The sequence below is a fragment of the Arthrobacter sp. Cza30 genome, assembly GCF_059090765.1.
This window is the reverse complement of the sequence record NZ_JBNHGA010000004.1, coordinates 453,399-677,012: the sequence shown is the minus strand read 5'-3', so window position 1 is coordinate 677,012 and position 223,614 is coordinate 453,399. Positions and strand designations below refer to the sequence as shown.

Sequence of the window (223,614 nt, the reverse complement as noted above, 5' to 3'; positions counted from 1 at the left end):
GCTCGCGGATCGTCTCGGCGTCGGCCTGAGTCGGCGCCTGCTCTGCCAGGTCCGCGCGGTCGCGGTTCGGGTCTCCCGAGTCCGCGTGCGTCGAGTCGGGTCCGGTGTTGGGGAATGCTTCGTGCGACATGGAGTTCCTTTCGCTCTGCTCCATGCCACCATGCGGCCCGTCACCGGACGGCGCCGTTGACAACCGACCCGTCGTGTTGCATGCTTCGGGGCGGTCACGCCCGCAGGTAGGCATCCAGCAGCAAGGGCCCGCGGACGTCGCGGAAGGCGTCGATCAGCCGATCCACGGTCCGCCGACTCACCCCGGATGCCTGCACATCGTACGGACCCAGCTTCTCGAGCCTGCCCGTGCGCACGCGCACCACCTCCCACCGTGCGGCGCGCAGGGCGCGGTCCTTCCGGCGATCCGCTTCTTCCCGCTTGCCGACATGTTCGAGACCGTGCCTGCCGGTGCTGTCGTATTCCACGGCGATGCGCAGCTCGGGCAGAAGGATGTCGGGCCAGACCTCCAGATGATCGAAGAAAGGGCGGGCGATCCGCACGGCGTTGCAGCCGGTGGTGAGCGAGAGGCGGTCGAACAGCGCCGCCCGCAGCGCGGCCTCGGCGGCCGAGGCCGGCCGTGGCGCGCACTCGCTCGCGAACGATGCCCCGACGGGGAGATCGGGCGTCCGGGAGCGGAGCGCCACAGTCGAGGTCACGCGTTTGGCGCGTGGCAGCGCTCCGCTCCGCATGGCCGCCGGCTTCGCCAGGGCCGAGCAGTCGGGGCACCAATCGGAGCGTCGTCGTCCTCGCGCGGGTCGTGCGCGCTGTTCGGCGGGCGTCGCGACGAACGTGTGGCCGGCATCGCACTGCCACAGCAACAGCACGTCGGCGGCGGGCGGGATCTGGCTCAGCACGATCCCGGCGTTGAGGTCGGGGTGATACTGCCGAATGAGGACCGGGTAGGACGCCCACGCCTCCCGATAGGCGCCCACGGGATAGGGCACGTCGGCGCTCTTGGAGAACTGGCGGCGCGCCCACCACGCGAGTATCGGTTCCGCCATGGTCGGAACCGTAGCGCGGGCCACCTACACGGTCAGGGCTTCGGCCACTCGATGAGCAGGAGGCCCTGCTTGGTGTCGGCCAGCTTCACCCACCCGTCCCCGAAGAGGTAGGTCATGCCATAGCCGTCGTCGTCCGTCGCGATGCGGGTGTCGGGGCTCTCGGTGACGTACACGCCCTCGGGGGCCTGCTCGCGGATCCAGCCCTGGCTGATCAGCTCGGCCTGCGCCGGCTCGGCTTCATCCGACGAGACCTGCGCCCATCCGAACATCTGACCGTGGTCGCCCGCGGGTCCGTCGAAGTCCGCCCACACGCACTGCAGCCCGTCCACGACCTCGAGGCTGCCGATGTAGAAGGGCTCCGCCTGCGATGTCCAGCCGAGGCTCTCGAAGTCGGCGACGACGGAAGGACCGATGAGCGTCTCGCACGTCGGATCGCCGGTCGACGCCGGTTCCGCGGTCGGCGTCGGCGTCGGCTCTGATTCAGGAGCCGTGGGAGCCGGCGCCGCCTGGGTGTGTTGCGGCTCGGCCTGCGGAGACCCGGAGCACGCGGTCAGGAGCGCGGCCGTCAGCATGACGAAGGCGACAGCGCCGGCGCGGAAGCGGAGAGCGGGCATCGGGGAACTCCGGGAAGGTCGGGGGAGGGAGACGGAGGTCAAGCGGAGTGGAGCAGGCGAAGGTACGAGTCATGCAGCACCCTGTTCGTGGCCAGGGAGGAGCGCTCCGACAGCGAGTCTCGGCCCTCGAACGAGGTGAAGCGCCCGCCGGCCTCCGTCACGATCGGAACGAGCGCGGCGATGTCGTACTCCTTCACATCGAATTCGGCCACCAGTTCGAGGCGCCCTTCGGCCAGAAGCATGTACGGCCACGCGTCGCCATAGCCGCGATCACGCCAGACCGCCGCGGTGAGTCGCTCGAGCGCGTCGAGTCTTCCGGCATCCCGCCACTGCCCGATGCTCTGGAAGCTCACGCTCGAGTCCTCGATCCTGTCGATCGCCGAGACGGCGAGACGGCGCGGTGAGCCCGACGGTGTGTCAGTCCATGCGCCCAGACCGGTCGCGGCCCACCAGCGACGGCCGATCGCCGGCTGACTGGCGACGCCGACACGGGGAACGCCGTCGATCGCCAGGGCGATCAGGGTCGTCCACATCGGGATGCCCTTGAGGTAGTTCGCTGTGCCGTCGATCGGGTCGATGATCCACTGGCGGCGGGAGTCGCCGGTCACGCCGTACTCCTCGCCGAAGACGCCGTCGCCCGGGCGCTCGACCTCCAGCAGAGCGCGGATCGCGCGCTCGGTCGCCAGGTCCGCCTCGGTGACGTGCGTCGCGTCGGCCTTGGTGCGCACGTCCAGGTCGGCCGCGTCGAAGCGCGCCATGGAGGCCGCGTCGGCCGCATCGGCCAAGCGGAGCGCGAAGTCGAGGTCGTCCCGCAGATCCCCGTCGAACGGCGCGTCGAAAGGCGTCACGGGGGCGGGGGAGGTCACGCGCTCCAGGATAACCGCCGCGGGCGGGCTCGATTTCCGGTGGAGCAATCGTGATGCTAATGTTGACCCTCGGTTCGCCTCGTCGCAGACCATGCGCCTCTAGCTCAATCGGCAGAGCAACTGACTCTTAATCAGTGGGTTCAGGGTTCAAGTCCCTGGGGGCGCACCATCCGGGAAGGCCCCCTCCGCGTCCGTGCGAGGGGGCCTTCGCCGTCACCGGCGTCCGAGCCGTCACGCGCGGATCAGGCGCGCACGCTCGCCGACCGACGACAGCACCGGGCTGTCGTCGGCATCGGTGACGACGCCGGCGACGGCATCGAGCGGGAGTACGAGGAACGGCGAGGCCGCCCCGATCTTCTCCGAACTGGCCAGCACGAACGTCTCGGCGCTGCGCTCGGCGAAGGTGCGCTTGACGACGGCCTCGTCGTAGTCGCCGGTGGTCAGGCCGAACTCGGCGCTCACCCCCGTGACGCCCATCAGGAAGAGATCGGCGTTGATGCCCATGGCCGACTCGACGGCTGCGGCTCCCGAGGCCACCACGGAGTGGCGGAGGATGCGTCCTCCGATGAGCACCGCTTCGATGCGGGGCTTCGCGAGAATCTCCACGGCGACCGTCGGACTGTGCGTGACGACCGTGGCCACGAGGTCGTCCGGCAGCGCACGCGCGACACGAAGCGCCGTCGTGCCGCCGTCGAGCACGAAGGTCATGCCCGGCTGGATCAGCCTGGCAGCGGCTGCGGCGACGCGCGCCTTGCCGTCGATGTTCAGCGTGGTCCGCTCGTCGTACGTCGCCTGCGCAGCCGGCAGGGGGAGCGCGCCGCCGTAGACGCGCCGGCACAGCCCCGCAGCGGCCAGCTCTCGCAGATCTCGACGGATCGTGTCCTCCGAGACGCCCAGCGTGCGCGCGGCATCTTTGGCGACGACCTTTCCTTCCCGGGTGAGCGTCGCAAGCAGCGCTTCCTTCCGCTCGGCGCTCAGCGCCCGTTCCTGTTCTTGCACACCATGAGCATACATCGTGTGCTAACGTGCAGAACCATGCAGAAACCGATGTTGATTCTCATCGCCGGCCCCTACCGGTCCGGCACCGACGACGACCGCGATCGGATGGCGGCGAACCTGCGGCGGCTCGAGGAGGCCGCCTGGCCGATCTTCGAGCGCGGGCACATCCCGATGATCGGCGAGTGGGTGGCCCTGCCGGTCCTCGAGAGCGCGGGGCACGACGTGCTCGACCCCTTCGCAGAGAGGGTCATGTATCCCACTGCGGAGCGGCTGCTGCAGCACTGCGACGCGGTGCTGCGCCTGCCGGGAGCGTCGCGGGGCGCCGACCAGGATGTCGCCCTCGCGCGCGAGCGGGGCATCCCGGTGTACACCTCGATCGACGAGGTGCCGTCCTTCCAGGTCGCCTGAGCGCGGTCGCCGTCGTCCGAACAACGTGCAAGAACGTGCAGTCGCTCCCGGGTCGTCCGGGAGCGACTGCGCGTGCGCGGGACGGCATCGCGGTCGGAGTACCGCGGGCTCACGGGGCTCGTGCGCCGACTTGACCGCGAGCTGCCCGGTGTCTAGATTGCGAATACCTGAATCGGATCTCAGGTCCGTCTGCCGAGAGGCACCCATCACCTTCCAATGGCGAAAGGCACGCACATGCGGGTTACGAAGAAGTTGCTCCTGGGCTCTGTGGCCGTCACGGCCGCTCTCGCGCTGGCGGCCTGCGCGCCGACGACGACACCGGGCGGCGAGTCCACCGAGGGCGAGGGACCGGCTGAGGTCACCGTCGGGGTGGTCACGAGCGAGTCCGGCCCGCTGGCCGGCTACGGCAAGCAGTACCTCGACGCCTTCAAGGTCGGTCTGGACTACGCCACCGACGGGACGGGCGAGGTCGACGGCACCGCCATCGCCGTGGAGTACCGCGACGATGCGGGAGACCCGGACAAGGCGGTGACGGCCGCAAAGGAGCTCATCGGCGAGGGCGTCAACATCATCGCGGGCACCGCCTCTTCGGGCGTCGCGCTGGCCCTGGCCGAGCAGGCGGAGCAGAACAAGGTGCTCTACATCTCCGGCCCCGCCGCCGCCGACGCGATCACCGGCATCAACGACTACACGTTCCGCTCCGGCCGCCAGAGCGCACAGGATGTCGCCACGGCGGGAACGTTCCTCGACGACATCGAGGGCAAGACGGTCACCGTCTTCGCGCAGGACAACGCGTTCGGTCAAGGCAACGTGGCCGCCGTCGAGGCCATCCTGGGCGGTCAGGGAGCCACGGTGAACTCCGTGCTGGTCGCGGAGGACGTCACCGAGTTCACGCCGTTCGCGCAGCAGGTGCTGGCGGGCGCTCCGGACCTCGTGTTCGTCGCGTGGGCAGGGGCGACGTCCGGCGCGATGTGGCAGGCGATGAGCCAGCAGGGCGTGCTCGACGAGATCCCCGTGGTGACCGGTCTCGGCGACGCCGCGACGTTCGGTGCCTACGGCGAGGCCTCGGAGAAGATCAACTTCCTGAACCACTACTTCCCGGCCGCCCCCGACAACGAGATCAACACCGAGATGGTGGAGGCGATCGAGGCGGCCGGGGGCACGCCCGACCTGTTCAGCCCGGACGGGTTCAACGCCGCGGTCATGATCGTCCACGCGATCAGGGAGGGCAAGGGCGACGTCGATGCGATGGTGTCGGCGCTGGAGGGCTTCGAGTTCGAGGGACCCAAGGGAACGATGACGGTGCGCGAGAGCGACCACGCCCTGCTGCAGGAGATGTACCAGGTCCGCCTCGTCGCCGACGGCGGCACGTTCGTGCCGGAGCTCGTCGACACCGTCGCACCCGACGCGGTCGCGCCGGCCGAGACCGAGTGAACCGGAGCTTCCGCCGACGATGAGCACCACTGTCCCGTCCACCCCCGCAGCGGAGACCGCGGGTCGCGGCGCCCGACTGCAGGTCGAGTCGCTCGGCCTGCAGATCGGGGGAGCGACCATTCTGAAGGATGTCGCGCTCGATGTCGCCGCCGGCTCCCTCGTCGGCGTCATCGGACCCAACGGCGCCGGCAAGACGACGCTGTTCAACGCGGTGTCCGGTCTCGTCCGGCCCACCGCCGGACGGGTCCTGCTGGACGGCCACGACATCACGACGGCGTCGGTCCCCGCCCGGGCACGGGCGGGACTGGGGCGCACCTTCCAGACCTCGAGCCTCTTCCCGCAGCTGTCGGTGCTCGAGAACGCGCGCCTGGCCGCGCAGGTGGCGCTCGGCGGCTCCGGATCGCTGCTGCGCTTCCCTCGGAGGACGGATGCCGCGACAGAGCTGGCGATCGCCAAACTCGAGGCCGTCGGCCTCGGCCACAAGCTCGAGGCCGCTGCCGGCGACATCTCACACGGAGACAAGCGCAAACTCGAGATCGCGGTGCTGCTGGCCACCGAGGCGCGCATCGTGCTGCTCGACGAGCCCATGGCGGGTGTCGCGTCCGGCGACGTCGCGGGGCTGGTGGAGAACATCCGCGACATGCAGCGCGAGAAGGGCTGCACCGTCCTCATGGTCGAGCACCACATCGACGTGCTCATGGGCCTGGTCGAGAAGGTCGCGGTGATGTACTTCGGAAGCATCATCGCGTACGACACGCCGCAGCGGATCATGGACGATCCGCTCGTGCAGAGCGCGTACCTCGGGACGGCGGCAGCATGAGCACCGGCGAACCCATCCTCACCGTCCGAGGCCTGCGCTGCACCATCGGCGGACAGCAGGTGGTCGAAGACGTCTCCTTAGACGTCCCGGCGACCGGCATCACCGCGGTGCTCGGCCGCAACGGCGTGGGCAAGACGTCGACGCTTCGCGGCATCCTCGGACTCATCCACCGCCGTGGTGAGGTGAGACTCGCGGGCGAGCGCATCGACGGCCTGCCCACGCACCGCATCGTGCGGCGCGGCGTCGGCTACGTTCCCGAGGACCGGGAGGTGTTCGCCAAGCTCACCGTCGCCGAGAACCTCGCGCTCGCGGAGCGGCAGAAGGCACCGCGACGAGACTTCGTCGCCCAGCTCTTCCCCGACCTCGTCGAGCGGCGCGACCAGCAGGCCGGAACCCTCTCGGGCGGTCAGCAGCAGATGGTGTCGGTGGCGCGCGCGCTGATCAACGACAACCGCCTCCTCCTGGTCGACGAGCCGACGAAGGGTCTGGCGCCGAAGATCGTCAGCGAGGTCGCCGGCGCCCTCCAGGAGGCGTCGAAGACCGTGCCGATGCTCCTGGTGGAGCAGAACCTCGAGGTCGTGCGGCGTCTCGCCGACGACGCCATCGTGATCGCCGGCGGCCGGGTGGTCCACACCGGCAAGGCCCGCGACATCCTCGACGATGAGGACCTCACCCGACGGCTCCTCGGCGTCCACACGGAGGCGGCCGCATGAGCTCGCTCGTCCTCACTCTCATCACCGGCGTGGGCCTCGGCGCGCTGTACTTCCTCGTCGCCAGCGGTCTGAGCCTGATCTACGGCCTCATGCACGTGCTGAACTTCGCCCACGGCGCGTTCCTCACTCTCAGCGCCTTCACGGGCTGGCTCGTCGCGCAGGCGCTCGGCACGGACTCATGGGGCTCGTTCTCGGTGTCCCTCCTCGTGGGGGCGGCGGTCGGTGCCGCCTTCGCCACCCTCACCGAGCTCGTCCTCATCCGTCCGCTGTACGAGCGGCACATCGAGCAGGTGCTGGTCACCGTCGGTCTGTCCTTCGCCGCCGTCGCCCTCTTCGAGGGCATCTGGGGCACCGACCCGATCCACATCGCCGGGCCCGGGTGGCTGCGGCAGACGACGGAGGTGCTGGGCGCCCGGATTCCGAACACCTACTGGGTGCTCATGATCGCCGCCCTGCTCGTCCTGGTCGCACTGGTGCTGTTCCTCCAGAAGACGCGCTACGGGATGATCATCCGCGCCGGGGTCGAGAACCGCTCGATGGTCACGGCGCTCGGCATCGACGTGCGGCGCTCCTTCACGCTGGTGTTCGCGATCGGCGGCGCCGCGGCCGGCATCGGCGGTGTGCTCGCGATGCACTACTCGACCTTCGTCTCGGCGCACCTGGGCCAGACGCTGCTGATCTTCGCGTTCATCGTCACGGTGGTCGGCGGGCTCGGCTCGCTCACCGGCGCCGCGGTCGCCTCGGTGCTCGTCGCGGTCCTGCAGCAGTTCGCCAACTTCTATCTGGGCGGAACCGGTGACTTCATCGTCGTGATCCTGCTCGCGCTGGTGCTGCTGGTGCGGCCGAGCGGACTTCTGGGGAGGAAGGCATGACCGCCGCGTCCGCGTCGCAGCGCGTGAGCCTGCGTCATCACGTGCCCGCCCTGATGGGCGCGGCCCTCGTGGTCTTCATGGCGGTGCTGCCGCTGCTGAACCTGTCGCTCCCGGGGATCCTTCCGACACCGACCTACATGCCGGGCACGCTGGCGCTGCTGTCGCTGTGCATGGTGTTCGCCGCCCTCGCTCTGTCGTACAACCTGCTCCTGGGATCAGGCGGGATGCTGTCGTTCGGGCACGCGCTGTACTTCGGCGCCGGCGCGTACGGGCTCGGAATCGCGCTCGAGCACTTCGGCGTGCCGCTGTGGCCCGGCGTGTTCATCGCGCTGGTGGGCGGGATGGTCATCGCCCTGGTGACAGGCGCGGTGTCGATGCGCGTGTCCGGCATCCCGTTCGCCATGGTCACGCTCGCGTTCGCGCAAGCCGGCTCGGTGCTTGTGCGACGCAATTCGCAGGTGACAGGTGGCGAGGAGGGTCTGAGTCTGAACACCGCCCAGGTGCCGGACTTCCTCGTGGGCGTGGTCAACACGCGCAACCTCTACTGGTTCGCGCTGGCCGTCCTCGTCGTCGTCTACCTCGTCGTGCTGTGGGTCGACACGTCGCGCCTGGGGCATCTCGCTCGGGCGACCCGTGAGAACGAGCAGCGCGTGCGCGTCCTCGGCCTGTCGCCGTACCGGGTGCGGCTGGTCGTCTTCGTCATCGCCGCGATCCTCGCGAGCCTCGCGGGCGTGGCGTACATGCTGCTGCAGTCCGGCACGGTGCCGCGCGCGGTGTCGGCCGACCTCACCATCACGGTCCTGGTCATGGTGGTGCTCGGTGGTGTGGGGTTCCGCTGGGGTGCGATCGTCGGCGGCGTGCTCTACACGCTGCTCGACCAGCGCCTGACGGTCCTCGCCGGATCCGAGATGATCGCGGGCCTCCCCGATGTGCTGCGGGTGCCGCTCTCCGAGCCGCTGTTCCTGTTCGGTGTGCTGTTCATCCTCGTGGTGATGTTCCTTCCCGGCGGGATCGCCGGCACCATCGATGCCGCTCGACGACGTCGCCGCGGAGAGAAGGCGCGCGGACTGCTGCAGCAGATCGACGACGCCGACGAGCCCGCAGAGACCCCCGCGGAGCTGCGCGCATGACGTGGGACATGGCGCTCGCCCCCGACATCGAGGACGGTCCGCACACGATCGGCCGGTGGCTCGTCGACCGGGCCGCCCGGACGCCGCAGCTGACCGCCATCGACGACCGCGGCGTCCGGACGGACTACGCCACGCTCGCCGGACGCGCGACCGAGCTGGCGGAGAAGCTCCGGCGCGCCGCCTACGGTCCCGGCGACCGCATCGGCACGGTCTCAGGCAACTCCACCGATCATGTCGTGGCCTTCTTCGCATGCGCGCTCGCCGGCGTGGCCTTCATGCCGCTGTCGTGGCGCCTCACGCCGCGCGAGCTCGCCGATCTGCTGTCGCGATCGGCCCCGGCCCTGGTGCTGATCGAGGACGAGCACGCGTCACTCGCCGGCGAGGCCCTGCGGGCCGTCGCCGCGGAGGACCGGATGCCTGCCGTCGCGGTGCTGGGGACGACCGGCATCGAGGCATCCGTTCCCGCCGCACGGCGGCCGCGCGAGCGCCGTCCGGTCCGCGACGACGATCCGCTCCTGGTGATCTTCACGTCGGGCAGCGAGGCCGCCCCGAAAGGCGTCGTCCTGACGCACGCGAACTGCTTCTGGACGAACCTCGCCCTCGCGCAGGCCCTCCCGCTCACCGCGGAGGACGTGGTGCTGGCGATGCTTCCGCAGTTCCATGTCGCGGCGTGGAACTGCCAGCCGCTGCTGGCCTGGTGGGTGGGAGCCACCGTGGTGCTCGAGCGGTCGTTCCATCCCTCTCGCGTGCTCCGGCTGATCGAGGACCGGCGCGTGACGGCGATGATGGGCGTGCCGACGCAGTACAGCATGCTGGCGGGCGACCGGGACTGGGCCGCCACCGACATCTCCTCGCTGCGCCTGGCCCTGGTCGGCGGTGCCACCATGCCGTCCTCGCTGCAGGAGGAGTGGACCAGGCGGGGCGTCCCGCTCACCCAGGGCTACGGTCTCACCGAGGCGGCGCCCAACGTGCTCCATCAGCCCGCAGGCGAAGCAGAGCGTGCGTCCGGGGCGGTCGGCCGGCCCTACCCCTACGTGTCGGTGCGCGTGGTGGACCCCGAGACAGGCCTCACGCTCGAAGGTGAAGCGGTCGGGGAGCTGTGGGTCAAGGGCCCGAGCGTCTTCGCCGGGTATCTCGACGACGACCACGCCACCGCCCGGGCCATGAGCGGCGAGTGGCTGCGCACCGGCGACGTCGTGTCGCGCGACGCCGACGGCGTCTTCCGCATCGTCGACCGGCTCAAGGACATCTTCATCTCCGGCGGAGAGAACGTCGCGCCCGCGGAGGTCGAGCACGCCCTCTGCCTGCATCCGCTGATCGAGGCGGCCGCCGTGGTGGGCGTCTCCGACCCGGTGTGGGGCGAGCGCGGCTTCGCCTTCGTCGTCCCGGCGCCGCACGCCGCGCTCTCGAGCGACGAGGTGCTCGCGCACGCGCGCCGCAATCTCGCCGCGTTCAAGGTCCCGGTCCGGGTCGAGTTCGTCGATGCGCTGCCGCGCTCGACGATCGAGAAGATCGCTCGCGCGCGTCTGCGCGCGCGAGCGCGCGAGATGATGGCGGAAGGCGCCACCGCGGCGCGCGGCGCGTCGACGAAGGAGGTGCCGCGATGAGTCTTCCCCACGAGCTCGTCGAAGACGGAGAGGGGCTGGTGTCGCCGGCGACAGGGCGGCCGCTGACCAAGCGCGGCGAGGCGACGAGGCGACGCCTGCTCGAGGCGGCGGAAGCGGTCTTCGCGGAGCAGGGATACCACGAAGCCTCCATCGTGAAGATCACAGAGCGGGCCGGCATCGGCCTGGGAACGTTCTACCTGTACTTCGACAGCAAGCAGTCGATCTTCGAGGCGCTCGTCATCGACCTCAACCGCCGCGTGCGGCACTCGATGTCCGAGGCCATGGCCGGCGCCTCCTCGCGTCTGGAGGCCGAGCGCGCCGGCTTCTCCGGGTTCTTCCGCTTCACCGCGGAGCACCCGGCGCTGTACCGCGTCGTGCGCGAGGCCGAGTTCGTCTCGCCGGAGGTGCTGCGACTGCACTACACCCGCATCGTCGAGGGATACGAAGCGGGACTGCGAGCCGCGCAACAGGCCGGCGATGTCGATCGCGCACTGGATCCCGAGACCACGGCCTGGGCGCTGATGGGCATGGGCGAGCTCATCGGCATGCGCTTCCTGCTGTGGGAACGCGGAGCGGACGGCCGTCCACCCGCCGAGCTCGACCCGCGCGTCCTCGCGGGGATGGCCCGGCTCATCGACAACGCCCTCGCGCCCCGTCGCGACGCGGGCACTCGGAAGGAGCAGGAATGACCGATCGGGACCTCGCCGGCAAGCGCGCACTCGTCACGGGCGGCGCGAGCGGGATCGGGCTGGCCTGCGCGCACGAGTTCGCCGGTCGTGGGGCGCACGTGGTGGTCGCGGACCTCAACGGCGACGCGGCTTCCGCGGCCGCGGAAGCCGTCGGCGGCGAAGCCTGGGTCGTCGACCTGTCCGACACCTCGGCCCTCGACGACCTGACGCTCGATGTCGACATCCTCGTCAACAACGCCGGCATCCAGCGGGTGAGCCCGATCACGGAATACGACCCCGACACCTTCCGGCTGCTGCTGCGCCTCATGCTCGAATCCCCGTTCCTTCTCATCCGTGCCGCGCTGCCGACGATGTACGAGCGAGGGTGGGGGCGCATCGTCAACATCTCCAGCGCGCATGGACTGCGTGCGAGCGCCTTCAAGTCCGCGTACGTCTCGGCCAAGCACGGTCTCGAGGGACTCTCGAAGGTCACCGCGCTGGAGGGAGCGCCCCACGGGGTGACGAGCAACTGCATCAATCCGGCGTACGTGCGCACGCCCCTGGTCGAGAAGCAGATCGCCGACCAGGCCGCCGTCCACGGCATCCCGGAGGACGAAGTCGTCGAGAAGATCATGCTCACCGAGACGGCCATCAAGCGTCTGGTGGAGGCCGACGAGGTCGCCTCGCTCGCCGGCTGGCTCGTCTCCGACAAGGCCGGCATGGTCACGGGCGCGTCGTACACGATGGACGGCGGATGGACGGCGCGGTGACCCGGACGCACAGCTATTCCACCGTCGGCGTGCCCGTCGACGGCGGCGATCTCCGGGTCGCCGTCTGGGAGCCCGACCCTCCCGCCGTCGCCGCGCAGGACGTCCTGCTGATCCACGGTGTCACCTCGTCGCACCTCGCGTGGCCCCTCGTCGTCGAGCGCCTGCCGGGGGTGCGGGCGATCGCTCCGGATCTCCGGGGACGCGGCGCGAGCAACGGCCTCCGGGGCTCTGCGGGCATGCGTGCGCATGCGGCCGATCTCGCCGCTGCCCTCGACGCCCTCGGCGTCGAGCAGGCGCTCGTCGTCGGCCACTCGATGGGCGCGTTCGTCGCCGTCGTGTTCGCGCACCTGTACCCGGAGCGCGTCTCGCGGCTCGTCCTGATCGACGGCGGCATGCCGCTGGATGTGCCTGCAGGACTGGACACCGACGCGCTCGTGGCGGGCGTGCTCGGGCCGACCGCCGCGCGGCTGTCGATGCGGTTCGCCGACGTGGGGGAGTACCTGGAGTTCTGGCGCCGCCACCCCGCCTTCCGGGACGCCTGGACGCCGGAGCTCGAGCGCTACCTCGAGTACGACCTCGTCGACGACGGCGAGGGGGCGCTGCGGCCGGCCACCAGCTACCAGACGACCGCGGAAGACACGGTCGACATGAACGCCGGGACCGTCCTGCCGGACGCCCTGACGCACCTGCGGCATCCCGTCCGGCTCGTGACGGCACCGCGGGGACTCCAGGACGAGCCGCCCGGCCTGTACGCGCCGGAGTACCTCGCGCGCGTCCTCTCGGCGCACCCCGGCATCGTCCATGAGCGCGTGGACGGATTCAATCACTACACGATCGTGATGAGCCCCGGTGGAGCGGGCGTGGTGGCGGAGGTGGTGCGCGCCGAGCTCGCCGCGGTCCCGACGGTCAGCGGCTCGCGGCGATCCGCGTCGTGAGCTGGTGCGCGTGCGCGAGCAGCGTGCGGCCCAGCTCCGGCAGCCGATCCGGCCCGAAACGGAACTGCACGCCCGTGAGGCTCAGCGCCCACTGCGGATGGCCTTCGCGCGTGAACACCGCGGCGCCCAGGCCCCAGCTGCCTTCGACGATCAGACCGGGGTTGACGGCGTAGCCTCGTTCCTTCGTCTCGCGCAGCCGCGCGCGCAGCCGGGACTCGGCGTGCGCACCGCCCCAGTCCTCGCCGAGCTCCGGGTGACGCTCCAGATACGCGTCCACATCGTGAGGTGGCAGGAACGCCAGGATGGCCAGCCCGGCGGAGGCGACGCCGAGCGGGAATCGGACGCCCTCGGACAGGACGAACGAGCGGATCGGGAAGCTGCCCTCCTCACGCAGCAGGCACACCGTCTCGTCGCCGCGCCGCACCGACAGGAACGCGCTCTCCTCGGTGCGCACCGCCAGTGAGCGCACGATGTCGCGCGCGATCGCCGTGACGTCGTACCGCGAGGCGGCGACCGTGCCCATGAGGTACAGCTCCGGCCCTGGCATCCAGCGGCCCGCGCGGTCGTCCTGATCGACGAGGCCCTCGTGGCGCAGAGCGGTGAGAAGGCGATGAGCGGTGGGCCGGGTGAGGTCGGACCGCCGCGCCAGCTCAGCGACCGTCATGCCGTCGGCGCCGGCCGACGTCACCAGGCGCAGCAGGTGCGCGGCGCGCGCGATCGACTGGGCGCCTGGGACCGTGCGACGCGTCGATCGGGCGGTGCTGTCCATATCGTGGACGCTACGGCACCGCCCTTCCAGATGGCAAGAGGGCGGATGCCTTCGCCAGGTGGAAGCGGCAGGATGGATTTGATCGGCAACGAAGGAGTGGCACGTGATCGACAAGACCTGGGCATCGGCGGCCGAGGCCGTCGCCGACATCCCCGACGGGGCGTCGCTGGCGGTCGGAGGGTTCGGGCTCTCGGGCAACCCCATCGCGCTCATCGAGGCGCTGCTGGCGCAGGGCACGAAAGACCTCAGCATCGTCAGCAACAACTGCGGGGTCGATGACTGGGGCCTGGGCATCCTGCTGAATGCCAAGCGCATCCGCAAGATGACGTCGTCGTATGTGGGTGAGAACAAGGAGTTCGAGCGTCAGTTCCTCTCGGGGGAGCTCGAGCTGGAGCTGACTCCCCAGGGCACGCTCGCCGAGAAGCTGCGTGCCGGAGGCGCCGGGATCGCCGCGTTCTACACGCAGACCGGCGTGGGCACCCAGGTGGCCGAGGGTGGACTGCCGCGGCGCTACGACGGAGCCGGCGGCGTCGCGGTCGCCTCGCCCGTGAAGGACGTGCGCACATTCGACGTCGACGGCACGGCACGGGACTACGTGCTCGAAGAGGCCATCGTCACCGACTTCGCCCTCGTGCACGCCCTCCGAGGCGACCGGCACGGCAACCTCGTCTTCAACAAGTCGGCGCGCAACTTCAACCCGCTCGCGGCGATGGCCGGGCGCGTCTGCATCGCACAGGTCGAGGAGCTGGTGGAGCCGGGCGAGCTCGACCCGGACGGCATCCATCTGCCCGGCATCTACGTGCACCGCATCGTGGAGGTGGGGCCCGACATCGAGAAGCGCATCGAGCGGCGCACCGTGTCCGCGTCTTCCCGCCCGACCGAAGGAGCCTGACATGGCACTGAGCCGCACCGAGATGGCCGCCCGCGCGGCACGCGAGCTGGCAGACGGCGCGTACGTGAATCTCGGCATCGGACTGCCGACGCTCGTGCCGAACCACGTGCCCGAGGGTGTCACCGTCGTGCTGCAGTCCGAGAACGGGATCCTCGGGGTCGGGCCCTACCCGACCGAGGAGCAGGTCGACCCCGATCTCATCAACGCCGGCAAGGAGACCGTGACCACTCTGCCGGGCGCGGCGTTCTTCGATTCCGCGACGAGCTTCGGGATGATCCGCGGCGGCAAGATCGATGCCGCCATCCTCGGCGCGATGCAGGTGTCGGCCGGCGGCGACCTCGCCAACTGGATGATCCCCGGCAAGATGGTCAAGGGTCCCGGGGGCGCGATGGATCTCGTGCACGGCGCGGGCAAGGTCATCGTCCTCATGGAGCACGTCGCCAAGGACGGCAGTCCCAAGATCGTGCGCGAGTGCTCGCTGCCGCTGACCGGGCGCGGGGTCGTCGACCGCATCATCACGGATCTCGCGGTGATCGACGTGACCGACAGCGGGCTCGAGCTCGTCGAGGTCGCGCCGGGCGTGTCGATCGATGACGTGATCGCCGCGACCGAGCCGGAGCTGCGCGTGGCCGACAGCGTCCACATCGTCCTGGACGAACTTAAGGTGGAGGCATGAACCACGACGACGTCGTCATCGTCGCCGCCGCGCGCACGCCGCAGGGGCGACTGAAGGGCCAGCTGGCGCCGCTGACCGCCGTCCAGCTCGGCAGCGCCGCGATCCGGGGCGCGCTCGAGAGGGGCGGCGTCCCCGCCGACGCCGTCGACGCGGTGCTCGTCGGCCAGGTGCTCCCGGCCGGCTCCGGCCAGAACCCCGCGCGGCAGGCGGCCGTGGGGGCGGGCATCCCGTGGAGCGTGCACTCCGGTTCGATCAACAAGGTGTGCCTGTCAGGGCTGACCGCCGTGATCGACGCCGCGCGCATGATCGCGTTCGGCGACGCGACCGTCGTGGTCGCGGCGGGTATGGAGTCGATGACCCGCGCGCCGCACCTGCTCACCGGCTCGCGGGAGGGCTGGTCGTACGGCTCGATCGAGGTGCTCGACCACATGGCGTACGACGGCCTCACCGACGCGTACGACCGCGAGAGCATGGGGGCGTCCACGGAGCGCCACAACGAGCGACTCGAGGTCACCCGCGAGGCGCAGGATGCCGTCGCCGCGCGCTCGCACCAACGCGCCGCGGCAGCGCAGCGGGACGGGCTCTTCGACGCCGAGATCGTGCCCGTCGAGATCCCGCAGCGCAAGGGCGATCCGGTCGTGGTCAGCAGGGACGAGGGCATCCGCCCCGACACCACCGTCGAGACCCTCGCCGGTCTGCGTCCCGCGTTCGCGCAAGGCGGGTCGATCACGGCGGGGAACTCCTCCCAGATCTCCGACGGCGCGTCGGCGGTGGTGCTCACGACCCGCGCCCATGCCGATGAGAACGGCTGGGAGGTGCTCGCGGTCGTGGGCGCCTCCGGTCAGGTGGCGGGCCCCGACAACTCCCTGCACTCCCAGCCCGCGCGGGCGATCGAGAAGGCGTGCGCCAAGCAGGGTCTCGCCCCTACGGATCTCGACATCGTCGAGCTCAACGAGGCCTTCGGCGCTGTCGTCGTGCGCTCGCAGGCGGAACTCGGCCTCTCGGACGATGTGGTCAACCCGCACGGCGGCGGGATCGCCCTCGGCCACCCCATCGGGGCATCGGGCAATCGCCTCGTCGTGCACGCCGTGCATGAGTTGGTCCGCCGTGGCGGCGGCACGGCCGCCGTCGCGCTGTGCGGCGGCGGCGGTCAGGGCGACGCGCTGATCCTCACACGGTGACCCGCACGGCGGCGGTGCGCGGCGCGGGGTATGGTGGCGCACCATGACGACCATCACCCGGGTCACCCCCGCCGACCGCGGCGACTGGGACGAGCTGTGGCGCGGCTACCTCGCCTTCTACAAGGCCACGGTGCCGCCCGAGGTCACCGAGGCGACGTTCGCGCGCGTCGTCGCCGACGAGGAGCTGCACGGCGCCCTCGCGCGCCTCGACGACGGACGGGCGATCGGCCTCGTGCACTGGCTCACACACTCCGCCACCTGGACCACCGGCGTCTACTGCTACCTCGAGGACCTGTTCGTCGACCGCTCCGCCCGCGGTGCAGGCGCCGGGCGTGCGCTGATCGAGCACGTGCGGTCCTGGGCGGAGAGGACCGGCGCCGCCAAGGTCTACTGGCTGACCGCCGACGACAACGCCCCCGCCCGCGCGCTGTACGACAGAGTCGCCCGGGCGACGGGCTTCGTGCACTACGAGATCACGCTGGATTAGCGGCGGCCCTCGACGCGGCGCTTGAGCAGCTTCTGCTCCCGGCCGTGGACGGGGGAGTCGTGCGCGATGAGCCCGCCGCGTGCTGCACGCCGCGTGTCGACGATCGCGCCGACGGCGAGGGCCAGCGAGATGGCCCAGCTCGCCCACGCCAGCGCTGTCCGCCACGTGAACGGCTCATGCTCGCGCAGCCCCCGCAGGAGCGTCACCCCACCCGTGATCGCGGTGAGCAGCCCGGTGCCGAAGAGGTACTTGCGCATACGCACACGCTAGCGCTGCGGCGTGTCGCCGGGGTGCCCTTGACATCGACGGCGGCGGACGTCAAGGGCAGGGGAGGGGCGGGAGGCCGCTGTTAGCCTGGGCTCACCTCGCCCCGCCAGCTCAGGAGACCGTGTGACCCAGGCCGAACTCGTCGTCGTCGCCAACCGCCTACCCGTCGACCGCGTCGTGGACGCCGACGGCGAGAACGGGTGGCGCCGGTCGCCCGGTGGACTGGTGACCGCCCTCGAACCCGTCATGCGACGCGCCGATGGCGCATGGGTGGGCTGGCCCGGGCAGGCCGACGTCGAGGTGGACCCGTTCGAGTTCGAAGGCACCTTCCTCGTTCCCGTCTCGCTCAGTGCCGACGAGGTCGAGAAGTACTACGAGGGCATGTCCAACGACACCTTCTGGCCGCTGTACCACGACGTGATCGCCGAGCCCCGGTACCGGCGGGTGTGGTGGGACACCTACGTCCGTGTCAACGAGCGCTTCGCGAAGGCCGCCGCCGAGGTGGCGGCCGAAGGCGCCATGGTGTGGGTGCAGGACTACCAGCTGCAGCTCGTGCCCCGCATGCTCCGAGAGGCGCGGCCGGATCTGACGATCGGGTACTTCCACCACATCCCCTTCCCCGCATACGGCCTCTACTCCCAGCTGCCGTGGCGTCGTCAGGTGCTCGAGGGCCTGCTCGGCGCCGACGTCATCGGCTTCCAGCGCGTCGCCGACGCCGGCAACTTCGCCCGGGCGGTGCGGCGACAGCTGCGCTACCCGACCAAGGCGTCCGGGATCACCGTCCCCGAACCGGACGGCACGACCCGCAACGCGCTCGCGAAGGCGTTCCCCATCTCGATCGACGCCTCGTCCTACATCGAGCTCGCACAGCGCGAGGACATCCGTGCGCGCGCGGCCGAGATCCGCGAGAGCCTCGGCAACCCGAAGAAGATCCTGCTGGGCGTTGACCGACTGGATTACACCAAGGGCATCCGCCATCGCCTCAAGGCGTTCGGCGAGCTGCTCGAGGACGGGCGCATCAACGTCGGCGACGTCACGCTCGTGCAGGTGGCCAGCCCCAGTCGTGAGCGCGTCGAGGCGTACGTGCAGCTGCGCGACGAGATCGAGCTGACGGTCGGGCGCATCAACGGCGACTTCGACACCATGGATCACACCGCGATCCGGTATCTGCATCAGGCGTATCCGCGCGAGGAGATGGTGGCGCTGTTCCTGGCGGCGGACGTCATGCTGGTGACGGCCCTGCGAGACGGCATGAACCTCGTCGCGAAGGAGTACGTCGCCTCGCGCATCGACAATCGCGGCGTGCTGGTGCTCAGCGAGTTCGCGGGCGCCGCCGACGAGCTGCCGAGTGCGATCCGCATCAACCCGCACGACATCGACGGCATGAAGGACGCCATCATGCGCGCCATCGAGATGCCTCCCTCGGAGCAGGGGCGGCGCATGCGGGCGCTGCGCCGCCGCGTGATGGAGTACGACGTCGCGCGGTGGTCCAAGTCCTTCCTCGACGCCCTCGACGACGCCAGGCGCCACAAGAGCGACACGCGGAACTCTGCGGAGGTCCACGCGTGATCGCGGGCGCCGCGGGCGACGTCGAAGCGGCGGTCGCGCGCATCGCGGCGGCCGACCGGCTCCTGGTGGCCCTCGACTTCGACGGCACGCTGTCGCCCCTCGAGGACGAGCCGATGGACGCCCGCATGCATCCGGCCGCTCGCGCCGCGGTGGAGGCACTGGCCGGGGCGCCCGCGACGGTCGTGGCGCTCGTGTCGGGGCGCAGCCTGGTCGACCTGCGGGTCATCGCCGAGCACGACGACGACTCCGCCGTGCTCCTGGCCGGCTCGCACGGCGCCGAGTACTGGATGCCGGGTGAGGGCGTGGTGCGTCATGGCGAGGACGACGCCGATGTCCGGCTGCGCGACGAGCTGCGGCACCGCGCCGAGCAGGCGACGGCGCATCTGGACGGCGTCTGGATCGAGCCGAAGACCTTCGGCTTCGGCGTCCACACGCGCCGGGCGACGCCCGCGCACGCGCACGAGGCGAACCGCATCGTCGACGCCCTCGTCGCCGCCGAAGCGCCCCGATGGCGGCGCCGCACCGGGCACAACATCGTCGAGTACGCGTTCCGTCACGAGGGCAAGGACTCCGCGGTCGCCGAGCTGCGCGCCAGGACGGATGCCTCCGCCGTGCTGTTCGCCGGCGACGACGTCACCGACGAGGACGCGCTGAAGAGCCTCGGCGGCGATGACCTCGGCGTGCATGTGGGGCCGGGGCCCACGGCCGCAGCGGTGAGCGTCCCCGACATCCCCGCGATGGCGGCGCTGCTGTCGCACCTCGCCGACGAACGGGTTCGCCGGCGGCACTAGCGGCGGCGCAAGAGGCACCCGCCGAGCGGGAATAGACTTCCAGAATGCCCCAGTCGTTCCCCGCACCCGACAGCGCCACGATCGATATCAAGCCCCGCAGCCGCGTCGTCACCGACGGCATCGAAGCCACGACGTCGCGCGGCATGCTTCGCGCGGTGGGCATGGGCGACGAGGACTGGGACAAGCCCCAGATCGGCATCGCGTCCAGCTGGAACGAGATCACGCCGTGCAACCTCAGCCTCGACCGGCTCGCGCAGGGCGCCAAGGAAGGGGTCCACGCCGGCGGCGGCTACCCGTTGCAGTTCGGCACCATCTCGGTGTCGGACGGCATCTCGATGGGCCATGAGGGCATGCACTTCTCGCTCGTCTCGCGCGAGGTCATCGCCGACTCCGTGGAGACGGTCATGATGGCCGAGCGCCTCGACGGCTCCGTCCTGCTGGCCGGCTGCGACAAGTCGATCCCGGGCATGCTGATGGCCTCGGCACGTCTGGACCTGTCGAGCGTCTTCCTCTACGCCGGCTCGATCGCCCCCGGGTGGGTCAAGCTGAGCGACGGCACCGAGAAGGACGTCACGATCATCGACTCGTTCGAGGCCGTGGGCGCCTGCCTCGCGGGCAAGATGAGCGAGGCCGACCTCAAGCGCATCGAATGCGCGATCGCCCCCGGTGAGGGCGCGTGCGGCGGCATGTACACCGCCAACACGATGGCCTCGGTGGCCGAGGCGCTCGGACTGAGCCTCCCGGGCTCGGCTGCCCCGCCGTCGGCCGACCGCCGTCGCGACTACTTCGCGCACCGCTCGGGCGAGGCTGTCGTGAACCTGCTCCGCCAGGGCATCACGACGCGGGACATCCTGACCAAGGAGGCGTTCGAGAACGCGATCGCCCTCGCGATGGCGCTGGGCGGCTCCACGAACGTCGTGCTGCACCTCCTCGCGATCGCCCGCGAGGCGGACGTCGACCTGAGCCTGCACGACTTCAACCGCATCGGCGACAAGGTGCCGCACGTGGCCGACATGAAGCCGTTCGGGAAGTACGTCATGAACGACGTCGACCGCCACGGCGGCATCCCGGTCATCATGAAGGCGATGCTCGACGAGGGTCTGCTGCACGGCGACGCCCTCACGGTCACCGGCAAGACCCTGGCCGAGAACCTCGCCGACCTCGATCCCGACCCGGTGGACGGCACCGTCATCCACAGCTTCGACGATCCGATCCACGCGACCGGCGGCATCACGATCCTGCACGGCTCGCTCGCTCCCGAGGGTGCGGTCGTGAAGACCGCCGGCTTCGACGCCGCCGTGTTCGAGGGACCGGCACGGGTGTTCGAGCGCGAGCGCGCGGCGATGGATGCGCTGGAGGCGGGGGAGATCAACCCCGGCGATGTGGTGGTCATCCGCTATGAGGGCCCCAAGGGCGGCCCGGGCATGCGCGAGATGCTCGCGATCACCGCCGCCATCAAGGGCGCTGGGCTCGGAAAAGATGTACTACTCTTGACGGACGGACGATTCTCAGGCGGCACAACCGGCCTGTGCATCGGCCACATAGCACCCGAAGCGGTGGACGCCGGTCCCATCGCCTTCGTGCGCGATGGTGATCTGATACGGGTCGATATCGCGGCTCGCTCCCTCGACCTACTCGTCGACGAGTCCGAGCTGAGCTCCCGCCGCTCTGGCTGGGAGCCCCTTCCTCCGCGCTATACCCGTGGCGTCCTTGCCAAGTACTCCCGTCTCGTGCGCTCCGCTGCGGAGGGCGCCACCACGGGTTGAGCTCGGCTTCCGACATCCCTCCGACCGATACATCGAGGATTCTCACCATGCCCGCCGAAACCGCCGCCGCGATCCCGCGGCCACCCGCTCGCACCGCCGCTGCGCCCGTGCTCACGGGCGCGCAGGCGGTCGTCCGCTCGCTCGATCTGCTCGGCGTCACCGACGTCTTCGGCATCCCGGGCGGAGCGATCATGCCGGTCTACGACCCGCTCCTGGACGACGAGGCCGTGCGGCACATCCTCGTGCGCCACGAGCAGGGCGCCGGGCACGCCGCCGAGGGGTACGCCGCGGCGACGGGCAAGATCGGCGTGGCCATCGCCACCAGCGGCCCGGGCGCCACGAACCTCGTCACCGCGATCGCCGACGCCTACATGGACTCGGTGCCCCTGGTGTGCATCACCGGGCAGGTGTTCAGCCACCTCATGGGCACCGACGCGTTCCAGGAAGCCGACATCGTCGGCATCACGATGCCGATCACCAAGCACTCCTTCCTCGTCAAGCGGGCCGAGGACATCCCCGGCGCGCTGGCGGCGGCGTTCGAGATCGCCGGCACCGGCCGCCCCGGCCCTGTGCTCGTGGACATCACCAAGGACGCGCAGCAGATGTCGGCGCCGTTCGTGTGGCCGCCCAAGGTCGATCTGCCCGGCTACCGGCCGGTGACCAAGGCGCACGGCAAGCAGATCCAGGCCGCGGCGCAGATGATCGCCGAGGCCAAGAAGCCGGTGCTCTACGTCGGCGGCGGTGTCATCCGCGCGCAGGCCGCGGACGAGCTGCGCACCTTCGCCGAGGCGACCAAGGCGCCCGTGGTGACCACGCTCATGGCCCGCGGTGCCTTCCCCGACTCGCACCCGCAGCACCTCGGGATGCCCGGCATGCACGGCACGGTGCCGGCCGTCCTGGCGCTGCAGGAATCCGACCTGATCGTCGCCCTCGGCGCCCGCTTCGACGACCGCGTCACAGGCAAGGCCGACGCGTTCGCGCCGCACGCGAAGGTCGTCCACGTCGACATCGATCCCGCCGAGATCTCCAAGATCCGCACCGCCGACGTGCCGATCGTGGGGGACCTCAAGGACGTGCTGGTCGACCTGGCGACCGCCTTCCGCGCGGCGGCCGACGGGACCGCACCGGACATCGACCAGTGGTGGTCCTACCTCGACGGGCTGCGCGACGAGTTCCCGCTCGGATATTCGCCGACGGAGGACGGCCTCCTCTCGCCGCAGCACGTCATCACCCGCATCGGCGAGCTGACGGGGCCCGAGGCGATCTACGCCGCCGGCGTCGGCCAGCACCAGATGTGGGCGGCGCAGTTCATCAAGTACGAGCGCCCCAACTCCTGGCTCAACTCCGGCGGCGCCGGCACGATGGGCTACGCCGTGCCCGCCGCGATGGGCGCCAAGGTGGCCGACCCCGACCGCGTCGTGTGGGCGATCGACGGCGACGGCTGCTTCCAGATGACCAACCAGGAGCTCGCCACCTGCGCGATCAACAACATCCCGATCAAGGTCGCGATCATCAACAACTCCTCGCTGGGCATGGTGCGCCAGTGGCAGACGCTGTTCCTGGGCGGACGTCACTCGAACACCGACCTGAACACCGGACACGACACCGTCCGCATCCCGGACTTCGTGAAGCTGGCCGAGGCGTACGGATGCCTCGCGCTGCGCGTCGAGAAGGAAGAGGACGTGGATGCCGCGATCCGTACGGCGCTGGCGACGAACGACCGCCCCGTCGTCATCGACTTCGTCGTGAGTGCTGACGCGATGGTGTGGCCCATGGTCCCGCAGGGCGTCAGCAACAGCTACGTGCAGTACGCCCGCGACCACGCCCCGTCGTTCGACAAGGAGGCCTGACAGATGTCGAGTCACGTGCTGAGCCTTCTGGTCGAGGACAAGCCGGGTCTGCTCACCCGGGTGGCCGGGCTGTTCGCCCGCCGCGGCTTCAACATCGAATCCCTCGCCGTGGGTGTGACCGAGGTGCCGGGCCTGTCCCGCATCACGGTCGTCGTGGATGTCGAGGAGCTGCCGCTGGAGCAGGTGACCAAGCAGCTGAACAAGCTCGTCAACGTCATTAAGATCGTCGAGCTCGACCCCACCGCGTCGGTGCAGCGCGAGCACATGCTCATCAAGGTGCGCGCCGACAACCAGACCCGCTCGAACGTACTCGAGGTGGTGAACCTCTTCCGCGCTCAGATCGTCGACTATGCAGCCGACGCCCTCGTGGTGGAGGTCACCGGCGACAAGGGGAAGGTCGAGGCGTTTCTGCGCGCGCTCGAGCCCTTCGGGATCAAGGAGCTCGCGCAGTCGGGCCTGCTGGCCATCGGGCGCGGCGGCAAGAGCATCACCGAGCGCGTGCTGCGCGGCTGACCCCACAGACCAGGAGCGAACCGTCGCGCGCAGAGCCGCACCGAGCGGGCGAAGCGAGTCGATGTGTCGCTCAACGACCGGATAACACAAGGAGAAACAACGAAGATGGCTGAGATCTTCTACGACGCCGACGCCGACCTGAGCATCGTCCAGAACAAGAAGGTGGCGATCGTGGGCTACGGCTCGCAGGGCCACGCGCACGCTCTGAACCTCCGCGACTCGGGGGTCGAGGTCGTCATCGCGCTCAAGGAAGGCTCGAAGTCGACCGAGAAGGCGCAGGACGAGGGCTTCGAGGTCAAGTCGGTGGCCGACGCCGCCGAGTGGGCCGACCTCATCATGATCCTGGCGCCCGACCAGCACCAGCGCTCGATCTACAACGAGAGCATCAAGGACAAGCTGAGCGCCGGCAAGACGCTCGCCTTCGCGCACGGGTTCAACATCCGCTTCGGATACATCCAGGCGCCCGAAGGCGTGGATGTCATCCTCGTCGCGCCGAAGGCGCCCGGCCACACGGTCCGTCGTGAGTACGTCGCGGGCCGCGGCATCCCCGACATCATCGCCGTCGAGCGGGACGCCTCCGGCACCGCATGGCAGACGGCCCTGTCGTACGCCAAGGCCATCGGCGGCACGCGCGCCGGCGTCATCAAGACCACCTTCACCGAGGAGACCGAGACCGACCTGTTCGGCGAGCAGGCCGTCCTGTGCGGTGGCGTGTCGCAGCTCGTGCAGTACGGCTTCGAGACCCTCACCGAGGCCGGCTACCAGCCGCAGATCGCCTACTTCGAGGTGCTCCACGAGCTGAAGCTCATCGTCGACCTCATGTGGGAGGGCGGCATCGCCAAGCAGCGCTGGTCGGTCTCCGACACCGCCGAGTACGGCGACTACGTGTCGGGCCCGCGCGTGATCGACCCGCACGTCAAGGAGAACATGCAGGCGGTCCTCGCCGACATCCAGTCGGGTGCGTTCGCGAAGCGGTTCATCGACGACCAGGACAACGGCGCGAAGGAGTTCCTCGAGCTGCGCGAGAAGGCGGCTCAGCACCCGATCGAGGCGGTCGGCAAGGAGCTGCGCGCGCTGTTCGCGTGGAAGCAGCAGGACGAGGGCTACGTCGAGGGCTCCGCGGCGCGCTGATCCTCGCCGTCAACAGGCCAGGGCCGTCCCCCACAAGGGGACGGCCCTTTCTCATGCGGCGTCACGTAGGATCCCGTGGTGCCCACGACCCCCGAGATCAGCCGCCGGACGCCTGCAGGGCGCCGGTCGCTCGCGTCCCTCGTAGCCGGCATGCTGCTCGCGATGCTCGTCGCCGTCGGCGGCGTCCCGGCGCCCGCGGCCGCGTACGACGAAGGTGCGATCGTCGCGCTCGCGAACGACGCGCGCGCGGCCAACGGCCTGGGAGGCCTCGTCCGCAACGGCGCGCTGGATGCCGTCGCGCTGCATTGGGCCGAGCAGATGGCTTCGAGCGGCACGCTCAGCCACAACCCGTCGGTGGGTCAGCAGATCCCTGGCGGGTGGACGCGCTGGGGCGAGAATGTCGCGCAGGGCTACGCCGGCGGCGCCGCCGTGCACGAAGGATGGATGAATTCGCCCGGGCACCGCGCCAACATCCTCGGCGGGTTCACCGACATCGGCGTCGCGCTGATCGCCGCCGGCGGCACGACGTGGGCCGTGCAGGTCTTCGCGACCTACCCGGGCAGCGGCCTGCCGGCTCCGGCGCCGCCTGCCGCCGCCCCCCAGCCGGCGCCCGCCGCTCCGGCTCCTGCCGCCCCTGCGGAGGCTCCGCCCCCGGCGGCCCCCGCACCCCAGCCGTCCGAGACGGCGCCGCCTCCCACGCCGGCGCCGTCGAGCCCGACGGCGGCGGCGTCGCCATCGGAGAGCGCGTCGCCACGCCCGACGGCCACCGCGCGCGTCACGGCAGCTCAGAAGACGGCCGCGGCGGCAGCTCCGCCGGCCCCCGCTTGGCCCTGGCTCGTCGGCGCCCTCTCCGTCGGCCTGGCAGCGGGGCTCCTCATCCCGCCTGTGCGGCGTCTGCTCGGTCGCGCCCGCTGATCGGGTCGTCCTCGCATCTCCCTCGCCGCACGTCCGCTCTCAGACATCCGATGTCTGTGGCAGGATAGGGGCACCCCTACAGGAAGGCGACGATGCGACGGCGATGGTTCGACGAAGCGCGGTTCGGCATGTTCGTGCACTTCGGTCTGTACAGCGCGGCGGCGCGCCATGAATGGGTGCAGAACTACGAGAAGCTGACGGACGCGGAATACCGCCCGTACTTCGACCACTTCCATCCCGATCTCTTCGACGCCCGTGCATTGGCGCGTCGGGCGAAGGAGACGGGCATGGGCTATGTCGTGCTCACCACCAAGCACCATGACGGCTTCGCACTGTGGGACACCGCGCACAGCGACTTCAACGCCGTCGCCGCGTGCGGACGCGACCTGGTGCGCGAGTACGTCGACGCGCTGCGTGCCGAAGGTCTCCGCGTCGGGCTGTACCACTCGCTCATCGACTGGCATCACCCTGACTTCACCGTCGACTGGAATCACCCCCGCCGCGATGACCCCCAGGCGATCGCCGGGAACGCCGACCGCGACATGAACCGCTACCGGGAGTTCCTGCACGGTCAGGTGCGGGAGCTGCTGACCGGCTACGGCGAGATCGACTATCTGTTCTTCGACTTCACCTACCCCGAGGAGCGCGACGGCCTCGCCGGCAAGTCGCCCGAGGACTGGGACGCCGAGGGGCTGCTGGCCCTCTGTCGGGAACTGCAGCCGGACATGATCGTCAACGACAGGCTCGGCATCCCGGGTGACTTCGTCACACCCGAGCAGTACCAGCCGACCTCGCCGCTGAGCCGGGACGGCGTTCCTCTGGTGTGGGAAGCGTGTCAGACGATGAACGGCTCCTGGGGGTACCACCGCGACAACACGGACCAGAAGCCCGCGACCCTCCTGGTCCAGATGCTGGCGGACTCGGTGTCGATGGACGGCAACATGCTGCTGAACGTCGGCCCGGATGGCCGCGGAGCCATCGCGCCGCGCGACGAGAGGACGCTCCGGGAGATCGGGGAGTGGATGCGCCTGCACCGCGATGCCATCGTCGGAGCCGGGCACGCTGATGCCCGCCCGCCGCGGGAGGGCGTGTACACCCGTCGCGGGGACCGTCTGTACCTCCACCTCTTCTCGTGGCCGCTGGGCTTCGTGCATCTGCCGGGCCTGGCGGGCAAGGTCGGCTATGCGCGGCTGCTCAACGACGGATCGTGGCTGCGCACGACGGTGAGCGACCCGACGCAGCAAGCCGACCTCATGACGCCGGCCGGAGAGGCCGAGGGTACGCTCACCGTGCACCTTCCGGTCACCCGTCCGGATGTGCTCGTGCCGGTCATCGAGCTCACCCTGCGCGCCGACTGACGCGGGTCACGGCGCGGTCGGCAGCTCGAGGTTGTCCAGCGCCCACCGCGCGGCGCCGAAGAGGATGGCGTCCGCTCGGGTGCGCGCGGCCTCGATGCGCAGCCGCTGGGTGGCCAGGGGGTGACACGCCTCGTAGACCCGGCTGCGCACCGCGGCGATGAAGGGCTCGGACGCGCTCATGCTGCCGGTGAGGAAGACGGCGTGGGGATTGAAGAAGTTCACCACGCCCGACAGCGCCTGCCCCAGATGCGTTCCCGCCGTCCGGACCAGGCTCGTCGCCTCGGGCTCGGCGTCGCGGGCCAGGGCGAGCACATCCGCGGTTGTCGAGACCTCCGTCCATCCGCGCTCCCGCATCTGCCGCACCAGACTCGCGCCGCTGGCGACCGTCTCGAGACATCCGGTGTTCCCGCACGAGCACGGGATGTCGCCGCTGCCGTCGATGCGGGTGTGCGTGATGTCCCCGGCGGCGGCGGTCGCCCCCCGATGCACCGCGCCGTCGACGATGATGCCGCTGCCGATCGCCGTTCCGGCCTTGACCGTGATGCTGTGCCCCGTCGTGCCGAGCTGCGCGCGATGCTCGCCGAGCGCTGCGAGATTGGCGTCGTTGTCGACGGCGACCGTCACGCCGTAGCGCTCCCGCAGATGGTCCGTGACGCGGAACCCCGGCCACCCGGGCATGCGGGACGGTTGGGTCACCGTGCCGGCGTCGATGTCCACGGGACCGGGAAGGCTCACCCCGATCGCCCGGATCCGGGTTCCGCGAGCGAGCTCGTCGAAGACGTCCCCGATCGCCGCCAGCGTGGGCTCTGGCCCGTCGGCGAGCACGACCGGGATGGACCGCGTATCGAGCAGGGCCCCGCTGAGGCTGTGGACGCCGACGCGCGCGTGGCCTCCACCCAGGTCCGCTGTCAGGACGACGCCAGCCGCCTCATCGATCCCGAGCAGTCGGGGCCGGCGCCCGCCGCGGGACGTGCCATCGCCTCGCTCATGCAGCACGCCGGCGTCGATCAGGGCCTGCACCCGCAGCCCGACGGTCGAGGGGGCCAGGCCCAGAGCGGCGGCCAGCTCGGAGCGTGACCGGGCCTCGCCGGCAGCGACGAGGTGCACGATGCGACGGGACAGGTCCTCGTCTGACGAGGGGCGCTCGGTCTCTGGGGTCATGGTCCTTCTCGCGATCGTGGCGGCGACCCTGTTTCGGGTTCGTGAACGAATATCACGCGCTGTTAAACATCGGATGTTCAGGTTGCGTCGACAATCGAAACCTGACATGGTTACTTGCGTCAGAAGACTACTAGGTTTGTTCGACTGTCGAAACAACCTGACGAAGGCTGCCAGAGGAGGCATTCAATGAAGAAGATGCGCATCGGCGCGGTGGCCGCAGCCACGGGCGTAGCCGTCGTGCTCACCGGATGTGCGAGCGGCTCGGGCGGGAGCGATTCTGCAGGGGGCAAGCCCACGATCGTCGTCGACATGTGGGCAGGCAGCGAGTCCGACACCGCCGCGCTCGAGGAGCAGATCGCGATCGCGCAGAAGGAGAACCCGGATGTCGTCGTCAAGCTGCAGACGGCTCCGTGGAACGACTTCTTCACCAAGCTCACCACCAACATGGCCAGCGGCAACATGGCCTGCGTCACCGGCATGAGCGGCGCGCAGCTCGGCGGCTTCACGGACGGGTTCCGCGAGCTCACCGAGGAGGATCTCGAGACCGCGGGCCTCGACCTTGCCGACTTCAACCCGGGTGCCGAAGGCATCCTGAGCTTCGAAGGCGCACTGTACGGCCTGCCCTTCGACGTCGCGACGATGCTCGTGTTCTACAACCAGGACCTGCTGACGGCGGCGGGTGCCCCGACCCCCGAACTCGGCTGGACGTTCGACGACTTCGAGCAGATCGCCAAGGCGGCCACGACCGACGGCACCTACGGCTTCGGCATGGGCATGGGCGGCTACCAGTGGATGTCGATGCCGATCGCGTACTCCGGCAAGCAGCCGGCGTCCGAGGACGGCACGCTCCACATCGACGACAAGGACTTCGTCGACGCTGCGACCTGGTACGCGGGGCTGGTGACCGACCTCGGCGTCGCGGCGCCGGTCGCGTCGGCGTCGGACACCGGCTGGGGCGAGAACCAGTACACCGGCGGCAACGCCGCGATGGCGGTCGACGGCACCTGGAACGCGGTGAGCTACCTCGACAACGAGTCCGGATTCGCCGCCGGCATGGTTCCCCTTCCCGCAGGCGCCGATGGCAACCCGGGCCCGATCCTCGGCTCCGGCTACGGCATCTCGAAGACCTGCGAGCACCCCGAGGAGGCTCTCAAGGTGATGGGCTCGCTGCTCGGCAAGGACGCGCAGGATTACATCGCCTCGTCGGGTCGTTCGTACCCGGCCCGCACCGAGTCGCAGCCGCTGTACTTCGACTCGATCGACGAGCAGCACCGCGAACAGGTCCGGACGGTCTTCGAGTCCGCCTTCTCGACCACTGTGCCGCTGTACATGACGAAGAACTGGGAGAAGCTCGACAGCTACATCCAGCCGAACCTCGTCAGCGTCTACAACGGCCAGATGACGATGGCGGAGCTGCTGGGCAACGCTCAGTCGCAGTTCGGCAGCTGACCGTCGGCAACGAGCCGCGGCTGAGCAAGAGAGCAGAGTGATGACGACGATCACGACGAAACGTCGGGGATCGCTCGCCAGGGCCGAGGCCCGCCAGGCGCTGGGATTCGCAAGCCCAGCCCTGGTGGGGCTCGCCCTGTTCACGATCGTGCCCGTGGGGCTTTCGATCGTGATGAGCGTCTTCGACTGGCCGACGTTCGGCGACCGCACCTTCAACGGCATCGACAACTACGTCAAACTGTTCACGGCGAGCCCCGACTTCTGGCCGGCGCTGCGCAACAGCGCGGTGTACACCGTGCTGTACGTCCCCCTCAGCGTCGCGCTCTCGCTCGTGCTCGCGATCGGGCTCGGACCCCGCATCCGCGGACGGGGCGCCCTCCGCGTCCTGTTCTTCATCCCCGTCGTCGTGCCGATGGTGGCGAACGTCCTGGTGTGGAAGATGATCCTGCAGCCGCAGGGACTTCTGAACGGCATGGCGCAGGGATGGTTCGGCCTGAGCCTGCCCAACTTCCTGGCGGACCCTGCCTGGGCCATGACCATGGTCGTCGCAATGAGCGTCTGGCAGGGACTCGGCTACAACATGCTGATCTTCTCCGCCGCGCTCGAGCAGCTGCCCGACAGCGTGCTGGAGGCGGCGCGGATCGACGGCGCACGCGGGTTCCGCATGGTGTGGAGCGTCATGATCCCGATGATCTCGCCTGCGATCTTCTTCGCCACCATCATGACGATGATCACGTCTCTCCAGGTGTTCGCCCAGCCGCAGCTTCTCACCGGAGGCGGGCCCGGCAACGCCACCAAGCCCCTCGTGATGTTCATCTGGGAGCAGGGGTTCACCTTCGGCGACCTGGGACTGGCGGCGGCGGCCGCGTGGATCCTCTTCGCCATCATCATCGCGATCACCGGCGTGCAGTTCGCCGCCCAGCGCAAGTGGGTGCACTATGAGCATTGACACCGGAATCGACACGCGGACGCTGCTTCTGGCGTCGGAGGACGACGTCGTCCGCGAGGAGGCCCGGCGCCCCGCGGGGCCCACGCGCCGCGGCGACCGTGTGCGGCTCGTGATCGCGCATGTGTGCGTCTACCTCGCCGCCCTCGTCTTCGTCTCACCGCTGGTCTACGCCTTCTTCTCGGCACTCAAGCCCAACGAGGAGATCTTCTCGATGCCGCCCACCCTGATCGGGTCGCAGATCAAGTGGGGCAACTTCGCCGACGTGTTCGCGTACGGGCCGTTCTGGACCTACATCGGCAACTCGCTGTTCGTCGCGACCGCGGGCACCGTCGTGGTGCTGCTCGTCTCGACCACGGCGGGGTACGCGTTCGGCCGGCTGAGGTGGAAGGGACGCGATGCGGTCTTCCTGGTGTTCCTGGCCACCCTCATGGTGCCCGCCGAGGTGCTCGTCATCCCGATGTTCCAGGTGATGCAGTGGTTCGGCTGGGTCAACACCTACCCGGCCCTGATCCTGCCGTTCGCGTTCACGGCGTTCGGCACGTTCCTCATGCGGCAGTTCTTCCGCGGCATCCCGTTCGAGCTCGAGGAGGCGGCCCGGGTCGACGGCGCCGGGCCCTCGCGCACCTTCCTGCAGATCATCCTTCCGCTGTCCAAGTCCGCGGTCGCGGTGCTGTCGGTGTTCACGTTCCTGTCGTTCTGGAACAGCTACCTCTGGCCCCTCATCGTCACCGTCGACTACTCGCAGCTGGGCACCCTCCCCGTGGGTCTCGCGAGCTTCTCGGGCCTGACCGGCACCCGCTGGGATCTGCAGATGGCCGCAGCCATCATCTCGATGGTCCCCACGACGCTGCTGGTCGTCGTCCTCCAGAAGCACCTCGTCAAGGGCATCGCGATGGCCGGATTGGGCGGCCGATGAGCGGGGCGGCGCGACATGCCGTGGCAGGAATCGACCTCGGAGGCACCAAGACGGCCGGCGTGCTCGTCGACGCGGAGGGAACGGTCCTGGCGCGCGCGACCCGCGACACCCCCGCGCGCGTCGGAGGTGAGGCCATGGCCGAGACCGCGGCGCTGCTCGTGGAGGAGCTGTCCGCACACGCCGGCGTCCGAGCGGACGCCGTGGGTGTCGGTGCGGCGGGGGTCGTGGAGCCGGGCACGGGCAGCATCCGCGCCGCGTCCGACCTGTTCGTGGACTGGGCCGGATTCCCGCTCGGCGAGCGGCTGCGCGCCCGCCTCGAAGTGCCGGTGCGCGTCGAGAACGACGTGAACGCCTTCCTCCTCGGAGAGACGGCGTGGGGGTCGGCCCGGGGCCGGGACGTCCTGGGCGTCATGCTGGGCACCGGCGTCGGGGGAGCGCTCGTCCTCGACGGCCGCCTGCGCCACGGACCCCACGGAGCCGCCGGCGAGATCGGTCACACGCCGGGATACGGCGACCTGGTGTGCACCTGCGGTATGACCGGCCACCTGGAGACGCTCGCGTCGGGCACCTCGATCGCCCGGCGCTACACCGCCGCGACCGGGGAGCCGGTCGACGGAGCGCGTGCGGTCGCTGACCGAGCGCGAGCGGGGGATGCCGTCGCGGCTGCGATCTTCGCCGACGCCGGCCGTGCCGTGACCCTCGCGTGCGTCTCGGCTGCGACCCTCGTCGACGTCTCCCTCGCCGTGGTCGGCGGAGGCGTGGTCGCGGCCTGGGATCTCCTCGAGCCGGCCGTCGACGCGACCCTGACCTCGGACCCGCCGGTGTCCGGAGTCCCGCTGCGCATCGTTCCGGGCTCGCTGCGCGGTGACGCCGTCGTGCTCGGTGCGGCGGCCCTCGTCGCCTCCACCGCCGGAACGCCCTTCCCGAATCACACAGAAAGCGAGCTCGTCCGTGACGTCGCGTCCTGAACCCGACTCCGTCTGGAAAGGTCCCCTCGGGCCCGTCCATGAGGGCGGTCTGTCCCGACCGCGCATCGGCATCGGCGGCATCTCGATCGAATCCAGCACCTTCTCGCCCCACATCTCCGGGGACGAGGCGTTCATCGTGCGCACCGGGGAGGATCTGCTGGCCTACTACCCCTTCCTCGCCGAGGGGGAACCGCTGCGCCAGGCCGCGGACTGGGTGCCTCTGACCCATGGTCGTTCCCTGCCGGGCGGTGCGGTCGCACCTGAGACCTACGCCCGGATGAAGCAGGCGATCGTGGACGGCATCCGCGAGCACGGCCCCTTCGACGCGTTCTTCTTCGACATCCACGGGGCCATGAGCGTCGTCGGCATGGACGACGCCGAGGGCGACCTCGCCGTCGCGGTGCGCGATGCGCTCGGTCCCGATGCCCTGGTCTCGACGTCGATGGACCTGCACGGCAATGTGTCGGATGCGCTGTTCGACGCCGTCGATCTGCTCACGTGCTACCGCATGGCACCCCACGAGGACTGGCTGAACACCAAGCAGCGCGCCGTTCACAACCTGCTCGAGCGCCTGCGGGCCCCCTACGGATCCGACCCCGACGCCAGGCGCCCCCTCAAGGCGTGGGTGCGCGTCCCGGTCCTCCTACCGGGGGAGAAGACGAGCACGCGCATCGAGCCCGCGCGGTCGCTGTACGCCATGCTCCCGGACGTCGAGGAACTCGACGGCGTGGTGGACGCCGCAATCTGGGTCGGCTACGCGTGGGCGGACGAGCCCCGGTGCCATGCCACGGTGATCGTGACCGGAGACGACCGCGCGACGATCGCCCGCGAGGCGGAACGACTCGCCCGCCGGTACTGGGATGCCCGCGCCGAGTTCGCGTTCGTCGGACCCACCGCTTCGCTGGACGCGGCCCTCGACGTCGCGCTCGCCCCGAACGCTCCGCGTCCGTATGTCATCTCGGACTCCGGCGACAATCCGACCGCCGGCGGTGCCGGCGACGTCTCGTGGACGCTCGGACGGCTGCTCGAGCGCGAGGACCTCGCCGATGGGTCGCGGACCGTGATCGCGGCATCCGTCTTCGATCCCGCCGCGGTGGACGAGGCGGTGGCGGCGGGCGTCGGAGCGACCGTCACCGTGCATGTCGGGGGGCGCGTCGACCCCGGCCCGCGCGGCCCGGTCGAGCTCACCGGCGAGGTCGTCTCGGTCACGTCCGGAGATCCCGTGGCAGGGACGCAGGTCGTCGTGCGCCGAGGCGCGGTGCACGCGGTCGTGACCGAGCGACGCAAGCCCTTCCACCACCTCGACGATTTCCGCATGCTGGGTCTGGAACCGGAGGCTGCCGACATCGTGATCGTCAAGATCGGCTACCTGGAGCCCGAGCTGTACGACCTGGCGGCGGGATGGACCATCGCGCTGACCCCGGGCGGCGTCGACCAGGACCTGCTGCGCCTGGGACACGCGCGTCTGCGGCCCGGCGTCTACCCGTTCGACACGTCCGACGAGCACCCCGACCTCGCTCCCGTCGTCACCCGGCGGCAGGGGACGGAGGTGCGAGCGTGAACTTCGAGACCCGCACCGGTCCGGATCTCGGCGAGGCGACGCCGGTCTACCCCGACGCGACGGTGCCGGAATGGTATCGCGACGCCAAGCTCGGCTTCTTCGTGCACTGGGGCCTCTACTCGGTGCCGGCCTGGGCGCCGGCTCATCCCCCCGGCGGTGTGCCGGTCGAGGACGCCTACGCCCACCATCAGTACGCCGAGTGGTACGGGAACACCGTGCGGATTCCGGACAGCCCCACCTGGCGGCGCCATCAGGAGCTCTACGGCACCGGCACCAGCTATGAGGATCTGGCCGACCGCTGGGACCCCGCCGACTTCGACGCGGATGCCTTCGTAGCGGTGCTTCTGAAGGCGGGGGCCCGCTACGTCATCCCGACGACCAAGCACCACGATGGCTTCTGCCTGTGGGACACCGCCACGACCGGGTTCAACGCGGCTCGTCGAGGACCCCGCCGCGACCTGATCCGCGAGCTCCACGACGCCATCCGTCGGCAGCGCGCCCGCTTCGGGGTCTACTTCTCGGGCGCCCTGGACTGGCACGTGAGCGACTTCCCGCCCATCGAATCAGACACGGACCTGTTCCGCTTCCGCCGCAGCGACGAGTGGTTCTCGCGCTACGCCGCGGCCCAGCTGGAGGAGCTGGTCGAGCGCTTCCGGCCGGACGTGCTGTGGAACGACATCGAATGGCCGGACGGCGGCAAGGGCGAGGACGAGTACGCCGTCGCCGCGCTGCTGCGTCGCTACTTCGACGCGGTTCCGGAGGGCACGGTCAACGATCGCTGGGGCGTGCCGCGACACGGATTCCTCACGCGCGAGTACACGCACGTGCCCGACATCCTGGAGCACCCGTGGGAGTCCACCCGCGGACTGGGGTACTCCTTCGGCTACAACCAGGCCGAGGACGCCGGCCACTCGCTCTCGGGCGCCGAGCTGATCCGTCTGCTCGCGGACGTCGTCAGCAAGAACGGCAACCTCCTGATCAACGTCGGTCCGCGCGCGGACGGCTCGATCCCCGAGCTGCAGCAGCGGGCTATGGCCCAGCTCGGTGGCTGGTTGCGCGTGAACGGGCACGCCGTCTACGGCACACGGCCGTGGGTGCGTGCCTCGGAGGGGGTCGGCGCGCCGCGCGCGTACACCGGCGCCGACGGCGTCGTGAACGTCATCGCGCTCGATCCCGCCGTCGGCGTCCTCGACCTGCCGGCCGAGCTCGCGGGCGGACGCGGCACCTGGGCGGACGGCGCCGCGGCGGTGTTCGAGCGAGGGCCGGACGGCCGCGTGGAAGCCGTGGTGCCCGCGGCGCTGCGCGGCGAGCCGGCCGTCGCGCTGAGGGTGGACCTGTGAGCGTCGCGGTCGAGATCGCGGTCCAGGACGCCGCCGGCGCACGCGCGGCGATCGCGGCCGGCGCGGACCGTGTCGAACTGTGCCAGGCGCTCGGCGTGGGCGGTCTCACCCCCTCGATCGGGCTCATCGACGCGGTCTGCGCTGCCATCGGCGCCGAACGCGTCAACGTGCTGGTCCGTCCGCGCGGCGGCGGCTTCGTCTACGATGCCGAGGAGATCGCCCTGGTCGCCTCGGACGTGCGCGCGTGCGTCGCGCGCGGCGTCGGGGGCGTCGTCGTCGGCGCACTCGATGCCCACGGACGCGTCGACCGTGATGCGCTGCGGCGATGGCAGGATGCCGCCGGCCCGGCCGCCCTCGTGTTCCACCGGGCGATCGACGCGTCGCCCTTCCCGGACGACGTGCTCGACGTGCTGGTCGCCGAGTCCGTCGACCGCGTGCTCACATCCGGCGGCGCAGCCCGCAGCATCGAGGGCGTCCACCGGCTGGAGCACTATGTCCGTCGCGCCGGCGCGTCGGTCGAGATCATGGCCGGCGGGGGAGTGGCGCCGCAGGACATCCCGGCGCTCCTTCGCGCCGGGGTCGGCGCGGTCCACCTGTCGGCGCGCGGACGCTCCACGTCGTCGTCCTCTTCGGGGCCCGGCGGGGGTGCGGACGGTCACGACGTCACGGACGCGTCGGTCGTGGCCGCCGCCGTCGCCGCCGCGCGAGGCTGACCGATACGCTGAGTGCGTGGCATCCGGACGCGACGACGACGCCCTCACCTGGGACGGCGACGACGACCCCACGCTCGCGGCCGCGTCGTCGGCTCGCCCCGGCCAGCACGACACCGAGCCCGAGACGGTGGTGCTTCCCGAGGGATACACGGCCGTCGGCAAAGGCAGCGATCGCATCGGCGGTGCTGCGACCGATGAGGACGTGGACGCCGACGACGCTCCTGCGCCGCGGCGGGAGGCCGCAGCGCCGGTCCGCGACCGTCCGCTCGGGAACGTGGCGCTGGTGAGCCTCGGCGTGCTCGGGGGCATCTACCTGCTGTTCACCGTCGGCTGGATCATCGGCGGCATCCGGCTCGATCCGATCGCCGTGCTGCTGGTCTCGCCGGCCGCGTCGGTCCCCGCGGTGTGGTTGGCGGTCCTCGCCCCGGCACTGTGGTTCGTCACCGTGTTCCTGGTGACGCGGAGATCTCCGGCGTGGCTGCGCTTCACGCTGCTCGGCGTGGGCGTGCTGCTGCTGGTGCCGTGGCCGTTCATCATGCTCGGGGCGGTGGGTTCATGACCGCGGACCAGGCGGCGACGCCGCGGACCCCCACGTGGCTGATCGCCACGATCGCGGGCGGATTCGGTCTGTTCTACGCGTACGCCGTCTGGAACGCCGTGGCGTTCCTCGTCGAGCAGGCGACAGGCGTGCTGGGGCTGAACGGTCTCGGCTGGGCGGTGCTGCTGTTCGCCGTGGCGTTCCCCATCCTCGTCTTCGCGATCGCTCTCGGCGTGGGGATGAAGCGCCCGCCCGGCCATTTCGCCCTCATCCTTCTGACCGGGCTCGGCCTCGTCGCCGTCTTCTGGCTCGATGTGGTCGCGTACGCCTTCGCCTACGGGACCTCGCTCGTCGGCGGCTGACCGCGTCAGGCCGAGGGGTGCCCGACCACGCCCTTGCGCAGCAGCGCGTTGCCGTACTTGCGGGTCTCGCCGGTGCGCACGACGACGAACGCCGTGCGAGCGAGGTCGTAGTACTCGAACCGGTCGACGAACCGCGTCGAAGCCTCATCGACACCGGCTGCGGCCATGAGCTCGGCCTGCACGCCGAGCACCGCCCCGTCGGCGGAGGCCATGAGGTCCAGCGAGGGCGCGTCGTCGAGCGGGATCACCGTCCGGATCGCGGCGAGCACCTCGGGCGTCGTCGTCCCGGGAAGGGTGACGAGCCGCCGTGCCACGGTCGCGGCGGGGAAATGCGCGTCCGCGACCACGACGGCGTCGGAATGGCCCATCGCGTCCAGGTGCCAGAGCAGCTCGCCGGTCAGCAGCGGATCGATGCCTTCGAGCATGAGGGTCCTTTCGGCTCAGCGCGGGAGAAGGCCGCGGTCTGCGAGATCCTCCCACAGCGCGGCGGGGACCGGCTGCGACATCCACTCGGCATTCTGGTGCAGCTGCGCGGGACGGCTCCCGCCCACCACGACCGAGCGGACCGCGCGGTCGCGCAGCGGGAACTGTACAGCGGCGGCCGGGAGGGGCACGTCGTGCCCGTCGCACACCGCCACGATCTCGGTCAGGCGGTCCCACAGCTCGTCCGGAAGGCGTCCGTACTCGTACCGGCCATCCCTGTCGGGGCGGGGCTTGGCGAGCAGGCCGGAGTTGAAGACCGACGCGGCGACGGCATCCGTTCCCGTCGCGTGGCATGCCGGCAGGGCGTCCGCCGCGGCCGGCTGCTCGAGCAGGGTGTACCTGCCGGCGATCATGACGACGTCCAGGTCGGCGCCGGTCACCGCGGCGGTGAGCGCCTCGCTCACCATGGAGCCCACACCGACCGCGCCGACGGCGCCCTCCTCGCGCAGCGCGACGAGGGCGGGGAGCGCCTCGGCGACCGCGAGGTCGAGGTCGTGCCGCTCGGGGTCGTGCAGGTAGAGGATGTCGATGCGATCCAGTCCCAGCCGCTCGCCGGACTCGGCGAGGCTGGCGCGGATCCCGGACTCGCTGAAGTCCCACTCGCGGCGCACGTCGGTGCGCACGTGGAAGTCGTTGTCGAAATCCAGACCGCCGTCGTCCGCCGGGTTCGGCCGAAGCAGGCGCCCGGCCTTCGTCGAGAGGACGAACTCGTCGCGGGGCTTGGTCCGCAGGAACGCCCCGAGCCGCCGCTCCGACAGGCCGAGGCCGTAGTGCGGGGCGGTGTCGAAGTAGCGGATGCCGGCGTCCCACGCCGCCTCGAGGATCTCCCAGGCCTCATCGTCTGTCAGCGGGCGGAACAGATTGCCGAGGTTCGCGGCGCCGTAGCCCAGTGCCGTGAGAGACGGCGTCGCCGCAGGTCGCAGCTCAGACATGCGCCGCCTCCGTCCGCCAGGCGTACGCGAGGCGGCTCTCCGCCTTCATCTCCATGCCCGCCCCCGGCTCGAGCGGCGGCCGGTAGGCACCTCGCTGCACATCGGTCGGCACGACGAAATGCTCGTGCAGGTGGTCCACGTACTCGATCATGCGTCCCTCGCGGGATGCGCTCACGGCGACGAAGTCGAACATCGACAGGTGCTGCACGGCCTCGCACAGGCCCACGCCCCCCGCGTGGGGGCACACCGGGACGCCGAACTTCGCCGCGAGGAGCAGGTTCGCGATGTTCTCATTGACGCCGGCGACCCGCACGGCGTCGATCTGCATCACCGCGATGGCATCCGCCTGGAGCAGCTGCTTGAACACGATGCGGTTCTGAGCGTGCTCGCCGGTGGCGACGCGGACAGGCGCGATGGCACGTGCGATCTCGGCGTGGCCGAGCACATCGTCGGGGCTCGTCGGCTCCTCGACCCACGCCGGGTGGAACTCCGACAGGGCGCGGACCCAGGCGATCGCCTCATCGACCTCCCACCGCTGGTTCGCGTCGATGGCGATGGGGTAATCCGGACCGCACACCTCCCGCGCGATGCGGAACCGGCGGATGTCGTCGTCCAGGTCGGCGCCGACCTTCAGCTTGATCTGCCCGAAGCCGTCGGCGAGAGCCTCGCGGCACAGGCGCGAGAGCTTCTCGTCCGAGTAGCCGAGCCAGCCCGGCGTCGTCGTGTAGGCCGGGTACCCGGTCTCGAGGAGCTCGGCCTCGCGTGCGGCGCGCCCCGCTTCGGCATCCCGCAGGATGCGCAGCGCCTCGTCGCGGGTGAGCGCGTTGGTGAGGTAGCGGAAGTCGACGAGGTCGACGATCTCCTCCGGGGTCATGCGGGACAGCAGCTGCCACAGGGGGAGACCGGCACGCTTGGCCTTGATGTCCCACAGCGCATTGAGGACAGCGCCGATCGCCATGTGCATGACGCCCTTCTCGGGCCCGAGCCACCGCAGCTGCGAGTCGTCCATCAGCCACCGGTTCGTCTCGCCCATGCGGTCCAGGAGCGGCTCGAGGTCACGCCCGACGAGGTGGCCGACGAGGGCGTCGATCGCGGCGACCTGGACGTCGTTGCCGCGCCCGATCGTGAACACGAAGGCGTGGCCCTCGATGCCGTCGTCGGCGTCCGTCGTGATCCGCACATAGGCGGCGGAATAGTCGGGGTCCGGGTTCATGGCGTCCGAGCCGTCCAGGCTCAGCGAGGTGGGGAAGCGGATGTCGGCTGTCTCGAGCGCGACGATGCGGGTCACGGGTCACTCCTGTGTCGGCGCCACGGGATCGTGGACGTTCTCACGATAAACATCGGATGTTTATACTGTCAATTGCGCTGCCGGACTCGGTGGCGGTGGAGCGGCTGCCGACGGCGGCAGGACAGGAGGATCATGAAGTTCGCGCGTCTTGGGCCCGTCGGCGAGGAGGTCCCGGTCGTCGTCGACGGCGATCGGCACCTGGACCTGCGCCCGATCACATCGGATGTCGACGGGACGTTCCTCGCGGATGATCCCGTCGGACGGACCCGCGCGGCGATCGCAGCAGGCGCCCTTCCCGAGCTTCCGGATGCCGCCGTTCGGCGTATCGGCGCGCCCATCGCGCGACCGAGCGCCGTGGTGTGCGTCGGCATGAACTACGCCGCGCATGCGGCCGAATCGGGGTCGGCGCCGCCGGAGATCCCGATCATGTTCCTCAAGACCCCGAACACCGTCGTGGGTCCGAACGACGACGTCCAGATCCCCCGGGACTCCACCAAGACGGACTGGGAGGTGGAGCTCGGCGTCGTCATCGGTCGCCGTGCGTCGTACCTCGACGCGCCGTCCGACGCCGGCGCGCACATCGCCGGCTTCGTCGTCGCGAACGACGTGTCCGAGCGCGACTTCCAGATGGCCGTCTCGGGCGGGCAATGGTCCAAGGGCAAGTGCGCACCGGGGTTCAACCCCACCGGTCCGTGGCTCGTGACCCCCGACGAGGTCGACCACGCGGCGCTGCGGCTGCGCAGCTTCGTCAACGGCGAGCCGCGGCAGGACTCCACGACCGCCGACATGATCTTCTCGGTCGAGCACCTCGTGTGGCACCTGTCCCAGTACCTCGCCCTGGAGCCCGGCGACCTCGTGCTCACCGGCACGCCGCAGGGCGTCGCCCTGTCGGGGCGGTTCCCCTATCTGGCGCCGGGCGACGTGGTCGAGGTCGACATCGAGGGACTGGGCCGTCAGCGGCAGGTCTTCCGGGCATGGGAGCCGGTCCGATGAGCGGCGAGCTGGCGGGACTGGTCGCCGTCGTCACCGGCGGCGCGTCGGGCATCGGCGCCGCGATCGCCCGGCACCTGCACGCCGACGGAGCCGAGGTCGCCGTGCTCGACCTCGACCCGTCCGGCGCGGAGGACCGCTTCGCCGGATTCGTCGCGGACGTCTCCGACCGCGCCAGCGTCCAGGCCGCCATCGACGCGGTCGCCGCGCGCTTCGGCCGCATCGACATCGTCGTCAACAACGCCGGCATCGGTGCGCAGGGCGATGTCGCGGCGAACGACGACGCCGAGTGGGCCCGCGTGCTGTCGGTGAATGTCACGGGCGTCGCGCGGGTGACCGCCGCTGCTCTTCCGTGGCTGCGTCGCTCGCCCGCTGCTGCGGTGTGCAACACGTCCTCCATCGCCGCGACGGCCGGGCTTCCCGAGCGCGCGCTCTACAGCGCCTCGAAGGGGGCCGTGCTCTCCCTCACCCGGGCGATGGCGGCAGATCACCTGCGCGAGGGCATCCGTGTGAACGCCGTCAATCCGGGCACCGCCGACACGCCGTGGGTCGGCCGCCTGCTGGACTCGGCATCCGATCCGGCCGCCGAGCGCGCCGCGCTCGAGGCGCGCCAGCCGCACGGGCGCCTCGTGACGGCCGACGAGGTGGCAGCGGCGGTCCGCTACCTCGTGAGCCCGAGCGCCGGCTCCACGACCGGGACGTACCTCGAAGTCGACGGGGGGATGGCTGGCCTGCGGCTGCGGCCGGCGTGAAAGGTCACGTCACGCCGTAGATCCGCGCGGCGTTCCCCCACAGGATGTCGTCGGCCCGGGCGGGAACGCTCGCGGCGGCCCATCGCCGGATGAGCTGCTCCCACGCCGCGTACGGGCCCGACACCGGCCAGTCGCCCCCGAACAGGAGACGATCCGGTCCGAACGCCTCGAGCGCCGCATCCAGGAACGGGGTCAGCTGCCCGGCCGTCCAGTCGTCGCCGGCGGCCTCGGCCGGCAGGCCCGAGAGCTTGCAGGCGACGTTCGGCCGGTCGGCCAGGACCGCGAGGTCGTCGCGCCAGCGCGCGTCGGGCGCGGCCGTGACGTCCGGCTTGCCGAGATGGTCGAGGACGATCGGAAGCTCCGGCACGAGATCGGCCAGGCGCGCGACCTCGCGCAGCTGCGTGCGACGCACGCAGGCGTCGAAGACGTATCCCGCGTCGGCGACCGCGCGGGCTGCCGACACGAATCCCGCAGCGGTGGCGAACCCCGGTCCCTCGTCCTGGATGAGGCGGCGCACGCCCACCACGAGCGGACGCCGTCGCAGTTCGGCGAGCTGAGCCCCGACCTCGCCCTCCTCCATGGCGAGCCGGGCCACGATCCCGCGCACGCCGTGGACGGCCGCCGTGCTCGCCACCCAGTCCACCTCGGCGAGGCTGTCGGCCGGGGCGCATTCTGCCTGCACGAACACCGCCGCGCGCTGCGCGTCGCCCGCCTCGCGCGCGGCGTCGTGCCAGTCCTCGGCGTCGAAACGTCGGAGCAGATCGCCGCTCAGCCAGGAGTACCGGAGGAGGTCGGGATCCCAAAGGTGCAGATGGCTGTCGAGAATGCGCACGACGCCATTGTGACGGACAGGCCGTGACGAGCGCGCCGGACATGGGATGTCTCGACGAGGCGCCGTACGATGTCGGCATGGCCGTGACCGACGACGCGATCGAGAAGATCAAGGCGATGATCGTGTCGGGCGAGCTCGCCCCGGGGGATCGCCTCCCGCCGGAGAAGGAGCTCTCCGAGCGACTCGGACTCTCGCGCAACTCGATGCGGGAGGCGGTGAAGGCGCTCGAGGTGATCCGCGTGCTGGACGTGCGCCGCGGCGACGGCACCTACGTCACGAGCCTGGAGCCGCGCCTGCTGCTGGAGGCGATCTCGTTCGTCGTCGACATGCATGACGACGACTCGCTGCTGGAGGTGTTCCAGGTGCGCCGCATCCTCGAGTCGCACGCCACCGGCGCCGCGGCGCAGCGCGCCCGCGACGAGGACGTCGCGGCGCTGGAGGAGGAGCTGCGCGCGGTCGAGGCCGACACCGACATCGAGACCCTCGTCGAGCACGACGTGCGGTTCCACAGCGCGATCGTGGCGCTCGGGGGCAACCGCTACCTGGCCAGCCTCGTGGACAGCCTGACCAGCTCGACGGTCCGGGCGCGCGTGTGGCGCGGCCTGACCGAGGCGAACGCCGTCGCCCGCACTCTGCAGGAGCACCGGGCGATCGTCGATGCGATCCGCGAGCGGGACGTCGAGCTCGCGACGTCGCTGGCGACCGCTCACGTCGCCGGCGTCGAGCAGTGGCTCCGCCGCGCGCGCAGCGAGGCGTGAGGCGTCGCTCCGTCGTCATACGTCGGTGGTGCCGCGGGGCGCCCGGTAGGCTGAGACACAGCCCGCCCCCGACGGCGTGCGGCGTGGCATCCCTTCGCACATCGTTCGCGCGTCGCGCGCGCCGCCCCCTAAGGATCCACTCGTGACGAAGCCCGTCGTCCTGATCGCCGAAGAACTCTCTCCCGCCACGATCGACGCCCTCGGGCCCGACTTCGACGTGCGTCACGTGGATGGGACGGACCGGCCGGCGCTGCTGGCGGCGCTGGCGGACGCGAACGCGGTGCTGATCCGCTCGGCGACGAAGATCGACGCCGAGGCGATCGCCGCGGCGCCGGTCCTCAAGGTCGTCGCCCGCGCCGGCGTCGGCCTCGACAACGTGGACATCAAGACCGCCACGACGGCCGGCGTCATGGTCGTCAACGCGCCGACGTCCAACATCATCTCGGCGGCGGAGCTGACCGTCGGCCACATCCTCAGCCTCGCGCGCCGCATCCCCGCCGCACACGCGTCCCTGGCATCGGGGCAGTGGAAGCGCAGCGCCTACACCGGCACCGAGCTGTTCGAGAAGACGGTCGGCATCATCGGGCTCGGCCGCATCGGCGCGCTGATCGCGGCGCGCCTGCAGGGGTTCGACATGAAGGTCGTCGCGTACGACCCGTACGTCACGAGCGCCCGCGCGCAGCAGCTGGGCGTGCAGCTGGTGACACTCGACGAGCTGCTGCAGCAGAGCGACTTCGTCACGATCCACATGCCCAAGACGCCGGAGACGACGGGAATGATCGGCGCCGAGCAGTTCCGCCTGATGAAGCCCACGGCGTTCGTGGTCAACGTCGCGCGCGGCGGCCTGATCGACGAGGCGGCGCTGCATGAGGCGCTGACGACCGGTGAGATCGCCGGAGCCGGCCTCGACGTCTTCACCACCGAGCCGCCCGCCGAGGGCGGCACGGCGGCCGCGCTCCTCGACCTCCCGAACGTCGTCGTCACCCCCCACCTCGGTGCCTCCACCGACGAGGCGCAGGAGAAGGCGGGCGTGTCGGTGGCCCGTTCGGTCCGGCTCGCCTTGGGAGGCGAGCTCGTGCCCGACGCCGTGAACGTCGCCGGCGGCGTCATCGACCCGTACGTGCGTCCTGGCATCCCGCTGGTGGAGAAGCTCGGTCAGATCTTCGCCGCCCTCGCGCACTCGCCCCTGACGAGCCTCGATGTCGAGGTGCACGGCGAGCTCAATGCCTATGACGTCAGCGTGCTCAAGCTCGCCGCGCTCAAGGGCGTCTTCACGAACATCGTCAGCGAGACGGTGTCGTACGTCAACGCGCCGCTGCTGGCCGAGCAGCGCGGCGTCGAGGTGCGCCTGATCGTCGACGACGTGTCGGACGAGTACCGCAACGTCATCACGCTCCGCGGCGCGCTGTCGGACGGTTCGCAGCTGGCCGTCTCGGGGACGCTCACCGGCACGAAGCAGGTCGAGAAGCTCGTGGGCATCAACGACTACGCCATCGAGCTCCCCATCGAGAAGCACCACGTCGTCATGCTCTACACCGACCGCCCCGGCATCGTCGCGGTCTACGGGCAGAAGTTCGGCGAAGCGGGCATCAACATCGCCGGCATGCAGATCGCGCGCCGGGAGGCCGGCGGGCAGGCGCTGTCCGTGCTGACGGTCGACTCCCCGGTGGCCGATGACCTCCTCGAGGAGGTCCGGTCGGCGATCCAGGCCGACCTGTTCCGCCAGATCGAGATCACCGAGTCGTGAGCGCGTGACCGTCGCCTCCTCGCACGCCGACGAGCCGGTCTTCCGCAGTCTCGCGTTCGACGGAGTGCGCCGGTTCGATTTCGGCGACGTCATCCTCGCGGCCAAGCCGCCGCGCACCACCGACGATCCCCGCGCGTGGGCGGAGCAGCTGTTCGCGCCGTCATCGGCGCCCGCCTGGGTGAAGGCGGCCATGGGCGTGCGCATCGCGGTGGCGCCGCTGCTGGGACTGGCTGCGGCGCCGCGCGGTGTCTTCGATGTGAGACGGGTCGTCGGGGAGGAGGCGCTGATCGAGTTCGCCGACGCGCACCTGACCTTCCGGTGCGGGGTGGGAGTGGATGCCGCCGCCTCCGTGATCCGCGTCACGACCGTGGTGACCTTCAACGACTGGCGCGGACGCTTCTACTTCACCCCGGTGTCGCTGCTGCATCCGCTCGTCGTGCGGGCGATGCTGCAGCGCGCGCGTCGCGCGCTCGCGACACCGCGGTAGGCATCCCGCGTGTGCGCGCTGCTGAAACCTGCGAGCGCGGCAGTTGGGCGTGGCGCGGTCGCAGGAAAGTGCAGCGGTCAGGCCGATGCGGTCGGGCTCAGGCGCGCGTGGCCCGCTGGACCAGCGCGATGAGCGCCTCCAGCTCGGCGCCGTCCGGCGTGGGCCCGGGGACGGACGCGCCGACGGCCAGGGCGTTGTTGAAGTACAGGCCGTCGCTGACGAGCATGATGAGCTGAAGGGCCGTCTCGTCCGCGGCGAAGGGGCGCACCGCGTCCTCCCAGAGGTCCCGCACGCGGCGAAGGGCCGCGACGGCGGCGGGATGCCCGCCCTGTGCGAGCCGCGACACGGCCACGATCGCTCTGTCGAGCACCGACCCCGTGTTGATGGAGCTGCGCAGGAAGCCGGCGACGGCGCCGTCGGGGGCCCCCTTGATCTGCTCCACGTCCTCCTGGGCGAGCGTCTCGAGTCGCTCGATCAGCGCCGCCTCGAGCGCCTCCTTGGTGCCGAAGTGGTACAGCAGTCCGCCTTTCGAGACGCCGGCCGCACGCGCGGTGGCATCCATCGTCGCGGCGCGCTCACCCTCGTCGATGAGGATCGCCGCGAAGGCGTCGAGCACCTTCTCGCGAGCGAGGGGAGGGCGGCTCATGGCCTCGATCGTATCGACAGGGTGGAAGGCATCCTGATACTATACCGGCTGGACGGTATAGAAACATGACTCTGACACAGGAACTCGCATTGGCCGATGCGCAGGGACGCCGCGTCGGCTGGCGGGGCTGGGCGGCGCTGGTCGTGCTCATGCTGCCGGTGCTGCTCGTCTCGGTCGACAACACGGTGCTGAGCTTCGCCCTTCCGGCCATCGCGCTCGAGCTCGCACCCACCAGCGCGCAACAGCTGTGGATCATCGACGCGTACCCGCTCGTGCTCGCAGGACTGCTCGTGACGATGGGCACGCTGGGGGACCGGTACGGACGCCGACGGATGCTGCTCATCGGCGCCACCGGGTTCGCCGCGGTCTCCGCCCTCGCGGCGTTCGCGCCCACCGCAGCCTGGCTCGCCGCCGCCCGGGCCGGCATGGGGGTGTTCGGCGCGATGCTGATGCCCTCGACGCTGTCGCTGCTGCGCAGCATCTTCACCGACCGCGATCAGCGGCGCCTCGCCATCGCCGTGTGGGCATCGATGTTCTCCGCCGGCGCGGCGCTCGGGCCGATCGTCGGGGGAGCGCTGCTGGAGCACTTCGCGTGGGGATCGGTGTTCCTCATGGCCGTCCCCGTGCTCGTCCCACTGCTCGTGCTCGCGCCCCTGCTGGTACCCGAGAGCCGCGACCCCCGCCCCGGACGCATCGACCCGCCGAGCATCGTGCTCTCGATGGCGACGATGATCCCCATCGTCTTCGGGATCAAGGAGCTCGCGGTCCACGGCCTGGGGCTCTCGGCGTGGCTCCCCGCCCTCGCGGGCGTCGGCTTCGGCATCCTGTTCGTGCGGCGCCAGCTGCGCGTCGCGGATCCGATGCTCGACATGCGGCTCTTCCGGCGCGGGAGCTTCAGCGGAGCGCTGCTGGTCAACCTGCTGAGCGTCATCGCGCTCGTGGGCTTCCTCTTCTTCGTCGCCCAGCACCTGCAGCTGATCGCCGGTCTCTCGCCGATGCAGGCGGGCCTCGCACTCGTGCCGGGCCTGGCGATGATGATCGCCGCGGGGCTCGCGGTCGTGCCGATCGCCAAGCGGTGGCCCCCGCGCGTCGTGGTTCCCGCGTCGCTGGTGTTCTCGCTCGGCGGCTATGTCGTCGTGGCCCTGTCGACCGATTCCGGGAGCATCGGCGCGCTGATCGGAGCCTTCGTCGCCCTCGGGCTCGGCATCGGCGCGGCCGAGACCGTGTCGAACGAGCTCGTGCTCGCGAGCGCTCCACCGGCCAAGGCCGGCGCGGCCAGCGCGGTGTCCGAGACCGCGTACGAGCTCGGCGCGGTCCTGGGCACGACCGTCCTCGGCGGCATCCTGACCGCGCTGTACCGGGCGAATCTCGCCATGCCGGCGGAGATCCCGGATGCCGCGGCCGACGCAGCACGCGAGACGCTCGCCGGCGCCGCGCACGCTGCGGACGCCGTCGGAGGGACGGCCGGCGAGGCGCTGCGCCTCGCCGCCGCCCATGCGTTCGACGCCGGCGTGACGGTGACGGCGCTTCTCGGGGCGGGGCTCGTGGTGCTCGCCGGGGTGGTGGCGGCCACTAGCCTGGGAGGGTCCCGCAGCGCGGCCGCGCGGGAGCACTGACGCGGTCGCGCCCCCACTGAGCACGGAGGAGAGCGATGTCGCGCGTCGTCAAGCTCGCCGTCATCCCCGGTGACGGCATCGGTCCCGAGGTCATCGCCGAGGCGGAGAAGGCGCTGGATGCCGCGACCGCCGGCAGCGGCATCCGGTTCGACAAGACCCGGTTCGCGCTCGGGGCGACGCGGTTCCTCGAGACCGGCGAGACCCTGACCGACGCGGACCTCGCGTCGATCAAGAGCCACGACGCGATCCTGCTCGGCGCTGTCGGCGGGGTGCCCGGGGACCCGCGGCTGAAGGACGCCAACATCGAGCGGGGACTGCTGCTCCGCCTGCGGTTCGAGCTGGACCACTATGTGAACCTGCGCCCGTCGAAGCTCTACCCGGGCGTCGCGAGCCCGCTCGCCGACCCCGGCGACATCGACTTCGTGGTGGTGCGCGAGGGCACGGAAGGCCCCTATGTCGGCAACGGCGGCTCCATCCGCGCCGGAACGCCGCACGAGGTCGCGAACGAGACGTCGGTGAACACCGCGTTCGGGGTGGAGCGCGTCGTCCGCTACGCCTTCGACCTCGCCGAACGGCGTCGCTGCACGCTCACGCTCGTGCACAAGACCAACGTCCTCGTCCACGCCGGCGGCATCTACAAGCGGATCGTCGATCAGGTCGCGTCGGAGCATCCGGACGTGGCCGTAGACTATGTGCACGTCGACGCGGCCACCATCTACCTGGTCACGAACCCGGGCCGCTTCGACGTGATCGTCACCGACAACCTCTTCGGAGACATCCTGACCGACCTGGCCGGCGCCGTCACCGGTGGCATCGGCCTCGCCGCTTCCGGCAACATCAACCCGGACGGCGCGTTCCCCTCGATGTTCGAGCCCGTGCACGGATCGGCGCCCGACATCGCAGGCCGGCAGAAGGCCGACCCCACGGCTGCGATCCTCTCCGTCGCGCTACTGCTCGATCACCTCGGGCTGCGCGATGAAGCACAGCGCCTCACCACGGCTGTCGAGGAGGACCTCGCCGCCCGCCCGGCCGACGCCCGCACCACGGCCCAGATCGGCGACGCCATCGTCGCCCGCCTCCAGGCGTAACCTGGAGTCCGCAGGCGCCGTCGTGCGCGAGCACGACGCTCGCACCGAACTCGCACGGCGCGACCGCCTCCACGGCACGAACGCCTCCCACGGCACGAAAGCACGGTTCCCGTCATGACCCTCATCGACTCCGACCCCGACACCGGACTGGCCCCGCTCCAGTTCACCGTCCACCGCAACCTCCAGGCGCGCTCCGCCGCCCAGCGCGAGGAGATCCTCGCCAACCCCGGGTTCGGCACGAACTTCACCGACCACATGGTCGACATCTGCTGGTCCGTCGGGGGCGGCTGGCACCGCCCACGCGTGCAGCCGTACGGACCGCTCTCGCTCGACCCCGCCGCGGCGGTGCTGCACTACGGCCAGGAGATCTTCGAGGGCATCAAGGCGTACCGCCATGCGGACGGCTCGATCCACACGTTCCGTCCCGACCAGAACGGCCGTCGCCTGCAGCGCTCCGCGCGTCGCCTGGCCCTGCCCGAGCTGCCGGTGCCGTACTTCATCCAGTCGCTGCGGGAGCTCATCGCGGTGGACGGCGACTGGGTGCCTTCGGGCGAGGACCAGAGCCTGTACCTGCGGCCTTTCATGTTCGCCAAGGAGGCGTTCCTGGGTGTGCGTCCCGCGCACAAGGTGGGGTACTACGTCATCGCCTCGCCCGCCGGCGCCTACTTCAAGGGCGGCGTCCAGCCGGTGTCGATCTGGCTGAGCGAGGACTACGCCCGCGCCGGCAAGGGCGGCACGGGCGCGGCCAAGACCGGCGGCAACTACGCCGCGAGCCTCCTGCCGCAGTCCGAGGCGTACGAGAACGAGTGCGACCAGGTCGTGTTCCTCGACCAGGACCGCAACGTCGAGGAGCTCGGCGGCATGAACGTCGTGTTCGTCTACAAGGACGGGACCCTCGTCACCCCGCAGTCCGACTCGATCCTCGAGGGCATCACGCGGGACTCGATCCTGCAGCTGGCGATCGACCGCGGTCACAAGGTCGAGGGCCGGGCGGTGTCGCTGACGGAGTGGCGCGAGGGTGTGGCATCCGGCGACATCGTCGAGGTTTTCGCATGCGGCACGGCTGCCGTGGTCACGCCCATCGGCGTGCTGAAGGGCCGCGACTTCCTGGACGAGCAGCCCACGGGCGAGCTGGCGCTGTCGCTGCGGGAGGAGCTGACCGACATCCAGTACGGCCGGCGCGACGACAAGCACAACTGGCTGCTGCGCCTCGACGCCTGACCCCCGCCTCGCCCCCGCTCGGTCCCGCGAGCGATTCCGCGAGGCAGCATCCGAGCGCCGAGACTGCGTGTTCGCTCACGCAGTCTCGGCGCTCATCTGCTGTCTCGCGGGAGGGAGGGGGCTGAGGGGGGAGGGACGGGATGGGGGATGCCGGACGCCGTGCGGGCGGATCGCTAGGCTGAGCGGGTGAGGATCGCCCGTTTCAGCCACAACGACGCCATCAGGTTCGGAATCGTCGACGAGGGCGAGTTGGTCGTCCTCGCCGGCGACCCGATGTTCGCCGGATACGACACGACGGGGGAGCGCGTGCCGCTCGCGGACGTGGCCCTCCTCGCGCCGGTGATCCCGCGCTCGAAGGTCGTGTGCGTCGGCCGCAACTACCGCGACCACGCCGCGGAACTGGGCAACGACGTCCCTTCCGCTCCCATGCTGTTCCTCAAGCCGAACACGTCCGTGATCGGGCCCGGCGACGCCATCGCACTGCCGCCACAGTCCGAGCGGGTCGACTTCGAGGGCGAACTGGCCGCGGTCATCGGGCGCATCGCGAAGAACGTGCCCGCCGAGCGTGCGCTCGACTACGTCTTCGGCTACACGATCGGCAACGACGTCACCGCCCGGGACCTGCAGAAGACCGACGGCCAGTGGGCGCGCGCCAAGGGCTTCGACACGTTCTGCCCGCTCGGCCCCGCGATCGAGACCGACTTCGACCTCGACGGCGGCGCCACGATCACCACCCGCGTCAACGGCGAGGTGCGCCAGCAGGGTCCGATCAGCGACATGATCTTCTCCCTCGCCGACATCATCGCCTACGCCTCCGCCGCCTTCACGCTGCTGCCCGGCGACGTCATCCTCACCGGCACGCCCGCCGGCGTCGGGCCGTTCGTGGCGGGCGACACCGTGGAGGTCGAGATCACGGGTCTGGGCACCCTGCGCAACACCGCGCGGAACGCCTGAGGCCGCCGTGGCCGAGCGCTCGGGGAGCCACTGGTCCGCGGCATCGGTCGAACCGGCTGACGTGGCGCGCGTGCAGCGCCGCACGGTGTGGACGCTCTCGGCCGGCCAGATCCTCGGCGGGCTGGCCTTCGGTGCGACGCTGTCACTCGGCGCGGTGCTGGCCGCCGAGCTCTCGGGCGACGAGGCGTACTCCGGACTCGCGGCGGCCGCGGTCACGCTCGGGACCGCCATCACGGCCGTGCCGCTCGCGCGCCTGGCACGCGCGCGCGGACGCCGGCCCGCGCTCACGACCGGCATGGGGATCGCGCTCGTGGGCGTCGTGCTGGTCGTCGTGGCGGTGGGGATCGGCTCGTTCCCGCTGCTGCTGGTGTCGTTCCTGCTGGTGGGCGCCGGGCAGGCGTCGAACCTGCAGTCGCGCTTCGCCGCGGCGGACCTCGCCACGGACCGCTCGCGCGGCCGGGACCTGTCGATCGTGGTGTGGGCGACCACGGTGGGGGCGGTCCTCGGGCCGAACCTCACCGGGCCGGGTGAGGTCCTCGGCCATGCGCTCGGGATGCCGCCGCTGACGGGTCCGTATCTGTTCACGGTGATCGCGCAGGTGATCGCGATGGGTGTCTACCTCGCGGCCCTCCGACCCGATCCGCTTCTGCTGGCTCAGCGCGTCGTCGCAGCCTCACCGCGCACCGGGGCGGGCCTGGCCAAGCCCGACCGGCCCCGCGCGGCCCGCTATGCCGTGTTCGCCATCGCCGCCGCGCACGGCACGATGGTCTCGGTCATGGCGATGACGCCCGTGCATCTGCTCCATCACGGCGCGTCGCTGTCGATCATCGGCCTCACGCTGAGCCTGCACATCGCGGGGATGTATGCGCTCTCGCCGGTCTTCGGCATCCTGGCGGACCGGATGGGCCGCGTCCTGACGATCCTGCTCGGCCAGGCGCTCCTGGCTGGAGCGCTGCTCACGGCCTCGTTCGGCCAGTCCTCGACGGTCGCCGTGACGATCGGGCTCGTGCTGCTCGGACTCGGCTGGAGCGCCTCCACGGTCGCCGGTTCGGCGCTCCTGACGGAGGCGTCGTCGGAGGACCGCCGCACCCGCCGCCAGGGGCTCAGCGACTTCACGATGAGCCTCGTCGGCGCCGGGGGAGCGATCCTCGCCGGCGTCGTGCTGGGCTGGATCGGCTACGGCGGACTGGCGCTCGTGGTGGGAGTGCTCGTCGTGTCGACGACGCTGCTGTCGCCGCTCGTCCTGGGGGTGCGGTCGCGGTCGGCCGCGGCGGACGGCGACCCGCCGGCGGCGGCGCGGTCGGCGCCGGTCAGCGACCGAGAGCCGCGAGAGCGAGGGCCACGTCCTCGTCGTCGTTGAACACGTGGAAGGCGACGCGTGCGCGCCCGGCTCGTCCGGAGGCGGTGATCCCCGCTGTCGTCAGCCGCAGGAGATCTTCTCCCTCGGGGTCCTCCCACGTGACGATGGCCGACGAGCGGCCCGGCCGGTCCAGTCCCAGACCGGCCCGGAAGGCGTCGGCCAGGCCGGTCGTGTACGAGTACGTCTCGTCCGGCGGGAGTCCCGCGAACAGCTCCAACGCCGGCGCGGCGCCCAGGAACGCCTGCCACGCCGGCGAGACGTCGAAGCGACGGGCGCCGGCGGCGAGCACGGCATCCGGTCCATAGCAGGATGACCACGGGTCCTCGCCGGCGTACCAGCCCGCGTACCGGGGCGCAATGGCGGCGACCATCTCCTCCGACAGGGCGAGGAACGCCACGCCGCGCGGCGCGCACAGCCACTTGTAGGCGTGGCAGATGACGACGTCGAAGTCGCCCGCTCTCACCGGATGCCACCCGACCGCCTGAGTGGCATCGCACAGGAGGCGGGCGCCGTGTCGCGCGGCGGCCTCGCGGATCGCGTCGGCGTCGGCGACCTCGCCGGTGCGCGACTGCACGAGGGAGAAGGCCACGAGCGCGGTGTCGCCGGTGATGCGCGCAGCGAGGTCGCTCATCGGCGCCGTCCGCACGCGGACGCCTCGGCCGGCGTGCACGAAGGGCAGCACGATCGACGAGAACTCGCCCTCGGGGACGAGGACCTCGGCGCGGTCGGGGAGTGCGCTCGCCACGAGCGCGGCGGCGACCGATGCCTGGGAGCCGATCGCCACCCGGTCGACGCCGGCACCGACGAGTGCGGCGAACAGTGCGCGGGAGCGCTCGACCGCGCCGCTGTACGCCGCGATGTCGGGGCGGCCCGAGCCGGCTGACTCGATGTCCGCCCGCAGCGCCTGCTGTGTGCCGCGAGGGGGCAGTCCCACGGTGCACGCTGCGAGATAGCCGCGTCCGCCGGTGAATTGGGCGCGGGCGTGCGCGACCGATGCGGCGACGGTGGTGTTCATGCTCTCCAGCGTGCGCTTCGCGATTGCGTGCGTCCAGAGCACGTATTGCATGGGACTCATTCATTCCTCTTATGCTTTGCGCATGACATCGGATGCGGCGGACGACCACGGGTTCGACGTGCGCGAGCTGCGGGTGGTGCGCGCCGTCGCCGAGGCGGGCTCCATCACCGGTGCGGCTGCTCGGCTCGGGTACAGCCAGCCGGCGGTGAGTCAGCAGCTCAAGCGCCTCGAGCGCCGGCTCGGCGTCGCGGTGGTGGAGCGTGTGGGCCGCTCCGTCCGCCTCACCGAGGCCGGCCGGGTGCTCGCGCGGCACGCGGCGGCGGTGACGACGGCCTTGGATGCCGCGGCGGGGGAGCTCGCCGAGCTGCGAGGCCTGCAGTCCGCCCGCGTCCGCCTGACGGCGTTCCCCTCGGCCTCGCCGACGGTGGTCCCGCGCCTTCTGGGCGAGCTCGCGCGCCGGCATCCGGGGATCTCGCTCACGTTCGTCGAGGCCGAGCCGCCGCAGGCGGTCGAGGCCGTCCGCGAGGACCGTGCCGACATCGCGATCACGTTCAGCTATCCGGGCGACCGTGATGACCCTCACGGATCCGACTCCCGCGGTCTGCATGTGCGCGCCGTGGGCCTGGACGATCTGCTGACGGTGCTGCCCGCCGGGCACGCCGCGGCGGAGGCCGAGGTCATGGACATCGCCGCCCTCGCCGACGAGGAATGGATCGCAGGCTGTCCCCGCTGCCGCGGCCACCTCTTGGAGGTATGCGGTCGCCGCGGGTTCGTGCCCCGCATCGCCTTCGAGACCGACAACTTCGTCGCTGTCGAGAACCTCGTGGCTCAGGGCATGGGCGTGGCGACCCTGCCGCGGATGGCCGTGGAGTCCTTCCCGCTGCTGTCGGGCGTGCGGGTCGTTCCGCTTCCGCCGGGGGAGCGGCGGACGATCCACACGGTGACGGCGCGCGGCGCCGACCGGGTGCCGGCGGTGAGGGCGACGCTGGCCGCCATCGAGCGCGTGCTCGCCGCGAAGGCGCGCGCGCCGCACAACTAGACTGGGGCGCGATGTCCTCAGCACCCGATCCCCGCACCACCACGGCCACGGGCGCCGACGTGCGCGTGCGCTTCTGCCCGTCGCCCACCGGTCTCCCGCACGTCGGTCTCATCCGCACGGTGCTCTTCAACTGGGCCTACGCGCGCCACCACGGCGGCAAGCTCGTGTTCCGCATCGAGGACACCGACGCCGCGCGCGACAGCGAGGAGAGCTACCTGCAGCTGCTCGAGGCGCTGCGCTGGCTGAAGATCGACTGGGACGAGGGCGTGGAAGTGGGAGGCCCGCACGCCCCCTATCGGCAGTCGGAGCGCCACGACATCTACCGCGAGGTGCTCCAGAAGCTCATCGCCACCGGCGCGGTCTACGAGAGCTACTCGACGCCTGAGGAGATCGACGCGCGCAACGAGGCCAATGGCCGCGCGAAGCAGCTGGGATACGACAACCACGACCGCACGCTCACCGAGGAGCAGAAGGCCGCCTTCCGCGCGGAGGGCCGTGAGCCCGCGTGGCGTCTGCGGGTGCCGGACGAGGACCTGACCTACGTCGACCTCATCCGCGGCGAGGTCACCTTCCCAGCCGGCTCCTTCCCCGATTTCGTGCTCGTGCGGGCGGGCGGGGTGCCGCTGTACCCGTTCGTGAACCCGGTCGACGACGCCCTCATGGGCATCACCCACGTCATCCGCGGCGAGGATCTCATGCCCTCGACGGCGCGCCAGCTCGCGCTGTACCGGGCGCTGGTGGATGCCGGCGTCACGACCTTCATCCCGCGCTTCGCGCACATGCCGCTGGTGCTGGGGGAGGAGGGGAACAAGAAGCTCTCCAAGCGGGATCCGAAAGCGGACCTGTTCCTTCAGCGCCAGAAGGGATTCATCCACGAGGGCCTGCTGAACTACCTCGCGCTCCTGGGCTGGTCGATCGGGCCCGACCGCGATGTGTTCTCGCTGGAGGAGCTCGTGGAGGCGTTCGACATCGTCGACGTGAATCCGAACCCCGCCCGCTTCGATCAGAAGAAGGCCGAGGCCATCAACGGCGATCACATCCGGATGCTCGCCCCCGACGACTTCGCCGCGCGACTCGTGCCCTATCTCGCTGCCGCCGGCGTGGTGGACCAGACCCCGACCCCTGCGCAGCGGGCCATGGTCACGGCGTCCGCTCCGCTCGTCCAGGAGCGGATGCAGCTGCTCGGGGATGCGCCGGGCCTGCTGGGGTTCCTCTTCACCGACACGGTGACGTATCAGGAGGACGCCCTCGCCTCCCTGCCGGCGAACGCCGGCGAGGTGCTCGCGGCGTCTGTCGCCGCGCTGGAGGCCGTGGCCGAGACCGAGTTCACGGCCGCGGCGATCCAGGAGGCGCTCGCGGCGGCGCTCGTCGACGGGCTGGGGCTGAAGCCGCGTGTGGCGTACGGGCCCTTGCGTGTCGCGCTCAGCGGGCGCCGCGTGTCGCCGCCGCTGTTCGAGTCGATGGAGCTGCTGGGCAAGGCCGAGACGATCCGGCGGCTGGGCGCACTGGTCGACGCGCGCGGGTGACCGCCCGGTTTGGAGCACGTGTCGCGGTCGTCTAGACTGGATCCTCGGCACGGCTTCGGCTGACAGCCTTGGGGTATGGTGTAATTGGCAACACGGCTGATTCTGGTTCAGTTGTTCTTGGTTCGAGTCCAGGTACCCCAGCTTTGAGGAACCCCCGCTTCGGCGGGGGTTTTTCGCTTTCACCGCCGGCCACGGCGGATCTTGTTTCATGTGGGACCGTGTTGTATTCTGTGGGAATCGCGGAGGAGTCCCACATGTACGCAACGGAGCGCTACGAGCTGATCGAGCGTCTGCTGATCGAGAACGGGCGCGTCAGCGTGCAGGACCTCGCCGAGCGCTTCGACGTGACCACCGAGACGGTGCGGCGCGACCTCGATCGCCTGGAGTCCGCAGGCGCCCTGCGCCGCGTCCACGGCGGAGCGGTCGCCCCGGAGCGCGCCAGCACGCGCGAGCCGTCGCTGCCGGAGCGCCTGCAGCGTCACGGCTCCGCGAAGACGGCCATCGCCCGACGCGCGCTCGACGCTCTCGGGGAAGGGTTCGAGGGATCGGTGCTGCTGGATGCGGGGACCACCACGGCGGCGGTCGCGGCGGAGCTGGCACCGCGCCTGGGCAGGGAGCGCATCGAGGTCGTGACCCATTCGCTCACGCTCGCCCACGCGCTCGCCGCCGTTCCGGATGCCTCCCTGACGCTCATCGGCGGACGTGTGCGAGGTCTGACGGCTGCCGCGGTGGGCGCGGGCACGGTGGAGACGATCTCGGGGCTGCGGCCGGACGTGGCCTTCGTGGGCACGAACGGGATCTCGGCGGCTTTCGGCCTGAGCACGCCGGACCCCGACGAGGCCGCGGTCAAGACGGCGATCGTCCGCGCTGCGCGCCGCGTCGTGGTCGTCGCCGACGCCGACAAGCTCGGCACCGAGCTGCTCGTGCGCTTCGCCTCGCTGAGCGACATCGACGTCCTCGTCACGGATGCCGCGCCGGAATCCGAGCTGGCCTCGGCACTGGCCGAGGCCGAGGTGGAGGTGTGGCGCGCATGATCGTCACGCTCACCGCCAACCCGTCGCTGGATCGGACCATGATGCTCCCGGCGCCTCTCACCGTCGGTGACGTGCAGACGGCGATCAGCGCGCGCGAGGATGCCGGCGGCAAGGGCATCAACGTCGCCCGGGTCATCGCCGCGGCAGGGGCGGAGGCCACCGCGGTTCTGCCGCTGTCTCCCGCGGACCCGTTCGACGGCGTGCTGAGGCAGTCGGGCATCCACGCGCGCCGCGTCGCGGTGCACGGACGCGTGCGGACGAATCTGGCCATCACCGATCCCCATGGCGTCACGACCAAGCTCAATCTTCCCGGAGCCGCGCTGACCGCTTCGGACGTCGCCGCGCTCGTCGACGCGGTCGTCGACGCCTCGGCCGGTGCGCGGTGGCTGGTGCTGGCCGGCTCGCTGCCGCCGGGAGCACCCGAGGACCTCTACGTCCGCGTCGCCTCGGCCGTGCGCACCGCGCACGGCGACGCCTCGCCGCGGATCGCCGTGGACACTTCCGGCGCGGCCCTGGCCGCCGTGGTCGAGGGCGGACGTCCGGACCTCATCAAGCCCAACGACGAAGAGCTCGCCCAGCTGGTGGGACTCGAGGCGGCGCCCGACGCCGCGGCCGCCCGCGAGCTGGCGGCCAGACTCGTGCCGGGTCGCATCGGCGCCGCGCTGGTCACCCTGGGGGCGAGCGGCGCCGTGCTGATCACGGGCGAGGGCGCCTGGGCGGCGACGCCGCCCCCCATCCGCGTCGCGAGCACCGTCGGTGCGGGCGACAGCTCCCTCGCCGGCTATCTCCTGGCCGAGACCCGGGGGGCCGACCCGGCCGAGCGGCTTCGCCAGACGGTGCAGTACGGCGCGGCGGCCGCATCCCTTCCGGGCACACAGGCGCCCACGCCGCGCGACCTTCCCGACGGGCACATCGCCGTCACCGTCCTTCCCTGAACCACCCCTCAGACATCGACCGCAGGAGGTCATCATGTCCGGAACCATCACCCCCGGCCTCGTCAGCCTCGACGTCGCGCTCGGCGAGGACAAGTCCGACGTCATCCGGCGTCTGGCCGAGCGCGTCGTCGCGCAAGGTCGCGCGACCGACGCGGACGCCCTCTTCGCCGACGCGTGGGCGCGCGAGCAGCAGGACGAGACCGGCCTTCCCGGCGGGATCGCGATCCCGCACGCCAAGAGCGACGCCGTCACGCAGCCCTCGCTCGCGTTCGCGCGGCTTCGACCCGGCGTCGCCTTCGGCGCGCCCGACGGCGACGCCGACCTGGTCTTCCTGATCGCGGCGCCCGGTGACGCAGCGGAGGCCCACCTGGCCGTGCTCTCCCGGCTCGCCCGCAGTCTGATGCAGGACGAGTTCACCGCGGGATTGCGCGCGGCGCGGACCGAGTCCGACGTCGTCGATCTGGTGCGTGCCGCGATCGGCGAGTCCGAGGCCGCGGACGCGCCCACTCCGGCGCCGGTGTCAACGCCGGCCGCTGTCGGCGCGGCCGGCGGCGAGGGGGACGCGACCGGCGACGCCGCCGTGCGCATCGTCGCCGTGACCTCGTGCGCCACGGGGATCGCCCACACGTTCATGGCGGCCGACGCCCTCGCCGCAGCCGGCAAGAAGGCCGGCGTCGAGCTCGTGGTCGAGCCGCAGGGGTCCAGCGGCTACCAGGCGCTGCCGCCCGAGGTGATCCGCACCGCCGACGCGGTGATCTTCGCCACCGACGTCGACGTGCGCGAACCCCAGCGCTTCGCCGGCAAGCCCGTCGTCCGCTCCGGCGTGAAGCGCGGCATCGAGCAGCCGGATCAGCTCGTCGCCGACGCCGTGGCCGCCGCGGGTGATCCGTCCGCGCCGCGAGTGGGAGGCGAGCCCGCCGCGGACCACGCCGCGTCCGCCGAAGGGGTCTCCTGGGGGGCGCGGATCCAGCGGATCCTCCTGACCGGCGTGAGCTACATGATCCCCTTCGTCGCCGCGGGCGGCCTGCTGATCGCCCTCGGCTTCCTCTTCGGCGGCGTCGACGTCAACGCGGACGGCCGCGCCTTCGCCGTGATCGTCGACAACGCCCTGTGGGATCTCCCCGAGGGCGGCTTCGCGCAGTACCTCGGCGCGGTCGCCTACGTGATCGGCTCGACCTCGATGGGCTTCCTGGTGTCGGCCCTGGCCGGCTACATCGCCTTCGCGATCGCCGACCGCCCCGGCATCGCCCCCGGCTTCGTCGCCGGGGCCGTGGCCGTCCTCATGAACGCAGGCTTCATCGGCGGCATCATCGGCGGTCTGCTGGCCGGCGTCGTCGCATGGTGGATCGGACGGTTCTCCGCGCCCCGCTGGCTGCGCGGTCTGATGCCCGTCGTCATCATCCCGCTCGCGGCCTCCATCGTGGCGAGCGGACTGATGATCCTGTTCCTCGGACGCCCCATCGCGGCCCTCATGGACGGGCTCAACGGCTGGCTGACCGGCCTGGCCGCAACCGACGCCATCGTGCTGGTCGGCCTCACCCTCGGGCTCATGATGTGCTTCGACCTGGGCGGTCCGGTCAACAAGGTCGCATACGCGTTCGCCGTCGCAGGCCTGGGCGCAGGCTCGGCCGACAACCCGACGCCGTACCTCATCATGGCCGCGGTGATGGCGGCGGGCATGGTGCCGCCGCTTGCGATGGCCCTGGCCTCGACGGTGCTCGCCCGGGATCTGTTCCCGCCCGTGGAGCGCGAGAACGGCAAGGCGGCGTGGCTGCTGGGGGCATCCTTCATCAGCGAGGGCGCCATCCCCTTCGCCGCCGCCGACCCGCTGCGGGTGATCCCCGCCTCGATGGTCGGCGGAGCCGTCACCGGCTCTCTCATCATGGCGTTCGGCGTCCAGTCGCTGGCACCGCACGGCGGCGTCTTCGTCCTGTTCGCGATCGATCCCATCTGGGGCTTCCTCGTCGCGCTCGCGGCCGGTACCGTCGTGTCCGCGCTCGCCGTCGTCGCGCTCAAAAGGTGGGTCGGCCGCGCGGAGCGCGAACGCGCGGAGGCCCCGCAGACCGTCCTGGCGTGATCGGCACGCAGGAACACACCGATCCGATCGCATCGGATCCCGACGAGGAGACACACATGCCAGAACGTCAGGCCACCATCGCCAGCGCCTCCGGGCTCCACGCCCGCCCCGCCAAGCTGTTCGTGCAGGCGGTGCAGTCCAAGCCCGTGCCCGTGACGATCGCCGTCGAAGGCGGCCCGGACGTCAACGCCGGCAGCATCCTGTCCCTGATGGGGCTCGGCGCGTCGCATGGTACGGTCGTCACACTCAAGGCCGAAGGCGACGGTGCCGAGCAGGCTCTCGACGAGCTGGTCGAGATGCTCGAGACCGACCTGGACGCGCAGTAGGGCGGCGTCCGAGACGCACGGACAAGGCGACGGATGCCGCGGATCGAAGCCGCTGCGGCATCCGTCGTCCGCGTTCGGGCGGTCAGGTGTCGGTCGCCTCACCCGGTTCGAGCACGACCAGTTCGCCGCCGTTCTGCTCGACGGCCCAGCGCAGGCGTGCCCGTCCCATGTCGCGCCCGATGACCGACAGGGTCATGTCGTGGGTGCCGAATGCGCGCTTGGGCGCGACGGCGAGCACGAAGTCCATCGCCTCGCCGATCTTCAGCCACGGGGCGCCGACCGGCGCGGCCAGGAGCGACACCGATCGACCCGCGGGGACCGCGTAGGAGTCGCCCGGGTAGTAGAAGCTGTCGTTGACCAGCACGCCGACGTTGTCGATCACCGGGATGGACTCGTGGATGACCGCGTGGCGGCCGCCGAAGAACTCCAGCCGGAACGGCTCGACGGTCACGGTGTCGCCGGGATGCACGACGGTGATCTCGTAGCCGGCGGCGGCCTTGGCGACGCCTTCGGGACCGAAGATCGGGATGCCGGGGAAGGTGTGGAGGATGCGGTCCAGGTGATCGGGCGTCCAGTGGTCGGGGTGCTCGTGGGTCAGGACGATGGCGACGACGTCCTCGAGGGTGCCCAGCGGCGCGGTGTACGAACCGGGGTCGATCACGAGCGTCCTGCCCGCTTCGACGATGGTCAGCGTGGCGTGCTCGAACTTGGTGACTCGCATGGTCCGAGTCAACCCGCACGCGGGGCGGAGCGGCAAGGCCGGGCACGTTCGGCGCCTCGATTTGGAGCGAGCATGAACGCCGTGGCATAATCGAACGGTTGCGAAAACGGCCCCATCGTATAGCGGCCTAGTACGCCGCCCTCTCACGGCGGTAACGCGGGTTCGAATCCCGCTGGGGTCACAACACGGAAAAGCCCTCCCGGTCCGCCAGGACCTGGAGGGCTTTTCCGTGTTCCGCGCCCAGCAGGGTGAGAAACGCTCGCGCGGGCGGCTCCGGCTAGTCCGACTCGTCGACGGGCACCTCGACGGGGATCTCGGCCGGTGGGTGGCGGTCGCCGACGGTGGCGCGCCGCATCGTGGCGAGATCGAACTTCGGCTCGCGGGCGGCGGTGAACAGGCCGTTGGCCTCCTGGAAGGTGTCCGTCAGCTGCGTGTAGCAGAAGCCGGCGAACGCCTCGACGTCGTGCACGGCGCCCAGCAGCCGCTCGTAGGAGTCGCGCAGCTGGTCGGGGGAGTCCGAGACGGAGTAGCCCCATGTCCCGTGCGCGTCCGTCGTCGTGCGGCACGCGATCCCGCCGAACTCGCTGAGCACGAGGGGCTGCCCCTCGTGCGGGTGCTCGTCGAGGGTGATCATGCGCCCGGCCGGGAAGGCGGTTCGCAGCGCCTCGGGAAGGTCTGTTCCCGGCGTGCTCGCGTAGCGCGCGCGCAGGCGATCCGGCTCGCTCTCGTAGTCGTGGATGCTGATGATGTCGGTCGCCGACGACTCCCAGCCGTCGTTGCCGACGACGGGGCGGGACGGATCGAGCGTGTGGGTCAGGTGGTACAGCGCCTGCACGAACGACCGGTGGGTCGCCACGTTGGGCAGGTCGGGCACGCCCCACGACTCATTGAAGGGCACCCAGACGACGATGCAGGGATGACCGATGTCACGCCGCACCGCCTCCACCCATTCGCGCGCCACCCGCTCGATCGACTGGCGTGTGAACCGGTAGGCGCTGGGCATCTCCTCCCACACCAGCAGACCCAGGACGTCCGCCCAGTACAGGTACCGCGGATCCTCGATCTTCTGGTGCTTGCGGACGCCGTTGAACCCCGCGGCCTTGGTCAGCTCGATGTCCCGGATGAGCGCCTCCTCGCTCGGCGGCGTCATGAGGGTGTCGGGCCAGTACCCCTGGTCCAGAACCAGTCGCATGCGGTACGGACGGTTGTTCAGCAGCAGCTGGCCGCGTCTGAGCGCCACCCCGCGCATGGCCGTGTACGAGCGCACCTCGTCGATCACGACGTCGCCCTGCATGAGGAGCACCTCGGCGCGGATGAGCGTGGGCGACTCCGGCGACCACAGCAGCTCGTTGCGGGCGTCGTCGATGCCGGGGTCGGCGAGCGCGATGCTGCGGTGCACCTCCTGGTCGGGGATCTGGTAGCAGTCGTCGGCGAGGAGGCGGTCGCCGACCCACAGCCGCACGACCGCCTGGAGGTCGCCCCCGGGCTCGGGGTCGTGCAGCCGCGCCTCGAATCCGATCGCCCAGCGCTCGAGCTGCGGGGTGAAGCGCACGTCGGCGAGGCGGCGGCGAGGCGCCTCCTCGAGCCACACCGTCTGCCAGATGCCGCTCGTGCGGGGGTACCAGATGCTGTGCGGCTCATCCAGCCAGTCCTGCTTGCCGCGCGGCTGGGCGACCCCCTGGGGATCGTCGTGGGCCCACACCGCGATCTCGTGGTGGTCGCGCTTCTTCAGGGCATCCGTGATGTCGAAGGTGAAGGGCGTGTGGCCGCCCTCGTGACGTCCCACGAAGCGGCCGTCCACCCACACCCTCGCCTCGTAGTCGACGGCGCCGAAGTGCAGCAGCAGGCGCACGTCGTCGTGGCGCGTGTAGTCGAACGCACGGCGGTACCAGATGTGCGCCCCGAGCGTGCGATCGTCGATGCCGCTCGCCTCGCTCTCCGGTGCGAAGGGCACGAGGATCTCGCGATCCCACGTGGCGATCCCGCTCGGATGCTCAGCCCCCGCCCCGACGGCGAACTCCCACGGGCCGTTGAGGCACTGCCAGTGCCGTCGCTGCATCCGGCGGCGCGGATAGTCGGGGTGGTCGGTGGGCCAGCTCTCTGACCAGAGGGACGTCGGCATGGGGCAACGCTAGGGCGGGCCCTCCGGCGCCGCAGAAGCCCATTGACACCGCGGCGCCGGTGTGGCCGCTACTGGTCGCGAGGTGCTCGCGGCGGCGAGGCATCCGCTTCCGCCGCCCGCCGGCGACGGCGCACCAACCGCACGACGCCCCACACCACCAGCGCGGCGACCGCCGCGACGAGCAGCCACGGCAGGAGGAAGCCGAGAGCGATCACGATGCCGTTCAGCGTCGCGACCAGTCCGTTCCATCCCGCCAGGAGCCCATCGGCGAACCCGGCCGGATCCGCCTCCACCCTCTCGACCGCCGGAGCGAGCGACACGGTGAGTGACGACAGCTCCACCTGATCCTCGAGCATCGCCAGCTGCTGCTGGTAGGACTCCAGCAGGGCCTGCCTCTCGGACAGGGCCGATTCGGCCGCGATGAGGTCGCTGACATTCTGCGCCTGGGCCATCAAGGCCGTCAGGCGATCCACCGATGCCTGCGCCGCGTCGATCCGGGCCCGAAGATCGACGGTCTGGTCGGTGACGTCCTGGCGGTTGATGGCGGACGACGTGACCTGACCGAACTCGGACAGATCGGACACGAGCGCGGGCAGTGCGTCGGCGGGCACCCGCACCGTCACGGAGGACCCCGGGTACGGGTACGGCGTCACGGCGTCGGCGGCGCCGCCGCCCGAGTCAGGCGGCTGCACCGCGCCGTCGCGGTCGATGGTCATGGACTCGACATAGCCGCCGCGCGCGACGGCGGCGTCGCCGATCGCCTGCGCCGCCGTCTCGACGTCGTCGACGGCGAGCGCCGCGGACGCGGTAATGACGATGTCGCGGCCGGCGGCGACGTCCGCCGCGGACGATTCGGTGCTCGCCGCACCGCCTTCGCTCAGCGAACGCGTGTCGCCGGCGCCCGGAGAGGGCGGAGCGTCCAGCGCGATCCCCGGGTCGGAGCCGCCCGCCGGGGCGACAAGAGCCTCGTCGCGTGCGCCGCTGATGATCGCCCCGACGCTGGGCGCGAGCACCGCCGCCACCACGACGATCGCGGCGGCGGCGCCACCGGCGAGCCACGCCCGCCCGCGGCGCAGCCGGCGGCGCCGATCCGCGGAGCGTTCGCGGGCGATGTCGGCGAACAGCGCCTCCTCGATCTCGTCCACGCGCTCGTCGGCGAGCTCGGGCAGCGAGATCCCACCGGCGGGATGCTGCGTGTTCATGTGCTCTCCTTCACGACGGTCCGCAGTCGCGTGCGGATGCGGGAGAGACGGTTGCGCACGACGCCGTGGGCGATGCCGAGCTCGTCGGCGGCCGCCTGATAGGCGTACCCCTGCACCGCGCAGAGGCGGAAGATGTCCCTGTCGAGCGGGCCCAGACCCGCGACCTCCCGGACGATCGCCTCGGCGAGCTCGCTGTCGATGACCTGCTGCTCGACGTCCACGGTCGCCGGCAGGAACTCGTCCGCGACCGCCGCGGTGTGCTCGCGGTCGCGCTTGAGCCGCCGGACGCGATTGGCCGCCTGCAGTCGGCACACGGTCGCCAGCCACGGCAGCAGCGAGTCACCCGCGAGTTCCAGGCCGGGAAGCTTCCGCCAGGCCACCAGGAAGGTCTCCTGCGTGACCTCCTCGGCATCGGCGCGGCTGCCGACCAGTCCGTGGGCCAGCCAGTACACGGGGCGCACGTAGGCGCGGTAGAGCGTGCGGAACGCGTGCTCGCTGCCACTCGCGGCCAGGGCCACGAGCGCAGCGTCATCGCGCGTGCCGTCCTCTGCCATCCCGATCCTCCGCCCACTCCGGCGCCGCAGCGGCGTCGCGGTGCTCATTGTCTCTCACCCGGTCAGTGTCCGCGCGGCGCCGATCGTCTCACGCGACCGGAGCACTCTCACCGTGCCTGTATCCTTGTGCGAGCGAGAGGGAGTATCCCGACAGCGCGCATCCGTCATCACGGGTCTCGACAGTGCGACCCCGGGTGTGCGACGCGGACCGGTCCGGTGGGAACGGCCGCGGGGAGAGACTTTCGGTATCGACCGACCCTCCGATCCTCCCCGCGAAAGGCCCTGCATGGACCTCGAACTCCCGCTGTGGTTCGAAATCGGATCCCTGGTGATCCTGACCCTGATCCTGGTCGCCGACCTGCTGCTGATCCTCAAGCGACCGCACATCCCGTCGACCAAGGAGTCGACCCTCTGGGTCGTCTTCTACGTCACGCTCGCGCTCATCTTCGCGGGCCTGATGTGGGTCTTCGCCGGCGGCGAGTACGCCGGTCAGTTCGTCGCCGGCTGGCTCACGGAGTACAGCCTGTCGATCGACAACCTGTTCGTGTTCGTGCTGATCATGACCCAGTTCTCCGTCCCGCGCCGCTATCAGCAGGAGGTGCTGATGGTGGGCATCATCATCGCCCTCGTGCTGCGGGGTCTGTTCATCCTGCTCGGCGCGGCGATCATCGAGCAGTTCAGCTGGGTATTCTACCTCTTCGGCGCCTTCCTGATCTGGACGGCCATCCGTCAGGCCTTCCCCGGCGGCGACCACGATGACGATGTCAAGCAGGAGAACTTCGTCGTGCGCCTGCTCCGTCGCACGATCGACATCAGCGACTCCTACGACGGCGCGAAGATCCGCACCGTGGTCGACGGCAAGAAGATGTGGACGCCGATGATCATCGTCTTCGCGGCGATCGGCGTCACCGACCTCCTGTTCGCCATCGACTCCATTCCGGCGATCTTCGGCATCACGACCAGCCCGTTCATCGTGTTCACCGCGAACATCTTCGCGCTGATGGGTCTGCGTCAGCTGTACTTCCTGCTGGGCGACCTCCTGGACCGCCTGCGCTACCTGCACTACGGCATCGCGTTCATCCTCGCCTTCATCGGCGTCAAGCTGGTCTTCCACGCGATGCACGAGAACGAGCTGCCGTTCATCAACGGCGGCCAGCACATCGAGTGGGTCCCGGTGATCTCGACGTGGATGTCGCTGGGCGTCATCGTCGTGTCGATGGCGGTGGCGACGGCGGCGAGCCTCATCGCCTCCGCGCGCGACAGGCGGCTGGGACGGACGGATGCCACGGCCGGCGTCGTCGACGACGGCACGGGCGCTCCGCCCGAGGTCGAGGCGGCCGCCGAGGCGGTGGCTGAGGAGAAGGGGACGCCGTCCACCGTGGATCAGCGTCCCACGGAGCGGTGATACCCTGAGGCGGTGCGGATCGCTCGCCTTCTCCTTAGCGGCCGCGACGAGTCCTAGTCCCCAGGCCTCCCTCGTCGCGGAGTTCGTCGCGGGCTTGATCCCTTCTCCAGGAGAACGAACAGAGCAATGAGCACGACCGCCGCCGCAGGCATCCCCGATCACCCCCGCACGCTGGCGGAGAAGGTGTGGGACGACCACGTCGTCGTGAAGGGGCAGGACGGCCAGCCCGACCTCATCTACATCGACCTGCACCTCGTGCACGAGGTGACGAGCCCCCAGGCCTTCGACGGCCTGCGGGCCGAGGGGCGCCCGGTGCGGCGCCTGGACCTCACGATCGCGACCGAGGACCACAACACCCCGACGCTCGACATCGACAAGCCGATCGCCGACCTCACCAGTCGCACGCAGATCGAGACGCTGCGGCGCAACGCCGAGGAGTTCGGCGTGCGGCTGCACTCCCTCGGCGACCGCGAGCAGGGCATCGTGCACGTCGTCGGCCCGCAGCTGGGGCTGACGATGCCCGGCATCACCGTCGTGTGCGGCGACTCCCACACCTCGACGCACGGCGCGTTCGGTGCGATGGCGTTCGGCATCGGCACCAGCGAGGTGGAGCACGTCCTGGCGACGCAGACGCTGCCGCTGAAGCCCTTCAAGACGATGGCGATCACCGTCGAGGGCGAGCTCAAGCCCGGGGTGACGGCGAAGGACATCATCCTGGCCGTCATCGCGAAGATCGGCACCAACGGCGGTCAGGGGTACGTGCTGGAGTTCCGCGGCAGCGCCATCCGCTCGCTGTCGATGGAAGGCCGCATGACGATCTGCAACATGTCGATCGAGGCGGGCGCCCGTGCAGGCATGGTCGCCCCCGACGAGACGACCTTCGCGTACCTGAAGGGACGCCCGCACGCGCCCCGGGGGCAGGACTGGGATGACGCGGTCGCCTACTGGCGGACGCTTCCCAGCGACGAAGGCGCCGTCTACGACGCCGAGGTGTTCCTCGACGCCGACGAGCTCGAGCCGTTCGTGACGTGGGGGACCAACCCCGGGCAGGGCGTGTCGCTCGGCGACGTCGTCCCCGCTCCCGAGGACTTCGCCGACCCGAACGATCGCGCCGCCGCCGAGCGCGCGCTGGAGTACATGGACCTCACCCCCGGGACGCCCCTGAAGGACATCCCGGTGGACGCGGTCTTCATGGGCTCGTGCACCAACAGCCGCATCGAGGACCTGCGCGCGTTCGCATCGGTCATCAAGGGCCGCAAGAAGGCGGACGGGGTGCGCGTCATGGTGGTCCCCGGGTCGGCGCGGGTGCGTCTGGAGGCCGAGGCCGAGGGCCTGCACAAGGTGTTCGAGGAGTTCGGCGCCGAGTGGCGCTTCGCGGGCTGCTCGATGTGCCTGGGCATGAACCCCGACCAGCTCGCGCCGGGGGAGCGGTGCGCCTCGACGAGCAACCGCAACTTCGAGGGACGTCAGGGCAAGGGCGGCCGCACCCATCTGGTGTCGCCGCTGGTGGCCGCCGCCACCGCCGTGCGGGGGACGCTCTCGAGCCCCTCGGATCTCGGTGAACCGGTCGCCGCGTCGCCGATCGCAGGGACGGAGGTCCGCTGACATGGAGAAGTTCGTCACGCACACCGGTGTCGCCGCTGCGCTGAAGCGCTCGGCCGTCGACACCGACCAGATCATCCCCGCCGTGTACCTCAAGCGGGTCACGAAGACCGGGTTCGAGGACGCGCTGTTCGCCAACTGGCGGCAGGACCCGGAGTTCGTGCTGAACCAGCCGGCGTACGCCGGCGCCAGCATCCTCGTGACAGGGCCCGACTTCGGCACCGGCTCCAGCCGCGAGCACGCGGTGTGGGCGCTGCGCGACTACGGCTTCAAGGTGGTGCTGAGCCCCAAGTTCGCCGACATCTTCCGCGGCAACGCGGGCAAGCAGGGGCTCGTCACGGGTGTCATCTCCGAAGCCGACCTCGAGAGCATCTGGGCGCTGCTGGACGAGCACCCCGGAGCCGAGCTGACGGTCGACCTCGAGGCCCGGCAGGTCCGAGCGGCGGGCCTTCAGCTCTCGTTCGAGATCGACGATTACACTAGGTGGCGGCTTCTCGAAGGGCTCGACGACATCGGGCTCACCCTGCGCGAGGAGGACAAGATCGCGCAGTTCGAGGCTCGCCGAGAGGCGTGGCGGCCGCGGACGCTTCCTGTTCCGTGAGTCAGGTCGAACGCCTCACCCGGGCATTCGACCGCCGCAGCCGCCCCTCGAGCAACAAGTGAGGTCCACCGGATGAAGTCGCTTCTCGGACGCGCCACCGACCCCAAGTCGGCAGAGAAGGATCTGGCAGGAGAGGTCCTCGCGATCCGCGGCGGCCGCCCCCTGACCGGTCGTGTCGAAGTGAAGGGGGCGAAGAACCTCGTCACCAAGGCGATGGTCGCCGCCCTCCTCGGAGAGACGACGAGCACGCTGCGCGATGTCCCCGACATCAGCGACGTGAAGGTCGTCCGGTCGCTCCTCGAGGTGCACGGCGTGCGCGTCGAGGACGGCGACGAGGAAGGCACGATCCACCTCGATCCCAGCGGCGCCGTGACGGCGCACTTCGAGGAGATCGACGCTCACGCCGGCGCGTCCCGCATCCCGATCCTGTTCTGCGGGCCGCTGCTGCACCTCCTCGGCGAGGCCCTCATCCCGGACCTCGGTGGATGCCGCATCGGCGACCGTCCGATCAACTTCCACATGGACGCCCTGCGCGCCTTCGGCGCCGTGGTCGACAAGAGCTACGAGGGCATCCGCATCACCGCGCCCAACGGCCTCACCGGCGCCAACATCGAGCTGCCGTATCCGAGCGTCGGCGCCACCGAGCAGGTCCTCCTGACCGCGGTGCGGGCCAAGGGCGTCACGGAGCTGCGCAACGCCGCGATCGAACCCGAGATCATGGACCTCATCGCGGTGCTGCAGAAGATGGGCGCGATCATCTCCTACGAGCCGAACCGCGTCATCCTCATCGAGGGGGTCGATTCCCTGCGCGGGTACGACCACCGTGCGATCTTCGATCGCAACGAGGCGGCTTCGTGGGCATGCGCAGCGCTCGCGACCGACGGCGACATCTTCGTCGGCGGAGCGCGCCAGCAGGAGATGCTGACCTTCCTCAACGTCTTCCGCAAGGTCGGCGGCTGGTTCGACGTGCGCGAGGACGGCATCCAGTTCCGTCGCGGCGGCGCCCTCAAGCCCGTCACCGTCGAGACCGACGTGCACCCGGGCTTCATGACCGACTGGCAGCAGCCCCTGATCGTGGCCCTCACCCAGGCCGAGGGACAGTCGGTCGTGCACGAGACGGTGTACGAGAACCGGCTCGGCTTCACGGCTGCCCTGAACCAGATGGGGGCCGACATCGTCGTGCACCCCCACGGCATCGATGCGCCGGATCGTCGCGTGCCGCGTCGGGCGCTGGAGCAGGCGGCCGTGATCAACGGACCCACCCCGCTGCATGGCGCGGACGTCGTCGTCCCCGACCTGCGGGGCGGCTACAGCTACGTGATCGCTGCACTGGCCGCCGAGGGCGAGTCGGTCGTCCGCAACATCGGGATCATCCGCCGCGGCTACGAGAAGTTCTTGACCAAGCTCGAGACCCTCGGCGCCGACTTCGACGTCGTCGGCTGATCGTGAGCGCGTCGCCGCCGCATCCCCGAGCCTCCCGGGAGAAGACCCGCCCCAGCCTGTTCTGGCCCCTCGCAGCGCTCGTCGTGCCCGCCGTCGGGCTGCTCGCGCGCGTCGAGGTGATGGGGGGCGAGAAGCTGCCCCGGCAGGGCGCCTTCGTGCTCGCGCCGAACCACATGAGCGAGATCGATCCTCTGATCGTCGCGGTGGCGGTGTGGCGTCTGGGACGCGCGCCCCGGTTCATGGCGAAGGAGAGCCTGTTCCGCGTCCCCGTGCTCGGCTCGATCCTGCGTGCGACGGGCATGGTCCCCGTGGCGCGCGCGTCGTCCCACGCCGGCGCGCGTCAGACGCTGGAGAGCTCGCAGGAGCTGGTGCGGCACGGGCGCGGGGTGATCGTCTACCCGGAGGGCTCGCTCACGCGCGACCCGGACCTGTGGCCGATGCGCGGCAAGACCGGCGCAGTCCGCCTCGCGGTGGCCGGCGGCATCCCGGTGATCCCGATGGCGCACTGGGGCGCGCAGGAGATCCTGCCGCGCTACGGCAAGCTGCGCCTGTGGCCGCTCCGCCGCCGGGTGCAGGTGGTCATCGGCGACCCGATCGACGTGTCGGCCGTGCCGGGCGTCGCCGGTCAGCCTGCTGCGCTTGCGGCAGCGACCGACGAGGTCATGGCCGAGATCGCGGGGCTGCTGTCGCAGCTGCGCGGCGAGCCGGCGCCCGCCGAGCGCTGGAACCCCGCCGACCACGGGCAGAGGGAGACGGGGCGCCTTGAGTCGTAGACAGGATGCCGCGCGCCCGCGCGTCGCGGTGGTCGGTGCCGGCAGCTGGGGCACGACGTTCGGGAAGATCCTCGCCGACGGCGGCGCGCACGTGACCATGTGGGCACGCAGGCCGGAGCTCGCCAGCGAGATCCAGGAGGCCAAGCGCAACAGCGAGTACCTGCCGGGGATCAACCTGCCGCGTTCGATGCACGCGACGCACCACCTCTCCGAGGCGCTGGAGGGCGCCGAACAGGTGTACCTCTCGATTCCCAGCCAGGCGGTCCGACAGAACCTCAAGGCGGTGCGCCCCCTGATCGCGCGCACGGACGCGCCGATCGTGTCGCTCATGAAGGGCGTCGAACGCCGCACCGGTCTGCGGATGAGCCAGGTGATCGAGCAGGAGCTGGACTGCGACCCGGCCCGCATCGCCGTCGCGTCCGGTCCGAACCTGGCGCTCGAGATCGCGCGCGAGCAGCCCACGGCCGCGGTCATCTCCTCCACCAGCCAGGAGACGGCCGAGGCGGTCGCGCGGCGCTCGCGCAACCGCTACTTCCGCACGTTCGTGAACACCGACGTCATCGGCACCGAGTTCGGCGGCGTGCTGAAGAACCTGATCGCCGTCGCGATCGGCATCGTCGACGGCGTCGGCTACGGCGAGAACACCAAGGCGTCGATCATCACGCGCGGCCTGGTCGAGATGACCGATTTCGCGGTGGCATTCGGTGCGCAGCCGGAGACCCTGCAGGGACTGGCGGGCCTGGGCGACCTCATCGCCACGTGCCAGTCGCCGCTGAGCCGGAACAACACCGCCGGGCGTCTGCTCGGACAGGGCTACCGCTTCGACGACGTCGTCAAGCAGATGAATCAGACTGCGGAGGGCCTGGCGTCGGTCGCACCGATCCTGCAGCTCGCGCGCGAGGTGGGCGTGGAGATGCCCATCGTCGAGCAGGTGAAGATGGTGCTCGACGGCACGATGAACCCGCGCGACATCGCACCGCATCTCACGACGGACGACGACACTCCCCAGGGCGAGAGGACGCAGAATGGACAAGCCGGCGGTGGCGGTGCTCTTTGGCGGTCGATCCAGCGAGCACTCGATCAGTTCCGCAACGGCGGGCGGGGTGCTGCGAGCGATCGACCGTGACCGCTTCCGCGTGATCCCGGTGGGGATCACGCGTGAGGGCGTGTTCGTGCTCGAGGACGACGATCCCGACAAGTTCGCTCTGGACGCGCAGCGCCTCCCGGAGGTCGTGGACAACGGCACGCGCGTGCTGTGGCCCGAAGGCGGCGCCGACCGGACGCTCCGGGTGCGCCGCATGGACGGCTCGGTCGACGAGGTCGGGCGACTCGACGCCGTGCTGCCGATCCTGCACGGCGTCCACGGGGAGGACGGCACCGTGCAGGGGTTCCTCGACACCCTCGGCATCCCGTACGCCGGCGGAGGTGTCCTGGATTCGGCGCTGTGCATGGACAAGCACTTCATGAAGATCGTCCTCGCCGCCGCCGGCGTGCCGGTCGCCCCGTGGGTGACGATCACGCGGTCGCGCTGGGAGGCCGATCCGGACGGCGTGCGCGCGGATGCCGCAGCCCTCGGGGAACCGTCCTTCGTCAAGCCCGCCCGTGCCGGCTCGAGCGTCGGCGTGTCGAAGGTGCACGACGCCTCCGAGCTCGACGACGCGCTCGCCCTCGCGTTCGCCGAGGACGACAAGGTCCTCATCGAGACCGCCATCGTGGGCCGCGAGGTCGAGGTGGCGATCCTGGAAGGTCGCGACGGTGCGCGGGCGCGCGCCTCGCTGCCCGGTGAGATCGTCCTCACGACGCGGGAGTTCTACGACTTCGAAGGCAAGTACCTCGGCGGTGAAGGCGCCGAGGTGGTGTGCCCGGCGCAGCTGACCGATGCCGAGACGGCGGCGATCCAGGAGCTCGGCGTGCGCGCCTTCGAAGCGGTGGACGGCCGCGGGCTCGCACGGGTCGACTTCTTCCTCACGGCCGACGGCCTGTACGTCAACGAGCTCAACACGATGCCGGGCTTCACGCCCATCTCGATGTTCCCCAAGTGCTGGATCGCGTCGGGCATGACCTACCCGGAGCTCATCTCGGAGCTGATCGACACCGCCCTGGCGCGCGCGGCATCGAGCCCGGTCAGCTCTGCTCGGGCAGCAGCTCCTCGGTGAGTGTGCACTCGCCCTCGACGGTCGTGGCCGCCGCGACGGCGACGCCCAGCTCGCCGAGCGCATCGTTGGGGGAGACCGCCTCGTTGTCGATGTACACCTCGACGGCGGGCACCCGGCCGTAGGTGGTGACGAGGTAGCGCGGTGCCTGGGACTCGTCGACGATCCAGTCCACGCCGCCGATCGTGATGCACCGCGCGTCGGTGGGTCCGGGAGGCGTCACACCGCACCGCAACAGGATGGAGGACGGGTCGCCCCATGCTCCGGTGGCCTGCGCGTCGGTCCAGCGCCGCGGCTGATCGGCGACCGATCCCGGGAGCCGCACGCTCACTTCCGCGCAGGCCGGATCGCCGGCGCCTTCGGCGGGGTCGAGGTTGACGGTCGTGGAGCATCCGGTCAGGCCGATGCCGGCGATGAGCGCGGCGGCGAGAGCGATGGCGGAAAGGCGGCGCACCGTTCCAGGCTAACCCGCGCCCGAGCCGCCCGCCCGGCCCGCGGTAGCGTGGAGGGATGGTCGAATCCCGCGACGACCCGACGGTCGGCGAGCTGAGCGAAGGCGCCATCCTCGCGCGCATCCTCGAACGTCTCCCGGGCTCGTCCGCGGAGGTGGGGCCCGGCGACGATGCCGCGGTGCTCGCGGCGGCGGACGGCCGGATCGTCGCAAGCGTGGACACCCTCGTGCACGGGCCGGACTTCCGCCTGGCCTGGTCCAGCGGATTCGACCTCGGGTTCAAGGCCGCCGCCGTGAACCTCGCCGACATCGCGGCCATGGGTGCCACGCCCACGGCGCTGCTGGTGGCCCTCGCCATGCCTGACAGCACGCGGCTGTCGTTCGTCACCGCGCTGGCCGAGGGGCTGCGCTCGGCCTGCGAGGAGCTGGCACCCGGCTGCGCCGTCGAAGGAGGGGACCTCACGGTGTCGGACACCCTCACGGTCGCCGTCACCGCGCTCGGCGCCCTCGCCGGTCGCCCGCCGGTCCGCCGCTCGGGGGCGCGGCCGGGCGACGTCGTCGCCGTGGCCGGGACGCTCGGCCGCGCGGATCGCGGTCTTCGGGTCCTCTTCGAGCGGTTCACCGATGCAGCCGGCGCCCCCGTTCCCGTGGACGAGCGGTCCCTCAGCGAGGCCGAACGCGACGACGTCCGCGCGCAGCTGCGACCGTCGCCGCCGGTCGCGCTCGGTCCCGTGGCCGCCGACGCCGGGGCGACGGCGATGATGGACGTCTCCGATGGGCTCCTGCTGGATGCCTCGAGGCTCGCCACGGCCTCCGGCGTCACCCTGTCGCTGGACTCGACTGCCCTCGGCCACGACGTCGCGGCGGCCCTGACCGGCGGCGAGGATCACGCGCTGCTGGCGACGTTCCCCGCCGCACCTGCGGTGCCGCCGGGGTTCCACCGGGTGGGCGCCGTCCTGCCCCCGTCCGAGCATGCCGTGCTCGTCGACGGCGCCCCGCCGACGGGGCGGAGCGGATGGGATCCCTACCGCGATTGGGACGCGCGCACCGGCTGATCAGTCACGCCGCATCCGCGGTCGTCGCCCACCAGACGGTGGTGTCGCCGTAGCGCTTCGAGCGGATGGCGACAAGCCCCGGCGGCAGCGACGGTGCGGGCGAGCGGGAGGCGCGCTCGATGATCACGTCCGCACCGTCGGACAGGAGCGGGACGAGCAGACGCAAAGTCTCCGCGAGCGCGGTCTCGCTCACGTCGTACGGCGGATCGAGGAAGGCGATGGAGTACGGACCGGCGGCGCTGCGCAGGAACGTGTCGGCCGTGCTGCGATGCACGCGGATCGCGGTGTGCGCGCCGAGCGCTCGCACGACGCGCGCGGCGTTGCGCTGGGCGACGGCGGCCGCACGCGGCGCCTTCTCGACGAGATCGGCCGAGGCGGCGCCCCGGCTGATCGCCTCGAGAGCCAGCGCGCCGGACCCCGCATACAGGTCGACCACGGCCGCGTCGCGGAGCACGCCCGCGGACTCCAGTGCACCGAACAGCGACTCGCGCACCCGGTCGCTCGTGGGGCGGGTGCCCGCGTCCGGCACGTCCAGGACGATCGACCCGGCCCGGCCGGCGATGATGCGCGTCACCTTCTCACGATATCCGGCGGCGCGTCCGCCCCGGGGCGCGGGTCCGCCCCTAGGATCGGCGCCAGAAGCCGGCCGATGATCGGGGGAACCATGTCCGTCACGATGCGATGCTTCACCGCTGCCACGAGCGCCGTCCTCGCCGCCCTGCTGCTGGCCGGCTGCTCGGGGAACGGCGGGATGCCGAGCCCCTCGCCCTCGGCATCCCGCACGACGGTCTCGCCGAGTCCGACGCCCACGGCCACCGATGCCGCACCGTCGGCGAACCTCCCGACCGACTGCGACGACGTGGGCACCGCCGCCGCGCGCGAGGAGGCGGTGGGGGACATGACCCTGCAGGGCGACGGCGCGGGCTTCGTCCGGCCGTCGCCCGAAGGGGCGACCCTGGCCCTCGGGTGCGACTGGATCGTCGGCGATGCGACCGGGATGCTGCTGCTGATCAGCACGGCGACACCCGAGGCCGTGACGGCGGCGGTGTCGGACCTTCCGGCTCAGGGATACTCCTGCCAGGTCTCGGACGACTTCGGCGCCGACTTCTGCGACCTGCCGGGGCAGGGCCCGGACACGGAGGAGATGATCGTGGCGCGCGAGAACGTGTGGATCTATCTGTCGACGTCCAACCGGAACGGGCGCGCCTTCCTCTCGGACATCGTTCAGGGCGTCTTCGGCTGACGAGAGCGCGTCGGCGCGGGAATCTAGACTCGTGCCATGGCGTCCTTCACCCTCGACTCGCGCCTGGACGGGGCAGTCGGCGGGAAGACCGCCGCCGCGCTCGAGCGGGCGTTCGGGATGAGGACCGTCGGCGATCTGCTGGCCCACTACCCGCGTCGGTATGCGCGCCGTGGCGAGCTCACGCCGATCTCCTCGCTGCCGGTCGGGGAGCCCGTCACGATCGTGGCCGAGGTGCGGCGCGCGGGCGAGCGGCGGATGAAGAACCGCAACGGCTCGCTCCTGGAGGTCGTCATCAGCGACGGTCAGGGCGATCTGTCGCTGACCTTCTTCAACCAGGCATGGCGCCTGCGCGATCTGCAGCCGGGGCGCCGGGGCATCTTCGCCGGCAAGGTGGGGGAGTACCGCGGGGCGAAGCAGCTCGCGCACCCCGATTACGAGCTGTTCGACGACGTCGAGACGGCGCGTGCCACGGCGGAGGCGAACGTGAGCCTCCCCATCCCGATCTATCCGGCCACCAGCACCGTCTCGAGCTGGCAGCTGCAGAAGATCGTCGCGCTGGTGCTGGACGGTCTGGGCGAGGTGCCCGAGCCGCTGCCCGCCGACCTGCGCGCGCGCCACGGACTGCTCCAGGCCCGCGCGGCGATCGAGCAGATCCACCGGCCGGCGTCCTTCGACGAGATCGAGCCTGCCCGCGCGACGCTGCGCATGCAGGAGGCGTTCGTCCTCCAGGTCGCGCTCCTGCAGCAGCGGGCGTCCGTGCGGGCGCTGTCGGCGACCAGGCGCGCTCCCGGCGCGCTGCTCGAGCGCTTCGACGCCGCGCTGCCCTTCCCGCGGACCCCCGACCAGATCAGCGTCGGCGACCAGATCACGCGGGACCTGCAGGGCGACTGGCCGATGAATCGCCTCGTGCAGGGCGAGGTGGGCTCCGGCAAGACGCTCGTCGCCCTCCGCGCGATGCTGCAGGTCGCCGAGGGCGGCGGGCAGTCCGCCCTCATCGCGCCGACCGAGGTGCTCGCGGCGCAGCATGTCCGCTCGATCGCCCGGATGCTGGGTCCCCAGCTCGCGCCGGAGCTCATGCCGACCCTCCTGACCGGCCAGCTGCCCGCGGCCGAACGTCGCAAGGCGGCGCTGCGCGCGGCGTCGGGTCAGGCCCGCATCGTCGTGGGAACGCACGCCCTGCTGAGCGAGAGCACGACCTTCGCCGACCTCGGGCTGGTCGTGGTGGACGAGCAGCACCGCTTCGGAGTCGACCAGCGGGAGTCCCTGCGTGCCAAGGGCTCGGCCCCGCACGTGCTCGTGTTGACGGCCACGCCGATTCCCCGCACCGTGGCGATGACGGTCTTCGGCGACCTCGACGTGTCGACGATCCGGACCATGCCGTCGGGACGGTCCGGGATCGAGACGTTCGTGGCGCCGCTCTCCGAGCGGCCGGCGTGGTTCGCGCGCGTGTGGGAGCGCATCGCCGAGGAGGTCGGCCAGGGGCGCCAGGCCTTCGTGGTGTGCGCCGCCATCGACGCCGATGCCCTCACGAAGGACGAGACCGCCGATGAGTTCGCCGGCCCCGACGAAGGGCAGGCGGCGCGCACCCGCTGGGGCGTCGTGCAGGTCGCGGATCTGCTGTCTCGTCACGAGTCGTTCAGCGCGATCCGCGTGGCGATCCTCCACGGCAAGATGCCCTCCGACGAGAAGGATGCCGTGATGCAGGCGTTCGCCCGCGGCGAGGTCGACGTCCTGGTGGCCACCACCGTCGTCGAGGTGGGCGTGGACGTGCCCAACGCGTCGACGATGGTCATCCTGGAGGCGGACCGCTTCGGCGTCTCCCAGCTGCACCAGCTCCGTGGCCGGGTCGGTCGCGGTTCGCTGCCGGGACTGTGCCTGCTCGTCACGGAGGCGCCCGCGGGCACCCCGGCTCGCGACCGTGTCGACGCCGTCGCGTCGACACTCGACGGCTTCGCCCTCGCCGAGGTCGACCTGGAGCTGCGGGGCGAAGGCGACGTGCTGGGCGATGCGCAGTCCGGGGCGCGCTCGTCGCTGCGCCTGCTGCGGGTCGTGAAGGACGCCGACCTGATCGCCGAGGCCCGGGTCGCCGCCGAAGACGTGCTCGCCGCGGATCCCGCGCTGCTGCAGCATCCGGGGCTCGCGGCCGCGCTCGAGCGCAACGTGGGCATGGCCGAGCGGGCCGCGCTGGCGAAGAACTGACAGCCGGGGGGCGGCCGCGGCGCCGGATAGGCTGAGTGCATGAGCACGCGGATCGCCGTCGTCCCTGGATCGTTCGACCCGCCGACCCTCGGTCACCTCGACGTCATCCGTCGTGCGGCCGGCCTGTACGACCAGCTGCACGTGCTGGTGGTGCACAATCCCGGCAAGGAGGCCATGCTGCCGATCGCACAGCGGCAGGCGCTGCTGGAGCAGTCGATCGCCGAGAGCGACATCGACGGCGACGTCGTCGTCGCCTCATGGAGCATGGGCCTGCTCGTGGACTACGCCACCGACGTGGGCGCGAGCGTACTCGTGAAAGGCATCCGCTCGCAGGTGGACGTGGCGTACGAGACCCCGATGGCGATCGTGAACCGTCACCTGGCCCACGTCGAGACGGTGTTCCTGCTTCCCGACCCCGCCAACGCGCTGGTCTCCAGTTCCCTGGTGCGCCAGGTGGCGTCGCTGGGCGGAGACGTCTCGCCGTTCGTGCCGCCTCCTGTCGCGCGATTCCTCGACACCGGCGCGCGCGGGATCTGACTGCCGCCGCCGGCCGGCCCTCGCGGGAGCCGGCGCCGGTACGATGGTGGATCGTGGTCAGAAAGCATGTGACGGGTCCCTTCGTGCTCCCGGTCCGCGACATCGTGCACCGACCCGGTGAGATGCGAGAGCACTCGCTCGACGTGCCGTCGCCGGCGAAGTGGGGCGAGGGTCTGGTGTCGGTGGTCGAGGGCGAGCCGGTCGCGGTGGACGTCCGGCTGGAGTCCGTGCACGAGGGCATCCTCGCCTCGGGCAGCGTCGACACCGAGTACACCGGCATCTGCGGACGGTGCCTCATCGACATCGCCGAGCCCCTCGAAGTCGAGTTTCAGGAGCTTTTCGCGTATCCTGGGCAGGAAGAAACTGACTTCGAGGTTCAAGACGACCACGTGGATCTTGAAACTCTGGTCAGGGAAGCGGTCGTCCTGGCGCTTCCGTTTCAGCCGGTGTGTCAGCCGGATTGCCCCGGCCTCGACCCGGCCACGGGCGAGCGGCTGGCCGACCGTCCCGGCTATGAGCAGCGTGCGCCCGTCGATCCACGGTGGGCTGCGCTCCAGGACTTCACCACGGACCACGACGACGAAGCACCGCGCTCCCGCGGCTGAAACGGCGTCGAGAACACAGAGAAGAGCAAGCTATGGCAGGCAACCCCCCGAAGCGGAAGGTCTCCCGTTCCAACACGCGCTCGCGTCGTGCGCAGTGGAAGGCCGAGGCGCCCACGCTGGTCAAGACCATCGAGAACGGCAAGGTCGTCTACAGCCGTCCGCACCAGGCCAAGGTCGTGACCGACTCGCAGGGCACGGAGCTGTTCCTCGAGTACAAGGGCCGCAAGGTCGCCGACGTCTGATCGTCTTGCACGATCCGACGTGACGGACGTCGCGGCCGAGCGCACGGCGCTCGCAGAGCTCACGCAGAAGCTCGGAGTCGACATCGACCCCGAGCTTCTGTCGCTCGCGCTGACGCATCGCTCGTGGGCCTACGAGCACGGTCAGGGCCCGCACAACGAACGCCTGGAGTTCCTGGGTGACTCGGTGCTGGGGCTGGCGGTGACGGTGCGCCTGTACACCGCTCACCCCGAGCTGGATGAGGGGGCGCTCGCCAAGCGACGCGCCAGCGTCGTCTCGACCGTCGCGCTGGCCGAGATCGCGCGGGGCATCGGGCTCGGCCGCCATCTTCTGCTCGGTCGCGGCGAGGACCTCACCGGAGGACGCGACAAGGACTCGATCCTCGCCGACACGATGGAGGCCGTCTTCGGGGCGACCTACCTGTCGGCGGGATCGGATGCCGCGACCGCGCTGGTGCTGCGGCTCGTCGAACCGCTCCTCGCCGACCCCGAGCGCTACGGCGCGGCCATGGATCCGAAGACGAGCCTGCAGGAGCTCGCCGCGCACCGGGGGCTGCTGCCGCCGGTGTACTCGGTGACCGCGAGCGGGCCCGATCACGACCGCCAGTTCACCGCGACGGTGCTGATCGGGGATGTCGTGTCGGAGGGCAACGGCACGAGCAAGAAGCAGGCCGAGATGGCCGCCGCCCTGAAGGCCTGGAAGGATCTCAGCGGGCGTGCCTGAGCTGCCCGAGGTCGAGGTCGTCCGCGCCGGCCTCGAGCCCGCGGTGACCGGTGCGAAGATCCTGGCCGTGTCGGTCTTCGACGACCGGGCGCTCACGCGGCACCGGGGAGACGCCGGCGGATTCGAGTCCATCCTCGCCGGGCGGGTCATCCGCGGTGCCGCTCGTCGCGGGAAGTTCCTGTGGCTGCCGCTGGAGCCGCCCGCCGGGAAGGAGCCGGTGGACGCCGTCGTCGGTCACCTCGGCATGAGCGGGCAGCTGCTGCTGCGGCCGCCCGGAGCGCCCGCGCAGCGCCACGAGCGCATCCGTCTCGACATCGCACATCCCATCCACGGCGAGATCGCGGTGGTGTTCGCCGATCAACGGCTGTTCGGTTCGCTGGCCGTCGACGACCTCGTACCCACGGCCGACGGTGAGCCCGGGGGATCCGGCGCGGTGGAGGCATCCCTCCCCGTGCAGGTGTCGCACATCGCGCGTGACCCGCTCGACCCCGCGTTCTCGGCCGACGCCTTCCGCCGGGCCCTCGCGCGCAAGGACTCGGCGATCAAGCGGGTCCTGCTGGACCAGACGGTCGTCAGCGGTGTCGGCAACATCTACGCGGACGAGTCCCTCTGGGCCTCCCGCATCCACCCGGAGACCCCTTCGAAGACGCTGTCGACGCGCACCGTGACGCGCCTGGTCACCGAGGTGCGGCACGTCCTCGAGAAGGCCCTCGCCGAGGGCGGGACGAGCTTCGACGCGCAGTACGTGAACGTGAACGGGCAGGCGGGCTACTTCGCCCACTCGCTGAACGCGTACGGCCGCACCGGCCAGGCGTGTCCCCGATGCGGCCGTCCGATCGTGCGTGTGTCGTTCGCGAACAGGTCGAGCCACTTCTGCCCGCGGTGCCAGCGGCTCCCGCGCCCCCTCCAGGCACCGCCGGCCCGACGCCCGGAGCGCCTGGGAGCGTCGGCGCGGCCCCCGTCGGCGCCCGCCTGATCAGTCGTCGAGCACCTTCTTCCATGCGCCGGCGTACGACAGCGGCACGAACCCGATCGCCTCGTTGATGTCGAGCATGTGCCGGTTCTCCTCCGCGTTGAACGTCGACACGCGCGGCGACCGCGGTGCGATCTCGCGCCAGCGCAGCAGGTTCGCGCACTTGACGATCGTTCCGAGCCGGTGACCCCGGTGCTCCCGGAGCACCAGCGTGCCGTACTGCTGGGTCGCGGCGGTGGGATCCTCGCCGATGGCCAGCTCGTTGTAGGCGGCGATGGTCCCCGTCGGCTCGTGCACCACCGCCGCGACCGAGACGGTCAGACCCTGAGCACGCAGGCGGGCGTCGCGCCGCTCGACGCGGGCGACGTCCCAGCGCTGCTCGTCGATCACCAGTCCGCCCTGCGGTGCGTCGGTGGACATCCGTGCGAGCACCTGCGCGAAGCCTTCGGCATACGCCGGCGGTGTCGGCGACGTCCACACCACCGTGCGGTAGTCCGGGCCGGCGGCTCGCACCGCCTCGGCGAGCATCCGCTCGATCGGCGCCATGTCCCCGGTGAGGTCGAAGACGCTGTTGCGCTCCACCTGCTCGAGGCTGAACCCGGTGCGCACCAGGAAGACGGTCTGCGCGTCGTCCGCGGGAATCGACCCCCGTCCCGTCGAGGGCACGAGGCGATCGCCGGCGGTTCCCGGCCGGTGCAGCGTCCAGGTCTGGATCACGCGCAGGTGTCGCTCGCGCGCCTCGCGCTCGACCTCGGCCAGCAGCGCCTCCTCGGCGCCGACGCCGCGGTGCGGCGGGTCCACCATGAGGTCGAACTCCAGCGCCGTGGCGTCGGGATCGGTCGAGATCATGAGCTTCACCACGCCCAGCACCTCCTCCTGACGGAGGACCGCGAAGCCCAGCTGCGTCCAGTCGGTCTGGTCATGCCAGAACCCCAGGACCTCCTCGGGTTCCTCCCGCAGATGGTCGTGACCGGTCTCGTGCAGGCACACCGCATTGGCGATGCGGACCAGCTCCAGGAAGAGCCGGGCGTCGGGATCGTCGAGCGTCGACGGCACCGGGACGGCACGAACCGTCAGGGTGCCGGCGGTCGTCGTGTCAGTCATCGAGGACCTTCTTCCATGCGCCGTTGTACGCGATCGGCACGAACCCGATCGCCTCGTTGATGTCGAGCATCGGGCGGTTCTCCTCGGCGTTGTACGTCAGCACGCGAGGAGACTGCGGCGCGACGTCCCGCCATGACAGCAGCCCCGCGCACTTCACGAGCGTTCCCAGCTTGTGTCCGCGGTGCTCCTTCAGCACCAGCGTGTCCTCCTGATGCGAAGCGGCCGTCCGGTCCTTGCCGATCACGAGCTCGTTGAACGCGCACAGCCGACCCGTCGCGATGTGCTGCGCTGCGGTGACCTGCAGCGTGCGACCGCTGTCGGTGTACCGCGCGTCGTGCTGCGCCAGGCGCGCGGCATCCCACGCCTCCTCGTCGAATTCGAGAGCGGCGCTGGGGGCGTCGGTCGACATCCGCGACTTCATCCAGGCGTAGCCCTCGACGAATTCGGCAGGAGTGGGAGCGAACCACTGGACCACGCGGTAGTCCTGCGACGCCGCGCGCGCCTCCGCGAGCAGCTGCTCGACGCGCTCGAACGGGCCGGTCAGGTCGAAGGCGCTGTTCCGCTCGACCTGCTCGAGCGTGTATCCATGGCGCACCAGGAAGCGCGCCATGTGATCCTCGGGGATCTCGCCGAAGCCCGTCGGCGGCGCCAGGCGCGGGCCGTCTGCAGCAGGGTGCTCGGCCCACGTCTGCAGCACGGTGCGACCGTTCTCGCGGGCGATGGCCTCCACCAGCTCGTACGCCGCGGAGCCGATGCCCCGGCCCCACCTCTCGCGCAGCAGCTCGATCAGCCAGAAGGCGACCTTGGAGTCCTTCTCGCTGGGGAGGTCCAGGCCGATGCGGCCGATCGCCGTGCCGTCGTCGATCACGAGCCACCCCAGGCGACGCTCGTACTCGGTCGGCTGGTAGTGGGGGAGCAGCTCGTCGGCCTCGATGCGGTGATCGTCGTGCCCGGACAGCTCCCGGTAGATGGCGTTGCGGAGGCGCACCATCTCGGCGAAGTCCTCGCCGCCCGGGGCATCCATCGTGGAAGGGACGGGAAGCGGGCGGAAGGTGATGTCGGTGAGCGTCTTCATGTCGTGTCCTGACGATGGGAGGGTGCGGTGGGGATCGGCGATCGATCGTGAAGGAGCCCGCCGCCCGCCCGGAGACGGGCGGCGGGCCCGACGGCTGTCACAGCCGTGGAGCGAGGAGGGCCTCGCGCAGATAGCGACGCTCACGCGACTCGGCGTCGCGGCGGTGCCGGAAGGCTGCCGCGTGACCGGCGCGGTCGTCGGCGAGCCGCGACGTCCGCGTGCTCCACAGCAGCAGCCGGAGGCCGACGTGCAGCGCGAAGCGGTCCAGGAGCGTGACGCGAGCGTCGCGGCTTTGCAGCCGCAGCGTATCGGGGACGCCCGACGGGCGCTGCGGCGCGAATGCGGTGGTGTTCATGGTGGTTCTCTTTCCGATGGGAAGGGATGCCTCGGGCGGACGCGCGAGGCGGAGATGCCGTGCCGCAGCACGACGGGCGGGAGGCAGGAGATGCGCTCAGCGCCCCGGAGAGCGGGGGCGGCGCAGCGAGGAATCGCCCGGAAGCGGGCAGAGTTCTCCCCTGCGGGGTTCAGCCGGCTGTACGGAAGCAGCCGGGTCGCGCGCCGAAGGAGACGGTCCCCAGCGCGAACGCACGGATCGCACCGCCGTTGCGGGCGGCGATTCCAGTGGTGTTCATGAGCATCATCGGGGACCTCCTTTCTCGACTTCAGACGCGGAGAGTGACATTAGCGCGGTGTCCGAGTCGGCGTCAAGCGTTTTTCCAGATTGGATGGACAGCGGGCGTGTCGCCGCCCGGCCCGACGACCGGCTCGCCTGCACGGGATCGGGCGTGCGCTCGGGTAGCGTAGGCGGGTAATCAACCGGGTCGGAAGGCGAATCCATGCACCTGAAGAGCCTGACGCTCAAAGGGTTCAAGTCGTTCGCGCAGCCGACGACCTTCGCGTTCGAGCCCGGGGTCACCGCGATCGTCGGTCCGAACGGGTCCGGCAAGTCGAACGTCGTCGACGCGCTGGCGTGGGTGATGGGCGAGCAGGGCGCCAAGACGCTGCGCGGCGGCAAGATGGAGGACGTCATCTTCGCCGGGACCGCGACGCGCGGTCCGCTCGGTCGCGCCGAGGTGCAGTTGACCATCGACAACAGCGACGGCGCCCTGCCGATCGAGTACTCCGAGGTCACGATCAGCCGGACGCTCTTCCGCAACGGGACCAGCGAGTACGCCATCAACGGCCAATCGTGCCGGCTGTTGGACGTCCAGGAGCTCCTGAGCGACTCCGGTCTCGGCCGTGAGATGCATGTCATCGTCGGGCAGGGTCGCCTCGACAGCGTGCTGCAGGCCACCCCTGAGGACCGGCGCGGCTTCATCGAGGAAGCGGCCGGGATCCTCAAGCATCGGCGGCGCAAGGAGAAGACGCTGCGCAAGCTCGATGCGATGGAGGCGAACCTCACGCGGCTGAGCGATCTGGCCGGAGAGCTGCGGCGTCAGCTGAAGCCGCTCGGTCGTCAGGCGGAGATCGCTCGAGAGGCCGCCACCATCGCGGCCGTCGTGCGCGACGCCAAGGCACGGCTGTTCGCCGACGAGCTGGTCGGCCTGCGCGCCGAGCTCGCGGCGGCCGCGAGGAGCGAGCACGAGCGTCACGCCGAGCGGATGGTCCTGCAGGAGCGCCTCGACAACGCCCGCGTGCGGATCGAGCAGCTCGAAGCCGATCAGCGCTCCGAGGCCGTCGACAGGGCTCGGCACGTCGCCCACGGGCTCGAACGGGTGCAGCAGCGCCTGCGGAGCCTGTACGCGCTCGCGGGACAGCGCCTCGCTCTGCTCGGGGACGCCGAGGACGAGGACCGCATCGAGCTGACGACCGTCTCGCAGGCGATGATCGACGAGGCCCGCGCCGAGATCGGCGCGATCTCGGACGGCCTCGGTACAGCGCAGGATGCCGCCGCCGAGGCCGCGCGCGACGTCGTGCGCGCACGTGCCGAACTCGACGCGCTCGACGCCGACATCTCGGCCCAGAGCGCCCTCGTGTCCGAGCACGACATGCGGATCACCGCGCTGCGGGGCACCGCGGAGGCCGCCGCGTCGGCGCTGGCGGCCGTGCGCGCGGCGGTCGATCGGCAGCAGCGCGCCCTCGACGCCGCGCTGGCCCGTCGTGCCGAGGCCGAGGAGCAGCTCGCGGGCCTCGATCCCGACCTCGTTCCCGAGAGCGCCGCGGCCGACCACGCCGCCGAGTACGAGCGCGCACAGCGCGAGGCATCGGAGGCCGAGGCGCAGGTCGCCGCGCTGCGCGAGCGGCTCCACGCCGCCGAGCGCGAACACGAGGCGCTCACCGCCCAGACCGCTGCGCTCGGCCGCGCGCTCGATGTCAAGAACGCGGCATCGGCCCTCATCGCACAGGACCTCGACGGAGTCCGTGGTCTCGTGGGCGACGCCGTGCAGGTGCAGCACGGCTACGAGGCCGCGATCGCCGCGGTGCTGGGCCCCGTCGCCGAGGGCGTCCTCGTCGACACCGGCGCCGACGCCTTCCGGCTCGCCGAGCTGGTCCGCGGCGCGGACGTCGGCGTCGTCGACATCGTGTTCTCCGACGCGACGCCGCACCGCCCCGTGCTGCCGGAGGCGGCGGGCATCGTCCCCGCGCGCGACGTGGTGAAGGCGCCCGACGGCGTCCTCGGCCTGCTGTCCTCCGTGCTCGTCGCCGATGACCTCGAGGCCGCGCGGGCGGCGTCGCCCGTCCTCACCGCCGTCGAGAGCCCCTCGCTGACCATCGTCACGCGGGCCGGCGAGGTGTACACCGCGCAGTCGCTGCGCGCGGGCACCGGTGCGTCGCGGTCCCGCCTGGAACTGGCCGCCGAACGGGATGCCGCGGCCGAGCGTCGGGCGGAGATCGCCGTGGTCGCCGACTCGCTGCGCGCCGCGCTCGCCGACGCCGCGGCGAGCCTCGATGCGGCGCGGCATCGGACCAAGACCGCCCTGGCGACGCTGCGGGAGCACGACGCGGCTTTGGCCGCCCACGCCGAGCAGGTGAACCGCGCGACCGTCCGTCACGAGGCGGCGGTCGCAGAATGCGAGCGCCTGGCCGCAGGGGTGGCGCAGGCGACCGCAGCGGTGGAGGAGGCGGAGGCGTCCGCCCGGTCGGCGCAGGAGCAGCTCACGGCCGCGCTCGAGGCCCCGCGCCCGATCCTGGATGCCTCCGCCCGCGACGGCATGCTGGCCGCGCTCGAAGCGGCGCGGGATGCCGAGATGCGGGCACGACTCGATGTCGAGACGCTTCGCGAGCGCATCCGGGCCGGGGAAGCGCGCGTGGCGGGGCTCGAGCGACAGCGGGAGCGCGAGCGGGAGGCGGCCGCCGAGGCGGCGCGCCGGGCCGTGATCCGGCGCGCGCAGCGTGAGATCGCCGCGGGCGTCGCCGCGCAGCTGCCCGCGGTGATCGACTCCGTGGACAGGTCGCTGGCCCAGGCGCGCGCCGAGCTCGCCGCCGCGGAGTCCGCGCGCACAGCGGTGACCGTCGAGCTGGCCGACCTGCGGGCGCAGGAGGCGGGTGTGCGGGAGAGGCTCGCCGGACTCACCGAGAGCGTCCACAGCCTCGAGCTGCAGATCCACGAGAAGCGCCTGCACGTCACCGGGCTGCTCGAGCGCGTCCACTCCGAGCTCGGGCTCGACGAAAGCATTCTCGTTTCGGAATACGGGCCCGATCAGCCGGTCCCCGCCGATCCGGGCGTCGGAGGATCAGGACGTCCGACGAACGACGCCGGCGACGTTGGCATGCAGGAGGAGGCCGATTCGCCGGCCGAGGCATCCGTCCCGTACGACCGTGCCCAGCAGAAGCGACGCCTGCAGGACGCCGAGCGCAAGCTCGCGCAGCTGGGACGGGTCAACCCGCTCGCGCTCGAGGAGTTCGCCGCGCTGGAGCAGCGCCACAGATTCATGACGGAGCAGCTCGCCGACCTCCAGCAGACGCGCAAGGACCTCCTGACGATCATCGAAGAGCTCGACGAGCGCATGCAGTCGATCTTCCTCGCGGCGTTCGAGGACACCAAGGCGGCGTTCGGCGAGGTCTTCCCGATCCTGTTCCCCGGCGGCACCGGCAGCATCTCGCTCACGAACCCGGACGAGCCGCTCACCACGGGCATCGAGGTGGCCGTGCGTCCGGTGGGCAAGAAGATCGAGCGCCTCTCGCTGCTCTCGGGCGGGGAGCGGTCGCTTGCCGCCGTGGCGCTTCTGACCGCGATCTTCAAGGCGCGCCCGAGCCCGTTCTACATCCTCGACGAGGTGGAGGCGGCTCTGGACGACGCGAACCTGGGACGGCTCCTGGGGGTCTTCGAGCAGCTGCGCTCCTCGAGCCAGCTCATCGTCATCACGCACCAGAAGCGGACGATGGAGATCGCCGACGCCCTGTACGGCGTGTCCATGAGGCAGGACGGCGTATCGGCCGTCGTCGGCCAGCGCATCGGCGAGCGCGTCGCCGGCTGACCCGCCCGGGGCGGTGGGGCGGCGCTAATAGGCTGGGGGCATGGCACAGAGCTCCTGGTCGCTCGGACGCGCGCTGCGCGGCATGTTCGTCAAGCCCACGATCGACGAGAACACGTGGGAGGACCTCGAGACGGCGCTGCTGACCGCCGATTTCGGACCCGACATCACCGAGCGCATCGTCGACGAGCTGCGCGAGAAGGTGGACCGGTACCGCACGACCGACCCTCGCGACCTCCAGCGCATGCTGAAGGAGACGCTCGAGGAGCACTTCGCGAAGTTCGACACGACGCTGCGGCTCACCGAGCGTCCGGCGGTCGTGCTCGTGGTCGGCGTCAACGGTGTGGGCAAGACGACGACGATCGGCAAGTTCGCGAAGTTCCTGCAGCGCTACGGGCGATCGGTGGTCGTCGGCGCCGCCGACACCTTCCGCGCCGCCGCGGTCGATCAGCTGGCGACGTGGGCCGAGCGCGGCGGCGCCACCATCGTCCGGCCCCAGCAGGAAGGACAGGACCCTGCGTCGGTGGCCTTCCAGACCATCGAGTACGCCAAGCGAACGGGCACCGAGATCGTGCTGGTCGACACCGCCGGCCGCCTGCACACCAAGGGCGGCCTCATGGACGAGCTCGGCAAGATCCGCCGGGTCATCGAGAAGCAGGCGCCCATCAGCGAAGTGCTGCTCGTGCTCGATGCCACGACCGGCCAGAACGGCGTGCTGCAGGCGCAGGCCTTCCTCGAGCACGCGGGCGTCACGGGGCTGGTGATCACCAAGCTCGACGGCTCCGCCAAGGGCGGTTTCGTCCTGGCGGTGCAGGAGCGCACCGGCATCCCGGTGAAGCTGCTCGGACAGGGCGAGGGCATCGGCGATCTGACCGGATTCACGCCGCACGTCTTCGCCGCCGCGCTCGTGGACTGACGCCGCGCGCGCTGTTTCGGAACGGATGCCGCGGCGCGCGGGCTGCGGGCTATCCAAGGGACCGTCGTTGTTGTTTCATGGGGACATGGCGATCGAGCACGACTACTTCGGACTCCTCGAATCCGGACCGGACGGATCGATCTTCTGGTCCGAGACGGTGGAGATGGGAGACCAGTCGGTCACGGTCGATCTGACCGCGCCGGACCAGGAGGACGTCTCCGAGGCGGCGCTGGACGTCGCGGCCGGACTCATCTCGTCGCTCGAGGCCATCGACCGCAGCGCTCGCAACGCCATGGTCAACGAGCTGAGCGACCGCACGAGCGAGGTCACCGAGTACATCCTGCAGCAGCAGGAGACGCTCGGCGAGGGTCTCGAGGACGTGCTCGTGGACATCTCCGGCGACGTCCACATCGACGTCATCCGCTCGCTGCAGCTGATGAGCATGACGATCCTCGCCGACGAGCACGGCGGCGCGGACCCCTTCGCCGTCCTCGAGTACGCGCTGGACCCCGACGCCACCGACGACGTGCTGCTGGTCAACCTCGGCTCCGACGGCGACGTGCTCTCGGTCACCAGCGCCGACTGAATGTGCAGACCTTCCTGCCCTACCCGTCCTTCGCAGGATCCGCCGCGGTCCTGGACCCGGTGAGGCTCGGCAAGCAGCGGGTGGAGACGCTCCAGCTGCTGCGGGCCAACACGGTGCCCGGCTACGGGTGGCGGCATCACCCCGCGGCGAAGATGTGGGCAGGGCGGCTTCCTGCGCTGGTGGCGTACGGGCTGGCGATGACCGACGCGTGGATCGCGCTCGGCCGCGCCGACACGGTGCGCGCGCAGCTGCTCGAGTTCGCCCCCGAGGTCGACGGGCTCCCTCAGGAGCAGCTGGAGCTGCCGTGGTGGCTCGGCGACCCGGCGTTCCACCTGTCGCATCGCTCGAACCTCGTGCGCAAGGACCCGGCGTTCTATCGGCCGCTGTTCGGCGACATCCCCGACGACCTGCCCTACGTGTGGCCCACGCCGTGACGGCGGCGCGGCGCAGCCCACCCGGTGCGCCGCGCCACGCCGCACCGGCACCGGGAGCGCTGCTACACCGCCTGCGCGAAGCCGGCGTCGACGCCGTCGGCGATGTGGGAGAGGTGAGCCGGGATCTCGCGGCCCTTCGAGACCATCGACTGCGCCCACAGCCGTCCGGCGCGGTACGACGAGCGCACGAGGGGCCCCGCGAGCACGCCGAGGAAGCCGATGCGCTCGGCCTCCTCCTTGAACGCCACGAACTCGTCGGGCTTGACCCACCGCGCCACGGGAAGATGCCGAGGTGTGGGGCGCAGGTACTGCGTGATGGTGATGATGTCCGTGCCGGCGTCGTGGAGGTCCTGCAGCGCCTGCACGACCTCCTCCGGCTCCTCGCCCATGCCCAGGATGAGGTTCGACTTCGTGATGAGCCCGGCATCGCGCGCCCGCGAGAGCACGCCGAGGGACCGGTCGTAGCGGAACGCGGGACGGATCCGCTTGAAGATGCGCGGAACGGTCTCGACGTTGTGCGCGAAGACCTCCGGACGACTGTCGAACACCTCGTCCAGCAGCGCCGGCTCCCCGTTGAAGTCCGTCGCGAGGATCTCGACACCGGTCCGCGGGTTGAGCGCATGGATCTGGCGCACCGTCTCGGCGTGCAGCCACGCGCCGCCGTCGGGCAGGTCGTCCCTGGCCACGCCCGTCACGGTCGCGTACCGCAGCTGCATGCGTGCGACGCTCTCGGCCACACGCCGCGGCTCATCCACGTCATAGGCGGCCGGCTTGCCGGTGTCGATCTGGCAGAAGTCGCACCGGCGCGTGCACTGCGAGCCTCCGATGAGGAACGTGGCCTCTCGGTCCTCCCAGCACTCGTAGATGTTCGGGCAGCCGGCCTCCTGGCACACGGTGTGCAGCTGCTCGGTCTTCACCAGTCCGTGCAGCGCCTGATACTCCGGGCCGATCTTCGCGCGCGTCTTGATCCACTCGGGCTTGCGCTCGATGGGCGTCTGCGCGTTGCGCACCTCGAGCCGAAGCAGCTTCCGGCCCCCGGGGCCGGAAGCGGGGGGCGTCGTGCCGCACGCGCTCATGCCGCCACCCCCGCGTACTCGTCGGAGAACACCCGCGAGACGGCGGCGACCACATCCCTCGGAGGAACGGGCGTGCCGGCCACCTCGCTGATCGTGGTGACCCCGGCGTCGGTGATGCCGCACGGGATGATGCCGCGAAAGCCGGCGAGGGAGTTGTCGCAGTTGACGGCGAACCCGTGCATGGTGACCCCGCGCTCCACCCTCACGCCGATCGCCGCCACCTTGTCCTCCGAGAGGGCGCGGCGCACCCACACACCGCTGCGACCGGCGACCTGGTACCCGTCGACGCCGTGCTCGGCGAGGGCCGCGATGAGGAGGCGCTCCAGGCGACGCACGTGCGCGACGACGTCGACCGGCTCGGGCAGCCGCACGATGGGATACCCGACGAGCTGGCCGGGACCGTGCCACGTGATCTTGCCGCCGCGATCGACGTCGATCACGGGCGTCCCATCGGTCGGGCGCTCGTGCGGCTCCGTGCGCTTCCCGGCCGTGTAGACCGGCTCGTGCTCGAGCAGGAGCAGCGTGTCGGGGCGTGCGCCGGCGACGACCTCGCCGTGCACGCGGCGCTGGAGCTCCCACGCCTCGGCATACGGGACGAAGTCGGGGGCGAGGCCGACCGTTTCGATGGCGAGCATCCGTGCTCCTTGCGTCGGGATTGATGGATCGCGTCCAACAATACGCCTGGATGTGCGGGGACGCACCGATGGGCCGGAGCTGGGCGACGGTAATAACGTGAGGGGATGACCACCAGCAGCAGCGGCCGGGTGGGCCGGCCGAAGGCGTCCTCGCGCGAGACGCTGGCGGAAGCCGCGTGCGAACTGTTCCTGGAGCGGGGATTCGAGGCGACCTCCATCGCGGACATCACGCGGCGCGCCGGCGTCAGCCGCTCCAGCTTCTTCAACTACTTCGCGTCGAAGGCCGACATCCTCTGGTCGGGGCTCGACGAGCGGATCGCGCGGCTGGAGGCGGCTCTGTCGGAGGGGCAGGAGCGGGATGCCGCGGCCGGGGTGCGGGCCGCCGTTCTCGCCATAGCCGAGGGGTTCACCCCCGACAGCCTCGCCCTGGGCATCGTGAACGCCACGGCGATGGGACTGTCGGTCGAGCTCGAGCGGGAGGCATCCCTGCGTCGAGCGCGCATCGCGCGCGCCGTGGCGGACCGCCTCACCGCCGCTGGGGCGGACCGCGTCCGCGCCGAGGTCGCAGGAGCGGCCTGGGGCGGTGCGGTGCTGGCCGCGATCGACGCCTGGGCGAAGGACGGCGCCGGTCGCACGTCGCTCTCGCGGTTCCTCGTGCGCGCCGCCGACGCCGCGTCCGGTGTGCGCCCGGCCGGCGCCGCGGTCCGGCAGCTGCGTGTCGTCGTGCAGGCGCCCGACTTCGACGATGCGGTGGCGTTCTACCGGGACGCCGTAGGGATGCCCGAGCGGGAGTCGTACGTGGCTGACGGCGGTGCGCGCGTGGTGATCCTCGATGCCGGCCAGGCGACGCTGGAGCTGGCCAACCCCGCACAGGTGCGCTTCATCGACGGCGTGGAGACCGACGGCGGCGTCAGCGACCGCATCCGGATCGCGCTCGAGGTCGATGACACGCAGGCCGCCCAGGAACGACTCCGCGAGGGCGGCGCCGAGGTGGAGGCATCCGCGCGGCAGACGCCGTGGCGCTCGCTCAACGCGCGTCTGCGCGCACCGGCAGGGCTACAGCTGACCCTCTTCCAGGAGCTCGACGCGCGCTGACCGCCGCTTCCGGCCTCGCCACGTAGAATCGGGGGATCATGGCGACTTTCGGCACTCTCTCCGACCGGCTCACCGAGACCTTCCGCAACCTCCGCACCAAGGGCAAGCTCACGCCCGCGGACGTCGACGGCACGGTTCGCGAGATCCGGCGCGCGCTGCTGGACGCGGACGTCGCGCTTCCGGTCGTCAAGGACTTCACGGCGAAGGTGCGCGAGCGTGCACTGGGCGACGAGGTCAACCGCGCGCTGAACCCGGCGCAGCAGGTCGTGCAGATCGTCAACGAGGAGCTCATCGGCATCCTCGGCGGCCAGCAGCGGCGCCTGCAGTTCGCCAAGAACCCGCCCACGGTCATCATGCTCGCGGGGCTCCAGGGCTCGGGCAAGACGACATTCGCCGGCAAGCTCGCCAAGCAGCTCGAGAAGGACGGGCACACCCCGCTCCTGATCGCCGCCGACCTGCAGCGCCCGAACGCCGTCAACCAGCTGCAGGTGGTCGCCGAGCGCGCCGGCGCGGCCATCTACGCGCCCGAGCCCGGCAACGGCGTCGGCGACCCGGTGCGCGTCGCGCGCGAGGGCGTCGAGGTCGCCCGGCGTCAGCAGCACGACGTCGTCATCATCGACACCGCCGGCCGGCTGGGCGTGGACGCCGAGCTGATGAAGCAGGCGGCCGCCATCCGCAAGGCGACCGATCCTGACGAGGTGCTGTTCGTCATCGACGCGATGATCGGTCAGGATGCCGTCAACACGGCCAAGGCGTTCCAGGACGGCGTGGACTTCACCGGCGTCGTCCTGTCCAAGCTCGACGGCGACGCGCGCGGCGGTGCCGCGCTCTCTGTCGCCTCGGTGACCGGACGGCCGATCATCTACGCGTCGACCGGCGAGGGCCTGGACGACCTCGAGGCGTTCCATCCCGACCGCATGGCCTCGCGCATCCTCGACCTCGGCGACATCCTGACCCTCATCGAGCAGGCGCAGCAGGCGTTCGACGAGGCCGAAGCCCTCAAGGTCGCCGAGAAGCTCGCGAGCGAGACCTTCACGCTCGAGGACTTCCTCGAGCAGATGCAGCAGATGAAGAAGATGGGCTCCATGAAGAAGATGCTCGGGATGCTCCCGGGCATGGGGTCCATGAAGCAGCAGCTGGAGAACTTCGACGAGCGCGAGATCGACCGCACCGAGGCGATCATCCGGTCGATGACGCCGGGGGAGCGGCGCAACCCGAAGATCCTCAACGGCTCGCGGCGTCTTCGCATCGCCCGCGGATCGGGCATGACGGTGACCGATGTCAATCAGCTGGTGCAGCGCTTCGAGCAGGCCGCCAAGATGATGAAGACCGTCGCCCGCGGCGGCGTCCCGAACATCCCCGGCATGGGTCCGGTTCCCGGCGCCGGCCGGCCCGGCGCGTCGGCCAAGCGGGGCAAGCCGCAGAAGTCCAAGGGCTCGCGCTCGGGCAACCCGGCCAAGCGCGCGGCGGAGAACGCCGGGCTCGCCGCGCAGGCGTCGCAGGCGCCCACCGGTTCGGGGTTCGGGCTGGGTGCCGCGCAGGGCGCCCCCAGCGAAGCAGACCTCGCCGAGCTGCAGAAGCTCCTCGGCCGCGGCTGAGGCCCCGCGTTCGGCCGGTCGCCGTGGCGGCCGCTCAGCGCGCCGCCGAGAGCAGGTGCTCGCGCAGCGTCGGGCCCGAACGGAACTCGCCGACCAGGTGCCGGACGACCTCGCGCAGGTCGCCGTCTGCCGCGTCGGCCACCGCCAGCTGGCGCGCGTAGCTCGCCCCCTGCGTGAGGATCGTCTCGATGCCCTCGAGCTCGCGGGCGCACTTGAGCTCGACGGCGAGGTCGGCGACGTCGGCGAGCGTCTCCCGCAGGTGCTCGACCACGGGCACCTCCGTGCCGTGATGGTCGACGATGACCTTCGCGTCCAGGCCGTAGCGTGCCGCGCGCCATTTGTTCTCACGGACGAACCACGGCTGGATGGTCTGCAGCGGCATCCCCTCGTCCAGCATGCGGGAGAACCGCTCGACGAGCACCTGGATCAGCGCGGCGACGGCGGCCAGCTCCGGGAGCGTCGACATGCCGTCGCAGGCGCGCACCTCGATGGTGCCCCAGCGGGGCGCAGGGCGGATGTCCCAGCGCACCTCGGTCGGGTCGGCCATGACCCCGGTGCGGACCATATCGTCCATGTAGCCCTCGTACTCCGACCAGCTCTGCAGCGGCCACGGCAGGCCCGCGGTCGGCAGTTGCTGGAACACCAGCGCGCGGTTGGAGGCGTAGCCGGTGCGCTCGCCCGCCCAGAACGGGCTCGACGCCGAGAGCGCCTGGAGGTGAGGCAGGTACACCGCGAGCGCGTTGATGATGGGGAAGACCTTGTTGACGTCGTCGACGCCGACGTGCACGTGGATGCCCCAGATCATCATGTTGCGACCCCACCACTGGGTGCGCTCGATGAGCTTGTGATAGCGCGTCTTGTCGGTGACCGATTGGTCGTACCACTGCGCGAAGGGATGACTGCCCGCGCACAGCAGATCGATGCCCCGGGAGTCGGTGAACGTGCGCACCGCCGCGATGGCGTCGGCGATGTCGTCGACGGCCGCGGCGACCGTGCCGCCGACGCCGCTGGTGATCTCCACGGTGTTGGTGAGCAGCTCTCCGGTCACCGTGTAGCGCTCCAGCGAGCTGTCCTCCTCGAGCGAGGCGAGCACCTCCGGAGCCCGCGGCACCAGGTCGCCCGTCTCGGCGTCGGCGAGCATGAGTTCCCACTCCAGCCCGACCGAAGAACGGGAGGACGTCGCGAAGGTCAGCGTCATGGGCACAGTTTGACACGGGGCGCGCGGGGTCGGCGTGGTTCGCGACCTCGTCGGTCATCTGGCAGAATAGAGGGTCGGACCGGCCGCTCGACCCTCTATCCAGCGCGCCGACCCTCCTCTGAGCTCCCGCCGGGTGTGCACCCCACGCTCCAGGCGACTGGTTCGTTCGCTTCCCACACATTCAGGAGAATCGTGGCTGTCAAGATCCGTCTCAAGCGCCTCGGCAAGATCCGTGCGCCGTACTACCGCATCGTCGTGGCCGACTCGCGCACCAAGCGCGACGGCCGTGTGATCGAGGAGATCGGCAAGTACCACCCGACCGAGGAGCCCTCGTTCATCGAGGTCGATTCCGAGCGTGCGCAGTACTGGCTGAGCGTCGGCGCCCAGCCCACCGAGCAGGTGCGCGCGCTCCTCAAGCTGACCGGCGACTGGGGCGCCTTCAAGGGCGACAAGAACGCCGTCTCGACCGTGCGCACCAAGGAGGCCAAGGCCGACTTCGAGGTCGACGCGTCCAAGAAGTCGGTCATCAAGCCCAAGGCCGAGAAGAAGGCGGACGAGCCGGCACCGGCTCCCGCCGACGAGGCGACGGACGCGGCCGACGAGGCCGCCGAGTCCGCCGAGTAATCCGTTGCTGGCCGCCGCGCTCGAGCACGTCGTCAAGGGGATCGTCGATCACCCGGACGCCGTGCGCATCGACTCGTCCTCGTCGCCGCGGGGCGACGTGCTCGAGGTGCACGTCCACCCCGAGGACCGGGGTCGCGTGATCGGACGCGGCGGCCGCACGGCCAAAGCCCTGCGCACTCTGATCGCCGCGCTCGCCGACGGGCGCCGCGTGCGCGTCGACGTCGCGGACGATTGAGGTGACGGGCGAAGACAGGGCCGACCGGCCCACTGACCCGGCAGAGCCCGGGACGGAGAAGAGCCGTCCTGCGAAGGCCGCCGGCAAGGCGACCCCGCCGTCGGGCACGACCCAGCTGCGCGTCGGCCGCCTGGTGAAGGCCCACGGCCTCAAAGGCGCCATCAAGCTCGAGCTGTACACCGACGACCCGGAGGGGCGTTTCGCACCCGGCGCGACCTTCACGCTCCAGGTGCCGGAGTCCTCGCCGTGGCACGGCAAGCCGCTGACCGTCCGCGAGTTCAAGTGGATGAACAGCCACCCGGTCGCGTTCTTCGAGGGCGTCGAGGACCGTACGGCGGCCGAGCAGCTGATCCGCGCCATCCTGTGGATCGACGAGGACCCTCAGGCCGCCCCCGCCGAGGACGACGCGTGGTACGACCACCAGCTGGTGGGACTGGACGTCATCCGAGACGACGCCGTCGTGGGCCGTGTCGTCCGCGTCGATCATCTCCCGGCTCAGGATCTGCTCATCGTCCGACCGGTCTCGGCGACCGGGCCGGAGGAGGTGCTCGTTCCCTTCGTCAAGGCGATCGTGCCCGAGGTCGACGTGGCCGCGGGCCGCATCGTGGTGACACCGCCGGCCGGCCTGTTCGAAGAGGTCCCGTCCGACGACGAGGACCACGGCGAGTCGGGTCCACAGCCCGGCGACGACGCCTGAGTTCCGCACAGGAGCGCGCCACGTCCCGGCACGGACGGATGCCTAGACTCGAAGTCATGCGCGTCGACATCGTCACGATCTTCCCGACGTTCTTCGACGTGCTGGGCGTCTCGCTCATCGGCAAGGCCCGCGATCGCGGCATCCTCGACATGCACGTGCACGACCTGCGCAGCTGGACGCACGACCGGCACCGCACCGTCGACGACACGCCGTACGGCGGCGGCGCCGGCATGGTCATGAAGCCCGAGCCCTGGGGTGAGGCGCTGGACGAGGTGCTCACCGACGACGCGGTCCTGCTCGTGCCCTCGCCCGCGGGCGAGCTGTTCTCGCAGTCCCTGGCGCGCGAGCTCGCCTCGGAGTCGCACCTGGTGTTCGCATGCGGGCGCTACGAGGGCATCGACCAGCGCGTCGTGGATCACTACGCCGAGCGCGGACGCGTCCGCCTGGTGAGCCTCGGCGACTACGTGCTCAACGGCGGAGAGGTCGCCGCGATGGCGGTGATCGAGGCGGTGTCGCGCCTCATCCCGGGTGTCGTCGGCAACCCCGACAGCCTCGTGGAGGAGTCGCACGAGGAAGGGCTGCTGGAGTATCCCAGCTACACCAAGCCCGCGGTGTGGCGCGGGCACGAGGTGCCGGCGGTCCTGCTGAGCGGCAACCACGCCGCGATCGCCGCGTGGCGGCGCGAGCAGAGCATCGCGCGCACCCGCGCCGTGCGCCCCGATCTCCTTCCCGCCGACGAGACCGGCCGCGTGGAGGCCGAGCTCTGACCACGGCGCACGAGCGTCGGCCGACGAGCGGGCACTACATCACCACCACGCCCTGCGCCACCCCCAGCGGCAGGTTTTTCTCCCGGTTATCGTGAGGACCGCTGAACTACTGGGAGGTCGTCGTATGCAGGTGTGGCCAGGAGCGGCGTATCCGCTGGGAGCGACGTTCGACGGGAACGGGACCAACTTCGCGCTGTTCAGCGAAGGCGCCGAGCGCGTGGAACTGTGTCTCTTCGACGATGACAGGGCGGAGACGCGCATCGAGATGGTCGAGGTGGACGCCTTCGTCCACCACGCGTACGTCCCGAGCGTGCAGCCGGGGCAGCGTTACGGCTATCGGGTCCACGGCGAGTACGATCCGGCCTCGGGCAAGCGGTTCAACCCGGCGAAGCTGCTGCTCGACCCGTACGCCAAGGCGGTGGACGGCGAGGTCCGCTGGGGCCAGTCGGTGTTCGGGTACACCTTCGGCGACCCCGACTCGCGCAACGACGACGACTCGGCGGCCGACCAGATGCTCGGCGTCGTGGTCAACCCGTTCTTCGACTGGGCGGGGGACCGGCAGCCCAAGACGCCCTACGCCGAGACGCTGATCTACGAGGCGCACGTGCGGGGACTGACCCGCCGGCACCCCGGCATCCCGGAGGAGATCCGCGGCACGTACAGCGCCCTGGCGCACCCCGCGATCATCGACCATCTGCGAAAGCTCGGCGTCACCGCGATCGAGCTCATGCCCGTGCACCAGTTCGTCAACGACTCGATCCTGCAGGACAAGGGCCTGTCGAACTACTGGGGCTACAACACCATCGCGTTCTTCGCGCCGCACAACGGCTACGCCTCATCGGGACAGCGTGGTCAGCAGGTGCAGGAGTTCAAGGGCATGGTGAAGGCGCTCCACGCCGCGGGGATCGAGGTCATCCTCGACGTGGTCTACAACCACACCGCCGAAGGCAACCACCTGGGCCCGACGCTGTCGATGAAGGGCATCGACAACGAGGCGTACTACCGGCTCGAGGAGGACAAGCGGTACTACACCGACTACACCGGAACCGGGAACAGCCTCAACGTGGGCAACCCCCACACCCTGCAGCTGATCATGGACTCGCTGCGCTACTGGGTGCTGGAGATGCACGTCGACGGCTTCCGCTTCGACCTCGCCTCCACACTGGCGCGCGAGTTCTACGAGGTCGACCGCCTGGCGACGTTCTTCGAACTGGTGCAGCAGGATCCGGTGGTCTCCCAGGTCAAGCTCATCGCCGAGCCGTGGGACGTCGGCCCCGGCGGCTACCAGGTCGGCAACTTCCCCCCGCAGTGGACGGAGTGGAACGGCAAGTACCGCGACACCGTCCGGGACTTCTGGCGGGGCGAGCCGGCGACCCTCGGCGAGTTCGCCTCGCGGCTGACCGGTTCGTCGGATCTCTACGAGCACTCCGGGCGCCGGCCGGTGGCCTCGGTCAACTTCGTCACCGCCCACGACGGCTTCACGCTGCGGGACCTGGTGTCGTACAACGACAAGCACAACGAGGCCAACGGCGAAGAGGGCAGGGACGGCGCCGACGACAACAGGTCGTGGAACTGCGGCGTCGAAGGACCCACCGACGACCCCGAGGTGCTGACGCTCCGCGCACGCCAGCAGCGGAACTTCATCGCGACCCTGCTGCTGTCGCAGGGCATCCCGATGCTCTCGCACGGCGATGAGCTCGGACGCACCCAGAACGGCAACAACAACGGCTACGCCCAGGACAACGAGACGACATGGGTGGACTGGGATGCCGTCGACCAGCCCCTCGTGGAGTTCACCGCGGCGCTGGCACGGCTGCGCCGTCAGCATCCCACCTTCCGCCGGCGCCGCTTCTTCGACGGCAGGCCGGTGCGCCGCGAGGAGGGCGCGCCGCTGCCCGACATCGCATGGGTGCGTCCCGACGGTTCGCAGATGCAGCCGGAGGACTGGGGCTCGGGCTTCGGACGCGCGGTGGGCGTGTTCCTCAACGGCGACGGCATCCGCGAGCGCGACCGCCGGGGCGAGCCGATCTCGGATGCCCACTTCCTGGTGCTGTTCAACGCGGGCGACGAGCCTGTGGACTTCACGATCCCCGCGGTGGAGTTCGGCCCCGAATGGGACGTCGTGGTCGACACCGCCGGCGAGCAGGTCGAGTCCGGGCCGCTGAGCCCGGGCGACACCGTGGCGCTGCAGGCCCGATCCCTCGCCGTCCTGCGCGAGCACGAGGAGCCCGAGGACGAGGTGGACCACTCCGTCGCCGCCTCCCTGGCGGCATCCACGGCGAGCGAGCCGGTCACCGGCGCGGCGCCTCACCCCGAGCTCGGACACTGACGGGGGAGTGATGGCCGACCTCGAGCGCCCGCGTTCCACCTACCGCCTTCAGATTCGCTCCTCATTCACGCTGGACGACGCCGCCGGCCTCGCCGACTACCTCGCGGCGCTCGGCGTGGACTGGGCGTACCTGTCGCCGCTGCTGACCGCTGCGTCGGGCTCGGATCACGGCTACGACGTGACCGACCCCACGACGGTCGACCCCGCGCGTGGTGGCGAGGAGGGCCTGCGCCGGGCGGCGCGCGCCTTCCACCAGGCGGGGCTCGGCGTGCTCGTGGACATCGTCCCCAACCACGTCGGCGTCGCCCGGCCCGAGGAGAACGCCTGGTGGTGGGACGTGCTGCGAAACGGCCGCGCCTCCGCGTTCGCAGACTACTTCGACATCGACTGGTCGGCGGCCGGCGGTCGGCTGCGCATCCCCGTGCTCGGCGAGACGCTGGAGGATGCCGCCGCGTCGGGGGTGCTGCGCATCGAGGGCGACGAACTGCGCTATCACGACCATCGCTACCCGCTGGCCCCCGGCACCGCCGACGGCGCCGACGTCCTCGCGGTGCACGACCGGCAGCACTACGAGCTGATGGACTGGCGTCGCGAATCGTGGGACTTGAACTATCGGAGGTTCTTCGGCGTCTCGTCCCTCGCCGCCGTCCGCGTCGAGGATCCGGACGTCTTCGACGCCACCCACGCGGAGATCCTCCGCTGGGTGGGCGAGGGGCTGGTCGACGGCCTGCGCGTGGACCATCCCGACGGCCTGCGGCTGCCCGGCGAGTACCTCGCGCGTCTGGCGGAGCGGACCGGGCGCGCGTACGTGCTCGTCGAGAAGATCCTCGAGCGCGGCGAGGCGCTGCCGCCGTTCTTCGCCACCGCCGGCACCACCGGGTACGACGCGCTGGCCGAGATCGATCGCGCCTTCGTCGATCCGGCCGGAGAGGAGCCGCTCGACGCCCTGGACGACCGGCTGCGATCGGCGACCGGGCTGCCGCCGCGACAGGGGTGGCACGAGCTCACCGTCGCGACGAAGCGGGGCATCGCGGACGGCATCCTGCAGTCCGAGGTCCGGCGCCTCGAGCGAGAGCTCGGGCTCGAGCGCACCGACGTGCGCGACGCCCTCGCCGAGCTGCTGGCGGAGTTCCCGGTGTACCGGTCGTACCTGCCGGCAGGCGCCGAGCACCTCCAGGCGGCGGCGCAGCGGGTCCGCGCGCGCCGCGACGACCTGGCCGGCGCGCTCGACGAGATCGTCCCGGTCCTGGCCGACCCCCGCAATCCCGCCGCCCTGCGGTTCCAGCAGACCAGCGGCATGGTGATGGCCAAGGGCGTGGAGGACACCGCGTTCTACCGCCACACCCGCCTGGGCACCCTCACCGAGGTCGGCGCGGACCCGTCGCAGTTCGCGCTCGAGCCGACGGAGTTCCACGAGGCCCAGGCGCGCCGGCAGGCGGAATGGCCCCACAGCATGACGACGCTCTCCACGCACGACACCAAGCGCGGCGAAGACGTCCGCGCCCGTCTTTCGGTGCTGTCGGAGATCCCGCAGCGGTGGGCCGACGTGCTCGAGGAGCTCACGGCGACCGCCTCCACCGGGCACGGTCCGTTCGACGCGCTGCTGTGGCAGGCGATCATCGGGGCATGGCCGGCGTCCCGGGAACGCCTGCACGCGTACGCCGAGAAGGCGGCGCGCGAGGCGGGCGACGCCACATCGTGGCTGGACCCGGACGACGCGTTCGAGGCGCGCATGCACGCGCTGGTCGACGCGGTCTTCGATGATCCCGACCTGGCTGCGCGCGTGGAGTCCTTCGTCGCGGAGATCGAAGCCGCGGGGTGGTCGAACAGCTTGGGCGCCAAAGCGCTGCAGCTGACCGGGCCCGGTGTGCCCGACGTGTACCAGGGAAGCGAGCTGTGGGAGCAGAGCCTCGTCGACCCCGACAACCGGCGGGAGGTCGACTTCACGCTCCGACGGCGGCTCCTCGAGCGGATCGACGCGGGCGAGCAGCCGCTGGTCGACCGCACGGGAGCTGCCAAGCTGCTCGTCACCGCGCGCACGCTCCGGCTGCGCCGTGACCGGCCCGAGCTGTTCCACCGCTACGCGCCCGCCGTCGTGGTGGGGCCCGCCGCCGACCACGCGATCGCGATCGACCGCGGCGGCGCGCTGGTGATCGCAACACGCCTGCCCGTCGCGCTCGCGCGTCGGGGATCGACTTCGGGAAACCCATGGGAGGACACGATGCTGCTGCGAGATGGCGGGGTGGTGACCGACGTGTACACGGGCCGCTCCTTCAAGGGCTCCGTGCGCCTGGCCGAGCTGCTGGACGTGTACCCGGTGGCGCTGCTCGTGGAGGGTGCGTCGTGATCCCGGCGGTGTGGGCTCCGCGCGCGGAACGGGTGCACCTGCGCGTCCCCGACCGGGGGGCGGACATCCCCATGTCGCCTCTCGACCGCGGTCACTGGCAGGCGGACGTCGAGCTGGCCGAGGGGGAGCGGTACGGCTTCGTCCTGGGCGACGCCTCGGACGCGCGCCCCGACCCCCGCTCGCTCCGGCAGCCCGACGGCGTCCACGGCCTCAGCGCCGTGTTCGACCTCCACGCCCACGGCTGGCAGGACCACGACTGGACGGGCCGGCAGCTGGCGGGCGGCGTGGTGTACGAGCTGCACGTGGGGAGCTTCACGCCGGAAGGCACCCTGGATGCCGCCGTCGAGCGCCTCGACCACCTGGTCGAGCTCGGGGTGGACTTCGTCGAGCTCCTGCCCGTCAACGGCTTCAACGGCGTGCACAACTGGGGCTACGACGGCGTGCTGTGGTACGCCGTCCACGAGGCGTACGGGGGGCCCGCCGCGTACCAGCGCTTCGTCGACGCGTGTCATCGCCGGGGCCTGGCCGTCATCCAGGACGTCGTCTACAACCACCTCGGACCCAGCGGCAACTACCTGCCGGAGTTCGGGCCGTATCTGCGCGATGCGGAGCGGAACACGTGGGGCTCGTCGGTCGATCTCGACCAGCCCGAGGTGAGGCAGTACATCGTCGACAACGCGCTGATGTGGCTGCGCGACTTCCACGTGGACGGGCTGCGGCTGGACGCCGTCCACGCGCTGAAGGATGACTCCGACACCCACATCCTGCAGGAGCTGGCCGAGCGGGTGGACGCGCTGAGCGCGCACGTCCGGCGGCCGCTCACGCTCATCGCCGAGTCCGACATGAACGACGCCCGCCTCATCACCGCCCGCGAGGCATCCGGCTACGGGCTCACCGCGCAGTGGAGCGACGACTACCACCACGCGCTCCACGTCGCCATCACCGGAGAGACGGAGGGGTACTACGCCGACTTCGAGCCGCTGGCGGCGCTGGTGAAGGCCTCCACCAAGGGGTTCTTCCACGACGGCACCTGGTCGAGCTTCCGGGAGCGTCACCATGGTCACCCCATCGATCCGCGCATTCCGATGTGGCGCCTGGTCGTGTTCGCGCAGGACCACGATCAGATCGGCAATCGCGCCGCCGGGGAGCGGCTGTCGCACCTCGTGGACGAGCGGGGGCTGGCCCTCGCCGCGGTGCTGACCGTGCTGGCGCCCTTCACCCCGATGCTGTTCATGGGGGAGGAGTGGGGCGCGTCCACACCCTGGCAGTTCTTCACCTCGCATCCCGAGCCCGAGCTGGGTGAGGCCACCGCTCGCGGGCGCGTGGAGGAGTTCGCCCGCATGGGGTGGGACGAGTCGACGGTGCCCGATCCTCAGGATCCGGAGACCTTCTCGCGATCGAAGCTGCGGTGGGACGAAGTCGCCGCGGAACCCCACGCCCGGCTGCTCGCGCTGTACCGGCGGCTCATCGGCCTGCGACGCGAGCTCGAGGTCTTCACCGATCCGGACTTCCGCACCGTCTCGGCGTCGGCGGACGAGGCCGCGCGCTGGTTCCGGATGCGGCGGGGCGACGTCGAGGTGCTCGCCAACTTCGGGGACCGGGACGTCGAGCTCGAGGTCGGCGTCGTCCCCGAGGTCCTCGTGACCACCGATCCCGCACTCGCGCTCACCGGCGAGCGGCTCGTCCTGCCGGCCCGGAGCGCCGCGGTGGTGCGGACCGCGGGGCGCTGATCAGTCGACGCCGAGCCAGGAGCGGTCGGTCAGGACGATCGGGCCGTCCTCGGTGATCGCGACCGTGTGCTCGGAGTGCGCGCCGCGGGAGCCGTCCACGGAGCGCAGGGTCCACCCGTCCGGGTCGGTGATCAGTTCATCGGTGTTCTGCAGGAACCACGGCTCGAGCGCCACCACGAGGCCCGGACGCAGCGGATAGCCCCGCCCGGCCTTGCCGTCGTTGGGCACGTGCGGGTCGCCGTGCATGATGCGACCGACCCCGTGGCCGCCGAAGTCGGTGTTGATCGAATACCCGTCGGCGCGGGCGACCTGCGCGATCGCGGCCGAGATGTCGCCGATGCGGTTGCCCACCGTCGCCGTCCCGATGGCGGCATCCAGCGCGCGCTGGGTCGTGTCGATGAGCGCCAGGTCCTCGTCGCGCGGGGTGCCCACGACGAACGAGATGGCGGAATCGGCGACCCAGCCGTCGATCGAGACGGCGAAGTCCAGCGACACCAGATCGCCGTCGCCCAGCGTGTAGTCGTGGGGGAGACCGTGCAGCACGGCGTCATTGACCGACGTGCAGATGACCTTGCCGAACGGGCGGGCCCCGAAGGACGGGTGGTAGTCGATGTAGCACGACTCGGCGCCGGCGCGGCGGATGAGCTCGTGCGCGCGGCGATCGATCGCGAGCAGGTTGGTGCCGACCTTCGTCTCCTCGCGCAGCGTCGCCAGGGTCTCGGCGACGAAGCGACCGGCCGGTTTCATCGCCTCGATCTCGGCGGGCGTGCGCAGCTCGATCATCGGTGTGTGTCCTTCCGCTGTCTCCGTCCATTCTGTCGGACCCGGTGCGGCGGTCCTGTGAGGATGCTCCGCACCGCTCGCGGGCGAGGGCCATCCGAAGGCCCGCGGCGTACCATCGAGGCATGTGGCTGCGTCGCGGATTCTTCGGCTGGCTCATCCCGGCCGCGTTCGTGCTGCCGCTGTGGCTGCTGATCGGCTGCGCCGTCACGGGCGCCGGCGGGTGGGCCTTCCTGTGGGTCCTCTTCATGGCGATCCCCGGCGTGCTCGTATGGCAGCTGCTGCTCACGCTGCTCAACCGCGCCCGTGCCACGGTGCGCGCGCACCGCGCAGTGTCGTGGTGGGACGTGGCGGGCTTCGCGACGTGGCACGCCCTGGTCGCGTCCCTCGGCTTCTTCGGAACGGCCTGGTGGGCGCCGGTCCTCGTGCTCGCGCTGATCGTCGGCGTCGCGCTGTTCTGGCTGCAGCTGTGGCAGCTGTGGCGTGAGGCCCGCCCCTCGCTGTCGCTGCGCCGCTTCCGGGCGGACGTGGGATCGATTCCCGCGCCCGGTGAGCCGAGCGCTCCCGCGCCGTCCGAGGTGTTCGTCGTCACCGAGGCGACGCGCCGCCGGCCCTGAGCCGTTTTGGCCGCCCGGGGCATCCATGGCAGAATGGGCGTTTGTGCCCTGACAGGTTCTGCCTCAGGGGAACCGGCCGATCGATCCCGATCCGGCGCTCTCGGGCACACCGTCCTTACCATCCTTCCCGCGGTCGACCTGTGGCGGCCGCAGAGAGAGACGATCATGCAGATCCTCGACGCCGTCGACGCGGCTTCGCTCCGCTCCGACATCCCCGACTTCGGCCCCGGCGACACCGTCAAGGTGCACGTGAACATCACCGAGGGCAACCGCTCCCGCATCCAGGTCTTCCAGGGCGTCGTGCTCGGTCGCTCCGGCGACGGCGTGCGCGAGACCTTCACCGTCCGCAAGATCAGCTTCCAGGTCGGCGTCGAGCGCACCTTCCCGGTGCACTCCCCGGTCATCGACCACATCGAGGTCGTGACCCGCGGTGACGTGCGTCGCGCGAAGCTGTACTACCTGCGCAACCTCCGCGGCAAGAAGGCCAAGATCAAGGAGAAGCGCGACAACTGACGCTTCCGTCGCGAGAGCCCCGAGCCGATCGGCCCGGGGCTCTCGCGCGTCCGGCGTGGCCGCGGCGCGCATGCCACCCGACCGCGCGCGGGCGGCGGGTCGCACCCGATATGTGCGACCCTTGAGGGCAGGGCTCGACGATGGCAGGCGAGCCGGTGAAGGACAGTGCATGACGACCGAGCAGTCGGCTTCCGCGGCGGCCACGCCCGCCACCCGTCGAGAGCGGAGCGGCAGCGCTCCGACCCGGCGGCGCGGCCTCCTCCTGCTGCTGCGGGATGTCATCGTCATCGTCCTCATCGCCGTCCTGGTGTCCTTTCTCGTCAAGACGTTCCTGGTGCGCTCGTTCTACATTCCGTCGGGATCGATGGAGGACACGCTCCACGTCAACGACCGGATCCTGGTCGACGAGATCACCCCGAGGTTCGGCGCCTACGAGCGCGGCGACATCGTGGTCTTCCAGGACCCGGGCGGATGGCTTCCCCCGAGCACCGCGCCGGCGCGGCCGCCCGTCGTCGAAGCGATCGAGTGGGTGCTCTCCCTGGTCGGTCTCGCGGCGCCCGACAGCGACGACCACCTCGTGAAGCGCATCATCGGCCTGCCCGGGGACCGGGTGGTGTGCTGCAACGCGATCGGCCAGGTCACCGTGAACGGCGTGCCGATCGACGAATCCGGCTACCTCAAGCTGCCCTCGGGTCAGACCGCGGCATCCGCGGACCCGTTCGACGTCGTGGTGCCCGAGGGGAGCCTCTGGGTGCTCGGCGACAACCGGTACCGCTCGAAGGACTCCCGCTACAACGTCGACCAGCCCGGCGAAGGGTTCGTGCCCATCGACAACGTCGTCGGGCGAGCCTTCCTGGTGACCTGGCCGCTGGACCGCTTCGGTCTGCTGGATTTCCACCACGAGGTCTTCACCGGCGTTCCCGAGCCCGATGCCGCCGCGGATGCCGGATCCCCCCGCCGAGATGGAGGTGGCGCGTCGCCATGACCGTCGCCGAGCCTCGGCTCACGCTCGAGCGGCGGCTCCTGCGTGAGCACGCGCTGGTGATCGCGTGCGACGAGGTGGGTCGCGGAGCCCTCGCCGGTCCGGTCGCCGTCGGCGCCGCCGTCATCGATCCGACCCGCTCGCGCAAGCGCATCCCTGCGGGCCTGCGCGACTCGAAGCTCGTGCCCGAGCCCCAGCGCGCCGACGTCGCGGCCCGCGCGGCATCCTGGGTGGCGGCCAGCGCCGTCGGCTGGGCGAGCTCGGCCGAGATCGACGAGATGGGCATCATGCGCGCCCTCGGTCTCGCCTCGCTCCGCGCGATCGCCGACCTGCGCGCGCACGGCGTCATCCCGGAAGAGGCGATCGTGATCCTCGACGGCAACTACGACTACATCACGCCGGCCGGCGGGGTGGGGCTGACCGTCCGGCCCGTGATCAAAGCCGATCGCGACTGCGCCTCCGCCGCCGCGGCGTCGGTCATCGCCAAGGTCGCCAGGGACTGCCTGATGACCGATCTGCATGAGCAGGTCCCCGCGTACGACTGGGCGCGGAACAAGGGCTACGCCAGCCCCGACCATCGCCAGGCCATCCGCATGCACGGGCTCAGCCCTCATCATCGAGCCTCGTGGTCGATCGCCGAGGCGCCGACGCTGTTCTGACGCCGACGCGGTCGGCAGCCGCTGTGAGCGAACCGGCGGTCGCGGGTCCCCGCGCCGCCCGTAGGATGGAGGCACCATGGACGACGACGTGTTCGAAGACTACGACCGTGAGCTCGAGCTCGCCCTGTACCGCGAGTACCGCGACGTCGTATCGCAGTTCCAGTACGTCATCGAGACCGAGCGGCGCTTCTACCTCGCCAACGAGGTGAACGTGGTCCGCCGGGACACCGAGCACGACTTCTACTTCGAGATCTCGATGTCTGACGTGTGGGTGTGGGACATCTACCGCGCCGACCGGTTCGTGAAGGCTGTCCGCGTCCTCACATTCAAGGACGTCAACGTCGAAGAGCTCTCGCGCCGGGACTTCCACCTGCCCGAGGAGCTGTCGCTCGACACCTGATCGCTCGCCGATCGCCCTTCCTCCACACCCGGGCGCCGGCAGCCGTTCCTCACGGATACCCCCCGGGTCCGGCGCGTGCGCCACTCCGCCGCGACACGATGCTGGCATGGCGGACAAGGACGTGGTGGGGCGGGCCGGCGAGGAGCGCGCAGCGCGGTACTTCCAGCAGCACGGCTTCGATGTGCTCGCGCGCAACTGGAGGTGCCGCTCGGGGGAGATCGATCTGGTCGTCGCCGACGAGGGCGCGGTCGTCATCGTCGAGGTCAAGACCCGGCGCGGCGAGGCCTTCGGTCACCCGTTCGAGGCGATCGACGCGCGCAAGCGCGCACGGCTGTGGCGTCTGGCCGCCGCATGGGTCACCGAGCACCGCGACAGCGTGCGGGGCCGCCGGCTGCGGATCGACGCGATCGGGCTGACCGGCGAGGACCCCGACACGGCCGTGCTCGAGCACCTCGTCGACGTGGAAGTGCCGTGACCATCGCGCGCACGTGGGGTGTCGCACTGGTCGGCGCCGAGGGTCAGTGCGTCGAGGTCGAGGCGGATCTGTCCAACCAGACCCCGGAGTTCCGCATCATCGGCCTGCCCGACAAGGCTCTCGCAGAGTCCGTGCAGCGGGTGCACAACGCGTGCGCCAACAGCGACGTGCCGCTCCCACGCCGCCGGCTGACGGTGAATCTCTCACCGGCGAGCCTGCCCAAGCAGGGCTCGGGGTTCGACGTCGCCATCGCTGTCGCGGCGCTGGGCACCGAGAGGAGGATGGACGCCGCCTCCGTGGCGTCGACGGTGCACGTGGGCGAGCTCGGGCTCGACGGCCGTCTGCGACCGGTTCCGGGCGTGCTGCCCGCGGTGGTGGCCGCTCGGCGTGCCGGGCACCGGCGCGTGGTCGTCCCGCACGCGAACGGTCCGGAGGCCGCGCTGGTGGAGGACGTCGAGGTGCTTCCTGCCGCCAATCTGGCGCAGGTCCTGGCCTGGCACGGTGCGGACGTCGAAGTGCCCGACGACGAGCCGATCGGGCTCGCCGACGATGAGGCCACCGCGATGGAGCGACTGGACCTCGCCGAAGTGATCGGCCAGCCGGACGCCGTCGAAGCGCTCATCGTGGCCGCCGCCGGCGGACACCACCTGCTGATGTGCGGGCCGCCGGGCGCGGGGAAGACGATGCTCGCGCGGCGCCTGCCAGGGATCCTCCCCGAGCTGGACGACCGGGCGGCGCTTCTGAGCGCCTCCATCCGCAGTCTCACGGGCGCGCGCGTGGTGGAACTCTCCCGCACGCCGCCGTTCGAGGCCCCGCACCACAGCGCCAGCGTCGCCGCGCTCGTCGGCGGCGGCTCGCGGGTGCTGCGACCCGGAGCGGTCGCGCGCGCGACCGAAGGGGTCCTCTTCCTGGACGAAGCGGGGGAGTTCCAGGCCAGCGCCCTCGATGCGCTCCGCCAGCCTCTCGAGACCGGCGCCATCACGATCCACCGCTCGGGCACGAGCGCGCAGTATCCGGCGAAGTTCCAACTTGTCCTTGCGACCAACCCCTGTCCCTGCGGCGACTACGGCATCCGCGGCGGAACGTGCACCTGTCCTCCCGCGGCGATCAGGCGCTACCTCGGGCGGCTCTCCGGCCCGCTGCTGGATCGCATGGACATCGAGATGACGCTCTCCCGCGTGTCGGTCGCCCAGCGGGGGGCGCCGGAGTCGGCCGTGTCGACCGACTCGGCGCGGGAGCGAGTGGCGGAGGCCCGCGCCCGTGCGGCGCAGCGTCTGGCCGGCACGTCGTGGCGCGTCAACGCCGATGTGCCGGGCACGTGGCTGCGGGAGGGACCGCGCGCGCCGGCGCCCGCGGTCCGCCGGCCCCTGGACGCGGCCCTGCATCGCGGGGCGCTGACGCTGCGCGGCTACGACCGCGTCCTCCGCGTCGCCTGGTCCCTGGCGGACCTGGACGGTCGGCCGCACTTGACCGCCGACCACATCGGCCGCGCGCTGTACCTGAAGAAGGGGCTGGCCCTGTGACCCGACTGGACCTCAGCCCCGCCACCGCGCGCGCCTCGCTGTCCCTGATGGAGGAGCCGCCCGCCGAGGACGACGCCGCCCTCGATCGATACGCGACCGTGGTGTGGTGCTCCCTCACGGAGCCCGGCGATGCCGCCGCCGGCGCGCTGGTGTCCATGCACGGGGCGGCGCGGGCCCTCGACATGCTGCTGCGTGACGTCGTTCCGCCCGGGATCGCGCACGAGGCCTTCGTCGCAGGGCGCAGACGCTGGCGGCCGCGGCTGACCGCCGCCGCCGTGACCGACGGGCTGCGCACCGCCGGCGCACGCGGGATCCGCCTCGTCACTCCGGGGGATCCCGAGTGGCCGCAGCAGCTGGCAGACCTGGACGTGCATCGTCCGCTGTGCCTGTGGGTCCGCGGCGACGCCGCCCTGCTGCGTCGGCTGCGGCCGTCGGTCGCGCTGGTGGGGGCACGCGCGGCCACGAGCTACGGCGACCACGTCGCGATGGAACTCGCCGCCGACCTCGCCGGCGGCGGGATCCCGGTGGTCTCCGGCGGCGCCTACGGCATCGACGGCGCCGCCCACCGCGCCGCGCTCGCTGTGGGCGGCGCCACCGTCGCGCTGCTGGCAGGCGGTGCGGACCGCGCCTACCCTGCGGGACACACGCGCCTCCTGGACGACATCGCCGCGAGCGGTGCCGTGGTCAGCGAGGTGCCGTGCGGGTCGGCGCCGACGAAGTGGCGCTTCCTGCAGCGCAATCGTGTGATCGCAGCCGTCTCGGATGCCACCGTGGTGGTGGAGGCCGGATGGCGCAGCGGCTCGCTGAACACGGCCGGCCACGCCGCCGCTCTCGCGCGGGGCCTGGGCGCCGTGCCGGGACCGGTCACCTCGGCGGCATCGGCGGGCACGCATCGCCTCCTGCGGGAGTACGGGGCGACGTGCATCACCAGCGCCCCCGACGTGCGCGAGCTGCTCGGACTCGCGGACGTCGGCGCCGTCGGCGACTCCGGTGGCGGCGCCGGGGCGCGCACGGACGACAGCACGCGCGTGCGTGACGCCCTCAGCACGCGTGCGTGGCGTCACGCGGAGGATGTCGCCCGCCGGGCGGGCTTGGCGACCGCCGACGCCGAAGCGATCCTCGGCCTGCTGCATCTGGAGGGCGCGGTGGTGCGCTCGCCGGAGGGATGGCGCCTGGCCGGGTCGACCGGGCGCGTGGGAGGGTGACGGCAATCGGCGCCGCGTCGGCGGACGTCGTCCTCACGGAGCGTCGCACCGCGAACCCACGTGCCGCGGCGCAAGCTTGCTGGGTGAGGATCGATCGCGCCGCCGAGGACTACGTCCGGCATCTCGCGGACGTGCGCCGCCTGTCGCCGGCCACGGTCCGCGCGTACCGGGCGGATCTGACGGGCCTCGCGGCATCCTGCGGCGACATCGACATCGCCGAGGTCGACCTCGAGCACCTGCGGGACTGGCTGTGGCACGCGGTGCGGCGCGGTGAGGCGCGATCCACGATCGCGCGGCGCACGGCCGCCGCGCGCGGATTCTTCTCGTGGGCCGCCGAGATGGGGCTCATCGGGCAGGATCCCAGCCTCCGGCTCGTCGCCCCCAAGCGGGGGCGCACCCTGCCGAAGGTGGCCACCGCCGACCTCCTGTCGAACGTGCTCGCCCGGCTCGCCGACGCCGCTTCCGAGGGCGACCCGCTGGCCCTGCGGGACCACGCGGTCCTCGAACTGCTGTACGGCGCCGCCGTGCGGGTGTCGGAGCTGTGCGGTCTGGACGTCGACGACGTCGATCGGGATCGCCGAACCGCTCGGGTGCTGGGGAAGGGGGCCAAGGAGCGCGTCGTCCCCTTCGGGCTCCCCGCGCAACGGGCACTGGACGCCTACCTCGTTCGGGGGCGGCCCGCCCTGCTGGCCCGTCGCGCCGATCCCAATCCCGAGCACGCCCTGTTCCTCGGTGCGCGCGGCGGGCGCATCGCCCCACGCGCGGTGTACACCGTCGTCTCGCGCGAGCTGGGGCCCGACCTCGGCGGGGCTGTCGGGCCGCATGCGCTGCGCCACTCCGCCGCCACCCACCTGCTCGACGGCGGCGCGGACCTGCGAGCCGTCCAGGAGATGCTCGGTCACGCGAGCCTGGGCACCACCCAGATCTACACCCACGTCTCCAGCGAGCGTCTGGCCGCGGCGTACCGGATCGCCCACCCCCGCGCGTGAGCCGCCGACGACGAACCCGCGCGTGACGAACTCGTCCGTCGGTGAAGCGCCCGGTCAGCAGCACGGCAGCAGCACGGCGCGCGGCACGTCGCCGACGAGCAGCATCGGATTGATGTACTCGCCGTGCAGCCGCACCCCGAAGTGCAGCGCCCCCGCGACGGCGTGCCCGCCCGTCGCCAGTGCTGCCACCGCTGCGCCCCTGCTCACCGCCGCCCCGGCGGGAAGATCCGAGGTGACCGGCTCCAAGGTCGTCACGAGGCCGTTCCCATGGTCGATCGTGAGGATGCCTCGCCCGGCGACCTGTCCCGAGAAGGCGACAGTGCCCGCTGCCGGGGCCCGGACCTGACCCTCGCCCGCGGGGGAGAGGTCGATACCGCGGTGCCCCGGACCGTACGGATGGGCAGGAGCGGCGAAGGGCCGCTCGATGCGGAACGCCTCGAGCGGCCAGAGCCATCGCTCCGGCGCCGGCGTGGCGACCCGGTGCGTCACGCTCGCCGCCGGGTTGCGGGCGTCGGAGGCCGAGGCGGGCACCGGGGCCGCCGTCGCCAGGAGGCACAGCGCGAGAACCGGTGCCATCCGGCGGTGTCGACGGCGCACGGGTTCGGTCTTGCGCATGCGATCGAGCATCGTCGCCGGTCGCGGCCCTGTGCGGCGGGTCGTGCGCCTCGGTGGACAAGCGCTCGCCGCGGCACGCGGGGGAGGAGGCCGTTCCTGTACACTGGATCCGCACTCCGCATGTCGGGGTGACTCCGCGTGCCCAGAGCGCGGCGAGCGTCCTCGACACCGCCGCGTGGCATCACGTCCCAACGGTCCCATCTCCTGATGGGCGGGCGTGTGCCGGACACCAGGCCCGCCGGCCGACCGCCGGCGAGAACAACCGCAAGCGGCGCACACGCGCCAGAACAGGAGAACGGCTATGGCCGTCGTCACGATTCGCCAGCTGCTCGACAGCGGCGTGCACTTCGGGCACCAGACCCGCCGGTGGAACCCGAAGGTCAAGCGCTTCATCCTCACGGAGCGCAGCGGCATTCACATCATCGACCTGCAGCAGTCGCTGTCGTACATCGACAAGGCGTACGAGTTCGTCAAGGAGACCGTCGCGCACGGCGGCACGATCCTCTTCGTCGGCACCAAGAAGCAGGCGCAGGAAGTCATCGCCGAGCAGGCGACGCGCGTGGGCCAGCCCTACGTGAACCAGCGTTGGCTGGGCGGCCTCCTGACCAACTTCTCCACGGTGTCCAAGCGCCTCGCGCGCATGAAGGAGCTCGAGGAGCTCAACTTCGACGACCCGGCTGCCAGCGGCTTCACCAAGAAGGAGCTGCTGCTGAAGAAGCGCGAGCTGGACAAGCTGCACAAGTCGCTCGGCGGTATCCGCAATCTGCAGAAGACGCCTTCGGCCATCTGGGTCGTCGACGCCAAGCGCGAGCACCTCGCCGTCGACGAGGCGTCCAAGCTCGGGATCCCGGTGATCGGCATCCTCGACACCAACGCCGACCCGGACGAGTTCCAGTACCCGATCCCCGGCAACGACGACGCGATCCGCTCGGTGAGCCTGCTCACCCGCATCATCGCCGACGCCGCTGCGGAGGGGCTCATCCAGCGCCACCAGCCCACCGACGAGTCGGCTGACGCCGAGCCGCTGGCGGACTGGGAGCGCGAGCTGCTCGAGCAGGGCGCGCCGGTCGAGACCGACGTCGCCGCGGTCGAGACCGCTGCCACCGAGTCGGACGACGACGTCGCCGCCGCCGAGACCGCCGAGGCCGCTCCGGCTGAGGCCGAGGCCGCCCCGGCCGAGTAAGCCTCCGAGAACTCCGCCTCGGCGGGATCGCAGAGCCTCAGGGCTCCGCGGTCCCGCCGAGGCATCCACGAGAACTGCAACCAACCAAGGAGCCGCCACCCATGGCAAACTTCACGATCGCCGACATCAAGACGCTGCGCGAGCAGCTCGGTACCGGCATGGTCGACACCAAGAAGGCGCTCGAGGAGGCCGACGGCGACCTCGAGAAGGCTGTCGAGATCCTGCGTCTGAAGGGCGCGAAGGGCAACGCCAAGCGTGCCGACCGCTCCACCAGCGAGGGCCTGGTCGCCGCCAAGGAGTTCGATGGCAAGGTCACCATCATCGAGCTGAACACCGAGACCGACTTCGTCGCCAAGAACGAGCGCTTCATCGCGCTGGCCGACAAGGTGCTCGATGCCGCAGCGGCCGCCGGCGCCGACTCGGCCGAGGCCGCCCTGGCCGCCCCCGCGGGCGACCAGAGCGTCGCCGAGCTCATCTCGGACGAGGCCGCCATCATCGGCGAGAAGGTCGAGCTTCGTCGCGTCCGCACGCTCGTGGGCGACAAGTTCGAGATCTACCTCCATAAGACCAGCAAGGACCTGCCCCCGCAGGTCGGCGTGGTGCTGGCGTACACGGGTGAGGACGCCGAGACGGCGCGCAGCCTCGCGCAGCACATCTCGTTCGCCAACCCGACGTACCTCTCGCGCGACGAGGTCCCCGAGGCCGAGGTCGAGAAGGAGCGCGAGATCGTCACCGAGATCTCCCGCAACGAGGGCAAGCCGGAAGCGGCGCTGCCGAAGATCGTCGAGGGCCGTGTCAACGCGTTCTTCAAGCAGGTCGCGCTCCTGGACCAGGACTACGCGCGCGACAACAAGCTGTCGGTCGCGCAGGTCGCCAAGGACGCCGGGCTCGCCCTCACCGGGTTCGCCCGCTTCAAGGTCGGCGCGTAACGTCATGAGAAGGCCCGCATCGCCAGTCGGTGCGGGCCTTTTCTCATGCCCTTTTCGGTAGTTTGTCGTCAACGAGAGGATCGTCGTGATCAATGAGAGCACCGGACGCCGTCGCGTCCTGCTGAAGCTGTCGGGTGAGGCGTTCGGAGGCGGGCAGCTCGGCGTGAACCCCGACGTCGTGAGCCAGATGGCACGCGAGATCGCCGCGGCCGTGGACCAGGTCGAGATCGCCGTCGTGGTCGGCGGCGGCAACTTCTTCCGCGGCGCCGAGCTCAGCCAGCGCGGCATGGATCGCGGCCGTGCCGACTACATGGGCATGCTCGGGACGGTCATGAACGCCCTCGCGCTGCAGGACTTCCTCGAGCAGGCGGGCGCCGCCACGCGCGTCCAGTCGGCGATCTCGATGACGCAGGTGGCCGAACCCTACATCCCCCGCCGCGCCGAGCGTCACATGGAGAAGGGCCGCGTGGTCATCTTCGGCGCCGGAGCGGGGCTGCCGTATTTCTCCACGGACACCGTCGCCGCGCAGCGAGCGCTCGAGATCGGCGCCCGTGAGGTCCTCGTGGCCAAGAACGGCGTCGACGGCGTCTACACCGCCGACCCGAAGAAGGATGCCTCGGCGACCCGCATCGACCGCATCACCTACCTCGATGCGCTGCAGCGAGGGCTGAAGGTGGTCGACTCCACCGCGTTCAGCCTGTGCATGGACAACAAGATGGACATGCGCGTGTTCGGCATGGAACCTGCCGGCAACGTGACCAAGGCGCTGCTGGGCGACTCCATCGGCACGCTCGTCACGGTCTGACGCGCGCCCGCCGATACACTTGACGAGCCCATCAACGCGAAGGAGACACTGTGATCGCGGACGTCTTGGCTGATGCCGGAGCGCGTATGGACCGCGCCGTCGAGGCTGCGAAGGAGGACTTCGCCACCGTGCGCACGGGCCGGGCCAACCCGCAGCTGTTCCAGAAGATCCTCGTGGACTACTACGGCACGCCGACGCCGCTGGCCCAGCTGGCGTCGCTGAACAACCCCGAGGCGCGCACCCTCGTGGTCACTCCGTACGACAAGTCGGCGCTGCGCGCCATCGAGCAGGCGATCCGCGACCAGCCCAACCTCGGGGCGAACCCCACCAACGACGGCAACATCGTGCGCGTGACCCTTCCCGAACTGACCGCCGAGCGCCGCAAGGAGTTCGTCAAGCTCGTGCGATCGAAGGGCGAGGACGCCAAGGTGCACGTCCGAGGCATCCGCCGGAAGTCCAAGGACGATCTCGACGCGCTCAAGAGCGAGGTGGGCGAGGACGAGCTGGCCCGTGCGGAGAAGGAGCTCGACGCGCTGACCCGCGCGCACGTCGACGCGATCGACGAGGCGCTCAAGCGCAAAGAGGCCGAACTCCTCGAGGTCTGAGGTCCGCTCATGACCGACGCACCCGGGGGACCGCCCGGCGGCACCGATCCTCAGCAGGTGCCGCCGCTGCGACGCGCCGATGCGCGGCGCTCGGCCGAGCCCGGTGACCCCGCGGTGGCGTTCCAGACGCATCTGCGCGCCGCGCGCACCGAGTTCGAGAGCCAGGTCGCGCACGCGAAAGCCGAATTCGAGGAGGCCAACGAGCGGATCAAGGCCCGGACCGGACGTGACCTCATCGTCGCGATCCTGATCGGGCTCGCGATCGGGGCGGTCGTGCTCGGCTCGCTCCTGTTCGTCAAATGGGCCTTCGTGCTGTTCGGTCTCGCCGCGGCGCTGACCGCGATCTTCGAGTTCTCACGCGCACTGTCGGCCAGCGGCCGCCGTGTCGACCTGGCACCGCAGCTGATCGCCGGGGCCGGCGTGGTGGTGTCGGCATACTTCCTGGACGCCGCCCTCCTGTGGGTCGTGCTGTTCGTCGCGCTCGCCCTCGTCGTGGTGTGGCGTCTCGTCGCCCAGATGGCCGCGCACGACGGCCGCACCTACGGCACCGTGCTGGGCGACGTCCTCGTCGGCGCGTTCATCCAGCTGTACGTGTCGCTGCTGGCCGCCGTCTGCCTCGTGCTGCTGAGCCAGGACCGCGGCGAGTGGTGGGTGCTGGGCTTCATCATCATCACGGTCGCCGTCGACACCGGCGCGTACGTGGCCGGCATCACCATCGGCCGGCACCAGATGGCGCCTCGCATCAGCCCCAACAAGACGTGGGAGGGCTTCGCCGGTGCGACCGTCGCCGCGGTCGCCGCCGGCGTGCTGGTCGGCCTGTACATGCTGGGGCTCGACTGGTGGATGGGCGTCGTGCTGGGTCTGCTCATCCTGGGTACGGCGACGGTCGGTGATCTGGGCGAGTCGATGATCAAGCGGGATCTGGGCATCAAGGACATGAGCTCCTGGCTCCCCGGTCACGGCGGGGTGCTCGACCGGCTGGACTCGGTGCTGCCCTCGGCCGTGGTCGCCCTGACGCTCTACTACCTCTTCACCCCCTTGGTGGCATCATGACGACATCCGAGAGTCTCGTCCGGGCGTCCTTCCCGGAGGCGCGGGGACGCGAGAAGGGCTACGACAAGCGCGCCGTGGACGAGTTCCTCGACCGCGCGCGGGTGGCCTTCGAAGCGGGCGAGGACTCGCTCACGGCCGCCGACGTGCGCCGCGTCGCGTTCCCCCTCGTCCGGCACGGGTACGCCATCGCGCCCGTGGACGCGGCGCTGGGCAGGGTCGAGGACGCCTTCGCCGCTCGGGAGCGCTCGCAGGCGGTGGCCCGCGCCGGTGCCGACGCCTGGGTGGGCCACGCGCGCGAGATCGCCCAGGAGGTGCTCGACCGGCTGTCCCGGCCGCGCCGACAGCGCTTCGACCGGGTCTCGTCGCTGCGCTACGGGTATCGCATCGACGAGGTCGACCTCGTCGCCGACAAGATCGCGCGCTACCTGGAGACCGGCGAGGCCCTGAGCGTCGAGCAGGTGCGTGCGGTCGCGTTTCGCATGCAGCGCGGCGGATACCGCGAGGCGCAGGTGGATGCGGTGCTGGATGCGGTCGTGGAGGTCATGCTCGCCGTCGCCTGAGGGCCGGTCCCGTCCGGCGCATGGCACGCGCGTGCGGCCGTGGCTAGAATCAGGGGCACTGTGACTTCCGGAAACGAGCTGACCCCGAGCCGGCGCACGCGTCGCCACGACCTGTCGACCCTCCCGGATGCTCGTTCCGGCGTCCGGCGGCGCCCCGCCCCGCCGACCCGCTGGGCCCGCAGGCGCGGCGTCCTGGGCTTCTTCGCCGCCTTCGCCGCGGTCGGCTTCGTCGCGGCCTACATCGGCCCGACGGGCCTGGCTCTGGCCGAGGCCAGCGCCGAGGAGGAGGCGCCCATCACGCTCTACGCCAGCGCCCTGGGCGACATCCAGACGCGTCAGGGCGACGCCGACGCCGCGGCGGCGGAGCCGGCGGCGCTGGAGCGCGGCGGCTACTCCGTCTACGTCAAGCCCAAGCCGACCCCCACGCCGACGCCCAAGAAGGCGAGTTCGTCATCATCGGGCGGAGGCGGCTGGCGGCCGCCCTTCGTCACGCCCGACCCCGGCACCGCCCAGGCCATCGCCTACGACATGGTGCTCGCCCGCGGTTGGGGCGACGGCGAGTTCGCCTGCCTGGTCGCACTGTGGAACAAGGAGTCGGGCTGGCGTGTGAACGCCTACAACGCCTCCAGCGGCGCGTACGGGATCCCGCAGTCCCTGCCGGGGAACAAGATGGCCTCCGCCGGCGCGGACTGGGAGACCAATCCCGCGACGCAGATCACGTGGGGCCTGGGGTACATCGGCGGGCGCTACGGCTCGCCGTGCGGCGCGTGGGACCACTCGCAGCGCACCGGCTGGTACTGAGCCATGCCGCGGTCCAACCGCCGCAGGCCGGAGCCCGGCGGCGACGACTCGTTCGAGCGCCTGCTCGCCGGATGGAAGCGCACGGAGGTGCGACGCGGCGTGGCCTGGACGGTGCAGCCCGTCTCGGCGACGCAGGCCCAGAAGACGTACACGTGCCCCGGATGCGGCGGGCCGATCGATGCCGGCGTGGCACATGTGGTCACGTGGCGCGCCGACGGCGTCCTCGGCGACGCGGCTGATCTCGCCGCCCGCCGGCACTGGCATCAGCACTGCTGGAAGGTGAGCTGACATTGGAGATCCGCGGACCCATCCTGCTGCCGGCGCGGCGCGAGGACATCGAGCTGGAGACGCTCGACGGGCTGACGCTCGTCGGGGAGCTCGCGACGCCGCAGGACCGGCCCCCGGTCGCGACCCTCGTGACCCTGCACCCGCTTCCCACCGCCGGCGGCTTCATGGACTCCCACATCCTGCGCAAGGCCGCGGGTCGGCTGCCCGCCCTCGCCGATCTCGCGGTGCTGCGCTTCAACACGCGGGGGACGACGTCACAACGAGGCACGAGCGAGGGGACGTTCGACGGCGGCAGGGCGGAGGCATTCGACGTCGCCGCCGCCATGGGCTTCGTCCGCGAGCGGGGCCTTCCCCGGCCATGGCTGGTGGGCTGGTCGTTCGGCACCGAGCTCGCGCTGAAGTACGGTCGCGATCACGACATCGAAGGAGCCGTGCTGCTGTCGCCGCCGCTGCACCGCGCGACCGACGAGGAGGTCGCCGCGTGGGCGGGTGATCCGCGCCCGCTGGTCGTGCTCGTCCCCGAGTTCGACGACTATCTCCGGCCCGATGCCGCGGCGCAGCGCTTCGCGAGCGTTCCGCACGCCGTGCTGATCCCCGTCGAGGGCGGCAAGCACCTGTGGGTGGGGGAGAACCAGACCCGGCGCGTGCTCACCGAGATCGTGGCGGCGGTCAACCCCGACGCCCTCCCGCTGCCCGTCGAGTGGGAGGGTCCGGTCGTCGGGCAGGAGTGACGAGCCGCGCGATCACCTTTCGTTCATGCGCGGGATGACCACCTGGCGATAGATGATCAGGATGCTCGCGGCCACCGGGATCGCGACCAGCGCGCCCAGCAGGCCCAGGAGCGACCCGCCGGCGAGCGCCGCGATCACGACCACCGCACCGGGCACCGACACCGCGCGGCCCATGATGCGCGGCGAGACGACGTACGCCTCGATCTGCATGTAGATGAGGTAGTAGATCGCGGCGATGAGCGCCGTCCCCGGCGACCCCAGCCCGGGGACCAGGCAGGTCAGCACGATGATCGTCGAGCCGGTGAGCGTGCCGACGAGAGGGATGAGCGAGAAGAAGAAGGCGACCACCGCGAGGACCGCGGGGAAGGGCGCCTCGATGATCGACAGGAAGATCGCGCTCAGCACGCCGTTGATGACGCCGAGGCTCACCTGCCCGATGACGTAGTAGCCCACGGAGTCGGTGATCTGCTCGCCGAGGTCGATGAAGCGCGCCCGCTTCGATGCCGGCACCAGCTGGTACACCGCCCTCTTGAGGCTCGGGGTGGACGCGGTGAAGTAGATCGTGAGGATCAGCACGATGAACGCGCCGGCCAGTCCTGACAGGATCGTGCCGCCCACCACGATGATGCTGCCGCCGATCTCGCTGCCCAGCTGGCCGAAGTCGAGGTTGTCCCACCACTGCTGCACGTACTCGAACACCGCGTTGACGTCCAGGAGCGGGAAGGTGTCGCTCAGCCATCCGCGCAGCTCGCTCACCGGGTCCCACGAGCCGTCTTCGACGAGGTCCTGGATCGCGCCGATCAGCTGACCGATCTGCTGCACGATGATCGGGACCACCATCAGGATGATGCCCGCGAACGCCGCCAGGACGGCGAGGATCGTCACCAGCACGGCGGCCCATCGCGGGAGCCGCCGGCGCTCGAGCCAGCCCACGACCGGGTCCAGGCCGAGCGAGAGGAACAGCGCCGTCCCGACGTAGAGGAGGATCGTCGACAGCGTCTGGACGCTTCCGATGAGCAGCAGCCCGAGTCCGACGCCGAGCGTCCCGACGAGCGCGACGCGGAACGGGTTGTGGATCTTCACCGGACGGACCCCCTCCTCGGCAACCGCCGATACCTGTCACGTCAGGATACGCACCAGCGGCGCCCAGCCCGGGCAATGGTCCCTCTCTGGGCGCTTTCAGGTCGGGTTCGCTAGTCTGAAATGTCGAAATCGAAGGGATGCGCCGCTTGTGCGCGCCCGGGAGAGGTGTGATTCGTGCGTTTCGTATGGGCCGTCGCGGCGTTCGTGCTCGCCGCCGTGATGATCGGCGCGGGCATCGCCCAGCGGACGGTCTTCCAAGGACCCAAGACCGAGACCGCGACCATCTCGGTCGATGAGCCTGCTCCGTACCTGCTGATCGACGGTGCCGTGCTCAACACGCTGCCCGGCACGCAGACCCTGCGGGCCCAGGGCGATGGTGAGATCTTCGCGTCCTACGGGCGCACGACCGACATGCAGGCGTGGCTCTCGGACGCCGAGTACGTCCACGCCACCGCCGGAGACGAGGGCGCCGTCGTGACGGAGCTCGTCGAGCCCGAGCCGGCCGCGGGGGTGCCCGGCGCCGACGCGCCCGCCGAGGATCCGGAGGCGTCCGCCCCCGCGGAGGGCGAAGCGACGGATGCCGCGACGGCCGGGCGCAGCCCCGTGGGGTCGGACCTGTGGCTCGACGAGTTCCAGCAGAGCGACATCCTGATCGCCCCGCTGCAGCTTCCCGAGGACATGAGCGTGCTCGTCGCCACCGACGGCACCGCCCCCGCGCCCAGCCGCGTCTCGGTGTCGTGGCCGCTCGAGACCACGACGCCGTGGGCCGGGCCCCTCATCGTCGCCGGCGGTGTGGTGCTCGCCATCGGCGTGTTCCTCTACATCCTCGGGATCCGTCACGCCCGTCGCTCGCGCGGTCCGCGGCGCAAGGGCGTGCCGCTGCCGGTGACCGAGCCGATCAGCGTGCCGATCGACGACGCCGGCAAGGGCGTGATCAGCACGTCCCCGGGACGCCGCGCCCTCTCCGGCGGTCGTCGTGCGTTCGCCGTGGTCCCCGCGGTGGCGGTCTCGGCGCTGCTGTTCACCGGATGCTCGTCGGACTCGTGGCCGCAGCTGGCGCCGACGCCCACCCCGACGCCCACCGCGACCGTCATCGCGCCGGAGGGGCAGCAGGCTCCCGCCGTGACCAAGGCGCAGGCCGAGCGGATCCTCTCCCGCATCTCCTCGACCGTCTCCGAGGCCGACGCGGCGCTGGACAGCGAGCTGGCGAGCACACGCCTGGAGGGCGCGGCGCTGGCACTGCGTGAGACCAACTACAAGCTTCGTGCCGCGATCCCGGACTACAAGGTTCCCGCCCCGATCCTGGCCAAGCCGCTGGAGATCATCCTCCCGCAGGCGTATGACGGCTGGCCGCGCTCGGTCATCGCCGTCGCCGACGACGAGCAGTCCAAGACCTCCAGCATCATGGTGATGACGCAGCAGGACGCGTGGGCCGACTACAAGCTCTCGTACATCGCGAGCCTCGAGGCATCCACCACGCTGCCGGCCCTCGCCCCGTCGTACATCGGCGCCACCCAGGTCGAGCCGGACTCGCCGTTCCTGGTGCTGCCGCCGCAGGACATCGCCGCGGCGTACTCGGACATCATCAACAAGGGCGAGGAGAGTCAGTACTACGACCTCTTCGACGTCGAGAACGACCAGCTGCGCGCCAGCATCGTCGCCGACCGGCAGCGGCGCCTGGACGAGTTCAACAAGACGGCGTCCTCGACCGGAAGCCTCGAATTCCAGTCGGCTCCCGGCTCCCAGCCGCCCTTCGCGCTGGCGACGCTCGAGAGCGGCGCGATCGTGGCGGTGAACATCCACGAGTCCGACACGGTCAAGCCCACGAACGAGGACGCCGTGATCAAGCTCGAGAACAACACGACTGTCAAGACCCTCGCCGGCGCCGACCAGTCCGCCAGCGGCTTCTCCACGACGTTCAGCGACCAGGTGTTCTTCTACGTGCCCGGCACCGGCTCAGGCGAGAAGATCCAGCTGCTGGGCTACTCCTCCGACATCCTCGACGCGAAGGTGATCTCGTGAGCGATCCTGCACTCGGTGCCGCCGTGCGCGGCGCCGTCGACCTCTCAGCACTGCGCAATCGGCCCGCCGCAGCGCCCGCCGCCCCGGCCGCGGGAGCCGGCGACGCCCCCGGCGGCGTGCCGGTGGCATCTCTCGTGATGGACGTCACCGATGAGACGTTCGCCCAGGTGCTCGAACTGTCCCGCACGGTTCCGGTGGTCGTGGACCTGTGGGCGGAGTGGTGCGGTCCCTGCAAGCAGCTGAGCCCCGTGCTGGAGCGGGTCGTGCTCGAGCTCGGCGGGCGCCTGGTGCTGGCGAAGGTGGATGTCGACGCCAACCCGCAGCTCTCCCAGGCCTTCCGGGCGCAGTCGATCCCGATGGTCGTGGCCCTCGTGGCCGGGCAGCCGGTTCCGCTGTTCACCGGCGCGGTACCCGAGCAGCAGGTGCGCGAGGTGTTCGCCCAGCTCCTGCAGCTCGCCGCTCAGAACGGCGTGTCGGGCACCGCGGCGGCGGACGGTCAGGCGGCGCCGGCCGAACCGGCCGAGGCGCCGCTCCCGCCGCTGCACGCCGAGGCCTACCAGGCGATCGAGGAGGGCGACTTCGCGCGGGCGATCACCGCCTACGAGAAGGCCCTCGCCGAGAACCCGCGCGATGCGGACGCGCGGGCGGGCCTCGGTCAGGTGCGTCTGCTGCACCGGGTGCAGCAGCTCGACCCGCAGGCGGTGCGGCAGGAGGCGGCCGGGAATCCGACCGACGTCGACGCGCAGCTGGCCGTCGCGGATCTGGACATCAGCGGCGGGCACGTCGAGGACGCGTTCGGACGCCTGCTCGATCTGTTCGCCGAGCTGCCGGCCGACCGGCGTCCGGCGGTCCGGGAGCGGCTCCTGGAACTGTTCGCCCTGGTCGGCGACGCGGACCCCCGCGTGGCGGCCGCCCGGGCACGCCTGGCCTCGCTGCTGTTCTGACGCACGCATGGGACGGGCGGGCCGTCCCGGCCCGCCCGTCCCGCTCAGCCCCGCGTGGGGGAGGGGATGTGGGCCTGCGGGTGGTGACGCAGCCACAGCACGCCCAGCGGCGGCAGCACCATGGATGCCCGCCCGCCCGCACGGGCGCTGACCATGCCGAGGTTGCCCACGCCGGACCCGCCGTACTCCTGGGCGTCGGTGTTGAGGATCTCGTGCCAGACGCCCTCCTCGGGCAGGTCGAGCTCGAATCCCATGATGGGAACGCCGGAGAAGTTCGCGATCACCGCGACGGTGTTGCCGTGTCCGTCGCGGCGCGCGAACGCCAGCACGTTGGGATTCCACGTCGGCGCGCCCAGCCGCATGAACGCGGCGGCCTCGCTGTCGCGCGCCCACAGCGCCGGCTCGCTCCGGTAGACGCGGTTCAGCGTGGCCACGAACCCGTGCAGCTGCGCATGGGACGGCTGTTCGAGCAGCCACCAGTCCAGTGACCGCGCGTCGGACCACTCCGAGAGCTGCCCGAACTCCTGACCCATGAACAGCAGCTGCTTGCCCGGGTGGCCCCACATGTAGGCCAGGAACGAGCGCATGTTCGCGAGCTTCTGCCAGTGGTCGCCCGGCATCCGCGTGAACAGCGTCCCCTTGCCGTGGACCACCTCGTCATGGCTGATGGGGAGCATGTAGTTCTCGCTGAACGCGTAGACGAACGAGAACGAGATCTCGCCCTCGTGATGCGAGCGGTACATCGGGTCGCGCTTGAAGTACTGCAGGGAGTCGTTCATCCAGCCCATGTTCCACTTGAACCCGAAGCCGAGCCCGGCGTGGTTGGTCGGTGCCGTCACACCGGGGAAGCTGGTGGACTCCTCCGCGATCATGGCGACGCCGGGATAGCGACGGTAGGCGGTCGCGTTGACCTCCTGGAGAAAGCGGATGGCCTCGAGGTTCTCGCGTCCCCCGTGCACGTTCGGCTCCCACTCGCCCGCGTTGCGCGAGTAGTCGAGGTAGAGCATCGATGCCACGGCGTCCACGCGGAGCCCGTCGACATGGAACTCCTCGAACCAGTACAGGGCGTTGGCGACGAGGAAGTTGCGCACCTCGTTGCGCCCGTAGTCGAAGATGTACGTGCCCCAGTCGCGGTGCTCTCCACGGCGAGGATCGGGGTGCTCGTACACCGGCTCGCCGTCGAAGCGCGCCAGGGCGAAGGCATCCTTCGGGAAGTGACCGGGAACCCAGTCCATGATCACGCCGATCCCGGCCTGGTGCAGCCGGTCGATGAGGTACCGCAGGTCGTCCGGATGCCCGAAGCGGCTGGTGGGCGCGTAGTAGCCGGTGACCTGGTACCCCCAGGATCCGCCGAACGGATGCTCCGCCAGCGGCAGGAACTCCACGTGGGTGAAGCCCTGGGCCGTCACGTACTCGATCAGCGGATCGGCCGCCTCGCGGTACGACAGGCCCTGACGCCAGGACCCGAAGTGCAGCTCGTACACGGACATGGGGCGCGATACCAGGGCGGTCTGCCTGCGCTCGGCGAGCCAGGCGTCGTCGCCCCATCGGTAGGAGGATTCCACGACGACGCTCGCGGTGGCCGGCGGCTTCTCGGCGAGCCTGGCCATCGGATCGGCCTTCTGCACCCACCCGCCACGCCGCGTGAGGAGCTCGTACTTGTATGTCGCTCCTGCGGCGATGCCGGGGACGAACAGCTCCCAGACGCCGGTGCCGCCCATCGACCGCATCGCATGGCCGCTGCCGTCCCAGCCGTTGAAATCGCCGACCACGCGCACGGCGCGCGCGTTGGGGGCCCACACCGCGAAGCTCGTGCCGGTGACGCCGTCGTGTGTGCGCACGTGGGAGCCCAGCACGCGCCAGAGCTCCTCGTGCCGTCCCTCGCCGATGAGATGCAGGTCGAGCTCGCCCACGGTCGGGGTGTGGCGATACGGGTCGGCGGCGACGAAGTCGGGCCCGTCGTCATAGGTGGCCACGAGCTCGTAGGGGCGCAGCGCACCGCCTCGCGTGCCTTCCCAGATCCCGCCGCGCACGTGCTCCAGCGGCACGCGCGTGCCGTCGTCGAACACGGCGGTGACGCTGCGGGCGAGCGGCCGCCGCGCGCGGACGGTCCAGGTGCGAGCCCCCTCGGCGTCGGTTCCGGGATGGATGCCGAGCACCGCGTGCGGGTCGTGGTGGGAGCCGGCGGCCACGGCGTCGATCAACTGGTCGGGAAGCGTCATCGTGGCTCCTTCACATGCAGGATGTGGACCGGTTCGGTGAACGCGTCCAGCCGCACGTAGTTGTGGTCGGCCCAGTGCCAGCGCGCCCCGGTGAGGAGGTCCTCGACCTCATACGTGTCGCCAGGCGGCACGCCCCACACGCTTGTGTCCAGATGCACCATCGTCTCGCGCACCGAGTGCGGATCGGTGTTCACCACGACGATGACCGTGTCACTGCGGCCGTCCGGCGCCAGAGCGGCGTCGAGGTGCTTGGCGTAGACGAGGATCGCGTCGTCGTCGCTCCAGTGGATCGACAGGTTCCGCAGCTGCCGCAGCGCCGGGTGCTCGCGGCGGATCTCGTTGAGGCGGGTGAGGAACGGCGCCAGCGAGTCACCGCGGTCGACCGCACCCTCCCAGTCGCGCAGCTTGTACTCGTACTTCTCGTTGTCGATGTTCTCTTCGGAGCCCGGGCGCGCGACGTTCTCGTACAGCTCGTACCCGGCGTACACCCCGTAGGTGGGTGCGGCGGTGGCGGCGATCGCCGCGCGGATGCGGTAGGCGGGCCGCCCACCGAACTGCAGGTACTCGGTGAGGATGTCGGGGGTGTTGACGAAGAGGTTCGGCCGGAGGAAGTCGGCAGTCTCGTGCGCCAGTCCGTCCAGGAACTCCTCGAGCTCGGTCTTGGTGTTCCGCCACGTGAAGTACGTGTAGCTCTGCTGGAAGCCGGCCGCGGCCAGGCTCTGCAGCGGTGCGGGCCGCGTGAACGCCTCGGCGAGGAAGACCACGTCCGGGTTCTCGGCGTTGACGGTCGAGATCAGCCACTCCCAGAACTGCAGAGGCTTGGTGTGCGGATTGTCGACGCGGAACACCTTCACACCCTGCGCGATCCAGTGGCGCACGATGCGCAGCACCTCGGCCCGGATCCCGTCCGGATCGTTGTCGAAGTTGATGGGGTAGATGTCCTGGTACTTCTTGGGCGGATTCTCGGCGTAGGCGATCGACCCGTCCGGGAGCGTCGTGAACCACTCGGGGTGCTCCTTCACCCACGGGTGGTCGGGCGCCGCCTGCAGCGCGAGGTCCAGCGCCACCTCGATCCCCTCGGCGCGCGCCGCCCGGACGAACGCGCGGAAGTCGGCGAGGGTCCCGAGATCGGGATGCACCGCGTCGTGCCCTCCTGCCGCGGACCCGATCGCCCAGGGCGAGCCCGGGTCCTCCGGCCGCGGGTCGAGGGTGTTGTTGCGACCCTTCCGGTTCAGCGTCCCGATCGGGTGGATGGGCGGCAGGTACAGCACCTGGAATCCCATGCCGGCGACGGCCGGGAGGCGCTTGGCGGCGGTGCGGAAGGTCCCCGACTTGATGGTGCCGTCCTTCAGGCGCCGTGCCCCCTCGGAGCGGGGGAAGAACTCGTACCAGGCCCCGACGCCGGCGCGTTCGCGCTCCACCAGCAGATCATGCTCGTCTCCGAGCGTCATGAGCGCCGTCAGAGGGCGCTCGTGGAAGTACGACGAGATGCTCTCGTCGTGCACGATCTCCAGCGCCGCCGCGTCGTCGGTCCCCGGGTCGCGCAGCCGCTCGGCCGCCGCCTTCAGCGCTCGCCGCTGCGCCGCCGGACGCGAACGCTCCGCCGCCGCACGGTCGAACAGGCGCGCGCCGGTCTCGCGCATGAGCGCGGTGTCGACGCCTGCGGCGATCTTCAGCCCGGCGGCGTGCTCCCATGTCGCGAAATCGTCGGCGAAGGCTTCGAAGCGGAAGTGCCACAGCCCCTGCTCGAGAAGCGTCACCGACGTCTCCCATCGGTCGAAGCCGTCCGCCAGCGAGCGCAGCCGGTGCAGCGAGACGTCCCCGGTGGGCGAGGTGAGGCGCAGCTGCACGCCGATCAGATCATGACCCTCGCGGAACGCCGTGATCCGGAACGGCACCACCTCGCCGACGAAGGCCTTGGGACGGAAATCGCCCCACGGCACCGTCGGAGCCGGCTTGGCCAGCGGGATCCGGCGCGTCGTCGTGTTGCGCTCAGCCTGCCAGGGCCGGGCGTCGCGGACAGGGATGGCCGTGGCGCTCCGCCACGGGAGAGAGCGCGAGGCGCGCGTCGACGTGACCACGATCCGAACCTACCGCGCACGGAACCGGCCCGAACAGCGGTGGGCGGGCGGTCACTCGGCGTGGTATAGGAGCATGGAGGTGCCGCTGACGGTCACCGTGTCACCCGGCGCCGACTCCGGGCCGCGCTCGTGCGGCTCCTCGTCGGCGCTCGACCACAGGAGGACGTAGCGGGTCACCCCCGGCACGTCGGGAAGGGTCACCTCGATCTCGTCCTCCGTGCCGTGGACGATCAGGAGCACGCGGTTGGCATCGCCGTCCTCGGGGGTGGATGTGGCCACGTACTGCAGTGTGCGGTGAGAGGCATCCGTCCACCGGTCGATCGACATGGTGCGGCCGTGCTCGTCGTACCACTCCATGAGGGATGCCGACGGGGTGTGCTCGCCGAGGCGTGCGAAGCGCTTCGGCCGCAGCGCGGGATTGTCCCGACGCAGCCGGATCAGACGCTGGACGTGCCGGTGCAGGTCGCGCTGCCACGGCGCGTGGTCCCATGGGAGCCACGTGAGGGGCGAGTCGTGGCAGTACGCGTTGTTGTTGCCGCGCTGAGAGCGTCCGAACTCGTCTCCGGCGGTCAGCATCGGCACCCCGGCAGACAGCAGCAGCGTGCCGAGGAGGTTCCTCATCGCCTTGCGGCGCGCGGAGAGGACGCCGTCGTCGTCGGTCGGGCCTTCCGCGCCGTGGTTGAAGGAGCGGTTGGCGTCGGTGCCGTCGCGGTCGTCCTCGCCGTTGGCCAGATTGTGCTTGACGTCGTAGCTGACGAGGTCGCTCAAGGTGAACCCGTCGTGCGCCGTGACGAAGTTGACCCCCGCGAGCGGGCCTCGGGCGTCGTCGAAGGTGTTCGACGACCCCGCCAGCCGCGTGGCGAGTCTGCCGACGCCTTCGGGTGACGCTCCGGTGCGGCGAGCGTGGTCGATGTCGCTGAGCCAGAAGCTGCGGACGCCGTCCCGGTACCGGTCGTTCCACTCCATCCAGCCCGGTCCGAACCGTCCGGTCTGCCAGCCGCCCATGCCGACGTCCCACGGCTCTGCGATCATCTTGACGCCGGCGAGCGCGGGATCGTCGATGATCGCCCGCAGCAGCGGGTGATCGGGTGTGAAGACGTGGTCCGCGTCGCGTCCGAGCGTCACCGCGAGGTCGAACCGGAACCCGTCGACCTGCACCTCGCGGGCCCAGTACCGCAGCGAGTCGAGCACGAGCCGCGCGGCCGCGTCGGTCGAGGTGTCGAGGGAGTTCCCGCAGCCTGTGACGTCGATGTACGCACCGTCGTCGTGCTGGCGGTAGTACGCGCGGTTGTCGATGCCGCGCAGACTCGACCGCGGGCCGCCGATGCCTTCCTCGGCGGTGTGGTTGTACACGACGTCGAGGATGACCTCGAGGCCGGCCTCGTGCAGCAGCCGCACCATGCCCTTGAACTCGCGAAGCACGGCCTCCGGCCCCTCCCGGCGGGCCTGTTCGGTGGCGTACGCGGCGTGCGGCGTGAAGTAGTTCAGCGGGTTGTAGCCCCAGTAGTTGGTGAGGCGATGCTGAAGCAGACGCGGTTCGGTCGTGAAGGCGTGCACAGGCAGCAGCTCGACGCTGGTCACGCCGAGATCGAGGAAGTGCTGGACCATGGCGGGGTGGGCCAGGCCCGCGTACGTGCCGCGCAGGGCCCCGGGCACGTCGGGATGCCGCTTCGACAGGCCCTTCACATGTCCCTCGTAGAGCACGGTCTCCTCGAGCGGAATCGCGGGCTTGCCGACGCCGCCCCAGTCGAAGCCGCCGTCGACGACGACCGAACGCCAGCCGTCGTGGCCGCTGCGCCGGAGCCCGCGCGTGTACGGCTCGAGGAGGAGGGTGCGGCCGTTGAAGGTGTTGCCGTGGCCGTGGGGTCCGTCGACGCGGATGGCGTACGGGGTTCCCGGGTGCAGCGACGAGGTGGTCGCCGACCAGACGCCGCCGCCGACCGGAGCGAGCGGGATCGTCTCGGTGATCCAGTCGAGGTCCGTGTCGTCGAAGACCACCAGCTCCACCGAGTCGGCGTGCGAGGACCACACCCGCACCGTCGCGCCGTCCGGTCCGAGCACGACTCCCAGGTCGTCCAGCTCGGGACTGACCAGGCCCCCGGACGGGTGCGCGGTGACGGGCTGAGGGCTGACCATGCCGACTACGATAACCATGGACCCTGAGGCCGCGTGACGGCACCCGGTCCCGTGCGCGGCGAGACCGGGGCGCACGGGCGACGACGGCGCGAGACGAAGGAGGTGCGCGGTGGCGGTGTACCTGGACCACGCCGCGACGACCCCGTTGCGCGCGGAGGCGCGACAGGCGTGGCTCGATGCGTCGGAGCTGGCGGGCAACGCGTCGTCGATCCACGGCGCGGGCCAGCGGGCGCGCCGGCTTCTGGAGGAGTCGCGGGAGCGGCTGGCGGCGGTGCTGCAGTGCGACCCGATCGAGGTCGTCTTCACCTCGGGCGGCACCGAGTCGGTCAATCTCGCGGTCAAGGGTCTGTGGTGGGCGCGGGCCGATGGCACGGAGGCCGTCGTCCTCCCGGACGGCGAGCACCACGCCACGCTCGACGCCGTGGAGTGGCTCGTCGGGCAGGGCGCCGGCGTGCGCGGCGTTCCGCTCGACGGCGCCGGCCGCATCGACGCCGAGCACTTCAGAGGCGCCCTCCCCGGCGCTGCGCTGGCGACCGCGCTGGTGGTGAACAACGAGGTCGGAACCCGCAACGACGCGCCGGCCCTGGCCGCGGAGGCCGCGGCAGCCGGGGTCGCCCTGCATCTGGACGCGATCGCCGCGTTCGGCCACGTGCCGGTGACGTTCCGCGCGTGGCGCGGGTCCGGCGCCGCGGCCGGCGCGGGCCTGGTCGCACTGAGCGTCTCGGCGCACAAGCTCGGCGGGCCTGTCGGCGTGGGGGCGCTCGTCGTCGCGCGCGACGCGCGGATCGCCGCGCTGCTGCACGGCGGAGGTCAGCAGCGCCGGCTGCGGTCGGGCACCCAGGACATCGCCGGCGCCGCGGCGTTCGCGGTGGCGGCCGAGCTCGCCGAGGCCGAGCGCGAGAGCGAGGCGCGCAGGCTCGCGCAGCTGCGGCGGCGGCTGGTGGGCGGCATCCGCTCGATCGTCCCGGACGCCGAGCTTCTGGGCGATCCCGAGGACCGTGCGCCCGGGAACGCGCACGTGCTGATCCCCGGAGCGGCGGGGGAGACGCTGCTGTTCCTGCTGGATGTCGCCGGAATCGCCGTCTCCACCGGCTCGGCGTGCCAGGCGGGGGTCGCCGAGCCGTCGCACGTCGTGCGGGCGATGGGACGCTCGGAGGCCGAGGCGCGTCAGGTGCTGCGATTCACACTGGGCCGCACCAGCAGCGAGGCGGATGTGGACGCCGTGCTGGCCGTGCTCCCGGATGCGGTGGCGCGAGCCCGCGCCGCCTCCGGCTCATCGTCCGGGACCCGCTCAGGACCGCGCTCGTAGACTGGACCGATGCGGATCCTTGCGGCGATGAGCGGCGGCGTCGACTCGGCCGTCGCGGCGGCTCGCGCCGTCGACGCCGGTCACGACGTCGTCGGGGTGCACCTGGCGCTCTCTCGCGCCGGCGGGACGCTGCGCGCCGGCAGCCGCGGCTGCTGCACGATCGAGGATGCGATGGACGCCCGTCGCGCGGCCGATCGCCTCGGCATCCCGTTCTACGTCTGGGACTTCTCGGAGCGGTTCCGCGACGACGTGATCGGCGACTTCGTCGCCGAGTACCGCGCGGGACGCACGCCCAACCCCTGCATGCGCTGCAACGAGCGGATCAAGTTCGCGGCGCTGCTCGAGCGCGCGCTCGAGCTCGGGTTCGACGCCGTGTGCACCGGTCACTACGCCACGCTCGTCGACGGGCCCGACGGTCTCGAGCTGCATCGCGCGTCCGACGCCGCGAAGGACCAGTCCTACGTGCTGGGCGTCCTCACCGCCGATCAGCTCGCCCACACCTACTTCCCGCTCGGGCAGACCCCGTCCAAGGCGGTGGTGCGCGCCGAGGCGGAGGCGCGCGGACTGACGGTCGCGCACAAGCCCGACAGTCACGACATCTGCTTCATCCCCGACGGCGACACCCGTGGATGGCTCGCCGAGAAGGTGGGCACCGCGCCCGGGGACATCGTCGATCGCAGCGGCGCCGTCGTGGGCACCCACGAGGGCGCGCACGCGTTCACGGTAGGGCAGCGTCGGGGCCTGCAGCTGGGTGTGCCGGCGCCCGACGGCAAGCCGCGATTCGTGCTCGAGGTGCGCCCGGTGTCCAACACGGTCGTCGTGGGCCCGAAGGAAGCGCTCGCGACGTCCGAGATCGCGGGGGACCGGTTCTCGTGGGCAGGGCGGGCACCGGCCACCGAGGAGTTCGCGTGCGACGTTCAGATCCGCGCCCACGCCGATCCGGTGCCGGCGACCGCCCGCCTGAGCGACGGCACGCTCACGGTGGTTCCGCACAGCCCGTTCGAGGGAGTGGCACCGGGCCAGACGGCGGTGCTGTACGACGGCACGCGCGTGATCGGCCAGTTCACGATCGACCGGACGGTCTCCGCCGTTCCGGTGGACGCCTGAGCGCGGCGGCGCACCGCCGGATGTCGCCGGCCGCTCCTAGACTGACGGAGTGGCAGACGGCGCAGCACCCGACCTTCCCGATCTCGACCTCGAGCAGGCGCGCGACGAAGTCGGCACGCTGACCGAGCGCATCATCCGCGCCCGTGACGCGTACTACGGGGCCGACGCCGAGATCGTCGACGACGCGACCTACGACGAGTGGATGCGGCGGCTCGAGGCGATCGAGCGGCTGCATCCCCAGCTGCAGGGCCAGGACTCGCCGACGCTCAGCGTGGGCGCGGCCTCCGCCACCCTGTTCGCGCCGGTCGAGCACGCCGAGCGGATGCTGAGCCTGGACAACGTGTTCAGCGAAGAGGAGTTCCTGGCGTGGGCCGCCCGCGTCGAGCGCGACGCCGGACGCGCGGTGCACTACCTGTGCGAGCTCAAGATCGACGGCCTGGCGCTGTCGCTGCGCTACGAGCGAGGGCGCCTGGTGTCGGCGGCGACCCGCGGTGACGGCCGCGTCGGCGAGGACGTCACCGAGAACGTCCGGCAGATCGCCGGCATCCCCGAGCGTCTGGCCGGCGAGGGGCACCCCGCCCTCGTCGAGGTGCGGGGCGAGGTGTTCTTCACGGTCGCCGACTTCGAGTCGCTGAACGCCTATCAGGAGTCGATGGGCGACCGGCTGTTCGCCAACCCGCGCAACGCGGCATCCGGTTCCCTCCGGCAGAAGACCGAGGGCAAGAACGAGCGGCAGCTGCAGGCGATGCGCGAACGACTGTCGCGCCTGCGCCTGACCGTGCACGGCGTCGGCGCCTGGCGCAACCCGCCGGTCTCGACGCAGAGCGAGGTCTACGGTCTGCTGAAGTCCTGGGGACTTCCGACCAGCCCGTACTTCCGCGTCGCGTCGTCGGCGGCCGAGGCGGATGCGTTCATCCGCCACTACGGCGAGCACCGTCACGACGTGGAGCACGAGATCGACGGCATCGTGGTCAAGGTCGACGAGCTGGCGCTGCATGACGAGCTCGGCGCCACCAGCCGTGCGCCGCGCTGGGCGATCGCGTTCAAGTACCCGCCGGAGCAGGTCAACACGAAGCTGCTCGACGTCGTGGTCTCGGTCGGCCGCACCGGCCGCGCGACGCCGTTCGCCGTGATGGAGCCGGCACGGGTCGCCGGGTCCGTCGTCCGCCAGGCGACGCTGCACAATCAGGACGTCGTGAAAGCCAAGGGCGTCCTGATCGGCGACACGGTCGTGCTGCGCAAAGCCGGTGACGTCATTCCCGAGGTCCTCGGCCCCGTGGTGGAGCTGCGGGACGGCAGCGAGCGCGCGTTCGTCATGCCATCCGAGTGCCCGGAGTGCGGGTCGCCGCTGGCCCCGGCCAAAGAAGGCGACATCGATCTGCGGTGCCCGAACGCGCGCTCCTGCCCGGCACAGGTGCGCGGGCGCGTCGAGCACATCGGGTCGCGCGGGGCGCTGGACATCGAGGGGCTCGGGGAGGTCTCGGCAGCGGCCCTGACACAGCCGGTCCGTCCTGAGATCCCGCCGCTTGTGACCGAGGCGGGTCTGTTCGACCTGCGGCCCGAGGACCTCTTCGGCATCGACGTGGTGGTCCGGGATGCCGAGACCGGGCTGGTGCGGTTGCTCGAGGACGGCTCGCCCGACACCCGCTCGCCGTTCCGCCGCCAGCGCAAGCGCACCGATCCGCCCTTCGACCCGAACGGACCGTTCGACGGCGATGCGTCGCACATCCTCTCCGCGGCGGCCACGCAGCTGCTGGCGAACATCGAGGCGGCCAAGACGAAGGAGCTGTGGCGCTTCCTCGTCGCCCTCAGCATCCGGCACGTCGGCCCCGTCGCCGCGCGCGCCCTCGCCCAGTGGTTCGGGTCGGTCGATGCGATCCGCGCGGCCTCGCGCGACGAGCTGGCGGGCGTCGAGGGCGTGGGCGGCATCATCGCCGACTCGCTCCGCGACTGGTTCGCGGTGGACTGGCATGTCGAGATCGTCGAGCGATGGCGGGCGGCCGGAGCCCAGCTGGCCACGCCCGGGCACCCGGGCCCCGGTGCCGTGTCATCCGGGGGCGGGGTGCTGGAGGGCCTGACCGTGGTCGCGACGGGAAGCCTCGAAGGGTACACGCGCGAGGGGGCGCAGGAGGCCATCATCAGAGCCGGCGGCAAGGCGGCATCCAGCGTGTCGAAGAAGACCGACTTCGTCGCAGCCGGCCCCGGCGCGGGCTCCAAGCTCGCCAAGGCCGAGGAGCTCGGTCTGCGCATCATCGACGCGGCGCAGTTCCATCTCCTCGTCACCCAGGGCCCCGGCGCCCTCGACGGCTAGGAGACGTGCGTGAGTGCGAGAAGGCGCTCACGCACCTGGCGTCGCAGCACCTTCCCGATGAGCGACTTCGGCAGCTCGTCGACGACGAAGATGCGTCGCGGCACCTTGTACGCCGTCAGGATTCCGCGCGCGTAGGAGCGCACCGCCTCGACGTCGATGTCGTCGCCGGGGGAGACGACGATCGCGGCCACGACCTCCTCGCCCGACCGCTCGTTCGGCAGTCCGACGACCGCGACGTCCTCGACCTGGGGGTGCTGGCGGAGCACGTTCTCGACTTCGGTCGGCGCGACGTTGAAGCCGCCGGTGATGATGAGCTCCTTGATGCGGTCCACGATCCGCACGAAGCCGGCGTCGTCGATCGTCACGATGTCACCGGTGCGGAACCACCCGTCGACGAAGACGTCCGCGGTCTCCTCGGGCTTGCCGAAGTAGCCGCCGAAGACCTGCGGGCCGCGGACGAGCAGCTCCCCGGGCTCACCGGGCGCCACGTCGCGGGTCGGCTCGTCGGGGTCGACGACTCTGCACTCGGTGCCCGGAAGCGGCAGCCCCACCGAGCCGGGGACGCGGTTGTCGGCGACGGGATTGGCCATGAGCACGGGCGAGCACTCGCTCAGACCGTAGCCCTCGACGAGGTATCCGCCCGAGGCCTCCTCGAAGGGGACCACGAGCTCATGCGGGAGAGCCATGGCCCCCGAGATCGCGATGCGCGTGCCGGCGAGGGACACGCCCTTCTCACGCGCGGCCTTCAGCAGCCGGTCGGCGATGGGAGGGACCAGCGGCAGGAACGTCGCCGGATGCTTCTTGGTGACCTCGAGCACCATGTCGGGGTCGAACCGCGGGAAGAGCACGAGCCGGGCCCCCATCGACATCGCGAACGTCAGGCACAGCGTCAGCCCGTACGCATGGAACATCGGCAGCACGGCGTAGACGACGCACCCGTCGCCGCGCACGATCGAGGGCACCCACGCTCGCGCCTGTGCCGCATTCGACAGCAGGTTGCGATGCGTGAGGGAGGCGCCCTTGGGGGTCCCGGTCGTTCCGCTGGTGTACTGGATGAGCGCGAGATCGTCCGTCGCCGGCCGCGGGTGCGTTGCCGGGAGGGGAGCGGATCCCACCAGGTCCTCCCACGGCAGGGTTCCCGAGACGCGCTCGTGCAGCGCCTGTCGCGCCTGTCGCGCCTTCGCGAGCGGAAGCCGCAGGGCGGCGCGCGTGGTCAGCGGCATCGCCTTCGTCACATCCACCGATATGAGGCTGGCGACGGCGAGATCGGCCGGGAACTCCTGGACCGTCCGCACGACCTTCGTCCACACGATCGCGTGCCTCGCGCCGTGATCCTCGAACTGCTTGCGCAGCTCACGCGGCGTGTAGAGCGGGTTGTGCTCCACCACCACGGCGCCCAGCCGCAGGATCGCGTAGAAGGCGACGATGTGCTGAGGACAGTTCGGGAGCACGATGGCCACGCGATCGCCCGCGCGCACGCCCTGCGCGCGCAGGCCCGCAGCTGCCCGGTCGATCTGCTCCGACAGGCTCCGGTACGACGTCGTGCGACCGAAGAACTGCAGCGCGGGGACCTCGGGATAATCCCGCGCCGACGCCTCGACGATGTCCACGAGGGAACCGGTCACCGGCTCCAGATCGGCCGGGACGCCTTCGGCGTAGCTGGCGATCCACGGGCGCGGCGGGTGGTAGGTCGTCACGCGCTCAGCCTACGCCCGCGCCCGGCGCGCCCCCGGCTGCGGCCGTGGGCGCTCGCCCTCCGCGAATAGAATGTCCGGGTGTCTGAAATCACCCCCGATCTCGTGCGCCATCTCGGTGTGCTCGCCCGGATCCGCCTGAGCGACGACGAGGTCCAGCGCCTCACCGGTCAGCTCGACGTGATCGTCGACAACATCGCGAAGGTCTCGGAGGTCGCCACGCCGGACGTCGCCGCCACGAGCCACCCGATCGCGATGCAGAACGTCTTCCGTCCCGACGCGGTCGGCGACATGCTGACGCCCGCGCAGGTGCTGCACAACGCGCCGGATGCCGCGGACGGGCGATTCCGGGTGACGGCCATCCTGGGCGAAGAGCAGTAAGGGGCGCACCGTGACCGATCTGACAAGGCTCAGCGCCGCCGCGCTCGCCGACAAGCTCGCCGCGGGCGAGGTCTCCAGCGTCGAGGCGACGCAGGCGCACCTGGACCGCATCGCCGCCGTGGACGGCGACATCCACGCGTTCCTCCACGTCAGCGACCACGCTCTCGATGTCGCCGGCGACATCGACCGTCGCCGCTCCTCCGGTGACGAGCTCGGCCCGCTCGCCGGTGTGCCGCTGGCCATCAAGGACGTCCTGGTCACCACCGACATGCCCTCCACGAGCGGATCGCGGATCCTCGAGGGCTTCATGTCGCCGTACGACGCCACGGTGGTCGCCAGGTCGCGCGCGGCCGGGCTGGTGCCCCTGGGCAAGACCAACATGGACGAATTCGCCATGGGATCGTCCACCGAGCACTCGGCCTACGGGCCCACCCGCAACCCGTGGGATCTGGAGCGCATCCCGGGTGGCTCCGGCGGTGGCTCCGCCGCCGCCGTCGCGGCCTTCGAGGCGCCGCTGGCGCTGGGGTCGGACACCGGCGGGTCGATCCGCCAGCCCGCTCACGTGACCGGCACGGTGGGGGTGAAGCCGACGTACGGCGGCGTCAGCCGCTACGGCGCGATCGCCCTGGCGTCGTCGCTGGACCAGGTCGGCCCGGTGACCCGGACCGTCCTGGACGCGGGACTGCTGCACGACGTGATCGCCGGCCACGACCCGCACGACTCCACATCGCTCGACCGCGAGTGGCCCTCGTTCGCCGCCGCCGCACGGGAAGGTGCGACCGGCGAGATCCTCAAGGGGCTCAAGGTCGGCGTGATCGCCGAGCTGCCCGACAGCGGCTTCCAGGCCGGCGTATCGGGGTCCTTCCGTGCGGCGCTGGCGGCGATGGAGGCGCAGGGCGCCGAGATCGTCGAGGTGAGCGCGCCCCACTTCGAGTACGGCGTGGCCGCGTACTACCTCATCCTGCCGGCCGAGGCATCCAGCAATCTCGCGAAGTTCGACTCCGTGCGCTTCGGGCTGCGCGTGGACGTGCCGGGCGGAACCGTCGAGGACGTCATGGCGAAGACCCGCGACGCCGGCTTCGGCGACGAGGTCAAGCGGCGGATCATCCTCGGCACCTATGCGCTGTCGGCGGGGTACTACGACGCCTACTACGGCTCTGCCCAGAAGGTGCGCACGCTCATCCAGCGCGACTTCGCCGACGCGTTCTCGCGCGTGGACGTCATCGCCACGCCCTCGGCGCCGACCACCGCGTTCCGGCTGGGCGAGAAGATCGACGACCCGCTGCAGATGTACTTGAACGACGTGACGACCATCCCGGCGAACCTCGCCGGAGTCCCGGGCATCTCGGTCCCCTCAGGACTGGCGGCCGAGGACGGCCTGCCGGTGGGCATCCAGTTCCTGGCGCCCGCTCACGAGGACGCGCGACTGTACCGCGTCGGCGCGGCACTGGAGGCGCTGCTGGTCGACTCGTGGGGCGGGGCCCTGCTGGACCGCGCTCCCGCGCTGGGATCGACGCACGCACCGATCGGGGAGGGCCGCTGATGGCGAAGGACAAGCTGATGGACTTCGACAAGGCACTCGAACTGTACGAGCCCGTGCTCGGCTTCGAGGTCCACGTCGAGCTGAACACCCGGACGAAGATGTTCTCGGCCGCGGCCAACCCCGCCAACTCGGCCAACCACGGCGCGGAGCCGAACACCCTGGTCGCGCCCGTGGACATGGGCCTGCCGGGCGCACTGCCCGTGGTCAACGAGACCGCCGTGCGGTACTCCATCAGCCTAGGGCTCGCGCTGGGCTGTTCGATCGCGCCGTCGAGCCGGTTCGCGCGGAAGAACTACTTCTACCCCGACCTCGGCAAGAACTATCAGATCTCGCAGTACGACGAGCCGATCGCCTTCGAAGGGCGGATCGAGGTGGAGCTCGCCGACGGCACCATGTTCGAGGTGCCGATCGAGCGCGCCCACATGGAGGAGGACGCCGGCAAGCTGACCCACGTCGGCGGGTCGACCGGCCGTATCCACGGCGCGGAGTACTCGCTCGTCGACTACAACCGCGCGGGCGTGCCGCTTGTCGAGATCGTCACGAAGCCGATCGTCGGCGCCGAGCATCGGGCGCCCGAGCTGGCCAAGGCCTACGTGCAGACGATCCGCGACATCGTGCTCGCGCTGGGGATCTCCGACGCCCGCATGGAGCGCGGCAACCTGCGCTGCGACGCCAACGTCTCGCTGCGCCCGCGTGGCCAGGAGAAGCTCGGCACGCGTACGGAGACCAAGAACGTCAACTCCATGCGCTCCGTGGAGCGTGCCGTGCGGTACGAGATCCAGCGGCAGGCTGCGATCCTCGCCGCAGGCGGCACGATCACGCAGGAGACCCGTCACTGGCACGAGGACACGGGCACCACCTCGCCCGGTCGCCCCAAGTCGGATGCCGACGACTACCGGTACTTCCCGGAGCCGGACCTCTTGCCCGTCGCGCCGGCGCCCGAGCTCATCGAGCAGCTGCGCGCCGCGCTGCCCGAGCCGCCGGCCGCGCGCCGTCGCCGCCTGCAGAACGACTGGGGCTTCGCCGACATCGAGTTCCGGGGCGTCGTCAACGCCGGCCTCCTCGCCGAAGTCGAGGCGACGATCGCCGCGGGCGCGTCGCCGGCTGCCGCACGCAAGTGGTGGACCGGCGAGATCCTCCGCATCGCCAACGCCGAGGGCAAGGACGCGGCCGAACTGGTCGAGCCCGCCGCCGTGGCGGAGCTGCAGAAGCTCGTGGACGCCGGGACTCTCACCGACAAGCTCGCCCGCCAGGTGCTCGAGGGCATGGTGGCGGGGGAGGGGACGCCCCAGCAGATCGTGGACGCGCGGGGCCTCGCGGTCGTATCGGACGACGGTGCGCTCATCGCCGCGATCGACGATGCGCTGGCCTCCCAGCCGGACGTGCTGGAGAAGATCCGGGACGGCAAGGTCCAGGCGGCGGGAGCGATCATCGGCGCGGTGATGAAGGCCATGCGCGGACAGGCGGATGCCGCGCGGGTGCGTGAGCTCGTCCTCGAGCGCGCAGGCGGCGGCGGCGCGTAGCGCCGGCAGCGGCACGTCGCAGCCGCCGCGCCGCGTGTCGAGCGGGGTGTCGGCGGCAGCGGGAAGAATGGGAGCATGGGACGCGGCGACGGGACGGGGAGGCTCGTCTCGCCGGAGGACGCCGATGACACCGGCACCGGCATCCTGCACGTCGACATGGACGCCTTCTACGCGTCGGTGGAGGTCCTGGATGACCCCACCCTCAGAGGCAAGCCGCTCATCGTGGGCGGTTTCGAGGGACGCGGCGTCGTCTCCAGCGCGTCCTACGAGGCCCGGCGCTTCGGCGTGAGGTCGGCGATGTCGGTCGGGCAGGCCTTGCGCCTGTGTCCGACGGCCATCACCGTGCGCCCGAGGTTCGAGCGCTACCTGGAGCTGTCGGGGCACGTGATGCGGATCTTCCACGACTTCACCCCGCTGGTCGAGCCGCTGTCCATCGACGAGGCGTTCCTCGACGTCCGCGGTGCGCGGCGGCTGTGGGGCAGTCCGGGCACCATCGCACGACTGCTGCGTCAGCGGGTCCTCGACGAGACGGGTCTCACGTGCAGCGTCGGGGTGGCCGCCACCAAGCACGTCGCGAAGATGGCCTCGACGCAGAGCAAGCCGGACGGTCTGCTCATCGTCCCCGAAGCGGCCACCGCCGACTATCTGGCGGGTCAGCCGGTCCGTGCGCTGTGGGGTGTCGGACCCAAGGCGTCGGAGGCACTGGAGGGACGCGGCATCCGCACCGTCGCCGACATCCTGCAGACACCGCGGTCCGTGCTCGAGCGCGCGCTCGGGCCGGCGATGGGCGATCGGGTATGGCACCTCGCCCGCGGGCTGGACGCACGGCGCGTCGACACCGAGCGGGTCGAGAAGAGCGTGGGGCACGAGGAGACGTTCTTCCAGGACATCGCCGACCCGGCGGTGCTGCGCTCGGAACTGAGGCGCCTGGCCGACCGGGTCGGCGCACGGCTGCGCAAGCACGGCTGGGAGGCGGCCACCATCTCGATCAAAGTCCGGTTCGCCGACTTCACCACCATCACGCGCTCTCAGACTCTTGCCGAGCCGACGGCGGTCGGGCAGCGCATCGGCGACGCCGCGCACGAACTCTTCGACGGCATCCAGGAGCGCATGCCCGTCCGCCTCGTCGGCGTGCGCGCCGAGAAGCTCAAGCCCGCCGGCTCCGCTGCGCTGACGCTGTGGGACGACGATGAGGAATGGCGCCGGGTCGAAGGGGCCCTCGACGACGCCACGGCGCGCTTCGGCAGGGGAGCGGTCACGAGGGCGACGCTGCTCGGACGATCCCGTGGCGGCACGTCGCTGCCCTCCCACCCGCGCGCGGAGCGGCCACCCGAGCACTGATGCCGGCGCCGTCGCGGAAGTCCGGCTGTGCAGGTCCACGTCCGCCCGCTACCGTGGAGCCATGCCCAACATCGCACTGGAACTCGGCAGGCAGACGGCGTCGATCGGCGTCAGAAGCGTCTACGGCGAGCAGCAGGACATCGACGGCGTCCGGCTGATCCCCGTCGCGTTGGTCTGGACCGGCTTCGGCGGCGGTTCCGACGAGGCGGGCAACGGAGGCGGCGGGGGCGGCGGCTACGCGATCCCCGTCGGCGCCTACATCCGCAAGGGCGACGACGTGCGCTTCGAACCGAACCTCGTCGCGCTGCTCGCCGTCGCGGTGCCGTTCGTGCTCGTCGCAGGTCGCGCGCTCAGCCGTGTCATCCGCGCCCTCAAGAAGTAGCGTCGACCCGGTCGCCCTCTCGCTCGAGGCCGCGGCCGCGCGCCTGGCCTCCGCCGTGACCGAGGTGGCGGCATCCAATCCGGTGGTGCTCCTCGACGGTCGCAGCGGCGCGGGGAAGACATCGCTCGCACGCGCCCTGGTGGCGCGCTGGCCGCTCGCCGGACGCGTCCAGCTCGTCGCGCTGGACTCGCTCTACCCGGGGTGGGACGGACTGGAGGAAGGCGTCGCGCTGGCGCTCGAGCACATCCTGATCCCGCATGCACGCGGACTCATCGGCGTGTGGCAGCGGTGGGACTGGGAGGCGGTCGCGCCCGCGGAGGCGCACGCCGTGGACCCGTCACTCCCGCTGATCGTGGAGGGCGTGGGAATCCTCACTCCGGCGACCGCGAAGCTGGGCGACGTGAGGGTGTGGCTGGAGTCCCCGGCGGCGTCGCGCCGCCACCGTGCGCTCACCCGTGACGGCGACGCCTACCGGCCGCACTGGGATCGGTGGGCCCGTCAGGAGGAGGCGCACGTGGCCCGTCACGCGCCGACGAGCCTCGCGACCCACGTGTTCGACATCCCGTGAGACGGAGTCAGTCCTCGTCGTCCATCGCGGCGACCAGCCCATCCAGCCGGTAGCCCAGCCAGTCGTACACGCCGAAGCGCGGATCGTCGGAGTCATGGTCCTCGGGGCGTGCGATCCCCAGGCGCGTGGCCAGGACGAGGCGGATCGCCGCGAGCGTGCGCAGCCACGCCCGTGCTGTGGCGCCGTCGAGACGGATCGTGACCATCTCGAGCAGTGCCGGGTCGTCGGGGTCGTCGGAGATCGCCGCGGCCTCGCCGAGGGATGCCAGCACGATGCCGGCGTCCGAGCGGCGCCGTTCGAGGAGGTCCGCCTCGGTGAGCGCGCGGAACTCGCGGGCGGCGTCCGTGTCGTCGTAGCCCGGCGGCACGATTCGCTCGATCGCGGGGTCGCCGCTGCGGCCATCCGTCTCGCGGAGCAGGTCGTCGAACTGCGTGACGAGATCGGCGAGGTGCGCAGCCTCGAGCCGGGCCACCTCCATGATCACGGTGCGATCGCTCATCGCGGGGCCTGCCGCACCGTCGCCCAGAGGCCGTAGTCGTGCATCGCCTGAGCGTGCAGCTCCATGCGTTCGCGCGGGCCCTCTGCCACGACGGCCGAACCCTCGTTGTGGACCTTCAGCATGAGGCGCTCCGCCTCGGCCCTGGGGAACCCGAAGTACTCGCGGAACACATGCGTCACGTAGCTCATGAGGTTGACCGGGTCGTCCCAGACCACCGTCTGCCACGGGCGCTCGGGCTCGACGGCGTCGCCCGTGGCGACGTCCTCCTCGACGGCGGGGGTCACCAGCGGCGCCATCAAGCCCACCCCAGCTCGTGGAGGCGCTCGTCGTCGATGCCGTAGTAGTGCGCGATCTCGTGGACGAGCGTGGTGTGGATCTCGTCTCGCAGCGCCTTCTCGTCCGCGGACACGGCCAGATGCGCCTCGCGGTAGAGGATGATCCGGTCGGGGAGCTCCCCGACCCCGTAACGGTCGCGCTCGGTCAGTGCGTGTCCGTCATAGAGCCCGAGAAGGTCCAGACCGCCGTCGTCGGAGCGGTCCTCGACGACGAACACGACATTGTCCAGCCCCTCGACCATGTCGTCGGGGAGGGCGTCCAACTCGTCGACCACGAGTCGCTCGAAGGTCGCGGCATCCATCTCCATCATGATGCCTCGGCAGACGATCCGAGCGTCGCGCGCGAGGCGACGCGGATCGAAGTCTTGGGGTGAGTAACGGGACTTGAACCCGCGACCCCCTGGACCACAACCAGGTGCTCTACCAACTGAGCTATACCCACCATGTCTCCCGCTCGCGCGGGCAACCACACGATTCTCTCACACCTCAGGCGCAAACGACGAAACGACAGCCGCCGCAGCCGCGCGCGCGCCGTCGCTGGTCGGGCCGGGCTCGGGGACGAAGACCGCCTGCCGATAGTACGCGAGCTCACGGATCGACTCGAGGATGTCGGCGAGTGCCCGGTGGCCGCCGTCCTTCGCCGGCGCGTGGATGTAGGCGCGCGGGTACCAGCGGCGCGCAAGCTCCTTGATGCTCGAGACGTCGACGTTGCGATAGTGCAGCCATCGATCCACACGCGGCATGTACTTCGCGAGGAACATCCGGTCGGTTCCGATCGTGTTGCCGGCGAGCGGCGCCTTGCCTTCCAGCGGCACGAAGCGCTGGATGTACTCGAGCACCTGGAACTCGGCGTCGGCGAGGCTGACCCCGTGGGGGATCTCATCGAGCAGGCCGGACGTGCGATGCATGTTCGTCACGAACTCGCTCATGTTCTCGAGCGCCGACGCGTCGGGCTTGATGACGACGTGGAAGCCGGGGTCGAGGGGGCGCAGTTCGAAGTCCGTGACCACGACGGCGATCTCGACCAGCTCGTCGACCGCGAGGTCGAGGCCGGTCATCTCGCAATCGATCCAGACCAGACGATCGTTCTCGGACGCTCCCACCATGTCGTCCATACTATTGACGCCCCCCGACGGCGGGTGCGAGCCGCTCGGACCGGGGAACGCGGTGGTCGATCCCGACGAGCCCCTCCGGGAGGATTCGAACCCCCGACCTGGCGGGTAGAAGCCGCTCGCTCTGTCCCCTGAGCTACGGAGGGAAGGGTGGGACCACCAGGCTACCGGGTCCCGGTGGGGCCGATCGACCTGGCGCGGGGGCCCGTTCGGGCGTACGGTCGGTGACGAGCCGTTCGAGAGGAGTTCAACGATGAGCACCATCCAGACGCACCATCCCCTGTGGGTCGCCTACGGCGCTGCCGGCGTCGTCGGCAGCATCCGGAAGACCGAGGAGGGCTACACGGTGACGATGGCCGGGGCGGATGCCGCCGCCGGCACGTACCCGACGATGGATGTGGCGAAGAGCGCTCTGCACGCGCGGATGAAGCCGGGCAGCGACTGGCCGGAGTTCCGCGAGCACTGAGCCCGCGTCACGTCGCCCGCACCGGTCGCCGCCCGCGGGGCGCGCGGCTGGTGTCCAGCAGCGGCAGTGCGACGTGCACGAGCGGGCCGATGAGGACCGCGAACAGGACGGTTCCGATGCCGACGGTGCCTCCGAGGAGCCAGCCGATGACCAGGACCGAGACCTCGACGAGCGCTCGGCACGCCCAGATCGGCCAGCCCAGGCGTGCGTTCATGCCTGTCATGAGGCCGTCCCGCGGGCCGGGCCCGAAGCGTGCGCCGATGTAGAGGCCGGACGCCAGAGCCACCAGGACGATCCCGGCCAGGAGGACCGCGGCCTGGGCGACGAAGCCGTGGACGGGCGGCACCACCCACAACGTGGCCTGCATGCTCGTGCCGACGAGCAGGATGTTGGCGATCGTCCCGACGCCCGGCCGCTGGCGCAACGGGATCCACAGCAGCAGCACCAGGAAGCCGAGGAGATTCGTGACCCAGCCGATGCCGATGCCGCTGTGGAGCGAGATCCCCTGCGCGAACACGGTCCAGGGATCGACGCCGAGACCGGCTTCGATCGTCAGCGCGCACCCGGCGCCATAGAGGAACAGACCGAGGAGCAACTGAACGATACGACGGGGCATAGCGCCATCCAATCGCACGATTGGCTCGTACTGGACAGGCCAATTGCACTAGCCTGGCCCTCATGGATTCCCGTGTGTCGGCTCGGACCTTGGCCAACGCTCTGGGCGGATGGCGGACCAGAGAGCCGGCGTACGAGGCGCTGGCCGACGGCATCCGGCTGCTGTGCCTGGACAACAGGATCGCGCCGCGCACGTCTCTCCCTGCGGAGCGGGAGCTCGCCACGGCCCTCCAGGTCAGCCGCAGCACCGTCGCAGCGGCGTACCGGAGCCTCCGGGAGACAGGCCATATCCGGAGCCTGCGCGGATCCGGCAGCGTGACCCGCCCGCTCGGCAGCCGCGACCCCGGGCGCGCATACCCCGGCGACGGCATGATCGACCTGCAGCAGGCGAGTCCGCCGGCATGGCCGGGGCTGGCGGGCGTGATCGCGGAGGTGGCGTCCGCGGCTCCGTCGCTGGTCGCACGCGTCGGCTACGACGTGCTCGGCCGACCCGAGCTGCGAGCCGCGATCGCGCGCCGCTACGAGCAGCGAGGGATCCCGACGACGCCCGACGAGGTGCTGGTCACCACCGGCGCCCAGAGCGCCATCCATCTCGTGTCGTCGGTCCTCCTCGGGCGCGGTGACCGGGTTCTCGCCGAGACTCCGACGTATCCGCACGCGGTCGATGCGCTCCGCCGGGCGGGTGCGCGACTGGTCGGCGTGCCGGTGAGCGTCGACGACGGCTGGGACCTGGAGCGAGCGGAGCAGGCGTTCGCAAGAACCCTGCCGGTGATGGCGTATCTCATGCCGGACTTCCAGAACCCGACCGGTCGCACGATGAGCCCTCACGAGCGCGACACGATCCTTCTCGCTGCCGAGCGCGCCGGGACGGTGGTCGTCCTGGACGAGACGACGGCGGACCTCGACATCGACCGCGGGCCGGTTCCCCCCGGATTCCAAGGCGGCGAACCGGGAAGCGTCGTGCGCATCGGCTCCCTCGGCAAGACGGTCTGGGGCGGTCTGCGCGTCGGATGGGTCCGCGCCGAGGGGGAGCTGATCCGCCGCCTCGTCGCCGCGCGCCCGGCGCACGACCTCGGAACGCCGGAGCTGGAGCAGGAGGTCGCCGCGCGGGTGCTCTCGGAACTCGACACGATCGTCGCGCAACGATCCACGCTGCTGCGGGCCGGCCGCGACGCCCTCGTGGACGCGCTCACGCTCCACCTTCCCCGGTGGCGCCTGCCGCAGGTGCACGGCGGCGTCGCCCTGTGGCTGGGGCTGCACGCGCCGCTGAGTTCGGCGCTCGTCATCGAGGCGCGCTCCCGGGGCGTGCTTCTGACGGCGGGTCCGCGTTTCTCCATCGACGGCGGCCATGACCGGCGTCTTCGCATACCCTTCACGGCACCCCCGGAGGAACTGACGCGTGCGGCCGAGGTGCTGGCGGAGGCGTGGGAGCAGGTGACGTCGGCGGCACCGATGGCGGTGGTCGATCCGGTGGGCGCCGTCGTCTGAGCCGCGTGAGCGGCGCCTCAGCGTGCGAAGCGGACGCAGTCGAGGGCGTCGGTCACGCTCCAGAACTCGCCCAGGTCGCGGAAGCTGCGCGAGGGTGGGTGGAACCGCCGCGCCCGGAACCTGACGCCCCCGGCCGCGGCGAGGGCCTGCAGGTGTCCGATCACGCGACCGCTGCGGTCCATGACACGCCACAGCGACGGCGCGGCGGGCGCGAGCCGGAGCGGCACGCCTGGTGGGACCGCCGGTGTCGGGATGTTCTCACGAGTGGTGACTGGCATGTCTTCTCCTCTCGATTCGAACCTATGTACGACCACCGACATCGAGATCGTCGCACCGCCTCCTCCCCAGGGCGTGCGCCGCTCCGGCTTTCCCCAGATCCGGCGCCACTCGGAGTTGTGCGTCGATTCGAGGAGAGGCTGGGTCCACCGCCGGCGTCGTGCGGGCACGCGGCGCCGGCGGGGCCGGAGAGGGTCTCCGGCCATCGAAAGGATGCGACATGAGCGACATGCGGGACACCATCACGATCACCGGCAACCTCGCCGCGGATCCCGAGCTGCGACGAACGCCCGGCGGTGTCGCGATCGCGACGTTCCGCGTCGGCAGCAAGCAGTGGCGCTATGACCGCGCCGCGGGGACGTGGGTCGACGACGGGACCAACTGGTACACCGTCTCGGCGTTCCGCGCTCTCGCCGACCACGCGTTCGCGTCCCTGCGCAAAGGGGATCGCGTCCTGGTGTCGGGGCGGCTGCGACTGCGGGCCTGGGAGACCGAGACGAAGAAGGGCCTGGCGGTGGAGATCGACGCCGACGCCGTCGGACACGATCTGCGGTGGGGCACCACGACGTTCGTGAAGGATGACCGCCGTGCGCCGGGATCGGGACAGGAGGGCTCCTCCGGCGACTGGGCCGTCGAAAGCGCGGACGACTGGGCGGCGCCGGGCGTGGACACCGCCGGACTGGGTTCTCCCGGCGGCGTGCGAAGCGGTGCGGCGACCGAACCGAAGTCCCTCTCCGACGCGCCGTCGGCGGCGCACGCGCCCGGCGGGCCGTCGACCCGTGAGCTCGTGACAGCCGACGCGGAGACGCCGTTCTGACGGTGGGCCGGCTCCGGGTGCGCTCTAGACTCTCACCGTGCCCCGACGACACGACGTTCGCGCGGACCCGCCCACTCGGGTGCTTCCGCGGTGGAAGGCGCTGATCGCCGCGACGCTGCCCCTGTTCGTCCTGGCCGGATGCGCGGCCGAACCGTCGGGGCCGCCGGCGGCACCGACGACGCAGGTCTCGCCGTCCCCGGGGACGACCCAGACGCCCGCTGCCGCGCCCACCATCGTTCCCGACGGCTCCGCCGCCGACAACCTGCCGGTGTTCGCGGATGTCACCGCGCGCGTATGGGCATCCGAGCAGCGCGCATCCGGGCGCGCGTACATCGACGCGCTCGCCTCCGCCGGCTTCGACAAGGGGGCCATGCAGGTCACCGATGACACCTCGACGGTCGGCAATCCGGCCGAGAGCATCCAGTTCTCGGTGCAGTGGGGCGACCAGTGCCTGGTGGGCCAGGTGGGCCCTGCCACGGGAGAGCCGGTCACGGCCATCGTCGCGGCGCTTGCGGAGGGCGGGTGCCTGATCGGCCAGACCCGGCCGATCGACTGGTGACCACGGCGCCGGCCGGGGACGGCCTCGGCCGTCCGGCCGGTAGGCTGGGACGTTGACGTCTGTAGCGCAAGGAGAGCAGAAACCCGCATGGCTGAGTACATCTACCAGATGGTCCGCGCCCGCAAGGCGGTCGGTGAGAAGCTGATCCTCGACGACGTCACGATGGCGTTCCTGCCCGGAGCGAAGATCGGCATGGTCGGGCCCAACGGCGCCGGCAAGTCGACGATCCTCAAGATCATGGCCGGCCTCGATCAGCCTTCCAACGGCGAGGCGAAGCTGAGCCCTGGATTCTCGGTCGGCATCCTCATGCAGGAGCCGGAGCTCGACGAGTCCAAGACGGTGCTGGAGAACATCCAGGAGGGCATCGCGATCAAGGCCAAGGTCGACCGTTTCAACGAGATCTCGGGCCTGATGTCCGACCCGGACGCCGACTTCGACGCGCTCCTGGCCGAGATGGGGACGCTCCAGGAGGAGATCGACGCCGCGGACGCATGGGACCTCGACTCCCAGCTCGAGCAGGCGATGGACGCGCTGCGCACGCCTCCCGGTGACGCCTCCGTGCAGAACCTCTCGGGAGGCGAGAAGCGCCGGGTCGCGCTCACCAAGCTGCTGCTGCAGAAGCCGGACCTGCTGCTGCTGGACGAGCCCACGAACCACCTCGACGCCGAGAGCGTGCTGTGGCTGGAGCAGCACCTGCAGAAGTACCCCGGCGCCGTGATCGCGATCACCCACGACCGCTACTTCCTCGACAACGTCGCCGAGTGGATCGCCGAGGTCGATCGCGGGCGGCTCATCGGGTACGAGGGCAACTACTCGACCTACCTCGAGAAGAAGGCCGAGCGTCTGGAGGTGCAGGGCAAGAAGGACGCCAAGCTCGCCAAGCGCCTCGCGGAGGAGCTCGACTGGGTGCGCTCGAACGCCAAGGGCCGCCAGGCCAAGTCCAAGGCCCGCCTGGCTCGCTACGAGGAGATGGCGGCGGAGGCCGAGCGCACCCGCAAGCTCGACTTCGAGGAGATCCAGATCCCCCCGGGGCCGCGCCTGGGCAGCGTCGTGATCGAGGCGAAGAACCTTCAGAAGGGCTTCGACGGTCGCTCCCTCATCGACGGGCTCAGCTTCAGCCTCCCGCCGAACGGCATCGTCGGTGTGATCGGCCCCAACGGCGTGGGCAAGACCACGCTCTTCAAGACGATCGTGGGGCTCGAGCCGCTGGACGGCGGCGCCCTGAAGATCGGCGAGACCGTCAAGATCAGCTACGTCGACCAGTCGCGCGCCAACATCGACCCCAACAAGACCCTGTGGGAGGTCGTCTCCGACGGCCTCGACATCATCACGGTCGGAAAGACCGAGATCCCGTCCCGCGCGTACGTCTCGAAGTTCGGCTTCAAGGGCCCGGACCAGCAGAAGAAGGCCGGTGTCCTCTCGGGCGGCGAGCGCAACCGGCTGAATCTCGCGCTCACGCTGAAGGAAGGCGGCAACCTGCTGCTGCTGGACGAGCCGACGAACGACCTGGACGTCGAGACGCTGCAGTCGCTCGAGAACGCCCTGCTGGAGTTCCCCGGATGCGCGGTGGTCATCACCCACGACCGGTGGTTCCTCGACCGCATCGCGACGCACATCCTCGCCTACGAGGGCACCGAGGAGGACCCCGACGCGTGGTACTGGTTCGAGGGGAACTTCGAGGCCTACGAGGAGAACAAGGTGGCGCGCCTGGGGCCGGACGCAGCGAAGCCCCACCGCTCGACGTACCGCAAGCTCACCCGTGACTGAGGCGCGGGAGGCGGCCGGCCCTGGCGGCGGCCGCCTCCACATCCCGATCCACCTGCGCTGGGGCGACCTCGACGCCTTCAATCACGTCAACAACACCGCGATGCTCAAGCTCCTCGAGGAGGCGCGCGTCCGCGCGTTCTGGACCCCGGAGGCAGGAGAGCAGGCCCCGCCCACTGCGGTGCTCGAGTCGAGCATCTTCAGCGGCGTCCTGACCCTCATCGCGCGCCAGGAGATCGAGTACCTCGCGCCCGTGCCGTACCAGCGGCATCCGCTGGACGTGCAGATGTGGTTCGGCAAGCTGGGCGGCTCGAGCATCGAGGTCTGCTACGAAATCATGAGCCCGCGTGAGACCGCCGGCGAGACGGGGCAGACGCTGTACGCGCGCGCGACGACAGTGGTGGTGAAGGTGGATGCCGCAAGCGGCCGCCCGCTGCGACTCACGTCCGAGGAGCGTGCGGCGTGGGAGCCGTTCCTCGGGGAGCCGATCCGCTACGCGCACCGGCGCTGAGTCGCGTCAGTCCCGGAGATCGTCGGCGTCGGGAACCCGCACCATGATCTCCTGGGCGACGCTGGCCAGCAGCAGCCCGTCGACGGAGTAGATCCGACCGGTCGCGAGGCCCCTGCCGCCGCGGGCGCTCGGGGACTCCTGGACGTAGAGCATCCACTCGTCGACCCGGCCGAACCGGTGCCACCACATCGCATGGTCCAGGCTGGCGACCTTCAACCCCGGAGTCTGCCACGCCACACCGTGCGCGCGCAGGATCGACTCCTGGATCGTGAGGTCGCTGAGGTACGCCAGGGCGGCCCGGTGGATCCCCGGCTCGTCGGGGATCGCGCGCCGCACCCGCATCCACACCGCCTGGCGAGGCTCCCGACGGCCCTCGACCGTGGTGTAGATGGGCGAGGGAATGTGGCGGAGGTCCACGGGTCGATCGGTGAACAGCCGCTTGGACATGGGGTGCAGGCCGTGCAGATGCGCCTCCACATCGGGAAGCTCGTCAGGAGCCGGCACATCGTCGGGCATCGGCTGGGCGTGCTCGAGACCGGGAGCCTCGTCCTGGAACGACGCGATCATCGAGAAGATCGGCACGCCGCCCTGGAAGGCCTGCGTGCGACGCGTCGAGAAGGAGCGGCCGTCGTGGATGCGGTCGACCGCGAACGTGATGCCCTGTGTCGAGTCGCCCGGCCGGAGGAAGTAGCCGTGCATCGAGTGCACGATGCGGTCGTCCGGAATGGTGCGCGCCGCCGCCACGATCGACTGCGCGAGCACCTGACCGCCGTACACCCGCCCGAGCGGCATCGACTGCGACACCCCGGTGAAGATGTCCTCGGTGGTCCGCGCATCCGACCCGCTGAGGTCGAGCACCGACAGCATCGAGGCGACGGGGTCCTCGTCCGCGCGGACGTCCTCCACGGCGCTCCTTCCCGGGGCCGGCGTCCGCACGAGCTCCCGCTTGGTAGCTTAGGGGGCGATGACTCCGCGTCTGCTGCTCGCCGATGCCGCCACTGCCGCCGACGCGCTCACGTTCGCCGGCCGGGCCGCACGCTTCACCAGCGAGGGCGTGCGCCTTCAGGCGGGCGGGGGAGTGCTCGTCATGACGGCGGCGCCGCTGGCGCCGCGTGGCTTGGGCGATGCCACTCCCACGGTCCTCGCCCTGCGCACCCTCGCCGTCGATCCCGAGCTGGTCTGCGACCTCGTCGTCGAGCCGGACGCCCTCGCCGCCGCCGCTGACGACGACTCCGCGCTCGAGCTGCCGGCCACCGCCCTCTCCCCGGCCTGGGCGGGCGTCGCGCCGCCGCGGGGCGGCTGGCAGGAGCGCGGAGGCATCGAGGCATCCACGCTCGCGGCGAAGGCCCAGGCGGGCATCGCGAAGGTCGCCCGCACGGTCCCCGTCGACGCCGGCGAGGACGCGGTGCGCGCCGTCCGCGCCGCTGTGTGGGGGGAGCCGGACGCCGAGCTGGGCGATCTCCCGCTCGGCACGGCGTTCGCGGCGCTGTCACTCGGGTTCATCAGCGGTGCCGAGACGGCGCGGGTGCTGGGCAACGGCGCGTGGACGCGCGTGAGCCTGCGTCGCGGGCACGTGCTCGTCCGGGGTCCCCTGGTGTCGGGCCTCACACCCGTGCGACGCACCGGGCCGCCGAGCGCCTGAGGTCAGACCGCCGTCGCCGCGGCGCGTCCCGCGACCCGGCCCGTGAAGAGGCATCCGCCCAGGAAGGTGCCCTCGAGCGCCCGGTAGCCGTGGACACCACCGCCGCCGAAGCCGCTGGCCTCACCGGCCGCGTACAGACCGGGGACCGGCTCGCCGGCGCTGCTGAGCGCCCGGCCGGACAGATCGGTCTCGATGCCGCCGAGGGACTTCCGGGTGAGCACGTGGAGCTTCACGGCGATGAGTGGACCGGCACCGGGGCCGAGGATCCGATGCGGGGTCGCGGTCCGGATGAGACGGTCGCCGCGGAACGCCCTCGCCGAGCGCAGCATGGCGATCTGCGCGTCCTTGGTGAACGGGTTCTCGATCTCCCGGTCGCGGGCCTCGACCTCGATGCGGACCCGGTCCGGGTTCAGCGCCTCCCCGCCCGGTAGCGCGCGCATACCCGCGATCAGATCGTCGAGGGTGTCACGGACGACGAAGTCGTCGCCACGGTCGAGGAATGCCTGGACGGGACCGGCGGCGCCCTTGCCCAGGCGCGATCTCGCGAGCAGTCGGACGTCCTTCCCCGTCAGGTCGGGGTTCTGCTCGCTGCCCGAGAGGGTGAACTCCTTCTCGACGATCTTCTGCGACAGCAGGAACCACGAGTGGTCGTAGCCCGTCCCACGCAAGTGCGCGAGGGTTCCCAACGTGTCGAAACCCGGGAAGAGCGGCACCGGCAGACGCGTGCCGGTCGCGTCCAGCCACAGCGAGGACGGCCCCGGAAGGATGCGGATGCCATGGTTCGGCCACACCGGGTCCCAGTTGCGGATCCCCTCGACGTAGTGCCACATGCGGTCGCCGTTGATGAGGCGCGCGCCCGCAGACGCAGCCGCCGTCTGCATCGAGCCGTCCACGTAGGCCGGCACACCGGCGACCATCGTCGCGGGCGGTGTGCCGAGCCGGTCGGGCCACCACCGCCGCACCATGTCGTGGTTGCCGCCGATGCCGCCGGACGCCACGACCGTCGCGCCGGCGGTGATCGCGAACGTCCCGACCGCCTCACGGCTCGAGGGGACGCCGCGCGCAGCCCCGGACGGGGCCAGGATGTCGCCTTCGGCGCCGGTGACGACACCGCCGGCCGTCGTGAGCGCCGTCACGCGGTGCCGGGGCAGGACCGCGACGCGACGGTCGTGTTCGGCCGCCTCCACTGTCGACTGGAACGCGGCGACCAGTCCAGGGCCGGTGCCCCACGTGATGTGGAAGCGGGGAACGGAGTTGCCGGGACCGGTCGCGGTGTAGCCGCCGCGCTCTGCCCACCCCACGATGGGGAAGAAGCCGAGCCCCTTCTGTCGCAGCCAGGACCGCTTCTCGTGATGCGCGAACTGCAGGTAGGCCTCCGCCCAGCGGCGCGGCCAGCGGTCGTCCTCGCGGTCGAAGCCGGCGGTGCCGAACCAGTCCTGCCGTGCCAGCTCCAGCGAGTCAGAGATCCCCAGCCGCCGCTGCTCGGGGGAGTCGACGAAGAACAGGCCGCCGAAGGACCACCATGCCTGGCCGCCGAGATTCGATCGGGGCTCCTGGTCGACGATGATGACGCGCTTGCCGGCGGCGACGGCCTCGGAGGCGGCGACGAGCCCTGCCAGCCCCCACCCGATGATGAGCACATCGGTGCTGTGCGTGTCGGATGCGGGCATGTCGACTCCTTCGTCGGCAGGATCGGTGTCAGTGGGACGAGCCTGGGTCGGTCGGCGGGGGTGCGGTCAGCGGAAGGGATGTCGTCGCGCGGCCGTGGGCAGCCGGTCCGATCCCGGTCGGCTCGAAGGTGTTCACCATGGCGAAGGCGGCCCGCTGCAGATAGTCCCACAGCGTCGCCTCCTGCAGCGGAGGCAGCTGCAGCTCGTCGACGGCGACGCGCATGTGGGCGAGCCAGCGGTCGCGCGCGTCCGGGTTGACGTGGAAGGCGGCGTGACGCATCCGCAGACGCGGATGACCCCGCTCCTGACTGTACGTGCCCGGTCCGCCCCAGTACTGCTCCAGGAACAGCGTCAACCGCTGCCTGGCGGGCCCGAAGTCCTCCTCGGGGTACATCGCGCGCAGCACGTCGTCCTCGGCGACGCCCCGGTAGAAGGCATCGACGAGGCGCACGAACGTCTCGTGGCCGCCGACCTCCTCGTAGAAGCTCAGAGGCGTGGCATCGGTCATGACGGGTCCTTCGGGGTCTGCGGTGCGCTGTCCGAGGGGGTGGACGCGGCGTCCTTCCTCCCCGCGCGCTTCAGGCGCCAGGTCGGGCGCTCGGGAGCGGGCGGCACGGGGGTGGGCCTGGTCCGCGGCGGGTTCGCACCGCGCACCCGATGCGCCCCCTCGATGCCCGTGGGCATGACGGTCGTGAGCGCGGGAAGCGCCACGCCGAGCTCGTCGATGGTCTTCTTCAGGCGCATGCGCAGTTCGCGCGCCACGTCGTCCTTCGCGTTGGCCCGCGTCTTCATCACCAGGCGGATCACCAGCGCCTCGCCGGTGATCGACTCCAGGCCCCAGACCTCCGGCTGCTCCAGGATGCGCGTGCGCCACTTCGGGTCCTTCGCCAGCCCCTTGGCGGTCGCCAGCAGCGCCTTCTCGACCTCCTCGATGTCGGCATCCAGGCCGACCGACAGGTCGATGATGACGCGCGACCAGCCCTGCGACAGGTTGCCGATGCGCGTGATCTCGCCGTTGCGCACGTACCAGAGGGTCCCGTTCACGTCGCGGACGTGGGTGACGCGCACGCTGACGAACTCCACGATGCCGGTCGCGAGGCCGAGGTCGACGACATCGCCGATGCCCACCTGGTCCTCGGCGACGATGAAGATGCCGTTGAGCACGTCCTTCACGATGTTCTGCGCGCCGAAGCCGAGGCCCGCGCCCACGGCGGCGGTGAGCAGCGTCAGCGACCCGAGTGCCGACGGCGCGATGACGTTGATGATCAGCAGAAGCGCGATCACCACGATGGTGACGTTGACGATGTTGTGCAGGATCGACCCGAGCGTGCGGGTGCGCTGCACCAGCCGGACCGAGGCCAGCGGCGATCGCTCGATCGCCTGGGTGTCCTCCGCCTTCGCCTTCGACTTGGCACCGGTGACGATGCGATTCACGACGCGGCGGATGACGCCCGTGAGAATCCAGCCGAGGATGAGGGCACCGACGATGATCGCCGCGATCGTGAGCAGCTTGCCTCCGACGTGCACGAAGAAGACACCGACGCTCGCCCACCAGTCGGCGTCGGTGAGATCGACGGAGGGGGTGGGCACGGGAGTCACGGAGGCGGCGCGGAACATCGCCACGATCCTAACGATCCGTCCGGCGCTCGACCTGTGGCCGCGCTCAGGCTGGCGGCCAGTCCCTGGGACCGGGGGGCAGGGGAGCGGACGGGTCGACGAGGCGATGCCGATGAGCCAGGATCACGGCGTGGACGCGATCCCGTGCGCCGACCTTGGCCAGAACGCGTCCGACATGGGATTTGACGGTGGACTCGCTCACGTAGAGGTGCTGGGCGATCTCCGCGTTGGTCATCCCTTGGCCGATCGCGAGGAACACGTCGCGTTCGCGTTCGGTGAGATCCGTCAGGGGATCGCCCGATCCTTCCTCCGCCGGGGACCCGGCCAGGCTCTGACCGGCGCGCACCCGCTCGATCAGTCGTCGTGTGACGCGCGGCGCGAGCACCGCGTCGCCGCGATGCACCGCGCGGATCGCGGCGGTCAGCTCCACCCGCTGCGCGTCCTTGAGAAGGAAACCTCCCGCCCCGGCATCCAGCGCCGCGAAGGCGTACTCGTCCAGATCGAAGGTGGTCAGCACCAGCACGCTGGTCGCCGGGTGAGCGTCGACGATGCGGCGCGTGGCGGCGATCCCGTCGGTGCGCGGCATGCGGACGTCCATCAGCACGACATCCGGCTCGTGGGCGGCCACTTCGCGCAGCGCCTCCTCGCCGTCTGCAGCCTCGCCGACCACCTCGAGGTCGGGCTCGGCGTCGAGCACGAGCCGGAACCCCACGCGGATGAGCTCCTGATCGTCGACCAGCAGGACACGGATGCGGTGCGTCACGGCGCGAGCTCCTCGATGACGGGGGCGGCGTGACGGCGGGGGAGCGAGGCGCGCACGATCCAGCGGTCGCCGCCCGCGGGGCCGACCTCCACGGATCCTCCGACATGCGCGACCCGTTCGTGCAGGCCCGGGATGCCGTAGCCCCCGCGGGCCCGCGCTCGTTGCGTGCCGGCAGTCGTGGGGGTGCCGTCGTTGGAGACGACGATCTCGATCGCCTCGTCGCGGGCGACGATGTTCACGTCGATGACGGAGGCGCTCGGCGCGTGGCGCATCGCGTTCGTGAGAGACTCCTGCACGATCCGGGTGACGGCCAGTCGGACGTCGGCGGGGAGCCCGTCGAGCGAGCCCTCGATGTGCAGAACGGCGGGCATGCCGGCCCGCTGCGCGGCCTCGACGGCGTCGGCCACAGTCGCCGACCCCAACGGCGCCAGCGGCGTTCCGGCGGCCGCATCGGGATCGCGCAGGACACCGAGCATCGCACGCATCTCCTCGAGCGCGCTCCGAGCCGTGGCGGCGATGCTCTCGGACGCGGCGCGGGCGCGCGCCGGGTCGGCGGTCGCGGCTGCGCCTTCGGCCAGAGCGACCACGACGGTGAGGTTGTGCGACACGATGTCGTGCATCTCGCGCGCGATGCGGGTGCGCTCGGCGGCCGTCGCGAGCTGCGCCTGCTGGTCCCGTTCGATGAGCAGCTGCCGAGACCGATCGATGAGCGCGTCCAGGTACCGGCGTCGGCCCCCCACGTTGGTGCCGATCAGGCCGCCGATGAGCATGGCCACGACGGCCGACACGAACGTCGAGACCAGGAACCCGAACTCGGCGGGCATCGCCGCCACGGCCAGACCGGTGTAGACGGCGAGCGCCGCGCACGCGATCCCGAAGGCGGTCCAGCAGGCGCGCGTCGATCGGTACACCGCGACCGCGTAGAGCCCGAACGCGGGCATGAGGTGGGATGCCGGCGCCAGACTCGGGGGCAGCACGACCGCCGGAATCATGGTCGCAGTGAAGATCATGAGCGGCCGGTCGCGGCGGAGCACGAGCGACGCAGATGCGAGCGCGACGAGGACGATCGCGAATGCGATCTCCACCGCGGTCGGCGGTATCGGGAAGGCTCCGCGGAAGGTCGCGGCAGGCGCCGACAGCAGGAAGGCCACCGCCGCGACAAGCACATCGGCCAGCCGGCGATGACGCGCCCAGAACCGGCGCAGGAATCCGGGCGCCCGGGGCAGCAGCAAGCCGTCGTCGGTGCCGGGATCGGCACCGACGACCGCTCGACGGTCGCGACGGGACATCCGGTCGACTCTACGCGTCGCGCGTCCGCAGCACCGCCCAGCCCAGGACGAGCGGCCCGGCCACCCAGCCCCCCAAGGAGAGCAGCGAAGGAACGATGTCCTCCGCGCCCGGAGTGGCCAGCGTGGCCGCGGCATTCATCGGGAGGTAGTCCGCGAGGTCGACGAGCCACTGCCAGCCCTCGCCCGCCATCGAGAACAGGCTGAACACGATCGGCAGCACGAACAGCACACCGACGGTGGCGGCGATGGCACCGGCACCGTTGCGCACGATGAAACCGAACCCCAGACCGATCAGGGTGAAAGCGACCATCGACAGCACGCCGAACGCCAACGGGACGAACGACCGCGACGGCTCCGACCAGTCGATCGCCTCGGACAGGAGCGGCGCGGTGGCGACCACGGCCGCGGCGTAGATGACCGCCGTCGTGAGCGCCATGAGCACCGCGACCACGACGCCCTTCGCCGCGACGACCGCGCCGCGGCGGGGCTCGGCGGTCAGGGTGGAGCGGATCATGCCGGTCGAGTACTCGCCGGTGATCACGATCGCGCCGAGGATGCCGGCCACGAGCATGGTGAACTGCGTGGGCGAGAGGATCGCGCTGGCGGCAGGGTATCCAGGCCCGAAATCGGAGGAGGCCGCGGCGATCATCGTCGAGATGCCGACGGACAGCACGCCCGCGACTCCCAGCGACCACCAGGTCGATCGCACGGTGACGACCTTGATCCATTCGCTGCGAAGCAGTCGGGTGAACGACAGCCGATAGGACGAGGCGGCCCCGGAACGAGTCGTCGGCGCGGTGGCGAGGGCGGTCATGCGATCTCCTTGGTCTTGTATTCGACGGCTTCCCCGGTGAGGGCGAGGTAGGCCTCTTCCAGCGATCCGCTGCGGGGCGTCAGCTCGTGAACGGGGATCCCGAGCGAGGCCGCGGCGTCGCCGACGGCGGCCGCGGTGACCCCGGTGATCTCGGCGACTCCCGGCGTGGTCGCGGTGACGGTCACCTCCGGGCCGGCCACGGCCGCGACCAGGTCGGACAGGCGCGGCGATCGGACGAGGACGGCGTGCGAAGTCCATGCCCGCACCAGCTCGGCCAGGTCGGCGTCGGCCAGGACCTGGCCGCGGCCCAGGACGATGACGTGATCCGCCGTCTGCGCCATCTCGCTCATCAGGTGGCTCGACAGGAGCACCGTGCGGCCCTCTGCGGCGAGGTGACGGACGAACTGCCGCACCCAGCGCACGCCCTCGGGGTCGAGGCCGTTCACCGGCTCGTCAAGGATGAGCGTGCGGGGGTCGCCGAGCAGGGCGGCCGCGATCCCGAGACGCTGACCCATACCCAGTGAGAACTTCCCTGCTCTCTTTCCCGCGACCGACCCGATGCCGGTCAGCTCGATCACCTCGTCCACCCGGCGGCGTCCGATGCCGTGGGTGGCAGCCATGGCGCGCAGGTGGTTGCGCGCGGAGCGTCCGGTGTGCACGGCCTTGGCATCCAGCAGGACGCCCACCTCGGTGAGAGGAGCGCGAAGTCGGCCATAGGCCGCGCCGCCGACCGTGACGGTTCCGGAGGTGGGACTGTCGAGACCGACGATCATGCGCATCGTCGTGGACTTCCCGGCGCCGTTCGGACCGAGGAATCCCGTGACCTTCCCGGGCTGGACGGTGAACGACACGTTCGAGACGGCTGTCCTGTCACCGAAGCGCTTGGTGAGCTGTTCTGCAACGATCATGCACTCCACGCTAGGAGCGCGCGTCTCGTCGGTGCATCCACCCGCGGGACGATCTCCGGGGCCCGGCGACCGGTACCCAGGTGCCGCAGGTGACGGATGCCCCGGGCCGTCGTCCACGGGCCGAGGCATCCGGAACACGGGCTATTCGGCGTCGCGCTCCTGCACCGACAGGGCCCGCTCGACGCCCGCGAGGTTCTCGGCCACCAGGCGACGCAGCGCCGGCGCGGCGTCCCCGTTCGCCTCCAGCCACCGGCGGGTGGCGTCGCGCAGCTCGATGTTCGCCAGCGGCGCGGGGTAGAGCCCGGCGATGAGGTACTCGGCGATCTTGTAGGTGCGCGAATTCCAGATCGGCAGGACGCTGTCGAAGTACGGCCCGACATACGAGGTCAGCAGCTCGCGGCCGGCGGGGTGGACGAAGCCGAGCGCGGCCGACCGCACGATCGTGTTCGGCAGATCGTCCCGCTCGACGAGCGAGGACCAGGCCGCGGCCTTCGCCTCGGGGGTAGGGAGCGCCGCCTTCGCCTGGGCCGCGAACTCGCCGCCCTTCGCGGTGTTGTCGGCCTCGAGCGCCGCGTCGATGTCGGCCGTCGTCACGAGTCCGCCGGCAGCCAGCGAAACAAGCAGCTGCCACGAGAGGTCGGTGTCGATGTCGAGGCCGGCGAAGGTCACCTCGCCGTCACGGACCTGGCGCACCTTCTCCCACTGCCCCGATGTCGCTGCGGCGCTCGCGAACGCGGTCACGAACTGCAGCTGGCTGTCGCTGCCGGGAGGCGCGCTCTGTGCGAGCTCCCACAGCGCGTCGGCGACCTTCTCACGCGTGAGGTCGCGCCGGTCCGGAGCGACGTACGAGTTCGCCGCCAGCAGCAGCTGGGCGAGCGTGGTGCGGACCGTTGTCGACTCCGTCTCGGAGCCGATGTTCCGAAGCACCAGGTCCACGTAGTCGGACGCGGACGCCTCGGCGTCCCGCGTCTGGTCCCAGGCGGCGCCCCACACCAGCGACCGGGCCAGCGGGTCGCTGATCTTCGCGAGGTGGTCGATCGCCGTGGCGAGCGACCGGTCGTCGAGGCGGATCTTGGCGTAGGCCAGGTCGTGGTCGTTCAGCAGCACGAGGTCGGGACGCTTGCGTCCCTTCAGCTCCGGCACCTCGGTCAGGTCGCCGTCGACGTCGAGCTCGACGCGGTGGACGCGCACCAGCGCGTCACCCTGCAGGTCGTAGAACCCGACACCCAGGCGATGGGGGCGGATCGTGGGGTAGTCCGCGGGCGCGGTCTGCACGATCGCGAACCGCGTGATGGTGCCGTCGGCGTCCGAGCGGATCTCGGGCGACAGCGTGTTCACCCCGGCGGTCTCCAGCCACTTCCTGGACCAGGTCGACAGGTCGCGGCCGCTGGTGGCCTCCAGCTCGACGAGCAGATCGGTCAGCTCGGTGTTGGACCACTCGTGCTTCTTGAAGTACGCCGCGACGCCCGCGAAGAACTCATCGATGCCCACCCAGGCGGCCAGCTGCTTGAGCACCGAGCCGCCCTTGGCGTAGGTGATGCCGTCGAAGTTGACCTGCACATCCTCGAGGTCGTTGATCTGGGCGACCACAGGGTGGGTCGAGGGCAGCTGGTCCTGCCGGTACGCCCACGTCTTCTCCATGGCGTTGAAGGTGGTCCACGCCTCGGTCCATTCCGTCGCCTCGGCCGTGGCGATGGTGGAGGCCCACTCGGCGAACGACTCGTTGAGCCAGAGGTCGTTCCACCACTTCATGGTGACGAGGTCGCCGAACCACATGTGGGCGAGCTCGTGGAGGATCGTCACGACCCGACGCTCCTTGACGGCGTCGGTCACCTTCGATCGGAACACATAGGTCTCGGTGAACGTGACGGCGCCGGCGTTCTCCATCGCGCCGGCGTTGAACTCGGGGACGAACAGCTGGTCGTACTTCGCGAACGGGTACGGGTAGTCGAACTTGTCCTCGAAGTACGCGAAGCCCTGCCGGGTCTTCTCGAAGATGTAGTCGGCGTCCAGGTGCTGCCACAGACTCCGGCGGGCGTACACACCGAGCGGGATGACCCGTCCGGACGCGCTGGTGAGCTCCGAGAACGTGGCCTCGTAGGGTCCGGCGATGAGCGCGGTGATGTACGACGAGATGCGCGGGGTCGGCTCGAAGGTCCACGTCGCCGTGCCGTCGCCGAGCGTCTGCGGCTCGGGGGTGGGCGAGTTCGAGACGACCTTCCACGACTCCGGCGCCGTCACGGTGAACTGGAACGTGGCCTTCAGATCCGGCTGCTCGAACACCGCGTACATCCGGCGGGAGTCGGGCACCTCGAACTGCGAGTACAGATACACCTCGCCGTCGACGGGATCGACGAAGCGGTGCAGGCCCTCACCGGTGTTGGTGTACAGGCAGTCGGCGTCGACGACGAGCTCGTTCTCGGCCGCAAGGTCCTCCAGAGCGATCCGCGAGTCGGCGAAGGCGGTACCGGGGTCGATGGAACGGCCGTTGAGGGTGATCTCGCGCACCTCGCGCGCGATCAGGTCGATGAACGTCGACGCGCCCGGCGTGGCGGTGAAGCGCACGACGGTGCGGGAACCGAACACCTCGGCGCCCCTGGTCAGGTCGAGCACGACCTCGTACGACTGGGTGTCGACGATCGACCGGCGCTCCTGCGCTTCGATGCGGGTGAGGTTCTCTCCAGGCACTTGATTCTGCTCCCGTGGGTGAGGGTGACGGACGATCCGGACCGCGGCCACGCCGCAGTCCAACCGACGGCCGCACGAGCGCTGCTGGCACCGGCGACAACCGTCCCAGCCTATTCCAGGGCGTCGCCTGCGTTGGAGCATGTGGGAGAACAGCTCCGCTCGCGGTGTCAGGATGGAAGGGTGACATCCCGTGAGCAGCGAGTCGTCCCCTTCGCGTCGCCGGCGGCGGCGTCCGGCAGCCCGCATGTCGAGGAGGCGGTCGCGTACGACGCGATCCTCCTGGCGGGCTTCGGAGGCCCCGAGGGACAGGACGACGTGATCCCGTTCCTGCGCAACGTCACCCGTGGGCGCGGCATCCCGGACGAGCGCCTCGAGGAGGTCGCGCACCACTATCGGCACTTCGACGGCGTCAGCCCGATCAACGCGCAGAACCGGGCGCTGAAGGCCGCGCTCGAGGCGGAGCTCGCGCGCCGTGGCATCGACCTCCCGGTGTACTGGGGGAACCGCAACTGGTCGCCGTACCTCGAAGAGGCCGTGAAGGAGGCAGCCGAGGCCGGCGACACGACGCTGCTCGGACTCGCCACGAGCGCCTACTCGTCCTTCTCGAGCTGCCGGCAGTACCGCGAGGACTTCGCGCGTGTGCTCACCGAGACCGGCCTGTCCGAGACGGTGACGATCGACAAGGTGCGCCAGTTCTTCGATCACCCCGGTTTCGTCCAGCCCTTCGTCGACGGCGTGCGTGACGCCGTGGGCGGATTCCTCTCCGACGGTGTCCCCGCCGACGGGCTGCGGGTCCTGTTCTCGACGCACAGCATCCCGACCGCGGATGCCGAACGCTCCGGTCCCCGCGAGGGGGACCCGCTGCACCGCGATCTGGGAGCCGGCGGCGCGTACGCCGCTCAGCACCTCGCTGTCGCCGAGGTCGTGATGGCCGCCGTCGCACAGGACATCCCGGGCGCCGCGGCGGTCGAATGGGACCTGGTGTACCAGTCGCGCTCCGGCCCGCCCACGCAGCCCTGGCTCGAGCCCGACGTCAATGACGTCATCGCAGAGCTTCCCGGTGCGGGCGTGCAGGCCGTCGTGATCGTGCCGCTGGGCTTCGTGAGCGACCACATGGAGGTCCTGTGGGACCTCGACACCGAGGCGATGGATGCCGCCGAGCAGGTGGGTCTGCGGGCCGTGCGCACCCCCACACCGGGCGTCGACCCGGCGTTCGTCGCCGGGCTGGTCGACCTCGTCGAGGAACGGCTCAACGGCACCCCCGTCGCGGAGCGTCCCCATGCCACCGCGCTCGGCCCCTGGTTCGACGTGTGCCGGCCGGCCTGCTGCGAGAACATCCGGGCCGGGTTCAAGCCCGCTGCGGCGGGGCTCGCCCCGTAGCAGCGGCATCCGCTCGCCACCCCCTTCTCTCTAGGATTGAGCCCATGCGCATCCACATCGCGACCGACCACGCCGGGCTGGAATTCTCGACGCAGCTGCAGCACCATCTCGCCGCAGCCGGCCACGAGGTCGTCGACCACGGGCCGGTCGAGTACGACCCGCTCGACGACTACCCGGCCTTCTGCATCCGGGCGGCACAGGCGGTCGTGCGCGATCAGACTGCGGGGATCGAGACGCTCGGCGTCGTCTTCGGCGGCTCCGGCAACGGCGAGCAGATGGCGGCCAACAAGGTGCACGGCGCCCGCGCGGCGCTGGTGTGGAGCATCGCCACGGCGGAGCTGGCGCGCGAGCACAACGACGCCAATGTCATCGCGATCGGCGCGCGGCAGCACACCTTCGACGAGGCGGTGTCGTTCATCGACCGTTTCATCGAGACGCCCTTCTCGGGCGAGGAGCGCCACGCGCGGCGCATCGCGCAGCTGGCGGCGTACGAGCAGGACGGCACGCTGGCGCCGGACCCCCGCGCCGGCGCGGGCACCGCGGACGTCCTCGACGCCGACGAGAGCTCATTCGATCCAGAAGCAGGCTGAGCCGCATGCCCGAAGGCCACTCCGTCCATCGGATCGCACGCCAGTTCGACCGGAACATCGTCGGCCGGGCGGTGGAGGCCTCGAGCCCGCAGGGGCGCTTCGCCGAGGGCGCGAGCATCATCGACGGCCGGACCGCCACATCGGTCAAGGCGGTCGGCAAGCACATGTTCCTCGAGTTCGACGACGACATCTGGCTTCGCGTGCACCTGGGCATGTACGGTGCGTGGGACTTCGCAGGAGAGATCGTCGTGGACCCCACCATCGCGTCGGCCAACGGGCGCATGGGGCACACCAACCAGCGTGGGACGCGCCTGGATGACCCGATCCTCGACACCGCGGGGGAGAACTCCCTCTCCTCGATCGGCGCACCCCGCCTGGCGCGGGTGCACGTGCGCATGTCGGAGCAGACGACCGGGCTCGGCGACGACGACGCGACCTGGCCGCCTCCCGTGGTCGGTCAGGTGCGCCTGCGGCTTCTGACGGCGGTGACGTGCGCCGATCTGCGCGGTCCGACGGCGTGCGTGCTGCAGACGCCGGAGGAGGTCGCGGCGACCATCGCCAAGCTCGGGCCCGATCCTCTCGTGGACGACGTCGCCGAGGGGGAGGAGCGCTTCACCGCCGTCGTGCGCCGCAAGCCCACCGCCATCGCGCTGCTGCTCATGGACCAGAGCGTCGTCAGCGGCATCGGCAACGTCTACCGCGCAGAGCTTCTCTACCGGGCGAGGCTGAATCCGCACACACCCGGCCGCGACGTCCCTGAGGAGCTCGTCCGCGCGCTGTGGCGCGACTGGGTGCGGCTCCTCGCGATCGGCGTCGAGACCGGGCAGATGATGACCATGGATGACCTCGATCCCGAGGCGTACCGGCGGGCGATGGCCAATCGCGACGACCGGCACTGGGTCTACCGGCGCGCGGGCCTGCCGTGCCGCGTGTGCGGGACGACCATCCTCGTCGAGGAGGCCGCGGGGCGGAACCTCTACTGGTGCCCGTACTGCCAGGCCTGACACCGCGGAGACGCCGGTGCTCGTAGGCTGAGTCCATGCGTCAGAACCCCAGTTTCGCGATGACGGACGTCGCCGAGATGCGGCGGGTGGTCGAGCACAATCCCTGGGCCACGATCATGAGCGCCACCGATGAGGGGCTTGTCGCGTCTCACTACGCCGTGATGCTGGATCCCGGCAGGGACGATCTGACGATCGTCGGTCACGTGGGCAAGCCCGACGACCTCATCCACGGACTCGGGGAGCGTGAGCTCCTGGTGATCCTGCAGGGACCGCACGGATACATCTCGCCCGGGTGGTACGGCGACACGCCGAGCGTGCCGACATGGAACTTCGTCGCGGTGCACCTGTCGGGCGTCCCGGAGGTCCTCACTCCGGAGGAGAACCTGCAGGTGCTGGACCGCCTGGTCGCGCGGTTCGAGAGCGGGATGCCCGCGCCGCGGCTGATGTGGGAGCGACCGAACGATCCGGAGTACGTGCGCCGGCTGGAGAGAGGCACTGTGGGCTTCCGACTCACCCCTACCCGGGTGGTCGCCAAGCGGAAGCTCAGCCAGAACCGCCCCGACGAGGTCGTCGAGACGATCATCGCCGAGCTGGAGCAGGGCGCGAGCCCGTACGCCGACCCGCGCCTGGCCGGTGAGATGCGGCGCGATCTCGACGCCCGGCGAGCCGCTCGATGACGCTGGAGCGCGCCGCGATGCCGGACGTCATCGCGGATGCGCGTCTGACGGGTTCGCAGCGCACCGACCCGTTCGGCGGCGAACCCGTCGACATCCACCTCGCCCACGGCATGGTCGTCGACATCGCGCCCGCCGGTGCGCTTGCGCGCCGCGGCGCCGTCTTCGATGCGCGAGGCGCATGGGTCGTGCCCGGGCTCTGGGACCATCACGTGCATGTGGTGCAGTGGGCCCTCGCAGCCCAGCGCGTGCCGCTGGGCGAGGCGATCTCCGCGTCGCATGCCGCCTCGCTGATGTCCGAGGCCCCGATCCTGCCGGACGGCCGGAGGATCGGAACCGGATTCCGCGACGCCCTGTGGATCGACCGCCCCACCCTGGAGGTGCTCGACGCCGCGACCGGCGAGGTCCCGAGCTACCTCATCAACGCCGATGTGCACAGTGTGTGGCTGAACTCCGCGGCGCTGCGGCGTGAGGGCTTCGCGCCCGATGGCGTCGGCATCCTGCGTGAGGAGCCAGCGTTCGAGATCTCCCGTCGCCTCAACGCCGTCGAACCCGCCCAGTCGGACCCGCTCGTGACCCGCATGGCGCAGGATGCCGCGTCGCGGGGCGTGGTCGGCATCGTGGACCTCGACATGGCGTGGAACGAGGACGCGTGGGTCCGCCGCCTCGGCGGGGGCTTCGACGCGCTGCGGGTCTCGTTCGGCGTCTATCCCGAACACCTCGACCGTGCGATCTCCGAGGGGCTGCGCACCGGCGACGCGGCGCGCGGGTCGGACTCCGATCTCGTGCGGGTCGGACCGCTCAAGGTGATCAGCGACGGCTCCCTCGGCACACGCACCGCCGCCTGCTCGCACGCGTACCCCGATGACCCGCACAATCACGGGCTGATCACGGTCGACCGTGCCACCCTGGTCGAGCTGATGACCCGCGCCACCGCCGCGGGCATCGCATCGGCGATCCACGCGATCGGCGACGTCGCCAACTCCCACGCCCTCGACGCGTTCGCCGCGTCCGGCGCCTGGGGCACCATCGAGCACGCGCAGCTGGTCGCGCACGCGGACATTCCGCGCTTCGCGCGGCTCGGTATCGGCGCGAGCGTGCAGCCGGCTCACGCCCTCGACGACCGTGATCTCACCGACACCATCTGGGCGGACCAGACCGCCCAGCCCTACCCCTTCCGCTCGCTGGCCGCTGCGGGCGCGCACCTGCTGTTCGGCTCGGACGCGCCGGTTTCTCCGCTGGACCCGTGGGCCGCCATGGCGGCGGCGGTCTTCCGCACGCGGGACCGCCGGGAGCCGTGGCAGCCGCATGAGCGTCTGGATGCTGCGACCGCGCTCGCGGCCTCGACGCGCGGCGGTTCGGCGGAACCCGCGCGCGTGCAGCCGGGTGATGTCGCCGACCTCGCGCTGTGCGCGGTCGATCCTCTCGTCGCCGATGAGCCGACGCTGCGCGGGATGCCCGTCGCCGCGACCCTCCTCGCCGGCCGGCTCACCCACGTGGCGTGAGGACGGGACGGAGCGCTTCGGGGGACAGCCCCCGTATCGGCCGGGGTGCCGGGGGGATGCCGCGCGCGACGCGGGCCGGACACAGTGGGAGCATGACGTACACCGCCCCTTCGATGGCAGCCGGTACGGGGACCGGCATGTCGCACCCGGACACCCGCGAGGAGAGCCGCATGGCAGAGACGATCGCCGACGCGCCGTCGGCGTCGCACGCCGACCGGCCGCGTGCCTTCTGGGCCGCGTACGGCCTGGCGTGGACGCGGACGGCCGGCAGCGCTGTGTACCTGCTGGCTGTGTTCGTGCTCGCCATTGTCTCGATCTCGCTGCTCATGCCGCTGTTCTGGGCCGGCGTGGGCCTGCTGGTGCTGGTTCTCGGTCTGCCGCTGCTCGTGCTCAGCCTCCTCGTCGCCCGGGGATTCGGCGTCGCGGACCGGTTCATGCTGGGGCTCACCGGACTTCCCCGGATCGCCGAACCGGAGTGGGATCGCGATCCCGAGCCGCGCGCGGGCTTCTGGGCGTCGCTCAGCCGGCCGGTGCGGAATCCGCACTACTGGGTCTATCTGCTGCACGGCACGATCGTGAGTCCCGTCATCAGCACGATCACGTTCGCCCTCACCGTGGCGTGGCTGAGCGTGTCGTTCGGCGGGCTCACCTACTGGTTCTGGGGATCGTTCATCCCACGCGGCGATCGTGACGTGCTGTGGGGTGACTACGTCGCCGACGCGCTGCCCCTGCTGTTCGGAGGCTGGTCCGGCGATGCGGTCGAGGTGGCGCTGTACCTGGTGGCAGGCCTCCTGTTCGCCTTCACCCTCCCGTGGGTGACGGGCGGACTGGCCCGCGTGCATCACGCCATCGCACAGGGGATGCTCGGACGCTGGCGCTCGGACGATCTGGCTGCGGAGGTGCGTGCCGAGGCTGCGGCGCGCGGGGCGGCCGTGCACGCCGAAGACGTCGCCCTGCGCCGCCTCGAGCGCGACATCCACGACGGCCCGCAGCAGCGTCTCGTGAGGCTCCAGATGGATCTGGCCGCGCTCGAGCGGCGGGCGGCGAACGGCGACGCCGACGCCGCCGCCGAGCTCGCCCGCGACGCCCGAGGTCACGCAAAGGCCGCACTCGACGAGCTGCGCGCCCTGTCGAGCGGCGTCGCGCCGCCGCTGCTGCAGGACCGGGGCCTGTCCGCCGCACTCGGAGCGGTCGCGGCCGGCTCGCCCCTCGCGGTCCATCTCGATGTGGATCCGCGTCTGGACGAGGCTGTGACACCCGAGGTGGCGCGGACGGTGTACTTCGTGGTGGCCGAGCTCCTCACCAATGCGGCCAAGCACGCCGGCGCCACGGCGGCCACGCTGAAGGCGGCGCTGCGTCGCACGTCCACCGGAGCGCCGACGCACCTGGATGTCTGGATCGTCGACAACGGCCGAGGCGGCGCCGTCGTGAGGCCGGGGCACGGCCTGGAGGGGCTGCGTGAACGTGTCGCCGGCCTGCGCGGCGCGCTCGTCATCGACAGCCCGGCCGGCGGACCGACGTCCGTCGGCGCGCACATTCCTCTCGCGGCGCCGACGACATGAGCGCGGCCTATCCTGAACCGGTGACCGAGGCGTCTCTGGCACCGCCGCGTGTGGTGGTCGTCGAGGATTCGCTGCTGCTGCGCGAGGGACTGGTGCGGCTGTTCGACGAAGCGGGATACGTCACGGCGGGGGCCTGGGGCGATGCCGAGGACATCGTGGCGCGGGTGCGCGCCTCGGACGCGGATGTCGCGATCCTCGACGTCCGGCTCCCACCGGGTTTCCGCGATGAGGGCATCCGCGCCGCACTCCAGCTCCGAGCCGCCCTGCCGGCTGTCGGCATCCTGGTGCTGAGCCAGTACGTCGAGGGCGTCTACGCCCGTGAGCTGCTTGCCGGAGGCGAGGGTGGCATCGGCTACCTGCTGAAGGACCGCGTGACCTCGCTGGACGAGTTCACCGATGCGGTGCGCCGGGTGCGCGAACGCGGAACCGTGCTCGATCCCCTCGTGGTGCAGGGGCTGCTGTCGTCACGGCCGGATCCACTCGCGACCCTGACTCCTCGCGAGCGCGACGTGCTGACCCTCATGGCCGAGGGGCGGAGCAACACCAGCATCGCCGAGCGGCTGTGCATCGGCGTGGGCGCCGTGGAGAAGAACATCAGCGCGATCTTCGCCAAGCTCGGCCTCGAGGAGTCGGGGACCGAACACCGTCGGGTGCTCGCGGTGCTGGCGTTCCTGCAGCGGCCGTGATGCACGAAGACCCCCGGGATTCCCGGGGGTCTTCGCGGCGATCGATCACTCGGCGAGGTGCGCGAAGAGGAACCAGCGGTCCTTCTCGAGCGATTCCTTGATGCCGATCGCGATGTCCTGGCTGGTGAGGTCGAACTCGTCGAGGCCGTCGATCGCGGCCTGGACGTCGGCGATCACCGCGTCCATGTCGGCGATCACGGCGCGCACCATGTCGTCCCACTGCGTGAAGCCCGCCGGGACCGCGGTGGCCGCCGTCTTGGCGGCGATCGTCGCCACGCGGGCGTCGATGGGAAGGCCCAGGGCGACGATGCGCTCCGCCGCCTGGTCGGCGCCCTCCTGCGCGTGCGCGACGACCGTGTCCAGGAGCTCGTGGATCGCGATGAAGTTCGCGCCGCGCACGTTCCAGTGGGCCTGCTTGCCGTTGACCGCGAGGGCCTGCAGGCCCAGCGCCACGGGCGTGAGGAACTGCGCGGTGGCCGCCGCCACGTCGGGATTGGCAGCCGTCGCGGGGATCGTGTTCGTCTTGTGCATCTTCGTCGCCTCCATCGTCGGGAGGGTCGCTCCATGCGGGCGATCGTCCTCCGATGGACAGAACGCTACTCAGCCGCCGGCATTCCGCAAGCAAGACAAGGCTGGGCTAACACGCCCTGCCGCCTGTCGGGTGCGGGCATGTCCAGCCGCAGCGGCTAACGTCGATGCGTGCCCTCCGCCGATCACGACCTCGGACCGCAGCGCCTGAACTCCCCGGCCACGACGGTGACCCGTCAGCCCGTGGAACGCTCTCCCGAGCACGCCGAGCCGTCCCGCTTCATCCCGCACGTCCAAGGCCTCCGTGCGATCGCGGTGCTGTGCGTCGTGCTGTACCACTTCTGGCCCGCCCGCTTTCCGGGGGGCTACATCGGCGTGGACATCTTCTTCGTGATCTCCGGGTTCCTGATCACGGCGCACCTGATGCGCGAGCTGACCGCGACTGGGACCGTGCGCCTCGGGCAGTTCTGGGCGCGCCGCGCCCGACGGCTCCTGCCGGCATCCCTCCTGGTGCTGCTGGTGTGCGCGGTCGTGGTGATGTCGCCGTACCTCATGCCGACCTCGGCCCTGCCGAACGAGGTGCGCGAGATCCTCGCCTCGACGTTCTACGTCGAGAACTGGTACCTCGCGCTGAACTCGGCCGACTACCTCAACCACGGCGGCGAGCCGACCACGGTGCAGCACTACTGGTCGCTGTCGCTGGAGGAGCAGTTCTACGTGATGTGGCCGCTCATCATGCTCCTGGCGGCGTGGGTCGGCGTCCGGTGGCTCCGCGGCGCACGCCGCCGCGCCGTTCTCCTCGCACTCGGAGCGGTGTCGCTGGCCTCGTTCGTCTTCTGCGTGATCTTCACGATCACCGACCCCGCGCCGGCCTACTTCGTCACCTTCGGGCGCATGTGGCAGTTCGGCGTGGGGGCCATGGTGGCCTTGATCCCGATGCTGCGCGTCCGCAACGCGTGGGGCAGCTTCCTCCTCGGCTGGGGCGGCATCCTCGCCCTCCTGGCCGCCGCATTCGGCTTCGACGGACAGACGCCGTTCCCGGGGTACACGGCGGCGCTCCCGACGCTCGGAGCCGCGGCGGTCATCGCGGCGTCGAACACCGAGCGCTGGTGGTATCCGACGCGCATCCTGTCCCTGCGTCCGGCGCAGTTCGTCGGCGACATCTCCTACTCGCTGTATCTGTGGCACTGGCCCCTGATCGTGATCGCCCCCTCGGTGCCCTTCTGGGGGCTGACGATCTACCATCGGGTGGCGCTGCTGGGCCTGTGCTTCGTGCTCGCGTGGCTCACCAAGCGCTTCGTGGAGGATCCCGCGCGCGGCTGGCGTGTGCTCACGACGCGCCCGGCGCGGGTGACGCTGTGGTCGTCGCTGGCGGCGATGGTGGCAGTCGCGCTCGTCGCGGCCACCGCCTGGTTCGTGAACGCCCCGCTGTACAGCGCGGCCACACGGGACATCCAGCAGCTGCAGGAGGACCCTCCGCCGTGCTTCGGGGCGGCATCCGTGCTCGACGCGTCCTGCGCGTCGGCCGAACCCGCAGACACGATCCTGCCCGCGCCGGGTTTCGCCGGCATCGACCGGCCCGCTGACGAGCAGTGCTTCGTGCAGCTCACCGACGCCAGGCCGGTGTCGTGCACGTTCGGCTCAGACGATCCCGACGCGCCGCGCGTCGCCCTCATCGGCGACAGCCACGCGTATCAGCTGCTGTCGACCTTCCAGCGCATGGCCGACGAGAACGGCTGGCAGCTGGTGACCTGGTTCAAGGGCGCCTGCCCGTGGAACACCACACCGCTGTCGACGCCGGGCGCCTTCGGCGAGGCGTGCACGCAGTGGCGCGAGCGGGTGCAGGCGGCGCTCTCGGACAGCGACCTGGACGCGGTGTTCACGGCGGCGATCGCCACCACTCCGTACGCGTCGGCCGGCTTCGCGTCCTCGCACGACGCGGCGGTGGCCGGCTACCGAAACGCGTGGAGCACGGTCACCGACCGCGGCATCCCCGTCATCACGGTCGTCGACAACCCGGTGTGGGAGGCCGACCCGAACAAGTGCCTGCGCACGCGCGACGCCGCCGAGTGCGACGCGCCCCGGTCGGAGGTGCTCGTCGCCGACGATCCGCTCCGGGACGCCGCATCCGGCTGGGACGAGGTCACGCTGCTGGACTTCACCGACGTGTTCTGCGACGACGAGGTGTGCAAGCCCGTCGTCGGCGGCGCGAACGTGTACCGCGACCAGGATCACCTCACGGTGACCTTCGCCGATTCGCTGGCCCCCTGGTACGCCGACGCGATCCGCGCCCGTCTCGCCGGATAGCCGCGACCGGCCCGGGCGTAGGGTCGAGGCATGACCATCGCCGATGACCCCACGATCCTCACCATCGCCGGTCGCGCGCCCGCCATCGACCCCGCCGCCTTCGTCGCCGCCGGCGCCCGCGTGATCGGGGCGGTCACGCTCGACGAGGGTGCGAGCGTCTGGTACAACGCGGTGCTGCGAGCCGACAGCGACGCGATCACGGTGGGGGCAGGCAGCAACCTCCAGGACAACGTCGTGGTCCACGTCGACGCGGGACACCCGGTGCACATCGGCCGCGACGTCTCGGTCGGGCACAACGCCGTCGTCCACGGGTGCACGATCGGCGACGGCTCGCTGGTCGGGATGGGAAGCGTCGTGCTGTCGGGCGCGGTGATCGGCGAGGGCAGCCTCGTCGCGGCCGGCGCCGTCGTGCTGGAGGGCACGGTGGTCCCGCCCGGATCCCTCGTGGCAGGAGTTCCCGCGAGGGTGCGGCGCGAGCTGACCGAAGACGAGCGTTCGGGCATCCTGAAGAACGCGCAGTCCTACCGGGCTCACGTTGCGGGCCACGCACAGGCGGCCCCGGCCGTCGGTTAGGCGTTCGCGATGCGCATCGAATCGCTCCAGCCGGACGAGGTGTTCGTCTTCGGCTCCAACGCCTCCGGCGCCCACGGCGGGGGAGCGGCGCGGTTCGCCTACGAGCGCTTCGGTGCGGTGTGGGGACAGGCCGAAGGTCTCCAGGGGCGGTCCTACGGCATCGACACGATGTCGGGACTGCGGGTGTTCGAACAGCAGGCCGGCCGGTTCCTCGAGTTCGCGCGGGAGCACCCCGAGCTGCGGTTCCTGGTGACCGAGGTCGGGTGCGGCATCGCCGGGTACACCCCGGAGCAGGTCGCCGCGTTCTTCGCCGGCGCGCCGGCGAACGTCGTGCTTCCGGAGTCGTTCAGACGCGTGATCGCTCGCGCAGCTGAGTGAGCGCTCGAGTCGTGCCGTCTGCGCGCGCTGACGTCCCGGTGTTCATTCGCGCATCTCCCACGGACTCCACCTCCTCATCCGCGCGCTCCGGGCAGTGGACGGCCGGGCGGCGAGCCGATACGTTGTGCGCAACGCACGTCCGTGGGGGAGAACGACAAGGAAGTACGTTCATGGCAGATTCGCGCCCCGTAGGGGTCACCATCGTCGCAGTGCTCGCGTGGATCTCGGGATTCTTCAGCATCCTGGGAGGCATCCTGATGATCGTCAGCGGCCTGGAGGTCGCCAGCATGAGCCGCGAAGCGCTCATCGTCGCTGCGGTCATCTCGATCATCGTCGGAATCGCGGTGATCATCGTGAGCTTCGGACTCTTCCGGGGAAGCAACGTCGCGAGGATCATCACGACGGTCGTGTTCGTGCTGAACATCGTGAACGCCGTCGTGCAGATGTTCACGGGGAGCCAGAGCCTGTGGACGGCGCTGCTGTCGGCGCTGCCGTCGATCATCGGCGTCATCCTGCTCTACACGAAGGCGGCGAACTCCTTCTTCACGCGTTGAGCCGGCGGGAGGCCCCGCCGAGGATGAGACGATCGGAGAATGGACAGCGCCGATCGACCAGCGCAGACCCAGCCGTCGGAGGGCGTCTGGGTCGAGCGGGCTCCCGGCTTCCGGCGGTGGGAGAAGTCGACCGTCCTGGGTACGGGGGAAGATGTCTGGGAGTGGGCCCGCGGTGAGGTGCTGCGCTGGGGCGTGAAGACGCGAAGCGGGTTCTCGATCGCGTCGGGTGCATCGGCGACGGCAGGGGATCGACCGGTGATCAGGGCGCATGCTTTCGGGCTGTCCATCAGCGAGCCCGTCGAGGTGATCGAAGTCGTGGACGACCCCGACCGCGTCGGCTTCGCCTATCGGACCCTGCCCGGGCATCCTGTCGCAGGCGAGGAGGCGTTCATCGTGCATCGGCGGGCGGACACGGTCGTCCTCACTCTCCGGTCGCTGACCCGCCCGGCCGCCGAGCGACGCTGGCGCGTGCTCTACCCGGCCCTGCTGGTGGCCCAGGCCGTCGCGCGCCGGCGCTATCTGCGGGCTCTGCGCCTCCGGGCGCCTCACTGACCGACGCGGCGCGTCGCTCTCCAACGGCATTCACGCGGAAGCCCCGCAGGGCGGCCTTCGGCCGGCCCGTCGGGCTGTGGAGACGATGACGGGAATCGGCCGCTGCGGATCGGTTCCCGCGGCATCAACGCGCATGCCCGCAAGGGCGACCCGCGGCCGCCCCTGCGGGCATCGGAGGGGATGACGGGAATCGAACCCGCACCATCAGTTTGGAAGACTGAGGCTCTACCATTGAGCTACATCCCCGCGACCGCGTATCGCGGCATCCGACAGTCTAGTGGAAGACGCGGGCACCCCCGAACGCGCGTCACCCGCGCCGACGAGGCCAGGCGCGTCGGCTAGACTTCTCGGGGCCGAATGGCGCGTGTACGCGTGCGAACCCGCCCGGGGCGTAGCTCAGCTTGGTAGAGCGCCCGCTTTGGGAGCGGGAGGCCGCAGGTTCAAATCCTGTCGCCCCGACAACAGGCCGTTCCAGAATTTCCGAACCCAGACCTTCAGCATCCGCGCGCACGCGGTCCGATCGAGGAGAAGTAACAGGCATGGTGAACAGCACCGTCGAGAAGCTCAGCCCCACGCGGGTGAAGCTGCACATCACGGTCAGCCCCGAAGAGCTCAAGCCGAGCATCACGCACGCGTACGAGCACATCGCGCAGGACGTGCAGATCCCGGGCTTCCGCAAGGGCAAGGTTCCGGCGCCGATCATCGACCAGCGCATCGGCCGTGTCGCCGTCCTCGAGCACGCCGTGAGCGAGGGCCTGGACGGGTTCTACCGCGAGGCCGTGGCCGCCAACGAGCTGCGGGTGCTCGGCCGGCCGTCCGCCGAGGTCACCGAGTGGCCCAACGAGAAGGACTTCTCGGGCGACCTCGAGGTCGAGGTCGAGGTCGACGTGCGTCCCGACTTCGAGCTGCCCGACTTCGAAGGAACGACGATCGAGGTCGAGGCGGCCGAGGTCGATGAGGCAGCGATCGACGAGGAGCTCGACCGCCTGCGCGCCCGCTTCGGCACCCTCGTGACGGTCGACCGCCCGGCGGCGGCCGGCGACTTCGTCGAGCTCGACCTCGTCGCCACCATCGACGGCGCCGAGATCGACCGCGCCGAGGGCGTGTCGTACGAGGTCGGCTCCGGCGAGCTCCTCGAGGGCATCGACGACGCCATCGAGTCCCTCACCGCCGGCGAGGACACCACCTTCCGCTCCAAGCTGGTCGGCGGCGAGCACGCCGGCGAGGAGGCCGAGGTCTCCGTCACGGTCAAGAGCGTCAAGGAGCGCGAGCTCCCCGAGGCCGACGACGACTTCGCGCAGATCGCGAGCGAGTTCGACACCATCGCGGAGCTGCGCGAGAGCCTGAAGGACCGCGTGGGCCAGCAGTCGGTGTTCACGCAGGGCTCCGCTGCGCGCGACAAGCTCGTCGAGACGCTGCTGGAGCAGGTCGACATCCCCGTCCCGCCGCAGCTGATCGAGGACGAGGTGCACAACCACCTCGAGTCCGAGGGCCGCCTCGAGGACGACGTCCACCGCGCCGAGGTCGCCGAGGCCAGCGAGAAGCAGTTCAAGACCCAGATGCTGCTGGACAAGATCGCCGAGCAGACCAACGTGCAGGTCTCGCAGGACGAGCTCACGCAGTACCTCGTGCAGTCGGCCGCCCAGTACGGCATGGCGCCCCAGGAGTTCGTCAACGCGCTGCAGCAGGGCAACCAGCTGCCGGCCCTCGTCGGCGAGGTCGCCCGCAACAAGGCCCTCGCGGTCGCGCTGGGCAAGGTCAAGGTCGTCGACACCAACGGCAACCCCGTCGACCTCACCGGCTTCGTCGCCGTCGAGGACGAGGAGGCCGCCGAGGAGGAGGTCGTCGAGGAGGCGCAGGAGATCGCCGACGCGGCTGCCGACGCAGACGCCGCCGAGGCCGAGGAGGCCGAGAAGAAGCCGGCCAAGAAGACCCGCGCCAAGAAGGCCGCCGACAAGGAGTAGTCGGGAAGGGTTCCCAGGGGGACGGATGCTGCGGCATCCGTCCCCCTTTCCATCGCGAGGAGGACGCGTGAGCGACGACTGGAACGCGCGTGTGCGGGCCGTGTGGCAGGACGAGGCGCTGTCCGATGACCAGCGCATCACCCGCATCGACGCGCTGGCCCGAGAGCGGCCCCCCGACGACGGGCGCGCCCTCTTCGAACGCGCCGGCGCCCGCGACGCCGCCGGGCGCGAAGACGCCGCCGAGCCGCTGTACCGGGCCGCGCTGGCCGCGGGCCTGGACGAGGTCCACCGGCCGCAGGCGGTGATCCAGCTCGCCAGCACGCTGCGCAACCTCGGCCGGACCGACGAGGCGATCGGGATGCTGCGCGCCGAGCTCGACCGCACGCCGGCGTCGCCGCTGCGCGACGAGGCGGCCGCCTTCCTCGCCCTGACGCTGGCATCGGCGGGCGATGCGTCGGGCGCGGCATCGCTCGCGCTGCGCACGCTGGCGCCGCATCTGCGGCTCTACACCCGTTCCGTCCAGGCGTACGCCGACGAACTCGCCGGCGACGCCCCCTGATCTGCCCAGGGCGAACACGGCCGGGTCGCCGACGGGGCGCCGGTAGATTCGACTCAGATCCAAGGAATCAGGAGTACACATGGCCGAACCACTTGTCGCGACGAGCGTCTTCGACAGGCTGCTGAAGGACCGCATCATCTGGCTGGGCTCGGAGGTGCGCGACGAGAACGCCAACGAGATCTGCGCGAAGATCCTCCTGCTGGCGGCGGAGGACTCCCAGAAGGACATCTACCTCTACATCAACTCCCCGGGCGGCTCCATCACCGCCGGCATGGCGATCTACGACACGATGCAGTTCGTGCCGAACGACATCGTCACCGTCGGCATCGGCATGGCCGCGTCGATGGGCCAGCTGCTGCTGACCAGCGGCACCAAGGGCAAGCGCTACATCACGCCGAACGCGCGCGTGCTGCTGCACCAGCCCCACGGAGGCTTCGGCGGCACGGCGAGCGACATCCAGACGCAGGCGCAGCTGATCCTCGACATGAAGAAGCGCCTGGCTGAGATCACGGCCGCGCAGACGGGCAAGACCGTCGAGCAGATCAACGCCGACGGCGACCGCGACCGCTGGTTCACCGCCGAGGAAGCGCTCGAGTACGGCTTCGTCGACCACATCCGCGAGCACGCCGTCGACGTGACCGGCGGCGGCGGGACCAGCAACTGAGACCCGCGGCGAAAGAGAGAGAGACCGGAATGCAGACCCCCACTTTCGGCCAGGCGGCTCCGCAGGGCCTCCAGATGCCCGGCAGCCGCTACATCCTGCCGCAGTTCGAAGAGCGCACGGCCTACGGCTACAAGCGTCAGGACCCGTACAACAAGCTGTTCGAGGACCGCGTCATCTTCCTGGGCGTCCAGGTCGACGACGCTTCGGCGGACGACGTCATGGCTCAGCTGCTCGTGCTGGAGAGCCAGGACCCCGACCGCGACATCATCATGTACATCAACTCGCCCGGCGGCTCCTTCACCGCGATGACGGCGATCTACGACACCATGCAGTACGTGTCGCCTCAGATCCAGACCGTCGTGCTCGGCCAGGCGGCCTCCGCCGCGGCGGTCCTGCTCGCGGCCGGCGCGCCGGGCAAGCGCCTCGCGCTTCCGAACGCCCGCATCCTGATCCACCAGCCGGCGATGGGCGAGGCCGGTCACGGCCAGGCCTCCGACATCGAGATCCAGGCCGCCGAGATCATGCGGATGCGCACATGGCTCGAGGAGACGCTCGCGAAGCACTCCAACAAGAGCAAGGAAGAGGTCAACAAGGACATCGACCGCGACAAGATCCTCTCCGCGGAGGAGGCGGTCGCCTACGGCCTCGTCGACCAGGTGCTCACCACCCGCAAGCGCGGCGGTCAGCAGGCGCTGACACGCTGACGCGCGAGCGACGGCGCCCCGCCTCCCGGACCCGGGCGGCGGGGCGCCGTCGCGTCGGACGTTCCGCTGTGGGCGGAGCAGCGGCCCCAGTTCGGCGCGTGCAAATCCACCTGTTGTCGCCGCCGCAGGTTAGGCTCGGAGGACAGCCCGGGGACGATTCCCGCCCGGCATGATCAGGAGGGGCCGCATGGCACGTATCGGTGAGAGCGCCGACCTGTTCAAGTGCTCCTTCTGCGGCAAGAGCCAGAAGCAGGTGCAGCAGTTGATCGCCGGACCCGGCGTCTACATCTGCGATGAGTGCGTCGAGCTGTGCAACGAGATCATCGAAGAGCGCATGGCCGAGTCGTCCTCCGGCGTCGTCGCCGATTTCGACCTGCCCAAGCCGCGGGAGATCTTCGCCTTCCTCGAGGAGTACGTGGTCGGCCAGCAGGACGCCAAGCGCGCCCTGTCGGTGGCGGTGTACAACCACTACAAGCGCGTCCGCGCGCACGGGACCCTGCAGTCGGCCGAGCAGCGCGCCGACGAGATCGAGATCGCCAAGAGCAACATCCTGCTGCTCGGACCCACCGGCTGCGGCAAGACCTATCTCGCGCAGACGCTGGCCAAGCGCCTGAACGTCCCGTTCGCCGTCGCGGACGCCACCGCCCTGACCGAGGCCGGCTATGTCGGCGAGGACGTCGAGAACATCCTGCTCAAGCTCCTGCAGGCCGCCGACTTCGACACGAAGCGCGCTGAGACGGGGATCATCTACATCGACGAGGTCGACAAGATCGCCCGCAAGGCCGAGAACCCGTCGATCACGCGCGACGTGTCCGGCGAGGGCGTGCAGCAGGCCCTGCTGAAGATCCTCGAGGGCACGGTCGCGTCGGTGCCGCCGCAGGGCGGTCGCAAGCACCCGCATCAGGAGTTCATCCAGATCGACACGACGAACGTGCTGTTCATCGTGGCTGGCGCCTTCGCCGGGCTCGAGGACATCATCTCGTCGCGGGTCGGCAAGCACGGCGTCGGCTTCGGCGCTCCGCTGCACAACAAGGGCGACGACCTCACCCTGTTCAGCGAGGTGCAGCCCGAGGACCTGCACAAGTTCGGGCTCATCCCCGAGTTCATCGGCCGTCTGCCCGTCGTCGCCTCGGTGTCGCCGCTCGACCGCGAAGCGCTCATGGAGATCCTCACGGAGCCCAAGAACGCCCTGGTCAAGCAGTACCAGCGCATGTTCGAGCTGGATGGCGTGGACCTCGAGTTCGACCGCGAAGCGCTCGAGGCCATCGCCGATCTGGCCGTCGCCCGAAAGACCGGGGCGCGTGGTCTCCGCGCGATCCTCGAGGACGTGCTCGGACCGATCATGTTCGAGATCCCCTCGACCGACGACGTCGACAAGGTCATCGTGACGCGCGCCGCGGTCGAGGAGGGCGCGCCGCCCACGCTGGTGCTGCGGGAGAAGCGCAAGAGCGCCTGACCCGGTCTCCGTTCGCGTCGGGGTGTCGGTGGCCGGCGATACCGTCGCCAGGTGACCACATCACCCCCGCGACCCTTCTCGATCCGCGTATCGGACGCCGCCGTGCAGGACCTGCACTCGCGCCTGGACAGGTTCCGCGCCCTGCCCGACTCGCCGCGCAAACCCGCTTCCGGGATGTCGGCTGCGTATCTCGCGGAGCTGCTCCAGTCATGGCGGGCGTGGGACTGGCGGCGCCGTGAAGCGTGGCTGAACGCCCACCCGCAGTACCTCGCTGACATCGACGACGCCACGCTGCATTTCGCTCACATCCGGTCCGATCGCGCGGATGCGCCCGCCCTCCTCGTGATGCACGGGTGGCCGCACACGTTCGCGCTGCAGCTCGACTTCGCCGACCTGCTCCCGGACTTCCACGTGGTGGTGCCGAGCTTCCCCGGCTTCGCCTTCTCGACGCCGTACCGGGACGGTCCCATGACCGAGACTCGGCTCGCGCACACGATGCACGTGCTCATGACCGAGGTGCTCGGCTACGAGCGCTATCTCACGTACGGCGAGGATGTGTCGGCGAACGTGAACGATCTCATCGCCGGCACCTATCCGGATGCCGTGGCCGGCGTCCTCGTGACGCACGCGCACTTCCCCTCACGCTCCGAGCGCGCGATGCTCACCGCTGCTGACGAAGTCGCCTTCTTCCGCCGCCTCGACCAGTGGGGCGGCCAGAACGGCGCGTACGGACACGTCCAGGCCACGCGGCCCGACACGCTCGCTGCAGCGCTCAACGATTCTCCCGGCGGACTGCTGGCATGGCTCATCGAGAAGCTCGTGGAGTGGAGCGACGGGTCCGGCGACCAGCCGCGTGATGTCGAGCGCAGCATCTCGCGCGACCGCCTGCTCACCGAGGCGATGATCTACTGGGTCACCGAGAGCATCGGCTCGTCGTTCCGGCCCTACTACGAGGGCGCCGACCGGCCGGCGCCGATGCCGGCCGTGCACGTGCCGGCATCGATCCACATCCAGAAGCACGAGGGCGACTATCCCGAGTCCCTCGCGCGACGGTTCTACAGCGACATCCGCGTCTTCGAGCGCCTCGAGCGCGGCGGCCACTTCGCGGTGGCCGAAGTGCCTCATGAGATGGCCGCGCGTGCGCGCGCGTTCGCGCAGGACCTCGGCCTGCTCTGAGCGGCCCGGCGGTCGACGTCGGCCGGCGACCGGCGGGCCGCTCGGCGCTCAGTCGGCCAGGCCTCGCCGGGCGAGCAGAGGCTGGATGTCGGCATCGCGCCCTCGGAAGTCCCGGTATGCCTCGAGCGGATCCTTCGAACCTCCCACACCCAGCAGGCGATCCCGGAAGCGGTCGCCGTTCTCGCGACGGAGCCCGCCGTTCTCGTGGAACCACTCGACCGTGTCGGCGTCCAGGACCTCGCTCCAGATATAGGAGTAGTAGCCGGCGCTGTACCCGCCCGAGAAGATGTGCGCGAAGTAGGTGGAGGAGTACCGGGTCGGCACCGCCGGGTTGTCCAGCCCGATGTCGGCGAGGGCGGATGCTTCGAACTCGGCGACGTCGATGGCCTCGGCGGCTCGTTCCATCGGAAGCGAGTGCCATGCCTGGTCGAGCCACGCAGCGGCCAGGTACTCGCTCGTGGCGAAGCCCTGGTTGAACGCCTCGGACGCGTGCAGCTTCTCGACGATGGCGGCCGGCAGCGGCTCGTCCGTGTCGATGTGGCGCGCGTACGAGGCGAGGATCTCGGGCCAGTAGATCCACATCTCGTTGACCTGGCTGGGGAATTCGACGAAGTCCCGGAAGACGTTCGTGCCCGCGAAGTGCGGGTAGGTCACCGTCGCGAACAGGCCGTGCAGTGCGTGACCGAACTCGTGGAAGAGCGTGGTGACCTCGTCGAGCGTGAGCAGCGTGGGCTGACCCGGTGACGGCTTGGGGACGTTCAGGTTGTTGACGACGACGGGGAGCGTGTCCCGCAGCCGCGACTGCAGCACGATCGAGTTCATCCACGCCCCGCCGCGCTTGGTGTCCCGGGTGTAGAGATCGAGGAGATACAGGCCCAGGGGAGCGCCGTCGGGGTTGCGCACCTCGAAGATGCGGTTGTCGACGTGGTAACCGGTGAGGTCCGGCCGCTCGGTGAACGTGATCCCGTACAGTTCGGTCGCGGCGCGGAAGACGCCGTCCTGCAGGACCCGTTCGGCTTCGAACCAGGGGCGCAGTGCGGCACGGTCCAGTTCGTACTCGGCGGCGCGGACCTTCTCCGTGTAGAAGGCCCAGTCGTGGGCCTCCAGCGGGAACGGGTCGGCTCCGGCGTCGATGAGCGCCTGCAGCTTCTCCTGCTCGCGTCGTGCATTGCGAGCGGCCGGCACAGCCAGCCGGCGCAGCAGTTCGTGCACCGCCTCCGGCGACCTCGCCGTCTCGTCGGAGGTGATGTAGGCGGCGTGGGACTCGTATCCGAGCAGGGCTGCGCGCTCGGCGCGCAGGCGGACGATCTCCCGCAGCGTCTCGCGGTTGTCGTGGCCGTTCCCTCGGGAACCGCGCGCACGCGAGGCATCCAGGATCCGCTGGCGGGAGCGCCGGTTCGTCAGCGACGCGAGGTACGGATGCCCCGTGAACAGGGTGAGGGTGATCACCCACTTGTCCTCCATGCCGCGGTCGCGCGCGGCTTCGGCAGCCGCGGACAGCTCGCCCTCGGTCAGGCCGTCGAGCTCGGACGGGTCGTCGAACACGACCGCGAGGTCGTTGGTGTCGGCGAGCAGGTTCTTCTCGAACTGCGTCGTGAGGGTGGACAGCCGCTGGTTGAGCTCGGTCAGTCGCGCTTTGGCCTCATCGTCGAGACCCGCACCCGCGTGCGCCATCTCGATGTGGTGCCGCGTGACGAGATAGCGCTGCTCCGGGTCGAGGTCGAGTTCGTCGAGCCGGTCGTGCAGCGACCGGATGCGTGCGAAGAGCCGGCTGTTGAGCTGGATGGAGTCCTGATGGGCAGACATCCTCGGCGCGAGCTCTTCCTCGATGGCCTGGATCTCCGGCGTCGCGTCCGCCGACGACACGGTGTAGAAGGCCCGCGCCACGTCCCCCAGCAGCCAGCCGCTGCGCTCGAGCGGGAGCATCGTGTTCTCGAAGGTGGGCTCTGCGTCTTCGGCGACGATCGCGTCGATCTCCGCCGTGTGCGCGGCGAAGGCGTCCTCGAACGCGGGCAGATAGTGCTCGGGGCGGATCGCCGAGTAGTCGGGCAGTCCGAAGGGAAGGGGGGAGGGGGACAGAAGAGGGTTCTCGCTCGCCATGCGCTCAGCCTAATCAGCAGCGCAGCCGCGGCCGCCGTCCGCCGCACTCGGATGCAAACATCCGGTTGCAAAGTAATGCTTGCAAAGAACTGTTTGCACCGCTATGGTCGAGGCATGAGCGAGGACGTGAACGCCGACGACGCGATCCGCCGGGTCAGGGAGCACCACGGGAGCGACAGGGTGCTGGATGCCGGCGCGCTGAAGGCGCTCGCCCATCCGCTCCGCGTGAAGATCTACGACATCCTCAGCCAGTACGGCGCACAGACGGCCAGCTCCCTCGCACAGCGCCTGGGGGAGTCCAGCGGCGCCACGAGCTACCACCTCCGCGCGCTCGCCAAGCAGGACCTCATCCGCGAGGTGCCCGGGCAGGGCACAGCTCGTGAGCGCTGGTGGGAGCGTCCCCCCGGCGGGGTCGCCTTCACCAACCCCGCCGAGATCGCGACGCCGTCCGGTCGCGCCGCGCACCAGCTGGTGACCGAGGAGTTCTTCCGCCTGCGGCAGCAGCAGCTGCTGCACTTCGTCAGCCGCGGTGTCGATGACGAGGACGAGCGGTGGAAGGACTCCAGCATGGTCTCCACCGCCAGCACACGCCTGACGCCGTCGCAGGCCAGGGAGCTGGCCGCGAAGATCATGGCCCTCGTCGATGAGGCCGTCGAGACCCACCGCGATCAGACCGGCGACGATGTCCGACCGGTGACCATCCGTGCGGACCTGTTTCCGCTTCCTCAGTTGGGAGACCCGTCATGACCGCTTTGTCCATCCCTCGAACCCATGTCCGCGTCACGACGTTCGAACGCGTGCTGCTGCGGGTATCGGCCGCGACGGACCGCTACGTCGCATCCCGGATCGCCCGGCGCACCGGCGACGCGGCGCGCGCGGCGCTGGCCACGCGCGAGAGCGTCGCCGACGCGCGCAGCGATGCGCGCGCGCTCGGCGGCCTGGGAATTCCGCCGCGATGAGCGCAGCCGCCGGCGTCGTGGACGGAAGGCGATCCCGCAGGCGGCGGGGGATCCCGCTCGGCCGGGACTTCGGCAAACTGTGGACGGCGGCGGCCTTCAGCAACCTCGCCGACGGCGTGGGACGCGTCGCCGTCCCGCTCATCGCGACCACCCTGACACGCGATCCGCTCGCCATCTCGGCCATCAGCGCACTGGCGTTCCTGCCCTGGCTCGTGTTCGGCCTTCCCGCAGGCATGGTGGTCGACCGGATCGACCGGCGCCGGATCATGGCGATCGCGAACACGCTTCGCGGAGCGGCAGCGGTGGGCCTGGCTGTGCTGACGGCGACGGGCACCATCACCATCTGGTGGCTGTTCGCGGGCGTCCTGGTGTTCGGACTGGGAGAGACGCTGTTCGACAACGCGACGAACGCCATCGTGCCGGCCCTCGTCCCGCGCCGGGGGCTGGACCGGGCCAACGGGTTCCTGCAGGCGGCTCAGATCACGATCGACAATTTCGTCTCGGCCCCGATCGGCGGGGTGCTCTTCGCCGTCTCCCTGGCGCTGCCGCTGTGGGTGGGAGCGACGGGATACCTCGTGCCGATCGTGCTCGCGCTGCTCCTGCCGATCTCCGCGGCCCGTCCGCTGCAGGAACCTCGCACCGAGTCGACGGCGGAGGGCTCGACCGCGACGGCTCCGGTCATCGCGACGGGGGAGCCGCTGGCCGCCGACGAGCGCGTCGTCGCTCCCGACGACGCCGCCGATCCGGCGCCGCGGGGTTCCGCCGCCGAGCGCGCCGCCTCCGTCTCGGCGGGCGAGGCATTCTCTTACCTCTGGCGCCACCGGTTTCTGCGCGCGATGGTTCTGTTCACGTGCATCGTGGGTTCGGCATTCGCCTTCGCGCAGGCTCCGATCTTCCTGTACTTCCTCGACGAGCAGTCGGTGGACCCCGCCGCGATCGGCCTGGTGACCGCAGGCATCGGTCTGGGCGCGCTGGGGGGATCGCTCATCGCGCCCGCGCTGGTGCAGCGCTTCACGCGCGGCCCCGTCCTTCTGGGAGCGAACCTGGTGGCAGCGCTCGGCCTGTTCGGCGTCTGGGCCGCGCCCGAGCCGATCACGGCGACGCTCGCCTACGCGACGATGGCGTGCGCCGTGTCGATCTGGAACGTCCCGTGGGGAGCCCTGCGGCAGGCCATCGTGCCGGGAAGGCTCTTCGGACGCGTGCTCGGCATCATCCGCAGCCTGACGTGGGGCATCTTCCCGTTCTCCACGCTGCTCGGTGGCTGGGTCGCACGCTTCGACCTGCGCCTGCCCTTCGTCGTGGCCGCCGCGGTGACACTCATCGCCACCGTCGTGTCCGCCCGGCTTCTGCTGGCCGCGTCACGGCACAACGATCCCGCGCCGTAGCGCTCTCAGCCGAAGCCGTCGCCCGGGTCGTTCTGCGCGACCGGCTCGCCGTTCGCATCGAGGGTCACGGTGATCCCGGTATCCAGCTCGGCGATCGGTCGCCCCTCCAGCCACGTCAGCGTCCAGCGCGGGCGCGGCTGACCGTACAGATCGGCGGGGATCGTGGCATCGACGTCGCGGATGCCGCGGCGCAGCGCCTCCGGCACGGCTGCCGGGGGCTCGTCCCCCGAGGTCCAGCGTGTTCCCAGTTGCATGTCAGGCCTCCGGTGCGTCGAGTTCGATGTCGGTCACAGCAAGGGCGTCGGCATCCGCGTACCGGATCTCGGCGATGCGCCCGACAGCTTTCAGGTCCCCTTCCGCCAGCTGCAGCGCAGCCACCGCCGCAGCCGGAGCGGCGATGGTCACCTGCGACACCGAGGCCTTCTGCGACACCTTCGCCTCGGTCTTGGCCCGGCGGATGCCGATGAGCGCCTCTCCGACGATGGCGAGCACGGACGCGTCACCGTCGATGCCCAGCGGCTCGGGCCACGGCGCAGTGTGAACGGACCCGTCGTTGAACCACGACCACGCTTCCTCCGCCGCGAAGGCCAGGACCGGTGCGAACAGCCGCAGCAGCGTCGACAGCGCGGTCCGCAGCGCGAGCGCCGCCGACGCCTGTCCGACGTCGCTCTGGTTGTAGGCGCGCTCCTTCACCAGCTCGAGGTAGTCGTCGCAGAACGTCCAGAAGAACGACTCCGTCAGTTCGAGCGCGCGCGCGTGGTCGAACGCGTCGAGCGCCCTGGTGGCCTCGCGGACGACGCCGTCGAGGGTGGTGAGCATCGACGCGTCCAGCGCATGGGTGACGCGGGCGTCCTCGGGCACCGGGAACGACAGGACGAACTTCGCGGCGTTGAGCACCTTGATGGCGAGGCGGCGACCGATCTTGATCTGCGTCGGGTTCTGCGGGTCGAAGGCCGCATCCGTGCCCAGCCTGCTGGAGGCCGCCCAGTAGCGCACCGCGTCGGACCCGTGCTGCGCGAGGATGTCGGCCGGCGTGACGACGTTCCCCTTCGACTTGGACATCTTCTTGCGATCGGGGTCGACGATGAAGCCGGAGATCGCGGCGTCCGTCCACGGCGACCGGTCATCCTCGAGGGCGCTGCGCAGCAGCGTCGAGAACAGCCACGTGCGGATGATGTCCTGGCCCTGGGGACGCAGGTCGAACGGGGCCACGAGGTCCCACAGCTGCGGATCCCGCTCCCAACCGCCCGCGAGCTGCGGCGTCAGCGACGACGTCGCCCACGTGTCGAAGATGTCCCGCTCGCCGTCGAAGCCGCCGGGCACGCCGCGCTGGTCCTCGGTGTAGCCCGGGGGCACGTCCGTGGTGGGGTCGACGGGCAGCGCGGCGGGGTCGGGCGTGAGGACGCGGTCGTAGTCGCGTTCGCCGTTCTCGTCCAGGGCGTACCACACCGGGATCGGCACGCCGAAGAAGCGCTGCCGCGAGACCAGCCAGTCGCCGGTGAGCCCGTTCGTCCAGTTCTCGTAGCGCACCCGCATGAAATCCGGGTGCCAGGAGATCTCCCGGCCCAGGGCGATGAGCTTGTCGCGCAGCGTCTCGTCGCGCGCGCCGTTGCGCAGGTACCACTGGCGCGTGGAGACGATCTCGAGAGGCCGGTCGCCCTTCTCGAAGAACTTCACCGCGTGCGTGAAGGGCTTGGGGTCGCCCTCCATCTCGCCGGACTCCTGCAGCATCTCGACGATGCGCTTCTTGGCGCTGAACACCGTCTTGCCGGCGAGCTCGGCGTAGGCGCCGCGCGCCGCCTCGGTCACGATCACGTCCGGCGCCTCGGCCATCACTCGGCCGTCCTGGCCGAGGATGGTGCGGTTGGGCAGGTCCAGCTCACGCCACCACACGATGTCGGTCACGTCGCCGAACGTGCAGATCATCGCGATGCCCGAGCCCTTGTCCTGCTGCGCGAGCGGGTGCGCGAGGACCGGCACCTCCACATCGAACAGCGGCGTGCGCACGGTCGTTCCGAAGAGAGGCTGATAGCGCTCGTCGTCCGGGTGCGCCACGAGTGCCACGCACGCGGGAAGAAGCTCCGGGCGCGTCGTCTCGATGAAGACGTCGCCGCTGCCGTCGGCCTTGTGGAACGCGACGCGGTGGTAGGCCGCCGGCTGGTCGCGGTCCTCGAGCTCGGCCTGGGCGATGGCGGAGCGGAAGTCGATGTCCCACAGGGTCGGCGCGAGCGCCTGGTACGCCTCGCCGCGCTCGAGGTTGCGCAGGAACGCCAGCTGGCTGGTGCGGATGGTGTCGTCGGAGATCGTCCGGTAGGTCTGCGACCAGTCCACGCTCAGGCCGAGCGAGCGCCACAGCGCCTCGAAATGCTTCTCGTCCTCGACGGTCAGCTTCTCGCACAGCTCGATGAAGTTGCGACGGCTGATCGGCACCTGATCGGCCGCGCGGCTGGACTTGTTGTCACCGCCCTCGAACGGCGGCGTGAAATCCGGGTCGTAGGGCAGCGAGGGGTCGCACCGCACGCCGTAGTAGTTCTGCACGCGACGCTCCGTCGGCAGCCCGTTGTCGTCCCATCCCATCGGATAGAACACGGTCTTGCCGCGCATGCGCTCGAAGCGCACCTTGACGTCGGTGTGCGTGTAGCTGAAGACGTGCCCGATGTGGAGACTTCCCGACGCCGTCGGCGGCGGAGTGTCGACCGAGAAGACGCCGGCGCGGCCCACCTCGGCGGCACGCACCCGGTCGAACAGGTACGTGCCCTGCGCGGTCCAGGCTGCATCCCACTTCGCTTCGAGACCCTCGAGTGCGGGCTTGTCGGGAATCTGCGCGTCGGCCATGGGTCTCCTCGTGCGATATGTGCGGCACTGTGTGAGCGTGCCTGAGTGTGGATGCCGGCACGAGTCTACCGTCGCCGCCGCGCCTGCCCGGCGCGTCAGCGCGGAGAGGCCACGGCCTCCCGATCGGCCACGGAGGCCTCGTCGGCGGCCGTGTCGAGCTCCGCGTCCAGCGACGCATCGCGCTCGAGCGGCTCGGCCTCGCGGTCGACCGGCTGCGCGGCCTCCACGGGGTGCACCGGGCGCAGCGTCGCGGCGGCGGCGATGCCGAGGGCGAGCAGGATGCCGGTGGCCCCGGCCCCGATGAGAACGGCGCCCAGGAGCGCCACGGACTGTCCGACGTACACGTCCACACCCGTGGCGGTGCCGGCGTTCAGCGTGGTCGTCATCGTGCCGAGCCTGTCGCTCAGGATGTACGCGCCTGCGGCGATGGTTCCTGCGGAGGCGAGGACGAGGACCCAGAACGGGATGCTGCGGATCAGGCGGGGGCGGATAGGCATGGGAATCACTCCTCGTGGGCGCGGCCCGGGCGGCCACGGCATCCGTCCACTCTGGCATGGCCCCCGGGACGGGGCCTCAGCGGGGCCTATGGATCCGCTGTGTCCGCTCAGCGCCGAGGGTGCGCGAGCGCGACCGGCGCCTTGAGGTGCACGACGACCGCCGTCATCGCGGCGACGAGGACCACCGCGAGGACCATGTGGATGTTCACCAGCCAGATGGGAAGACCCGTGCGCGCCTGCCAGAGGCCGACGCCGACCTGCGCCAGCTCGACGACGAGCAGGAGCGCGGTCCACAGGCGCAGCTGCAGTGCCGGGGGAGTGCGCCACGCCCCGACCAGGAGCACGACCGTGAGGGCGAGCGTGGCGTATGCGGGCCACGAGTGCACGTGCTGCATGAGCTCCGGGTCCAGTCCGTTGCGCGCGGCGCCGCCGTCGCCGGCGTGCGGGCCTGAGCCGGTGACGAGGATCCCGACGACGACCGTCACGAGCACCAGGGCGCTGGTCACATGGGTGGCGACCGCGAACCAGCCGGGCACGGCGCGCTCACGCGGACCGGGGGCGGCGTAGACGCGCGCCACGAGGACCGCCGAGAGGGCGACGAGGATCACCGATGCGAAGTAGTGCAGCCCGACGACGTAGGGGTTGAGGTTCGTCAGCACGGTGATCCCGCCGATGATCGCCTGCAGTGGGACGTAGAGGCCGATCCCGAGGGCCAGCCAGAACAGGTCGCGCCGTTCGGCCCGCATGCGCACCACGAGGAGGAACGTCACGATCGCCACGGCGACCAGCACGAAAGTCAGCAGCCTGTTGCCGAACTCGATCACCCCATGGATCCCCATCTCGTGCGTGGCCACGAAAGAGTCGGCGGTGCACTTGGGCCAGGTGGGGCAACCGAGCCCCGACCCGGTGAGCCGGACGAGGCCACCCGTTCCCACGATCCCGATCTGCACGACGAGGGTCGCCCACGCCGCGGCGATCACCCGGCGGTCCACGGTGGTGGGCAGCCGGCCCCACCACCGCTGGAAGGGGCTGGCGGCAGGCGTCGTCGTCGGTTCCGCGGACATGGTCGTCGTCGCCTCCTGTGCTCGGCTCCCCGCACCCGCGGGAACAGACGCGGCGCGTCCGGTGGGGGGTGGAACCTGTAGAATCGAGGGGTCGGTCACGCGCGCACTCGACCGGTACGGACGAAGGCGCGGAGCACCACCGACAGTCTAGGCGCGATGGTCGGCGCCACTTGAGAGGGCCCACGAGCGGCATCCGCCTCCGGTGACTCCACCGGAGGAACCGGACTGCCGGGGCGGATGACACCGCAGGGCCCGGAGGAGAACGTGACGATGTCTGATGTGCTGATCGATCGCCCGGAGCTGGACAGCCTGGGGGTCTACGAGTTCGGCTGGCATGACCCCGACGCCGCCGGCGCGAGCGCGAAGCGCGGTCTCAACGAGGCCGTCGTCCGCGACATCTCGGCGATGAAGGCGGAGCCGGAGTGGATGCTGAAGAACCGGCTCAAGGGGCTGCAGCTCTTCGAGCGCAAACCCATGCCCACGTGGGGTGCTGACCTGTCGGAGATCGACTTCGACAACATCAAGTACTTCGTGCGCTCGACCGAGAAGCAGGCGCAGTCCTGGGAGGACCTTCCCGAGGACATCCGCAACACCTACGAGCGGCTGGGCATCCCCGAGGCCGAGCGCTCCCGTCTGGTCGCCGGCGTCGCCGCGCAGTACGAGTCCGAGGTGGTCTACCACCAGATCCAGGAGGACCTGGAGCGACAGGGTGTCATCTTCATGGACACCGACACGGCGCTGCGGGAGCACCCCGAGTTCTTCGAGGAGTACTTCGGCACGGTGATCCCCGCCGGCGACAACAAGTTCGCGGCGCTGAACACCGCGGTGTGGTCGGGCGGATCGTTCGTGTACGTCCCCAAGGGCGTGCACGTGGACATTCCGCTGCAGGCGTACTTCCGCATCAACACCGAGAACATGGGCCAGTTCGAGCGGACGCTCATCATCGCCGACGAGGGCTCCTACGTGCACTACATCGAGGGCTGCACGGCGCCGATCTACAAGAGCGACTCGCTGCACTCCGCGGTCGTCGAGATCATCGTCAAGAAGAACGCCCGCGTGCGCTACACGACGATCCAGAACTGGTCGAACAACGTCTACAACCTCGTCACCAAGCGCGCCGTCGCTCACGAGGGCGCGACGATGGAGTGGATCGACGGCAACATCGGCTCCAAGGTGACGATGAAGTACCCGTCGATCTTCCTGATGGGCGAGCATGCCAAGGGCGAGACGCTGTCGGTCGCCTTCGCGGGACCCGGGCAGCACCAGGACGCCGGCGCGAAGATGATCCACATGGCGCCGTACACGCAGTCCTCGATCGTGTCGAAGTCCATCGCGCGCGGGGGTGGTCGAGCCGGCTACCGCGGCGAGGTCCGGGTGGATGCCAACGCGCATCACTCCGCCAACACCGTCCGCTGCGACGCGCTGCTGGTGGACACCATCTCGCGATCGGATACGTACCCGGCCATCGACATCCGCGTCGACGACGTCCAGCTGGGGCACGAGGCGACGGTGTCCAAGGTGAGCGAGGAGCAGCTCTTCTACCTCATGAGCCGCGGCCTCCCCGAGGACGAGGCCATGGCGATGATCGTGCGCGGCTTCATCGAGCCGATCGCCCGCGAGCTGCCCATGGAATACGCGCTCGAACTCAACAAGCTCATCGAGATGGGCATGGAAGGATCCGTCGGCTAGATGAGCGCTGCGACTCAGGCCCCCGCCACCGTTCCCGGAGCGAAGGGCCACACCGACGGTGCCGGTGCCTTCGTGCCGGTGCAGACCCGTTCCGAGCGGCTCCGGTCATACGACCCGGCGGCGTTCGAGACGCCGACCGGTCGTGAGGTCAACTGGAAGCACACCCCGGTCGGCCGCCTCGCGCGCCTGTTCGCCGATGTTCCGGGCGACCCGGGCGCTGTGCCCTTCGCGTTGACCGGTCCGGTCACGGCGGCCGGGCTCGCGATCGGCTCCGCACCGCGCGGCGAGGTGTTCGTCCCCGAGGACCTTCCTGCGGCCGTCGCGTGGACGCGGTCCCGGGAAGCGCTGTACATCTCGATCCCCGCCGAGGCCGAGCTCGACGAGCCGGTCGTCGTGGCGGCGAACGGCACGGGCTCCGACCTCGTCGCGCACGGGCACGTCGTGATCGAGGCATCCCGCCACAGCCGCGCCACCGTGGTGCTGCGGCACGCGGGAGCGGCGCAGTTCGCACAGAACGTCGAGATCATCGTGCGCGAGGGCGCCCAGCTCCAGGTCGTCACCGTGCAGCAGTGGGACGACGACGCCGTCCACGCGGCATCCCACCAGGCTCGCGTGGAGCGTGACGCGACCCTGCGGCACGTGGTCGTCAGCTTCGGCGGCGGCGTGGTGCGGGTGAACCCCAGCGTGGAGCTCGCCGGCACCGGATCGCGCGGCGAGCTGTACGGCCTGAGCTACTCCGACTCCGGCCAGCACCTCGAGAGCCAGGTGTACCTGCACCACAAGGGCGCCGAGACCACGGGCGACGTGCTGTACAAGGGTGCGCTGCAGGGTGAGGCCGCACGCAGCGTGTGGATCGGCGACGTGCTCATCGGCCGCGACGCCGTGGGCACCGACTCGTACGAGGCCAACCGCAACCTCGTGCTCACCGACGGCGCGCGCGCCGAGTCGATCCCGAACCTCGAGATCGAGACGGGCGACATCCGCGGCGCCGGGCACGCCAGCGCCACCGGGCGCTTCGACGACGAGCAGCTGTTCTACCTGCAGGCGCGCGGCATCCCCGAGGACGAGGCGCGCCGTCTCGTGGTGCTCGGCTTCCTCGCCGAGATCGTGCAGAAGATCGACGTCCCGGCGCTGCAGGAGGAGCTCTTCGCCGCCATCGAGGACGAGCTCGCCGAAGGAGTCGCCCGATGACCGCGCAGCGCGTCTGCGCTCTCGGCGACCTGGTGCAGGACGAGGCTCAGCGCTTCGAGCTCGACGGCGTGGCGATCGCTGTCGTCCTCGACGCGAACGGCCAGGTGCACGCGATCGGCGACACCTGCACCCACGGCGACATCTCGCTCGCCGAGGGCTTCGTCGACGGCGACGCGCTGGAGTGCTGGGCTCACGGCTCGGCGTTCTCGCTGCGCACCGGCAAGCCCCTCAACCTCCCGGCCTACGAACCCGTCCCGGTGTTCCAGGTCACGATCGACGGCGACGACGTCCTGATCGATCCCGCTGTCAAGCTCGAAGTGAACTGAAGAAGGTACCCACGAATGTCTGTCCTCGAGATCCGCGACCTGCACGTGACGGTCGAGACGGATGCCGGCACCACGCCGATCCTCAACGGCGTGACCCTCACGATCCGCACCGGTGAGACCCACGCCATCATGGGCCCGAACGGCTCCGGCAAGTCGACCCTGGCCTACACAATCGCCGGTCACCCGAAGTACACCGTCACCGCGGGCACGATCACGCTCGACGGCGAGGACGTGCTGGCCATGTCGGTCGACGAGCGCGCCCGCGCGGGCCTGTTCCTGGCGATGCAGTACCCGGTCGAGATCCCGGGCGTCACCGTGACGAATTTCCTCCGGACCGCGAAGACCGCCGTCGAGGGCGAGGCCCCGTCCATCCGCACGTGGACGAAGGACGTCAAGGCGTCGATGAAGAATCTCCGCATGGATCCCAAGTTCGCTCAGCGCAACGTCAACGAGGGCTTCTCCGGCGGAGAGAAGAAGCGGCACGAGATCCTGCAGCTGGAGCTGCTGAAGCCTCAGATCGCCGTGCTCGACGAGACCGACTCGGGCCTGGACGTCGACGCGCTCAAGATCGTCTCCGAAGGGGTCAACCGCGCTAAGGCCGAGACGGACCTCGGCGTGCTGCTGATCACGCACTACACGCGCATCCTCCGTTACATCCACCCCGATTACGTGCACGTGATGGTGGGCGGACGCATCGTCGAGGAAGGCGGCCCCGAGCTGGCCGACCGCCTCGAGGACGAGGGCTACGACCGCTACCTGCCCGCCGGCGAGGAGGAGCCCGCCGAGGCTCCGGTCGAGGCCTGAGCGGCGCCGTTCGCGACGCGCACGCGTAGGATCGTTATATGACCGCAACACTCACGGCCGAGAAGTACGACGAGGTCACCGAGGCCCTCAAGGACGTCATGGACCCCGAGCTCGGGATCAACGTCGTCGACCTCGGCCTCATCTACGACCTGGCCTGGGACGACGAGAACGACGCGCTGGTCATCCACATGACGCTGACCTCGGCCGGGTGCCCGCTGACCGACGTGCTCGAGGAGCAGACGGCTCAGGCGCTGGACGATGTCGTGGAGCGCTTCCGGATCAACTGGGTCTGGATGCCGCCGTGGGGCCCGGAGCGGATCACCGACGACGGCCGCGACATGATGCGGGCGCTCGGCTTCGCGATCTGAGGTCTCCGGCCCTCGGTAGGGTCGTACGGTGAGCGTCACCCCCCTGCAGACCCTTCCGATCGAACAGCTTCGCCGCCGCTCGAGCACGAAGTGGCGGCACTACGGCGACGACGTCCTGCCGCTCTTCGTCGCCGAGACCGACTTCGCGCCCGCGCCGGCGGTCACCGCGGCACTGCACCAGGCGGTGGAACTGGGAGACACCGGCTACACGCCGCCGGACCCCGGGGTCGCGACGGCGTACGCCGCCTTCGCCGAGCGACGCTTCGGCTGGACGGTGGATCCGGCGCGCGTGCGGACCACCTGCGACGTGATGATGGGCGTCGTCGAGATCCTCCGCGCGGTGACGCGCCCGGGGGACCGCGTCGTCGTGACGCCCCCGGTCTACCCGCCGTTCTTCGAATGCGTGCCCGAAGCCGGCGCCGTGGTGGAGCGCGTGCCGCTTCTCGACACGGGCGCATCGTGGCAGCTCGACCTCGGCGGAATCGAGGCGGCGCTCGCCGGCGGTGCGCGCGCGGTGCTGCTGTGCAACCCGCACAACCCCACCGGCACCGTCCACTCCCGGGAGTCTCTCGCGGCACTGGCGGACCTCGCCGCGCGATTCGACGCGGTCGTGGTCAGCGACGAGATCCACGCCCCACTCACGAACGTCGGCGCCCGGTTCACGCCGTTCCTGGACGCATCACCGGTGGCCGCACGCGTCGGGTACGCCGTCACCAGCGCCAGCAAGGCCTTCAACCTCGCCGGGCTCAAGTGCGCGCTCATGGTCACCGCCGATGACGCGACCGCCTCGGTGGTGCGAGGGCTCCCCGCCGAGGTGGAGTGGCGCACCGGCCTGTTCGGCGCCATCGGCGCCGTCGCCGCGTTCTCTGCCGAGAGCGACGCCTGGCTCGATGCCCAGCTGGCGGCGCTCGATGTCAACCGGAGGCTGCTGGCGCAGCTGCTCGACGCGCACGTCCCGGGCGCTCGCTATCGCGTCCCCGACGCCGGGTTCCTCGCGTGGGTGGATCTGTCCGCTCTCGGCTGGGGCGACAACCCGGCCGTGAAGATCCTCCGCGACGCCCGGGTCGCGCTGCATTTCGGACCGCAGTTCGGCGAAGAGGGCCGCGGGCACGTGCGCATCAACTTCGGCTGCGCGCCCGACATCCTCCAGGACGCCGTCGAGCGCATCGGTCACCTGGCGCGCGCATGACGGCGCCCGAGGCGAGTGGAGCGGGCGTCTGGCACGCCCGCTACGTCTGGGTCACGGTGGGCGCCGTCGCCCTGATTTTCCTCGCGGCGATGCAGTCCCTGGCGATCACCACCGTGATGCCGGTCGTGAGCGCCGATCTCGACGGCGAGCAGCTCTACGCCGTCGCGTTCGCGGGCACTCTCGCGACGAGCGTGATCGGGATGGTCGTCGCCGGCGTCTGGTGCGATCGCGGCGGCGTGCTCACTCCGCTGACCACCGCGGTCGTCCTGTTCGTCGTCGGACTGCTCATCGCGGGACTCGCGCCCACCATGCCCCTGCTGGTGGCCGGGCGACTGGTGCAGGGGCTCGGAACGGGCGGGCAGACCGTGGCGCTGTACGTCGTGGTGGCACGCGTGTATCCCACGCCGCTGCACGGTCGCGTCTTCGCCGCGTTCTCTGCCGCCTGGGTGGTGCCCTCGCTCATCGGACCGTTCCTCGCGGGCGCCGTCACGGAGTTCCTGCACTGGCGGTGGGTGTTCCTGGGCGTGGCGGTCCTGACGGTCGTCGCCTTCGCGATGGTGGCGGTCCGGCTGCACGGGCTGCCGCTGCACACCGAGGATCCGGCTCGTGGGCGCATCGGACCGCGCCTGGGGTGCTCGATCGCCGTCGCCGTCGGGGCGCTCGGGCTGAGCCTTGCCGGAGAGCTCGAGGCCTGGGCGTGGGCGGCGGTCGTCGCTTCCCTGGTCCTCATCGGGCTCGCTGCCCGTCCGCTGTTGCCTCGCGGCACCCTCATCGCCGCACGGGCGCTGCCCAGCGTGGTGCTGATGCGCGGCCTGATTGCGGGAGCCCTCTTCGGCGCCGAGATCTACGTCCCCTACCTGCTGATCGATCACTACGACTTCTCGCCGACCTGGGCGGGCCTCGGACTGACCGCGGCGGCCCTCGCGTGGGCGGCCGCCGCCGACGTGCAGGGCAGGTTCGGCGACCGGCTCGGCAACACCCGGATCACGCTGGTCGGATCCGCCCTGCTCGTGATCGCACTGGTCAGCGCCGCATGCACGGCGCTGTGGTACCTGCCGCCGGCCGTCATGATCGCCGGCTGGGCCTTGGCCGGTGGCGGCATGGGATTGATGTATCCGCGTCTGACCGTGCTGACGCTGGCCTACTCCACCCCGCAGAACCAGGGGTTCAACTCGTCGGCCCTCTCCATCTCGGATGCCGTCGGCTCGGCCACCGCCATCGCGGCGATGGGCCTGACCTTCACGGCGCTGGCGGGAACGGGCGCAGGGTTCCCGGCGGTGTTCGCCATCGGCATCCTGCTCGCGCTCGCGGCATTGGTGCCGGGCCTGCGGCTCGGTCACGCGCAGGAGGAGGTCCGCGTCGGACGGTGACGCATAGGCGGCGCTGATTTGGTTCACAGGGCAGGTAAGGCTAGCCTAACTGCGTGAGCTCTTCCGTCGCCGTACGCACCCGACCCGCGTACCGTCCCTACGCCGCCACCGTCGCGGACGTGCAGCGGCTGTCCCCGCACTTCGTGCGCGTGGTGTTCACGAGCGCCGACTTCGACGTCTTCGGCACCGCCGGCCTCGACCAGCGGGTGAAGCTCATCCTGCCGGGGACCGACGGTCGTGTCAGCGACATCGGGCAGCATGACCCGGACGCGATCGATGCGGGGGAGTGGTACGCCACGTGGCGGGCCATCCCGCACGAGGTGCGCAGCCCGTTGCGCACGTACACCGTGCGTCGCATCGACCCCGGAGCTCGTCTGCTCTCCGTCGACTTCGTCGTCCACCACGACGCCGGGCCGGGGGGCGCATGGGCCGCACAGGCCGCCGTCGGACAGGAGATCGTCGTGGTCGGTCCCGACCAGCGCAGCGACGGGTACCGACTCGGTCTGGACTGGCATCCCGGCACCGCCCGCCGCGTCGTGCTCGCCGGCGACGAGACGGCGGCACCGGCCATCTCGGGGATCCTGGAGAGCCTGGACGACTCGTACGAGGTGGACGCGTTCATCGAGGTCCCCTCGGCGGCCGACGCCCTCGACCTGGACATCCCGGAGGGCTTCCGCGTGACGTGGCTGGCCCGCGGCGAGCGGGAGCACGGCGCAGCGCTCAGCGAAGCGGTCACCGCGTGGAGCGCCGGAGCCGGCGACGTGCTGGTGCACGCCGCCGCCCCGCGCACGCAGGAGCTCACCGAGATCGACGTGGACCGCGACCTGCTGTGGGACAGCCCCGAGGACGCCGAAGGCGAGTTCTACGCGTGGATCGCGGGCGAGGCCGCCATGGTCAAGGGCCTTCGGCGCCATCTCGTCCAGGGGTGCGGCGTCGATCGCAAGCGCGTCGCGTTCATGGGCTACTGGCGCCTGGGACTGTCCGAGCGACAGGAATGACCGCTGCTCGCGCTCGGCGCGGGCGCCTCCTTCTCTTCGCCGCCGTCGCGCTGCTGCTCGTCGCGGTGCTCGCCAGTCTCATGATCGGCGCTCGCGCGGTGCCGCCGGGCGTCGTGCTCGACGCTCTCGTCCGGCCCGACATGTCGCTGGCCGATCACAGCGTGATCGTGACGCAGCGCGTGCCACGGACGGTGATCGGCATCGTCGCGGGGGCCGCGCTGGCCCTCGCCGGCACGCTGATGCAGGGCCTCACTCGCAACCCGCTGGCGGATCCGGGCCTGCTCGGCGTCAACGCCGGCGCATCGGTCGCCGTCCTCTCCGCGATCACGCTGTGGGGGATCACCGCCCCGTCGGGGTTCGTCTGGTTCGCGTACGCGGGCGCCGCCGTGGCCGCCGTCGTGGTCGCCGTCATCGGCACGCGCGGGCCGGACGGCTCGAGCCCCGCCAAGCTCGCCCTGACCGGAGCCGCCGTGACGGCGGGTCTGACCGCGGTCACGACGCTGATCCTCACGACCTCCATCACCGCGTTCGACGTCTTCCGGTACTGGCAGGTCGGCGGGCTCACCGCGCGCGGACTGGACACGGTCGGCGTGGTGATCCTCCCGGTCATGGTCGGCGCCGTCATCGCGCTCGTGTCGGCGCGCGGCCTCGATCTCATGGCGCTCGGCGATGCCACCGCGAAGGGGCTGGGCCACAGCGTCGCCCGCACCCGCGCGGCCGGAATCGTCGCGACGGTGCTGCTGTGCGGCGGGGCCACCGCCATCGCCGGCCCCATCGTCTTCCTCGGTCTGCTCGTCCCGCACGCGCTGCGCGCGGTCGTCGGCAGTGACTACCGCTGGCTGCTGGCGACCGCCGTCCCCGCCGGCGCCGTCGTGCTGCTGGCGGCGGACGTGCTGGGGCGCGTGATCGCGCTTCCGGGGGAGGTGCAGGCCGGCCTCGTCGTGGCCTTCGTCGGCGCGCCCGTTCTGATCTCACTGGTCCTTCGCCGAGGGCGGGTGGCGCTGTGACAGCCTCCGCCGTCCTCGCCATCCGTGCGCGCACACGGACACGCCGCATCGCTGTGGTCGGCGCCGCTCTGCTCGTGGGGCTGATCGTCGCCACGACCGCCTTGACCGTCGGCGACTACGCCATCTCGCCCGGCGACGTGTGGCGGACGCTGTGGGGAGGCGGTGACCGGGCCCAGGCGTACGTCATCTTCCAGGTGCGCGCACCCCGGCTGGCGATGGCGCTGGTGGTCGGGGCGGCGCTGGGCGCCGCCGGTGCGCTGCTGCAGGCGCTGCTGCGCAACCCGCTGGCGAGCCCGGACCTTCTGGGCATCTCGGGAGGCAGCGGCGTCGCCGCCGTCTTCGCCCTGCTGGTGCTCGGCATCGGCGGACCGCTGCTGGCCGTCGCCGCGTTCGCCGGCGGCCTCGTCGTGGCGTCGTTCCTGCTGTTGGCGGGCCACCACCGATCCGACGGCGGCTACCGGCTGATCCTCGCAGGCGTCGGCGTGGCGTTCCTGTGCACCGCGGTCACGAGCTTCCTGATGGTGAGGGCTCAGGTCGAACTCGCGCAGGCGGCGCTGATCTGGCTCACCGGGAGCCTCGCCTCGACGCCGTGGTGGAACGTCCTCACCGTCGCCGTGGTGACCGTCGCCGCACTTCCCGCCGTGGTCGCCTGCGCACGCTGGCTCCCGATCGTGCAGATGGGGTCCGCGACGGCCGCGTCGCTGGGCGTGCGCGCCTCGACGGTGAAGGTCGTGACGGTGCTCACCGCCGTGCTGCTGACCGCCGTCACGTGCGCGTTCGCAGGGCCGATCTCGTTCATCGCACTGTGCGCTCCGGCGATCGCACGCCCGCTGCTCGGACATGGCGCGGTGGCCGTGGGCACGAGCGCGGCGGTCGGAGCGGCGCTGCTGGCGGCGGCCGACATCGTCGCCCAGTTCGCCATCCCCGGCTACGCCATGCCCGTCGGCGTGGTCACAGGCGCCATCGGGGCGATCTTCCTGCTGTGGCTGCTTGCGACGTCGAAAGGAAGACAGCTGTGACTTCCGCATCCGCCCCTCGTCTGACCGCCCGCGGGCTGACCGCGGGGTACCCCGGCCGTCGCGTTATCGAGGACCTCGACCTGGAGATCGCCCCCGGGCGCATCACGATGATCATCGGCGCCAATGCGTGCGGGAAGTCGACGCTGCTCAGCGTGCTGGCACGGGTGAATCCGCCGCTGGGCGGACGCGTCGAGCTCGACGGCGTCGACACCGCGACGCTCCCGCGGCGGCGCTTCGCGCAGAGCGTCGGGCTCCTCCCGCAGCATCCGAGCGCCCCCGAGGGCCTCACGGTGGCAGAGCTGGTCTCGCGTGGGCGTCATCCGCACCGCGGCGTCTTCCAGCGCTGGAGCGCCGCGGACACCGCCCGCGTCGACGACGCGATGGCGAAGACGGGCGTGGCGGCGCTGGCGGACCGGCCCGTCGGCGACCTCTCGGGCGGTCAGCGCCAGCGCGTCTGGATCGCGATGGCGCTCGCGCAGGAACCGCGCATCCTGCTGCTGGACGAACCCACGACCTTCCTCGACCTCAGCCACCAGATCGAGGTGCTCGACCTGCTGCGCACGCTGAACCGCACGGACGGCACGACGATCGTCGTGGTCCTCCACGAGCTCAACCTCGCCGCCCGCTACGCGGACGATCTCGTCGTGATGAGCCGCGGCCGCGTCGTCGCGCACGGAGCCCCCGCCGACGTCCTCACCAGCGACGTCGTCGCGCAGGCCTTCGACCTGGACGCCCTCGTCATGCCCGACCCCCTGACCTCGACCCCCCTCGTCATCCCCGTCCCCGGCGGCGCGCACGCCGCGGCCGACGAGGCGTGACGCCACTGAAAGGAACCACCATGTCCGCACTCACCTCCCGACTGTCCGCGCTGGCTGCGCTGACGGTCGCCGGCGGCCTCGTGCTGAGCGGATGCGCCGGCGCCGCCACGCCCGCGACCTCCAGCGACGCCGACGCCCCCTCCGGCTCGAGCGAAGGCTTCCCCGTGACCTTCGAGCACATGTACGGCGAGACCATCATCGAGGAGGCGCCCGAGCGCGTCGCCACGTGGGGCTGGGGCGCCACCGACGCGGTGCTGGCCCTCGGGATCGTCCCCGTTGCCGTGGCATCCATGGACTACGGCGGGGGTGACAACCGCATCACCCCGTGGGTCGAGGACGCCCTCGCCGACCTCGGCGGCGAGGAGCCGGTGATCCTCGACAACGCCTCGTTCGAGCTCTCGGTCGAAGAGCTCCTCGCGGCGGACCCCGACGTCCTGATCGCGCCGTACTCCGGACTGACGCAGGAGGAGTACGACGCCGTCACCGCCGCAGGCATCCCGGTCGTCGCGCCCGAAGAGGCGGTGTGGTCGACGCCGTGGCGCGACGTCATCACCGAGACCGGAAAGGCGCTCGGGCTGGAGTCCGAAGCCGACCAGCTCCTGGCGGACCTCGACCAGCAGGTCGCCGACGCGGCCGCCGAGCATCCGGAGTTCGAAGGCACGACCATCGCCTATGCCGCTGACGACGTCGACACGTTCTACCTCTACCTGCCTGCCGACCCGCGCGTGGAGATCCTCGAGGACCTCGGCTTCGTCACCGCCGACGCCGTGACCGCCCTCGACACCGGCGAGTCGACCTTCTACACCACCGTATCCAGCGAGAACCTGGATCAGATCGACGCCGAGGTCATCTTCACGCAGGTCGACAGCGAGGACGAGCTTGAGACCTTCCTCACGTCGGACCGCACGAAGATCATCCCCGCGGTGTCCGCAGGGGCCGTCGGTGCGATCGTCGGGGAGGAGAACGTGGCGGCCATCTCGCCGACCGCGCTGACACTGCCCTGGATCCTGCCGGACATCGTCGAGCAGCTCGCCGCGGCCACCGCGGTCGCCCGAGGCTGACGCGCGCCCGCACCGCGAGAGCCCCCGGCCTTGAGGTCGGGGGCTCTCGCGTCGTGGGATGCCGGGTGCGGCATCCGCTCACGGCGTGCCGGCGTCCGCCTTCCGGACGAGAGCCCACGCGCCGGGGATGACGGCGGCGGCGAGGGCGGCCTTGATCAGGCCGCCGAGGATGAACGGCAGGAGTCCCGCCTCCAGCATTTCACCGACGGAGTAGTCCAGGCCGAGCACGACGTTGAGGATCAGCGCCATGTAAGGGATGCCGAAGAGGAAGGGCACGACGCTGGCGGCGGCGAAGCCGACGAAGGCGAGCGCCGGCCGGCGGTCCCACGCACGCTGCGCGAACCACCCGGCGACGAAGGCAGCGACGACGAAGCCGATGATGTACCCGAAGCTCGGCTTGGCCACGGCCGCGACCGTGCCGGTGAAGCCGGCGAAGACGGGGAGGCCGGCAAGGCCCGCGATCAGATAGGTCAGCAGCGCCGCAGCACCCCGCCACGCGCCGAGGGCGGCGCCGACCACGATTACGCCGAGCGTCTGACCGGTGATGGGCACCGGCCACAGCGGGACCTCCACCTGAGCGAGCAGAGCGACCACGGCGGCGCCGGAGACGACGAGTCCAGCGTCCAGGGTCAGGGCGCGCAGACGTGAGGACGGACGGGCGATGACGTCGGCGAGCACGCGACGAGGCGGTGCGGCGGCGATGGTTGACATGGCACTCAGCCTAGGACGCGGCGGCGTGACGCCCTTGGATGCCGTGCACCAGAGAACCGCCGCATCGCTGTGTCATCCCCACACCTCGCCCGCGGCCGGGCACGAGGCGCAGGCGACCTATACTGGGAGGCTGGCCGTTCGGCCACTGCCACTCATCCATCGACGAAACGGACGTTCGCTGTGCTCGCCGTGCACGATCTCGAGATCCGCGTGGGCGCCCGCGTGCTCATGTCGGACGTGTCGTTCCGCGTGTCCGACGGTGACAAGATCGGTCTGGTCGGGCGCAACGGCGCCGGCAAGACCACGCTGACCAAGGTGCTGGCCGGGGACGTCCTTCCCTCGGCCGGTCGGGTGGAGCGCGCCGGCGAGCTGGGCTATCTGCCGCAGGACCCGCGGTCGGGTGATCCCGAGATGCTGGCCCGCACCCGGATCCTGGATGCGCGCGGGCTGGGAACGCTCGCCATAGGCATGCACGAGGCATCCCTGGCCATGGCCAGCGACGATGTCGACGCCGCCGCGCGGGCGATGCGCCGATACGCGAACCTCACCGAACGGTTCGAGGCGCTGGGGGGCTACGCCGCCGAAGCGGAGGCAGCCTCGATCGCGCACAATCTGTCGCTTCCCGACCGCATCCTCGACCAGCCTCTCAAGACGCTCTCCGGCGGACAGCGCCGCCGCATCGAGCTCGCCCGGATCCTCTTCTCGGATGCGGGCACGATGATCCTCGACGAGCCGACGAACCACCTGGATGCCGACAGCGTGGTGTGGCTGCGCGACTTCCTCAAGGGCTACAAGGGCGGGCTCATCGTGATCAGCCACGATGTCGAGCTCGTCGGCGAGACGGTGAACCGGGTGTTCTACCTCGATGCGAACCGCCAGGTCATCGACATCTACAACATGAACTGGAAGAACTACCTGCGTCAGCGGGTGGCCGACGAGGAGCGTCGCAAGAAGGAGCGCGCCAACGCGGAGAAGAAGGCCACGGCTCTGCAGCAGCAGGCTGCGAAGTTCGGGGCGAAGGCCAGCAAGGCCGCGGCGGCGCACCAGATGGTCGCCCGCGCCGAGAAGCTGCTGTCTGGGCTGGAGGAGGTCCGCCAGGACGATCGCGTGGCCAAGCTCCGGTTCCCGAAGCCGGCGCCGTGCGGCAAGACGCCCCTCACCGCGTCGGGCCTGTCGAAGTCGTACGGATCGCTGGAGATCTTCACGGACGTGGATCTCGCCATCGACCGCGGCTCCAAGGTCGTCGTCCTGGGGCTGAACGGCGCGGGCAAGACGACGCTGCTGCGCATCCTCGCCGGCGTCGACCGTCCCGACACCGGCGTCGTCGAACCGGGCCACGGCCTGAAGATCGGCTACTACGCGCAGGAGCACGAGAACCTCGACGTGAGCCGCTCGGTGCTGGACAACATGATGTCCGCTGCGCCGCACATCACCGCCACGGACGCGCGGAAGGTGCTGGGGTCGTTCCTGTTCACCGGCGACGATGTGCTCAAGCCCGCAGGCGTCCTCTCCGGTGGCGAGAAGACGCGCCTCTCGCTGGCGACGCTCGTGGTCTCCAGTGCCAACGTGCTGCTTCTCGACGAGCCGACCAACAACCTCGACCCCGCCTCGCGGGAGGAGATCCTCAGCGCTCTCGCGCACTACGAGGGCGCGGTCATCCTGGTCTCGCATGATGAGGGCGCGGTCGAGGCGCTGAACCCCGAGCGTGTGCTGATCCTGCCCGACGGCGTCGAGGACATCTGGGGCCGCGACTACGCCGACCTGGTCACGCTGGCCTGACGGGCGCTCAGCGACGGGCCGCGTCGACGAGGGCGTCCTCGATCTCCGCATCCCGGTCCCGCCGCCGGCGCGTCGGAGCGGGGGACGGATGCGGCGTGCCGTCGTCGTCCTCCTCCTCCCGGCGGTGCCGCCGCTCGGTGCGGATGACGTACCCGATGAAGACGAAGCCCATGACGGCGAAGAGGATCCACTGGATGGCGTAGGACAGGTGCGGTCCCGGATCCTCCGACGGGTCCTCGAGGGGCTTCGGCATCGACGCCGGTGCAGGGTCCTCTGAGACGACGATGCCGTACGCGCTGCGCTCGAGCGCCTCGGCAGCGGAGGCGGAGATGCGGTCGGCCACGAGAGACGGCGCGATCGTCGGCACCTGCCCCTCGGGAGCGGACCTGCCTGAGGCCGGGACCGGCTCGGCGGCACGGAGCCGTACGACGACGGTCGTCTGTCCGGCGGGAGGCGCCGGAACGGTCTCCGGCACAGGCGCGTCGTCGCCCGGTGGCACCCATCCCCGGTTCACCAGCAGCACACGACCGTCCGCAGCCCGGAACGGCACCAGCACCTCGAAGGCCGCGGTGCCGCCGTGCGGGCGATTGCGGACGAGCAGTGTGTCGTCGGGAAGGTAGGTGCCGACCAGGCGCACCGGGCGCCACTGGTCGCCGGGATCCAGCTCGCCGCCGGCGGGGATCAGCTCGTCGAGCGGCACCGGGGGAGCGTCGTAGTTCGCCTCGACGAGGGCCAGCTGCTCGGAGCGCTGCTCGTTGCGGGAGAACTGCCAGTTGGACAGGAAGGCGCACGCGACCGCGAACAGCACCGCCAGGGCGATGTAGATGCTCCACCGGCCGGCCTTCGGCAGGTCCTGCATGCTCATGGCGCGGGTCATGACGGCGCCGCCTCGCGCTGCAGCGGGGTCACCGTCACGGGAAAGTCGCGGGCCGCCAGGAACGTCTCGAGGTAGCCGACATGGTCGTCGCAGGCGACCCAGGTCTTCGTGCGATCGGCGGCGTGGATGCGCGGGTTGCGCCAGTCGATCCGCCAGCGCGCCGCCGCACGGCATCCCGCCCGCGAGCACGTGGCATCCGCCGGCGCGTGAGCCGCGTCGCTCATGCCGACGCGTCCGGATGCTGGGACGGATCGGTGCGCGGCGGCTGGGGACGGGATTCCTCGATGCGGATGATGCGCTGCTCGGCAGGCGGGACCGGCGCCGCCGTCGCCGGCAGGGCGCCCTTCGGGTCCTCCGGCCGGTCGCGGCGCGCCTCGTGTCCGACGTTGGCCGTGACGACCGCGACGTAGGGCAGGAAGATCGCGGCGGCCGCGAACACCCACGTGTACCAGCCGTACGGGGTGATCAGCACCATGAGCACGAAGCACGCGATGCGGATCCCCATCATGATGAGGTACCGGATCGAGCGCGCGCCCGCTTCGTCGCGCGGGGCGCGAGGCAGCGACGTGGCCGAAGGGGCGTGGTGCGAACTCTTCACGGTGCTTCCAGCGTACGCCGGAAGCACCGTGCCGGCGCCGTCAGAGGCTGCTGTAGCCCACGCGGCCGCCCTGGCTCGCGGCCCACGCCAGGAGTGAGAACACCACGATCATGCCGATGATCCACAGGCCCAGTCCGACGTAGCCCACGATCGTGCCGGCCAACGCCATGCCGCGGCCGTTCTCGCCGCTGGTCTTCAGCTGGTGCAGCGAGATGTGTCCGGTCACGACGGCGCCGATCGATCCGATGATCGGCAGGATGCCGATGAGGCCGACGATCGATGCGATGAGGGAGACGATCGCGAGGACGTTCGTCTTGGGCTGAGCGCCGTAGCCGTACGCCGGCGCAGCGCCGTAGGCGGGATAGCCCGGTGCCGCGCCGGGCGCTCCGTACGCGGGCGGGTAGGCGCTCTGCCCTACTGCGGGGTACGCGCCCGCCGGCGGAGGAGGGTACGCGCCCTGTGCCGGCGGCTGCCCGTGGGCGCCGGTGTAGCCCCCCGGAGGCGCGGAGGGCGGGACGTGTGCATCCCGGCTCCCGGGCGTCGGTGCGGCCGGCTGCGGACCCGCGCCCTGCTCGTTCGCGTGGGCATTGGGTTCGGGGGTGGAGCTGCCGGGAGTGTTGTCGCTCACGATCGACCTTTCTGGGACGTCTGTCCTCCAGCGTTCCAGCGTGCGGCACAAGGTGTCAATCGGCGCGCCGGTAGGCTGGTCCGGTCCGTTCGAGCCCGGGAGCATCATCATGTCCAGCGATCGCGTCGTCCTCGTCACCGGTGGGAACCGCGGCATCGGCCGCGCCATCGCGGAGCGCTTCGTCGCGCTGGGGTATCGCGTCGCCGTCACCGCCCGTTCCGGCGAAGGCCCGGAAGGCACCCTGACCGTGCGGGCGGACGTGACGGACGCCGCAGCCGTCGATGCCGCGTTCACCGAGGTGGAGAGCACGCTGGGCCCCGTGGAGATCGTGGTCGCCAATGCCGGGATCACGAAGGACACGCTGCTGGTCCGCATGACCGAGGAGGACTTCGACACCGTCGTGTCCACCAACCTCGGTGGCGCGTTCCGCGTGGTCAAGCGCGCGTCGAAGGGCATGATGCGCGCGAAGTGGGGTCGCGTCGTCCTCATCTCGAGCGTCGTCGGCCTGTACGGCTCGGCGGGTCAGATCAACTACGCCGCGTCCAAGAGCGCGCTCGTCGGCTTCGCCCGGTCGCTGACCCGCGAGCTCGGCGGTCGGGGCATCACCGCGAACGTCGTCGCGCCCGGATTCATCGAGACCGACATGACCGCCGAGCTGCCCGAGGACACGCAGGCGGAGTACAAGCGGAACATCCCCGCGGGCCGCTTCGCCACGGCCGACGAGGTGGCCGGTGTGGTCGCGTGGATCGCCTCCGACGAGGCCGCCTACATCTCCGGCGCGGTCATCCCCGTGGACGGGGGACTGGGCATGGGTCATTGACCCACGGCGGCTGACGTCCGGCCGCGCGACGACCGGTATCAGCGAAGCGCCGCCAGAATCGCCTCGGCCACGGCGCCCGGCTTGGAGAACTGCGGCCAGTGGCCGGTGGGTTCGCCGTGCGCGTGGAGCTGCACGATGTCGAGGTGCTCGAGCGCCGCGAGCTCGGACGCCCATGCCGGCGCCTGCTGGATGATCTCGCGGATCTGCGCCTCGGAGACCGTGCTCGTGATCATGGTCGCGGGCACGGCACGGCGCCGCTCGTCGCTTAGCGAAAGCGGGTCGGTGGGCACTCGCTGAGGCACCGACTGCATGCGCGCCGCTGCTGCCGCGCGCTTCTGCGGGTCCAGGTCGGCGATCTCGGACTCGTCGAAGGCCTCCCACCCGGGGAACGGGATGACGCCGTCGACGATGGGGAACTCCCAGATGGACGCGCCGTCGGTGGGCGGGAACGTGTCGAGGAACACGATGCGCGCCACGCGGTCGACGCGCGCGTCGAGGGCGCCGTAGGCGACGTTCCCGCCTCCGGAGTGGCCGACGAGCACGACGTCGCCGTCGAGACGGTCGACCTCGGCGACCGCCGCGCGCACCCAGTCGCCGATCCCGATCTCGGACGACTGGCTCGCCGGGGCTCCGAGGCCCGGCATCGTGAGCGGATGCGTCGTGTGCCCGGCTGCCTCGAGGGCGGGCGTCACCTCGCCCCACGTCGACGCGTCGAGCCACAGGCCGGGGATGAGGATGATGTGCATGGGGCGAATGTACCCGGCACCGCCGACACCGGGGGCGTCACGGCAGCAGCGCGATGACCTCCGCGAGATCGACCGGCTGGACGACGACATCCGCGCGGCCGCGCACCGCGGGCTTGGCGTTGAAGGCCACGCCGAGTCCTGCCGCTTCCATCATGAGCAGGTCGTTGGCGCCGTCGCCGACGGCGATCGTGCGGGCAAGCGGCACGCCGAGCTCGTGCGCCCATTCCCGCAGCGCCGCGGCCTTGGCCTCGGCATCCACGATGTCCCCGTCCACGGCGCCGTCGAGCGTCCCGTTCGCGGTCGAGAGCCGGTTCGCGCGCCAGGTGTCCACGCCCAGGTCCGGCGCCACCGTGTCGAGGATCTCGTGGAACCCGCCGGAGACGACGCCGACGACACCGCGGCGCTCGTGCACCGCGTCGATGAGCTCCCGGACGCCGGGTGTCGGCTCGATGCGGGCCAGCACGCGCGCGAACGCCGCGACAGGCACCCCCTCGAGCGCGGCGACGCGCGACCTCAGGCTCGCGGCGAAGTCCACCTCGCCGCGCATCGCGGCCTCGGTGGCGGCGGCCACCTCCGGGCCGCGGCCCGCCTCGTCGGCGAGGAGTTCGATGACCTCGTTGCGGATCAGCGTGGAATCGGCATCGAGGACGACAAGCAGGCGGGCAGGGGCGTCGGGCATCCCTCCACGCTAGCGGGAGCGCGTCCGTCGACATGGACGCCGGCCGCGCCCGCGCGCATCAGCGCTCGACGCGCACGCCCTTCCCGACGACGGTGATCCCGCTGTCGGTGACGGTGAAGCCGCGCGCCAGGTCGCGCTCGCGATCCACCCCGACCGTCGCGCCGTCCTCGAGGACGACGTTCTTGTCGAGGATCGCCCGGTGGATGCGCGCCCCGGCGCCGACGTGGACGTGGTCGAAGAGGACGGAGTCGGTGATGGTGGAGCCGCCATCGGCGAGCGTCCACGGTCCGACGACGCTGCGCTCGAGGTGGGTGCCCGACAGGACCGAGCCGAGCGAGACGATCGAATCGATCGCGTTGCCGATGCGCCCGACCGAGTCGCGCACGAACTTCGCCGGAGGGGAGTTGACCGCCTGGGAGTGGATCGGCCAGTCGGTGTTGTACAGGTTGAAGATCGGCAGGGTCGCGATCAGATCGCGATGGGCGTCGTAGAACGAGTCGATCGTTCCCACGTCGCGCCAGTAGTAGCGGTCGCGGTCGGTGGATCCCGGCACGTCGTTGCGGTTCATGTCGTACACGCCCGCTTCGCCTCGGCCCACGAAGTAGGGGATGATGTCGCCGCCCATGTCGTGGTTGGACGTCGGGATCTCGCCGTCGGCTTCGACGGCTTCGATCAGCGCATCGGCGTCGAAGATGTAGTTCCCCATGGAGGCGAGCACCTGGTCGGGCGCGTCGGCGAGACCGGTGGCGTTGAGGGGCTTCTCCAGGAACTGGTTGATCTTCACCGCGTCCTCCTGATCGACGTCGATGACGCCGAACTGGTTGGCGAGCGAGATCGGCTGCCGGATGCCGGCGACCGTGGCGCGGGCGCCCGATTCCAGGTGCGCCGCCAGCATCTGCCGGAAGTCCATGCGGTAGACGTGGTCGGCGCCGATGACCACGACGATGTCGGGCTGCTCGTCGTTGATGAGGTTCAGGCTCTGCAGGATGGCATCGGCGGACCCGGAGAACCAGCGCTTGCCCAGGCGCTGCTGCGCGGGCACCGAGGCGACATACGAGTCCAGGAGTGCCGACATGCGCCAGGTCTGGGAGATGTGCCGGTCGAGGCTGTGCGACTTGTACTGGGTCAGGACGACGATCTGACGCAGCCCGGAGTTGATCAGGTTCGAGATCGCGAAGTCGATCAGTCGGTACTGGCCGCCGAACGGCACGGCGGGCTTGGCGCGGTCCGCGGTCAGAGGCATCAGCCGCTTGCCCTCGCCGCCGGCGAGGATGATTCCGAAGACCTTGGGCGCTCCTGGCATGGCACAACACTAGGGCCCGCGCCCCGGGCGGGCCACCGGCTGCACGGGGGTTGCGCGTGTACTAGCGTTCGTGGCATGCGCGTCGATGTCGTGACCAAGGAGTACCCGCCCGAGATCTATGGGGGAGCGGGTGTCCACGTCACAGAACTGGTCAAGGCGCTGCGGGAGCCGGGGCGGGATCGTGACGGCGTCGACGTGCGGGTGCGCGCGTTCGGCGCCGAGCGTGACGAGGCCGGCACGACGTCGTACTCGGTCCCGGCCGAACTCGCCGGGGCGAACGCGGCGGTCCAGACGCTGGGGACGGACCTGGCGATCGTGACAGACGTCGCCGGCGCCGACGTGGTGCACAGCCACACCTGGTACGCCAACTTCGCCGGCCACCTCGCTTCGCTGCTGCACGGCATCCCGCACATCGTCACCGCGCACAGCCTGGAGCCGCTGCGCCCGTGGAAGGCCGAGCAGCTCGGCGGGGGGTACGCCGTCTCGAGCTGGATCGAGCGCACCGCGTATCAGGGAGCGGCCGCGATCGTCGCCGTGAGCGAGGGCATGCGCGCCGACATCCTCCGCAGCTACCCCGATCTGGATCCTGCCAAGGTGCGTGTCATCTACAACGGCATCGACGTGTCGGCGTGGCACCCGGTCGACGATGCCGAGCTGCTCACCGGCTTCGGGATCGATCCCGCCCGGCCGTCCGTGGTCTTCGTGGGGCGCATCACACGTCAGAAGGGCCTTCCGTACTTCCTCCGCGCCGCCGAGCGGCTCCCCGCCGACGTGCAGGTCGTGCTCTGCGCCGGAGCTCCCGACACGCCGCAGATCATGGCCGAGGTGCAGGATCTCGTGCGCGGGCTGCAGGCCGGTCGTCAGGGCGTGGTCTGGCTGGATCGCATGCTGTCACGGCACGAGCTGAGCGCCATCCTGTCGGCGGCCACGACATTCGTCTGCCCGTCGGTGTATGAACCGCTCGGCATCGTCAACCTCGAGGCGATGGCGTGCGGGGCGGCGGTCGTCGGCACGGCGACCGGCGGCATCCCCGAGGTCGTCGTCGACGGCGTGACGGGCCGACTCGTCCCCATCGAGCAGGTGCAGGACGGCACGGGAACGCCGCTGGATCCCGAGCGCTTCGTCGCCGACCTCGCGCGCGTGCTGACGGAGGTCGTCAGCGACCCCGAGCAGGCGCGCGCCTACGGGGCGGCGGGTCGTCGGCGGGCGACCGAGGACTTCAGCTGGGCCAGGATCGCGGAGCAGACGGCGGCGCTGTACGCGGAGGTCGCGGCGCGCGGCCGATAGGCTAACGGCATGCCCCAGGTGCTCGAATTCTCCGACGTCGTCGTCCGCCGAAACGCCCGGAACATCGTCGACCACCTGGACTGGAACGTTCGCGACGACCAGCGCTGGGTCATCCTCGGACCCAACGGCGCCGGGAAGACCACCGTCCTGCAGCTGGCCGACACGCTGATGCATCCGACGTCAGGCGTCGTGTCCATCCTCGGCGAGCGGCTCGGCCGCACAGACGTGTTCGAGCTGCGGCCGCGCATCGGGTTCGCCTCGTCCGCGATGGCCCGCCGCGTGCCTCCGGAGGAGACGGTGCTCAACGTCGTGCTGACCGCGGCGTACTCGGTGCTCGGGCGCTGGCGCGAGGACTACGAGGACATCGACGAGCGTCGCGCGCTGCGCGTCCTGGCGGAGTGGCGACTGGACCACCTGGCCGATCGCACGTTCGGCACCCTCAGCGACGGCGAGCAGAAGCGCGTCCAGATCGCACGCGCGGTCATGACCGACCCCGAACTGCTGCTGCTGGACGAGCCCACGGCGAGCCTGGACCTCGGCGCGCGCGAGGAGCTCCTGGAGCTCCTGGGCGGATACGCGCAGGCTCCCACGACGCCCGCGATGATCATGGTCACCCACCACGTCGAGGAGATCCCGCTGGGGTTCACCCACGTGCTCCTGCTCGCGGACGGCCGGGCGGTGGCATCCGGACCCATCGCCCAGACGCTCACCGGCGACGCGCTCAGCGAGACGTTCGGCGTGCCGATCAAGCTCACGGAGGATGGCGGCCGGTACGCCGCCCGCGCGGCGCGCTGAGATCGCACGGCGCGATTCCGCCGAGGCGCCCATCGCCTGATAGAATCGCTCTTTGGTGCGCTCGCACCGCAGACTTTGACCGTCCTGGCAAAATCCAGGACACACTCCTCAAAGGATCATCATGAAGACTGACATCCACCCCGAGTACCGTGCCGTCGTGTTCCGCGACCTCGGCTCCGGCGACACCTTCCTCACCCGCTCGACGGTGAGCAGCGACAAGACCATCGAGCTCGACGGCGTCGAGTACCCCGTCATCGACGTCGAGATCTCGTCCGCCTCGCACCCGTTCTACACGGGCAAGCAGCGCATCCTCGACTCGGCCGGTCGCGTCGAGAAGTTCAACCAGCGCTTCAAGAACTTCGGCGGCGGCTCCAAGTAAGCCCCGTCGCCTGGAAGACCCCGTCCTCGGACGGGGTCTTCGTGTTCCCGCCGGGTCCGCCGCAGCGGGCGGGCCGGGGCGGTGCGACCCGCTCACCCTGATCGGAGCGGCTCGTAGACTCGAGGTGTGACCGTCGCCAACCCGTACGCGCAGCTGCTCGACGACCTGCCGGTGACGCGGCGGGAGGCCATGATCCTCGGCTCCGCGACGTCGTACTGGGCGTACGGTCCCGAGGACGCGTCCACGACGATCGTCGCGGTGCACGGCTTCCGCGGCGAGCATCACGGGCTCGAACCCGTCGTGGCCCATCTGCCCGAGGTCCGGGTGATCTCACCCGACCTGCCGGGATTCGGCGAGACGCCGCCGATCCCGCACCGGCGGCATGACCTCCGCCTGTACGCGCAATGGCTGACGGCATTCGTGGACGCGGTCGCGCCCGGAGCCGTCATCCTGGGGCACTCGTTCGGCTCCATCGTCGTCGCCGCCGCGGTCGCCGACGGACTCCCGACGCCGCGCGTCATCCTGGTGAACCCGATCGGCGCTCCGGCGCTCGAGGGCCCGCGGGGGATGCTCACCCGCCTGGCGGTCTTCTACTACTGGGCCGGCGCCCGGCTGCCTCGTCCCCTCGGCGAGGCGCTGCTGCGCAACGGACTCATCGTGCGGGTGATGAGCATCTCCATGGCGAAGACCAGGGACCGGCTGCTGCGGCGCTTCGTCCACGAACAGCACGACACCTACTTCTCACGGTTCGCCGACCGCGACGTGCTGCACGACGCGTTCGTGGCGTCGGTCTCGCACGACGTGCGCGCCTTCGCTCCTCGCATCCCGCAGCCGACGCTCCTGGTCGCCGCACAACGTGACGACATCACGCCCATCGAGGCCGAACGGCGCCTTGCGCGCCTGTTCCCCGACGCACAGCTGGTGGAGATCCCCGAGGTCGGCCACCTGATCCACTACGAGACGCCTGCGCCGGCCGCCGCGGCGATCAGACGGTTCCTCGCGCCTTCCGACGACGATAGGCGATGACGTTCATGCGGTTGCCGCAGTTGCCGGTGTCGCAGTAGCGTTTCGAGCCGTTCTTCGAGAAGTCCACGTAGACGCTGTCGCAGTCATCGGCGGAGCACAGCCGGATGCGGTCGTACTGGTCCGAGCGGATGACGTCGACGAACGCCATCGCGGTCTCGACCAGGATTCGGGTGGCCAGCGGCGCATCGTCGGAGGTAGCGTGCACGTGCCAGTCGAAGCCGTCGTGGATGACCAGGCGGGGGAGGGCGTGACCGTCGCGAAGCATGTCATTGACCAGCGGCACGGCGTGCTCCCGATCCACCTCCCAGAGCCGACGCAGCCGCGGCCGGATGCCGCGAAGGGCTTCGAGCTCCGCCTCGTCGCGACGGATGGCGCCGGTGTACGGGTGCGCCGAGAGGAACGCCTCCAGATCCTCGCCGCTGGTCAGCGCGTCCTCGTCGTCGAATCCCGGAAGCGTGTTGACCAGGTGCGCGGCGGCGGCGAGACTCCGCTGCGTGTCATGGATGAATACCACATTGACTCCTGACAACCCGGGTGGCTACTGTCATCATCGTACGCATGCTTCGCCCCTGACAGTCGGATGTCGCCCATGACAGCTTCCACCGGTTCGATCCCACTGGCCGGCGTCGTGGTGCACGACATCGCCCGTCGCCGCGCGCGCACCAGCGGGCTGGTCCTGGGGCTCGCCTCGGCGCTGGCCTTCTCCTCCAGCGGCCCCTTCGTCAAGCCGCTGCTCGAGGCCGGATGGTCGCTGGGGGCGGCGCTGCTGGTGCGCATGGGCGTCGCAGGCCTGATCCTCGCGCCGGCTCTCGTGATGGCCGTGAGACGCCAGCCCGGTCTGCTGCGGCGGCACGGAAGGATCATCCTCGCCTTCGGACTGATGCCCGTCCTGGGCTGCCAGCTGTTCTTCTTCTCCGCGATGCAGCGCATGCCGGTGGCCGTGGCGCTGCTGATCCAGTACCTCGCCCCCGTCCTGCTCGTCGCGTTCGTGTGGATCCGCACCCGCCGGGCGCCATCGGCCCTCGTCCTGTGGGGATCGCTCGTCGCGATCGTCGGGCTCGTGCTCGTCGTCGACATCTCCGGAGCCGCGTTCGACCTCGTCGGGACCCTCCTCGCCCTCGGTGCCGCGTTGTGCGTCTGCGCGTACTTCGTGATCTCCGAGCGCGCCGGGGACGACCTTCCGCCTCTCGCCCTCGCGTCCGGCGGCCTGCTGACCGGCGCAGCCATCGTGGGCGTCCTGTGCCTGAGCGGGCTCCTGCCTTTCCGCGCTCCCGACGTGATCGTCGTCCTGGCGGGGACCGAGGTGGCGTGGTTCGTCCCGCTGCTGTGGGTCGCGGGGGTGGCCACGACGCTCGGCTACGCGCTCGGCGTCATGGCCGTGCCGCGAATCGGCTCGCGCGTGGCGTCCTTCGTCGGACTGTCCGAAGTGCTGTTCGCCCTCGCGTTCGCGTGGCTCTTCCTCGGCGAAGTCCCCGGGCCCGTTCAGTTCGTCGGCGGGGCGCTGATCCTCGTCGGGGTCGTGCTCGTGCGCGCGGAAGCCGACTCAGCGCGGAAGGATGCCGCCCCGGCGGTCAGGAGCCCCGTCGCGCCAGCTCCATGAGCGGAGTCACCCGGTGGGGGATCACCTCGCCCATGACCAGCGAGGTCTCGGTGCGCTCGACGCCCTCGATGGAGAGGATGCGCGCGTCGGTGTCGAACAGATGCCGCGTGTCGCGGCAGGCCACCCGGACCAGCAGGTCGACCTGACCTGAGAGGCCATGTGCCTGCACGACCTCGGGGACGCGAGCGAGCTCGACGCTGATGCGCGGGAGGTCCGCCTGGCGAACGATGACACTGATGAACGCCTCGATGGGGAACCCCAGCGACGAAGACGAGATCGCTCGCTCGTACGAGAGGAAAACGCCGGAGCGCTCCAACCGCGCCATGCGCGCCTGGACGGTGTTGCGTGACAGGCCCAGTCGCTCGGCGAGCGCCACGACGGTGGCGCGGGGGTCTGTCGAGAGGGCGGCGAGAAGCTCGAGGTCGACGTGGTCCAGAGCGGCCATAGTGCCAAACGGTAGCACGGTCTGGGGGAAGCGCATTTGTCATCGTGCTCAAGAACCATCCACATGCTTGAGCGTCGTGCGTTGCCGTCGTACTCTCGGGCTGACCGGCGACGAAGCCGGCGAACCGACGCGGCTCCTCACGAGGGAGTACCGCATGAGGAGTGATGACGATGACGCACACCCTTGGCCCCACCGCTGACCTCGGCACCGACATCGAGGACGTCGCACGCCTGGTGAGCCCCGACGGCGAGCGCCTCGCCGACGCGGAGCTGGATCGCTGGGTGCAGGACGTCGACGCAGCGTTCCTGCGCAGTCTCTATCGCGACATGGTGCTCGTCAGACGCATCGACAAGGAGGGGGTCGCCCTGCAGCGGCAGGGGCAGCTGGGCCTGTGGCCGCCGTGCCTCGGGCAGGAGGCCGCGCAGATCGGCACCGCGCGTGCCCTCCGAGCCGATGACTTCGCCTTCCCCAGCTACCGGGAGACCGGCGTCGTCTACGCCCGTGGCGCGCGTCCCGCGGACTACGTGCTCGCGTGGCGCGGCGAGGAGCTGTCGACCTACAACCCGTACGACATCAACGCCGCCACCCCGCAGATCATCATCGGCGCGCAGTCGCTGCACGCGGTCGGCTACGCGATGGGCATCCAGCGCGACGGCACCGACCAGGTCAGCGTCGCCTACTTCGGCGACGGCGCGACGAGTCAGGGTGACGTCAACGAAGCCCTGGTCTTCGCATCCTCCTTCCGTGCACCCACGGTGTTCGTGTGCACCAACAACCAGTGGGCCATCTCGGAACCGGTCACCGTCCAGGCGAAGTACCCGATCGCGGGTCGGGCGCCGGGCTTCGGCATCCCGAGCATGCGGGTGGACGGCAACGACGTGCTGGCCTGCCTCGCGGCGATGCGGTGGGCCCTCGACCACGCCCGCTCCGGCAGGGGACCGGCGTTCATCGAGGCGGTGACCTACCGGATGGGACCGCACACCACCTCTGACGACCCCACGCGGTACCGCGACAAGGAGGAGGTCGAGCAGTGGCGCCGGCGCGACCCGATCGCGCGTGTGGAGGCGCTGCTGCGCGGGATGGGCGAGTTCGACGACGAGTTCGCCGCCGGGGTCGAGGCCGACGCGGACGCGCTCGCGGGCGAGGTGCGGGCGGCCGCCATGCAGGCGGTGACGCGCGAGCCGATCAGCGTCCTCGACCACGTGTACGCCGAGCCGCACGCGGGTCTGGACGAACAGCGCGCATGGTTCGCGGCGTACCTCGACGGGTTCGAAACGCAGGAGGCGCAGCGATGACGCAGCTGACGATGGCCAAGGCCATCAACGAAGGCCTCCGCCGGGCGATGGCCGACGACCCGAAGGTGCTCGTCATGGGCGAGGACATCGGCAAGCTCGGCGGGGTGTTCCGCATCACCGACGGGCTGCTCGACCAGTTCGGCGCCCAGCGGGTGATCGACACGCCACTGGCGGAGGCCGGCATCATGGGCACCGCGGTCGGGCTGGCGTTCCGCGGATACCGCCCGGTGGTCGAGATCCAGTTCGACGGCTTCGTGTATCCCGCCTTCGACCAGATCGTGTGCCAGGTGGCCAAGCTCCACTACCGCACGCGCGGCAACGTCTCGATGCCGATCACGATCCGCATCCCGTGGGCCGGGGGCGTGGGCGCCGCCGAGCACCACAGCGAGTCGCCCGAGGCGTACTTCGTGCACACGTCGGGTCTACGCGTGGTGGCGGTGTCGAACCCGCAGGACGCGTACGTGATGCTCCGGCAGGCGATCGCGTCGGACGACCCGGTGGTCTACTTCGAGCCCAAGCGGCTGTACCACACGAAGGGCGACGTCGACCTCGACGTCCCGCTCGCCGACGCAGCCCCGATGGGCCTGGCGCGCGTCGTCCGTGAAGGCTCGGACGTGACGCTTCTGACCTACGGGTCCCAGGTCTCGACGGCGCTGGACGCCGCGACCGCCGCCGAGGATGAGGGCGTGTCGATCGAGGTCGTCGATCTGCGGTCGATCTCACCGGTGGACTACCGCACGGTGACCGCGTCCGTGCGCAAGACCGGTCGTGTCGTGGTGACCCACGAAGCCGCACGGGAGGCGGGCGTGGGAGCGGAGCTCGTCGCGAGCGTGACCGAGCGCTGCTTCCACTACCTGGAAGCGCCCCCGCAGCGGGTCACCGGCCACGACATCCCGTACCCGCCGGCGAAGCTCGAGAAGCATCACCTCCCGGACCTCGACCGCATCCTGGATGCCGTGGATCGCGTGCTGGACAGACCCAACAGCCTCACCGGCCTGGTGGAGGCGTCATGACCGAGGACTTCCGGCTGCCTGATCTGGGCGAGGGCCTGCCCGAGGCGGAGCTCGTGCAGTGGCTCGTCGCCGAGGGCGACACGGTGGCGCTCAACCAGACGATCGCCGAGGTGGAGACGGCGAAGGCCGTCGTGGAGCTGCCGTCACCGTATGCCGGTACGGTGACGGCGCTCCACGCCGCGGCGGGCGACGTCATCTCCGTCGGCTCCGTGCTGATCTCCTTCGACACCGCGGACGCCTCGCCGTCGACCAGCAGCGCTCCCGAGCCCGCCGCCGAGGTGGCCCCCGAGACGGCGACGCCGGCGCAGGCGACTCCTGCCGCCGAGCCCAACCTCGTCGGGTACGGCGCCGCCCCGGCCGGTGCCGGGCGGCCGCGGCGGCGAACCCGCGCCGCCGGGGTCGCGCGCGCAAGCGCGCCCGACACCGCCGTCCTGGAGGCGGCGCCTCACGACGCCATCCACCTCGGCGACGTGACCGACCGGCCCATCGAGCGGCCGAGGTCCACGCCGCCGGTGCGCAAGCTCGCCAAGGAGCTGGGCGTGGACCTCGCCCTGGTCGAGGCCACCGGCGCGAGCGGAATCATCACGCGTGCCGACGTCGAAGCGTTCGCGGCGCGCGTCGGCGCGTCGACGATCGGCGGAGCACCGACGATCGACCGGGAGCCGGCGCCCGCCCAGGACGGGCGCGAGACCCGTGGCCGGGAGACGCGCACCCCCATCCGCGGGGTGCGCAAGCACACGGCGGAGGCCATGGTCCGCAGCGCCTTCACGGCGCCGCACGTCACGACATTCCTCACCGTCGACGTCACGGCGACGACGGAGCTCATCGCCTCGCTGCGCGCCGACCGGTCGTTGCAGGACCATCGCATCGGCATCCTCGCCGTGGCGGCCAAGGCGGTGTGTCTGGCACTCGCCCGTCACCCGGAGCTGAACTCGCGCTGGGACGAAGCGGCGGGCGAGATCGTCGAGCATCACTACGTCAATCTCGGCATCGCCGCCGCCACCGGCCGCGGCCTCGTGGTGCCGAACATCCGCGATGCGCACGAGCTGACCCTCGTCGAGCTCGCGGATCGCATCCGCGCCCTGGCTGAGACGGCACGGGCGGGCAAGACGGCACCGGGCGACATGACCGGCGGCACCTTCTCGATCACCAACGTGGGCGTCTTCGGCGTCGACGCCGGAACGCCCATCCTCAATCCCGGCGAGGCGGGCATCCTCGCTCTTGGCGCCGTGCGACGGCAGCCGTGGGAGCACCGGGGCGAGATCGCGCTGCGCGATGTCATGACGCTCGCCCTGTCGTTCGACCATCGCCTCGTCGACGGCGAGCAGGGGTCGAAGTTCCTCGTCGACGTGGCGGACGTGCTGCGCGAGCCGGGTCGCGCGATGCTGCTGCGGTGACGTCGGACCTGGCCCGCCGTCACGCTCGCTTGGGGTAGAACAGGCCGAGCCCGTGCCGCTGCAGCACGTCGTAGGCCTCCGCGTACGTCTGAGGCTCCGCGGCGTCCGGCGGCCCGTAGCGCGCGAGCAGAAGGCCCAGCAGGCCGCGCCCGGGAGAGCTCAGCGGCTTGTGCCTGTGAGGGCCCGACTCCAGATCCGCCGGCTCGTCCTCGTGGGGGTTGGGCGGCATGTACATCGGATGCACGACCGGCCACGTCGCCGGGTCGCGCGGGGTGTCGAGGTTCACGACCGAGAACAGGTCGCCCGCCTCGGCATCCCGTCGTGTCAGAGGACGCAGACCGTGCAGGCGCGTGAGGGTGGCGATGACGGCGGCATGGTGCAGCTCGTCGTGCACGATCGTCCCCGCGCGCGTATACGCCGAGACCGCGATCGCCGGGACGCGAACTCCCAGGCGGTCGAACGCGAACCCCATCTCTCCCACGTCGCCGCCCGCTTCGGGCGGGGTGGCGGCCGGCGGAGGGACGTGGTCGTAGGTGCCGCCGTGCTCGTCGAAGGTGATCAGCAGGAGGGTGTTCATCGCGTTGGAGCCGTCCGGCGTGCTGCTCTGCCTGACCGCGTTGTAGACGTCCGCGACCAGCTTCTCGCCGGCGCGCACGTCGGAGACGGCGGAATCGACGACCATCTGCCCGTCGACCTCGCTGGAGCGGTACACGCCCACGGGCGGGTGGAAGTCGTTGTGGTTGTACACCAGGCGCGGTTCGATGAACGCGTAGGCCGGCAGACGTCCCGCCTGGGCATCGTCGAAGAACTCGGACATGTAGCCGAAGCGGCCCGTGCGCCAGTACGGCTCGAGCGCCGGCGCATGGAGGATGCCCGTGAGGGAGACCAGCTGCATCTCGTCGAAGTACACCTTCCACGAAAGCCCCGCGTCCTCGAGACGGTTGAAGATCGTGGGCGCCGCCGGCGCGTCGAGCCACTTGTCGTAGCCGCCCCCGTGCTTGTTGGTGACGAATCCGTGCGACGTGGAGGCGTGGAAGAACGAGCGGTTGCCGTAGGTCTGCGACGGCACGGCGGCGAACCAGGCGTCGAAGACTGCGAACCCCTTGGCGAGGGTCGACAGCACCGGGAGCTGCTCCGGCGAGAAGCCGCCCATGATGTGGGCGGCTTCGTCCGGCGTGGGCGCGCGGCCGTGGCGCAGACGCGCGACGTTGTTGACATAGTCGCGGACGAAGCCCGACATGGTCGGCTTCGTCCCGGCAGGGGGCGCGTTGAAGGGCTCGGCCATCGCGTCGATCTGACTCGTCGCGTTGGATGCCGGCTCGACCGTGCCGAAGAGCTGCGTGTTGACGTGCGGGAACTCTTCGCCCGGGTCAGGGTTCGGCCGGCCCATCACCTCGTCGGTCGGTCCGCTGTACGGGTGGGCGGCGATCCGCTCGCCCGAGGGAGCGGTGTTGGCGTAGTCGCCGAAGGCGAGACCGTCGAAGGTCTCACCGGCCGGAAGCGTCTCAGGCGTGTACAGCCACCCGAGCATGTTGTCGAAGGACCGGTTCTCTCCCATGAGCACCACGACGTGGTCGAAGCCCGGCTCGTCCCGCGCGGGCGCGGCGCCGATGTCGACAGATCCCTCGCGGTAGCCCGCCTGATACGCGATCGACGCGCCGGCCGCCGCTCCCACGCCGCCGCCGACCACCATTCCGGCCGCGGCGATGCCGCCGAGCTTGAGGAAGTCGCGGCGGGACCGCAGCTCCCCGCCGTCGCCGCCGTCGGCGGGCGCGTCCGGCTGCGGCGTCGCGCCCCCGTGCGCCGCGTCGTCCGTCCTGCCGTCGTGCCCCGACATCGTCGCTCCAGGGTAGGGCACGTGGGCCCGTCAGGCCTCGAGGGCCGCGAGCGCCATGGCCTCGAGGATGCCGCGGACCTCGACGTCGGCCGGACGTGAGCGCAGGGCCCGCACACTGTGCGGGGTGGAGTTGATCAGCCCGAAGCAGGCGTGGGCGCGAACCCGGAGGTCGTCGTTCGCGCGCGCCGGATGGACCGCGGACAGGATGCCGATCCATACCTCGACGTACTCGCGCTGCAGGCGTCGCACGGTGTGGCGGTCCTCGTCGCTGAGACTGCCGAGGTCGCGGTCCTGGACGCGGATCACGTCGGCGTCGCGCAGCGCGAACTCGACGTGGAACGCCACGAGCGCTCGCAGCTGCTGCGCGGGCCGCTCGTGCTCGCCGACGACGGCGCGGCCGCCGCTGAGGAGCCGCTCGCTCACGCGCACCAGGATGGCGCCCAGCAGCGCCTGCTTGTTGGCGAAGTGACGGTACAGCGCCGGTCCGCTCACGCCCACGGCGCTGCCGATGTCCTCAAGACTCACGCCGCTGAACCCGCGCTCGGCGAAGAGCGCGGCCGCCTCCTGCAGGATCGCGGCGTGGCGGTCGGCTTTCGCCCGTCCGCGCTCGCTGACGCCGCTTGTCATTTCAGTTAATCCTCGCTAACCTCGGAGCCAGTTAGTGAACACTAACCAATGCGGTCGCGCCGGGACAACCGGCGTGATCCGATCGTGACGTCGACGGAGATGACATGAGCGTGCCGGCAAGCGGTGCCCTGCGCGAGGACGGCTTCGCCTCCGCGGATGCCTCGCAGCGGGCGCTCGCCCGTCGACTGCGAGAGCGCCTGGCCGCGGCGTCCCTCGGCGGACCCGCGCACGCCCGTGAGCGTCACGTGTCCCGCGGCAAGCTCCTGCCGCGCGACCGCGTCACGCGTCTTCTCGACGAGGGGAGTCCCTTCCTCGAGATCGCGCCGCTGGCCGCTGACGGCCTCTACGGCGGCGAGGCGCCCGGGGCGGGCGTCATCGCGGGCATCGGGCTCGTGCACGGCCGCCACGTGCTCGTGGTGTGCAACGACGCGACCGTCAAGGGCGGCACGTACTACCCGATGACGGTCAAGAAGCACCTGCGGGCCCAGGAGATCGCGCTGGAGAACTGGCTGCCCTGCGTCTACCTCGTCGACTCGGGCGGGGCGTTCCTTCCGCTCCAGGACGAGGTGTTCCCCGATCGGGATCACTTCGGTCGCATCTTCTTCAACCAGGCCCGACTGTCGGCGGCCGGCATCCCGCAGATCGCCGCGGTGCTGGGCTCCTGCACCGCCGGCGGCGCGTATGTGCCGGCGATGAGCGACGAGACCGTGATCGTGCGCAACCAGGGGACGATCTTCCTCGGCGGGCCGCCGCTGGTGAAGGCCGCGATCGGCGAGGTGGTGTCCGCGGAGGATTTGGGCGGGGGAGAGCTCCATGCCCGTCGCTCAGGAGTGGTGGACCACCTCGCGGAGGACGACGAGCACGCGCTCGAGATCGTCCGGGACATCGTCGCGACGCTGCCGCCTCCCGCCGCACCGGCGTGGGAGGCGGCGGCGCCGGTCCCGCCGGCGGCGGATCCGGAGGAGCTCTACGACGTGGTCCCGGTGGACGTGAACCAGCCGTACGACGTCCGAGAGGTCATCACCCGCCTGGTCGACGGCAGCGATTTCCACGAGTTCAAGCGCGAGTACGGCCAGACGCTCGTCACCGGATTCGCCCGCATCCACGGGCATCCCGTGGGCATCGTGGCCAACAACGGCGTCCTGTTCGGCGAGTCGGCGCTCAAGGGCGCGCACTTCATCGAGCTGTGCGATCAGCGCGGGACCGCGCTGCTGTTCCTGCAGAACATCTCCGGCTTCATGGTGGGCAGGGACGCCGAGGCGGGCGGCATCGCCAAGGACGGCGCGAAGATGGTCACGGCCGTGGCGACCACGCGCGTGCCCAAGCTCACGGTGGTCATCGGCGGATCCTTCGGCGCCGGCAACTACTCGATGTGCGGACGGGCGTATTCGCCCCGGTTCCTGTGGACATGGCCGGCGAGCCGGATCTCGGTCATGGGCGGGCAGCAGGCCGCGTCCGTGCTGTCGACCGTGAAGCGGGACCAGCTCGCCGGGCGTGGACAGGAATGGCCGCCCGAGGAGCAGGCCGACTTCGAGGCTCCCATCCGGGCCCAGTACGAGGAGCAGGGAAACCCCTACTACGCCACGGCTCGGCTCTGGGACGACGGCATCCTGGATCCGGTCGACACGCGCGACGTCCTGGGACTCGCACTCGACGTCATCTCGCGCACCCGTCTTCCCGACACCCGCTTCGGCGTCTTCCGGATGTGAGCCATGATCGACCGCGCTGACGGCAGAGCGACCGCGACCGGGCTGTTCGACACCGTGCTGGTGGCGAACCGTGGCGAGATCGCGCGCAGGGTCATCCGGACGCTCCGGCGCCTGGGCATCCGCTCGGTCGCCGTCTACAGCGATGCCGACGCCCAGGCGCCGCACGTCCGTGAGGCCGACGTGGCCGTCCGGATCGGCCCGGCGCCCGCGGCCGCGTCGTATCTCGACATCGAGGCGGTCGTCGCCGCCGCGCGGCGGACCGGGGCGCAGGCGGTGCATCCCGGGTACGGATTCCTCTCCGAGAACGCCGCCTTCGCCCGCGCGTGCATGCGGGCGGGCATCGTCTTCATCGGGCCGGGCGAGCGCGCCCTCGACGTGATGGGCGACAAGATCCGGGCCAAGGAGCACGTGGCCGCGCACGGCGTGCCGACGGTGCCGGGCTTCAGCGCCGTCGGCATGACGGATGCCGAGATCGCCGCCGCTGCCGAGAGCGCCGGCTTCCCGCTCCTGGTGAAGCCGTCCGCGGGCGGCGGCGGGAAGGGCATGCAGGCTGTGCAGACGGCGGCGGAGCTCCCCGACGCCCTGGCGACCGCCCGCCGGGTCGCCGCCGCCGCCTTCGGCGACGACGCCCTGCTGCTGGAGCGCCTGATCGAACGGCCGCGTCACATCGAGGTGCAGATCCTCGCGGACGGGCAGGGCGGGATCATCCACCTGGGAGAGCGCGAGTGCACGCTGCAGCGTCGACACCAGAAGGTCATCGAGGAGGCGCCGTCGCCGGTCGTCGACGGCGCTGTG

Annotated in this window: 222 protein-coding genes and 7 tRNA genes (2 of these 229 running past the window's edge); 160 read left to right on the top strand and 69 right to left on the bottom strand. The window is 70.8% G+C overall.

Going from position 1 to position 223,614, the window contains the following annotated elements:
* The 4 genes from AC5RVZ_RS16870 to AC5RVZ_RS16855 all read right to left on the bottom strand — a co-directional run.
* Window positions 1–130: the 5' portion of a hypothetical protein gene (locus tag AC5RVZ_RS16870; protein ID WP_494066913.1), read on the bottom strand. Its footprint begins 65 nt before the window's first position; only the first 130 of its 195 coding nucleotides appear in the window; its start codon is at window positions 128–130; its stop codon lies off the left edge, out of view.
* Between the two features lie 94 nt (window positions 131–224).
* Window positions 225–1,052, bottom strand: coding sequence for a zinc-ribbon domain-containing protein (locus AC5RVZ_RS16865; protein ID WP_494066912.1), 828 nt, complete (start codon window positions 1,050–1,052; stop codon window positions 225–227).
* A gap of 32 nt (window positions 1,053–1,084) precedes the next feature.
* Window positions 1,085–1,666 carry a DUF3558 domain-containing protein gene (locus tag AC5RVZ_RS16860; protein ID WP_494066911.1) on the bottom strand — a complete coding sequence of 194 codons (582 nt, stop codon included), beginning with the start codon at window positions 1,664–1,666 and terminating at the stop codon, window positions 1,085–1,087.
* 38 nt (window positions 1,667–1,704) lie between these two features.
* A complete protein-coding gene (locus tag AC5RVZ_RS16855) occupies window positions 1,705–2,532 on the bottom strand; it encodes an inositol monophosphatase family protein (protein WP_494066910.1) in 828 nt (275 codons plus the stop codon).
* 93 nt (window positions 2,533–2,625) lie between these two features.
* Between AC5RVZ_RS16855 and AC5RVZ_RS16850 the strand changes: the two genes are divergently transcribed.
* Window positions 2,626–2,701: transfer RNA gene (locus tag AC5RVZ_RS16850), tRNA-Lys, on the top strand.
* Between the two features lie 62 nt (window positions 2,702–2,763).
* Here the strand turns inward: AC5RVZ_RS16850 and AC5RVZ_RS16845 are convergent.
* Complete coding sequence (locus AC5RVZ_RS16845) at window positions 2,764–3,531, bottom strand: DeoR/GlpR family DNA-binding transcription regulator (RefSeq protein ID WP_494066909.1); 768 nt, start codon at window positions 3,529–3,531, stop codon at window positions 2,764–2,766.
* A gap of 36 nt (window positions 3,532–3,567) precedes the next feature.
* On the opposite strand from AC5RVZ_RS16845, the gene AC5RVZ_RS16840 reads away from it, so the two are divergent.
* The 10 genes from AC5RVZ_RS16840 to AC5RVZ_RS16795 all read left to right on the top strand — a co-directional run bounded on the left by AC5RVZ_RS16840 (window position 3,568) and on the right by AC5RVZ_RS16795 (window position 12,888).
* A complete protein-coding gene (locus AC5RVZ_RS16840) occupies window positions 3,568–3,939 on the top strand; it encodes a DUF4406 domain-containing protein (RefSeq protein ID WP_494066908.1) in 372 nt (123 codons plus the stop codon).
* A gap of 234 nt (window positions 3,940–4,173) precedes the next feature.
* Window positions 4,174–5,373 carry a substrate-binding domain-containing protein gene (locus AC5RVZ_RS16835; protein ID WP_494066907.1) on the top strand — a complete coding sequence of 400 codons (1,200 nt, stop codon included), beginning with the start codon at window positions 4,174–4,176 and terminating at the stop codon, window positions 5,371–5,373.
* Window positions 5,374–5,392: 19 nt separating this feature from the next.
* Window positions 5,393–6,193 (top strand): ABC transporter ATP-binding protein, encoded by an 801-nt coding sequence (locus AC5RVZ_RS16830; RefSeq protein ID WP_494066906.1) that lies wholly within the window; start codon window positions 5,393–5,395, stop codon window positions 6,191–6,193.
* Window positions 6,190–6,906 (top strand): ABC transporter ATP-binding protein, encoded by a 717-nt coding sequence (locus AC5RVZ_RS16825; RefSeq protein ID WP_494066905.1) that lies wholly within the window; start codon window positions 6,190–6,192, stop codon window positions 6,904–6,906. The genes AC5RVZ_RS16830 and AC5RVZ_RS16825 overlap by 4 nt, the downstream gene beginning before the upstream one ends.
* Entirely contained in the window at window positions 6,903–7,778 is an 876-nt protein-coding gene (locus AC5RVZ_RS16820; protein WP_494066904.1) for a branched-chain amino acid ABC transporter permease, read from the top strand. Before AC5RVZ_RS16825 ends, AC5RVZ_RS16820 begins: the two co-directional genes overlap by 4 nt.
* The gene (locus AC5RVZ_RS16815) at window positions 7,775–8,908 is read left to right on the top strand and encodes a branched-chain amino acid ABC transporter permease (RefSeq protein WP_494066903.1); all 1,134 of its coding nucleotides are present in this window, start codon (window positions 7,775–7,777) and stop codon (window positions 8,906–8,908) included. Before AC5RVZ_RS16820 ends, AC5RVZ_RS16815 begins: the two co-directional genes overlap by 4 nt.
* Window positions 8,905–10,515, top strand: a complete 1,611-nt coding sequence (locus tag AC5RVZ_RS16810; protein WP_494066902.1) for a class I adenylate-forming enzyme family protein — start codon at window positions 8,905–8,907, stop codon at window positions 10,513–10,515. Before AC5RVZ_RS16815 ends, AC5RVZ_RS16810 begins: the two co-directional genes overlap by 4 nt.
* The gene (locus AC5RVZ_RS16805) at window positions 10,512–11,204 is read left to right on the top strand and encodes a TetR/AcrR family transcriptional regulator (RefSeq protein ID WP_494066901.1); all 693 of its coding nucleotides are present in this window, start codon (window positions 10,512–10,514) and stop codon (window positions 11,202–11,204) included. Before AC5RVZ_RS16810 ends, AC5RVZ_RS16805 begins: the two co-directional genes overlap by 4 nt.
* On the top strand, window positions 11,201–11,953 hold the full coding sequence (locus AC5RVZ_RS16800) for a 3-hydroxybutyrate dehydrogenase (RefSeq protein ID WP_494066900.1): 753 nt from the start codon (window positions 11,201–11,203) through the stop codon (window positions 11,951–11,953). Before AC5RVZ_RS16805 ends, AC5RVZ_RS16800 begins: the two co-directional genes overlap by 4 nt.
* On the top strand, window positions 11,950–12,888 hold the full coding sequence (locus AC5RVZ_RS16795; RefSeq protein ID WP_494066899.1) for an alpha/beta hydrolase: 939 nt from the start codon (window positions 11,950–11,952) through the stop codon (window positions 12,886–12,888). Before AC5RVZ_RS16800 ends, AC5RVZ_RS16795 begins: the two co-directional genes overlap by 4 nt.
* Here the strand turns inward: AC5RVZ_RS16795 and AC5RVZ_RS16790 are convergent.
* Window positions 12,860–13,657: an IclR family transcriptional regulator gene (locus tag AC5RVZ_RS16790; protein ID WP_494066898.1), complete on the bottom strand. Its 798-nt coding sequence runs from the start codon at window positions 13,655–13,657 to the stop codon at window positions 12,860–12,862. The two genes, AC5RVZ_RS16795 and AC5RVZ_RS16790, sit on opposite strands and share 29 nt — an antisense overlap.
* A 103-nt stretch (window positions 13,658–13,760) precedes the next feature.
* Between AC5RVZ_RS16790 and AC5RVZ_RS16785 the strand changes: the two genes are divergently transcribed.
* The 4 genes from AC5RVZ_RS16785 to AC5RVZ_RS16770 are packed head-to-tail and all read left to right on the top strand — an operon-like array spanning window position 13,761 to window position 16,893.
* The gene (locus AC5RVZ_RS16785) at window positions 13,761–14,549 is read left to right on the top strand and encodes a CoA transferase subunit A (RefSeq protein WP_494066897.1); all 789 of its coding nucleotides are present in this window, start codon (window positions 13,761–13,763) and stop codon (window positions 14,547–14,549) included.
* 1 nt (window position 14,550) lies between these two features.
* The gene (locus AC5RVZ_RS16780; protein ID WP_494066896.1) at window positions 14,551–15,225 is read left to right on the top strand and encodes a CoA transferase subunit B; all 675 of its coding nucleotides are present in this window, start codon (window positions 14,551–14,553) and stop codon (window positions 15,223–15,225) included.
* Window positions 15,222–16,406, top strand: coding sequence for an acetyl-CoA C-acetyltransferase (locus AC5RVZ_RS16775; protein WP_494066895.1), 1,185 nt, complete (start codon window positions 15,222–15,224; stop codon window positions 16,404–16,406). Before AC5RVZ_RS16780 ends, AC5RVZ_RS16775 begins: the two co-directional genes overlap by 4 nt.
* A gap of 43 nt (window positions 16,407–16,449) precedes the next feature.
* Entirely contained in the window at window positions 16,450–16,893 is a 444-nt protein-coding gene (locus AC5RVZ_RS16770) for a GNAT family N-acetyltransferase (protein WP_494066894.1), read from the top strand.
* On the opposite strand, the gene AC5RVZ_RS16765 is transcribed toward AC5RVZ_RS16770, so the two are convergent.
* The gene (locus tag AC5RVZ_RS16765) at window positions 16,890–17,150 is read right to left on the bottom strand and encodes a hypothetical protein (protein ID WP_494066893.1); all 261 of its coding nucleotides are present in this window, start codon (window positions 17,148–17,150) and stop codon (window positions 16,890–16,892) included. The two genes, AC5RVZ_RS16770 and AC5RVZ_RS16765, sit on opposite strands and share 4 nt — an antisense overlap.
* 133 nt (window positions 17,151–17,283) lie before the next feature.
* Between AC5RVZ_RS16765 and AC5RVZ_RS16760 the strand changes: the two genes are divergently transcribed.
* From AC5RVZ_RS16760 to AC5RVZ_RS16725, 8 genes are all read left to right on the top strand, one after another.
* Window positions 17,284–18,729, top strand: coding sequence for an alpha,alpha-trehalose-phosphate synthase (UDP-forming) (locus tag AC5RVZ_RS16760; protein ID WP_494066892.1), 1,446 nt, complete (start codon window positions 17,284–17,286; stop codon window positions 18,727–18,729).
* Window positions 18,726–19,520 carry a trehalose-phosphatase gene (gene otsB / locus AC5RVZ_RS16755; RefSeq protein ID WP_494066891.1) on the top strand — a complete coding sequence of 265 codons (795 nt, stop codon included), beginning with the start codon at window positions 18,726–18,728 and terminating at the stop codon, window positions 19,518–19,520. Before AC5RVZ_RS16760 ends, otsB begins: the two co-directional genes overlap by 4 nt.
* A 44-nt stretch (window positions 19,521–19,564) precedes the next feature.
* Window positions 19,565–21,286, top strand: a complete 1,722-nt coding sequence (ilvD, locus tag AC5RVZ_RS16750; protein ID WP_494066890.1) for a dihydroxy-acid dehydratase — start codon at window positions 19,565–19,567, stop codon at window positions 21,284–21,286.
* Between the two features lie 47 nt (window positions 21,287–21,333).
* On the top strand, window positions 21,334–23,136 hold the full coding sequence (locus AC5RVZ_RS16745) for an acetolactate synthase large subunit (RefSeq protein ID WP_494066889.1): 1,803 nt from the start codon (window positions 21,334–21,336) through the stop codon (window positions 23,134–23,136).
* Window positions 23,137–23,139: 3 nt separating this feature from the next.
* Window positions 23,140–23,649: an acetolactate synthase small subunit gene (gene ilvN, locus AC5RVZ_RS16740; protein ID WP_494066888.1), complete on the top strand. Its 510-nt coding sequence runs from the start codon at window positions 23,140–23,142 to the stop codon at window positions 23,647–23,649.
* 105 nt (window positions 23,650–23,754) lie between these two features.
* Complete coding sequence (gene ilvC / locus AC5RVZ_RS16735; protein WP_494066887.1) at window positions 23,755–24,780, top strand: ketol-acid reductoisomerase; 1,026 nt, start codon at window positions 23,755–23,757, stop codon at window positions 24,778–24,780.
* 78 nt (window positions 24,781–24,858) lie between these two features.
* The gene (locus AC5RVZ_RS16730; protein WP_494066886.1) at window positions 24,859–25,695 is read left to right on the top strand and encodes a CAP domain-containing protein; all 837 of its coding nucleotides are present in this window, start codon (window positions 24,859–24,861) and stop codon (window positions 25,693–25,695) included.
* A 92-nt stretch (window positions 25,696–25,787) separates the two neighbouring features.
* Window positions 25,788–27,053, top strand: coding sequence for an alpha-L-fucosidase (locus AC5RVZ_RS16725; RefSeq protein ID WP_494066885.1), 1,266 nt, complete (start codon window positions 25,788–25,790; stop codon window positions 27,051–27,053).
* 6 nt (window positions 27,054–27,059) lie between these two features.
* Here the strand turns inward: AC5RVZ_RS16725 and AC5RVZ_RS16720 are convergent, their stop codons facing one another.
* Window positions 27,060–28,214 carry an ROK family transcriptional regulator gene (locus AC5RVZ_RS16720; RefSeq protein WP_494066884.1) on the bottom strand — a complete coding sequence of 385 codons (1,155 nt, stop codon included), beginning with the start codon at window positions 28,212–28,214 and terminating at the stop codon, window positions 27,060–27,062.
* A gap of 186 nt (window positions 28,215–28,400) precedes the next feature.
* Here AC5RVZ_RS16720 and AC5RVZ_RS16715 point away from each other — a divergent pair, with 186 nt between their 5' ends.
* The 9 genes from AC5RVZ_RS16715 to AC5RVZ_RS16675 are packed head-to-tail and all read left to right on the top strand — an operon-like array spanning window position 28,401 to window position 37,010.
* Window positions 28,401–29,663 carry an ABC transporter substrate-binding protein gene (locus AC5RVZ_RS16715; RefSeq protein WP_494066883.1) on the top strand — a complete coding sequence of 421 codons (1,263 nt, stop codon included), beginning with the start codon at window positions 28,401–28,403 and terminating at the stop codon, window positions 29,661–29,663.
* A gap of 40 nt (window positions 29,664–29,703) precedes the next feature.
* Window positions 29,704–30,612 carry a carbohydrate ABC transporter permease gene (locus tag AC5RVZ_RS16710; RefSeq protein WP_494066882.1) on the top strand — a complete coding sequence of 303 codons (909 nt, stop codon included), beginning with the start codon at window positions 29,704–29,706 and terminating at the stop codon, window positions 30,610–30,612.
* Window positions 30,602–31,528 (top strand): carbohydrate ABC transporter permease, encoded by a 927-nt coding sequence (locus AC5RVZ_RS16705; protein ID WP_494066881.1) that lies wholly within the window; start codon window positions 30,602–30,604, stop codon window positions 31,526–31,528. Before AC5RVZ_RS16710 ends, AC5RVZ_RS16705 begins: the two co-directional genes overlap by 11 nt.
* 20 nt (window positions 31,529–31,548) lie before the next feature.
* Window positions 31,549–32,496, top strand: a complete 948-nt coding sequence (locus tag AC5RVZ_RS16700) for an ROK family protein (protein WP_494066880.1) — start codon at window positions 31,549–31,551, stop codon at window positions 32,494–32,496.
* Window positions 32,480–34,057, top strand: coding sequence for a M81 family metallopeptidase (locus AC5RVZ_RS16695; protein WP_494066879.1), 1,578 nt, complete (start codon window positions 32,480–32,482; stop codon window positions 34,055–34,057). Before AC5RVZ_RS16700 ends, AC5RVZ_RS16695 begins: the two co-directional genes overlap by 17 nt.
* The gene (locus tag AC5RVZ_RS16690) at window positions 34,054–35,397 is read left to right on the top strand and encodes an alpha-L-fucosidase (RefSeq protein ID WP_494066878.1); all 1,344 of its coding nucleotides are present in this window, start codon (window positions 34,054–34,056) and stop codon (window positions 35,395–35,397) included. Before AC5RVZ_RS16695 ends, AC5RVZ_RS16690 begins: the two co-directional genes overlap by 4 nt.
* Complete coding sequence (locus AC5RVZ_RS16685) at window positions 35,394–36,110, top strand: copper homeostasis protein CutC (protein ID WP_494066877.1); 717 nt, start codon at window positions 35,394–35,396, stop codon at window positions 36,108–36,110. Before AC5RVZ_RS16690 ends, AC5RVZ_RS16685 begins: the two co-directional genes overlap by 4 nt.
* A gap of 16 nt (window positions 36,111–36,126) precedes the next feature.
* The gene (locus AC5RVZ_RS16680; protein ID WP_494066876.1) at window positions 36,127–36,669 is read left to right on the top strand and encodes a DNA polymerase III subunit gamma/tau; all 543 of its coding nucleotides are present in this window, start codon (window positions 36,127–36,129) and stop codon (window positions 36,667–36,669) included.
* The gene (locus AC5RVZ_RS16675; protein ID WP_494066875.1) at window positions 36,666–37,010 is read left to right on the top strand and encodes a hypothetical protein; all 345 of its coding nucleotides are present in this window, start codon (window positions 36,666–36,668) and stop codon (window positions 37,008–37,010) included. The genes AC5RVZ_RS16680 and AC5RVZ_RS16675 overlap by 4 nt, the downstream gene beginning before the upstream one ends.
* A gap of 5 nt (window positions 37,011–37,015) precedes the next feature.
* Here the strand turns inward: AC5RVZ_RS16675 and AC5RVZ_RS16670 are convergent, their stop codons facing one another.
* The 3 genes from AC5RVZ_RS16670 to AC5RVZ_RS16660 are packed head-to-tail and all read right to left on the bottom strand — an operon-like array spanning window position 37,016 to window position 39,713.
* Window positions 37,016–37,435: an RbsD/FucU family protein gene (locus AC5RVZ_RS16670; RefSeq protein WP_494066874.1), complete on the bottom strand. Its 420-nt coding sequence runs from the start codon at window positions 37,433–37,435 to the stop codon at window positions 37,016–37,018.
* A 15-nt stretch (window positions 37,436–37,450) separates the two neighbouring features.
* Window positions 37,451–38,425, bottom strand: coding sequence for an aldo/keto reductase (locus tag AC5RVZ_RS16665; protein ID WP_494066873.1), 975 nt, complete (start codon window positions 38,423–38,425; stop codon window positions 37,451–37,453).
* Window positions 38,418–39,713: an enolase C-terminal domain-like protein gene (locus AC5RVZ_RS16660; RefSeq protein WP_494066872.1), complete on the bottom strand. Its 1,296-nt coding sequence runs from the start codon at window positions 39,711–39,713 to the stop codon at window positions 38,418–38,420. Before AC5RVZ_RS16660 ends, AC5RVZ_RS16665 begins: the two co-directional genes overlap by 8 nt.
* Before the next feature lie 132 nt (window positions 39,714–39,845).
* Between AC5RVZ_RS16660 and AC5RVZ_RS16655 the strand changes: the two genes are divergently transcribed.
* Both AC5RVZ_RS16655 and AC5RVZ_RS16650 read left to right on the top strand, forming a co-directional pair.
* Complete coding sequence (locus AC5RVZ_RS16655; RefSeq protein WP_494066871.1) at window positions 39,846–40,706, top strand: fumarylacetoacetate hydrolase family protein; 861 nt, start codon at window positions 39,846–39,848, stop codon at window positions 40,704–40,706.
* Complete coding sequence (locus AC5RVZ_RS16650; protein WP_494066870.1) at window positions 40,703–41,455, top strand: SDR family NAD(P)-dependent oxidoreductase; 753 nt, start codon at window positions 40,703–40,705, stop codon at window positions 41,453–41,455. The genes AC5RVZ_RS16655 and AC5RVZ_RS16650 overlap by 4 nt, the downstream gene beginning before the upstream one ends.
* A 4-nt stretch (window positions 41,456–41,459) precedes the next feature.
* On the opposite strand, the gene AC5RVZ_RS16645 is transcribed toward AC5RVZ_RS16650, so the two are convergent.
* Window positions 41,460–42,287 carry an amidohydrolase family protein gene (locus tag AC5RVZ_RS16645; RefSeq protein WP_494066869.1) on the bottom strand — a complete coding sequence of 276 codons (828 nt, stop codon included), beginning with the start codon at window positions 42,285–42,287 and terminating at the stop codon, window positions 41,460–41,462.
* A gap of 77 nt (window positions 42,288–42,364) precedes the next feature.
* On the opposite strand from AC5RVZ_RS16645, the gene AC5RVZ_RS16640 reads away from it, so the two are divergent.
* The 3 genes from AC5RVZ_RS16640 (at window position 42,365) to AC5RVZ_RS16630 (ending at window position 45,279) form a co-directional block, all read left to right on the top strand.
* On the top strand, window positions 42,365–43,045 hold the full coding sequence (locus tag AC5RVZ_RS16640) for a FadR/GntR family transcriptional regulator (protein WP_494066868.1): 681 nt from the start codon (window positions 42,365–42,367) through the stop codon (window positions 43,043–43,045).
* 142 nt (window positions 43,046–43,187) lie between these two features.
* A complete protein-coding gene (gene serA / locus AC5RVZ_RS16635) occupies window positions 43,188–44,792 on the top strand; it encodes a phosphoglycerate dehydrogenase (RefSeq protein ID WP_494066867.1) in 1,605 nt (534 codons plus the stop codon).
* Between the two features lie 4 nt (window positions 44,793–44,796).
* Window positions 44,797–45,279, top strand: coding sequence for a DUF2867 domain-containing protein (locus AC5RVZ_RS16630; RefSeq protein ID WP_494066866.1), 483 nt, complete (start codon window positions 44,797–44,799; stop codon window positions 45,277–45,279).
* Window positions 45,280–45,376: 97 nt separating this feature from the next.
* On the opposite strand, the gene AC5RVZ_RS16625 is transcribed toward AC5RVZ_RS16630, so the two are convergent.
* Window positions 45,377–45,925 carry a TetR/AcrR family transcriptional regulator gene (locus AC5RVZ_RS16625; RefSeq protein WP_494066865.1) on the bottom strand — a complete coding sequence of 183 codons (549 nt, stop codon included), beginning with the start codon at window positions 45,923–45,925 and terminating at the stop codon, window positions 45,377–45,379.
* A gap of 65 nt (window positions 45,926–45,990) precedes the next feature.
* On the opposite strand from AC5RVZ_RS16625, the gene AC5RVZ_RS16620 reads away from it, so the two are divergent.
* The 5 genes from AC5RVZ_RS16620 (at window position 45,991) to AC5RVZ_RS16600 (ending at window position 52,164) form a co-directional block, all read left to right on the top strand.
* A complete protein-coding gene (locus AC5RVZ_RS16620) occupies window positions 45,991–47,541 on the top strand; it encodes an MFS transporter (protein ID WP_494066864.1) in 1,551 nt (516 codons plus the stop codon).
* A 35-nt stretch (window positions 47,542–47,576) separates the two neighbouring features.
* Window positions 47,577–48,629 (top strand): 3-isopropylmalate dehydrogenase, encoded by a 1,053-nt coding sequence (locus AC5RVZ_RS16615; protein ID WP_494066863.1) that lies wholly within the window; start codon window positions 47,577–47,579, stop codon window positions 48,627–48,629.
* 114 nt (window positions 48,630–48,743) lie between these two features.
* Complete coding sequence (locus tag AC5RVZ_RS16610) at window positions 48,744–49,850, top strand: branched-chain amino acid aminotransferase (RefSeq protein WP_494066862.1); 1,107 nt, start codon at window positions 48,744–48,746, stop codon at window positions 49,848–49,850.
* Between the two features lie 186 nt (window positions 49,851–50,036).
* Complete coding sequence (locus tag AC5RVZ_RS16605) at window positions 50,037–50,804, top strand: fumarylacetoacetate hydrolase family protein (protein WP_494066861.1); 768 nt, start codon at window positions 50,037–50,039, stop codon at window positions 50,802–50,804.
* Window positions 50,805–50,811: 7 nt separating this feature from the next.
* Complete coding sequence (locus tag AC5RVZ_RS16600; protein ID WP_494066860.1) at window positions 50,812–52,164, top strand: MFS transporter; 1,353 nt, start codon at window positions 50,812–50,814, stop codon at window positions 52,162–52,164.
* Here AC5RVZ_RS16600 and AC5RVZ_RS16595 read toward each other — a convergent pair.
* On the bottom strand, window positions 52,115–53,179 hold the full coding sequence (locus AC5RVZ_RS16595; RefSeq protein WP_494067003.1) for an aminotransferase class V-fold PLP-dependent enzyme: 1,065 nt from the start codon (window positions 53,177–53,179) through the stop codon (window positions 52,115–52,117). The genes AC5RVZ_RS16600 and AC5RVZ_RS16595 overlap by 50 nt on opposite strands.
* Window positions 53,180–53,261: 82 nt before the next feature.
* Between AC5RVZ_RS16595 and AC5RVZ_RS16590 the strand changes: the two genes are divergently transcribed.
* The 7 genes from AC5RVZ_RS16590 to AC5RVZ_RS16560 all read left to right on the top strand — a co-directional run bounded on the left by AC5RVZ_RS16590 (window position 53,262) and on the right by AC5RVZ_RS16560 (window position 60,116).
* A complete protein-coding gene (locus AC5RVZ_RS16590; protein ID WP_494066859.1) occupies window positions 53,262–54,218 on the top strand; it encodes a LysR family transcriptional regulator in 957 nt (318 codons plus the stop codon).
* 11 nt (window positions 54,219–54,229) lie between these two features.
* Window positions 54,230–55,744, top strand: coding sequence for a glutamate--tRNA ligase (gene gltX / locus AC5RVZ_RS16585; RefSeq protein ID WP_494066858.1), 1,515 nt, complete (start codon window positions 54,230–54,232; stop codon window positions 55,742–55,744).
* 69 nt (window positions 55,745–55,813) lie between these two features.
* Window positions 55,814–55,885 (top strand) — tRNA-Gln (locus tag AC5RVZ_RS16580).
* A 113-nt stretch (window positions 55,886–55,998) separates the two neighbouring features.
* Entirely contained in the window at window positions 55,999–56,778 is a 780-nt protein-coding gene (locus tag AC5RVZ_RS16575) for a DeoR/GlpR family DNA-binding transcription regulator (protein ID WP_494066857.1), read from the top strand.
* Window positions 56,775–57,713, top strand: coding sequence for a 1-phosphofructokinase family hexose kinase (locus AC5RVZ_RS16570; protein ID WP_494067002.1), 939 nt, complete (start codon window positions 56,775–56,777; stop codon window positions 57,711–57,713). Before AC5RVZ_RS16575 ends, AC5RVZ_RS16570 begins: the two co-directional genes overlap by 4 nt.
* A gap of 34 nt (window positions 57,714–57,747) precedes the next feature.
* Window positions 57,748–59,790 (top strand): PTS fructose transporter subunit IIABC, encoded by a 2,043-nt coding sequence (locus tag AC5RVZ_RS16565; RefSeq protein WP_494066856.1) that lies wholly within the window; start codon window positions 57,748–57,750, stop codon window positions 59,788–59,790.
* A gap of 56 nt (window positions 59,791–59,846) precedes the next feature.
* Complete coding sequence (locus AC5RVZ_RS16560) at window positions 59,847–60,116, top strand: HPr family phosphocarrier protein (RefSeq protein WP_494066855.1); 270 nt, start codon at window positions 59,847–59,849, stop codon at window positions 60,114–60,116.
* 82 nt (window positions 60,117–60,198) lie between these two features.
* Here the strand turns inward: AC5RVZ_RS16560 and AC5RVZ_RS16555 are convergent, their stop codons facing one another.
* Entirely contained in the window at window positions 60,199–60,837 is a 639-nt protein-coding gene (locus AC5RVZ_RS16555; RefSeq protein WP_494066854.1) for an MBL fold metallo-hydrolase, read from the bottom strand.
* Window positions 60,838–60,945: 108 nt separating this feature from the next.
* On the opposite strand from AC5RVZ_RS16555, the gene AC5RVZ_RS16550 reads away from it, so the two are divergent.
* Window positions 60,946–61,018: transfer RNA gene (locus tag AC5RVZ_RS16550), tRNA-Glu, on the top strand.
* Window positions 61,019–61,114: 96 nt separating this feature from the next.
* Here the strand turns inward: AC5RVZ_RS16550 and AC5RVZ_RS16545 are convergent.
* From AC5RVZ_RS16545 to AC5RVZ_RS16535, 3 genes are all read right to left on the bottom strand, one after another.
* On the bottom strand, window positions 61,115–62,959 hold the full coding sequence (locus tag AC5RVZ_RS16545; RefSeq protein ID WP_494066853.1) for a glycoside hydrolase family 2 protein: 1,845 nt from the start codon (window positions 62,957–62,959) through the stop codon (window positions 61,115–61,117).
* 68 nt (window positions 62,960–63,027) lie between these two features.
* On the bottom strand, window positions 63,028–64,161 hold the full coding sequence (locus AC5RVZ_RS16540; protein ID WP_494066852.1) for a DUF4349 domain-containing protein: 1,134 nt from the start codon (window positions 64,159–64,161) through the stop codon (window positions 63,028–63,030).
* Window positions 64,158–64,715: an RNA polymerase sigma factor gene (locus tag AC5RVZ_RS16535; RefSeq protein ID WP_494066851.1), complete on the bottom strand. Its 558-nt coding sequence runs from the start codon at window positions 64,713–64,715 to the stop codon at window positions 64,158–64,160. The genes AC5RVZ_RS16540 and AC5RVZ_RS16535 overlap by 4 nt, the downstream gene beginning before the upstream one ends.
* 286 nt (window positions 64,716–65,001) lie before the next feature.
* On the opposite strand from AC5RVZ_RS16535, the gene AC5RVZ_RS16530 reads away from it, so the two are divergent.
* The 7 genes from AC5RVZ_RS16530 to AC5RVZ_RS16500 all read left to right on the top strand — a co-directional run bounded on the left by AC5RVZ_RS16530 (window position 65,002) and on the right by AC5RVZ_RS16500 (window position 72,695).
* Window positions 65,002–66,120 carry a TerC family protein gene (locus tag AC5RVZ_RS16530; protein ID WP_494066850.1) on the top strand — a complete coding sequence of 373 codons (1,119 nt, stop codon included), beginning with the start codon at window positions 65,002–65,004 and terminating at the stop codon, window positions 66,118–66,120.
* Between the two features lie 126 nt (window positions 66,121–66,246).
* A complete protein-coding gene (gene leuC, locus AC5RVZ_RS16525) occupies window positions 66,247–67,725 on the top strand; it encodes a 3-isopropylmalate dehydratase large subunit (RefSeq protein ID WP_494066849.1) in 1,479 nt (492 codons plus the stop codon).
* Between the two features lies 1 nt (window position 67,726).
* Complete coding sequence (gene leuD, locus AC5RVZ_RS16520; RefSeq protein ID WP_494066848.1) at window positions 67,727–68,323, top strand: 3-isopropylmalate dehydratase small subunit; 597 nt, start codon at window positions 67,727–67,729, stop codon at window positions 68,321–68,323.
* Between the two features lie 72 nt (window positions 68,324–68,395).
* Window positions 68,396–69,766 (top strand): UDP-N-acetylglucosamine 1-carboxyvinyltransferase, encoded by a 1,371-nt coding sequence (murA, locus tag AC5RVZ_RS16515; protein ID WP_494066847.1) that lies wholly within the window; start codon window positions 68,396–68,398, stop codon window positions 69,764–69,766.
* Window positions 69,763–70,539 carry a lysophospholipid acyltransferase family protein gene (locus AC5RVZ_RS16510; RefSeq protein ID WP_494067001.1) on the top strand — a complete coding sequence of 259 codons (777 nt, stop codon included), beginning with the start codon at window positions 69,763–69,765 and terminating at the stop codon, window positions 70,537–70,539. Before murA ends, AC5RVZ_RS16510 begins: the two co-directional genes overlap by 4 nt.
* Window positions 70,529–71,665, top strand: a complete 1,137-nt coding sequence (locus AC5RVZ_RS16505; protein ID WP_494066846.1) for an NAD(P)H-dependent glycerol-3-phosphate dehydrogenase — start codon at window positions 70,529–70,531, stop codon at window positions 71,663–71,665. The genes AC5RVZ_RS16510 and AC5RVZ_RS16505 overlap by 11 nt, the downstream gene beginning before the upstream one ends.
* Window positions 71,565–72,695: a D-alanine--D-alanine ligase family protein gene (locus AC5RVZ_RS16500; RefSeq protein ID WP_494066845.1), complete on the top strand. Its 1,131-nt coding sequence runs from the start codon at window positions 71,565–71,567 to the stop codon at window positions 72,693–72,695. Before AC5RVZ_RS16505 ends, AC5RVZ_RS16500 begins: the two co-directional genes overlap by 101 nt.
* Here AC5RVZ_RS16500 and AC5RVZ_RS16495 read toward each other — a convergent pair.
* Complete coding sequence (locus AC5RVZ_RS16495) at window positions 72,664–73,146, bottom strand: DUF3515 family protein (RefSeq protein WP_494066844.1); 483 nt, start codon at window positions 73,144–73,146, stop codon at window positions 72,664–72,666. The genes AC5RVZ_RS16500 and AC5RVZ_RS16495 overlap by 32 nt on opposite strands.
* Before the next feature lie 56 nt (window positions 73,147–73,202).
* Here AC5RVZ_RS16495 and thiL point away from each other — a divergent pair, with 56 nt between their 5' ends.
* Window positions 73,203–74,198: a thiamine-phosphate kinase gene (thiL, locus tag AC5RVZ_RS16490; RefSeq protein WP_494066843.1), complete on the top strand. Its 996-nt coding sequence runs from the start codon at window positions 73,203–73,205 to the stop codon at window positions 74,196–74,198.
* Between the two features lie 4 nt (window positions 74,199–74,202).
* Here thiL and AC5RVZ_RS16485 read toward each other — a convergent pair whose 3' ends face one another.
* A complete protein-coding gene (locus AC5RVZ_RS16485) occupies window positions 74,203–74,772 on the bottom strand; it encodes an RsmD family RNA methyltransferase (protein WP_494066842.1) in 570 nt (189 codons plus the stop codon).
* A 75-nt stretch (window positions 74,773–74,847) separates the two neighbouring features.
* Between AC5RVZ_RS16485 and AC5RVZ_RS16480 the strand changes: the two genes are divergently transcribed.
* From AC5RVZ_RS16480 to mutM, 7 genes are all read left to right on the top strand, one after another.
* Entirely contained in the window at window positions 74,848–75,441 is a 594-nt protein-coding gene (locus AC5RVZ_RS16480; protein WP_494066841.1) for a DUF3558 domain-containing protein, read from the top strand.
* Between the two features lie 36 nt (window positions 75,442–75,477).
* Entirely contained in the window at window positions 75,478–77,640 is a 2,163-nt protein-coding gene (locus tag AC5RVZ_RS16475) for an ATP-dependent DNA helicase RecG (RefSeq protein ID WP_494066840.1), read from the top strand.
* 39 nt (window positions 77,641–77,679) lie between these two features.
* Complete coding sequence (gene coaD, locus AC5RVZ_RS16470) at window positions 77,680–78,177, top strand: pantetheine-phosphate adenylyltransferase (protein WP_494066839.1); 498 nt, start codon at window positions 77,680–77,682, stop codon at window positions 78,175–78,177.
* Between the two features lie 122 nt (window positions 78,178–78,299).
* The gene (locus tag AC5RVZ_RS16465; protein WP_494067000.1) at window positions 78,300–78,782 is read left to right on the top strand and encodes a YceD family protein; all 483 of its coding nucleotides are present in this window, start codon (window positions 78,300–78,302) and stop codon (window positions 78,780–78,782) included.
* Window positions 78,783–78,814: 32 nt separating this feature from the next.
* Window positions 78,815–79,024, top strand: a complete 210-nt coding sequence (gene rpmF, locus AC5RVZ_RS16460; RefSeq protein WP_019179169.1) for a 50S ribosomal protein L32 — start codon at window positions 78,815–78,817, stop codon at window positions 79,022–79,024.
* Window positions 79,025–79,043: 19 nt separating this feature from the next.
* On the top strand, window positions 79,044–79,745 hold the full coding sequence (gene rnc, locus AC5RVZ_RS16455) for a ribonuclease III (RefSeq protein WP_494066838.1): 702 nt from the start codon (window positions 79,044–79,046) through the stop codon (window positions 79,743–79,745).
* Window positions 79,738–80,721, top strand: a complete 984-nt coding sequence (mutM, locus tag AC5RVZ_RS16450) for a bifunctional DNA-formamidopyrimidine glycosylase/DNA-(apurinic or apyrimidinic site) lyase (RefSeq protein WP_494066837.1) — start codon at window positions 79,738–79,740, stop codon at window positions 80,719–80,721. Before rnc ends, mutM begins: the two co-directional genes overlap by 8 nt.
* Here mutM and AC5RVZ_RS16445 read toward each other — a convergent pair whose 3' ends face one another.
* The 3 genes from AC5RVZ_RS16445 to AC5RVZ_RS16435 form a co-directional block, all read right to left on the bottom strand.
* Window positions 80,722–81,822 (bottom strand): GNAT family N-acetyltransferase, encoded by a 1,101-nt coding sequence (locus tag AC5RVZ_RS16445; protein WP_494066836.1) that lies wholly within the window; start codon window positions 81,820–81,822, stop codon window positions 80,722–80,724.
* Window positions 81,815–82,897, bottom strand: coding sequence for a GNAT family N-acetyltransferase (locus tag AC5RVZ_RS16440; protein WP_494066835.1), 1,083 nt, complete (start codon window positions 82,895–82,897; stop codon window positions 81,815–81,817). Before AC5RVZ_RS16440 ends, AC5RVZ_RS16445 begins: the two co-directional genes overlap by 8 nt.
* Window positions 82,898–82,994: 97 nt before the next feature.
* Window positions 82,995–83,252 carry a hypothetical protein gene (locus AC5RVZ_RS16435; RefSeq protein ID WP_494066834.1) on the bottom strand — a complete coding sequence of 86 codons (258 nt, stop codon included), beginning with the start codon at window positions 83,250–83,252 and terminating at the stop codon, window positions 82,995–82,997.
* A gap of 481 nt (window positions 83,253–83,733) precedes the next feature.
* On the opposite strand from AC5RVZ_RS16435, the gene smc reads away from it, so the two are divergent.
* The 4 genes from smc (at window position 83,734) to AC5RVZ_RS16415 (ending at window position 89,248) form a co-directional block, all read left to right on the top strand.
* Window positions 83,734–87,315, top strand: a complete 3,582-nt coding sequence (gene smc, locus AC5RVZ_RS16430; RefSeq protein ID WP_494066833.1) for a chromosome segregation protein SMC — start codon at window positions 83,734–83,736, stop codon at window positions 87,313–87,315.
* A gap of 40 nt (window positions 87,316–87,355) precedes the next feature.
* On the top strand, window positions 87,356–88,228 hold the full coding sequence (gene ftsY / locus AC5RVZ_RS16425) for a signal recognition particle-docking protein FtsY (protein WP_494066832.1): 873 nt from the start codon (window positions 87,356–87,358) through the stop codon (window positions 88,226–88,228).
* Between the two features lie 85 nt (window positions 88,229–88,313).
* The gene (locus AC5RVZ_RS16420; protein WP_494066831.1) at window positions 88,314–88,814 is read left to right on the top strand and encodes a DUF2004 domain-containing protein; all 501 of its coding nucleotides are present in this window, start codon (window positions 88,314–88,316) and stop codon (window positions 88,812–88,814) included.
* A gap of 2 nt (window positions 88,815–88,816) precedes the next feature.
* Entirely contained in the window at window positions 88,817–89,248 is a 432-nt protein-coding gene (locus AC5RVZ_RS16415) for an MSMEG_6728 family protein (RefSeq protein ID WP_494066830.1), read from the top strand.
* 62 nt (window positions 89,249–89,310) lie between these two features.
* Here the strand turns inward: AC5RVZ_RS16415 and lipA are convergent, their stop codons facing one another.
* On the bottom strand, window positions 89,311–90,324 hold the full coding sequence (lipA, locus tag AC5RVZ_RS16410; RefSeq protein WP_494066829.1) for a lipoyl synthase: 1,014 nt from the start codon (window positions 90,322–90,324) through the stop codon (window positions 89,311–89,313).
* Entirely contained in the window at window positions 90,321–90,959 is a 639-nt protein-coding gene (lipB, locus tag AC5RVZ_RS16405) for a lipoyl(octanoyl) transferase LipB (protein WP_494066828.1), read from the bottom strand. The genes lipA and lipB overlap by 4 nt, the downstream gene beginning before the upstream one ends.
* A gap of 105 nt (window positions 90,960–91,064) precedes the next feature.
* Here lipB and AC5RVZ_RS16400 point away from each other — a divergent pair, with 105 nt between their 5' ends.
* Both AC5RVZ_RS16400 and ffh read left to right on the top strand, forming a co-directional pair.
* Complete coding sequence (locus tag AC5RVZ_RS16400) at window positions 91,065–92,054, top strand: TetR family transcriptional regulator (protein ID WP_494066827.1); 990 nt, start codon at window positions 91,065–91,067, stop codon at window positions 92,052–92,054.
* 38 nt (window positions 92,055–92,092) lie between these two features.
* On the top strand, window positions 92,093–93,652 hold the full coding sequence (gene ffh / locus AC5RVZ_RS16395) for a signal recognition particle protein (RefSeq protein WP_494066826.1): 1,560 nt from the start codon (window positions 92,093–92,095) through the stop codon (window positions 93,650–93,652).
* 34 nt (window positions 93,653–93,686) lie between these two features.
* On the opposite strand, the gene AC5RVZ_RS16390 is transcribed toward ffh, so the two are convergent.
* Window positions 93,687–94,850 carry a glutamate--cysteine ligase gene (locus AC5RVZ_RS16390; protein ID WP_494066825.1) on the bottom strand — a complete coding sequence of 388 codons (1,164 nt, stop codon included), beginning with the start codon at window positions 94,848–94,850 and terminating at the stop codon, window positions 93,687–93,689.
* 192 nt (window positions 94,851–95,042) lie between these two features.
* On the opposite strand from AC5RVZ_RS16390, the gene rpsP reads away from it, so the two are divergent.
* From rpsP to treZ, 7 genes are all read left to right on the top strand, one after another.
* On the top strand, window positions 95,043–95,474 hold the full coding sequence (gene rpsP / locus AC5RVZ_RS16385) for a 30S ribosomal protein S16 (RefSeq protein WP_494066824.1): 432 nt from the start codon (window positions 95,043–95,045) through the stop codon (window positions 95,472–95,474).
* A 4-nt stretch (window positions 95,475–95,478) separates the two neighbouring features.
* The gene (locus AC5RVZ_RS16380) at window positions 95,479–95,709 is read left to right on the top strand and encodes an RNA-binding protein (RefSeq protein WP_494066823.1); all 231 of its coding nucleotides are present in this window, start codon (window positions 95,479–95,481) and stop codon (window positions 95,707–95,709) included.
* 115 nt (window positions 95,710–95,824) lie between these two features.
* A complete protein-coding gene (rimM, locus tag AC5RVZ_RS16375; RefSeq protein WP_494066999.1) occupies window positions 95,825–96,406 on the top strand; it encodes a ribosome maturation factor RimM in 582 nt (193 codons plus the stop codon).
* A 56-nt stretch (window positions 96,407–96,462) separates the two neighbouring features.
* Complete coding sequence (gene trmD, locus AC5RVZ_RS16370; protein ID WP_494066822.1) at window positions 96,463–97,173, top strand: tRNA (guanosine(37)-N1)-methyltransferase TrmD; 711 nt, start codon at window positions 96,463–96,465, stop codon at window positions 97,171–97,173.
* Window positions 97,174–97,297: 124 nt separating this feature from the next.
* The gene (gene glgX / locus AC5RVZ_RS16365; protein ID WP_494066821.1) at window positions 97,298–99,502 is read left to right on the top strand and encodes a glycogen debranching protein GlgX; all 2,205 of its coding nucleotides are present in this window, start codon (window positions 97,298–97,300) and stop codon (window positions 99,500–99,502) included.
* Between the two features lie 10 nt (window positions 99,503–99,512).
* Window positions 99,513–101,849: a malto-oligosyltrehalose synthase gene (gene treY / locus AC5RVZ_RS16360; RefSeq protein WP_494066820.1), complete on the top strand. Its 2,337-nt coding sequence runs from the start codon at window positions 99,513–99,515 to the stop codon at window positions 101,847–101,849.
* Complete coding sequence (treZ, locus tag AC5RVZ_RS16355) at window positions 101,846–103,579, top strand: malto-oligosyltrehalose trehalohydrolase (RefSeq protein WP_494066819.1); 1,734 nt, start codon at window positions 101,846–101,848, stop codon at window positions 103,577–103,579. The genes treY and treZ overlap by 4 nt, the downstream gene beginning before the upstream one ends.
* Here the strand turns inward: treZ and map are convergent, their stop codons facing one another.
* Window positions 103,580–104,362, bottom strand: a complete 783-nt coding sequence (gene map, locus AC5RVZ_RS16350; RefSeq protein ID WP_494066818.1) for a type I methionyl aminopeptidase — start codon at window positions 104,360–104,362, stop codon at window positions 103,580–103,582.
* 122 nt (window positions 104,363–104,484) lie between these two features.
* On the opposite strand from map, the gene AC5RVZ_RS16345 reads away from it, so the two are divergent.
* The 9 genes from AC5RVZ_RS16345 to AC5RVZ_RS16305 all read left to right on the top strand — a co-directional run bounded on the left by AC5RVZ_RS16345 (window position 104,485) and on the right by AC5RVZ_RS16305 (window position 111,722).
* Window positions 104,485–104,976 carry an MFS transporter permease gene (locus AC5RVZ_RS16345; protein WP_494066817.1) on the top strand — a complete coding sequence of 164 codons (492 nt, stop codon included), beginning with the start codon at window positions 104,485–104,487 and terminating at the stop codon, window positions 104,974–104,976.
* A gap of 165 nt (window positions 104,977–105,141) precedes the next feature.
* A complete protein-coding gene (rplS, locus tag AC5RVZ_RS16340; protein WP_194411405.1) occupies window positions 105,142–105,489 on the top strand; it encodes a 50S ribosomal protein L19 in 348 nt (115 codons plus the stop codon).
* Window positions 105,490–105,658: 169 nt separating this feature from the next.
* Entirely contained in the window at window positions 105,659–106,474 is an 816-nt protein-coding gene (gene lepB, locus AC5RVZ_RS16335) for a signal peptidase I (RefSeq protein ID WP_494066816.1), read from the top strand.
* Window positions 106,471–107,130, top strand: a complete 660-nt coding sequence (gene rnhB, locus AC5RVZ_RS16330; RefSeq protein ID WP_494066815.1) for a ribonuclease HII — start codon at window positions 106,471–106,473, stop codon at window positions 107,128–107,130. The genes lepB and rnhB overlap by 4 nt, the downstream gene beginning before the upstream one ends.
* Before the next feature lie 76 nt (window positions 107,131–107,206).
* A complete protein-coding gene (locus tag AC5RVZ_RS16325; protein WP_127818250.1) occupies window positions 107,207–107,530 on the top strand; it encodes a DUF2469 family protein in 324 nt (107 codons plus the stop codon).
* 106 nt (window positions 107,531–107,636) lie between these two features.
* On the top strand, window positions 107,637–108,005 hold the full coding sequence (locus AC5RVZ_RS16320) for a YraN family protein (RefSeq protein WP_494066814.1): 369 nt from the start codon (window positions 107,637–107,639) through the stop codon (window positions 108,003–108,005).
* On the top strand, window positions 108,002–109,528 hold the full coding sequence (locus AC5RVZ_RS16315) for a YifB family Mg chelatase-like AAA ATPase (protein WP_494066813.1): 1,527 nt from the start codon (window positions 108,002–108,004) through the stop codon (window positions 109,526–109,528). Before AC5RVZ_RS16320 ends, AC5RVZ_RS16315 begins: the two co-directional genes overlap by 4 nt.
* Window positions 109,525–110,733, top strand: coding sequence for a DNA-processing protein DprA (gene dprA / locus AC5RVZ_RS16310; protein WP_494066812.1), 1,209 nt, complete (start codon window positions 109,525–109,527; stop codon window positions 110,731–110,733). Before AC5RVZ_RS16315 ends, dprA begins: the two co-directional genes overlap by 4 nt.
* A gap of 83 nt (window positions 110,734–110,816) precedes the next feature.
* A complete protein-coding gene (locus AC5RVZ_RS16305; protein WP_494066811.1) occupies window positions 110,817–111,722 on the top strand; it encodes a tyrosine recombinase XerC in 906 nt (301 codons plus the stop codon).
* 54 nt (window positions 111,723–111,776) lie between these two features.
* Here AC5RVZ_RS16305 and AC5RVZ_RS16300 read toward each other — a convergent pair whose 3' ends face one another.
* Complete coding sequence (locus tag AC5RVZ_RS16300) at window positions 111,777–112,337, bottom strand: murein hydrolase activator EnvC family protein (protein WP_494066810.1); 561 nt, start codon at window positions 112,335–112,337, stop codon at window positions 111,777–111,779.
* A gap of 301 nt (window positions 112,338–112,638) precedes the next feature.
* On the opposite strand from AC5RVZ_RS16300, the gene rpsB reads away from it, so the two are divergent.
* From rpsB to AC5RVZ_RS16255, 9 genes are all read left to right on the top strand, one after another.
* Window positions 112,639–113,520 carry a 30S ribosomal protein S2 gene (rpsB, locus tag AC5RVZ_RS16295; protein WP_494066809.1) on the top strand — a complete coding sequence of 294 codons (882 nt, stop codon included), beginning with the start codon at window positions 112,639–112,641 and terminating at the stop codon, window positions 113,518–113,520.
* Window positions 113,521–113,621: 101 nt separating this feature from the next.
* On the top strand, window positions 113,622–114,449 hold the full coding sequence (gene tsf, locus AC5RVZ_RS16290) for a translation elongation factor Ts (RefSeq protein ID WP_494066808.1): 828 nt from the start codon (window positions 113,622–113,624) through the stop codon (window positions 114,447–114,449).
* A gap of 85 nt (window positions 114,450–114,534) precedes the next feature.
* Window positions 114,535–115,254, top strand: a complete 720-nt coding sequence (gene pyrH, locus AC5RVZ_RS16285) for a UMP kinase (protein ID WP_494066807.1) — start codon at window positions 114,535–114,537, stop codon at window positions 115,252–115,254.
* A gap of 50 nt (window positions 115,255–115,304) precedes the next feature.
* Entirely contained in the window at window positions 115,305–115,859 is a 555-nt protein-coding gene (frr, locus tag AC5RVZ_RS16280; protein ID WP_494066806.1) for a ribosome recycling factor, read from the top strand.
* A 9-nt stretch (window positions 115,860–115,868) separates the two neighbouring features.
* On the top strand, window positions 115,869–116,912 hold the full coding sequence (locus tag AC5RVZ_RS16275; RefSeq protein WP_494066805.1) for a phosphatidate cytidylyltransferase: 1,044 nt from the start codon (window positions 115,869–115,871) through the stop codon (window positions 116,910–116,912).
* A complete protein-coding gene (locus AC5RVZ_RS16270; protein ID WP_494066804.1) occupies window positions 116,909–117,472 on the top strand; it encodes a DivIVA domain-containing protein in 564 nt (187 codons plus the stop codon). The genes AC5RVZ_RS16275 and AC5RVZ_RS16270 overlap by 4 nt, the downstream gene beginning before the upstream one ends.
* Window positions 117,473–117,532: 60 nt before the next feature.
* Complete coding sequence (locus tag AC5RVZ_RS16265; RefSeq protein ID WP_494066803.1) at window positions 117,533–118,273, top strand: aggregation-promoting factor C-terminal-like domain-containing protein; 741 nt, start codon at window positions 117,533–117,535, stop codon at window positions 118,271–118,273.
* 3 nt (window positions 118,274–118,276) lie between these two features.
* The gene (locus AC5RVZ_RS16260; RefSeq protein WP_494066802.1) at window positions 118,277–118,561 is read left to right on the top strand and encodes an Rv1322 family protein; all 285 of its coding nucleotides are present in this window, start codon (window positions 118,277–118,279) and stop codon (window positions 118,559–118,561) included.
* A gap of 2 nt (window positions 118,562–118,563) precedes the next feature.
* Window positions 118,564–119,292, top strand: coding sequence for an alpha/beta hydrolase (locus AC5RVZ_RS16255; protein ID WP_494066801.1), 729 nt, complete (start codon window positions 118,564–118,566; stop codon window positions 119,290–119,292).
* A gap of 12 nt (window positions 119,293–119,304) precedes the next feature.
* Here AC5RVZ_RS16255 and AC5RVZ_RS16250 read toward each other — a convergent pair whose 3' ends face one another.
* Entirely contained in the window at window positions 119,305–120,375 is a 1,071-nt protein-coding gene (locus AC5RVZ_RS16250; RefSeq protein WP_494066800.1) for an AI-2E family transporter, read from the bottom strand.
* A 174-nt stretch (window positions 120,376–120,549) separates the two neighbouring features.
* Between AC5RVZ_RS16250 and AC5RVZ_RS16245 the strand changes: the two genes are divergently transcribed.
* Window positions 120,550–122,397 carry a DUF8094 domain-containing protein gene (locus AC5RVZ_RS16245; RefSeq protein ID WP_494066799.1) on the top strand — a complete coding sequence of 616 codons (1,848 nt, stop codon included), beginning with the start codon at window positions 120,550–120,552 and terminating at the stop codon, window positions 122,395–122,397.
* A complete protein-coding gene (locus AC5RVZ_RS16240) occupies window positions 122,394–123,341 on the top strand; it encodes a tetratricopeptide repeat protein (protein ID WP_494066798.1) in 948 nt (315 codons plus the stop codon). Before AC5RVZ_RS16245 ends, AC5RVZ_RS16240 begins: the two co-directional genes overlap by 4 nt.
* Before the next feature lie 44 nt (window positions 123,342–123,385).
* Here AC5RVZ_RS16240 and glgB read toward each other — a convergent pair whose 3' ends face one another.
* The 3 genes from glgB to glgX (AC5RVZ_RS16225) are packed head-to-tail and all read right to left on the bottom strand — an operon-like array spanning window position 123,386 to window position 129,780.
* Window positions 123,386–125,563 (bottom strand): 1,4-alpha-glucan branching protein GlgB, encoded by a 2,178-nt coding sequence (gene glgB, locus AC5RVZ_RS16235; protein ID WP_494066797.1) that lies wholly within the window; start codon window positions 125,561–125,563, stop codon window positions 123,386–123,388.
* Window positions 125,560–127,644: a maltotransferase domain-containing protein gene (locus tag AC5RVZ_RS16230; RefSeq protein ID WP_494066796.1), complete on the bottom strand. Its 2,085-nt coding sequence runs from the start codon at window positions 127,642–127,644 to the stop codon at window positions 125,560–125,562. The genes glgB and AC5RVZ_RS16230 overlap by 4 nt, the downstream gene beginning before the upstream one ends.
* 51 nt (window positions 127,645–127,695) lie before the next feature.
* Window positions 127,696–129,780, bottom strand: a complete 2,085-nt coding sequence (glgX, locus tag AC5RVZ_RS16225) for a glycogen debranching protein GlgX (RefSeq protein ID WP_494066795.1) — start codon at window positions 129,778–129,780, stop codon at window positions 127,696–127,698.
* Window positions 129,781–129,889: 109 nt separating this feature from the next.
* Here glgX (AC5RVZ_RS16225) and AC5RVZ_RS16220 point away from each other — a divergent pair, with 109 nt between their 5' ends.
* From AC5RVZ_RS16220 to ligA, 3 genes are read left to right on the top strand one after another with little or no spacing between them, the layout of a single operon-like run.
* Window positions 129,890–131,089, top strand: a complete 1,200-nt coding sequence (locus tag AC5RVZ_RS16220) for a cysteine desulfurase family protein (RefSeq protein WP_494066794.1) — start codon at window positions 129,890–129,892, stop codon at window positions 131,087–131,089.
* 9 nt (window positions 131,090–131,098) lie between these two features.
* Window positions 131,099–132,196, top strand: a complete 1,098-nt coding sequence (gene mnmA / locus AC5RVZ_RS16215; protein WP_494066793.1) for a tRNA 2-thiouridine(34) synthase MnmA — start codon at window positions 131,099–131,101, stop codon at window positions 132,194–132,196.
* 49 nt (window positions 132,197–132,245) lie between these two features.
* Window positions 132,246–134,507, top strand: coding sequence for an NAD-dependent DNA ligase LigA (ligA, locus tag AC5RVZ_RS16210; protein WP_494066792.1), 2,262 nt, complete (start codon window positions 132,246–132,248; stop codon window positions 134,505–134,507).
* Here ligA and AC5RVZ_RS16205 read toward each other — a convergent pair.
* The gene (locus AC5RVZ_RS16205) at window positions 134,504–136,204 is read right to left on the bottom strand and encodes a long-chain-fatty-acid--CoA ligase (protein ID WP_494066791.1); all 1,701 of its coding nucleotides are present in this window, start codon (window positions 136,202–136,204) and stop codon (window positions 134,504–134,506) included. The two genes, ligA and AC5RVZ_RS16205, sit on opposite strands and share 4 nt — an antisense overlap.
* A gap of 78 nt (window positions 136,205–136,282) precedes the next feature.
* Here AC5RVZ_RS16205 and gatC point away from each other — a divergent pair, with 78 nt between their 5' ends.
* The 6 genes from gatC to AC5RVZ_RS16175 all read left to right on the top strand — a co-directional run bounded on the left by gatC (window position 136,283) and on the right by AC5RVZ_RS16175 (window position 141,939).
* Window positions 136,283–136,582: an Asp-tRNA(Asn)/Glu-tRNA(Gln) amidotransferase subunit GatC gene (gatC, locus tag AC5RVZ_RS16200; RefSeq protein WP_494066790.1), complete on the top strand. Its 300-nt coding sequence runs from the start codon at window positions 136,283–136,285 to the stop codon at window positions 136,580–136,582.
* 10 nt (window positions 136,583–136,592) lie between these two features.
* A complete protein-coding gene (gene gatA, locus AC5RVZ_RS16195; protein WP_494066789.1) occupies window positions 136,593–138,125 on the top strand; it encodes an Asp-tRNA(Asn)/Glu-tRNA(Gln) amidotransferase subunit GatA in 1,533 nt (510 codons plus the stop codon).
* Complete coding sequence (gene gatB / locus AC5RVZ_RS16190; RefSeq protein WP_494066788.1) at window positions 138,125–139,648, top strand: Asp-tRNA(Asn)/Glu-tRNA(Gln) amidotransferase subunit GatB; 1,524 nt, start codon at window positions 138,125–138,127, stop codon at window positions 139,646–139,648. Before gatA ends, gatB begins: the two co-directional genes overlap by 1 nt.
* 75 nt (window positions 139,649–139,723) lie before the next feature.
* On the top strand, window positions 139,724–140,989 hold the full coding sequence (gene dinB, locus AC5RVZ_RS16185) for a DNA polymerase IV (RefSeq protein ID WP_494066787.1): 1,266 nt from the start codon (window positions 139,724–139,726) through the stop codon (window positions 140,987–140,989).
* A 61-nt stretch (window positions 140,990–141,050) separates the two neighbouring features.
* Window positions 141,051–141,371, top strand: coding sequence for a hypothetical protein (locus AC5RVZ_RS16180; protein ID WP_494066786.1), 321 nt, complete (start codon window positions 141,051–141,053; stop codon window positions 141,369–141,371).
* Window positions 141,346–141,939: a nucleoside/nucleotide kinase family protein gene (locus tag AC5RVZ_RS16175; protein WP_494066785.1), complete on the top strand. Its 594-nt coding sequence runs from the start codon at window positions 141,346–141,348 to the stop codon at window positions 141,937–141,939. Before AC5RVZ_RS16180 ends, AC5RVZ_RS16175 begins: the two co-directional genes overlap by 26 nt.
* Before the next feature lie 7 nt (window positions 141,940–141,946).
* Here AC5RVZ_RS16175 and AC5RVZ_RS16170 read toward each other — a convergent pair whose 3' ends face one another.
* The 6 genes from AC5RVZ_RS16170 to AC5RVZ_RS16145 form a co-directional block, all read right to left on the bottom strand.
* The gene (locus AC5RVZ_RS16170; protein ID WP_494066784.1) at window positions 141,947–142,438 is read right to left on the bottom strand and encodes a DUF2017 family protein; all 492 of its coding nucleotides are present in this window, start codon (window positions 142,436–142,438) and stop codon (window positions 141,947–141,949) included.
* Complete coding sequence (gene clpS / locus AC5RVZ_RS16165; RefSeq protein ID WP_494066783.1) at window positions 142,435–142,743, bottom strand: ATP-dependent Clp protease adapter ClpS; 309 nt, start codon at window positions 142,741–142,743, stop codon at window positions 142,435–142,437. Before clpS ends, AC5RVZ_RS16170 begins: the two co-directional genes overlap by 4 nt.
* Entirely contained in the window at window positions 142,734–143,084 is a 351-nt protein-coding gene (locus AC5RVZ_RS16160) for a metallopeptidase family protein (protein WP_494066782.1), read from the bottom strand. Before AC5RVZ_RS16160 ends, clpS begins: the two co-directional genes overlap by 10 nt.
* A gap of 55 nt (window positions 143,085–143,139) precedes the next feature.
* A tRNA-His gene (locus AC5RVZ_RS16155) sits at window positions 143,140–143,215 on the bottom strand.
* 37 nt (window positions 143,216–143,252) lie between these two features.
* Complete coding sequence (gene orn, locus AC5RVZ_RS16150; protein WP_494066781.1) at window positions 143,253–143,879, bottom strand: oligoribonuclease; 627 nt, start codon at window positions 143,877–143,879, stop codon at window positions 143,253–143,255.
* Window positions 143,880–143,958: 79 nt separating this feature from the next.
* Window positions 143,959–144,031, bottom strand: a tRNA-Arg gene (locus tag AC5RVZ_RS16145).
* A 107-nt stretch (window positions 144,032–144,138) separates the two neighbouring features.
* Between AC5RVZ_RS16145 and AC5RVZ_RS16140 the strand changes: the two genes are divergently transcribed.
* On the top strand, window positions 144,139–144,351 hold the full coding sequence (locus AC5RVZ_RS16140; protein WP_494066780.1) for a methyltransferase: 213 nt from the start codon (window positions 144,139–144,141) through the stop codon (window positions 144,349–144,351).
* A 7-nt stretch (window positions 144,352–144,358) separates the two neighbouring features.
* On the opposite strand, the gene yczE is transcribed toward AC5RVZ_RS16140, so the two are convergent.
* The gene (yczE, locus tag AC5RVZ_RS16135) at window positions 144,359–144,967 is read right to left on the bottom strand and encodes a membrane protein YczE (RefSeq protein WP_494066779.1); all 609 of its coding nucleotides are present in this window, start codon (window positions 144,965–144,967) and stop codon (window positions 144,359–144,361) included.
* A gap of 62 nt (window positions 144,968–145,029) precedes the next feature.
* Between yczE and yczR the strand changes: the two genes are divergently transcribed.
* A complete protein-coding gene (gene yczR / locus AC5RVZ_RS16130) occupies window positions 145,030–146,454 on the top strand; it encodes a MocR-like transcription factor YczR (RefSeq protein WP_494066778.1) in 1,425 nt (474 codons plus the stop codon).
* A 17-nt stretch (window positions 146,455–146,471) separates the two neighbouring features.
* Here the strand turns inward: yczR and AC5RVZ_RS16125 are convergent, their stop codons facing one another.
* Window positions 146,472–146,732, bottom strand: coding sequence for a hypothetical protein (locus AC5RVZ_RS16125; RefSeq protein WP_494066777.1), 261 nt, complete (start codon window positions 146,730–146,732; stop codon window positions 146,472–146,474).
* 218 nt (window positions 146,733–146,950) lie between these two features.
* On the opposite strand from AC5RVZ_RS16125, the gene ssb reads away from it, so the two are divergent.
* From ssb to AC5RVZ_RS16105, 4 genes are all read left to right on the top strand, one after another.
* Entirely contained in the window at window positions 146,951–147,547 is a 597-nt protein-coding gene (gene ssb, locus AC5RVZ_RS16120; protein WP_494066776.1) for a single-stranded DNA-binding protein, read from the top strand.
* Between the two features lie 37 nt (window positions 147,548–147,584).
* Window positions 147,585–148,106, top strand: a complete 522-nt coding sequence (locus AC5RVZ_RS16115) for a DUF6993 domain-containing protein (RefSeq protein WP_494066775.1) — start codon at window positions 147,585–147,587, stop codon at window positions 148,104–148,106.
* Window positions 148,107–148,193: 87 nt separating this feature from the next.
* Window positions 148,194–149,873: an energy-dependent translational throttle protein EttA gene (ettA, locus tag AC5RVZ_RS16110; protein ID WP_494066774.1), complete on the top strand. Its 1,680-nt coding sequence runs from the start codon at window positions 148,194–148,196 to the stop codon at window positions 149,871–149,873.
* On the top strand, window positions 149,866–150,381 hold the full coding sequence (locus tag AC5RVZ_RS16105) for an acyl-CoA thioesterase (protein ID WP_494066773.1): 516 nt from the start codon (window positions 149,866–149,868) through the stop codon (window positions 150,379–150,381). The genes ettA and AC5RVZ_RS16105 overlap by 8 nt, the downstream gene beginning before the upstream one ends.
* Window positions 150,382–150,387: 6 nt before the next feature.
* Here the strand turns inward: AC5RVZ_RS16105 and AC5RVZ_RS16100 are convergent, their stop codons facing one another.
* Window positions 150,388–151,248 carry an acyl-CoA thioesterase gene (locus AC5RVZ_RS16100; protein ID WP_494066998.1) on the bottom strand — a complete coding sequence of 287 codons (861 nt, stop codon included), beginning with the start codon at window positions 151,246–151,248 and terminating at the stop codon, window positions 150,388–150,390.
* A 97-nt stretch (window positions 151,249–151,345) separates the two neighbouring features.
* Here AC5RVZ_RS16100 and AC5RVZ_RS16095 point away from each other — a divergent pair, with 97 nt between their 5' ends.
* Window positions 151,346–152,023, top strand: a complete 678-nt coding sequence (locus AC5RVZ_RS16095; RefSeq protein ID WP_494066772.1) for a DUF8185 domain-containing protein — start codon at window positions 151,346–151,348, stop codon at window positions 152,021–152,023.
* A gap of 2 nt (window positions 152,024–152,025) precedes the next feature.
* Here the strand turns inward: AC5RVZ_RS16095 and AC5RVZ_RS16090 are convergent, their stop codons facing one another.
* The 8 genes from AC5RVZ_RS16090 to pepN all read right to left on the bottom strand — a co-directional run bounded on the left by AC5RVZ_RS16090 (window position 152,026) and on the right by pepN (window position 161,772).
* Window positions 152,026–153,693, bottom strand: coding sequence for an FAD-binding dehydrogenase (locus tag AC5RVZ_RS16090; protein ID WP_494066771.1), 1,668 nt, complete (start codon window positions 153,691–153,693; stop codon window positions 152,026–152,028).
* A gap of 28 nt (window positions 153,694–153,721) precedes the next feature.
* Window positions 153,722–154,201, bottom strand: a complete 480-nt coding sequence (locus AC5RVZ_RS16085; RefSeq protein ID WP_494066770.1) for a globin — start codon at window positions 154,199–154,201, stop codon at window positions 153,722–153,724.
* On the bottom strand, window positions 154,198–155,310 hold the full coding sequence (locus AC5RVZ_RS16080) for a mechanosensitive ion channel family protein (RefSeq protein ID WP_494066769.1): 1,113 nt from the start codon (window positions 155,308–155,310) through the stop codon (window positions 154,198–154,200). The genes AC5RVZ_RS16085 and AC5RVZ_RS16080 overlap by 4 nt, the downstream gene beginning before the upstream one ends.
* A gap of 46 nt (window positions 155,311–155,356) precedes the next feature.
* A complete protein-coding gene (locus tag AC5RVZ_RS16075; RefSeq protein ID WP_494066768.1) occupies window positions 155,357–156,073 on the bottom strand; it encodes a response regulator in 717 nt (238 codons plus the stop codon).
* Window positions 156,070–157,362, bottom strand: coding sequence for a sensor histidine kinase (locus AC5RVZ_RS16070; protein ID WP_494066767.1), 1,293 nt, complete (start codon window positions 157,360–157,362; stop codon window positions 156,070–156,072). The genes AC5RVZ_RS16075 and AC5RVZ_RS16070 overlap by 4 nt, the downstream gene beginning before the upstream one ends.
* Before the next feature lie 10 nt (window positions 157,363–157,372).
* Entirely contained in the window at window positions 157,373–158,176 is an 804-nt protein-coding gene (locus AC5RVZ_RS16065) for an ABC transporter permease subunit (protein ID WP_494066766.1), read from the bottom strand.
* Entirely contained in the window at window positions 158,173–159,084 is a 912-nt protein-coding gene (locus AC5RVZ_RS16060; protein WP_494066765.1) for an ABC transporter ATP-binding protein, read from the bottom strand. Before AC5RVZ_RS16060 ends, AC5RVZ_RS16065 begins: the two co-directional genes overlap by 4 nt.
* Before the next feature lie 141 nt (window positions 159,085–159,225).
* Window positions 159,226–161,772: an aminopeptidase N gene (gene pepN, locus AC5RVZ_RS16055; protein WP_494066764.1), complete on the bottom strand. Its 2,547-nt coding sequence runs from the start codon at window positions 161,770–161,772 to the stop codon at window positions 159,226–159,228.
* A 180-nt stretch (window positions 161,773–161,952) separates the two neighbouring features.
* Between pepN and AC5RVZ_RS16050 the strand changes: the two genes are divergently transcribed.
* The 7 genes from AC5RVZ_RS16050 to AC5RVZ_RS16020 all read left to right on the top strand — a co-directional run bounded on the left by AC5RVZ_RS16050 (window position 161,953) and on the right by AC5RVZ_RS16020 (window position 169,173).
* Entirely contained in the window at window positions 161,953–163,152 is a 1,200-nt protein-coding gene (locus AC5RVZ_RS16050; protein WP_494066763.1) for a ferrochelatase, read from the top strand.
* A 44-nt stretch (window positions 163,153–163,196) separates the two neighbouring features.
* Window positions 163,197–163,742 carry a ribose-5-phosphate isomerase gene (locus AC5RVZ_RS16045; protein ID WP_494066762.1) on the top strand — a complete coding sequence of 182 codons (546 nt, stop codon included), beginning with the start codon at window positions 163,197–163,199 and terminating at the stop codon, window positions 163,740–163,742.
* 5 nt (window positions 163,743–163,747) lie between these two features.
* Window positions 163,748–164,746: an Fpg/Nei family DNA glycosylase gene (locus AC5RVZ_RS16040; RefSeq protein WP_494066761.1), complete on the top strand. Its 999-nt coding sequence runs from the start codon at window positions 163,748–163,750 to the stop codon at window positions 164,744–164,746.
* Window positions 164,747–164,781: 35 nt separating this feature from the next.
* Window positions 164,782–165,423, top strand: coding sequence for an FMN-binding negative transcriptional regulator (locus AC5RVZ_RS16035; protein ID WP_494066760.1), 642 nt, complete (start codon window positions 164,782–164,784; stop codon window positions 165,421–165,423).
* Window positions 165,420–166,925 carry an amidohydrolase gene (locus tag AC5RVZ_RS16030; RefSeq protein WP_494066759.1) on the top strand — a complete coding sequence of 502 codons (1,506 nt, stop codon included), beginning with the start codon at window positions 165,420–165,422 and terminating at the stop codon, window positions 166,923–166,925. Before AC5RVZ_RS16035 ends, AC5RVZ_RS16030 begins: the two co-directional genes overlap by 4 nt.
* A gap of 92 nt (window positions 166,926–167,017) precedes the next feature.
* Window positions 167,018–168,487 (top strand): sensor histidine kinase, encoded by a 1,470-nt coding sequence (locus tag AC5RVZ_RS16025; RefSeq protein WP_494066758.1) that lies wholly within the window; start codon window positions 167,018–167,020, stop codon window positions 168,485–168,487.
* The gene (locus AC5RVZ_RS16020) at window positions 168,484–169,173 is read left to right on the top strand and encodes a response regulator transcription factor (RefSeq protein WP_494066757.1); all 690 of its coding nucleotides are present in this window, start codon (window positions 168,484–168,486) and stop codon (window positions 169,171–169,173) included. Before AC5RVZ_RS16025 ends, AC5RVZ_RS16020 begins: the two co-directional genes overlap by 4 nt.
* Before the next feature lie 45 nt (window positions 169,174–169,218).
* Here AC5RVZ_RS16020 and AC5RVZ_RS16015 read toward each other — a convergent pair whose 3' ends face one another.
* Window positions 169,219–169,704 (bottom strand): Dps family protein, encoded by a 486-nt coding sequence (locus tag AC5RVZ_RS16015; protein WP_494066756.1) that lies wholly within the window; start codon window positions 169,702–169,704, stop codon window positions 169,219–169,221.
* Window positions 169,705–169,872: 168 nt separating this feature from the next.
* On the opposite strand from AC5RVZ_RS16015, the gene AC5RVZ_RS16010 reads away from it, so the two are divergent.
* The 5 genes from AC5RVZ_RS16010 to AC5RVZ_RS15990 all read left to right on the top strand — a co-directional run bounded on the left by AC5RVZ_RS16010 (window position 169,873) and on the right by AC5RVZ_RS15990 (window position 174,065).
* The gene (locus AC5RVZ_RS16010; protein ID WP_494066755.1) at window positions 169,873–172,008 is read left to right on the top strand and encodes an acyltransferase family protein; all 2,136 of its coding nucleotides are present in this window, start codon (window positions 169,873–169,875) and stop codon (window positions 172,006–172,008) included.
* Between the two features lie 30 nt (window positions 172,009–172,038).
* Window positions 172,039–172,581: a gamma carbonic anhydrase family protein gene (locus AC5RVZ_RS16005; protein ID WP_494066754.1), complete on the top strand. Its 543-nt coding sequence runs from the start codon at window positions 172,039–172,041 to the stop codon at window positions 172,579–172,581.
* A 9-nt stretch (window positions 172,582–172,590) separates the two neighbouring features.
* Window positions 172,591–172,959 (top strand): A1S_2505 family phage non-structural protein, encoded by a 369-nt coding sequence (locus tag AC5RVZ_RS16000; RefSeq protein ID WP_494066753.1) that lies wholly within the window; start codon window positions 172,591–172,593, stop codon window positions 172,957–172,959.
* Between the two features lie 170 nt (window positions 172,960–173,129).
* Window positions 173,130–173,513, top strand: coding sequence for a hypothetical protein (locus AC5RVZ_RS15995; RefSeq protein ID WP_494066752.1), 384 nt, complete (start codon window positions 173,130–173,132; stop codon window positions 173,511–173,513).
* Between the two features lie 39 nt (window positions 173,514–173,552).
* Entirely contained in the window at window positions 173,553–174,065 is a 513-nt protein-coding gene (locus tag AC5RVZ_RS15990; protein WP_494066751.1) for a DUF1990 domain-containing protein, read from the top strand.
* Window positions 174,066–174,240: 175 nt separating this feature from the next.
* On the opposite strand, the gene AC5RVZ_RS15985 is transcribed toward AC5RVZ_RS15990, so the two are convergent.
* Window positions 174,241–174,311, bottom strand: a tRNA-Gly gene (locus AC5RVZ_RS15985).
* A 139-nt stretch (window positions 174,312–174,450) separates the two neighbouring features.
* Here AC5RVZ_RS15985 and AC5RVZ_RS15980 point away from each other — a divergent pair.
* The 7 genes from AC5RVZ_RS15980 (at window position 174,451) to AC5RVZ_RS15950 (ending at window position 180,588) form a co-directional block, all read left to right on the top strand.
* Window positions 174,451–174,524 (top strand) — tRNA-Pro (locus tag AC5RVZ_RS15980).
* 80 nt (window positions 174,525–174,604) lie between these two features.
* Window positions 174,605–176,029, top strand: coding sequence for a trigger factor (gene tig / locus AC5RVZ_RS15975; RefSeq protein WP_494066750.1), 1,425 nt, complete (start codon window positions 174,605–174,607; stop codon window positions 176,027–176,029).
* 67 nt (window positions 176,030–176,096) lie between these two features.
* The gene (locus AC5RVZ_RS15970) at window positions 176,097–176,588 is read left to right on the top strand and encodes a tetratricopeptide repeat protein (RefSeq protein WP_494066749.1); all 492 of its coding nucleotides are present in this window, start codon (window positions 176,097–176,099) and stop codon (window positions 176,586–176,588) included.
* 79 nt (window positions 176,589–176,667) lie between these two features.
* Complete coding sequence (locus AC5RVZ_RS15965) at window positions 176,668–177,252, top strand: ATP-dependent Clp protease proteolytic subunit (RefSeq protein WP_494066748.1); 585 nt, start codon at window positions 176,668–176,670, stop codon at window positions 177,250–177,252.
* Window positions 177,253–177,281: 29 nt separating this feature from the next.
* On the top strand, window positions 177,282–177,956 hold the full coding sequence (locus AC5RVZ_RS15960; protein ID WP_494066747.1) for an ATP-dependent Clp protease proteolytic subunit: 675 nt from the start codon (window positions 177,282–177,284) through the stop codon (window positions 177,954–177,956).
* A 187-nt stretch (window positions 177,957–178,143) separates the two neighbouring features.
* Window positions 178,144–179,412: an ATP-dependent Clp protease ATP-binding subunit ClpX gene (gene clpX / locus AC5RVZ_RS15955; RefSeq protein ID WP_494066746.1), complete on the top strand. Its 1,269-nt coding sequence runs from the start codon at window positions 178,144–178,146 to the stop codon at window positions 179,410–179,412.
* Window positions 179,413–179,463: 51 nt separating this feature from the next.
* Complete coding sequence (locus AC5RVZ_RS15950; RefSeq protein ID WP_494066745.1) at window positions 179,464–180,588, top strand: epoxide hydrolase family protein; 1,125 nt, start codon at window positions 179,464–179,466, stop codon at window positions 180,586–180,588.
* A 48-nt stretch (window positions 180,589–180,636) separates the two neighbouring features.
* On the opposite strand, the gene AC5RVZ_RS15945 is transcribed toward AC5RVZ_RS15950, so the two are convergent.
* Window positions 180,637–182,688 carry a M3 family metallopeptidase gene (locus AC5RVZ_RS15945; RefSeq protein ID WP_494066744.1) on the bottom strand — a complete coding sequence of 684 codons (2,052 nt, stop codon included), beginning with the start codon at window positions 182,686–182,688 and terminating at the stop codon, window positions 180,637–180,639.
* 114 nt (window positions 182,689–182,802) lie between these two features.
* On the opposite strand from AC5RVZ_RS15945, the gene AC5RVZ_RS15940 reads away from it, so the two are divergent.
* From AC5RVZ_RS15940 to AC5RVZ_RS15930, 3 genes are read left to right on the top strand one after another with little or no spacing between them, the layout of a single operon-like run.
* Complete coding sequence (locus AC5RVZ_RS15940; RefSeq protein WP_494066743.1) at window positions 182,803–183,435, top strand: helix-turn-helix domain-containing protein; 633 nt, start codon at window positions 182,803–182,805, stop codon at window positions 183,433–183,435.
* Complete coding sequence (locus AC5RVZ_RS15935) at window positions 183,432–183,647, top strand: hypothetical protein (protein WP_494066742.1); 216 nt, start codon at window positions 183,432–183,434, stop codon at window positions 183,645–183,647. The genes AC5RVZ_RS15940 and AC5RVZ_RS15935 overlap by 4 nt, the downstream gene beginning before the upstream one ends.
* Window positions 183,644–185,032, top strand: a complete 1,389-nt coding sequence (locus AC5RVZ_RS15930; protein WP_494066741.1) for an MFS transporter — start codon at window positions 183,644–183,646, stop codon at window positions 185,030–185,032. Before AC5RVZ_RS15935 ends, AC5RVZ_RS15930 begins: the two co-directional genes overlap by 4 nt.
* Before the next feature lie 5 nt (window positions 185,033–185,037).
* Here the strand turns inward: AC5RVZ_RS15930 and AC5RVZ_RS15925 are convergent, their stop codons facing one another.
* The 4 genes from AC5RVZ_RS15925 to AC5RVZ_RS15910 all read right to left on the bottom strand — a co-directional run bounded on the left by AC5RVZ_RS15925 (window position 185,038) and on the right by AC5RVZ_RS15910 (window position 189,428).
* Complete coding sequence (locus AC5RVZ_RS15925; protein ID WP_494066740.1) at window positions 185,038–185,286, bottom strand: hypothetical protein; 249 nt, start codon at window positions 185,284–185,286, stop codon at window positions 185,038–185,040.
* Between the two features lies 1 nt (window position 185,287).
* Entirely contained in the window at window positions 185,288–187,867 is a 2,580-nt protein-coding gene (gene valS, locus AC5RVZ_RS15920) for a valine--tRNA ligase (protein ID WP_494066739.1), read from the bottom strand.
* A gap of 95 nt (window positions 187,868–187,962) precedes the next feature.
* Window positions 187,963–188,364 carry a dinucleotide-utilizing enzyme gene (locus tag AC5RVZ_RS15915; RefSeq protein ID WP_494066738.1) on the bottom strand — a complete coding sequence of 134 codons (402 nt, stop codon included), beginning with the start codon at window positions 188,362–188,364 and terminating at the stop codon, window positions 187,963–187,965.
* Window positions 188,365–188,471: 107 nt separating this feature from the next.
* Window positions 188,472–189,428 carry a COX15/CtaA family protein gene (locus AC5RVZ_RS15910; protein WP_494066737.1) on the bottom strand — a complete coding sequence of 319 codons (957 nt, stop codon included), beginning with the start codon at window positions 189,426–189,428 and terminating at the stop codon, window positions 188,472–188,474.
* Window positions 189,429–189,698: 270 nt separating this feature from the next.
* Between AC5RVZ_RS15910 and sufB the strand changes: the two genes are divergently transcribed.
* Genes sufB through AC5RVZ_RS15850 form a run of 12 tightly spaced genes read left to right on the top strand, consistent with a single transcriptional unit; the run spans window position 189,699 to window position 201,268 of the window.
* Window positions 189,699–191,117: a Fe-S cluster assembly protein SufB gene (sufB, locus tag AC5RVZ_RS15905; RefSeq protein WP_494066736.1), complete on the top strand. Its 1,419-nt coding sequence runs from the start codon at window positions 189,699–189,701 to the stop codon at window positions 191,115–191,117.
* Entirely contained in the window at window positions 191,118–192,308 is a 1,191-nt protein-coding gene (sufD, locus tag AC5RVZ_RS15900; RefSeq protein WP_494066735.1) for a Fe-S cluster assembly protein SufD, read from the top strand. It abuts the gene before it with no gap.
* Window positions 192,305–192,634, top strand: a complete 330-nt coding sequence (locus AC5RVZ_RS15895; RefSeq protein WP_494066734.1) for a non-heme iron oxygenase ferredoxin subunit — start codon at window positions 192,305–192,307, stop codon at window positions 192,632–192,634. Before sufD ends, AC5RVZ_RS15895 begins: the two co-directional genes overlap by 4 nt.
* A gap of 15 nt (window positions 192,635–192,649) precedes the next feature.
* Window positions 192,650–193,438, top strand: coding sequence for a Fe-S cluster assembly ATPase SufC (gene sufC, locus AC5RVZ_RS15890; protein ID WP_494066733.1), 789 nt, complete (start codon window positions 192,650–192,652; stop codon window positions 193,436–193,438).
* Window positions 193,439–193,476: 38 nt separating this feature from the next.
* The gene (locus tag AC5RVZ_RS15885) at window positions 193,477–193,806 is read left to right on the top strand and encodes a metal-sulfur cluster assembly factor (protein ID WP_494066732.1); all 330 of its coding nucleotides are present in this window, start codon (window positions 193,477–193,479) and stop codon (window positions 193,804–193,806) included.
* 28 nt (window positions 193,807–193,834) lie between these two features.
* Window positions 193,835–194,995 (top strand): MalY/PatB family protein, encoded by a 1,161-nt coding sequence (locus tag AC5RVZ_RS15880; RefSeq protein ID WP_494066731.1) that lies wholly within the window; start codon window positions 193,835–193,837, stop codon window positions 194,993–194,995.
* Window positions 194,992–196,365 (top strand): MFS transporter, encoded by a 1,374-nt coding sequence (locus AC5RVZ_RS15875; RefSeq protein WP_494066730.1) that lies wholly within the window; start codon window positions 194,992–194,994, stop codon window positions 196,363–196,365. Before AC5RVZ_RS15880 ends, AC5RVZ_RS15875 begins: the two co-directional genes overlap by 4 nt.
* A gap of 53 nt (window positions 196,366–196,418) precedes the next feature.
* Window positions 196,419–197,363, top strand: coding sequence for a siderophore-interacting protein (locus tag AC5RVZ_RS15870; protein WP_494066729.1), 945 nt, complete (start codon window positions 196,419–196,421; stop codon window positions 197,361–197,363).
* Window positions 197,360–198,370, top strand: coding sequence for a FecCD family ABC transporter permease (locus tag AC5RVZ_RS15865; RefSeq protein WP_494066728.1), 1,011 nt, complete (start codon window positions 197,360–197,362; stop codon window positions 198,368–198,370). Before AC5RVZ_RS15870 ends, AC5RVZ_RS15865 begins: the two co-directional genes overlap by 4 nt.
* Window positions 198,367–199,389, top strand: a complete 1,023-nt coding sequence (locus AC5RVZ_RS15860) for a FecCD family ABC transporter permease (RefSeq protein ID WP_494066727.1) — start codon at window positions 198,367–198,369, stop codon at window positions 199,387–199,389. The genes AC5RVZ_RS15865 and AC5RVZ_RS15860 overlap by 4 nt, the downstream gene beginning before the upstream one ends.
* Window positions 199,386–200,207: an ABC transporter ATP-binding protein gene (locus AC5RVZ_RS15855; RefSeq protein ID WP_494066726.1), complete on the top strand. Its 822-nt coding sequence runs from the start codon at window positions 199,386–199,388 to the stop codon at window positions 200,205–200,207. The genes AC5RVZ_RS15860 and AC5RVZ_RS15855 overlap by 4 nt, the downstream gene beginning before the upstream one ends.
* A gap of 20 nt (window positions 200,208–200,227) precedes the next feature.
* Entirely contained in the window at window positions 200,228–201,268 is a 1,041-nt protein-coding gene (locus tag AC5RVZ_RS15850; protein ID WP_494066725.1) for an iron-siderophore ABC transporter substrate-binding protein, read from the top strand.
* Window positions 201,269–201,346: 78 nt separating this feature from the next.
* Here AC5RVZ_RS15850 and AC5RVZ_RS15845 read toward each other — a convergent pair whose 3' ends face one another.
* Complete coding sequence (locus AC5RVZ_RS15845; RefSeq protein ID WP_494066724.1) at window positions 201,347–201,979, bottom strand: biotin transporter BioY; 633 nt, start codon at window positions 201,977–201,979, stop codon at window positions 201,347–201,349.
* Window positions 201,980–202,159: 180 nt separating this feature from the next.
* On the opposite strand from AC5RVZ_RS15845, the gene AC5RVZ_RS15840 reads away from it, so the two are divergent.
* Window positions 202,160–203,758, top strand: a complete 1,599-nt coding sequence (locus AC5RVZ_RS15840; RefSeq protein WP_494066723.1) for an ABC-F family ATP-binding cassette domain-containing protein — start codon at window positions 202,160–202,162, stop codon at window positions 203,756–203,758.
* A gap of 7 nt (window positions 203,759–203,765) precedes the next feature.
* Here the strand turns inward: AC5RVZ_RS15840 and AC5RVZ_RS15835 are convergent, their stop codons facing one another.
* From AC5RVZ_RS15835 to AC5RVZ_RS15820, 4 genes are read right to left on the bottom strand one after another with little or no spacing between them, the layout of a single operon-like run.
* Entirely contained in the window at window positions 203,766–204,635 is an 870-nt protein-coding gene (locus AC5RVZ_RS15835; RefSeq protein WP_494066722.1) for an SURF1 family cytochrome oxidase biogenesis protein, read from the bottom strand.
* Window positions 204,632–204,859: a hypothetical protein gene (locus AC5RVZ_RS15830; RefSeq protein WP_494066721.1), complete on the bottom strand. Its 228-nt coding sequence runs from the start codon at window positions 204,857–204,859 to the stop codon at window positions 204,632–204,634. The genes AC5RVZ_RS15835 and AC5RVZ_RS15830 overlap by 4 nt, the downstream gene beginning before the upstream one ends.
* Window positions 204,856–205,233, bottom strand: a complete 378-nt coding sequence (locus tag AC5RVZ_RS15825; RefSeq protein WP_494066720.1) for a DUF3099 domain-containing protein — start codon at window positions 205,231–205,233, stop codon at window positions 204,856–204,858. Before AC5RVZ_RS15825 ends, AC5RVZ_RS15830 begins: the two co-directional genes overlap by 4 nt.
* 40 nt (window positions 205,234–205,273) lie before the next feature.
* Entirely contained in the window at window positions 205,274–205,861 is a 588-nt protein-coding gene (locus AC5RVZ_RS15820) for a DUF4190 domain-containing protein (RefSeq protein ID WP_494066719.1), read from the bottom strand.
* Window positions 205,862–205,970: 109 nt separating this feature from the next.
* Here AC5RVZ_RS15820 and fabG point away from each other — a divergent pair, with 109 nt between their 5' ends.
* Window positions 205,971–206,681, top strand: a complete 711-nt coding sequence (gene fabG, locus AC5RVZ_RS15815; protein WP_494066718.1) for a 3-oxoacyl-ACP reductase FabG — start codon at window positions 205,971–205,973, stop codon at window positions 206,679–206,681.
* 38 nt (window positions 206,682–206,719) lie between these two features.
* On the opposite strand, the gene AC5RVZ_RS15810 is transcribed toward fabG, so the two are convergent.
* The 3 genes from AC5RVZ_RS15810 to AC5RVZ_RS15800 are packed head-to-tail and all read right to left on the bottom strand — an operon-like array spanning window position 206,720 to window position 209,409.
* Window positions 206,720–207,427, bottom strand: coding sequence for an alpha/beta fold hydrolase (locus tag AC5RVZ_RS15810; RefSeq protein ID WP_494066717.1), 708 nt, complete (start codon window positions 207,425–207,427; stop codon window positions 206,720–206,722).
* Window positions 207,428–207,464: 37 nt separating this feature from the next.
* Window positions 207,465–208,106: a phosphoserine phosphatase SerB gene (gene serB / locus AC5RVZ_RS15805; RefSeq protein ID WP_494066716.1), complete on the bottom strand. Its 642-nt coding sequence runs from the start codon at window positions 208,104–208,106 to the stop codon at window positions 207,465–207,467.
* Window positions 208,107–208,164: 58 nt separating this feature from the next.
* Entirely contained in the window at window positions 208,165–209,409 is a 1,245-nt protein-coding gene (locus AC5RVZ_RS15800; protein WP_494066715.1) for a glucose-1-phosphate adenylyltransferase, read from the bottom strand.
* A gap of 75 nt (window positions 209,410–209,484) precedes the next feature.
* Here AC5RVZ_RS15800 and glgA point away from each other — a divergent pair, with 75 nt between their 5' ends.
* The 4 genes from glgA (at window position 209,485) to AC5RVZ_RS15780 (ending at window position 212,896) form a co-directional block, all read left to right on the top strand.
* Window positions 209,485–210,696: a glycogen synthase gene (gene glgA / locus AC5RVZ_RS15795; protein ID WP_494066714.1), complete on the top strand. Its 1,212-nt coding sequence runs from the start codon at window positions 209,485–209,487 to the stop codon at window positions 210,694–210,696.
* A 9-nt stretch (window positions 210,697–210,705) separates the two neighbouring features.
* Window positions 210,706–211,491, top strand: a complete 786-nt coding sequence (locus AC5RVZ_RS15790; protein WP_494066713.1) for an ABC transporter ATP-binding protein — start codon at window positions 210,706–210,708, stop codon at window positions 211,489–211,491.
* Between the two features lie 121 nt (window positions 211,492–211,612).
* Window positions 211,613–211,870, top strand: coding sequence for a type B 50S ribosomal protein L31 (locus tag AC5RVZ_RS15785; protein WP_494066712.1), 258 nt, complete (start codon window positions 211,613–211,615; stop codon window positions 211,868–211,870).
* A gap of 126 nt (window positions 211,871–211,996) precedes the next feature.
* Entirely contained in the window at window positions 211,997–212,896 is a 900-nt protein-coding gene (locus tag AC5RVZ_RS15780) for an alpha/beta fold hydrolase (RefSeq protein WP_494066711.1), read from the top strand.
* Here AC5RVZ_RS15780 and AC5RVZ_RS15775 read toward each other — a convergent pair.
* Window positions 212,856–213,410 (bottom strand): CGNR zinc finger domain-containing protein, encoded by a 555-nt coding sequence (locus tag AC5RVZ_RS15775; RefSeq protein WP_494066710.1) that lies wholly within the window; start codon window positions 213,408–213,410, stop codon window positions 212,856–212,858. The two genes, AC5RVZ_RS15780 and AC5RVZ_RS15775, sit on opposite strands and share 41 nt — an antisense overlap.
* A gap of 75 nt (window positions 213,411–213,485) precedes the next feature.
* Here AC5RVZ_RS15775 and AC5RVZ_RS15770 point away from each other — a divergent pair, with 75 nt between their 5' ends.
* Window positions 213,486–214,496, top strand: a complete 1,011-nt coding sequence (locus tag AC5RVZ_RS15770; RefSeq protein ID WP_494066709.1) for an EamA family transporter — start codon at window positions 213,486–213,488, stop codon at window positions 214,494–214,496.
* Here AC5RVZ_RS15770 and AC5RVZ_RS15765 read toward each other — a convergent pair.
* A complete protein-coding gene (locus tag AC5RVZ_RS15765) occupies window positions 214,468–214,941 on the bottom strand; it encodes an Lrp/AsnC family transcriptional regulator (protein ID WP_494066708.1) in 474 nt (157 codons plus the stop codon). The genes AC5RVZ_RS15770 and AC5RVZ_RS15765 overlap by 29 nt on opposite strands.
* Before the next feature lie 164 nt (window positions 214,942–215,105).
* On the opposite strand from AC5RVZ_RS15765, the gene pdhA reads away from it, so the two are divergent.
* Genes pdhA through AC5RVZ_RS15750 form a run of 3 tightly spaced genes read left to right on the top strand, consistent with a single transcriptional unit; the run spans window position 215,106 to window position 218,646 of the window.
* Complete coding sequence (gene pdhA / locus AC5RVZ_RS15760; protein WP_494066707.1) at window positions 215,106–216,236, top strand: pyruvate dehydrogenase (acetyl-transferring) E1 component subunit alpha; 1,131 nt, start codon at window positions 215,106–215,108, stop codon at window positions 216,234–216,236.
* Window positions 216,233–217,249 (top strand): alpha-ketoacid dehydrogenase subunit beta, encoded by a 1,017-nt coding sequence (locus tag AC5RVZ_RS15755; protein ID WP_494066706.1) that lies wholly within the window; start codon window positions 216,233–216,235, stop codon window positions 217,247–217,249. The genes pdhA and AC5RVZ_RS15755 overlap by 4 nt, the downstream gene beginning before the upstream one ends.
* Window positions 217,246–218,646 (top strand): dihydrolipoamide acetyltransferase family protein, encoded by a 1,401-nt coding sequence (locus tag AC5RVZ_RS15750; RefSeq protein WP_494066705.1) that lies wholly within the window; start codon window positions 217,246–217,248, stop codon window positions 218,644–218,646. Before AC5RVZ_RS15755 ends, AC5RVZ_RS15750 begins: the two co-directional genes overlap by 4 nt.
* Window positions 218,647–218,665: 19 nt before the next feature.
* On the opposite strand, the gene AC5RVZ_RS15745 is transcribed toward AC5RVZ_RS15750, so the two are convergent.
* Together AC5RVZ_RS15745 and AC5RVZ_RS15740 are read right to left on the bottom strand one after the other, a co-directional pair.
* Entirely contained in the window at window positions 218,666–220,483 is a 1,818-nt protein-coding gene (locus AC5RVZ_RS15745; protein ID WP_494066704.1) for an alkaline phosphatase family protein, read from the bottom strand.
* Between the two features lie 30 nt (window positions 220,484–220,513).
* Window positions 220,514–221,110 carry an SACE_7040 family transcriptional regulator gene (locus AC5RVZ_RS15740; protein WP_494066703.1) on the bottom strand — a complete coding sequence of 199 codons (597 nt, stop codon included), beginning with the start codon at window positions 221,108–221,110 and terminating at the stop codon, window positions 220,514–220,516.
* Window positions 221,111–221,214: 104 nt separating this feature from the next.
* Here AC5RVZ_RS15740 and AC5RVZ_RS15735 point away from each other — a divergent pair, with 104 nt between their 5' ends.
* Window positions 221,215–222,819, top strand: coding sequence for a carboxyl transferase domain-containing protein (locus AC5RVZ_RS15735; RefSeq protein WP_494066702.1), 1,605 nt, complete (start codon window positions 221,215–221,217; stop codon window positions 222,817–222,819).
* Between the two features lie 3 nt (window positions 222,820–222,822).
* Window positions 222,823–223,614 carry the beginning of an acetyl/propionyl/methylcrotonyl-CoA carboxylase subunit alpha gene (locus AC5RVZ_RS15730; protein ID WP_494066701.1) on the top strand. It continues 1,305 nt past the right edge of the window, so 792 of the gene's 2,097 nt are visible here — the first part of the coding sequence; its start codon is at window positions 222,823–222,825; the stop codon falls past the right edge of the window.

Bases quoted from the DNA above. Each gene is read 5' to 3' on its own strand.
- AC5RVZ_RS16865 (WP_494066912.1), bottom strand. From the start codon at position 1,052: ATGGCGGAACCGATACTCGCGTGGTGGGCGCGCCGCCAGTTCTCCAAG.
- AC5RVZ_RS16860 (WP_494066911.1), bottom strand. From the start codon at position 1,666: ATGCCCGCTCTCCGCTTCCGCGCCGGCGCTGTCGCCTTCGTCATGCTG.
- AC5RVZ_RS16840 (WP_494066908.1), top strand. From the start codon at position 3,568: ATGCAGAAACCGATGTTGATTCTCATCGCCGGCCCCTACCGGTCCGGC.
- AC5RVZ_RS16835 (WP_494066907.1), top strand. From the start codon at position 4,174: ATGCGGGTTACGAAGAAGTTGCTCCTGGGCTCTGTGGCCGTCACGGCC.
- AC5RVZ_RS16830 (WP_494066906.1), top strand. From the start codon at position 5,393: ATGAGCACCACTGTCCCGTCCACCCCCGCAGCGGAGACCGCGGGTCGC.
- AC5RVZ_RS16825 (WP_494066905.1), top strand. From the start codon at position 6,190: ATGAGCACCGGCGAACCCATCCTCACCGTCCGAGGCCTGCGCTGCACC.
- AC5RVZ_RS16820 (WP_494066904.1), top strand. From the start codon at position 6,903: ATGAGCTCGCTCGTCCTCACTCTCATCACCGGCGTGGGCCTCGGCGCG.
- AC5RVZ_RS16815 (WP_494066903.1), top strand. From the start codon at position 7,775: ATGACCGCCGCGTCCGCGTCGCAGCGCGTGAGCCTGCGTCATCACGTG.
- AC5RVZ_RS16810 (WP_494066902.1), top strand. From the start codon at position 8,905: ATGACGTGGGACATGGCGCTCGCCCCCGACATCGAGGACGGTCCGCAC.
- AC5RVZ_RS16805 (WP_494066901.1), top strand. From the start codon at position 10,512: ATGAGTCTTCCCCACGAGCTCGTCGAAGACGGAGAGGGGCTGGTGTCG.
- AC5RVZ_RS16800 (WP_494066900.1), top strand. From the start codon at position 11,201: ATGACCGATCGGGACCTCGCCGGCAAGCGCGCACTCGTCACGGGCGGC.
- AC5RVZ_RS16790 (WP_494066898.1), bottom strand. From the start codon at position 13,657: ATGGACAGCACCGCCCGATCGACGCGTCGCACGGTCCCAGGCGCCCAG.
- AC5RVZ_RS16780 (WP_494066896.1), top strand. From the start codon at position 14,551: ATGGCACTGAGCCGCACCGAGATGGCCGCCCGCGCGGCACGCGAGCTG.
- AC5RVZ_RS16775 (WP_494066895.1), top strand. From the start codon at position 15,222: ATGAACCACGACGACGTCGTCATCGTCGCCGCCGCGCGCACGCCGCAG.
- AC5RVZ_RS16770 (WP_494066894.1), top strand. From the start codon at position 16,450: ATGACGACCATCACCCGGGTCACCCCCGCCGACCGCGGCGACTGGGAC.
- AC5RVZ_RS16765 (WP_494066893.1), bottom strand. From the start codon at position 17,150: ATGCGCAAGTACCTCTTCGGCACCGGGCTGCTCACCGCGATCACGGGT.
- ilvD (WP_494066890.1), top strand. From the start codon at position 19,565: ATGCCCCAGTCGTTCCCCGCACCCGACAGCGCCACGATCGATATCAAG.
- AC5RVZ_RS16745 (WP_494066889.1), top strand. From the start codon at position 21,334: ATGCCCGCCGAAACCGCCGCCGCGATCCCGCGGCCACCCGCTCGCACC.
- ilvN (WP_494066888.1), top strand. From the start codon at position 23,140: ATGTCGAGTCACGTGCTGAGCCTTCTGGTCGAGGACAAGCCGGGTCTG.
- ilvC (WP_494066887.1), top strand. From the start codon at position 23,755: ATGGCTGAGATCTTCTACGACGCCGACGCCGACCTGAGCATCGTCCAG.
- AC5RVZ_RS16725 (WP_494066885.1), top strand. From the start codon at position 25,788: ATGCGACGGCGATGGTTCGACGAAGCGCGGTTCGGCATGTTCGTGCAC.
- AC5RVZ_RS16720 (WP_494066884.1), bottom strand. From the start codon at position 28,214: ATGACCCCAGAGACCGAGCGCCCCTCGTCAGACGAGGACCTGTCCCGT.
- AC5RVZ_RS16715 (WP_494066883.1), top strand. From the start codon at position 28,401: ATGAAGAAGATGCGCATCGGCGCGGTGGCCGCAGCCACGGGCGTAGCC.
- AC5RVZ_RS16710 (WP_494066882.1), top strand. From the start codon at position 29,704: ATGACGACGATCACGACGAAACGTCGGGGATCGCTCGCCAGGGCCGAG.
- AC5RVZ_RS16705 (WP_494066881.1), top strand. From the start codon at position 30,602: ATGAGCATTGACACCGGAATCGACACGCGGACGCTGCTTCTGGCGTCG.
- AC5RVZ_RS16675 (WP_494066875.1), top strand. From the start codon at position 36,666: ATGACCGCGGACCAGGCGGCGACGCCGCGGACCCCCACGTGGCTGATC.
- AC5RVZ_RS16670 (WP_494066874.1), bottom strand. From the start codon at position 37,435: ATGCTCGAAGGCATCGATCCGCTGCTGACCGGCGAGCTGCTCTGGCAC.
- AC5RVZ_RS16665 (WP_494066873.1), bottom strand. From the start codon at position 38,425: ATGTCTGAGCTGCGACCTGCGGCGACGCCGTCTCTCACGGCACTGGGC.
- AC5RVZ_RS16655 (WP_494066871.1), top strand. From the start codon at position 39,846: ATGAAGTTCGCGCGTCTTGGGCCCGTCGGCGAGGAGGTCCCGGTCGTC.
- AC5RVZ_RS16650 (WP_494066870.1), top strand. From the start codon at position 40,703: ATGAGCGGCGAGCTGGCGGGACTGGTCGCCGTCGTCACCGGCGGCGCG.
- AC5RVZ_RS16640 (WP_494066868.1), top strand. From the start codon at position 42,365: ATGGCCGTGACCGACGACGCGATCGAGAAGATCAAGGCGATGATCGTG.
- AC5RVZ_RS16625 (WP_494066865.1), bottom strand. From the start codon at position 45,925: ATGAGCCGCCCTCCCCTCGCTCGCGAGAAGGTGCTCGACGCCTTCGCG.
- AC5RVZ_RS16620 (WP_494066864.1), top strand. From the start codon at position 45,991: ATGACTCTGACACAGGAACTCGCATTGGCCGATGCGCAGGGACGCCGC.
- AC5RVZ_RS16615 (WP_494066863.1), top strand. From the start codon at position 47,577: ATGTCGCGCGTCGTCAAGCTCGCCGTCATCCCCGGTGACGGCATCGGT.
- AC5RVZ_RS16610 (WP_494066862.1), top strand. From the start codon at position 48,744: ATGACCCTCATCGACTCCGACCCCGACACCGGACTGGCCCCGCTCCAG.
- AC5RVZ_RS16595 (WP_494067003.1), bottom strand. From the start codon at position 53,179: ATGAACACCACCGTCGCCGCATCGGTCGCGCACGCCCGCGCCCAATTC.
- AC5RVZ_RS16590 (WP_494066859.1), top strand. From the start codon at position 53,262: ATGACATCGGATGCGGCGGACGACCACGGGTTCGACGTGCGCGAGCTG.
- gltX (WP_494066858.1), top strand. From the start codon at position 54,230: ATGTCCTCAGCACCCGATCCCCGCACCACCACGGCCACGGGCGCCGAC.
- AC5RVZ_RS16575 (WP_494066857.1), top strand. From the start codon at position 55,999: ATGTACGCAACGGAGCGCTACGAGCTGATCGAGCGTCTGCTGATCGAG.
- AC5RVZ_RS16570 (WP_494067002.1), top strand. From the start codon at position 56,775: ATGATCGTCACGCTCACCGCCAACCCGTCGCTGGATCGGACCATGATG.
- AC5RVZ_RS16565 (WP_494066856.1), top strand. From the start codon at position 57,748: ATGTCCGGAACCATCACCCCCGGCCTCGTCAGCCTCGACGTCGCGCTC.
- AC5RVZ_RS16560 (WP_494066855.1), top strand. From the start codon at position 59,847: ATGCCAGAACGTCAGGCCACCATCGCCAGCGCCTCCGGGCTCCACGCC.
- AC5RVZ_RS16555 (WP_494066854.1), bottom strand. From the start codon at position 60,837: ATGCGAGTCACCAAGTTCGAGCACGCCACGCTGACCATCGTCGAAGCG.
- AC5RVZ_RS16545 (WP_494066853.1), bottom strand. From the start codon at position 62,959: ATGCCGACGTCCCTCTGGTCAGAGAGCTGGCCCACCGACCACCCCGAC.
- AC5RVZ_RS16540 (WP_494066852.1), bottom strand. From the start codon at position 64,161: ATGAACACGCAGCATCCCGCCGGTGGGATCTCGCTGCCCGAGCTCGCC.
- AC5RVZ_RS16535 (WP_494066851.1), bottom strand. From the start codon at position 64,715: ATGGCAGAGGACGGCACGCGCGATGACGCTGCGCTCGTGGCCCTGGCC.
- AC5RVZ_RS16530 (WP_494066850.1), top strand. From the start codon at position 65,002: ATGGACCTCGAACTCCCGCTGTGGTTCGAAATCGGATCCCTGGTGATC.
- leuC (WP_494066849.1), top strand. From the start codon at position 66,247: ATGAGCACGACCGCCGCCGCAGGCATCCCCGATCACCCCCGCACGCTG.
- leuD (WP_494066848.1), top strand. From the start codon at position 67,727: ATGGAGAAGTTCGTCACGCACACCGGTGTCGCCGCTGCGCTGAAGCGC.
- murA (WP_494066847.1), top strand. From the start codon at position 68,396: ATGAAGTCGCTTCTCGGACGCGCCACCGACCCCAAGTCGGCAGAGAAG.
- AC5RVZ_RS16500 (WP_494066845.1), top strand. From the start codon at position 71,565: ATGGACAAGCCGGCGGTGGCGGTGCTCTTTGGCGGTCGATCCAGCGAG.
- thiL (WP_494066843.1), top strand. From the start codon at position 73,203: ATGGTCGAATCCCGCGACGACCCGACGGTCGGCGAGCTGAGCGAAGGC.
- AC5RVZ_RS16480 (WP_494066841.1), top strand. From the start codon at position 74,848: ATGATCGGGGGAACCATGTCCGTCACGATGCGATGCTTCACCGCTGCC.
- AC5RVZ_RS16475 (WP_494066840.1), top strand. From the start codon at position 75,478: ATGGCGTCCTTCACCCTCGACTCGCGCCTGGACGGGGCAGTCGGCGGG.
- coaD (WP_494066839.1), top strand. From the start codon at position 77,680: ATGAGCACGCGGATCGCCGTCGTCCCTGGATCGTTCGACCCGCCGACC.
- AC5RVZ_RS16465 (WP_494067000.1), top strand. From the start codon at position 78,300: ATGCGAGAGCACTCGCTCGACGTGCCGTCGCCGGCGAAGTGGGGCGAG.
- rpmF (WP_019179169.1), top strand. From the start codon at position 78,815: ATGGCAGGCAACCCCCCGAAGCGGAAGGTCTCCCGTTCCAACACGCGC.
- AC5RVZ_RS16445 (WP_494066836.1), bottom strand. From the start codon at position 81,822: ATGACTGACACGACGACCGCCGGCACCCTGACGGTTCGTGCCGTCCCG.
- AC5RVZ_RS16440 (WP_494066835.1), bottom strand. From the start codon at position 82,897: ATGAAGACGCTCACCGACATCACCTTCCGCCCGCTTCCCGTCCCTTCC.
- AC5RVZ_RS16435 (WP_494066834.1), bottom strand. From the start codon at position 83,252: ATGAACACCACCGCATTCGCGCCGCAGCGCCCGTCGGGCGTCCCCGAT.
- smc (WP_494066833.1), top strand. From the start codon at position 83,734: ATGCACCTGAAGAGCCTGACGCTCAAAGGGTTCAAGTCGTTCGCGCAG.
- ftsY (WP_494066832.1), top strand. From the start codon at position 87,356: ATGGCACAGAGCTCCTGGTCGCTCGGACGCGCGCTGCGCGGCATGTTC.
- AC5RVZ_RS16420 (WP_494066831.1), top strand. From the start codon at position 88,314: ATGGCGATCGAGCACGACTACTTCGGACTCCTCGAATCCGGACCGGAC.
- lipA (WP_494066829.1), bottom strand. From the start codon at position 90,324: ATGAGCGCGTGCGGCACGACGCCCCCCGCTTCCGGCCCCGGGGGCCGG.
- lipB (WP_494066828.1), bottom strand. From the start codon at position 90,959: ATGCTCGCCATCGAAACGGTCGGCCTCGCCCCCGACTTCGTCCCGTAT.
- AC5RVZ_RS16400 (WP_494066827.1), top strand. From the start codon at position 91,065: ATGACCACCAGCAGCAGCGGCCGGGTGGGCCGGCCGAAGGCGTCCTCG.
- ffh (WP_494066826.1), top strand. From the start codon at position 92,093: ATGGCGACTTTCGGCACTCTCTCCGACCGGCTCACCGAGACCTTCCGC.
- AC5RVZ_RS16390 (WP_494066825.1), bottom strand. From the start codon at position 94,850: ATGACGCTGACCTTCGCGACGTCCTCCCGTTCTTCGGTCGGGCTGGAG.
- trmD (WP_494066822.1), top strand. From the start codon at position 96,463: ATGCGCGTCGACATCGTCACGATCTTCCCGACGTTCTTCGACGTGCTG.
- glgX (WP_494066821.1), top strand. From the start codon at position 97,298: ATGCAGGTGTGGCCAGGAGCGGCGTATCCGCTGGGAGCGACGTTCGAC.
- treY (WP_494066820.1), top strand. From the start codon at position 99,513: ATGGCCGACCTCGAGCGCCCGCGTTCCACCTACCGCCTTCAGATTCGC.
- map (WP_494066818.1), bottom strand. From the start codon at position 104,362: ATGATCGAGCTGCGCACGCCCGCCGAGATCGAGGCGATGAAACCGGCC.
- AC5RVZ_RS16345 (WP_494066817.1), top strand. From the start codon at position 104,485: ATGTGGCTGCGTCGCGGATTCTTCGGCTGGCTCATCCCGGCCGCGTTC.
- rplS (WP_194411405.1), top strand. From the start codon at position 105,142: ATGCAGATCCTCGACGCCGTCGACGCGGCTTCGCTCCGCTCCGACATC.
- lepB (WP_494066816.1), top strand. From the start codon at position 105,659: ATGACGACCGAGCAGTCGGCTTCCGCGGCGGCCACGCCCGCCACCCGT.
- rnhB (WP_494066815.1), top strand. From the start codon at position 106,471: ATGACCGTCGCCGAGCCTCGGCTCACGCTCGAGCGGCGGCTCCTGCGT.
- AC5RVZ_RS16325 (WP_127818250.1), top strand. From the start codon at position 107,207: ATGGACGACGACGTGTTCGAAGACTACGACCGTGAGCTCGAGCTCGCC.
- AC5RVZ_RS16320 (WP_494066814.1), top strand. From the start codon at position 107,637: ATGGCGGACAAGGACGTGGTGGGGCGGGCCGGCGAGGAGCGCGCAGCG.
- AC5RVZ_RS16300 (WP_494066810.1), bottom strand. From the start codon at position 112,337: ATGCGCAAGACCGAACCCGTGCGCCGTCGACACCGCCGGATGGCACCG.
- rpsB (WP_494066809.1), top strand. From the start codon at position 112,639: ATGGCCGTCGTCACGATTCGCCAGCTGCTCGACAGCGGCGTGCACTTC.
- tsf (WP_494066808.1), top strand. From the start codon at position 113,622: ATGGCAAACTTCACGATCGCCGACATCAAGACGCTGCGCGAGCAGCTC.
- AC5RVZ_RS16275 (WP_494066805.1), top strand. From the start codon at position 115,869: ATGACCGACGCACCCGGGGGACCGCCCGGCGGCACCGATCCTCAGCAG.
- AC5RVZ_RS16270 (WP_494066804.1), top strand. From the start codon at position 116,909: ATGACGACATCCGAGAGTCTCGTCCGGGCGTCCTTCCCGGAGGCGCGG.
- AC5RVZ_RS16260 (WP_494066802.1), top strand. From the start codon at position 118,277: ATGCCGCGGTCCAACCGCCGCAGGCCGGAGCCCGGCGGCGACGACTCG.
- glgB (WP_494066797.1), bottom strand. From the start codon at position 125,563: ATGACGCTTCCCGACCAGTTGATCGACGCCGTGGCCGCCGGCTCCCAC.
- glgX (WP_494066795.1), bottom strand. From the start codon at position 129,780: ATGGTCAGCCCTCAGCCCGTCACCGCGCACCCGTCCGGGGGCCTGGTC.
- mnmA (WP_494066793.1), top strand. From the start codon at position 131,099: ATGCGGATCCTTGCGGCGATGAGCGGCGGCGTCGACTCGGCCGTCGCG.
- gatB (WP_494066788.1), top strand. From the start codon at position 138,125: ATGGCGAAGGACAAGCTGATGGACTTCGACAAGGCACTCGAACTGTAC.
- dinB (WP_494066787.1), top strand. From the start codon at position 139,724: ATGGGACGCGGCGACGGGACGGGGAGGCTCGTCTCGCCGGAGGACGCC.
- AC5RVZ_RS16180 (WP_494066786.1), top strand. From the start codon at position 141,051: ATGCCCAACATCGCACTGGAACTCGGCAGGCAGACGGCGTCGATCGGC.
- AC5RVZ_RS16170 (WP_494066784.1), bottom strand. From the start codon at position 142,438: ATGAGCGATCGCACCGTGATCATGGAGGTGGCCCGGCTCGAGGCTGCG.
- AC5RVZ_RS16160 (WP_494066782.1), bottom strand. From the start codon at position 143,084: ATGATGGAGATGGATGCCGCGACCTTCGAGCGACTCGTGGTCGACGAG.
- orn (WP_494066781.1), bottom strand. From the start codon at position 143,879: ATGGTGGGAGCGTCCGAGAACGATCGTCTGGTCTGGATCGATTGCGAG.
- AC5RVZ_RS16140 (WP_494066780.1), top strand. From the start codon at position 144,139: ATGAGCACCATCCAGACGCACCATCCCCTGTGGGTCGCCTACGGCGCT.
- yczE (WP_494066779.1), bottom strand. From the start codon at position 144,967: ATGCCCCGTCGTATCGTTCAGTTGCTCCTCGGTCTGTTCCTCTATGGC.
- yczR (WP_494066778.1), top strand. From the start codon at position 145,030: ATGGATTCCCGTGTGTCGGCTCGGACCTTGGCCAACGCTCTGGGCGGA.
- AC5RVZ_RS16125 (WP_494066777.1), bottom strand. From the start codon at position 146,732: ATGCCAGTCACCACTCGTGAGAACATCCCGACACCGGCGGTCCCACCA.
- ssb (WP_494066776.1), top strand. From the start codon at position 146,951: ATGAGCGACATGCGGGACACCATCACGATCACCGGCAACCTCGCCGCG.
- ettA (WP_494066774.1), top strand. From the start codon at position 148,194: ATGGCTGAGTACATCTACCAGATGGTCCGCGCCCGCAAGGCGGTCGGT.
- AC5RVZ_RS16100 (WP_494066998.1), bottom strand. From the start codon at position 151,248: ATGCTGTCGGTGCTCGACCTCAGCGGGTCGGATGCGCGGACCACCGAG.
- AC5RVZ_RS16095 (WP_494066772.1), top strand. From the start codon at position 151,346: ATGACTCCGCGTCTGCTGCTCGCCGATGCCGCCACTGCCGCCGACGCG.
- AC5RVZ_RS16090 (WP_494066771.1), bottom strand. From the start codon at position 153,693: ATGCCCGCATCCGACACGCACAGCACCGATGTGCTCATCATCGGGTGG.
- AC5RVZ_RS16085 (WP_494066770.1), bottom strand. From the start codon at position 154,201: ATGACCGATGCCACGCCTCTGAGCTTCTACGAGGAGGTCGGCGGCCAC.
- AC5RVZ_RS16080 (WP_494066769.1), bottom strand. From the start codon at position 155,310: ATGTTCCGCGCCGCCTCCGTGACTCCCGTGCCCACCCCCTCCGTCGAT.
- AC5RVZ_RS16070 (WP_494066767.1), bottom strand. From the start codon at position 157,362: ATGTCCCGTCGCGACCGTCGAGCGGTCGTCGGTGCCGATCCCGGCACC.
- AC5RVZ_RS16065 (WP_494066766.1), bottom strand. From the start codon at position 158,176: ATGACCGCCCTCGCCACCGCGCCGACGACTCGTTCCGGGGCCGCCTCG.
- AC5RVZ_RS16060 (WP_494066765.1), bottom strand. From the start codon at position 159,084: ATGATCGTTGCAGAACAGCTCACCAAGCGCTTCGGTGACAGGACAGCC.
- AC5RVZ_RS16045 (WP_494066762.1), top strand. From the start codon at position 163,197: ATGCGCATCCACATCGCGACCGACCACGCCGGGCTGGAATTCTCGACG.
- AC5RVZ_RS16040 (WP_494066761.1), top strand. From the start codon at position 163,748: ATGCCCGAAGGCCACTCCGTCCATCGGATCGCACGCCAGTTCGACCGG.
- AC5RVZ_RS16035 (WP_494066760.1), top strand. From the start codon at position 164,782: ATGCGTCAGAACCCCAGTTTCGCGATGACGGACGTCGCCGAGATGCGG.
- AC5RVZ_RS16030 (WP_494066759.1), top strand. From the start codon at position 165,420: ATGACGCTGGAGCGCGCCGCGATGCCGGACGTCATCGCGGATGCGCGT.
- AC5RVZ_RS16025 (WP_494066758.1), top strand. From the start codon at position 167,018: ATGACGTACACCGCCCCTTCGATGGCAGCCGGTACGGGGACCGGCATG.
- AC5RVZ_RS16020 (WP_494066757.1), top strand. From the start codon at position 168,484: ATGAGCGCGGCCTATCCTGAACCGGTGACCGAGGCGTCTCTGGCACCG.
- AC5RVZ_RS16015 (WP_494066756.1), bottom strand. From the start codon at position 169,704: ATGCACAAGACGAACACGATCCCCGCGACGGCTGCCAATCCCGACGTG.
- AC5RVZ_RS16005 (WP_494066754.1), top strand. From the start codon at position 172,039: ATGACCATCGCCGATGACCCCACGATCCTCACCATCGCCGGTCGCGCG.
- AC5RVZ_RS16000 (WP_494066753.1), top strand. From the start codon at position 172,591: ATGCGCATCGAATCGCTCCAGCCGGACGAGGTGTTCGTCTTCGGCTCC.
- AC5RVZ_RS15995 (WP_494066752.1), top strand. From the start codon at position 173,130: ATGGCAGATTCGCGCCCCGTAGGGGTCACCATCGTCGCAGTGCTCGCG.
- AC5RVZ_RS15990 (WP_494066751.1), top strand. From the start codon at position 173,553: ATGGACAGCGCCGATCGACCAGCGCAGACCCAGCCGTCGGAGGGCGTC.
- tig (WP_494066750.1), top strand. From the start codon at position 174,605: ATGGTGAACAGCACCGTCGAGAAGCTCAGCCCCACGCGGGTGAAGCTG.
- AC5RVZ_RS15965 (WP_494066748.1), top strand. From the start codon at position 176,668: ATGGCCGAACCACTTGTCGCGACGAGCGTCTTCGACAGGCTGCTGAAG.
- AC5RVZ_RS15960 (WP_494066747.1), top strand. From the start codon at position 177,282: ATGCAGACCCCCACTTTCGGCCAGGCGGCTCCGCAGGGCCTCCAGATG.
- clpX (WP_494066746.1), top strand. From the start codon at position 178,144: ATGGCACGTATCGGTGAGAGCGCCGACCTGTTCAAGTGCTCCTTCTGC.
- AC5RVZ_RS15945 (WP_494066744.1), bottom strand. From the start codon at position 182,688: ATGGCGAGCGAGAACCCTCTTCTGTCCCCCTCCCCCCTTCCCTTCGGA.
- AC5RVZ_RS15940 (WP_494066743.1), top strand. From the start codon at position 182,803: ATGAGCGAGGACGTGAACGCCGACGACGCGATCCGCCGGGTCAGGGAG.
- AC5RVZ_RS15935 (WP_494066742.1), top strand. From the start codon at position 183,432: ATGACCGCTTTGTCCATCCCTCGAACCCATGTCCGCGTCACGACGTTC.
- AC5RVZ_RS15930 (WP_494066741.1), top strand. From the start codon at position 183,644: ATGAGCGCAGCCGCCGGCGTCGTGGACGGAAGGCGATCCCGCAGGCGG.
- AC5RVZ_RS15925 (WP_494066740.1), bottom strand. From the start codon at position 185,286: ATGCAACTGGGAACACGCTGGACCTCGGGGGACGAGCCCCCGGCAGCC.
- valS (WP_494066739.1), bottom strand. From the start codon at position 187,867: ATGGCCGACGCGCAGATTCCCGACAAGCCCGCACTCGAGGGTCTCGAA.
- AC5RVZ_RS15915 (WP_494066738.1), bottom strand. From the start codon at position 188,364: ATGCCTATCCGCCCCCGCCTGATCCGCAGCATCCCGTTCTGGGTCCTC.
- AC5RVZ_RS15910 (WP_494066737.1), bottom strand. From the start codon at position 189,428: ATGTCCGCGGAACCGACGACGACGCCTGCCGCCAGCCCCTTCCAGCGG.
- sufB (WP_494066736.1), top strand. From the start codon at position 189,699: ATGTCTGATGTGCTGATCGATCGCCCGGAGCTGGACAGCCTGGGGGTC.
- sufD (WP_494066735.1), top strand. From the start codon at position 191,118: ATGAGCGCTGCGACTCAGGCCCCCGCCACCGTTCCCGGAGCGAAGGGC.
- AC5RVZ_RS15895 (WP_494066734.1), top strand. From the start codon at position 192,305: ATGACCGCGCAGCGCGTCTGCGCTCTCGGCGACCTGGTGCAGGACGAG.
- sufC (WP_494066733.1), top strand. From the start codon at position 192,650: ATGTCTGTCCTCGAGATCCGCGACCTGCACGTGACGGTCGAGACGGAT.
- AC5RVZ_RS15885 (WP_494066732.1), top strand. From the start codon at position 193,477: ATGACCGCAACACTCACGGCCGAGAAGTACGACGAGGTCACCGAGGCC.
- AC5RVZ_RS15875 (WP_494066730.1), top strand. From the start codon at position 194,992: ATGACGGCGCCCGAGGCGAGTGGAGCGGGCGTCTGGCACGCCCGCTAC.
- AC5RVZ_RS15865 (WP_494066728.1), top strand. From the start codon at position 197,360: ATGACCGCTGCTCGCGCTCGGCGCGGGCGCCTCCTTCTCTTCGCCGCC.
- AC5RVZ_RS15850 (WP_494066725.1), top strand. From the start codon at position 200,228: ATGTCCGCACTCACCTCCCGACTGTCCGCGCTGGCTGCGCTGACGGTC.
- AC5RVZ_RS15845 (WP_494066724.1), bottom strand. From the start codon at position 201,979: ATGTCAACCATCGCCGCCGCACCGCCTCGTCGCGTGCTCGCCGACGTC.
- AC5RVZ_RS15835 (WP_494066722.1), bottom strand. From the start codon at position 204,635: ATGACCCGCGCCATGAGCATGCAGGACCTGCCGAAGGCCGGCCGGTGG.
- AC5RVZ_RS15830 (WP_494066721.1), bottom strand. From the start codon at position 204,859: ATGAGCGACGCGGCTCACGCGCCGGCGGATGCCACGTGCTCGCGGGCG.
- fabG (WP_494066718.1), top strand. From the start codon at position 205,971: ATGTCCAGCGATCGCGTCGTCCTCGTCACCGGTGGGAACCGCGGCATC.
- AC5RVZ_RS15810 (WP_494066717.1), bottom strand. From the start codon at position 207,427: ATGCACATCATCCTCATCCCCGGCCTGTGGCTCGACGCGTCGACGTGG.
- serB (WP_494066716.1), bottom strand. From the start codon at position 208,106: ATGCCCGACGCCCCTGCCCGCCTGCTTGTCGTCCTCGATGCCGATTCC.
- AC5RVZ_RS15800 (WP_494066715.1), bottom strand. From the start codon at position 209,409: ATGCCAGGAGCGCCCAAGGTCTTCGGAATCATCCTCGCCGGCGGCGAG.
- glgA (WP_494066714.1), top strand. From the start codon at position 209,485: ATGCGCGTCGATGTCGTGACCAAGGAGTACCCGCCCGAGATCTATGGG.
- AC5RVZ_RS15790 (WP_494066713.1), top strand. From the start codon at position 210,706: ATGCCCCAGGTGCTCGAATTCTCCGACGTCGTCGTCCGCCGAAACGCC.
- AC5RVZ_RS15785 (WP_494066712.1), top strand. From the start codon at position 211,613: ATGAAGACTGACATCCACCCCGAGTACCGTGCCGTCGTGTTCCGCGAC.
- AC5RVZ_RS15770 (WP_494066709.1), top strand. From the start codon at position 213,486: ATGACAGCTTCCACCGGTTCGATCCCACTGGCCGGCGTCGTGGTGCAC.
- AC5RVZ_RS15765 (WP_494066708.1), bottom strand. From the start codon at position 214,941: ATGGCCGCTCTGGACCACGTCGACCTCGAGCTTCTCGCCGCCCTCTCG.
- pdhA (WP_494066707.1), top strand. From the start codon at position 215,106: ATGACGATGACGCACACCCTTGGCCCCACCGCTGACCTCGGCACCGAC.
- AC5RVZ_RS15755 (WP_494066706.1), top strand. From the start codon at position 216,233: ATGACGCAGCTGACGATGGCCAAGGCCATCAACGAAGGCCTCCGCCGG.
- AC5RVZ_RS15750 (WP_494066705.1), top strand. From the start codon at position 217,246: ATGACCGAGGACTTCCGGCTGCCTGATCTGGGCGAGGGCCTGCCCGAG.
- AC5RVZ_RS15745 (WP_494066704.1), bottom strand. From the start codon at position 220,483: ATGTCGGGGCACGACGGCAGGACGGACGACGCGGCGCACGGGGGCGCG.
- AC5RVZ_RS15740 (WP_494066703.1), bottom strand. From the start codon at position 221,110: ATGACAAGCGGCGTCAGCGAGCGCGGACGGGCGAAAGCCGACCGCCAC.
- AC5RVZ_RS15735 (WP_494066702.1), top strand. From the start codon at position 221,215: ATGAGCGTGCCGGCAAGCGGTGCCCTGCGCGAGGACGGCTTCGCCTCC.